The sequence below is a fragment of the Alcaligenes sp. GCM10023179 genome (genome assembly GCF_042653705.1).
GTDB classification, from domain to species: domain Bacteria; phylum Pseudomonadota; class Gammaproteobacteria; order Burkholderiales; family Burkholderiaceae_B; genus Alcaligenes; species Alcaligenes phenolicus.
This window is the reverse complement of record NZ_JBHSIQ010000001.1, coordinates 1,556,529-1,785,270: the sequence shown is the minus strand read 5'-3', so window position 1 is coordinate 1,785,270 and position 228,742 is coordinate 1,556,529. Positions and strand designations below refer to the sequence as shown.

At 56.5% G+C, this 228,742-nt stretch carries 213 protein-coding genes, 4 tRNA genes and 1 riboswitch (2 of these 218 only partly in view); of the genes, 83 read left to right on the top strand and 134 right to left on the bottom strand.

Features of this window, described 5'->3' with window-relative positions; all coding sequences use genetic code 11:
- Positions 1-33, bottom strand: partial view of a mechanosensitive ion channel family protein gene (locus tag ACFPDR_RS08050; protein WP_060185150.1) — the 5' portion only. It extends 1,278 nt beyond the left edge of the window; the window shows 33 of its 1,311 coding nt (coding positions 1-33); its start codon is at positions 31-33; its stop codon lies beyond the left edge, outside the window.
- A gap of 145 nt (positions 34-178) precedes the next feature.
- Between ACFPDR_RS08050 and argH the strand changes: the two genes are divergently transcribed.
- The 5 genes from argH to ACFPDR_RS08025 all read left to right on the top strand — a co-directional run bounded on the left by argH (position 179) and on the right by ACFPDR_RS08025 (position 4,929).
- Complete coding sequence (gene argH, locus ACFPDR_RS08045) at positions 179-1,600, top strand: argininosuccinate lyase (RefSeq protein ID WP_376910979.1); 1,422 nt, start codon at positions 179-181, stop codon at positions 1,598-1,600.
- A gap of 517 nt (positions 1,601-2,117) precedes the next feature.
- On the top strand, positions 2,118-2,252 hold the full coding sequence (locus tag ACFPDR_RS08040; protein WP_257111923.1) for a hypothetical protein: 135 nt from the start codon (positions 2,118-2,120) through the stop codon (positions 2,250-2,252).
- A 115-nt stretch (positions 2,253-2,367) separates the two neighbouring features.
- Positions 2,368-3,366, top strand: coding sequence for a MerR family transcriptional regulator (locus tag ACFPDR_RS08035; protein WP_035271801.1), 999 nt, complete (start codon positions 2,368-2,370; stop codon positions 3,364-3,366).
- Between the two features lie 62 nt (positions 3,367-3,428).
- On the top strand, positions 3,429-4,289 hold the full coding sequence (locus tag ACFPDR_RS08030; protein ID WP_035271803.1) for a class I SAM-dependent methyltransferase: 861 nt from the start codon (positions 3,429-3,431) through the stop codon (positions 4,287-4,289).
- A gap of 133 nt (positions 4,290-4,422) precedes the next feature.
- Positions 4,423-4,929, top strand: a complete 507-nt coding sequence (locus tag ACFPDR_RS08025) for a GNAT family N-acetyltransferase (RefSeq protein ID WP_376910977.1) — start codon at positions 4,423-4,425, stop codon at positions 4,927-4,929.
- Positions 4,930-5,475: 546 nt separating this feature from the next.
- Here the strand turns inward: ACFPDR_RS08025 and ACFPDR_RS08020 are convergent.
- Both ACFPDR_RS08020 and ACFPDR_RS08015 read right to left on the bottom strand, forming a co-directional pair.
- Positions 5,476-7,926, bottom strand: a complete 2,451-nt coding sequence (locus ACFPDR_RS08020; protein ID WP_137430301.1) for a penicillin G acylase — start codon at positions 7,924-7,926, stop codon at positions 5,476-5,478.
- 154 nt (positions 7,927-8,080) lie between these two features.
- Positions 8,081-9,493, bottom strand: a complete 1,413-nt coding sequence (locus ACFPDR_RS08015; protein ID WP_240688290.1) for an NAD(P)/FAD-dependent oxidoreductase — start codon at positions 9,491-9,493, stop codon at positions 8,081-8,083.
- Positions 9,494-9,711: 218 nt separating this feature from the next.
- Here ACFPDR_RS08015 and ACFPDR_RS08010 point away from each other — a divergent pair, with 218 nt between their 5' ends.
- Entirely contained in the window at positions 9,712-10,380 is a 669-nt protein-coding gene (locus ACFPDR_RS08010; RefSeq protein WP_137430300.1) for a TetR/AcrR family transcriptional regulator, read from the top strand.
- 321 nt (positions 10,381-10,701) lie between these two features.
- Here the strand turns inward: ACFPDR_RS08010 and rlmD are convergent, their stop codons facing one another.
- The 4 genes from rlmD to surE form a co-directional block, all read right to left on the bottom strand.
- A complete protein-coding gene (gene rlmD / locus ACFPDR_RS08005; RefSeq protein WP_226349773.1) occupies positions 10,702-12,012 on the bottom strand; it encodes a 23S rRNA (uracil(1939)-C(5))-methyltransferase RlmD in 1,311 nt (436 codons plus the stop codon).
- Positions 12,013-12,308: 296 nt separating this feature from the next.
- Positions 12,309-13,133, bottom strand: a complete 825-nt coding sequence (locus ACFPDR_RS08000) for a peptidoglycan DD-metalloendopeptidase family protein (protein ID WP_009462088.1) — start codon at positions 13,131-13,133, stop codon at positions 12,309-12,311.
- A gap of 23 nt (positions 13,134-13,156) precedes the next feature.
- Complete coding sequence (locus ACFPDR_RS07995) at positions 13,157-13,981, bottom strand: protein-L-isoaspartate(D-aspartate) O-methyltransferase (protein WP_376910976.1); 825 nt, start codon at positions 13,979-13,981, stop codon at positions 13,157-13,159.
- Positions 13,978-14,718 (bottom strand): 5'/3'-nucleotidase SurE, encoded by a 741-nt coding sequence (gene surE / locus ACFPDR_RS07990; protein ID WP_226349772.1) that lies wholly within the window; start codon positions 14,716-14,718, stop codon positions 13,978-13,980. The genes ACFPDR_RS07995 and surE overlap by 4 nt, the downstream gene beginning before the upstream one ends.
- A gap of 115 nt (positions 14,719-14,833) precedes the next feature.
- Here surE and plsY point away from each other — a divergent pair, with 115 nt between their 5' ends.
- On the top strand, positions 14,834-15,475 hold the full coding sequence (gene plsY / locus ACFPDR_RS07985) for a glycerol-3-phosphate 1-O-acyltransferase PlsY (protein ID WP_045929950.1): 642 nt from the start codon (positions 14,834-14,836) through the stop codon (positions 15,473-15,475).
- Positions 15,476-15,478: 3 nt separating this feature from the next.
- Here the strand turns inward: plsY and tsaD are convergent, their stop codons facing one another.
- Positions 15,479-16,537, bottom strand: coding sequence for a tRNA (adenosine(37)-N6)-threonylcarbamoyltransferase complex transferase subunit TsaD (gene tsaD / locus ACFPDR_RS07980; RefSeq protein ID WP_009462097.1), 1,059 nt, complete (start codon positions 16,535-16,537; stop codon positions 15,479-15,481).
- Between the two features lie 188 nt (positions 16,538-16,725).
- Between tsaD and ACFPDR_RS07975 the strand changes: the two genes are divergently transcribed.
- Together ACFPDR_RS07975 and trxA are read left to right on the top strand one after the other, a co-directional pair.
- A complete protein-coding gene (locus tag ACFPDR_RS07975) occupies positions 16,726-18,018 on the top strand; it encodes an NCS2 family permease (RefSeq protein ID WP_021446536.1) in 1,293 nt (430 codons plus the stop codon).
- 120 nt (positions 18,019-18,138) lie between these two features.
- Positions 18,139-18,519: a thioredoxin gene (gene trxA / locus ACFPDR_RS07970; protein WP_009462103.1), complete on the top strand. Its 381-nt coding sequence runs from the start codon at positions 18,139-18,141 to the stop codon at positions 18,517-18,519.
- Between the two features lie 63 nt (positions 18,520-18,582).
- Here trxA and ACFPDR_RS07965 read toward each other — a convergent pair whose 3' ends face one another.
- From ACFPDR_RS07965 to tadA, 6 genes are all read right to left on the bottom strand, one after another.
- On the bottom strand, positions 18,583-18,846 hold the full coding sequence (locus ACFPDR_RS07965) for a DUF2024 family protein (protein WP_009462104.1): 264 nt from the start codon (positions 18,844-18,846) through the stop codon (positions 18,583-18,585).
- Between the two features lie 24 nt (positions 18,847-18,870).
- The gene (locus ACFPDR_RS07960) at positions 18,871-19,401 is read right to left on the bottom strand and encodes a peroxiredoxin family protein (RefSeq protein ID WP_009462106.1); all 531 of its coding nucleotides are present in this window, start codon (positions 19,399-19,401) and stop codon (positions 18,871-18,873) included.
- A 208-nt stretch (positions 19,402-19,609) separates the two neighbouring features.
- The gene (locus tag ACFPDR_RS07955) at positions 19,610-20,206 is read right to left on the bottom strand and encodes an IMPACT family protein (protein WP_203145786.1); all 597 of its coding nucleotides are present in this window, start codon (positions 20,204-20,206) and stop codon (positions 19,610-19,612) included.
- A gap of 8 nt (positions 20,207-20,214) precedes the next feature.
- Positions 20,215-21,813, bottom strand: coding sequence for an ABC-F family ATPase (locus ACFPDR_RS07950; protein WP_203145785.1), 1,599 nt, complete (start codon positions 21,811-21,813; stop codon positions 20,215-20,217).
- 63 nt (positions 21,814-21,876) lie between these two features.
- Positions 21,877-22,839, bottom strand: coding sequence for an LD-carboxypeptidase (locus tag ACFPDR_RS07945; RefSeq protein ID WP_060185160.1), 963 nt, complete (start codon positions 22,837-22,839; stop codon positions 21,877-21,879).
- A 39-nt stretch (positions 22,840-22,878) separates the two neighbouring features.
- A complete protein-coding gene (gene tadA, locus ACFPDR_RS07940; protein WP_083053928.1) occupies positions 22,879-23,427 on the bottom strand; it encodes a tRNA adenosine(34) deaminase TadA in 549 nt (182 codons plus the stop codon).
- A gap of 61 nt (positions 23,428-23,488) precedes the next feature.
- On the opposite strand from tadA, the gene ACFPDR_RS07935 reads away from it, so the two are divergent.
- Both ACFPDR_RS07935 and ACFPDR_RS07930 read left to right on the top strand, forming a co-directional pair.
- Positions 23,489-24,433, top strand: a complete 945-nt coding sequence (locus ACFPDR_RS07935) for an ABC transporter ATP-binding protein (RefSeq protein WP_009462116.1) — start codon at positions 23,489-23,491, stop codon at positions 24,431-24,433.
- Positions 24,430-25,191: an ABC transporter permease gene (locus ACFPDR_RS07930; RefSeq protein WP_009462119.1), complete on the top strand. Its 762-nt coding sequence runs from the start codon at positions 24,430-24,432 to the stop codon at positions 25,189-25,191. The genes ACFPDR_RS07935 and ACFPDR_RS07930 overlap by 4 nt, the downstream gene beginning before the upstream one ends.
- 91 nt (positions 25,192-25,282) lie before the next feature.
- Here ACFPDR_RS07930 and ACFPDR_RS07925 read toward each other — a convergent pair whose 3' ends face one another.
- The 3 genes from ACFPDR_RS07925 to ACFPDR_RS07915 form a co-directional block, all read right to left on the bottom strand.
- Entirely contained in the window at positions 25,283-25,801 is a 519-nt protein-coding gene (locus ACFPDR_RS07925; RefSeq protein WP_371476764.1) for a GNAT family N-acetyltransferase, read from the bottom strand.
- Positions 25,802-25,849: 48 nt separating this feature from the next.
- A complete protein-coding gene (locus ACFPDR_RS07920; RefSeq protein WP_009462123.1) occupies positions 25,850-26,335 on the bottom strand; it encodes a YajQ family cyclic di-GMP-binding protein in 486 nt (161 codons plus the stop codon).
- Positions 26,336-26,409: 74 nt separating this feature from the next.
- Positions 26,410-28,062, bottom strand: coding sequence for an acyl-CoA synthetase (locus tag ACFPDR_RS07915; protein WP_239054314.1), 1,653 nt, complete (start codon positions 28,060-28,062; stop codon positions 26,410-26,412).
- Between the two features lie 199 nt (positions 28,063-28,261).
- Here ACFPDR_RS07915 and crcB point away from each other — a divergent pair, with 199 nt between their 5' ends.
- Positions 28,262-28,648 (top strand): fluoride efflux transporter CrcB, encoded by a 387-nt coding sequence (gene crcB / locus ACFPDR_RS07910; protein WP_009462127.1) that lies wholly within the window; start codon positions 28,262-28,264, stop codon positions 28,646-28,648.
- The gene (locus ACFPDR_RS07905; RefSeq protein WP_060185162.1) at positions 28,645-29,397 is read left to right on the top strand and encodes a glutamine amidotransferase; all 753 of its coding nucleotides are present in this window, start codon (positions 28,645-28,647) and stop codon (positions 29,395-29,397) included. The genes crcB and ACFPDR_RS07905 overlap by 4 nt, the downstream gene beginning before the upstream one ends.
- On the opposite strand, the gene ACFPDR_RS07900 is transcribed toward ACFPDR_RS07905, so the two are convergent.
- On the bottom strand, positions 29,346-30,173 hold the full coding sequence (locus ACFPDR_RS07900) for an AraC family transcriptional regulator (RefSeq protein WP_115633768.1): 828 nt from the start codon (positions 30,171-30,173) through the stop codon (positions 29,346-29,348). The two genes, ACFPDR_RS07905 and ACFPDR_RS07900, sit on opposite strands and share 52 nt — an antisense overlap.
- Before the next feature lie 85 nt (positions 30,174-30,258).
- On the opposite strand from ACFPDR_RS07900, the gene ACFPDR_RS07895 reads away from it, so the two are divergent.
- Positions 30,259-31,263, top strand: a complete 1,005-nt coding sequence (locus tag ACFPDR_RS07895) for a bile acid:sodium symporter family protein (protein WP_376910975.1) — start codon at positions 30,259-30,261, stop codon at positions 31,261-31,263.
- A gap of 91 nt (positions 31,264-31,354) precedes the next feature.
- On the opposite strand, the gene ACFPDR_RS07890 is transcribed toward ACFPDR_RS07895, so the two are convergent.
- The 12 genes from ACFPDR_RS07890 to ACFPDR_RS07835 all read right to left on the bottom strand — a co-directional run bounded on the left by ACFPDR_RS07890 (position 31,355) and on the right by ACFPDR_RS07835 (position 44,505).
- Positions 31,355-31,837, bottom strand: coding sequence for an urea amidohydrolase (locus ACFPDR_RS07890; protein ID WP_376910974.1), 483 nt, complete (start codon positions 31,835-31,837; stop codon positions 31,355-31,357).
- A 224-nt stretch (positions 31,838-32,061) separates the two neighbouring features.
- On the bottom strand, positions 32,062-32,877 hold the full coding sequence (locus ACFPDR_RS07885) for a TlpA disulfide reductase family protein (RefSeq protein ID WP_115633769.1): 816 nt from the start codon (positions 32,875-32,877) through the stop codon (positions 32,062-32,064).
- Between the two features lie 97 nt (positions 32,878-32,974).
- A complete protein-coding gene (locus tag ACFPDR_RS07880; RefSeq protein WP_088450152.1) occupies positions 32,975-33,637 on the bottom strand; it encodes a phosphoribosylanthranilate isomerase in 663 nt (220 codons plus the stop codon).
- A 59-nt stretch (positions 33,638-33,696) separates the two neighbouring features.
- Positions 33,697-35,370 (bottom strand): TRAP transporter large permease, encoded by a 1,674-nt coding sequence (locus tag ACFPDR_RS07875; protein ID WP_376910973.1) that lies wholly within the window; start codon positions 35,368-35,370, stop codon positions 33,697-33,699.
- 2 nt (positions 35,371-35,372) lie between these two features.
- Positions 35,373-35,990, bottom strand: coding sequence for a TRAP transporter small permease subunit (locus tag ACFPDR_RS07870; protein WP_035272797.1), 618 nt, complete (start codon positions 35,988-35,990; stop codon positions 35,373-35,375).
- A 185-nt stretch (positions 35,991-36,175) separates the two neighbouring features.
- Entirely contained in the window at positions 36,176-36,991 is an 816-nt protein-coding gene (gene truA, locus ACFPDR_RS07865) for a tRNA pseudouridine(38-40) synthase TruA (protein WP_009462143.1), read from the bottom strand.
- Between the two features lie 14 nt (positions 36,992-37,005).
- The gene (locus ACFPDR_RS07860; protein WP_376910972.1) at positions 37,006-38,412 is read right to left on the bottom strand and encodes a FimV family protein; all 1,407 of its coding nucleotides are present in this window, start codon (positions 38,410-38,412) and stop codon (positions 37,006-37,008) included.
- Positions 38,413-38,414: 2 nt separating this feature from the next.
- Positions 38,415-39,539: an aspartate-semialdehyde dehydrogenase gene (asd, locus tag ACFPDR_RS07855; protein ID WP_026483365.1), complete on the bottom strand. Its 1,125-nt coding sequence runs from the start codon at positions 39,537-39,539 to the stop codon at positions 38,415-38,417.
- 45 nt (positions 39,540-39,584) lie between these two features.
- Positions 39,585-40,661: a 3-isopropylmalate dehydrogenase gene (gene leuB / locus ACFPDR_RS07850; protein ID WP_009462147.1), complete on the bottom strand. Its 1,077-nt coding sequence runs from the start codon at positions 40,659-40,661 to the stop codon at positions 39,585-39,587.
- A gap of 120 nt (positions 40,662-40,781) precedes the next feature.
- Positions 40,782-41,426, bottom strand: a complete 645-nt coding sequence (leuD, locus tag ACFPDR_RS07845) for a 3-isopropylmalate dehydratase small subunit (RefSeq protein WP_009462149.1) — start codon at positions 41,424-41,426, stop codon at positions 40,782-40,784.
- A 13-nt stretch (positions 41,427-41,439) separates the two neighbouring features.
- Positions 41,440-42,843, bottom strand: coding sequence for a 3-isopropylmalate dehydratase large subunit (gene leuC / locus ACFPDR_RS07840; RefSeq protein ID WP_376910971.1), 1,404 nt, complete (start codon positions 42,841-42,843; stop codon positions 41,440-41,442).
- Positions 42,844-43,077: 234 nt separating this feature from the next.
- Positions 43,078-44,505, bottom strand: a complete 1,428-nt coding sequence (locus ACFPDR_RS07835) for a PLP-dependent aminotransferase family protein (protein WP_376910970.1) — start codon at positions 44,503-44,505, stop codon at positions 43,078-43,080.
- 178 nt (positions 44,506-44,683) lie between these two features.
- On the opposite strand from ACFPDR_RS07835, the gene ACFPDR_RS07830 reads away from it, so the two are divergent.
- On the top strand, positions 44,684-45,115 hold the full coding sequence (locus tag ACFPDR_RS07830) for a carboxymuconolactone decarboxylase family protein (RefSeq protein WP_035272810.1): 432 nt from the start codon (positions 44,684-44,686) through the stop codon (positions 45,113-45,115).
- Positions 45,116-45,371: 256 nt separating this feature from the next.
- On the opposite strand, the gene ACFPDR_RS07825 is transcribed toward ACFPDR_RS07830, so the two are convergent.
- From ACFPDR_RS07825 to ACFPDR_RS07795, 7 genes are all read right to left on the bottom strand, one after another.
- Positions 45,372-45,872 (bottom strand): GlcG/HbpS family heme-binding protein, encoded by a 501-nt coding sequence (locus ACFPDR_RS07825; protein WP_196784024.1) that lies wholly within the window; start codon positions 45,870-45,872, stop codon positions 45,372-45,374.
- A 94-nt stretch (positions 45,873-45,966) separates the two neighbouring features.
- Positions 45,967-46,605 (bottom strand): response regulator transcription factor, encoded by a 639-nt coding sequence (locus ACFPDR_RS07820; protein ID WP_374698131.1) that lies wholly within the window; start codon positions 46,603-46,605, stop codon positions 45,967-45,969.
- Complete coding sequence (locus tag ACFPDR_RS07815; protein ID WP_060185169.1) at positions 46,602-48,068, bottom strand: sensor histidine kinase; 1,467 nt, start codon at positions 48,066-48,068, stop codon at positions 46,602-46,604. Before ACFPDR_RS07815 ends, ACFPDR_RS07820 begins: the two co-directional genes overlap by 4 nt.
- Before the next feature lie 295 nt (positions 48,069-48,363).
- Entirely contained in the window at positions 48,364-49,191 is an 828-nt protein-coding gene (locus tag ACFPDR_RS07810) for a M48 family metallopeptidase (protein WP_060185170.1), read from the bottom strand.
- A gap of 66 nt (positions 49,192-49,257) precedes the next feature.
- The gene (aroC, locus tag ACFPDR_RS07805) at positions 49,258-50,319 is read right to left on the bottom strand and encodes a chorismate synthase (protein ID WP_035272817.1); all 1,062 of its coding nucleotides are present in this window, start codon (positions 50,317-50,319) and stop codon (positions 49,258-49,260) included.
- Positions 50,320-50,412: 93 nt separating this feature from the next.
- Positions 50,413-51,879 carry a protein adenylyltransferase SelO gene (locus ACFPDR_RS07800; protein ID WP_257111945.1) on the bottom strand — a complete coding sequence of 489 codons (1,467 nt, stop codon included), beginning with the start codon at positions 51,877-51,879 and terminating at the stop codon, positions 50,413-50,415.
- Between the two features lie 10 nt (positions 51,880-51,889).
- Positions 51,890-52,300, bottom strand: coding sequence for a DUF2069 domain-containing protein (locus tag ACFPDR_RS07795; RefSeq protein WP_009462169.1), 411 nt, complete (start codon positions 52,298-52,300; stop codon positions 51,890-51,892).
- 56 nt (positions 52,301-52,356) lie between these two features.
- On the opposite strand from ACFPDR_RS07795, the gene ACFPDR_RS07790 reads away from it, so the two are divergent.
- Entirely contained in the window at positions 52,357-53,736 is a 1,380-nt protein-coding gene (locus ACFPDR_RS07790; RefSeq protein ID WP_268379922.1) for a YihY family inner membrane protein, read from the top strand.
- Positions 53,720-54,181 (top strand): CBS domain-containing protein, encoded by a 462-nt coding sequence (locus tag ACFPDR_RS07785; protein ID WP_009462173.1) that lies wholly within the window; start codon positions 53,720-53,722, stop codon positions 54,179-54,181. The genes ACFPDR_RS07790 and ACFPDR_RS07785 overlap by 17 nt, the downstream gene beginning before the upstream one ends.
- A gap of 20 nt (positions 54,182-54,201) precedes the next feature.
- On the opposite strand, the gene dusA is transcribed toward ACFPDR_RS07785, so the two are convergent.
- The gene (dusA, locus tag ACFPDR_RS07780; protein WP_376910969.1) at positions 54,202-55,194 is read right to left on the bottom strand and encodes a tRNA dihydrouridine(20/20a) synthase DusA; all 993 of its coding nucleotides are present in this window, start codon (positions 55,192-55,194) and stop codon (positions 54,202-54,204) included.
- A gap of 203 nt (positions 55,195-55,397) precedes the next feature.
- Between dusA and ACFPDR_RS07775 the strand changes: the two genes are divergently transcribed.
- Both ACFPDR_RS07775 and ACFPDR_RS07770 read left to right on the top strand, forming a co-directional pair.
- A complete protein-coding gene (locus ACFPDR_RS07775; protein WP_021446523.1) occupies positions 55,398-56,369 on the top strand; it encodes a homoserine kinase in 972 nt (323 codons plus the stop codon).
- Positions 56,370-56,383: 14 nt separating this feature from the next.
- Positions 56,384-57,160 (top strand): BPSS1780 family membrane protein, encoded by a 777-nt coding sequence (locus ACFPDR_RS07770; RefSeq protein WP_026483380.1) that lies wholly within the window; start codon positions 56,384-56,386, stop codon positions 57,158-57,160.
- Here the strand turns inward: ACFPDR_RS07770 and ACFPDR_RS07765 are convergent.
- The 29 genes from ACFPDR_RS07765 to metE form a co-directional block, all read right to left on the bottom strand.
- Positions 57,157-57,555: a hypothetical protein gene (locus ACFPDR_RS07765; protein ID WP_376910968.1), complete on the bottom strand. Its 399-nt coding sequence runs from the start codon at positions 57,553-57,555 to the stop codon at positions 57,157-57,159. The two genes, ACFPDR_RS07770 and ACFPDR_RS07765, sit on opposite strands and share 4 nt — an antisense overlap.
- A 4-nt stretch (positions 57,556-57,559) precedes the next feature.
- On the bottom strand, positions 57,560-58,420 hold the full coding sequence (locus ACFPDR_RS07760) for a type II secretion system F family protein (RefSeq protein WP_376910967.1): 861 nt from the start codon (positions 58,418-58,420) through the stop codon (positions 57,560-57,562).
- Between the two features lie 2 nt (positions 58,421-58,422).
- Positions 58,423-59,268, bottom strand: coding sequence for a type II secretion system F family protein (locus ACFPDR_RS07755; protein WP_376910966.1), 846 nt, complete (start codon positions 59,266-59,268; stop codon positions 58,423-58,425).
- On the bottom strand, positions 59,265-60,914 hold the full coding sequence (locus ACFPDR_RS07750; protein WP_080748097.1) for an ATPase, T2SS/T4P/T4SS family: 1,650 nt from the start codon (positions 60,912-60,914) through the stop codon (positions 59,265-59,267). Before ACFPDR_RS07750 ends, ACFPDR_RS07755 begins: the two co-directional genes overlap by 4 nt.
- The gene (locus tag ACFPDR_RS07745) at positions 60,904-62,274 is read right to left on the bottom strand and encodes a type II and III secretion system protein family protein (protein ID WP_376910965.1); all 1,371 of its coding nucleotides are present in this window, start codon (positions 62,272-62,274) and stop codon (positions 60,904-60,906) included. Before ACFPDR_RS07745 ends, ACFPDR_RS07750 begins: the two co-directional genes overlap by 11 nt.
- On the bottom strand, positions 62,271-63,152 hold the full coding sequence (cpaB, locus tag ACFPDR_RS07740; protein WP_376910964.1) for a Flp pilus assembly protein CpaB: 882 nt from the start codon (positions 63,150-63,152) through the stop codon (positions 62,271-62,273). Before cpaB ends, ACFPDR_RS07745 begins: the two co-directional genes overlap by 4 nt.
- Positions 63,149-63,769, bottom strand: a complete 621-nt coding sequence (locus ACFPDR_RS07735; protein WP_376910963.1) for a hypothetical protein — start codon at positions 63,767-63,769, stop codon at positions 63,149-63,151. Before ACFPDR_RS07735 ends, cpaB begins: the two co-directional genes overlap by 4 nt.
- Positions 63,766-64,368, bottom strand: a complete 603-nt coding sequence (locus ACFPDR_RS07730) for a pilus assembly protein TadE (RefSeq protein ID WP_376910962.1) — start codon at positions 64,366-64,368, stop codon at positions 63,766-63,768. Before ACFPDR_RS07730 ends, ACFPDR_RS07735 begins: the two co-directional genes overlap by 4 nt.
- On the bottom strand, positions 64,365-65,627 hold the full coding sequence (locus tag ACFPDR_RS07725; protein ID WP_376910961.1) for a hypothetical protein: 1,263 nt from the start codon (positions 65,625-65,627) through the stop codon (positions 64,365-64,367). Before ACFPDR_RS07725 ends, ACFPDR_RS07730 begins: the two co-directional genes overlap by 4 nt.
- On the bottom strand, positions 65,624-65,881 hold the full coding sequence (locus ACFPDR_RS07720) for a hypothetical protein (RefSeq protein ID WP_009462197.1): 258 nt from the start codon (positions 65,879-65,881) through the stop codon (positions 65,624-65,626). Before ACFPDR_RS07720 ends, ACFPDR_RS07725 begins: the two co-directional genes overlap by 4 nt.
- Before the next feature lie 104 nt (positions 65,882-65,985).
- Positions 65,986-68,349 (bottom strand): TonB-dependent siderophore receptor, encoded by a 2,364-nt coding sequence (locus tag ACFPDR_RS07715; protein ID WP_226348324.1) that lies wholly within the window; start codon positions 68,347-68,349, stop codon positions 65,986-65,988.
- Between the two features lie 257 nt (positions 68,350-68,606).
- Positions 68,607-69,596: a FecR family protein gene (locus ACFPDR_RS07710; protein ID WP_376910960.1), complete on the bottom strand. Its 990-nt coding sequence runs from the start codon at positions 69,594-69,596 to the stop codon at positions 68,607-68,609.
- Positions 69,597-69,677: 81 nt separating this feature from the next.
- Positions 69,678-70,181, bottom strand: a complete 504-nt coding sequence (locus ACFPDR_RS07705; protein WP_376910959.1) for a sigma-70 family RNA polymerase sigma factor — start codon at positions 70,179-70,181, stop codon at positions 69,678-69,680.
- Between the two features lie 241 nt (positions 70,182-70,422).
- Positions 70,423-71,577: a YncE family protein gene (locus ACFPDR_RS07700; RefSeq protein ID WP_376910958.1), complete on the bottom strand. Its 1,155-nt coding sequence runs from the start codon at positions 71,575-71,577 to the stop codon at positions 70,423-70,425.
- Positions 71,578-71,617: 40 nt separating this feature from the next.
- Complete coding sequence (locus ACFPDR_RS07695) at positions 71,618-73,990, bottom strand: TonB-dependent receptor (protein WP_240688283.1); 2,373 nt, start codon at positions 73,988-73,990, stop codon at positions 71,618-71,620.
- Between the two features lie 289 nt (positions 73,991-74,279).
- The gene (locus ACFPDR_RS07690) at positions 74,280-75,248 is read right to left on the bottom strand and encodes a FecR domain-containing protein (protein ID WP_376910957.1); all 969 of its coding nucleotides are present in this window, start codon (positions 75,246-75,248) and stop codon (positions 74,280-74,282) included.
- A 7-nt stretch (positions 75,249-75,255) separates the two neighbouring features.
- Positions 75,256-75,759 carry a sigma-70 family RNA polymerase sigma factor gene (locus tag ACFPDR_RS07685; RefSeq protein WP_137430273.1) on the bottom strand — a complete coding sequence of 168 codons (504 nt, stop codon included), beginning with the start codon at positions 75,757-75,759 and terminating at the stop codon, positions 75,256-75,258.
- Between the two features lie 234 nt (positions 75,760-75,993).
- Positions 75,994-76,689 carry a fumarylacetoacetate hydrolase family protein gene (locus tag ACFPDR_RS07680; RefSeq protein ID WP_371476718.1) on the bottom strand — a complete coding sequence of 232 codons (696 nt, stop codon included), beginning with the start codon at positions 76,687-76,689 and terminating at the stop codon, positions 75,994-75,996.
- Entirely contained in the window at positions 76,686-77,222 is a 537-nt protein-coding gene (gene ppa / locus ACFPDR_RS07675) for an inorganic diphosphatase (protein ID WP_009462201.1), read from the bottom strand. Before ppa ends, ACFPDR_RS07680 begins: the two co-directional genes overlap by 4 nt.
- A gap of 28 nt (positions 77,223-77,250) precedes the next feature.
- On the bottom strand, positions 77,251-78,756 hold the full coding sequence (locus ACFPDR_RS07670; RefSeq protein ID WP_035272839.1) for a heme biosynthesis HemY N-terminal domain-containing protein: 1,506 nt from the start codon (positions 78,754-78,756) through the stop codon (positions 77,251-77,253).
- Positions 78,757-78,759: 3 nt separating this feature from the next.
- Complete coding sequence (locus ACFPDR_RS07665; protein WP_376910956.1) at positions 78,760-80,118, bottom strand: uroporphyrinogen-III C-methyltransferase; 1,359 nt, start codon at positions 80,116-80,118, stop codon at positions 78,760-78,762.
- A 24-nt stretch (positions 80,119-80,142) separates the two neighbouring features.
- Positions 80,143-80,943 (bottom strand): uroporphyrinogen-III synthase, encoded by an 801-nt coding sequence (locus tag ACFPDR_RS07660; RefSeq protein ID WP_060185187.1) that lies wholly within the window; start codon positions 80,941-80,943, stop codon positions 80,143-80,145.
- 6 nt (positions 80,944-80,949) lie between these two features.
- Entirely contained in the window at positions 80,950-81,912 is a 963-nt protein-coding gene (gene hemC, locus ACFPDR_RS07655; protein ID WP_239054338.1) for a hydroxymethylbilane synthase, read from the bottom strand.
- Positions 81,909-82,034, bottom strand: coding sequence for a hypothetical protein (locus tag ACFPDR_RS07650; protein ID WP_003799533.1), 126 nt, complete (start codon positions 82,032-82,034; stop codon positions 81,909-81,911). Before ACFPDR_RS07650 ends, hemC begins: the two co-directional genes overlap by 4 nt.
- 4 nt (positions 82,035-82,038) lie before the next feature.
- A complete protein-coding gene (locus tag ACFPDR_RS07645) occupies positions 82,039-82,743 on the bottom strand; it encodes a TerC family protein (protein ID WP_035272842.1) in 705 nt (234 codons plus the stop codon).
- Positions 82,744-83,044: 301 nt separating this feature from the next.
- Positions 83,045-83,926, bottom strand: a complete 882-nt coding sequence (gene sucD, locus ACFPDR_RS07640; protein ID WP_009461784.1) for a succinate--CoA ligase subunit alpha — start codon at positions 83,924-83,926, stop codon at positions 83,045-83,047.
- Between the two features lie 21 nt (positions 83,927-83,947).
- Positions 83,948-85,108 (bottom strand): ADP-forming succinate--CoA ligase subunit beta, encoded by a 1,161-nt coding sequence (gene sucC, locus ACFPDR_RS07635; RefSeq protein WP_009461782.1) that lies wholly within the window; start codon positions 85,106-85,108, stop codon positions 83,948-83,950.
- Between the two features lie 84 nt (positions 85,109-85,192).
- Entirely contained in the window at positions 85,193-85,771 is a 579-nt protein-coding gene (locus ACFPDR_RS07630) for a DUF2889 domain-containing protein (RefSeq protein ID WP_035272843.1), read from the bottom strand.
- A gap of 272 nt (positions 85,772-86,043) precedes the next feature.
- Complete coding sequence (gene metE, locus ACFPDR_RS07625; protein ID WP_226348333.1) at positions 86,044-88,338, bottom strand: 5-methyltetrahydropteroyltriglutamate--homocysteine S-methyltransferase; 2,295 nt, start codon at positions 88,336-88,338, stop codon at positions 86,044-86,046.
- 117 nt (positions 88,339-88,455) lie between these two features.
- On the opposite strand from metE, the gene ACFPDR_RS07620 reads away from it, so the two are divergent.
- A complete protein-coding gene (locus ACFPDR_RS07620; RefSeq protein ID WP_026483398.1) occupies positions 88,456-89,376 on the top strand; it encodes a LysR family transcriptional regulator in 921 nt (306 codons plus the stop codon).
- 167 nt (positions 89,377-89,543) lie between these two features.
- Here the strand turns inward: ACFPDR_RS07620 and recX are convergent, their stop codons facing one another.
- Together recX and recA are read right to left on the bottom strand one after the other, a co-directional pair.
- Positions 89,544-90,125, bottom strand: coding sequence for a recombination regulator RecX (gene recX / locus ACFPDR_RS07615; protein ID WP_257113637.1), 582 nt, complete (start codon positions 90,123-90,125; stop codon positions 89,544-89,546).
- Positions 90,126-90,175: 50 nt separating this feature from the next.
- Positions 90,176-91,258: a recombinase RecA gene (gene recA / locus ACFPDR_RS07610; protein ID WP_376910955.1), complete on the bottom strand. Its 1,083-nt coding sequence runs from the start codon at positions 91,256-91,258 to the stop codon at positions 90,176-90,178.
- Positions 91,259-91,464: 206 nt separating this feature from the next.
- Between recA and ACFPDR_RS07605 the strand changes: the two genes are divergently transcribed.
- The 4 genes from ACFPDR_RS07605 to ACFPDR_RS07590 all read left to right on the top strand — a co-directional run bounded on the left by ACFPDR_RS07605 (position 91,465) and on the right by ACFPDR_RS07590 (position 96,364).
- Complete coding sequence (locus ACFPDR_RS07605) at positions 91,465-92,154, top strand: response regulator transcription factor (protein WP_003799515.1); 690 nt, start codon at positions 91,465-91,467, stop codon at positions 92,152-92,154.
- 10 nt (positions 92,155-92,164) lie between these two features.
- Positions 92,165-93,622 (top strand): sensor histidine kinase, encoded by a 1,458-nt coding sequence (locus ACFPDR_RS07600; protein WP_035272846.1) that lies wholly within the window; start codon positions 92,165-92,167, stop codon positions 93,620-93,622.
- Positions 93,623-93,626: 4 nt separating this feature from the next.
- Positions 93,627-95,300, top strand: coding sequence for an MFS transporter (locus ACFPDR_RS07595; protein WP_035272847.1), 1,674 nt, complete (start codon positions 93,627-93,629; stop codon positions 95,298-95,300).
- Positions 95,301-95,467: 167 nt separating this feature from the next.
- Positions 95,468-96,364, top strand: a complete 897-nt coding sequence (locus ACFPDR_RS07590) for a recombination-associated protein RdgC (protein ID WP_009461768.1) — start codon at positions 95,468-95,470, stop codon at positions 96,362-96,364.
- Positions 96,365-96,400: 36 nt separating this feature from the next.
- On the opposite strand, the gene ACFPDR_RS07585 is transcribed toward ACFPDR_RS07590, so the two are convergent.
- Positions 96,401-97,453 carry a helix-turn-helix domain-containing protein gene (locus ACFPDR_RS07585; protein ID WP_080748095.1) on the bottom strand — a complete coding sequence of 351 codons (1,053 nt, stop codon included), beginning with the start codon at positions 97,451-97,453 and terminating at the stop codon, positions 96,401-96,403.
- 114 nt (positions 97,454-97,567) lie between these two features.
- On the opposite strand from ACFPDR_RS07585, the gene ACFPDR_RS07580 reads away from it, so the two are divergent.
- From ACFPDR_RS07580 to ACFPDR_RS07560, 5 genes are all read left to right on the top strand, one after another.
- Positions 97,568-99,175: a long-chain-fatty-acid--CoA ligase gene (locus ACFPDR_RS07580; RefSeq protein WP_035272849.1), complete on the top strand. Its 1,608-nt coding sequence runs from the start codon at positions 97,568-97,570 to the stop codon at positions 99,173-99,175.
- Positions 99,176-99,219: 44 nt separating this feature from the next.
- The gene (locus ACFPDR_RS07575; protein ID WP_009461766.1) at positions 99,220-100,014 is read left to right on the top strand and encodes a crotonase/enoyl-CoA hydratase family protein; all 795 of its coding nucleotides are present in this window, start codon (positions 99,220-99,222) and stop codon (positions 100,012-100,014) included.
- A 51-nt stretch (positions 100,015-100,065) separates the two neighbouring features.
- Positions 100,066-100,383 (top strand): DUF485 domain-containing protein, encoded by a 318-nt coding sequence (locus tag ACFPDR_RS07570; RefSeq protein ID WP_026483405.1) that lies wholly within the window; start codon positions 100,066-100,068, stop codon positions 100,381-100,383.
- Entirely contained in the window at positions 100,380-101,948 is a 1,569-nt protein-coding gene (gene actP / locus ACFPDR_RS07565) for a cation/acetate symporter ActP (protein ID WP_009461764.1), read from the top strand. The genes ACFPDR_RS07570 and actP overlap by 4 nt, the downstream gene beginning before the upstream one ends.
- A 79-nt stretch (positions 101,949-102,027) precedes the next feature.
- The gene (locus ACFPDR_RS07560; RefSeq protein WP_254001936.1) at positions 102,028-103,548 is read left to right on the top strand and encodes a CoA-acylating methylmalonate-semialdehyde dehydrogenase; all 1,521 of its coding nucleotides are present in this window, start codon (positions 102,028-102,030) and stop codon (positions 103,546-103,548) included.
- A 182-nt stretch (positions 103,549-103,730) separates the two neighbouring features.
- Here ACFPDR_RS07560 and ACFPDR_RS07555 read toward each other — a convergent pair whose 3' ends face one another.
- The 5 genes from ACFPDR_RS07555 to ACFPDR_RS07535 all read right to left on the bottom strand — a co-directional run bounded on the left by ACFPDR_RS07555 (position 103,731) and on the right by ACFPDR_RS07535 (position 114,474).
- Positions 103,731-105,026 carry an aspartate carbamoyltransferase gene (locus tag ACFPDR_RS07555; protein ID WP_026483408.1) on the bottom strand — a complete coding sequence of 432 codons (1,296 nt, stop codon included), beginning with the start codon at positions 105,024-105,026 and terminating at the stop codon, positions 103,731-103,733.
- Between the two features lie 161 nt (positions 105,027-105,187).
- The gene (locus ACFPDR_RS07550; RefSeq protein ID WP_181900162.1) at positions 105,188-105,643 is read right to left on the bottom strand and encodes a hypothetical protein; all 456 of its coding nucleotides are present in this window, start codon (positions 105,641-105,643) and stop codon (positions 105,188-105,190) included.
- A 113-nt stretch (positions 105,644-105,756) separates the two neighbouring features.
- Positions 105,757-106,344, bottom strand: a complete 588-nt coding sequence (locus tag ACFPDR_RS07545; RefSeq protein WP_009461761.1) for a hypothetical protein — start codon at positions 106,342-106,344, stop codon at positions 105,757-105,759.
- Between the two features lie 74 nt (positions 106,345-106,418).
- Positions 106,419-108,581: a penicillin-binding protein 1C gene (pbpC, locus tag ACFPDR_RS07540; RefSeq protein ID WP_021446510.1), complete on the bottom strand. Its 2,163-nt coding sequence runs from the start codon at positions 108,579-108,581 to the stop codon at positions 106,419-106,421.
- On the bottom strand, positions 108,565-114,474 hold the full coding sequence (locus ACFPDR_RS07535; protein WP_376910954.1) for an alpha-2-macroglobulin family protein: 5,910 nt from the start codon (positions 114,472-114,474) through the stop codon (positions 108,565-108,567). The genes pbpC and ACFPDR_RS07535 overlap by 17 nt, the downstream gene beginning before the upstream one ends.
- A 343-nt stretch (positions 114,475-114,817) precedes the next feature.
- Here ACFPDR_RS07535 and ACFPDR_RS07530 point away from each other — a divergent pair, with 343 nt between their 5' ends.
- The gene (locus ACFPDR_RS07530; RefSeq protein WP_009461759.1) at positions 114,818-115,354 is read left to right on the top strand and encodes a hypothetical protein; all 537 of its coding nucleotides are present in this window, start codon (positions 114,818-114,820) and stop codon (positions 115,352-115,354) included.
- 15 nt (positions 115,355-115,369) lie between these two features.
- Here ACFPDR_RS07530 and ACFPDR_RS07525 read toward each other — a convergent pair whose 3' ends face one another.
- Both ACFPDR_RS07525 and hemN read right to left on the bottom strand, forming a co-directional pair.
- A complete protein-coding gene (locus ACFPDR_RS07525) occupies positions 115,370-116,518 on the bottom strand; it encodes an NAD(P)H-dependent flavin oxidoreductase (protein ID WP_021446508.1) in 1,149 nt (382 codons plus the stop codon).
- Between the two features lie 122 nt (positions 116,519-116,640).
- Positions 116,641-118,062 carry an oxygen-independent coproporphyrinogen III oxidase gene (gene hemN / locus ACFPDR_RS07520; RefSeq protein WP_239054344.1) on the bottom strand — a complete coding sequence of 474 codons (1,422 nt, stop codon included), beginning with the start codon at positions 118,060-118,062 and terminating at the stop codon, positions 116,641-116,643.
- Positions 118,063-118,258: 196 nt separating this feature from the next.
- Here hemN and ACFPDR_RS07515 point away from each other — a divergent pair, with 196 nt between their 5' ends.
- The 7 genes from ACFPDR_RS07515 (at position 118,259) to ACFPDR_RS07485 (ending at position 124,909) form a co-directional block, all read left to right on the top strand.
- Positions 118,259-121,186: a monovalent cation/H+ antiporter subunit A gene (locus ACFPDR_RS07515; RefSeq protein WP_035272857.1), complete on the top strand. Its 2,928-nt coding sequence runs from the start codon at positions 118,259-118,261 to the stop codon at positions 121,184-121,186.
- Positions 121,186-121,527: a Na+/H+ antiporter subunit C gene (locus ACFPDR_RS07510; RefSeq protein ID WP_035272858.1), complete on the top strand. Its 342-nt coding sequence runs from the start codon at positions 121,186-121,188 to the stop codon at positions 121,525-121,527. The genes ACFPDR_RS07515 and ACFPDR_RS07510 overlap by 1 nt, the downstream gene beginning before the upstream one ends.
- 44 nt (positions 121,528-121,571) lie before the next feature.
- Positions 121,572-123,152, top strand: a complete 1,581-nt coding sequence (locus ACFPDR_RS07505; RefSeq protein WP_235332520.1) for a monovalent cation/H+ antiporter subunit D — start codon at positions 121,572-121,574, stop codon at positions 123,150-123,152.
- A gap of 5 nt (positions 123,153-123,157) precedes the next feature.
- Entirely contained in the window at positions 123,158-123,643 is a 486-nt protein-coding gene (locus tag ACFPDR_RS07500) for a Na+/H+ antiporter subunit E (RefSeq protein WP_052159474.1), read from the top strand.
- A complete protein-coding gene (locus ACFPDR_RS07495) occupies positions 123,640-123,921 on the top strand; it encodes a K+/H+ antiporter subunit F (RefSeq protein WP_009461751.1) in 282 nt (93 codons plus the stop codon). Before ACFPDR_RS07500 ends, ACFPDR_RS07495 begins: the two co-directional genes overlap by 4 nt.
- Positions 123,918-124,334, top strand: a complete 417-nt coding sequence (gene mnhG / locus ACFPDR_RS07490; RefSeq protein ID WP_088450232.1) for a monovalent cation/H(+) antiporter subunit G — start codon at positions 123,918-123,920, stop codon at positions 124,332-124,334. The genes ACFPDR_RS07495 and mnhG overlap by 4 nt, the downstream gene beginning before the upstream one ends.
- A 197-nt stretch (positions 124,335-124,531) precedes the next feature.
- Positions 124,532-124,909, top strand: a complete 378-nt coding sequence (locus ACFPDR_RS07485) for a hypothetical protein (protein ID WP_035272861.1) — start codon at positions 124,532-124,534, stop codon at positions 124,907-124,909.
- A gap of 68 nt (positions 124,910-124,977) precedes the next feature.
- Here ACFPDR_RS07485 and ACFPDR_RS07480 read toward each other — a convergent pair whose 3' ends face one another.
- Positions 124,978-126,342: an MFS transporter gene (locus ACFPDR_RS07480; RefSeq protein ID WP_376910953.1), complete on the bottom strand. Its 1,365-nt coding sequence runs from the start codon at positions 126,340-126,342 to the stop codon at positions 124,978-124,980.
- Between the two features lie 224 nt (positions 126,343-126,566).
- Between ACFPDR_RS07480 and ACFPDR_RS07475 the strand changes: the two genes are divergently transcribed.
- From ACFPDR_RS07475 to ACFPDR_RS07460, 4 genes are all read left to right on the top strand, one after another.
- Complete coding sequence (locus tag ACFPDR_RS07475; RefSeq protein ID WP_376910952.1) at positions 126,567-126,998, top strand: cupin domain-containing protein; 432 nt, start codon at positions 126,567-126,569, stop codon at positions 126,996-126,998.
- Positions 126,999-127,050: 52 nt separating this feature from the next.
- Entirely contained in the window at positions 127,051-127,374 is a 324-nt protein-coding gene (locus ACFPDR_RS07470) for a ferredoxin family protein (RefSeq protein WP_247966719.1), read from the top strand.
- A gap of 157 nt (positions 127,375-127,531) precedes the next feature.
- Entirely contained in the window at positions 127,532-128,182 is a 651-nt protein-coding gene (locus ACFPDR_RS07465; RefSeq protein WP_247966718.1) for a helix-turn-helix domain-containing protein, read from the top strand.
- A 77-nt stretch (positions 128,183-128,259) separates the two neighbouring features.
- On the top strand, positions 128,260-128,895 hold the full coding sequence (locus tag ACFPDR_RS07460) for a DJ-1/PfpI family protein (protein ID WP_376910951.1): 636 nt from the start codon (positions 128,260-128,262) through the stop codon (positions 128,893-128,895).
- Positions 128,896-128,944: 49 nt separating this feature from the next.
- Here ACFPDR_RS07460 and ACFPDR_RS07455 read toward each other — a convergent pair whose 3' ends face one another.
- From ACFPDR_RS07455 to ACFPDR_RS07380, 16 genes are all read right to left on the bottom strand, one after another.
- On the bottom strand, positions 128,945-130,780 hold the full coding sequence (locus ACFPDR_RS07455; protein WP_035272888.1) for a potassium transporter Kup: 1,836 nt from the start codon (positions 130,778-130,780) through the stop codon (positions 128,945-128,947).
- Between the two features lie 54 nt (positions 130,781-130,834).
- Positions 130,835-131,974 (bottom strand): sensor histidine kinase, encoded by a 1,140-nt coding sequence (locus ACFPDR_RS07450; protein ID WP_035272863.1) that lies wholly within the window; start codon positions 131,972-131,974, stop codon positions 130,835-130,837.
- 39 nt (positions 131,975-132,013) lie between these two features.
- Complete coding sequence (locus tag ACFPDR_RS07445) at positions 132,014-132,694, bottom strand: response regulator transcription factor (RefSeq protein ID WP_009461744.1); 681 nt, start codon at positions 132,692-132,694, stop codon at positions 132,014-132,016.
- A gap of 87 nt (positions 132,695-132,781) precedes the next feature.
- Positions 132,782-133,282 carry an ExbD/TolR family protein gene (locus tag ACFPDR_RS07440; RefSeq protein WP_035272865.1) on the bottom strand — a complete coding sequence of 167 codons (501 nt, stop codon included), beginning with the start codon at positions 133,280-133,282 and terminating at the stop codon, positions 132,782-132,784.
- 2 nt (positions 133,283-133,284) lie between these two features.
- A complete protein-coding gene (locus tag ACFPDR_RS07435) occupies positions 133,285-134,142 on the bottom strand; it encodes a MotA/TolQ/ExbB proton channel family protein (protein ID WP_009461741.1) in 858 nt (285 codons plus the stop codon).
- Between the two features lie 9 nt (positions 134,143-134,151).
- The gene (locus tag ACFPDR_RS07430; protein ID WP_031231965.1) at positions 134,152-134,955 is read right to left on the bottom strand and encodes an energy transducer TonB; all 804 of its coding nucleotides are present in this window, start codon (positions 134,953-134,955) and stop codon (positions 134,152-134,154) included.
- Between the two features lie 221 nt (positions 134,956-135,176).
- Positions 135,177-136,274 carry a sulfate/molybdate ABC transporter ATP-binding protein gene (locus tag ACFPDR_RS07425; RefSeq protein WP_376910950.1) on the bottom strand — a complete coding sequence of 366 codons (1,098 nt, stop codon included), beginning with the start codon at positions 136,272-136,274 and terminating at the stop codon, positions 135,177-135,179.
- A gap of 18 nt (positions 136,275-136,292) precedes the next feature.
- A complete protein-coding gene (gene cysW, locus ACFPDR_RS07420; protein ID WP_009461726.1) occupies positions 136,293-137,180 on the bottom strand; it encodes a sulfate ABC transporter permease subunit CysW in 888 nt (295 codons plus the stop codon).
- Positions 137,177-138,091: a sulfate ABC transporter permease subunit CysT gene (gene cysT, locus ACFPDR_RS07415; protein WP_035274669.1), complete on the bottom strand. Its 915-nt coding sequence runs from the start codon at positions 138,089-138,091 to the stop codon at positions 137,177-137,179. Before cysT ends, cysW begins: the two co-directional genes overlap by 4 nt.
- A 25-nt stretch (positions 138,092-138,116) precedes the next feature.
- Positions 138,117-139,136, bottom strand: a complete 1,020-nt coding sequence (locus ACFPDR_RS07410) for a sulfate ABC transporter substrate-binding protein (protein WP_060185199.1) — start codon at positions 139,134-139,136, stop codon at positions 138,117-138,119.
- 151 nt (positions 139,137-139,287) lie between these two features.
- Complete coding sequence (locus tag ACFPDR_RS07405) at positions 139,288-139,875, bottom strand: class I SAM-dependent methyltransferase (protein ID WP_239054346.1); 588 nt, start codon at positions 139,873-139,875, stop codon at positions 139,288-139,290.
- A gap of 31 nt (positions 139,876-139,906) precedes the next feature.
- Entirely contained in the window at positions 139,907-140,179 is a 273-nt protein-coding gene (locus ACFPDR_RS07400; RefSeq protein WP_115633807.1) for a hypothetical protein, read from the bottom strand.
- 214 nt (positions 140,180-140,393) lie between these two features.
- Entirely contained in the window at positions 140,394-141,305 is a 912-nt protein-coding gene (locus tag ACFPDR_RS07395) for an MBL fold metallo-hydrolase (RefSeq protein ID WP_376910949.1), read from the bottom strand.
- Between the two features lie 310 nt (positions 141,306-141,615).
- Positions 141,616-141,825 (bottom strand): cold-shock protein, encoded by a 210-nt coding sequence (locus ACFPDR_RS07390; RefSeq protein ID WP_009461560.1) that lies wholly within the window; start codon positions 141,823-141,825, stop codon positions 141,616-141,618.
- Between the two features lie 396 nt (positions 141,826-142,221).
- Positions 142,222-142,297 (bottom strand) — tRNA-Val (locus tag ACFPDR_RS07385).
- A gap of 91 nt (positions 142,298-142,388) precedes the next feature.
- Positions 142,389-142,661: an HU family DNA-binding protein gene (locus ACFPDR_RS07380; protein ID WP_003799450.1), complete on the bottom strand. Its 273-nt coding sequence runs from the start codon at positions 142,659-142,661 to the stop codon at positions 142,389-142,391.
- Between the two features lie 574 nt (positions 142,662-143,235).
- On the opposite strand from ACFPDR_RS07380, the gene cobA reads away from it, so the two are divergent.
- From cobA to nirJ, 7 genes are read left to right on the top strand one after another with little or no spacing between them, the layout of a single operon-like run.
- Positions 143,236-144,018 (top strand): uroporphyrinogen-III C-methyltransferase, encoded by a 783-nt coding sequence (gene cobA, locus ACFPDR_RS07375; protein ID WP_137430256.1) that lies wholly within the window; start codon positions 143,236-143,238, stop codon positions 144,016-144,018.
- 50 nt (positions 144,019-144,068) lie between these two features.
- Positions 144,069-144,392, top strand: a complete 324-nt coding sequence (locus tag ACFPDR_RS07370; protein WP_238441784.1) for a c-type cytochrome — start codon at positions 144,069-144,071, stop codon at positions 144,390-144,392.
- Entirely contained in the window at positions 144,389-145,549 is a 1,161-nt protein-coding gene (locus tag ACFPDR_RS07365) for a cytochrome D1 domain-containing protein (protein WP_035272390.1), read from the top strand. Before ACFPDR_RS07370 ends, ACFPDR_RS07365 begins: the two co-directional genes overlap by 4 nt.
- Positions 145,506-146,525: an Lrp/AsnC family transcriptional regulator gene (locus tag ACFPDR_RS07360; RefSeq protein WP_376910948.1), complete on the top strand. Its 1,020-nt coding sequence runs from the start codon at positions 145,506-145,508 to the stop codon at positions 146,523-146,525. The genes ACFPDR_RS07365 and ACFPDR_RS07360 overlap by 44 nt, the downstream gene beginning before the upstream one ends.
- The gene (locus ACFPDR_RS07355) at positions 146,518-147,003 is read left to right on the top strand and encodes an Lrp/AsnC family transcriptional regulator (RefSeq protein ID WP_137430252.1); all 486 of its coding nucleotides are present in this window, start codon (positions 146,518-146,520) and stop codon (positions 147,001-147,003) included. Before ACFPDR_RS07360 ends, ACFPDR_RS07355 begins: the two co-directional genes overlap by 8 nt.
- Before the next feature lies 1 nt (position 147,004).
- Positions 147,005-147,502: an Lrp/AsnC family transcriptional regulator gene (locus ACFPDR_RS07350; RefSeq protein ID WP_137430251.1), complete on the top strand. Its 498-nt coding sequence runs from the start codon at positions 147,005-147,007 to the stop codon at positions 147,500-147,502.
- 2 nt (positions 147,503-147,504) lie between these two features.
- Positions 147,505-148,638, top strand: a complete 1,134-nt coding sequence (nirJ, locus tag ACFPDR_RS07345) for a heme d1 biosynthesis radical SAM protein NirJ (RefSeq protein ID WP_376910947.1) — start codon at positions 147,505-147,507, stop codon at positions 148,636-148,638.
- 311 nt (positions 148,639-148,949) lie between these two features.
- Here nirJ and ACFPDR_RS07340 read toward each other — a convergent pair whose 3' ends face one another.
- Genes ACFPDR_RS07340 through ACFPDR_RS07330 form a run of 3 tightly spaced genes read right to left on the bottom strand, consistent with a single transcriptional unit; the run spans position 148,950 to position 151,896 of the window.
- Positions 148,950-149,930 (bottom strand): precorrin-2 dehydrogenase/sirohydrochlorin ferrochelatase family protein, encoded by a 981-nt coding sequence (locus ACFPDR_RS07340; RefSeq protein WP_137430249.1) that lies wholly within the window; start codon positions 149,928-149,930, stop codon positions 148,950-148,952.
- Between the two features lie 48 nt (positions 149,931-149,978).
- Entirely contained in the window at positions 149,979-150,323 is a 345-nt protein-coding gene (locus ACFPDR_RS07335; protein WP_026483439.1) for a c-type cytochrome, read from the bottom strand.
- Between the two features lie 13 nt (positions 150,324-150,336).
- Positions 150,337-151,896 carry a nitrite reductase gene (locus ACFPDR_RS07330; protein WP_235332508.1) on the bottom strand — a complete coding sequence of 520 codons (1,560 nt, stop codon included), beginning with the start codon at positions 151,894-151,896 and terminating at the stop codon, positions 150,337-150,339.
- A 320-nt stretch (positions 151,897-152,216) separates the two neighbouring features.
- Between ACFPDR_RS07330 and ACFPDR_RS07325 the strand changes: the two genes are divergently transcribed.
- Positions 152,217-153,689 carry a PLP-dependent aminotransferase family protein gene (locus ACFPDR_RS07325; protein ID WP_376910946.1) on the top strand — a complete coding sequence of 491 codons (1,473 nt, stop codon included), beginning with the start codon at positions 152,217-152,219 and terminating at the stop codon, positions 153,687-153,689.
- Between the two features lie 13 nt (positions 153,690-153,702).
- Here the strand turns inward: ACFPDR_RS07325 and ACFPDR_RS07320 are convergent, their stop codons facing one another.
- The 3 genes from ACFPDR_RS07320 to rnr form a co-directional block, all read right to left on the bottom strand.
- Positions 153,703-154,938 carry a cystathionine gamma-synthase family protein gene (locus ACFPDR_RS07320; protein ID WP_376910945.1) on the bottom strand — a complete coding sequence of 412 codons (1,236 nt, stop codon included), beginning with the start codon at positions 154,936-154,938 and terminating at the stop codon, positions 153,703-153,705.
- A 158-nt stretch (positions 154,939-155,096) separates the two neighbouring features.
- Positions 155,097-155,843, bottom strand: a complete 747-nt coding sequence (gene rlmB, locus ACFPDR_RS07315; RefSeq protein WP_035272375.1) for a 23S rRNA (guanosine(2251)-2'-O)-methyltransferase RlmB — start codon at positions 155,841-155,843, stop codon at positions 155,097-155,099.
- Positions 155,844-155,912: 69 nt separating this feature from the next.
- A complete protein-coding gene (rnr, locus tag ACFPDR_RS07310; protein WP_083053400.1) occupies positions 155,913-158,390 on the bottom strand; it encodes a ribonuclease R in 2,478 nt (825 codons plus the stop codon).
- Positions 158,391-158,498: 108 nt separating this feature from the next.
- Here rnr and ACFPDR_RS07305 point away from each other — a divergent pair.
- A tRNA-Leu gene (locus ACFPDR_RS07305) sits at positions 158,499-158,583 on the top strand.
- A 497-nt stretch (positions 158,584-159,080) separates the two neighbouring features.
- On the opposite strand, the gene ACFPDR_RS07300 is transcribed toward ACFPDR_RS07305, so the two are convergent.
- The 3 genes from ACFPDR_RS07300 to ACFPDR_RS07290 all read right to left on the bottom strand — a co-directional run bounded on the left by ACFPDR_RS07300 (position 159,081) and on the right by ACFPDR_RS07290 (position 162,308).
- Positions 159,081-159,335, bottom strand: coding sequence for a heavy-metal-associated domain-containing protein (locus tag ACFPDR_RS07300; RefSeq protein WP_031231948.1), 255 nt, complete (start codon positions 159,333-159,335; stop codon positions 159,081-159,083).
- 241 nt (positions 159,336-159,576) lie between these two features.
- Positions 159,577-160,854, bottom strand: coding sequence for an MFS transporter (locus ACFPDR_RS07295; protein WP_226348355.1), 1,278 nt, complete (start codon positions 160,852-160,854; stop codon positions 159,577-159,579).
- Between the two features lie 71 nt (positions 160,855-160,925).
- Complete coding sequence (locus tag ACFPDR_RS07290) at positions 160,926-162,308, bottom strand: M20 family metallopeptidase (RefSeq protein ID WP_226348356.1); 1,383 nt, start codon at positions 162,306-162,308, stop codon at positions 160,926-160,928.
- Positions 162,309-162,449: 141 nt separating this feature from the next.
- Between ACFPDR_RS07290 and ACFPDR_RS07285 the strand changes: the two genes are divergently transcribed.
- Positions 162,450-163,328, top strand: coding sequence for a LysR family transcriptional regulator (locus ACFPDR_RS07285; protein ID WP_060185215.1), 879 nt, complete (start codon positions 162,450-162,452; stop codon positions 163,326-163,328).
- Between the two features lie 2 nt (positions 163,329-163,330).
- On the opposite strand, the gene ACFPDR_RS07280 is transcribed toward ACFPDR_RS07285, so the two are convergent.
- Positions 163,331-164,371 (bottom strand): LacI family DNA-binding transcriptional regulator, encoded by a 1,041-nt coding sequence (locus ACFPDR_RS07280; protein ID WP_226348357.1) that lies wholly within the window; start codon positions 164,369-164,371, stop codon positions 163,331-163,333.
- Between the two features lie 187 nt (positions 164,372-164,558).
- On the opposite strand from ACFPDR_RS07280, the gene ACFPDR_RS07275 reads away from it, so the two are divergent.
- From ACFPDR_RS07275 to ACFPDR_RS07245, 7 genes are all read left to right on the top strand, one after another.
- Positions 164,559-165,242, top strand: coding sequence for an amino acid ABC transporter permease (locus ACFPDR_RS07275; RefSeq protein WP_035272365.1), 684 nt, complete (start codon positions 164,559-164,561; stop codon positions 165,240-165,242).
- 3 nt (positions 165,243-165,245) lie between these two features.
- Entirely contained in the window at positions 165,246-165,914 is a 669-nt protein-coding gene (locus tag ACFPDR_RS07270) for an amino acid ABC transporter permease (protein ID WP_376910944.1), read from the top strand.
- Positions 165,915-165,937: 23 nt separating this feature from the next.
- Positions 165,938-166,666 (top strand): amino acid ABC transporter ATP-binding protein, encoded by a 729-nt coding sequence (locus ACFPDR_RS07265; RefSeq protein WP_035272361.1) that lies wholly within the window; start codon positions 165,938-165,940, stop codon positions 166,664-166,666.
- A 46-nt stretch (positions 166,667-166,712) separates the two neighbouring features.
- Positions 166,713-167,513 (top strand): transporter substrate-binding domain-containing protein, encoded by an 801-nt coding sequence (locus ACFPDR_RS07260; protein ID WP_137430244.1) that lies wholly within the window; start codon positions 166,713-166,715, stop codon positions 167,511-167,513.
- Between the two features lie 124 nt (positions 167,514-167,637).
- Positions 167,638-168,177 (top strand): VOC family protein, encoded by a 540-nt coding sequence (locus ACFPDR_RS07255; RefSeq protein WP_035272359.1) that lies wholly within the window; start codon positions 167,638-167,640, stop codon positions 168,175-168,177.
- A 12-nt stretch (positions 168,178-168,189) separates the two neighbouring features.
- Positions 168,190-169,464 carry a RuBisCO large subunit C-terminal-like domain-containing protein gene (locus tag ACFPDR_RS07250; protein WP_115633820.1) on the top strand — a complete coding sequence of 425 codons (1,275 nt, stop codon included), beginning with the start codon at positions 168,190-168,192 and terminating at the stop codon, positions 169,462-169,464.
- A 13-nt stretch (positions 169,465-169,477) separates the two neighbouring features.
- Positions 169,478-170,809, top strand: a complete 1,332-nt coding sequence (locus ACFPDR_RS07245) for a four-carbon acid sugar kinase family protein (protein ID WP_181900164.1) — start codon at positions 169,478-169,480, stop codon at positions 170,807-170,809.
- Positions 170,810-170,953: 144 nt separating this feature from the next.
- On the opposite strand, the gene ACFPDR_RS07240 is transcribed toward ACFPDR_RS07245, so the two are convergent.
- Positions 170,954-171,038 (bottom strand) — tRNA-Leu (locus ACFPDR_RS07240).
- Positions 171,039-171,191: 153 nt separating this feature from the next.
- Positions 171,192-171,285, top strand: a riboswitch (SAM-I-IV-variant riboswitch).
- Positions 171,286-171,402: 117 nt separating this feature from the next.
- Between ACFPDR_RS07240 and ACFPDR_RS07235 the strand changes: the two genes are divergently transcribed.
- Positions 171,403-171,747, top strand: coding sequence for a hypothetical protein (locus ACFPDR_RS07235; RefSeq protein WP_035272353.1), 345 nt, complete (start codon positions 171,403-171,405; stop codon positions 171,745-171,747).
- Here the strand turns inward: ACFPDR_RS07235 and ACFPDR_RS07230 are convergent.
- Positions 171,744-172,544 (bottom strand): siderophore-interacting protein, encoded by an 801-nt coding sequence (locus ACFPDR_RS07230; protein ID WP_376910943.1) that lies wholly within the window; start codon positions 172,542-172,544, stop codon positions 171,744-171,746. The genes ACFPDR_RS07235 and ACFPDR_RS07230 overlap by 4 nt on opposite strands.
- Before the next feature lie 2 nt (positions 172,545-172,546).
- Entirely contained in the window at positions 172,547-173,119 is a 573-nt protein-coding gene (locus ACFPDR_RS07225) for a PadR family transcriptional regulator (protein ID WP_022983141.1), read from the bottom strand.
- Between the two features lie 162 nt (positions 173,120-173,281).
- On the opposite strand from ACFPDR_RS07225, the gene ACFPDR_RS07220 reads away from it, so the two are divergent.
- Positions 173,282-173,366 (top strand) — tRNA-Leu (locus tag ACFPDR_RS07220).
- A gap of 331 nt (positions 173,367-173,697) precedes the next feature.
- Here the strand turns inward: ACFPDR_RS07220 and ACFPDR_RS07215 are convergent.
- The gene (locus tag ACFPDR_RS07215) at positions 173,698-174,771 is read right to left on the bottom strand and encodes an NAD(P)/FAD-dependent oxidoreductase (protein ID WP_321290568.1); all 1,074 of its coding nucleotides are present in this window, start codon (positions 174,769-174,771) and stop codon (positions 173,698-173,700) included.
- Between the two features lie 211 nt (positions 174,772-174,982).
- Complete coding sequence (locus tag ACFPDR_RS07210) at positions 174,983-175,663, bottom strand: prepilin peptidase (protein ID WP_374697191.1); 681 nt, start codon at positions 175,661-175,663, stop codon at positions 174,983-174,985.
- Positions 175,664-175,887: 224 nt separating this feature from the next.
- Here ACFPDR_RS07210 and ACFPDR_RS07205 point away from each other — a divergent pair, with 224 nt between their 5' ends.
- The gene (locus ACFPDR_RS07205; protein ID WP_376910942.1) at positions 175,888-177,921 is read left to right on the top strand and encodes a DUF4139 domain-containing protein; all 2,034 of its coding nucleotides are present in this window, start codon (positions 175,888-175,890) and stop codon (positions 177,919-177,921) included.
- 8 nt (positions 177,922-177,929) lie between these two features.
- Here the strand turns inward: ACFPDR_RS07205 and ACFPDR_RS07200 are convergent, their stop codons facing one another.
- Positions 177,930-178,805 (bottom strand): LysR substrate-binding domain-containing protein, encoded by an 876-nt coding sequence (locus tag ACFPDR_RS07200; protein WP_083053390.1) that lies wholly within the window; start codon positions 178,803-178,805, stop codon positions 177,930-177,932.
- Between the two features lie 140 nt (positions 178,806-178,945).
- Between ACFPDR_RS07200 and ACFPDR_RS07195 the strand changes: the two genes are divergently transcribed.
- From ACFPDR_RS07195 to ACFPDR_RS07170, 6 genes are all read left to right on the top strand, one after another.
- Positions 178,946-180,022, top strand: coding sequence for a putative 2-aminoethylphosphonate ABC transporter ATP-binding protein (locus ACFPDR_RS07195; protein WP_035272334.1), 1,077 nt, complete (start codon positions 178,946-178,948; stop codon positions 180,020-180,022).
- Positions 180,009-181,817 carry a putative 2-aminoethylphosphonate ABC transporter permease subunit gene (locus ACFPDR_RS07190; protein WP_376910941.1) on the top strand — a complete coding sequence of 603 codons (1,809 nt, stop codon included), beginning with the start codon at positions 180,009-180,011 and terminating at the stop codon, positions 181,815-181,817. Before ACFPDR_RS07195 ends, ACFPDR_RS07190 begins: the two co-directional genes overlap by 14 nt.
- Before the next feature lie 46 nt (positions 181,818-181,863).
- On the top strand, positions 181,864-182,694 hold the full coding sequence (phnX, locus tag ACFPDR_RS07185) for a phosphonoacetaldehyde hydrolase (protein ID WP_115633825.1): 831 nt from the start codon (positions 181,864-181,866) through the stop codon (positions 182,692-182,694).
- Between the two features lie 37 nt (positions 182,695-182,731).
- Positions 182,732-183,751, top strand: coding sequence for a putative 2-aminoethylphosphonate ABC transporter substrate-binding protein (locus ACFPDR_RS07180; protein WP_035272329.1), 1,020 nt, complete (start codon positions 182,732-182,734; stop codon positions 183,749-183,751).
- On the top strand, positions 183,751-184,881 hold the full coding sequence (locus tag ACFPDR_RS07175; RefSeq protein WP_137430237.1) for a TIGR03364 family FAD-dependent oxidoreductase: 1,131 nt from the start codon (positions 183,751-183,753) through the stop codon (positions 184,879-184,881). Before ACFPDR_RS07180 ends, ACFPDR_RS07175 begins: the two co-directional genes overlap by 1 nt.
- A gap of 325 nt (positions 184,882-185,206) precedes the next feature.
- Entirely contained in the window at positions 185,207-185,749 is a 543-nt protein-coding gene (locus ACFPDR_RS07170) for a GNAT family N-acetyltransferase (RefSeq protein ID WP_060185230.1), read from the top strand.
- 101 nt (positions 185,750-185,850) lie between these two features.
- On the opposite strand, the gene ACFPDR_RS07165 is transcribed toward ACFPDR_RS07170, so the two are convergent.
- Positions 185,851-186,093, bottom strand: coding sequence for a hypothetical protein (locus ACFPDR_RS07165; RefSeq protein ID WP_223254053.1), 243 nt, complete (start codon positions 186,091-186,093; stop codon positions 185,851-185,853).
- A gap of 146 nt (positions 186,094-186,239) precedes the next feature.
- On the opposite strand from ACFPDR_RS07165, the gene ACFPDR_RS07160 reads away from it, so the two are divergent.
- From ACFPDR_RS07160 to ACFPDR_RS07145, 4 genes are all read left to right on the top strand, one after another.
- Positions 186,240-186,902: a dienelactone hydrolase family protein gene (locus ACFPDR_RS07160; RefSeq protein WP_115633826.1), complete on the top strand. Its 663-nt coding sequence runs from the start codon at positions 186,240-186,242 to the stop codon at positions 186,900-186,902.
- A gap of 6 nt (positions 186,903-186,908) precedes the next feature.
- Entirely contained in the window at positions 186,909-187,133 is a 225-nt protein-coding gene (locus ACFPDR_RS07155; RefSeq protein ID WP_003799391.1) for a DUF3820 family protein, read from the top strand.
- A 99-nt stretch (positions 187,134-187,232) separates the two neighbouring features.
- Entirely contained in the window at positions 187,233-187,940 is a 708-nt protein-coding gene (locus ACFPDR_RS07150) for a glutathione binding-like protein (RefSeq protein ID WP_009458889.1), read from the top strand.
- Between the two features lie 316 nt (positions 187,941-188,256).
- Entirely contained in the window at positions 188,257-188,748 is a 492-nt protein-coding gene (locus ACFPDR_RS07145) for an OsmC family protein (protein WP_115633827.1), read from the top strand.
- A gap of 6 nt (positions 188,749-188,754) precedes the next feature.
- Here the strand turns inward: ACFPDR_RS07145 and ACFPDR_RS07140 are convergent, their stop codons facing one another.
- Positions 188,755-189,621, bottom strand: coding sequence for a pirin family protein (locus ACFPDR_RS07140; protein ID WP_376910940.1), 867 nt, complete (start codon positions 189,619-189,621; stop codon positions 188,755-188,757).
- 79 nt (positions 189,622-189,700) lie between these two features.
- On the opposite strand from ACFPDR_RS07140, the gene alkB reads away from it, so the two are divergent.
- Positions 189,701-190,348, top strand: coding sequence for a DNA oxidative demethylase AlkB (gene alkB / locus ACFPDR_RS07135; RefSeq protein WP_239054424.1), 648 nt, complete (start codon positions 189,701-189,703; stop codon positions 190,346-190,348).
- An 11-nt stretch (positions 190,349-190,359) separates the two neighbouring features.
- On the opposite strand, the gene ACFPDR_RS07130 is transcribed toward alkB, so the two are convergent.
- A complete protein-coding gene (locus ACFPDR_RS07130) occupies positions 190,360-191,148 on the bottom strand; it encodes a deaminated glutathione amidase (protein WP_026483468.1) in 789 nt (262 codons plus the stop codon).
- Positions 191,149-192,336: 1,188 nt separating this feature from the next.
- On the opposite strand from ACFPDR_RS07130, the gene ACFPDR_RS07125 reads away from it, so the two are divergent.
- Complete coding sequence (locus tag ACFPDR_RS07125) at positions 192,337-193,509, top strand: MFS transporter (protein ID WP_009458878.1); 1,173 nt, start codon at positions 192,337-192,339, stop codon at positions 193,507-193,509.
- A 212-nt stretch (positions 193,510-193,721) separates the two neighbouring features.
- Here the strand turns inward: ACFPDR_RS07125 and ACFPDR_RS07120 are convergent, their stop codons facing one another.
- Positions 193,722-194,918: an MFS transporter gene (locus ACFPDR_RS07120; protein WP_052159432.1), complete on the bottom strand. Its 1,197-nt coding sequence runs from the start codon at positions 194,916-194,918 to the stop codon at positions 193,722-193,724.
- A 96-nt stretch (positions 194,919-195,014) separates the two neighbouring features.
- Here ACFPDR_RS07120 and ACFPDR_RS07115 point away from each other — a divergent pair, with 96 nt between their 5' ends.
- The 3 genes from ACFPDR_RS07115 (at position 195,015) to ACFPDR_RS07105 (ending at position 197,319) form a co-directional block, all read left to right on the top strand.
- The gene (locus tag ACFPDR_RS07115; RefSeq protein WP_376910939.1) at positions 195,015-195,779 is read left to right on the top strand and encodes an AraC family transcriptional regulator; all 765 of its coding nucleotides are present in this window, start codon (positions 195,015-195,017) and stop codon (positions 195,777-195,779) included.
- Between the two features lie 28 nt (positions 195,780-195,807).
- Positions 195,808-197,010, top strand: a complete 1,203-nt coding sequence (locus tag ACFPDR_RS07110; protein WP_052159431.1) for a benzoate/H(+) symporter BenE family transporter — start codon at positions 195,808-195,810, stop codon at positions 197,008-197,010.
- Positions 197,011-197,130: 120 nt separating this feature from the next.
- Positions 197,131-197,319, top strand: coding sequence for a DUF3008 family protein (locus ACFPDR_RS07105; RefSeq protein ID WP_009458869.1), 189 nt, complete (start codon positions 197,131-197,133; stop codon positions 197,317-197,319).
- Here ACFPDR_RS07105 and ACFPDR_RS07100 read toward each other — a convergent pair whose 3' ends face one another.
- Positions 197,320-198,078, bottom strand: coding sequence for a LamB/YcsF family protein (locus ACFPDR_RS07100; RefSeq protein WP_083053377.1), 759 nt, complete (start codon positions 198,076-198,078; stop codon positions 197,320-197,322).
- Positions 198,075-199,016 carry a LysR family transcriptional regulator gene (locus ACFPDR_RS07095; RefSeq protein ID WP_021446486.1) on the bottom strand — a complete coding sequence of 314 codons (942 nt, stop codon included), beginning with the start codon at positions 199,014-199,016 and terminating at the stop codon, positions 198,075-198,077. Before ACFPDR_RS07095 ends, ACFPDR_RS07100 begins: the two co-directional genes overlap by 4 nt.
- Positions 199,017-199,159: 143 nt before the next feature.
- Here ACFPDR_RS07095 and xdhA point away from each other — a divergent pair, with 143 nt between their 5' ends.
- The 7 genes from xdhA (at position 199,160) to ACFPDR_RS07060 (ending at position 208,831) form a co-directional block, all read left to right on the top strand.
- Positions 199,160-200,653, top strand: coding sequence for a xanthine dehydrogenase small subunit (gene xdhA / locus ACFPDR_RS07090; protein ID WP_009458864.1), 1,494 nt, complete (start codon positions 199,160-199,162; stop codon positions 200,651-200,653).
- Positions 200,653-202,980 carry a xanthine dehydrogenase molybdopterin binding subunit gene (gene xdhB / locus ACFPDR_RS07085; protein WP_376910938.1) on the top strand — a complete coding sequence of 776 codons (2,328 nt, stop codon included), beginning with the start codon at positions 200,653-200,655 and terminating at the stop codon, positions 202,978-202,980. Before xdhA ends, xdhB begins: the two co-directional genes overlap by 1 nt.
- Positions 202,977-203,945, top strand: coding sequence for a xanthine dehydrogenase accessory protein XdhC (xdhC, locus tag ACFPDR_RS07080; RefSeq protein ID WP_321290550.1), 969 nt, complete (start codon positions 202,977-202,979; stop codon positions 203,943-203,945). Before xdhB ends, xdhC begins: the two co-directional genes overlap by 4 nt.
- A gap of 24 nt (positions 203,946-203,969) precedes the next feature.
- Positions 203,970-205,295, top strand: a complete 1,326-nt coding sequence (gene guaD, locus ACFPDR_RS07075; RefSeq protein ID WP_035272290.1) for a guanine deaminase — start codon at positions 203,970-203,972, stop codon at positions 205,293-205,295.
- A 192-nt stretch (positions 205,296-205,487) separates the two neighbouring features.
- Positions 205,488-206,789, top strand: coding sequence for a methyltransferase family protein (locus ACFPDR_RS07070; RefSeq protein WP_376910937.1), 1,302 nt, complete (start codon positions 205,488-205,490; stop codon positions 206,787-206,789).
- 59 nt (positions 206,790-206,848) lie between these two features.
- Complete coding sequence (locus tag ACFPDR_RS07065; protein ID WP_026483479.1) at positions 206,849-207,523, top strand: response regulator transcription factor; 675 nt, start codon at positions 206,849-206,851, stop codon at positions 207,521-207,523.
- Between the two features lie 3 nt (positions 207,524-207,526).
- A complete protein-coding gene (locus ACFPDR_RS07060) occupies positions 207,527-208,831 on the top strand; it encodes a sensor histidine kinase (RefSeq protein ID WP_060185240.1) in 1,305 nt (434 codons plus the stop codon).
- 214 nt (positions 208,832-209,045) lie between these two features.
- On the opposite strand, the gene rpoD is transcribed toward ACFPDR_RS07060, so the two are convergent.
- From rpoD to rlmN, 18 genes are all read right to left on the bottom strand, one after another.
- Positions 209,046-211,268, bottom strand: a complete 2,223-nt coding sequence (gene rpoD / locus ACFPDR_RS07055; RefSeq protein ID WP_021446482.1) for an RNA polymerase sigma factor RpoD — start codon at positions 211,266-211,268, stop codon at positions 209,046-209,048.
- A 259-nt stretch (positions 211,269-211,527) separates the two neighbouring features.
- On the bottom strand, positions 211,528-213,534 hold the full coding sequence (dnaG, locus tag ACFPDR_RS07050; RefSeq protein ID WP_376910936.1) for a DNA primase: 2,007 nt from the start codon (positions 213,532-213,534) through the stop codon (positions 211,528-211,530).
- Positions 213,531-213,743, bottom strand: coding sequence for a 30S ribosomal protein S21 (gene rpsU, locus ACFPDR_RS07045; protein ID WP_003799344.1), 213 nt, complete (start codon positions 213,741-213,743; stop codon positions 213,531-213,533). Before rpsU ends, dnaG begins: the two co-directional genes overlap by 4 nt.
- Positions 213,744-213,865: 122 nt before the next feature.
- The gene (locus tag ACFPDR_RS07040) at positions 213,866-214,411 is read right to left on the bottom strand and encodes a phosphoribosyltransferase (RefSeq protein ID WP_021446480.1); all 546 of its coding nucleotides are present in this window, start codon (positions 214,409-214,411) and stop codon (positions 213,866-213,868) included.
- 154 nt (positions 214,412-214,565) lie between these two features.
- Positions 214,566-215,861, bottom strand: a complete 1,296-nt coding sequence (locus ACFPDR_RS07035) for an adenylosuccinate synthase (protein WP_009455867.1) — start codon at positions 215,859-215,861, stop codon at positions 214,566-214,568.
- 74 nt (positions 215,862-215,935) lie between these two features.
- Complete coding sequence (locus tag ACFPDR_RS07030) at positions 215,936-217,093, bottom strand: ATP phosphoribosyltransferase regulatory subunit (RefSeq protein WP_009455869.1); 1,158 nt, start codon at positions 217,091-217,093, stop codon at positions 215,936-215,938.
- Positions 217,094-217,263: 170 nt separating this feature from the next.
- A complete protein-coding gene (gene hflC, locus ACFPDR_RS07025; protein ID WP_021446479.1) occupies positions 217,264-218,151 on the bottom strand; it encodes a protease modulator HflC in 888 nt (295 codons plus the stop codon).
- 9 nt (positions 218,152-218,160) lie between these two features.
- Complete coding sequence (gene hflK / locus ACFPDR_RS07020; RefSeq protein ID WP_257112029.1) at positions 218,161-219,477, bottom strand: FtsH protease activity modulator HflK; 1,317 nt, start codon at positions 219,475-219,477, stop codon at positions 218,161-218,163.
- The gene (gene hflX, locus ACFPDR_RS07015; protein WP_009455872.1) at positions 219,461-220,549 is read right to left on the bottom strand and encodes a GTPase HflX; all 1,089 of its coding nucleotides are present in this window, start codon (positions 220,547-220,549) and stop codon (positions 219,461-219,463) included. The genes hflK and hflX overlap by 17 nt, the downstream gene beginning before the upstream one ends.
- Before the next feature lie 78 nt (positions 220,550-220,627).
- The gene (gene hfq, locus ACFPDR_RS07010) at positions 220,628-220,864 is read right to left on the bottom strand and encodes an RNA chaperone Hfq (RefSeq protein ID WP_003799329.1); all 237 of its coding nucleotides are present in this window, start codon (positions 220,862-220,864) and stop codon (positions 220,628-220,630) included.
- 116 nt (positions 220,865-220,980) lie between these two features.
- Positions 220,981-222,063, bottom strand: a complete 1,083-nt coding sequence (gene hisC, locus ACFPDR_RS07005; protein ID WP_009455874.1) for a histidinol-phosphate transaminase — start codon at positions 222,061-222,063, stop codon at positions 220,981-220,983.
- On the bottom strand, positions 222,063-223,421 hold the full coding sequence (der, locus tag ACFPDR_RS07000; RefSeq protein WP_009455876.1) for a ribosome biogenesis GTPase Der: 1,359 nt from the start codon (positions 223,419-223,421) through the stop codon (positions 222,063-222,065). The genes hisC and der overlap by 1 nt, the downstream gene beginning before the upstream one ends.
- Positions 223,418-224,596, bottom strand: coding sequence for an outer membrane protein assembly factor BamB (gene bamB / locus ACFPDR_RS06995; protein WP_035272276.1), 1,179 nt, complete (start codon positions 224,594-224,596; stop codon positions 223,418-223,420). The genes der and bamB overlap by 4 nt, the downstream gene beginning before the upstream one ends.
- Positions 224,597-224,599: 3 nt before the next feature.
- Positions 224,600-225,235, bottom strand: coding sequence for a YfgM family protein (locus ACFPDR_RS06990; protein WP_009455880.1), 636 nt, complete (start codon positions 225,233-225,235; stop codon positions 224,600-224,602).
- A gap of 2 nt (positions 225,236-225,237) precedes the next feature.
- The gene (gene hisS / locus ACFPDR_RS06985; protein WP_060185243.1) at positions 225,238-226,521 is read right to left on the bottom strand and encodes a histidine--tRNA ligase; all 1,284 of its coding nucleotides are present in this window, start codon (positions 226,519-226,521) and stop codon (positions 225,238-225,240) included.
- Between the two features lie 42 nt (positions 226,522-226,563).
- On the bottom strand, positions 226,564-227,850 hold the full coding sequence (gene ispG / locus ACFPDR_RS06980; RefSeq protein WP_035272271.1) for a flavodoxin-dependent (E)-4-hydroxy-3-methylbut-2-enyl-diphosphate synthase: 1,287 nt from the start codon (positions 227,848-227,850) through the stop codon (positions 226,564-226,566).
- On the bottom strand, positions 227,847-228,341 hold the full coding sequence (locus ACFPDR_RS06975; RefSeq protein ID WP_302356880.1) for a helix-turn-helix domain-containing protein: 495 nt from the start codon (positions 228,339-228,341) through the stop codon (positions 227,847-227,849). Before ACFPDR_RS06975 ends, ispG begins: the two co-directional genes overlap by 4 nt.
- Positions 228,338-228,742, bottom strand: partial view of a 23S rRNA (adenine(2503)-C(2))-methyltransferase RlmN gene (gene rlmN / locus ACFPDR_RS06970; RefSeq protein ID WP_009455884.1) — the 3' portion only. Its footprint extends 744 nt past the window's final position; 405 of the gene's 1,149 nt are visible here — the last part of the coding sequence; its start codon lies off the right edge, out of view; its stop codon occupies positions 228,338-228,340. The genes ACFPDR_RS06975 and rlmN overlap by 4 nt, the downstream gene beginning before the upstream one ends.

Here is a 228,742-nt window from a genome sequence, read left to right as displayed (position 1 = left end):
CAACAAATCGGCAAAGGTGCGTTCTTGCTCCATGTATTCTTCCTTGTCCAGCCAGCCCCAAAAAGGGCCCGCATGGTTTCCTAGAGTCTGAAAACTATCTAATATACTGCACAGCGTCTGTTTCCTGCGGGACTGGATGACCTGCGTCAGCCCGTCCGATCCACTATAATTGCCCTCTATGTCATCAAACACCCCCCCCTCTTCCCAAGACCAGTTCGCCAATAAGGCCATGGCCTGGTCGGCTCGCTTTTCCGAGCCCGTCTCTGACCTCGTCAAACGCTACACAGCGTCGGTGGACTTTGACAAGCGCATGGCCCGCTTTGATATTCAGGGTTCCCTAGCCCACGCCAGCATGCTGGCTGCCGTCGGTGTGATCACCGAGCAGGACAAGGCCGACATCGAGCGCGGCATGAGCCAGATTCTGGACGAAATCGCCCAAGGCCAGTTCCAGTGGTTGCTGGATCTGGAAGACGTGCACCTGAACATTGAAAAACGTCTGGTCGAGCTGATTGGCGATGCGGGCAAGCGCCTGCACACCGGCCGTTCGCGCAATGACCAGGTCGCCACCGATATCCGCCTGTGGCTGCGCAATGAAATCGACATTGCCCTGGACCTGCTGGCCCAGATGCAGCGCAAGCTGGCTGAGTTGGCACTGGCTCAGGCAGACACTATTTTGCCCGGTTTCACCCACCTGCAAGTGGCACAGCCCGTTACTTTTGGGCACCATTTGCTGGCCTACGCCGAAATGTTCCAGCGTGATGCCGAGCGTCTGCAAGACTGCCGCAAGCGCGTGAACCGCCTGCCATTGGGCGCGGCCGCTCTGGCCGGCACCAGCTACCCGATCGACCGTGAAATGGTTGCCAAGCTGCTGGATTTTGACGATGTGTGCCGCAACTCGCTGGACGCTGTGTCGGACCGCGACTTCGCCATCGAATTCTGCGCCGCTGCGGCCCTGATCATGACGCACATCTCCCGCTTCTCCGAGGAGCTGGTGCTGTGGATGAGCCCACGCGTGGGCTTTATTGATCTGGCTGACCGCTTTTGCACCGGCAGCTCCATCATGCCGCAAAAGAAAAACCCTGACGTTCCCGAGCTGGCCCGTGGCAAGACCGGTCGCGTCAATGGTCACCTGATTGCCCTGCTGACTTTGATGAAAGGCCAACCGCTGGCCTACAACAAGGACAACCAGGAAGACAAGGAAGGTCTGTTCGATTCGGCTGATACCATTCGCGACACCCTGACCATTTTTGTAGACCTGATCTCCGGCATCAAGGTCAAGCCAGAAGCCATGCGAGCTGCTGCGCTGCAAGGTTTTGCGACTGCTACTGATCTGGCCGACTACCTGGTCAAGAAAGGCCTGCCTTTCCGTGATGCCCACGAAACCGTGGCCTTGGCCGTGCGTGAGTGTGAACAGTTGGGTTGCGATCTGGCTGATCTGAACCTGGAACAGCTGCAGAAATTCGACAGCCGTATCGAGTCGGATATTTTTGGCGTGCTGACGCTGGAAGGCTCGGTCGCTTCGCGCAAACACATCGGTGGCACCGCCCCCGAACGTGTCCGTATCGAAGCACAGCGTATTCTGGATCGTATTCCAGGCTGATAAGCAGCGACTGCTGAAAGCAGAAAAAGCCGCTCCTGTTCTAGGAGCGGCTTTTTTTTAGGCATTGACTCAGATTTGATCTGACGTGTTTTGTCAGTTGCGTTAGGGTTAGGACTGGAACTGCTGCTTTCGGCCATGACCCGACATTCGCTCCACGGGCACAATGGAGCCAACAGCGGTCCTTCGTCAATCTGAATAGGCTTCACTAATGGTTCATCTCGAACGGTCTGTGGCAACGTTGCGCATCATGGGTGACGAACTAGTGCCTGAGGAAATTTCGAGGCTACTCAGTGCAATGCCGACGTCAGCTCATGTGAAAGGGCCGCAGATTCCTTAGAGCCCATCGGGCCGCATTGGCACGAAGAACTCTGGCATGTGGCGTCTAAGGGCGAAGGAGACCGAGCCAGAAGACTTGGATGGTCAGGTCTCGGAGTTGCTTGGTCAAGTCACGTCAGACCTAGCGGTTTAGGGTGACATCGTGACTCGGTTTCGTGTTGACCTGTTCTGCGGATGGTTCATGGACAATAATAGCAAGGGCGTGGAGCTTTCACCCGAGAGCATGCTTACACCAGCGCAGCGCGGCATCAAGTTGTCGTTTGGCACCTACGGGCCGGAAGCTTCGGATGGCCTTGAGCGTGTGTCGCAGACTTAGGTTAACCCGCCATGCCGGCAATTGAAAGAACGCTAAGCCCGCTTTAGGGCGGTTACCCCCTACAGGCTCGACCTTTACCAGACAATCGTGGTAAATCTGACAAACCGTGTAAACCGTGGACGCCATTCATCTCACCATAGGAGCAGTCGCCAAGCGTGCGGGTATCACTGTACGTACTCTGCATCATTACGACCATATCGGATTGGTATGCCCCAGTGCTCGAAGCGAGTCGGGGTATCGCCTCTACAGTGCCAACGACATCGAGCGATTGCATGCCGTTCAGTCCCTCAAACAACTAGGACTCAGCCTCGAAGCGATTGCGGCAACATTGACTGGAGGTGAAGTCACACCTCAAGTGTTACTGCGTCGCCAGGTAGAAGATGCTACGCGCAAGCTGGTGGAAATCCAGGAGCTCAAAGAAAAGCTGCTGTTTCTGGAGCACGCTGTCTCTCGCCAAAACGCATCGGCCGGTGATTTGCTCGACGGCATTCGCCTCCTTGAGACTCATCAGTTGTACCTTCCCTCAGAGGACGTACGGCGGCTGCTTGCGCGCTGGCGTCGCGCCAAGGCCCGATGGCAGCCAGTTGCCGGAAAATTGCTTGCATGCCGAAGCGGCGATGTTCCGGTCGATGCAGCGCAAACGCAGTTGCTCGCACAACGGTGGATGAACATCGCAATGTCTGTTTTCGGAGGACGGCTGGGCGCCATCCTTGATTGGGCGCGAATGCATCGGGAAGCGCCTGAGACGGCGCGGCACGCTGGACTTGAGCCAGAGCTCATGCAATACCTTGAACAAGCCATCGAGTTGCGCCTGGAAGCATTGCGCCGTCATCTCTCGCCAGACGAACTTAACAGACTGGATGGCTCTACAGGGCCTGAGTGGGAGACATTTGCGGCTCAAGGAGAGAGGCTGCTCGCCAATAGAGTCTCTCCAAAGACAAAGGCTGCGCGCGAGTTGGTGGCGCGATATCGCGAACTCTCGCTTAGAACCGTAGCGCAGGATATGTCGCTTGCGGTCAAGCTGAAGCAGGCCTATACCTCGGAGCCCATATTGGCGCTCGGTCACTTTGTTGGTCCACAGCTGAGGGCATACCTCGAAGCTGCTGCCTCTTGACCCTGACGTTACGTCAGGCCTGAAAGTACTCCTTTCGTTGAACTAACAACAGGAGTATTCCAATGAAATTCACTGGCTGTCCAAGCCCCTCGGCCATGCGTGTCGCCACTTCACGAGCAGCGCACCAGATTCTCGAAGGCGACCTGGTATTCAAGGACCCCTTCGCCATAGCGTCTTTGGGAAGCGCCAATGCTGCATCACTGATGCGCGAACCAATGGTGCAAAACGATGTCCCGTCACGCTCCATGCGGGCGGGCATCGTAGCCCGCTCACGATTCGCGGAAGACCATTTGCTGAAAGCCATTGCCAACGGGACTGTGCAATACGGCGTAGTCGGGGCAGGTCTGGATACATGGGCACTGCGCAGTGCGTCCACGCTTCCTGCCGTCACCACGTTTGAACTGGACCAGCCTTCAATGCAGAAATGGAAGACAGACCTTTATACAGACAACGGATGGGCTCAGCCCGCAAGCCTGCGCTATGTAGCCACCGATTTGCGGGAGATGACCAGTGTTGATGGTCTTCTCGCAGGTGGAGCAGACCTTGCCAAGCCTGTCAGCCTGTCTGTGCTGGGGGTGCTCGTCTACCTTTGCAACGATGTGGTTGAGCGCGAGATTGCTGCGTTACAGCAACTTGCTCCAGGCTCCACCGTTACGCTGGACTACCGCCTGGATGAGGCCCAACTGCATCCTGTGGAGCGAGTCATGATGCAGTTCACGGCCAGCATGATGGCTGCGGGAGGCGAGCCGTGGCAATCATCTTGCACGCCGGAGCGCATGCGTGAACTGCTGTCATTTGCGGGCTTTGAAGTCGATGAAGACTTGGGGCCGGCAGAACTCAACGCCCGCTATTTCGCGGGCCGCAGAGATGGCTTGCAGATTGCAGGCGGCGGCTTCCGTTATCTGAGTGCGGTCAAGCGATAGACTGACCAAGAGCATCTGTACAGTTTGCGTGCAGATGCTACCCCACAATCGTTGTGGAGGACTGCACCTCACTAAAGTGCCTGGTTCACTGGCGCGGGTGCAGCCTTCCAATTGACCGGTCATTTCCGCCCACATGTTCATTCGTGTTGCCACCCTTGAGGACGCGGCATATTTGCCGCGAATCGAAAAGTCCGCCAGCGAGCTCTATCGAGCTATCCCCCATTTGGATTGGCTGGCAGCTGGCCAGGTCATCGCGCGGGCTGAACATGAGCGGCTCATTCTCAAGAGAAGCGTTTGGGTCGCTGAGACATCGCAGGACAACCTGGTCGGATTTTTGAATGCCGAAGTTTTGAATCATGAGCTTCACATTTGGGAGCTTTCTGTTCATGGCGATTGGCAACGACAAGGTGTTGGCACGGGACTGCTTCGCAGCGCTTACCAATATGCGGTGGAGACCGGCTTGGCTGCGCTGACGCTGACGACTTTTAAAGATGTTCCGTGGTGTGCGCCGGCGTATGCAAAATTCGGGTTCAAACCCGTGATGAACCCCGTCCTGCATCTTCGAGATGCGCTGAATGCCGGAGGCGGCTTAGTTCACCATGAGTGCCCACAGTGGTGCAGACTTAAAGCATTAACGTGACAGCGGCTGTGGAGGTTCCTGCAACTCCCACACCGGTGCCGCTGTTTGGCGAACTGGGGGAGCGGCTGCTGTTGTCGGTGATGGTGCTGGGCTTTGCAGCGCTCGGCCTGTACATGCGCCGCTAGTGATGGCGTGACGATTGCAATGCAGCGAAAGCTGCGCCTATAGCTGGCGGTAATTGATGGCCGCTGGCTTTTTAGAGCACTAGGGAGTCATGTCCTTGGTGCTTTTTTGTGGGCGCCGGGTACGGGCTGAATGACCGCTTTGGTGCAAGACGAACTTCCGGTTTGGGTCGTTTTCTGCCCGATAGATCTGCCAGCTTCTGTTAGATCAACCAGAGTCAATAGATTTATACCGCTTCGACCTACTTCCAATCCTGCCTGCCCGGACTGGCAACTTAGACTTCGTACTCAGCTTCGCTGCTGATACTGGCAAGCTACCTTTGCGAATTCCCTCTGAGGGGTGCATCTCCAGGCCTGCTAACCCCCCCCAGCAGCGATCGAAGAAACGGCACCGCCCCAAAAAGTGCAGGTGCCGCACTCAACGTTAAGGCTGCGGCTGAATCAAAAGCATCGTGCTGCTTTGCGCATTACGACGAATGTCCGTATGCGTCACATCCATCGTCTTGCACTCGAAGTTCTCGTACAACTTCAGCTGATCCTCATAATGCGGGCTGCGGACACCATTACGGTCGGTGAAACCGCTTTGGCCGGGCGGCATGGCATCGCAGAACTCCACGCCCTTGGCATCAAACACCACACGGTTGTTTTCCGTGCCTCGGTTTTGATAGCCGGTAAAAGCAAAGGTATTGCCCGACGTCGTTTGCGGCGTTCCCGTGAAGTTCTTGTCACTGAAGCGGTGCACCGAGGTCGGCATGGTCCAGCGCTCCATCTGGGCACCCTGCTCCTGGCTCAAGCGGGCCTGCGCATTTTGCAAAGCTGTGTACATGATTTCCTGAGACGAACGCTCACCAAAGACATTCACACGCTTGGGATCAGGATGGGCTTCCAGGGCCAAGGCACGCAACAGTACCTTGGTGCCCATGCTCAAGTTGATCGAACCAGGGTTGGGACCTTGCTGCGTGGCAAAACCCGTCTGGCTATACATGGCGCGATGCGATTCAGGCACCACCGGCATCAGGACTTGCTTGTACATTTCTTCCAGCCAGGTTTTGAATAGCACCCGAGCCGGTCCGGCATTTTCTCCAGCTTTATCGCGTTCCATACCATCCCAGGCCAGCAAGGCCGTCAACGCCGCCTGACCAGCGTCATTGGCAGGTAGACTTTGCGCCAGCTTTTCCAGATGCGGACGGAAGTAGCGCCAGTTCACATCGCTGTAGGACGCCTTCTTGTTGAACGCCCAGATCTCCTGCACGCTGAACACATCTTTCTGCTGATACTGGCTGGTCAACTCGTTCATTCGGTCGCCATAGGTCCAGTAGTAAGTATCCGTATTGGTCTTATTCGGCGCAGGCTTGTTGTTCCAATTGACCAGATAGCCCTGGGGCGGATTGTAGGCTTTGGGAATCGCGTCGAAACTCTTGATGCCCTGCCACTCCATGCTGCCATCCCCTTTGGCTGGCACGCGGATATCCTGATCGACAGGACGGTGGGGCAAGAAAGCAGGAGAGACATAGCCGATATTGCCGTGCTTGTCGGCGTAGTACCAGTTGATCGAAATCGCCATCTTGCTGGCCTGATCCAGAAACTCCGTCCAGTTGCGCGCCTTGGCTACATTTAGCCAAGCCAGCAAGGACTGCACCTCATAACCATCCCAGCTGCGCTTCTTGCTGTAAGCCGTGCCCTGTTCGTAATCAAACTGCATCACGGGGCCGTGTACGGTGCGCCATATCGTCATTTCACGATCAGCCTGACCGCGTACCTGGATACGCTCCTTGCGCTGCTCCATCGTGCGCCAGGCATTGTTGAACCAGTACTGATCGGCACGCGCCGGGTTGAGTTTCTCCTGATACATATCCACCACGTCCTGGGGACCAGCAGTCGCCCCCCAGGCAATCTCGCTATTGGTGCCGAACAGCACAATGGGATACGCAAAGGGAGTATTGCCCACCACATCAAAACCTGCACCATGTAGGCCGATACCGTAGGTGTAGGCCGGGTTGTACCAGCCAAACTGCGGGCCATTGATCAAGACCGTAGACCCATCCTGAACGCGCTCGGGACGAGTGCTCCACAGATTGCTGGCCTTGGGCGCGAAGTCGGGACCACGGCCACCCCAGCGCTGGTCCTGACGCTCCAGCTCGGCAGCCAGCACTTGTGAAGAAACATGAGCCAGATTCTGCGTCCCTGCTTGCGCCTGTGGCTTGCGCTCGGCAGCGGGTGCCGGAACGGTGGTGGGGGCTGTTGTGTCATTGATCCACAGCAGTTCATCAAACAAGGCACGGCCACGTTCCGGGCCGTGCTGTTTTTCCAGAGACTGGCGCATGGCCAGCGCGGTGACTTCCAGATTCGTGTCGGAGAAGCGATTGGCCATGGAGCCCACCCAGATCATGACCACATCAAAGTCGGTCAGCGGCTCGGGCTGGAAATCAAAGTCTATGTATTCTTTAGGCAGCAGTTCAGGACGACGGCGCACCTGCTCCAGATAAGCGTTATAGCCATCGGCGTAGCCACGGAAAATATCGCGCTCATCTTTGGACAAGGCTGCAATCTGCCGCTGAATAGAGGCAGGGGTGAAGTTCTGTCGCACCTGCATGTCGTACTTGACGTAGACATCCTGCTCGCCAGGACCCAGAACGGCGGCTGTTGTGCCTACAAAGGAGCGGCGCGCCATATCCATCTGGAACAGACGGTCTTGGGCGACCGCATAACCATAGCCGTAATACAAGCCATAGTGGCTGTCGGCAAAGACGTGCGGCACACCATAGCTGTCACGCATCACCTCTACCGACTGCACCTGCGCATGGGCCGGTGCCCCCGCCAAACCCAAAATCAAACCAGTGGCCGCAACCCCTGTACGAACAAGCCCTTTCTGCATATCTGTCCCTTGTTTTTATGATACTGAAAATTCTTATGAACCTAAAATATTGAAGCCAATACAAATAGGAAATCACAATGTAAAACAATCAGGATCGAAAACAAGTAAGGGCTTGCCCTAGTCAGCGCTGCTAAGCAGGGGCTTGAAAACGTATTTAGAAAGACACCAGACGACCGGGATTCACCGCACTCATCATGCCAATGGCGGCCTTGACCACTGGGATCGCCAGGCCGGACAACTGATGGCCCAGAGGAATGCTGCGATGGGTGATATCCGTCAGCATGGCAAAGTCCTCGTTGCGACCCATGACGTCGTCACTAATGGCTTTACCAATACGCACGGTTTGCGCCACGCCGTGACCACTCCAGCCATGCACCATGTACACAGGTACCGCATCCTCGGTCTTGCGCGAGTCAGTTGCCCCGTTCAGAGTAAAGTCACTGATCCCGCTCCAGGAAAAGTCCAGCTGTACCTGTTCCAGCTGCGGGAAAACGGTCTGAATACGATCCAGCAGGTAGTCATTGATACGTTCGGGGGACCAACTGGTGCCGGTGCCCTGCCCGCCAAACAACAGGCGGTTTTGACGCACGGCGCGGTAATAGTCGATCTGGAATTGCGTGTCATACACCGCACGGTCTGTAGGCAGCAACTCGCTGACTGGACACTCCAAAGGTTCAGTCACACCTACGTAGGTATAGAACGGAACAGTGGTATTGGATTGCGTCGGCAAAAACTGCGAAGTCGTGTCATGCACGGCCAGCACCAAGGCCTGACGGGCCAGAATCGTGCCACCGGGGGTGATAGCCAAAGCGCCCTTTTCCGTCTGCTCGATTTCTTCGACCGGGCTGCCTTCATAAACTCGACCGCAATGCTGAACCAAGCCATACACCAGACCACGCAGTAGTGCCAAGGGATGCAACTGACCGCCCAGAGTATCCACCACAGCACCGTGATACAAGGGCGAGCGGATTTCCTGCTCCAGCTCGTAGCTACCCACAACTTCCACGCTGGTATCGCCCAGATAGCGTCGGGCATCCGCCCCCTCTACCAATGCGCCCATATGGCCTGCGTGAATGGCAGCCGTTAAATGGCCACGACGACGATCAAAATCCAGCTCGTAATCCTGAGCAATCTGATCGAGCAGATCCATGGCTTCATGCGACGCGAAGCGCCATAAACGACGGGCCTCATCCAAAGGCAGATGCGCAATCATGTCTGCGGCTTCCCAACGGGCCAGACCGGGAGTCAGCTGACCACCGTTTCGACCTGAAGCGGCAGAGCCAATACTGTCTTTTTCTACCAGCACCACGTCCAGGCCGGAGCGGGCCAGGTGCAAGGCGGTAGAGGCCCCCAGCAAGCCACCACCCACTACCAGCACATCACATTGCGTGTCGGCTTGCAGAGGATCAAAGCGGGTCCAGGGGGCTAGCGATGCTTCGTAATACGTCGCGGGCGCGACGGCTTCGTTCAGATGGCCTTGTCGCCAGTTCCACAATCGGGGATTACTGACCAGCAAGCTCTCTGCGCTGGAAACATCGTTTAAAAGAGTCGGTTTAGAAATAAGCATAAATGTCCTGTGTCTGTTACGGCCTTTTGGCCGCCTGGATCACAGAGCGGAATGCTCCGGTGACGCCCCGTCAACGCGGCGTTCCGTTCTGTCTCGTTATCAACACCCCGTTATAAAAACGGGGTGGAACGATCTTCTTCTACGCTGTAGAATTAATTTATTCTACTCTGTAGAGTTAAACTTGGCAAATCTGCCCTTTCCCTATCAAAGGAACTCTATTGGCCCAAGCACCCGCCTCGCGCACACGCAAACTGAATAAGGACGAGCTGGTCATCGCCGCCGTCACCTTAATGGAGGAAGCCGGAGACAGCGGCTTTTCTTTACGCAAGCTGGGAGAGCGAGTCGGTTGCGATCCAATGGCCGTGCTCTATCACTTCAAGTCCAAGGACGGCTTGCTGCGTGCGATGGCAGATTATTTGACAGGCCGCATTCAGGCCGTGGATACAGGTCTGTCGTGGACAGAGCGTTTGTATGAATTGGCCCGACAGTACCGTGAGCTGGCCTTGGGCCACCCACAGACTTTTCAGCAAATGCAGCGTTTTCTGAATACCGGCAAAGCCGACTATCTGGTTCTTGAGCAGGTATACAGGGCCTTGCGCGATGGCGGTTTGAGCGATGCCGAAATCCCCGCCGCCTGTGTGGGCTGGTATGCCGCTTTATATGGATTGATTCAGGGCGAGTTAGGTGGACTTATCCGCCCGGTGACTGAGGAAGAGCTAAACGAACTGGAACAATGGCCCGCCGAGGATGTGCCTATGCTGCGCCAGATTCTGCCGCGCTTTGTGCATCTGCAATCCGAGCAGGTATTCAAGATGATGATGGAGCTGATACACGATGGCTTGATTGCCCATGCTGGTAAAGCGGCGACACCTGCCACCAAGCAGTAAAACCAGCAACGGACCGAATCAAACACACAAAACCGATCAGCCAGCCTAGCCTTCAAACGTGGTGATAAAAAGCATATAGCTGCCGGCCACCTTGGCAAGGACACGGGCTGGCTCATGCCCACATCTCGAGAAAAGCACCTGAACGCGACTGATCTTTCCGCCAGCCTTCAAAACGCGATACCACCCAACTGGTCGGGATTGAAGGCAACAGCACCTTGGGCGAACGAGCTGACAAAGCCCCCAAGAAAAAACAAAATGCCCCGCAAACTGGAACTCTGTCCAATTTGCGGGGCGTTTTAGTTCAAGCCTGCTTATGTGTACTTAGCGTGTAAAGACGGCAATTGATTCCACGTGTGCCGTATGCGGGAACATATTCACCACCCCGGCCGATTCCAGCGTGTAACCACCCTGGTGAACCAATACACCGGCGTCACGAGCCAGAGTACCTGGGCTACAGGACACATAAACCAGACGCTCGGGGCGTTCATGCTTTTCCAGTTGCGCCAAAGCGGTGGCCACAGCGAAGGCACCATCGCGCGGCGGGTCGATCAGCATGCGGTCGAAATGCCCCAGGTCACGCAGCCATTGCACGTCCACTTCAAACAGGTTCAGGGTAGTAAACTTCGCCTTGTCCTGCAGGTCGTGGGCCAAGGCTGCTTCACCGGCACGTTCAGTCAAGGTGCTGCTGCCTTCAATGCCAACCACCTCGGCGGCACGGCGTGCCAGCGGCAGGCTGAAGTTACCCAGACCACAGAACAAGTCCGCCACACGATGCTCGGGCTTGACGTCCAGCAGGGTCAAGGCACGCGAGATCAGGCTGCGGTTAATGTCGTGGTTCACCTGCGTAAAGTCCGTAGGGCGATACGGCATACGCAAATCAAATTCGGGCAGTGCGTAGGCCAGCTTGTCCGCATCTTCGCGCAGCAAAGGATGGGCCGTTTCCGGGCCCTTGGGCTGCAGCCACCAGCTGATGTCGTGCTCCTGACCGAAGCTCTGCAAACGCTGGATATCTTCGCTAGTCAGCGGCTCCATGTGACGCAGGGTCAAGGTGGTAATCTTGTCGCCCATGGCCAGCTCGATCTGAGGCAAACGATCCGGGCGAGACAAACCAGCCAAACAGGAACGCAAGGGTTCCAGCAAGGCAGAAACCTTGGCAGGCAGTACCCGACATTCCGTCATGTCCACCACATAGCGGCCATTCTTTTCACGGAAACCGACCAGCACCCCACCCTTTTTAGGCACGTAGCGCATGGAGAAACGGGCGCGATAACGGTAGCCCCAGTAAGGGCCGTGCAAGGGCGCCAGCACACGGCCCGGCTGCACCTTGCCGATATGGCCCAGGGAATCTTCCAGAACGCGCTGCTTGACCGCAACCTGGGCCGAGGGCTCCAGATGCTGCATGGCACAGCCACCACAGACACCAAAGTTGGGACAGGGAGGTTCAGCACGCTGCGACGAGGCTTTCAACAAGGCCGTCATGCGGGCTTTATCGTAGGAGTCCTTGGAGCGCACCGTCTCGGCCAGTACTTCCTCGCCGGGCAAGGCACCTTCCACAAACACCACTTTGCCCTCTTTGTGGGCGACGCCGCGTCCTTCCAGATCCAGCGATTCAATTAACAATACGTCAGACATTCGATAAAAACCTAAATAAGCGTCCTGCCAAGCAGAATGGCGCAGTTGCATTGCTGCAAACGATGGCGAATCGCTGATTTTACAATGAGCATTCGGCACAACGGGTAAAAACAAGCAGAACGCGGCACTAGCGGTTCCGCAACGCTACTAAATTCTAAATGCCCCGCCGGCCGACAGGCATAGCCTTCAAGTTGGAAGAGCAATCTGCACTCAAAAAGTCATTCAATTGAGCACCCTCGAACAGGGCGCACAAAAAAAGCGGCCAGAAGCCGCTTTTTTCAGTCCAGATACCGAGCTTATCGCGTAGGCAGGTACGAGATCGGGTTGACCGGCGTACCGGAGCGACGAATCTCGAAGTGCAGTCGTGGCGAGGTGGTGTCAGACTGACCCAGATCGGCAATACGCTGCCCCTTCTTCACCTGCTGACCCGTTTTAACGTGCAAGACACTGTTATGAGCGTAAGCAGTGATAAAGCCATTGCTGTGACCGACCAGCACCATGGAGCCTAAACCGCGCACACCGTTACCGGCGTACATGATCTTGCCATCCGCTGCGGCAACCACGGGGTCGCCCACCTTGCCTTCGATATCAATACCCTTGGTCGAGGCATTGAAACCCTGGATGATCTTGCCACTGGCAGGCCAGCCCCAGGCGATCAGAGCCGCGTCGCTGGCGCGAGGCGCAGACACGGGCGTTTCAGTCTTGACCGGGGTGGCCGGGCTGACTGGCGAGGTCTGTGTGCTACCGCTACCGGCTGGGCGAGTCGTCACTGCCGCCATCGAGGTATTGCCGTCCAGACGCAAGGTTTGACCCACGCGCAACATGGAAGGATCCGTAATCTGGTTCAACTGGATCAGCGAATTCACGTCCATGCCGTGCGCTTGTGCAATCTTGTAGAGCGTATCGCCGGGGCGTACCACATAGGTACCCGAGGCACTGCTGACGCTGCCTGCCGCCGAAGAGGAACTCAGGTCAGTGACTGGAGCGCGCTCATTACGGCTTGCACAACCAGCCAGCAGGGTACTGGTGACCACAGCCGCCACCAGGCACTGACGGGGCGTCAAGAACCACTGTGTACCGGTGGAAGCAGCGGTTAACGGTAACCTGACTGCATGCTGCATATAAATCTCCTGAGAATATCTGACTAAATCTGGGTTCCGGCTCGCATCGGCACGAAGCGAACCGCATCAAGTTCTTCACGACGCCAAGTAGCCTGTCCGGTGCGTTCCACCAAAACCAGGCGCTGTTGTGTCGTACCTTCAGGGGCGATCAGTCTCCCCCCCAATGTTAATTGTTCCAATAAGGTTCTGGGAATGACCGGACCGGCTGCCGCCACAACAATAGCATCATATGGTGCCGCGGCAGGGTAACCTTGCATTCCGTCACCAAACATTATTCGAGCCCGTTGCGACAGCCCTAATTGGCGCATGTGATCGCGAGCCATATCGCACAAGCCTTTGATACGTTCTACCGCATACACTTCTTTGACCAATTGTGCCAAAACAGCAGCCTGATAACCACATCCGGCCCCCACTTCCAGCACCTTGGTCGGTATTTTCTGGTCACACACCAGGCTGATCATATGGGCTACAACCCAAGGCTGGGAGATGGTCTGCGCAAAGCCGATAGGCAAGGCATCATCTTCATAGGCCCGACTGGCCAAACCCTGATCAACAAACTGATGGCGCGGTACTGCCTGCATAGCCGCCAGCACTCGTTCGTCGGTAATTCCTTGACGGCGCAAGCGCTCGATCATCATGCCACGCGAGCGTTCCGAGTTCAAACCCAGGTTGACACTTGTTGACACTTGCGGTGACAAACCGGCCGATGGTGTCGGTTGTAACTGACCCCGTTGCACAATACGGGTATTGCTGTTGCTGGCAGACAGGCCACTGCCCAGGCTGGACTTGCCGAACCGGTTCCGAGTGCCGTCTGCAAAAGGATAGCGCTTGCCTGGTTTACTTGTCATTGCATCCAGTCCCGCAATCCGGCCAGTTGCTCGTGGTGAGTCAGGTCCGCGCGCAAGGGCGTAATGGATACTGCACCTTGTTCCACGGCCCCGAAATCTGTGCCCTTCTCGCTATCGGACACACCACCAACACGGCCAATCCAGTACACGGGCTCGCCATAAGGCGTCTGGCTTTTTACGACCGGCTCCGAAGGATGACGCTTGCCCAGGCGGGTGACTTGCGTGCCCTTCAAGGCTTCGTAGGGCAAACACGGAATATTCACGTTCAGCAAGGTATTGGCCGCCAACGGCTTCTTCTGACAGCGCTGTACCAGATCCCGTGCCACGCGCGCTGCGCTGTCCAGGTTCTTCCAGCCGCGTTCGATCAGGGAAAACGCAATCGCGGGAATACCAAACAAGTGGCCTTCCATCGCGGCCGCTACCGTGCCCGAATACAAGGTGTCGTCGCCCATATTGGCGCCGTTATTAATGCCGGACACAATCAGATCGGGACGGAAATCCAGCAAGCCTGTCAGGGCCACGTGCACACAATCGGACGGTGTACCATTAACAAAATAAAAACCATTGCTGGCCTGGCGCAGCGACAGGGGACGATTCAAGGTCAGGGAATTGCTGGCACCGCTGCAATTGGTCTCGGGTGCAATGACAGTCAGCTCACCCAGTCCTTGCAAGGCTTCATACAAAGCCTCGATACCGGCTGCTGTATAGCCATCATCGTTGGAGACCAGAATACGCATGCTTTACTTTTCCGTTAAAAATCTAACAGGGGCAGCAAATTGTACCCGCTGCCTTTGGTATTTTGCTGCAAGGCCGGTAGAATCCGCGCAACAATAATTGTGGAGCTCAATCCTCATGAACGCCGTTTCTTTTGCTGTGGCCGCCCCGCTTGTCGCCCTCTTGTCCTATTTACTGGGATCCTTGCCGTTTGCCGTAATCGTCAGCAAGATCATGGGCTTGCAAGACCCTCGCACCTTTGGTTCGAAAAATCCGGGAGCCACTAATGTACTACGTAGCGGCAATAAAAAAGCAGCTATCCTGACCTTGTTGGGCGATGCCTTCAAAGGCTGGCTGGCTGTCTTTCTGACCCAACAGGCCATCAGCAACTGGGGCTGGGCACCGACTTTACTGGGTGTCAGCGCCTTTTTTGCCTTTTTGGGTCACTTGTACCCGGTCTTTCTGGGCTTTAAAGGCGGTAAAGGCGTGGCAACCGCGCTGGGTGTCATCCTGGCCCTGCTGCCCTGGCTGGCTCTGGCTACCGCGGCCACTTGGCTGATTATCGCTTATGTCAGCCGTTACTCCTCGCTGGCAGCCATCATCAGTGCCGTGTTTGCCCCCTTGTTTTACCTGCTCGGTGCCAAGGTGGTCTGGCCCATGAATGCCTCTATTGCCACGGCCCTGGTCCTGATCAGTGCCTTCTTGCTCTGGCGTCACCAGGAAAACATTCGTCGTCTGATGACGGGCAAAGAAAGCAAGATCGGTTCCAAGAAAAAATAAGCACTAACGCTCTTGCTGGGAGACAGGCTGGTTCACACAAGCCAGATCCCAGCGAGGCCGGATGGCAAAGCCATGCTGGCTATCATCCAAAGTCACCAAACCATGCTTGACCCGCATGGCCGCCGCAAAAGCAATCATGGCACCGTTATCGGTACAGAATTCCAGCGGCGGAAAGAACACCTCGCCCTTCAAACGCGCCACGGCTTTCTGTAAATAAGCCCGCAAGTGGCGGTTGGCGCCCACACCACCGGCAACCACCAGACGTTTCAAGCCCGTTTGCTTCAAGGCCTTGATCGCCTTGGCGGCCAGCACGTCCACAATGGCGGCCTCGGTCGCAGCAGCCAGATCAGCGCGTTGCTGTTCGGTAATCCCGCCCTCTTCCGCTTCCAGCTTGCGCAAGCGCGTCAGCACGGCAGTTTTTAAACCACTAAAGCTGAAATCCAGATCCTTGCTGTGCATCATGGGACGCGGCAGCTCGTACACGCTGGGGTCACCCTGTTCAGCCAGACGCGACAAGGCCGGGCCGCCGGGATAACCCAGGCCCATCAGCTTGGCGCTTTTATCAAAGGCTTCGCCTGCTGCATCGTCCAGCGTTTCACCCAGCAATTCATACTGACCCACACCATCTACACGCATCAGCTGAGTGTGGCCACCCGAGACCAGCAAGGCCACAAAGGGAAAGTCGGGACGCGGCTCGGCCAATAAGGGCGAGAGCAAATGACCTTCCAGGTGATGGATAGCAATCGTCGGTTTTTTCAGCGACCAGGCAATCGACTGCGCCACACTAGCTCCCACCAGCAAGGCACCGGCCAGACCGGGGCCGGCGGTATAGGCAATGGCATCGACCTGATCGAGCTGCATATGGCAAGAAGCCAACACCTGCCGTGTCAAAGGCAGGACGCGACGGATATGATCGCGAGAGGCCAGTTCAGGCACCACCCCACCATATTCACGGTGCATGGCGATCTGGCTGTGCAAGGCATGGGCCAGCAGGCCCTGTTCCGTGCTGACCAGCGCCACGCCAGTTTCATCGCAGGAACTTTCAAATCCAAGAATATTCATGGCGCTTATTTTAGCCTGCTGTATTGGGGAAAATAGGAATTTATCCCCTCAAGACAATCAGCGGATAGTGTCTGGGTTGTGCCGATACATCGCGACAAAGGGGGGCGACGCAGTGGCACACTCGTGGTTAAAATCCCGCATCGATAATTTCACGCTCCGATCGCCTAATAATCACAAGGAGGCTGCCCATGTTTGAACGTCTCTTCAAACTCACTGAGCATGGCACCAACGTCCGTACCGAGGTCCTGGCAGGTATCACTACCTTCCTGACCATGTCCTACATTATTTTTGTGAATCCAGACATCCTGTCGTCCACAGGGATGGATCGCAATGCCATTTTTGTAGCCACCTGCCTGGCTGCTGCTCTGGGCACGTTCATCATGGCCTTTGTGGCCAACTGGCCTATCGGCATGGCACCGGGCATGGGCCTGAACGCCTTTTTTGCCTTCACCGTGGTCGCCACCCTGGGCTATACCTGGCAACAGGCGCTGGGCGCGGTCTTTATTTCCGGCGTGATCTTCCTGATTCTAACGGTGACTGGCATCCGGTCCTGGCTGATTCGGGGCATTCCCAAATCCCTGCAAAGCGCCATTGCCGCCGGTATCGGCATGTTCCTGGGCCTGATCGCCCTGATGAACTCGGGTATTGTGGTGGCCCACCCTGCCACCAAGATTGGTCTGGGCGACCTGACCCAGCCCGCAGCCCTGTACGCAATTCTGGGCTTCTTTATTATTGCCGCCCTGGACGCACTGAAGGTGCGCGGTGCAATCCTGATCGGCATTCTGGCCGTGACCATTCTGTCCATGCTGACCGGTCACAGCGAATTTGGTGGTGTCGTCTCCACCCCACCCTCGCTGATGCCCACCTTCATGCAGCTGGACATCATGGGTGCCCTGCACACCGGCTTTGTGCACGTGATTCTGGTGCTGGTGCTGGTTGAAGTGTTTGATGCCACCGGCACCATGATCGGGGTTGCCAAGCGTGCCCGCCTGATTGAAGAAGGCAAGCCCAATCGCCTGGGCCGCGCCCTGCTGGCTGACAGTACCGCCATTGTGGCCGGTTCCATGCTGGGTACCAGCAGCACCACCGCCTACGTGGAAAGCGCCTCGGGTGTGCAAGCCGGTGGCCGTACCGGTCTGACAGCGCTGACCATTGGTGTCCTGTTCCTGCTGGCCCTGTTTTTCTCGCCACTGGCCGCGACCGTTCCCGGTTACGCCACCGCCCCCGCCTTGCTGTACGTGGCGTGCTTGATGATGCGCGAAATCACTGAAGTGAAATGGGACGACATGACCGAGGCCGTGCCTGCGGCCCTGGCTGCCTTCACCATGCCCTTCACCTACTCGATTGCCAACGGTCTGGCCTTTGGTTTTATCAGCTACGTGATCCTGAAGCTGACAACCGGCCGCTGGCGCAGTATCCACCTGGCCACACTGATTGTCGCCATCTTGTTTGTGATCAAGTACGCAATCGCTACGGAATGAAAAACCCTTTAGCAAACTCGTTTGGCGCTTTAGGGCTGCCTGGAAAACGAGTACACTGATTGCATGTTTAACGAAGCGGCTGAACACCATCAGCCGCTTTTTTATTGCGGAGGCTCCCCCATGAGCATCGTCGAACTGAACGAAGAAACATTCCAGGCTGCAGTAGAAGACGGCAAACCCCTGATCATCGACTTCTGGGCTCCTTGGTGCGGTCCATGTCGCCAATTCGCCCCTGTCTTTGACGCAGCAGCGGCCAAGCACCCCGGCGTGACCTTTGGCAAGGTGAACACGGAAGAAGAGCAGGAACTGGCCGCTGGCCTGCGTATTCGCTCCATTCCTACCCTGATGGTCTTCCGTGAGAACGTCTTGCTGTTCTCGCAAGCCGGTGCCCTCTCCGCTGCCCAGCTGGACGATCTGATCGAACAGGTCCAGGCTGTGGACATGGAAAAAGTCCATGCTGAAATTGCTGCCCAGCAAAACCAGCAGCCTGACCAGGCCTGATTTGCCCGGCCTCAGAAAAAACGCCAGACGGTTTGTCTGGCGTTTTTTTTGTAGAAATGCGATTTAGTCGCAGTTTTCCAGCTCGATAATCGCGAAGCCACTGCGTTTGATTTCATTTTCGACCGGCGCAGAAGCCATTTCCGTATGGCAGAAGCGGCACTCGCGCGAGGTGAAGTTTTCAACATTCACCCCTTTGGCCGCCAGATAACGCTGACCATAACTCAAGACCTTGTCCATATCCTTGGCATCGTCACTGACCAAGATATCAAAGTGCATACGACGCCCGTCAGGACGCACAACGTAGGTATCAAACACCGCAATCTTCATGACAAACCCTTTTCAGCAAAAAACCTAGTAGGTACAGGTCGGCCCGCAAGAGGAAGAATCCTGCTTGTCCGCCACCCCCTCTTTCTTGTCTGCTTGCGCCGGGCGGCGAGCAATCAGCTGGCCGACAAACGCACCCAGACGCAGATCGTCCAGATGGCCCAATTCCTTCAAGGCCAGATTGCCATCACGGTCAAAAATAATGGTAGATGGTGTCCCGCCCAGGCCCCACTCCTTCATGGTGCGCGGCAAGGGGCCGCTGTCTGAAGGCTGATCAATGGCGATGGGGAAATTCAAGCGGTACTCGTGGGCAAACGCCTGCAAAGCCGCAGGGCCCATCACGTCGTGATGCTCGAACACGCTATGCAGGCCTATGATGCGCAGATCATCGCGCGAGAACAGCGTATCCAGCTTCTTGGCTTGCGGCAGGCTGTTGATGACACAACCAGGGCAAAGCATCTGAAAGGCCGTGACCACCACCACGCGGCCACGCAAGGACGCCAAGCTTAATGGAGCGGTCGTATTGAGCCACTGGCTGGCATGGATCTCGTAGGACATGGCTTACACCCACAATGCTGACTAAACCCGATCATACCCGCAGGCTGGATACAGACTTAGAAGGAATCAGAGGTATTTAGTATGGCCACTGCCTGGACGGTGCAGAGGGATAATCGTCTGGAAAAGATACCTTTTCGTCCAGAAAACTCCATCAAGGAAGATGGCGACCAGAGGTCCATTGCAGACCTTGGGCAGAACCGAGGGTGACTTAGGCTTGCTCCAGGGGTTCACATTCCCCCTGACCACGCGTCATATTGATAAAGGACTGTTGAAAATCTGCTTTATGCTCGAGCGGCAGATTCAACAGCCACTGCACACCTTCAGCATCGAATTGCTCGTCCTGAACCTGAACGCCAAAGCTGTCGAAACGGGATTGAACCAAAGCCAGATCGGCAAAGGAGCAACGGCAGCGCAAAGCCGCCATGGGAATCAGTTCCTGTTTGTCAGCAAGACGCAAACATTGAGCGGCCACGCCGCCATAGGCGCGCACCAGGCCACCCGTACCCAGCTTGACGCCCCCAAACCAACGTATCACCAGTACCGCAACACGGTCGCAATCCTGGCCTTCTATGGCTTGCAAAATGGGACGCCCGGCCGTGCCGCCGGGTTCGCCATCATCGTTAAAGCGGTATTCCGACCCGATCTTGTAGGCCCAGCAATTATGCGTGGCATCGGGCACACCCTTGGCCTGGAAAAAAGCCAAAGCCTGGCTGGCACTGTCTACAGGCGCAGCCAGTGCCAGAAAGCGGCTTTTTTTGATGTCCTGCTCGAAGCTGGTGGGCTCACGCAGGGTAAAGACCGCCACCCCTAGCCTCAGTCCTGCTCGCGGCTGGCCAGGTAATCTTCGTAGCCACCGCGGTAATCCACCAGACGGCCTTCTGGCATCACTTCGATAATGCGGGTTGCCACGCCGGAGACGAACTCGCGGTCATGGGACACGAAGATCAGAGTGCCTTCAAACTTTTCCATGGCCATCTGCAAGGACTCGATCGATTCCATATCCAGGTGGTTGGTCGGTTCGTCCAGGAGCATGACGTTGTGACGACCCAGCATCAGACGCGAGAAAGTCATGCGGTTTTTCTCGCCACCCGACAGCACTTTCACGGGCTTGATGATGTCATCGGCCGAGAACAACATGCGGCCCAGCACCGAGCGCAAAGACTGATCGTCGTCGCCGGCCTGACGGAACTGGCTGATCCAGTCAAACACATTGTCTTCGGTATCGAACTCGTCCGAGACGTCCTGAGCCATATAGCCGATATCAGCGTTCTCGGACCAGACCACCGAGCCGCTGTCAGGAGTCAGATCACCGGCCAGCAAACGCAGCAAAGTCGTCTTACCCACACCGTTCGCACCCACAATCGCAATTTTCTCGCCCGCTTCAATCATGGCCGAGAAGTTCTTGATGATGGGATGATCGTAGGACTTGCTCAAGCCCTCGACCGTCACGGCCAGGCGATGCAGAACTTTTTTCTGCTCAAAACGAATAAACGGGTTCTGACGCGAAGAAGGCTTCACTTCGATGGTCTCTGCCTTCAAGCGACCAATCTGTTTCAGTCGCGAGGTAGCCTGACGGGACTTGGACTTGTTGGCGGCAAAACGGCGCACAAAGTCCTGCAGCTCGCCAATACGCTCTTTGGCCTTGGAGTTGGCCGCCAGCACACGTTCGCGCGACTGCACCGACGCCAGCATGTAATCGTCGTAGTTGCCGGGGTAGACACGCAGCTCGCCGTAATCCAGGTCAGCCATGTGAGTGCAGACCTGATTCAGGAAGTGACGATCGTGACTGATGATGATCATGGTGCTCTGGTAGCTGTTGAGCACATCTTCCAGCCAACGGATGGTGTTGATATCCAGGTTGTTGGTCGGCTCGTCCAGCAGCAGAACATCGGGGTTGGAGAACAGGGCCTGTGCCAGCAGCACACGCAGTTTCCAGCCCGGAGCAATTTCGCTCATGGGCAACTGATGCTGTTCGACCGGAATTTCCAGACCCATCAGCAATTCACCGGCACGGCTCTCGGCGGTATAACCGTCGTACTCGGCAAAACGGGCCTCCAGTTCGGCGGCCTTCATATAGTCTTCTTCGGTGGCCTCTGGATTGTCGTAGATGGCATCACGCTCTTGCATGGTGCTCCACATTTCTGTGTGGCCCATCAGCACCACGTCCAGCACACGTTTGTCTTCGTAGGCAAACTGGTCCTGACGCAGCTTGCCCAGGCGCACGCCCGGATCCAGCGATACATTACCCCCGCTTGGCTCCAGGTCGCCGCCAATGATTTTCATGAAGGTAGACTTGCCCGACCCGTTGGCACCAATCAGGCCATAACGGTTGCCTCCGCCCAGTTTGACACTGACGTTTTCAAATAAAGGCTTGGCACCAAACTGGATCGTTAAATTAGCGGTGGAGATCACGTAAACGTACTTTGAAAAAGGTTGAGTTCAACCCAGTAGTGTATCAAGCAGGCGCGAAATCCGTTAGTGTTCGTGCTCATCCAGAACCAGATAAGCCATGCCGTCCTCGGTAGCCAGGCCCACTTCCTTGCCAATAGGCAGGCTGACCTTGACGTCCACATGGCCATAAGGCAGGCCCGTTACGACCGGGACTTTGACGGTTTCACGCAACCAGCGCACCACCGAATCCATATCAAAGCCGTTATCCGAAGCACCTGTCTTGTAAGCCGTAAAACGGCCCAATACCACCGCCATCTGACGATTGAGCACGCCGGCATGCCAGAGCTGCGTCAACATGCGCTCGACTCGGTACGGTGCTTCACCCACGTCTTCCAGGAACAAGATACCGCCGTTGATATTGGGGAAGTACGGCGTGCCCAGCAAGGAGCAAACCAGGGCCAGATTGCCGCCCCACAGAACACCGTGACCATCGACGGCATCCGAACCCTCGGACTCAAAGCTGAACAGCTCCAGCTCGCCACGCATCAATTCGCCAAACAGTTCGGTCGTCAATTCATCGGTTTCATCGCCACCAAAGTCCGCAATGGCGGTGGGGCCGGTGTAGCTGATAGCGCCAGTTTGCGCCAGCAAGGCCAGATTGAAGGCCGTGAAATCCGACATGCCGACAAAACGCTTGCCACTGTCGGCTACCGCGCGCCAGTCGATCTGGCCCAGAATGCGGCTTAAACCGTAGCCACCGCGTGTCGCCATCACAATGGGCTGAGGCTGTTGCAAGGAACGCTGTACCGCAGCCAGACGCTGAGCGTCCGTGCCGGCAAAGCGTTCATCCACCGCCAGGGCATCCGCGTCTATGTCCACGGCAAAGCCCAGTTGGTTCAGGCGCTGGCTTGCCAGCTCCAGGCGTTTGGGTTCAAGGATCTGGCCAGAGGGCGAAAACAGGTAAATGCCCGAACTGTCCTGCTGCCCACAATGGCACTGGCCATGTTCGTGGTGATGGTGATGATGGTCGTGCTCGGGGCTGCTCATGATTAACCTTGAAAATAAAGTGCTGACATTTTAGCGAGACTACTGGGCGCCATCCAGCGGCGATTGGACTGTTTGAGCCTGCTTTTGCAACTTCTTCTGTTCGCGTCGTTCGCGGAAAAAATCCCGCAAGGCCTGGGCCGCCTCTTCGGACATCAAACCACCCGAGACACGGGTGTGGTGATTCAGAGTGGGATGCAAATGCAAGGACTCCACACTGCCACACACTCCGGTCTTCGGATCGGCTGCGGCCCACACCACCCGCGACAGACGCGCATGCAACAAGGCCCCCAAGCACATCATGCAAGGCTCAAGAGTCACAAACAGACTGGCTCCGGGCAAACGGTAATTGCCAACTTTACGCGTCGCGGCGCGCAAGGCCACGATCTCGGCATGCTGGGTGGGATCGTGATCACAAACCGTGCGATTGGAGCCCACAGACAGCAGCCTGCCGTCCGCATCCAATAGTACGGCACCTACGGGCACCTCACCGATGCTGGCCGCCTGTTGAGCCTGCTCCAAGGCTAAAGCCATAGCCTGAGCATCACTCAAAACGTCACTCTCTGTTGGCGGTGGTAAGCTAGTTGGCATCGTCAAATCCATTGCGTTATTCAAACCCTGTCGGCACAGCAAAAGGGTCATTTTACTGTCTATGCAGAACACTCCTGATTCTCACGCTATTTTGCGTGTTCGAGGCCTGAGCAAACAATACGCAAACGGGCATCAAGCCCTGCACGCTTTGGACCTGGATATTTGGCGGGGCGAGATTTTTGCCCTGCTCGGCTCCAACGGCGCAGGCAAAACCACCTTGATCAGTATTATCTGCGGGCTGGTCAATCGCAGCAGCGGCACCGTTCTGGTAGATGGCGCAGACAATGTCGCCGACTACAAGCGCGCCCGCCAGAAAATTGGCCTGGTGCCGCAAGAGCTAAGCGCCGATTCCTTCGAGACAGTCTGGAATACTGTCAGCTTCAGCCGTGGCCTGTTTGGCAAAGCCCCCAATCCGGCCCTGATCGAGCAGATTCTGAAGGACTTGTCGCTATGGGACAAGAAAGACAGTCCCTTGATTACGCTCTCGGGCGGCATGAAACGCCGCGTCCTGATCGCCAAGGCGCTTTCCCATGAACCGGAAATCCTGTTTCTGGATGAACCCACCGCCGGTGTGGACGTGGCCTTGCGCCAAGGCATGTGGGCCTTGGTGAAACGGCTGCGCAGCCAGGGGGTCACCATTATTCTGACCACCCACTACATCGAAGAAGCCCAGGAGATGGCCGACCGCATCGGCTTCATCAATAAAGGTTCACTGCAGCTGGTGGAAACCAAAGACAATCTGATGCGCCGCCTGGGCGGTAAAACCCTGAGCCTGAATCTGGCCGAGCCGATCAGCGCCCTGCCCGCTGCGCTGGAAACGCTGGGACTGCAAAGCACTGCCGACGGCATGAGCCTGCTCTACCCCTTGACCAACCGCGAACAAGGTCATGACCTGAGCAATTTGCTGGCGGCAGTTGGGCAAGCGGGGCTGACCATTACCGACATCCATACCCGCGAGCGCAGTCTGGAAGATATTTACGTTGAGTTTGTAGGGGCACAGTCATGAACTGGTACGCCATCCTGGCCATTTATCGCTACGAAATGTCACGCACCCGACGCACCCTGCTGCAAAGCATCGTAGCCCCCGTGATTTCCACCGCCTTGTATTTTGTGGTGTTTGGCGCTGCCATTGGCCATCGCATCAATGAAATCGGCGGCGTGCCCTATGGCGCGTTTATCGTGCCTGGGCTGACCATGTTGTCGGTGTTGACCCATAGCGTCTCCAACGCCGCCTTCGGAATTTACTTTCCGCGCTTTACGCGCAATATCTACGAGATTCTGTCTGCCCCCATTTCACACTTCGAGGTGACCTTGGCCTTTGTGGGCGCAGCAGCCACCAAGTCACTGTTTCTGGCGGCCATCATCCTGATCACGGCGCGCTTATTTGTGCCTTACGAGATTGCCCACCCTATCTGGATGCTGTGCTTTCTGGCCTTAACCGCCCTGACCTTCAGTCTATTGGGTTTCATTATCGGTATCTGGGCCGACAACTTTGAAAAGCTGCAATTCGTGCCCATGCTGATTCTGACGCCACTGACCTTTTTGGGCGGCACCTTCTATTCCATCGACATGCTGCCCGAGTTCTGGCAAAAACTGACCTTGCTGAACCCGGTGCTGTACCTGATCAGCGGCTTTCGCTGGAGTTTCTTTGATCTGGCCGATGTGAATGTGTGGCTGAGCCTGGGCATGACACTGCTGTTTTTAAGTGTGTTTCTTGCCGTGGCGGGCTGGATTTTCAAAACGGGCTATCGATTGCGCCCGTAAATAAAAAAGGCCGGGAATATTTCCCGGCCTTTTTTTGAGAACTCGAACAGGGCACGCAGCCGCTAGATACTGAACGTCTCCTCAGAACAGTTCAATCGGGATGCACAGCGCAATCCATAAAACTGGCTTGCTCTCCATACTGACGCAGCTTTGCTTCCAGCACGGGTGCAGGCACCCCTTCAATCGGCTTGTAGCCCAGACGCTGCCAATAGCCCACGGCCGGTCCCAAAGACACCAGACTGCAACGACGCAAGCCACGCTGCCAGGCATAGCGGCGACCGGCTTGCAACAAAGCTCCGGCCACCCCACGGCCTTGCGCGCGACGCATCACGGCGCAGTCGTGAATAAACCATTGGTCTGCGGGCGAAGGCAGGCTATTCAACGCATCGCCCAGGGACGGCGGCAAAAGGCCCGCCCAAGGGTAGGACACCAAATAACCCTGCAGTTGATTGTCGGTATCACGTGCCACCCAGCAGCTATCCGGAGCCAGATCCAGACGGTTCTGATAGAAGCTGCGGTCTTCCAGAATATCCGCGTCGTACACATCCGCCTGGACTTCCAGCACCTGGCTCAGATCGTGCACACGCATTAATTCAATTCGTACATTCATAGCTGATACACGGCGGCATCACGTCACCACCGTGCCGTTTCACTCGGTTTAGTCGCGGAAATTATCGTACTGCAAAGGCAATTCCACATCGGTCTGTTTCAACAGAGCGATGGCAGCCTGCAAGTCGTCCCGTTTCTTGCCGGTTACACGCAGTTTTTCACCTTGAATCTGCGTCTCCACTTTCAGCTTGGCGTTCTTGATGGCAGCGATCAGTTTCTTGGACGTAGGCTGGTCCAGACCCTGACGCACTTTCACTTTCTGACGCGCGCCGGCCACGTTTTCCAGAACCTTCTCGGTCTCCAGGCAGCGCACATCAATACCGCGGGCAGCAATACGGCCACGCAGAATCTGCATCATTTGCTCGAGCTGAAACACGCTGGGAGCCGATTGCAAAATGGTGTTCTCGTCTTCGAGTTCAAATTTGGCATCCGTACCTTTGAAGTCAAAACGGGTAGCCAGTTCGCGGCTGGCTTGTTCCACTGCATTACGCAGTTCGTGGGTGTTGACCTCGGATACAACGTCAAAAGATGGCATTCCTAACCGTCCTGTTCCTTAAGTGCAGACAGGCCGCATGAAGCGACCTGTGTGCTTTTTAGAAAACGCTGGCCTTAGTCCGAAGCGGCTTGCTTGGCCTGCTGACGCAGCGCGAATTTCTGTATTTTACCTGTTGCCGTTTTGGGCAACTCCATAAAACTGAAATATCGCGGTATTTTAAAGCCAGCCAAGTACTGACGGCAATGCGCGCGCAGTTCTTCCACCGTCACTTCCGCACCGGGGCGCAGCTCCACATAAACGTGAGGCGCTTCACCCCAACGCTCGTCCGGCTGGGCTACAACGGCCGCCGCCTGCACGGCTGGATGGCGATACATGACGTCTTCAATCTCAATGGAAGAAATGTTCTCGCCCCCGGAAATGATGATGTCCTTGCTGCGATCCTTGATACGTACGTAGCCGTCCGGCTCGCACACGGCCAGGTCGCCGGTATGGAACCAGCCACCGCCCAGGGATTCCTGGGTGGCCTGCGCGTTCTTCAAATACCCCTTCATGGTGATATTGCCGCGGAACATGATCTCGCCCATAGTCTCGCCATCGGCAGGAACGGGCTCCATGGTTTGCGGATTCAAAACCTGTACGCCCCCTTGCAGGTGATAACGCACACCTTGACGGGCATTGCGCTGCGCACGTTCCTGGATATCCAGTTCACTCCAGGGTGCATGCTGCGCACAGACCGAGGCGGGGCCATAAGTTTCGGTCAGGCCGTAAACGTGGGTCAGCGCAAAGCCCATGCGCTCCATCCCTTCAATCATGGTGGCCGGAGGTGCAGCGCCTGCCACCATGGCCGACACGCCCTTGGGCAGGCGGGACTTCAGCGCTTCGTCGGAGTTGACCAGCAGGGAGTGCACAATCGGTGCACCACAGTAGTGGGTGACGCCGTAATCGACCATATTGTCGACCATGGCCTGGGCTTCCACCTTGCGCAAACAGACGTTCACACCAGCACGGGCTGCAATCACCCAGGGGAAAGTCCAACCATTGCAATGGAACATGGGCAGGGTCCACAGATAGACCGCATGCTTGGGCATGTCCCATTCCAAGACGTTGGACAAGGCCCCCAGATACGCGCCACGGTGATGGTAGACCACGCCTTTGGGCTTGCCGGTGGTACCGCTGGTGTAGTTCAGGGCAATCGCATCCCACTCGTTGGCGGGCAATTGCCAGTCGTAATCCGGGTCGCCTCCGTCCACGAACTCTTCGTAAGTTTGCGAGCCGATACGTTCTGCGCCAGTGTCAAAATAATTGTCCACGACGTCGATGACCAGAATGGGCTCTTTGCTTTCGCGCAGGCTCAAGGCTTCTTTCATGACGGCGGCAAATTCGCTGTCCACCAGCACCGCACGCGCTTCGCCGTGGTCCAGCATATAAGCGATGGTGCTGGCATCCAGACGGGTATTCAAGGTATTCAGTACGGCACCACACATGGGCACACCAAAGTGTGCCTGAACCATGGGCGGAGTATTGGGCAACATCACGGCCACGGTATCGCCTTTGCCAACCCCAGCCTTGGACAGCGCACTGCCCAGCTGACGAGTACGGGCATACAGCTGCGACCAGCTCATCTTGATGCCGTTTTGGGCGGGCCCGTAAACCAGAGCCGGGTAGTCAGGGTAGACAAAAGCACTGCGCTCGATGAAATCCAGCGGCGACAAAACACGATAATTGGCGTCTGTCTGGGGCAAATCCTGATCGTAAATACTCACCACAAAGTCTCCAAAAAAGGGCGGGCTAACCGAAATTCACGGCGGTCCGTCTGATAATTGCGCTCTTACATTAGCTGGCTACGCGCCTTTGGGCAAGGTCGCCTTTTCAGTCATAGAGGCGCATAATGACACGCTATCCTAGGTATATATCGCGACCGGCTGACTGCTCGCTGACAGTTTGCCCCCTACCTGAAGGCCCTTCATGCCCGTAGCCATGCTGTATATTGCCGCCGGTGGTGCCCTGGGCGCATTGGCGCGTTGGTTCTTGAGTCAGGCTTTGAATGCCCTGTTCCCCACCCTGCCCCCCGGTACTTTGCTGGCTAACTTGATTGGCGGCTATTTGATGGGTATCGCAATGGCCTATTTCAGCGGCTTGGGCCTGGGTCACGAAGGCTGGCGCATGTTCGTCATGACGGGCTTTCTGGGTGGCCTGACCACTTTTTCCACCTTTTCCGCCGAGATCATGACCTTGATGATGCAGCAGCGTTATCTGTGGGCCATGGGCGGCATTGCCATCCACGTTGCCGGTTCCCTGCTCATGCTGGGTCTGGGCATGGCCACGTGGAGCCTGTTTCGGGGGCAAGCATGATAGACGTCCATTTTCTTCAGGCCGGCTCTCCTCCTCCTGATGTCGAGCAGCGTTTTGGCAACCAGAATGCCTGGTTCAAACGCGCTTTGCAGCCCCTGGATGTCAATGTCCACACCTGGCGAGTCCATCAGGATGATGCCCTGCCTGCGCCGGACTGCCCCGACCCGGTGGTGATCAGCGGTTCCTGGAGCATGGTCACCGACAAGCTGGACTGGAGCGAAAACCTGGCCGCCTGGATTCGGGAACGCTATCAGACACACATGCCCTTGCTGGGGATTTGCTATGGCCATCAATTAATGGCCCACGCCTTGGGCGGGCGCGTGGATTACCACCCCAAGGGGGCCGAGGTCGGCTACCTGCCCATTCACTTGTCCGAGCAGGCCCACGAGCATGAACTGCTGGCCAATCTGCCCATGCAATTTCCTGCCCTGCTGACGCACCAACAAAGCGTATTGAGCTTGCCCGAGCATGTGGAAATACTGGGCAGCTCTGCGCATGATCCGCATCAAATACTGCGTTATGGCCCCGCGCAGTGGTCGATTCAGTTTCACCCTGAATTTTTTGCCGGCCTGCTACGTTACTGCGTGCTGCGCAAGGCCGAATCCTGGCGAGCCCAAGGCATAGATCCCCAAACACTGGCAGACCCTATTCAGGACACGCCCGACGCCCATCGTCTGCTGTGCAATTTTGTACAGGCTTACTCGTCCAGCGGCCCTAATGGCCGACGGAAAAACTCGCCGGGCGTTTGACCCATCAAATCCCGAAAAGCTGCCACAAAGGCCGACATGCTTTCATAGCCACAAGCTAACGCGACATCAGTGACACGCTCGTGCCGCTCCAGCAAAGGCAAGGCACTCATGACGCGCAGTCGCTGACGCCAGACCCGGAACGTCAGCCCGGTCTGCTGACGAAACAGACGGCTCAGGGTTTTTTCTGACAAACCCTGTTGCTCTGCCAAATCCTGCAAACTCCAATCGCCCGAAGGTTGGGCCTGCAATTGCTCGCAGACCTGCAAAAGACGCGGGTCCGAAGGCCAAGGCAGAATCAGGCCACTTTCAGGCGCCGCCAGCAAACGATCCAGCAGGACTTGCACCAGACGCCCCTGCGCCCCCTCACGCTCGTACAGCACAGGCAAAAGGCTGAACTCGCGTATCAGCTCGCGCAGCAAGCGGTCTACCACGACCACTCGACACACCGTAGGGGCCTCTGGCAAGGCGCTGACATCAATATAAAGACTACGAATCTGCGCATCAGGCGAGCTACGCACCCCATGTTCCACACCCGCAGGCACCCATACCGCCTGCTGAGGCGGCGCCATGAAGCGCCCGCTGGCAGTACGCACTTCGATCACCCCCGTCAGCGCATAGGAAAACTGCACCCAGGGATGCCGATGTGGGCGGGCAATGGCCTGATTGGGCAAGGTACGCTCCTGACCATATAAAGGCCTGGGTAGATAGCGCAACTGCTGCAAACTCTCCGGAATTCGCTCCGCAGGCATCAGAATGTCCGTTTGTCGATAATCCATATCCGTTTAGCGATAAACCCCCAAAAAGGTCTACGGTAAAGTGAGGCCTTTCATAACGCAAGCCTTTCAAGCCTCTAACAAACCCATGTTCTCTCAACTGCGACTGCTTTTTGACAACTTCACCCTGATCCTGATCGGCGTAGTGGCACTGGCAAGTTTCTTTCCCGCCTACGGCCAAGGTGCGGTGTTCTTTGACGTGATCACTGGTCTGGCGATTGCCCTGCTGTTTTTCATGCACGGGGCCAAGCTATCCCGCGAAGCCATCATTGCTGGGGCCACCCACTGGCGTTTGCACCTGCTGGTCTTTGGCTGCACCTTTGTCATGTTCCCCCTGCTGGGCCTGCTGTCCAAGCCCATCTTGCTGCCATTGCTGGGCATGCCCTTGTTTGTGGGCATTCTGTACATGTGTGCCCTGCCCGGCACCGTGCAATCGGCCATTGCCTTTACCTCGATTGCTCGCGGTAACGTGCCTGCCGCGATTTGCAGCGCCTCGGCCTCCAGCCTGATCGGTATTGTGCTCACCCCCGTCTTGTTGAAACTGCTGCTTGATGCAGACGGTGGTTCGGCCACTTCGACCCTGGACGCCATCAAGAAGATCAGTCTGCAATTGTTGTTGCCTTTTGTGGTCGGCCACTTGATGCGCCCCCTGATTGGCAAATGGATGGATCGCAACCGTAAATGGCTGCGCAGCGTGGACCAGTCCTCCATCTTGCTGGTGGTCTACACCGCTTTCAGCGCCTCGGTGATTGGTGGCCTGTGGCAAGCCGTACCGCCCAAGTCCCTGGCTATCCTGGCCGTAGTCTGCCTGGTCTTGCTGGCCATCATCCTGTTCCTGACCACCTGGCTGGCCCGCAAGCTGGGCTTCAATAAAGAAGACGAAATCACGATTGTCTTCGGTGGCTCCAAGAAAAGTCTGGCCACGGGCGTACCTATGGCCCAAGTGCTGTTTACTGGCGCCGCCATTGGCCCGGCCCTGCTGCCCATCATGATCTTCCACCAGATCCAGTTGATGGCTTGTGCATTCATTGCGAATAAGTATGCGCAACGGCCTGAGACTCCTGGGGAAGCGATCAGCTTGCAAAAGGCCTGATAGCACTCCATCGTCAGCAGCCCCCGACACGTGGGGCTTGCTTTGGAGACAGCGGCACAAAAAGAAACCGGCTTGATGCCGGTTTCTTTATTTATAGATTCGAGATGTAGACAAAGATATCGGTGCCGTCGTACTTGAACGAGTCATCGGGATTTTTTTGAGTGAGCACCTTGCGCAAATCGACCGGATGTAGCCAACCTGCTCCCAGCAAACCGCCATTGATCGCCCGAATTTCGGTCCCTCCAACCGCGACGGCAGCATGGAAGAACTCCATGCCCTTGACTCGACAAAAGCCAATGGCCTTGCCGCCAGGCAAGGAATTCCGACCATCCCACATTCTGCCTTCAGCAAACTTGAATACCGGCAGCCAGTTCTGCGCCGAAATGGAAGTCAGCTGATCAAAACTGATTTTCGCATTATATAAATAACGCATATAAGCAGCGGCGTCATAACACACCCCTTTCATATAAGCCGTAATATCATCTGGCCCATGGATCAGGTGATTATCTGCATAGATAATTCTATCGGACGCCGAAAGCTTCGCCGTCTTCGTTCCTTTCTCTGTCAAATTCATGGCTAAACCCTTGTAAACAGATAAAAAACAAGGGCCTATAGTAGCAGTCGGATTCTGTTAAAAACCTGAAACCAGGCTTGATTATCGATTAAATTAACTAATCGAAAATAAGGCGACAGCCTAATTAGTATCTTTATATTATTTGAATAAAACTTGTTTATTAAAATAAATAAACCAGTTAAAAAACAAAAATAAAAACCGGAATCAATCTCAGCAAAATATTTCTATTTCAGCTTATTGATCTTGTCGTTCAAGGTTGCAGCAGACAACTCCCCGGCTCGGACATCCACCAAACGTCCCTGCTCGTCCAAAAACAAGGTTGTAGGCAAGCCACGGCTGCGCACGGCCTGGCCCAGCTGCATTTGCGGGTCGCGCCACATATTATCCAGCTCCAGATTCTCGTCCATCAGGTACTTCTGGATCTCGGCCAGTTCCTCGCCCTGGTTCGCAAACACGATATTCACATCGGAACGGGTGGATTGCACTTGCTTGAAGGCAGGCATTTCGCGGCGGCACGGAGGACACCAACTGGCCCACAAGTTAACGACCGTGACCTTGCCTTTATACAAATCCAGATTTTCCGAAGCACTGACATCAAGCTGCATAGGGATCAAGTCTATCTCGGGCAATGGCATGGCGGTTTCCACTCCCCCTCGCCCTGTCGCGACCATGATTAGCGAAAATGCCGCCACACCAACGGCCAACCCTCCCGATACAGCAGGCAAAACGGCCTTGTCACGCAGCACGCGCCACAGCACATAGAACCAGCCTGCCGTCACGGCTGCCGGGATCATCAGACCGCCGTCGCGCAAATCCAGCCAGCTCAAGGGTTCGCTTTGATAAAACGGCCATTGCTGGATCAGAAAACCCAAACGACCGACCAGCACACCCAGAATCATCGCGCGCCACAGCACCGATTCAGCTCGGGTCTGCTTGCGTCTATCCAGCCAGGCGGCCAGAAACAGCCCCAGCAATGCCGCGACCATAAAAGCAAATAGAGACGTGGCAAAGGTAAAGGGACCGAGCTGTATGCTTTGCATAAACATAAATCCTGACAAGACCAAATAAAAATCGACCCGCCATAAGCGGGTCGGGGCAATAAGTACAGACAGCGTCGCTGCTAAAAGATTCCCTCAATCAGGAGGCGCTACTCAAAACCTGCATGAATTGGCCCATTTTCGTTTTGCATTTGATGCCGGGTTCCAGCTCGACTCCACTGCTGACATCAATCGCATAGGGACGATGCAAGGCGACTCGTTCGGCCACATTGTCAATACGCATGCCTCCGGCAAGAACCAGCGGCGGCAGTCCGTCCTGGCCGTCCAGACGCGCCTGCAGCCCCTGAATCAGCTCCGGATCAAAAGCCGTACCGGTGCCGCCATAGGCATCGTGATAACCATCCATCAGCCAGGCTCGGGCATCCTGATACTTCAAGCACTGTTCCAGCAGGCCATCCACCGTATCCAGACCAGGCGCACCGACTCGGAAAGCCTTGATATACGGATGCGCGTAGCGACGGCATTCTTCCGGGCTTTCTTCACCGTGAAATTGCAGCAAGTCCGGTTGCACCTGTTCCAGAATTTCCCGAACAAAGCTCTCGGACGCATTCACAAACAGGCTGACTGCCTGCACAAACGCCGGCACACGGGCGCGCAGAGCAGCAGCCTGCTCCGTACTCAGCATACGGGCACTTTTCGGGTAAAAGACAAACCCTACCGCATCCGCGCCCAACTGCACGGCAGCATCAATATCCTGCGCTCGGGTAAAGCCACAAATCTTGACTCGGGTACGGCTGAACATCACACATCCTTGAATAAAAAACGGGGGCCAGATGCCCCCGTGTGAATCATGAAATAAGCTTATTGGAAACTGCTGGCCGCGTCATCCGTTCCAAATCCGTAGCTGTCAGAACCGTAAGTCGATTCCGTACCAAACTGGATTTGCGAATCCTCCAGCAGAACTTCGCCGTGCTTATAGTGCGTAACCAGTCCGGGGAAGACCAGTACCGTTGCCACCATCAACAACTGAATGATAATAAACGGTACCGAGCCCCAGTAAATATCCGTTGTGGCCACACGCTTGATGCGCTCGCCCGTGACCTTGTCGGTGTAGTCCTCTTTGGGGGCGACGGAACGCAGGAAGAACAGCGCAAAACCAAAGGGCGGGTGCATGAAGGAGGTCTGCATATTGACCGCCAGCAAGACACCGAACCAGATCAGGTCAATGCCCATCTTGTCGGCAATCGGCCCGAGCAGCGGCACAATAATAAAGGCCAGCTCAAAAAAGTCCAGGAAGAAAGCCAGCAGGAAGGTCAGGATACTGACGATAATCAGGAAGCCCCACTCACCGCCAGGCATGTCGATCAAGAGGTGTTCCACCCACAAATCGCCATTGATGCCACGGAAGCTCAGGCTAAAGACGGTAGAGCCCACCAGAATGAAGACTACGAAGCAGGACAGACGAGTCGTCGATTCCATGGCCTGACGCAGCAGCTTCCAGGACAGACGGCCACGAGATACCGCCATGATGATGGCGCCGACCGCCCCCATCGCCCCACCTTCGGTCGGGGTAGCCACCCCAATAAAGATCGTACCCAGCACAAGGAAGATCAGGAACAGCGGGGGCACCATCACAAAGACCACACGCTCGGCGATCTTGGACAGCATTTTCAGCTTGAGCAGCTTGTTGATCAGCGCGATCACCCAAGCCGTAATACCCCACAACAGCAGCATCACAACCACGTGCTCGTCCATCGGGATATTAGGGTGCGTGGCAAAGTAGTGCTGCGAACCGAAGTACGCCACCGCGGTTGCGACCAGCGTCAGCACAATCAGGGAGGTCAGGCCGCGGCTACCGTTATCTTCAACATAGATACGCGCTTCGGGCGGCAAGGCCGGGGCCGATTTGGGCTTGATGTAGGACATCACCACGATGTAGAGGATGTAGACCGCCGTCAGCAGCAAACCGGGGAGCATGGCGCCACGGTACATATCACCAATAGAGCGGCCCAGTTGGTCAGCCAGAATGATCAGTACGATGGAGGGCGGAATGATCTGCGACAAGGTCCCGGAGGCGGCAATCACCCCCGTTGCCAGCCTGCGGTCATATCCGTAACGCAGCATGATGGGCAAGGAGATCAGGCCCATGGAAATCACGGAAGCCGACACCACACCTGTTGTGGCGGCCAGCATGGCACCAACTAGCACGACAGCAATTGCCAAGCCACCCCGCAGAGGGCCGAACAACTGACCAATGGTCTCCAGCAAGTCCTCCGCCATCCCTGATCGCTCAAGAATAAGCCCCATCAGGGTAAAGAACGGAACGGCCAGCAAGGTATCGTTTTCAACAATGCCAAAGACCCGTTGCGGCAAGGCCTGGAACAAGGCCGGCTGCATCATGCCCAGCTCGATGGCGACCAGACCGTACAGGACACCAATCGCAGACAGCGTGAAGGTAACCGGGAAGCCCAACAGCAAAAACACGATCAAGTTGATGAACATGATCGGGGCCAGATTATCAGTCAAGAATTCCATTGTTACTGGCCCTTGGAAACAGAGATTGTTGCTTCATTTGCCTGGGCAATCTCGCGGATTTCCTGGGCAAGTTCTTCTTCGGCACTCAGCCCCCCATTTCTTAACAAGGGGTTGGGACAAGCACCACGCAAAAAGCCTATGCATTTGATCAAATGCGATACACCGGCCAGGGCTAACAAAAAGAAGCCAACGGGAATCAATAGCTTGACCGGCCAACGTATCATCCCCCCGGTATTGGAGGAGAGTTCGTTCAGCACATAGGATTGCTGGAAAAAGGGAATCGAGAGCCAGAAAATAAGCAGTGTGGCGGGCAAAAGGAAAAAGATCACGCCGATAACATCGATCCAGACCTGAACCCGGGGCGGGAATCGTTCCGCCAGAGCATCCACCCGTACATGCTCGTTGACAAAGAAGGTGTAACCGGCTGCCAGCAAGAAAATTGCACCGAATAAATACCACTGCAATTCAAGCCAGTAGTTCGAGCTGACGCCGAACACTTTACGCACGATGGCGTTAATCGCACTGACCAACACCACGATCAGGGTCAGCCAAGTCACGGACTTACCAACGACCGTATTCAGACGGTCGATCAAACTAGACAATCGTAAGAAGAATTTCATGGCCTTGCTCAGGATATGGTCGCCTTCAGGATTCGCTTGTGGCTAATGCTCGAAGGTGGTCGGCCTTATACAGATAAGAATGTAAGAGAAGAAAATGGCTTCACATTTTATACGATTGAAGCATGTGAAGCCGGTTCGAATACCGGGGATAAACCCTTTAGAAACGGACTAAATCATGATTTTTTTCAGGCCGTTTCACCAAAACGCAATCCACTTAACTCATAGAGCAAATCGTAGGGATTGCTGGCGGGAATATCGAACTGCTTGGGGTAATCCACCCCGGCCAGATACAGGCCACTGGCATCGAAAGTCGGGGCTGACAAGCGGCGATCGCGCTGTGCCAATAAATGCAGCACCCAATCAGGCGGCTGACGGCCTTGGCCGATATAAATCAGCATGCCCATCAGATTGCGGATCATGTGATGTAAAAAGGCATTGGCGCTGAAACGGAACAGGAAAAAGTCGCCCTGCTGTTCAATCCGGATCTGCGACATGGTGCGCACCGGACTGGCCGCCTGGCATTGCGAGGAACGAAATGCGCTGAAATCATGTTCGCCCACCAGGTGCTGGGCGGCCTCTTGCATCAGAGCCAGGTCCAAAGGACGAAACACCCAGGCCACTCGACCATGCAACAAGGGGGAACGCACCCGGTGCTGGCGCAGCAGATAAACGTAATGACGGCCTTGGGCCGAGAAGCGGGCATGAAAATCATCCGGCACTTCGCGTGCCCATTGCACGGATACAGAGTCCGGCAGCAAGGCATTCAAACCGCGTACCCACGACTCCAGGCTGCGCTCGGCAGCCGTGTCCAGATGAACGACTTGATTGAGGGCATGAACGCCAGTGTCGGTGCGACCGGCGCAGATCGTAGAAACAGGCTGGGCCGTAAAACGGCCCAGTGCCTGCTCCAGAACATCTTGAACGGTGTTGCCACCGGCCTGACTTTGCCAACCCAGCCAGGGCGTCCCTTCATAGCAGACACCCAATGCGATACGTCTCATGGTGGCTGGGCCTTTTACTGACGAACGGGAGGCTCGTCCGAAGGCGGCTGATCCAGATCCAGATTGATCTTTTCCAGCTTTTCCCGAACCATCGCTTCACTGACAGGCGCAGGGGAATCATCGCCATGGCGATTTTCAGTATTGGCACGACGCAAAACCCAGGTCACCAGGACCACAATCAACGCCAGTACCACGGCCATCACGGCCAACATATGTTCTTGAATCCAGGACACGGTCTTTTTTGCCTTGTTAACTGCACCGGCCATCTTGCCCTGTTCGGGCTCGGACGGCACGGAAATCGCTCCTGCCACGGCGGCAGAAGAAGCGGCGCCTGAGGCGCCAGAAGAAGTATTAGCAGTAGCAGCATCGCTGCCGGAGTCACCCAGACCCAGCTCCTGCGCTGAATCCAGGATCAGATCTTTAGCGGCCTCGCCTTGGGACTGCAAGGCACGGCCCAGGGTGGAGACATTCTCTTCCAGCTGCGAGACACGATCACCAGTCTCGCGCAGCTCGTGCTGCAATTGCTGTTTAGCGTCACGGGCCTCTGCCCCTGCCGACAACAGCAAACGATCCTGGCCTTGCGCCTGAGCACCTGGCTCGCCGGAGCCTGTTTGTGCCACACCTTGAGACGCATCCGCCTGATCCTGCCCTGCTTGCGCGGCGGAGCGCAAGGCCTGAGCCTGGTCAACATAGAAGCGGCGGGCTTGGGCATCGTCAATGGACAACATGGCCGCCGCATCAGGAATCTGTAGCGTTTGGCCCGCCTTCAGGCGATGCATATTCTGGTCGATGAAGGCATTCGGGTTCTGCTTTTGAACCGCCATCATCCACTGATAAGAGCTGACACCATCCACCGCATGGCGGCGCGCCAGGGCATGCAAGGTATCACCCGATTTCACGCGTACCGCACTTTGGGTCTGCACACTGGATACAGAGCTCGAAGCAGAAGCCTGCACGGATACCGGTGCCCGATACGCTGCCTGTGGCTGAGCCACTGCCTTCACGGCCACCGGGGCCGGAGCCAGTACGCTGACCTGATGCAGGAACTGCCCGCTATCACTTTGAATCTGCAAGAGCACATCGGCCACCGAGCCCGAGAACATCTGCTCGGAGGACAACCGAATGCGTCGTACTTGCCCCTGCCCATCCCGCTCGATCACGGCCTTCAAGGAGTCCAGATCAACCGGAGGGGTCAAGCCCGCCTGTTGCCAGGCGGACAAGGGGGCGGGTGTCACCTTCAAGGACAGGCTTTCTTCAGGGCTGATCTGTCGAATGCCCACATCCAGCTTGAAAACCTGATTAGGAGCGGACACAAAACGACTATGACCGATTTCCAGGGCGGAAACCGGCGCAGCCGCCAGCATCCCGGCCAATAGCAGGGCCGAACCCAGCGTACGTACAGGATGCAGACGGCCAGCCATGATTAGAGCTCGCCCAAAGCGATGCGCAACATGCGGCGCAGCGGTTCAGCCGCACCCCATAGCAACTGGTCGCCAACCGTGAAGGCGCTCAGGTACTCGGGGCCCATGTTCAGCTTGCGCAGACGGCCCACAGGGATGTCCAGCGTGCCGGTGACGGCAACCGGAGTCAGCGCTTCGACCGTGGCTTGACGCTCGTTAGGCACAACCTTGGCCCACTTGGAACCTTCAGCCAGGATGTCGGTGATCTCGTCCAGCGGAACATCGCGGGTCAGCTTGATGGTCAGTGCTTGGCTGTGGCAGCGCATGGCACCGATACGCACGCACAGACCGTCGATAGGAATGTGCTTGTCCTGTGCACCACGGCCCAGGATTTTGTTGGTTTCCACACCGCCTTTCCACTCTTCACGCGTCATGCCATTGCCCAGATCGGAGTCGATCCAGGGGATCAAGCTACCGCCCAGGGGTACGCCAAAGTTTTTCTGAGGCAGATTGGGGTCGCGTTGTGTCTGCAAGACACCGCGGTCAATATCCAGAATGGCCGATGCGGGATCGTCCAGCAGGCTGGAGACGGACTGGTTGATCAGACCGAACTGAGTCAGCAGTTCGCGCATATGCTGTGCGCCACCGCCGGAAGCAGCCTGGTAAGTCATGCTGGTCATCCACTCAACCAGATTCTGGTTGAACAGACCGCCCAGACCCATCAGCATGCAGCTAACCGTACAGTTGCCACCGATGAACTGCTTGCCACCTTTGGCCAGTGCAGCATCGATAACAGGACGGTTGATCGGGTCCAGCACGATCACGGAGTTTTCGTCCATGCGCAGCGTGCTGGCCGCGTCAATCCACAAACCATTCCAGCCAGCGGCACGCAGCTTGGGGTAGATCTGGCTTGTGTAATCTCCACCCTGGGCGGTCACAATAATTGGCAACTTTTTCAAGGCGTCAATATCGTGGGCGTCCTGCAATGGGCCAGCACCGTCAGCCCACGAAGGAGCTGCGCCGCCAGCATTGCTAGTCGAGAAAAACACCGGCTGAAAAAGGGAAAAATCGCCTTCGTCGCGCATGCGCTGCATGAGCACGGAGCCCACCATCCCACGCCAGCCGACCAAACCTACCGCTTGAGTCATGGTAATACCACCTGGATATATAAAAAAATAAAACGATAAAAGATACTATCGCAAAGCCTTGAGCACTGCATCCCCCATAGCACTGGTGCTCAGCAATTGGCAACCGTCTTCGTAGATGTCACCGGTGCGCAGACCTTGTTCGAGCACGCTGGCAACCGCCGCTTCGATACGCTTGGCCTGATCTTCTGCATTGAGCGAGTAGCGCAGCAACATGGCAGCGGACAAAATGGTGGCCAAAGGATTGGCCTTGTCCTGACCGGCGATATCGGGTGCCGAGCCGTGGCTGGGTTCGTACAAACCTTGCTGGGATGCGTTCAGAGATGCCGAAGGCAACATGCCAATGGAGCCTGTCAACATGGCCGCTTCATCCGATAGGATATCGCCAAACAGGTTGCCTGTGACGATCACGTCAAATTCTTTTGGTGCGCGCACCAATTGCATGGCGGCGTTGTCCACATACATGTGGCTCAATTCCACGTCCGGATATTCGCGGGCCACATCAATCATGATGTCACGCCAGAACTGGGATGTTTCCAGCACATTGGACTTGTCCACGCTGCACAAGCGCTTTTGACGTTTCTGTGCGGCCTGGAAACCCACGTGAGCGATACGGCGCACTTCGCTTTCAGCATAGTGCATGGTGTCAAAGCCCTGACGCTCACCCGCGAAGTTGCCCTCTTCCACCGTACGCACGCCACGAGGCTGACCGAAGTAAATATCACCTGTCAATTCGCGCACGATCAGGATATCCAGACCGGACACAACTTCTGGTTTCAAGGTAGAAGCGTTAGCCAGTTGCGGGTACAGGATGGCGGGACGCAGGTTGGCGAACAGGCCCATGGCACGACGCAAACCCAAAATGGCTTGCTCGGGACGCAGGTGACGCTCCAGCGAGTCGTATTTCCAGTCACCCACGGCGCCGAACAGCACAGCGTCGGAGTTTTGAGCCAGGCTCAGCGTTTCAGGTGGCAGGGGGTGGCCGTGCAAATCGTAAGCGGCGCCGCCCACGGGAGCCACGGTCATTTCCAGATCCATGCCCAGAGCACCCAGTACGCGCTGCGCCTGTTCGGTAATCTCGGGACCGATGCCATCACCGGGCAATACTGCAATTTTATGAGTCATGATGAGTAGGACGTAAAAATTAGGGAATAAGTGTGAAGAACTCCGGCCTGATGGCCGGAGCATCTTGGCTGCCCCAGAAAGGCAGCAACAGCGAAGCTTCTACAAAACCTGCGCCCAGGCTCAAGGCTGGCCGACCAGCCAGGGGTGACGGGCCAGACGCTCGGCTTCGTACTGACGGATCATGTCCGCTTTCTGCAAGGTCAGGCCAATTTCATCCAGACCATTCAAGAGGCTGTGCTTGCGCGACGCATCGATAGTGAACGGCAATTCACGGCCTTCAGGCGTGATCACGCGCTGTTCGGCCAGATCAATACGCAGCTTGTAGCCGGGGAAAGCTTTGACTTCATCGAACAGGCGGGCAATATCCAGCTCGTTCAGGACGATGGGCAGCAAGCCGTTCTTGAAGCTGTTGTTGAAGAAAATATCGGCAAAAGACGGCGCGATAATGGCGCGAAAACCATATTGCATCAAGGCCCAGGGAGCGTGCTCACGGCTGGAGCCACAACCAAAGTTCTTGCGCGCCAGCAGCACGGAAGCGCCCTGGTAGCGGTCCTGGTTCAGCACAAAGTCCGGGTTCAGCGGGCGGCGGGAATTGTCCATGCCGGGCTCGCCGTGATCCAGATAACGCAACTCATCAAACAAGTTGGGGCCAAAGCCGGTGCGCTTGATGGATTTGAGGAACTGCTTGGGGATGATCAAGTCCGTATCCACGTTCTCCCGATCCAAGGGAGCGACCAGACCTTCATGAGTAGTAAATGCTTGCATGGTGTGGATTTCCTCAGTTGAACGAACGCACGTCGACAAAATGGCCGGCAATGGCAGCGGCAGCCGCCATGGCTGGGCTGACCAGGTGGGTACGACCACCCTGCCCCTGACGTCCTTCAAAGTTACGGTTGGAGGTCGAAGCGCAACGCTCGCCCGGTTCCAGACGGTCAGCGTTCATGGCCAGACACATGGAGCAACCAGGCTCACGCCATTCAAAACCGGCGTTCAGGAAAATCTTGTCCAGACCTTCTTGTTCGGCCTGACGTTTCACCAGACCGGAGCCGGGAACAATCATGGCCTGCTTGACGTTGGAAGCGACTTTGCGCCCCTTGGCCACGCTGGCAACCGCACGCAAGTCCTCGATACGGGCATTGGTACAGGAGCCGATGAACACGCGGTCGATACGGATGTCGGTCAACGGCATATTGGGCGTCAGGCCCATGTATTCCAATGCACGCTCCATGCCATTGCGGGTGACTTCGTCTTTTTCTTTCTCTGGATCGGGTACACGGCTGTCGATAGGCAACACCATTTCAGGCGAGGTGCCCCAAGTCAACTGAGGGGTGATCTGACTGGCATCGATGCGAATCACGCGATCAAACTCGGCACCTTCGTCAGTGTGCAAGGTGTTCCAGTAAGCCACAGCCTGATCCCACAACACACCTTTGGGCGAGTAAGGACGGCCACGCAGATACTGAATGGTTTGCTCGTCCACAGCCACCATGCCTGAACGTGCACCGGCTTCAATCGCCATATTGCACACGGTCATGCGGCCTTCCATAGACAAGGCGCGAATTGCCGAGCCGCCGAACTCAATGGCGTAGCCGGTACCACCAGCAGTACCGATCTGACCGATCACGTACAGGATCAGGTCCTTGGCAGTACAGCCAAAAGGCAGCTTGCCGTCCACCTGGATCAGCATGCTTTTGCTTTTCTTCATCAGCAAGGTCTGAGTGGCCAGCGTGTGCTCGACCTCCGAGGTACCAATACCAAAGGCCAAAGCGCCCACGGCACCGTGCGTGCTGGTGTGGGAGTCACCACACACCACGGTCATGCCAGGCAAGGTCGCGCCCTGCTCAGGGCCGACAATGTGCACAATGCCCTGACGCACGTCGTTCATGCGGAATTCGGTAATGCCGAATTCTTCGCAGTTGGCGTCCAGGGTATCGACCTGCAGGCGCGAGATCGGGTCTTCAATACCGTTCTGACGGGAGGTGGTGGGGACGTTGTGGTCCGCCACAGCCAGGTTGGCACTGATGCGCCAAGGCTTGCGGCCGGCCAGAGTCAAGCCTTCAAAGGCCTGGGGGCTGGTCACTTCATGCAGCAAGTGGCGATCAATGTAGATCAAACAGGTGCCATCCGTGTCCTGATGCACGACGTGTTCGTCGAACAACTTATCGTATAAGGTTTTTGCCATTGCGCTCTCGCGATTCAGTTGAAATTACAGTCCGCACAAAGCGGGCTGCACATTAATTTTTTCTTATTATGACAGGCGCAGTAACTGGGACAAGACCAGTTTCTATACTAGTATTGGGACTACCACCCTAAATAGAAACATGCCCCTGAAAAAGGTCTCCCGGAGCCTTGTCAAAGAAGGCTCCGGGAGACCAACGTCGTCAGCCTTGGCGATTGCTGCAGGCCGGACTCTTGTTCAAGAAGGTTCAGCAATGGCCAAGCTCAAACGTTCTACCCATTCATCGGCCATGCCCTGATCGCTGATATTGGCAAAGCCCATCAACAGCCCCTTATGCACAGCAGGCGATATTTGCCAATCGCTCAAGGCCTGAACGGCCAGGCCATGTTCCTGGGCAGCCTTGGCCAAAGGCCGGTCATCTTCTGCCCTCCTCAAATTGGCAAGCACATGAATCCCCCCTGCCTGGCTTTGCACCTGCAAGCGCTCCCCCAGTATCTGTTGCAGAGCCTGCACCAAATAAGCCCGACGTTGTGCATACAAAGCCCGCATCTTGCGCAAGTGCCGCGCAAAGTAGCCCTGCTCCATGAAGTCCGCCACGGTAGCCTGCGTCAGGATGGAACCCGGCCCGCCTGAATAGTGAGCCGCCTGCTGGAAACGCTCCACCTGGGACAGGGGTGCGACCAAGTACGCCAGCCGCAAACCGGGATTCAGAACCTTGCTGAAGGTGCCGGTATAGATCACCCTGTCGTCCCTATCCAGACTTTTCAGGGCAGGCAAAGGACGTCCGTGATAGCGAAACTCGCTGTCGTAATCGTCCTCCACAATCCAGGCCTGCTGCTGTATGGCCCACTCCAGCAATTGCAAACGCCTGGGTAAGGACATGGCCATGCCCATAGGGCTTTGATGAGTGGGGGTCACGATGGCAAAGCGTGCCTGTGGGCAATGCTGCTGCCCGGCTATAAGGTTCAGGCCGTCTTCATCCAGCGGCACCGCATGCACGTGCATGCCGGCCTGCTTCAAGAACTGGCGGGCAAAAATATAGCCAGGATTTTCGTACCAGCCCGCGTCACCCGGATTCAGAACGCTACGACACACGAGCTCCAGCGCCCCCCAATACCCGGCCGTCACAAAGATCTGCTCCGGCAGACAAGCTATGCCGCGCGATACGCCCAAATAAGCCGCAATAGCCCGCCGCAACGGCGCATAGCCCACCGGATCGGGGTAACGCATTGCCACGCCCCCCAAAGAGCGCTGATTCTGGTTGGCCAGTCGTGCCCAGGTCTTGCGCGGAAAGGCATCCAAAGCCGGCAGGCCCAGCTGAAATGGCAAAGGGGGTGAGTCTTCTGCTGGTACATATGGCGAGGCACGCAGGGATGAGGCAGGGACACTGGCATATCTTTTCGCAGCCAAACTGGCCAACTGCGGTGACACCACCGTTCCTGCCGGCCCTCGTGCCAGAAAATAGCCTTCACCCAGCAAGATTTGATAAGCCTGCTCCACCGTACCCTTGGCCACATTCAGCTCACTGGCCAGACTGCGTATGGATGGCACCCGGTCGCCGGGGCGCAATTGACCTGCAGCAATCGCATCCCGAAAGCGCTCGTACAACTGCTGATAAACAGGAATGCCTGGTTCCCGGCTGGGTTTCCAGTGGCGTAGATCCATACCCATGTCCTAGTCAATTATTGTTTTCTTGTCACTGATGACCAGGACATTACTCATGGATAATCAACAAGTAAAGCGGATAGCCCAGCTTGATACTCAGACTGACGCAAACAGTGAATCCCGCCGCACAGAGCTACGGCCTGCTCCGCCCCCTGCCTTACTTTCGATTGGATACGCCATGAGTGCACTTCGCCTTCCCTACGACACCCTGTCTCCCAAAGCCTATCAAGGCCTGTTGCAAACGAAGCTGGCTTTGGACAAAAGCAGCCTGGGCAAAGAATTGATTGAGCTGGTTAATTTGCGCATTTCGCAAATCAACGGCTGCTCCTTTTGCCTGGAGATGCACGCTGCCTCCTTGCGCAGCTCGGGCGTGCTCAATGCCAAGATAGACAGTCTGGCAGGCTGGCGTGTCAGCGCGCACTTTGACGAGCGCGAACGTGCGGCTCTGGAATGGGCAGAATCCGTGGTGGATGTTGCTCACACTCATGCACCCGACGAGCACTTCGAGCCTTTGAAAGCCCATTTCAGCGATACGGAAATTTCGGATCTGAGTTTTGCGATTGCCTTGATGAGCGCATTCAATCGCTTGGCCATCAGCATGCGCAAGTGAACGCGAGGGATGATTCTGCAGCGGCAAGAATCAAAAACCCTACGCCAGAAGTCAATCGTCAGACGGAATACGACCGTTCAGCGGCAACACTGAACGGTCGGTTTATTTGCCAACAATCCCGCCTTCACTGCAGGCCTTACCGTAATCACATCAAGCGATCACTGAATTAGCCATGCAGCACCCCCCCGAAGCTTGGAGCAACGTCCAAGTTCCGGGGGGCAGTTCAGGGGCGGCTCCCCGATCTGCAGGAATGCGACTACTTCAGATCGGCCTTCAGGGTTTCCAGAGCCGCTACGGCGCATGCTTCGTCCAGGTGGCCGCCAGGCGCACCGCCCACGCCGATGGCGCCTATCGTGTCATTACCGACCTTGACCGGCACGCCGCCGCCCAGCAGCAGAAAGCCCTGGATATCACCCAGATTGGCGGCGCCAGCATTTTTCTGCGAACCCTCCAGCATGGCGCTGGTCAGGCTGCGGGCCGAAGCGGACGTATAGGCCTTGTCGATGCTGGCATTGACCGTATGCGGACCGGCCTGGTCGGCACGTTGGAGCGCACGCAGTACGCCAGCGCGGTCAACCACAGCCGCCGACACGTTGTAACCTTTGGTCGAGCATTGCTTGACGGTTTCGCTAGCCAAACGATTAGCCAGATCCAGGGAGATGTTTTTTTCGGTCAGCACACCCTGGGCCTGGGCGGCACCAGCAGCAAACAACAACGCCATCAAAAGGGAAGAGCGCAACATAGCAGTAATCTCCATTTATCAGTTCCGACAACATTATCGGCATGGAAAAACTATACTTGCGCCGCCCGAACGGAACTATTCGGGCGCTTACCCTGGCATCTACGTAGTTTTACGGAGAGGCACTCACCAAGCTGGCATAATGCCGAATCAGGTGGGCCAGGTTATCGACCTGCAGTTTGGCAAACAGGTTGGCGCGATGCGTTTCAACTGTACGGGGCGACAGCGACAGCGCACGACCTATCTCCTTGTTGGTCAAGCCCTCGACAATCAGCGCCAGCACCTCGCGCTCGCGCTCGGACAAACTTGTGTAACGTTCACGCACCCACTGGTCGGCCGCAAGACGCTCACGACGGTGCACGTGCTGACGCACGGCCTGCTGAACCGTGTCCAGCAACACATCGTCACTGACCGGCTTTTCCAGGAACTCGACAGCACCCGCTTTGAAGGCGCGCCGGCACATATCCACCGTGCCGTGCCCGGTCAACAGAATGATAGGCTGATCCACGCCTTGTTCAATCAGGGTATCGAGCAAGGTCAATCCACTGATGCCGGGCATGCGCACATCCAGAATCAATGCCCCGATAGACTGCCGATCAAAAGACTCCAGAAACTGCTGCGGATCCGCCCAAGTCTGCACCCGTAACCCGACTGTGCTGATCAGCAAGGACAAGCTTTGACGCACGGCGGCATCATCGTCCAACAGGTGGATCAAGGGCGACAGGCTAGAGCCATTTTCAGTAGGTTTCATGATGCTTCCTCATCCACGAGTTGCAGTTCCAGCGCAAACACGGCTCCCCCCATGGGATCGTTGAACGCCTTCAAGCCGCCGCCCATGGCCTGAGCCAGCGACTCGCTCAGGCTCAGGCCCAGACCCAGGCCGTCGGAGCGCGTCGTAAAGAAAGGCTCGAACACACGATCCAGATGCTGCGGGACTATTCCCGGGCCATTGTCACGTACGGTCAATTCCACGCGCCCTTGGCGCTGCAACACCTCGAGCCAGATGCGTGGATTACTGGTCTGGGCTACGCCCAAAGCGGATACGGCATTATTGAGCAGGTTGTGGATGATTTGCCCGAGCGCCACGGGTTCACCAACAACAACGACATCGTGTGGAGGAAGGCGTTTTTCCAGGGTAATGCCATGCCGCTCTAACTCCGGCATCAGCAAATGCACAGCCTCGCCCAACACCCGCGTCAAGGACACCGGGCAGCACTGCTCAGCCAGACCGCTTTCACGCAAGCTGTGCCGCAGGCGTGTCAACACGCTGGCCGCACGCTTGATCTGCTCCACCGAATGCGCCATGGCTTCACGTGCCGGCTCCAGGTCGGGGGGATCATCCTGCAAGAGCCGCAGGCTGGCTTGTGTATTGGCCAATACGGAGGTCAAAGGTTGGTTCAATTCATGCGCCAGGCCCGCGGCCATTTCGCCGAGCGCATTCAAACGGCCCACCTGACCGATACGCAGCAACTCCTGAGCGCGCAAGGTCTGTTCACGCTGTTTGCGCACATAGATGACCAGCGCCACCAGCAAGGCACTGGCCAGGGCGAACAGTGCCGCCTGTCCCCAAGGCAGGTCGGCATAGCCCACGACGCGACGCGTGTGCAATTGAAAGGGTTGGCTGGTGGAAGTCATTGTCTTGTCTGACTGGAATACCACAGGCCCGGCATGGTCCAACCCAGGACTGATCACCCATTGTTGGTCCTGCCACTCCAGCACCACGCGCACGGGACTGCCATCACGCCGAAAAGGCCATTCGTCCCAGGCGATGGCGGCATTCAAATCCAGCAGCACGGCAAAGCTGGCCGGATGCGCCGCTACCAGCAGAACATAGCGCCCTTGTGCCAGTTGCACATCCGTCAGTACGGCGCGCTCGGCCTTTAGAGACTGCAACTGCGCCTGCTGCCATTGCGGATTGGCCCACGCGACGTCGCTCTCTTCGCGATATATCGCCATGATCTGGGGAAACATGGCTTTCAGCGTTCCCAGACGTTCAATGCGCTGCACGGGCGGCTGCAACAGGGCCAGCATTTGTAAAATGGCGTCATGCTGGGCCAGACGCTGGCCCAGCAGCCGGTAGGCTATATTGCTTTGCACCGTGAATGCCTCCTGCTGCCGCGCCAGTTCAGCGCGCGTCAACACGATGGCGCCGGCCAAAGACAGGCCGAGCCAAATCAACAAACCATACAGAAAAGTGCGATGGCGCGATTTCATGGGTGCATTGTGAGGATGGGAAGCAGTCAGATAAATAGGCCAGCGGCACCTTCTGCGAGCACAGACTTCAAGGACCGTCGGCCAAGGGCAGGCCTGCACTGCAAAAATCCTATGGTCAGCCCAATTCTTGCAAGATAATCGATACGGAATAAAGTAAGCCTGCTTAAATCTATCCGGAGTCTATATGGGAACATCTGTTCCCACTCCATGATGAGAGCGACGCTTGGCGATCCTCAACAAAGCTTCATCAAGGGCATTCTTCGTTTCAAATGCGATTTCAAAAAAATCAGCCTTTTCACGGCTTGGCCGCCTGCTGATACAAAGGCATGACCCGTTCCGAGATCGCCTGCAAATCCGCAATACGGGTTGAGGAAGCCGGGTGAGTAGACAGGAACTCCGGCTGACTTCTGCCCTGCTCCAGGGCCCCCATCTTCTGCCACAAGGTAACCGCAGCACGCGGGTCGTAGCCTGCACGCGCAGCCAGCTCAACACCAATCAGATCGGCCTCGGATTCGTGAGTGCGGCTGTTAGGCAGTTCAAACATGACTTCGCTGAGCGTACCGCCCAAATCGTTCACAGCCTGCACACCAGTCAGGGCGGAGAGCACCGTCAAACCGAAAGAAGTCGCCATTTTCTGGGATACCTGCTCACGCGAATGCTCGCGCAAGGCGTGAGCAATCTCATGCCCAATGACAGCAGCCAGTTCCGCGTCCGTTGGCTGAATCCGTTTGATCAAGCCGCTGTAAACCGCCATCTTGCCGCCCGGCATGCACCAGGCATTAACTTCGTCCTCATTGATGACGTGGACTTCCCAATTCCAGGAACGGGCGTCCGCCCGGAAAACACCGACTTGATCGATCAGGCGTTGAGCAATGGACTTGACCCGACGAGTCTGGGCCGCATCGGTATCCAGCGCCTTTTGCTGCCGAGCCTGGGACAAGACCTGAGCATAATTCTGGGCCGCCGCCTGATTGAGCTCGGCCTCCGACACCAGATTGGAGATGAATTGTTTGCGCTCGACACCTACCGTCCCGCTTTCCGTCGTCTGCACCGTGGCACAGCCCGTCACGGCCAGTATCAAACCCGCCGCCAAAAGGCGTTTTCCTTTCGCAATACCTTTCATGCTCAGCTCCAAAAAACAAACCTGACAAGAAAATGAAGTGCTAGGGTCCTGCGCAAACCCTCAGTTTCAGACGCCGCACTGCGAGCGATGACGCAGACAATGATCCATCAACACAATGGCCAGCAAGGCTTCGGCAATCGGCGTGGCACGAATACCCACACAAGGATCGTGACGGCCCAGTGTCTGCACTTCAACCGCTTCACCGGCTCGATTCACGGAAGGACGCATGGTACGGATACTGGCAGTAGGCTTGATCGCCAGGGAAACCGTCACGGCCTGCCCGGAGGAAATACCACCCAATACGCCACCGGCCTGGTTGGTCTTGAAACCATCGGGGTACAGCGCATCACCGTGCTCCGAGCCTTTTTGCGTAATGCAATCAAAGCCAGCGCCAATGGACACGCCTTTTACCGCGTTCAATCCCATCATGGCATGGGCGATATCAGCATCCAGACGATCATATATAGGTTCACCCCAACCAGCAGGCACGCCTTCGGCCACGACTTCAATGCGGGCACCAATGGATTCGCCTTCTTTACGCAGCTCGTCCATATAGGCTTCCAGCTGCGGCACCACGTCCAGGTCTGGCGCGTAAAAGGGATTCTGCTCGACCACATCCCAGCTTTTGAAAGGAATAGAGATAGGACCCAGTTGGCTCATATAGCCGCGAATCTTCACGCCGAAGTGCTCGGCCAGCCATTTCTTGGCAATTGCACCGGCCGCCACGGTAGGCGCAGTCAGGCGAGCTGAAGAGCGACCACCACCACGCGGGTCGCGGTTCTCGAACTTCTTCCAGTAGGTGTAATCCGCATGGCCGGGACGGAAGGTATCCAGCAGATTGCCGTAATCCTTGCTGCGCGCATCGGAGTTGCGAATCAGCAGGCTAATGGGCGTGCCAGTTGTACGACCTTCGTAAATACCGGACAGAATTTCCACCTGATCCGGCTCACGGCGCTGAGTCACGTGGCGCGAGGTGCCAGGACGGCGGCGATCCAGTTCAAACTGAATATCCTGTTCAGACAGCTCCAGGCCCGGAGGGCAGCCGTCGATCACTGCGCCGATCGCTGGACCATGAGATTCGCCGTAATTCGTGACGCGGAAGCTTTTACCTAGAGTATTGCCGGACATAGAGAAAGTGAACGCAAAGAAATGAGGGAAAATGAAAGACAGGCACGATTATGGCATTGTTCCCGAATCCGGACATGCACCGCGCCCGGTCTTTCAGGAAGAGCAACTGACGGCCAGCTCCGCACTGCCTTCTGGCGGCGGCATGGCATAGGCCTCAAAACCGGCCCGCTCGGTGTATGGGTCGCGCAGCAGCTTCAGCAAGGTGTCAATTTCGCTGGCGTCATCCTTGGCAGCAGCCTGGATGGCCTGCTCGGCCAAATGGTTACGCAGCACATACAAAGGATTGACGCGATTCATGGACTCGCGCTGCTCTGGCGTATCGGAACCGTCCAGCTTCAGACGCTGGCTATAGGCTTGCCACCAGGCCTGGGCCTGATCTTCGGAACCCTCAAACAGGCTCAGGAAAGCCTCGGGTGCCTTGCTGGCCTGTGCCAGAGCACGGAAGGACAAGGTGAAATCCGCCCCGCTGTTGTGCAGCAAGCGCCACCAGTCATCGACCAGTTGCGCGTCATCCGCCTGCCAGGTGCGCAGGCCCAGCTTGGCCTGCAAATTGGCGTGATAGCGCTTCAGAAAACTGGCTTCAAAGGTTTGCAAACGCTCTTTCACCGCATCCACATCTGGATCCAGCACCATCAAGGCACTGGCCAGGCGATACAAGTTCCAATGCACAATCGCAGGCTGCGCATTCCAGGCATAACGGCCTTGATTATCGCTGTGATTGCAAACGTGATTCACACGGAATCGGTCCATGAAGCCGTACGGACCGTAGTCAATGGTCAGACCCAGAATGGACATATTGTCAGTATTCATGACGCCGTGGCAAAAGCCGACAGTCTGCCAGTCGGCCACCATTTCTGCGCTGCGATGCGTCACTTCCTGCAAGAAGCGGCAGACGCGCTCCTGCTCCGAATCGCCTTCGACCAGCAGTTCCGGATAGAACTCGCGCAGCACATAGTCCAACAATTCACGCACACGGCTTGCGTCGTTGGCCCAATGTTCAAACGAGCCAAAACGCACAAAACTGGGGGCAACACGTGTCACAATCGCGCCCGTTTCCACGGTTTCCCGGTACACAGGCGTATCCGAAGTGACCAGGGCCAGGGCCCGGCTGGTGGCAATGCCCAAACCGGCCATGGCCTCACTGGCCAGATATTCGCGCACACTGGATCTCAGCACGGCACGGCCATCGCCCATACGGGAATACGGGGTTTTACCGGCGCCCTTCAACTGCAATTCCTGCGGGCCCGTGGGGGTATCGATTTGCCCCAGCAAATGCGCACGGCCATCGCCCAACTGTCCTGCCCAGACACCGAACTGGTGACCACTGTATACAGCCGAGACCGTCAGGCCACCCGGCAAGGGGGCTTGGCCGCTGACTACATCCAGAAATTCCTGTTCCCCCAAACGGGAGACATCCAGACCCAGTTGCGCCGCCAATTCCTTATTGACGTGCAGCAGGCGGGAATTGGCCAGGGGTTGCGGCGGAACCGCCGTATGGAAAGCCGAGGGCAAATCCGCAAAATGGTGACTGATGGCCAGGCCATCGAACAAGCTGGACATACAGACCCCCTTAGGCCGATTTGGCGGCTTTGGCAGCCTCGGCTTTTTCGGCCTTGCTGCGCTGCTTGGCTGCTTTCTTGGCAGGCCAGAGATAAAAAATGGCGCAGAAATAATAAATCAGGGACAGAACAATCTCTGCAATCGCCCAGGGCATGACTTCAGCCACCGGGTCCGACCAGGCACGCATGACCCCTTCCGCGAAGTACAGCAGAATCATCATGGACGTCCATTGCAGGGTATATAAATTGCCCTTGAGCACGCTGCGCAGCGGCAGCACCAAAGGAATCACTTTCAGCACCAGCCAGGAGCCGCCGGGTTTCAGGGGCGCAAAATGAAGCTCCCAGGCCAGGCACAAAGCAATCAAGGCGACCAAAGCCAGGGCCGCCACTCGATGAAGTATGGGGTTTAAAGGTTCATGCATGCTGTTATTATCACCTGAACCCTGTCGAAAAGCAGCGTCCGCCGCATCAAACCGCTATGAAAAACGACGAGAACTTCCCTATGCCCTCTGAGCAAGCTGAACAAACAGACTTGAACCCAGATAACACCGATCCTGTATCCCGGCAGGAGCCCTCGCCCGCCCCCACTGCCAAACATCACTTTTTAAGTGTGGCGCGCTTTGCCATCAAGCGGGTGGCCGAAAAAGATCTGATGAAGGTGGCCTCCAGCCTGACCTACACCACGATCCTGGCCATTGTCCCCATGCTGACGGTGGTGCTGGCGCTGTTCACGGCCTTTCCACTGTTTCAGGAATTTGAAAGTGCCCTGGAAGGGTTTTTGACCCGTAACCTGATGCCCGAAGTGGTGTCAGAAAACATCATGTTGTATCTGAACCAGTTTGCCTCCAAAGCGTCAGGCCTGACGGCGGTAGGCAGCTTGTTCCTGATTGTCACGTCCATCATGCTGATCATGACCATTGACGAGACCTTCAACAATATTTTCCAGGTACACGTGCAACGCCCACTGGGACAACGCCTGCTGGTGTACTGGGCCATTATTTCGCTGGGCCCGATTCTGACCGGTGCCAGCCTGTGGGCTACGACCATTCTGGCCAGGGAGTCCTTGGGTTATATCGGCGACTTGTCCGGCATTGTGTCCTTCGCCCTGGCCTACGTGCCCTTCCTGTTTACGGCCCTGGGGCTGACGGCACTGTTCATGTACGTGCCCAACCGCCGCGTATGGTGGCGCGACGCCCTGATTGGCGGGGTGGTTACCGCTGCCTTGCTGGAGCTGATGAAGGCCGGTTTCGCCTTTTACCTGACCCGCTTTCCCACCTACACGATTATCTACGGCGCCTTTGCCATCCTGCCGATCTTCCTGCTGTGGATCTACATTTCCTGGCTGATCGTCCTGCTGGGCGCTTCCATGGTGGCCATTTTGCCCGATTGGCGTGGCCGCAACTGGGTCAAGACCAATGTGCCCGGCATCGCCTTTACCGATGCCGTGAACCTGCTCTACCAGCTGTGGCTGAACCGTCAGAGCCAGCAGGGACTTAGCGTACGTGAACTCAGCCACAAGCTGGAACGCGACCCGGACGAGCTCTACGGCATTTTATGCAAGCTCAAGTCCATGGGACTGATTGCTGATACCCAGCAAGACAATGACGAACAGTGGGTACTGAGTTGCGATCTGCGTCAGGTCAGCCTGAAACAACTTACCAAGGCATTTCTGCTGGACCGCGCCCATACCCACGAGGGTCCGCTAGAATATGTATTCAATTATCTTTCTCAGTTTTTCGATCAGCGACTATCCAATCTGGAAGAACTGTTTGAGTCGCCACAAGGCATTCTGACAGGACAACCAGCCATACTAAACGCCGATCCCGGTCAGGAGACCCAGTATGCTAAAAGTCAGTGAAATCCTGCGTGTCAAGGGAGACACGCTTTATACAGGCACCCCCGAAATGACCGTTGAAAAAGCGGTACAGAGCATGAGCGAGCTGGATATTGGTTCGCTGGTGATCATGGAGCATGGTCAGTTGGTGGGTATGTTGACCTTTCGCGAGATCATTCGCCACTGGCACGCTCAGGGCGACAAGGCCCAGGGCTTTACGGTGCGCAGCATCATGGATGACGCCCCTGTCAGCGTCACCCCCAACACCAGCGCCGACGAGGTGCAGCGCCTGATGCTGAACAACCACGCACGCTATATGCCCGTGATGGACGGTCCCGTGCTGATGGGAGTTATTTCCTTCTTTGATATGGCCCGCGCCATTGTTCACGCCCAGCAGTTCGAGAACAATATGCTCAAAGCCTACATCCGCGACTGGCCTACCGATTCCGAGCAAGCCAGCGCATCCTGATCCCCTGGATCTGGCCGCCTTTACTGCCGGCGTTGCAATTCTTCCCAGGCCTGCGCAAGCAGGCCTGGATCGTTTTTGGCCAACCAATGGTGATCTGACAAGGTACGACGCCACTGACGTGCGCCCTTCTTGCCGTGCGGCCAGCCCAACATGCTCTTGATCACAATGCGCAACGGCACACCCGCCTGAACATGGTGCCGGGCATAAGCAATCATCTGCTCCACCACGGCATCCTCGTCCATCAAGGGATGCTCGGGCCAGAGGCGACGATGAATCTCGCTTAATACCGCTGGCGTATGCCAGGCTGCCCGGCCCAACATCACGCCATCGAACTGTTCTTCCAGGGCTAGCGCCTGATCCGGCTCCTGAATGCCGCCATTCAAGATGAACAGTGCTTCAGAAAAGTCCTTTTTCAACTGCATGGCCATGTCATAGCGCAAAGGCGGAATCTCCCGATTGTCCTTGGGCGACAAGCCTTTCAAGACCGCATTGCGGGCATGAACCGTAAAGACTCGACACCCGGACTCGAACAAAATCCCCACAAAGTCCCGCACAAAGTCGTAGGACTCGTTGTAATCCAGCCCCAGCCTGTGCTTGACCGTCACGGGCACAGAGACCGCGTCCTGCATGGCTTTGACGCAGTCTGCCACCAATTGCGGCTCGTTCATCAAACAGGCACCGAAAGCGCCTTTTTGAACCCGCTCCGAGGGGCATCCACAGTTCAGATTAATTTCGTCGTAGCCCCACTTTTCACCTGCCAGAGCACTGGTCACCAAGGCGTCCCGGTCGCTGCCACCCAGCTGCAAGGCCACCGGATGCTCTGCCTGATCAAAATCCAGATGACGTGCCTGATCGCCGTGCGTCAGTGCACCCGTGGTGATCATTTCAGTAAACAGCAAAGCGCGCGGCGCCAGCAGACGATGAAAAAAGCGGCTGTGGCGGTCCGTCACGTCAATCATGGGCGCCACACTCAAACGCCACATCTGGCTGTCCGGCATCACAAAATTAGTCATAAACAGGGAGCAAATAGCCTGATTTCAGGCTTGGTGAAAAAGGGAAAACACCCATTTTAATGGTTTCAGCCGACCACAGGATGAAGATAAAGCGCGGTAAATCGCCGCAAGGCTCCAAAAAGCGGGCGCACTGGTCTAAAATCGGCCGTTTGACATACTTGCGCGCCTGATAGTGCGCCAACAACCGGACCCTCACTGAAAGCATGGCTGTTTTTACTTCTGTCAGCGAACTTGACGCCCGCGAACTGCTGGAACAATACACAATTGGCGAATTTGTTTCCTTACGTGGCATTACCGCCGGCATTGAAAACACCAATTACTTTCTGAGCACCACCCAGGGCGAGTACGTTCTGACTTTGTTTGAAGTCCTGACGCTGGAACAACTGCCTTTCTATATCGAGCTGATGCACCACCTGGCCGCCAAAGGTGTCCCAGTGCCCGAGCCCATGACTCGCCGCGATGGCAAACGCATCTGTGTCATGCACGGCAAGCCTTGCTCGATTGTGACGCGCCTGCGTGGTGGTTACGAGCCCGAGCCCACGGTTGAACATTGCCGCCAGATCGCCCGTACACAAGCTCAGGCCCACCTGGCTGCCCAGGACTTCCCTCTGGAGCAACCCAATCTGCGCGGCCTGAGCTGGTGGCAAGCCACCGTGCCCCAGGTTCTGCCCTTTCTGGACGAGAGTCAGTCCGAGCTGATCCAGACCGTCTTGCAAGAGCAAAGCCGTTTTGCCGACAGCGACACCTATCGCGCCTTGCCACAAGGCCCGGCTCACTGCGACCTGTTCCGCGACAACGTGCTGTTTGCCGGCACCTCGGAAGCGCCCCAGATGGGCGGCATCATCGACTTTTACTTTGCCGGTTGCGATACTTGGCTATTTGATGTGGCCGTTGCCGTAAACGACTGGTGTATCGACCGCCTGAGCGGTGCCCTGAATCTGGAAAAAGCCCAGGCCTGGCTGGAGTCCTACGCCCAAGTGCGGCCCTTTACCGAAGCCGAGCACAGCGCCTGGCCTATACTGATTCAGGCCGCCGCGCTGCGCTTCTGGATCTCGCGCCTGTACGACTTTTATCTGCCCCGCCCCGCTCAAACCCTCAAGCCGCATGACCCGCGGCACTTTGAGCGTGTGCTGCGCCAGCGTCGCGACCATGCTGTACCGGCGCTCCCTCGATAAACACGGATACTGATATGCAAGCTGCCAAGCTCCCCTTTCTTTACGGGTGGTACTGGATTCAGGAAGGATTGCGCTTGTTCAAGCTGCAACCAGCTGCTCTGTTCTTCTGGAGCTTGATCACCTCCATCCTGATCAATCTGAGCAATATTTTCCCCATCATCGGCCAGATGGTACTGATCGTACTGGTCCCGACCATGACCTTTATCATTCAGAATGCCTGTCGCCGCATTCATGAGGGCGAGGTCATTCGCTTGGGCATGTGGACCGAGCCCTTGAAGCCCGCCCCGGTACGCAACCGCCTGATCAAACTGGGCATCATTTACTTGTTGGCCTGCCTGGTCGTCGGCTTTGTGGCGACTTTCCCTTTTGTGAATGAGCTGTCCCAGTTGATGGACAACAGCAATGCCACTCCACAGGAAGTCATGGCGGCCTTTCGCAAGCCCATCATTTTGTTCTTTGTGCTGTATCTGGGCCTGTCCGCCCTGTTCTGGCACGCTCCCGCCCTGGTAGGCTGGCATGCCATCCCGGTCAAGCAAGCCTTGTTCTTTTCCATGGTGGCTTGCTGGCGCAACAAGGCCGCCTTCCTGCTGTACGGCCTATGCTGGGCGGCTGCTTTCTTCGCCATCCAGACCCTGGGCGAATTGCTGCTGGGAGCGGGTTTAAGTCCAGGCACGGCCACCATGGTGCTGACACCTATCAATCTGGCGATGGCTGCCATCCTGTACGCCAGCTTCTACCCGGCTTACCGCAGCGTGTTTGGTGATCCGATGCGCGACGCCGCACAAGGCTAAGCCCGGTCCAGCCATACCCCGCCCCCTGTTTGACGTATTTCCTGCAGGGCGGCGGCCCAGGGCGAAAACTGCTCCGGCCCCGACAGAGAAGCGACCGGCGCCTCCAGTACCGATCTGGCTTTTCTGTGCCAACGTATCGCTCCCGCAGGTACAGCCGGACAAAACCTCAAGGGCTGATCATCTTCATCCAGAAAGCAGAGATCCAGAGCCTGCCGCATTCCCCATAGATGCACCGCCCTACAAGGCCGCAGCCACACCGCAACTGCGAAACTCTTGTTCTGTGGCAATGCCTTCCAGCCAAGCCAACGGGCCCAGAAAGTATTGGCGTCGAACAGATACAAGGGCTGCTGTGGCACCTGTTGCAGCGGCTGTTTGATCAGTACTGAGATAGACATCGCCCTAGCCTCCCCCTGCCAGCCAAGGGCCTAGCAGGCTCATCGCAATCACCAGAAACGTGCAGGGGAAAATGCACACGACCAAAGGGGCCAGCAAATAAACAGGCAGCTTGAAGGCTCTTTGCTCGGCTTCCAAGTGCAAATGGCTACGCAATTTTTCTGCTTGAGCGCGTAGCAACAAAGCCAAGGACAAACCCGTGTCCTGTGCCAGTTCCAAAGACAAAGCCAATTCCTCCAGCTCTGCCTGCCTGAAACTCAAAGCGACATTGCGCATGGCTTGCGGCAAACGTCGTCCCGCCCGAACCTCGCCCTGTACCTTGTTCAAGCTGATCAGCAGACTGCCTTGCGGTAGGGCCTGCGTTGCACGCGCCCAGGCTTGCTGCAAGCCCAGTCCGGACTCGACAGCCAGCACCAGCAGATCCAGAAAAAATGGCAAGTCCCGGCGGCAACGGAAATGATGCTGACGCTGCAGTTTTCTTCCTCGTGAGATAGCTTGCAGTACGCTCAGGAAGAAGCCAGTCACAGCCAGCCCTGCAAGCCCCATCAATGAGGCTCCCTGAGTCAACAAGAAAGCACTGACAAGACTTGTGAGCAATCCAGTCAAGGCCACACGTTTGCTTAAAAACCCCCGTACTTCCTTGGCATACGAACCCCACAAACGCTCAGGCCACTCATGCATAAAAGGCAAGGACAGGCAGAGATTCAGAGCTCTGGAAAACGGGGCTTCCCAAGCCTGCCAGGCCGCCTGCCCCAAACTGCTGCCTCCTTGCAGCAAAAGCAGATAACGACCGCGCCAAGCCCACAGGAATGCCATCAGGAACAAGGCTGCACTCAAGGCAGAGAGCATCCAGATCAGTGTGAGCATGATCACCCCTCCCCTCGCAGGATCACTTGCATCCACCACAGCCCCATCAGCAGCATGGCCACTAGCGCCCCCGCCACCCAAACACCCAATGTGTTGAACCAGGCCTGCTCAAATGCCGTGGCATCCAGAAGGTACAAGGCTCCCGCCACAAAACCCGGCAAGCAGAACATGATGCGCGCCTGCAAACGCGCCTGCGCGGTCAAGGCAACAATCTTGTCCTCGACGGTCAGTCGCGCCCGAATGGTTTGCGCCAGTATCTTCAAGCGTTCCCCTAGCCCCGCCCCCGTGCTCTGGCCCATCTGCAAGGCACTGAACAACATGGCCAGTTCTGACACCGGCACTCGATCCAGAAGGTCTTGATACGAGTCCTTGGCACTCACCCCCAAGCGCTGCTGACGCAATAGCAAACGCAGCTCTTGCCCCAAGGGCGCAGGCAAAGATTGAGACAGCTGCTGCAAAGCCGCTTGCAAGGCCAAACCTGCTTGCAGGCTCAAGGCCAAAGACAGAACAAAGTCAGGCAACTGTCGTCGTAAGCTTGCCAAGCGCCGCTGTCCCATCCAGCGCAGAACCAGTAAAGGCGTGACTGCAGCCAGCAGGGCTACCATCGCTGCCAGCCAGAACGACTGCATCAGCCACCAGGCCGTCAAAAAGATCAGGGGCAATAAAGCCCAGGCCCCAAAAGCCAAATACTGACTGCGTACAAATACAAAATGCGATTGCAAACTCTGCTCGGACTGCCTGAGCAGTTGCTGCCTATAACGCTTGGCAAGACGCTGTCCTGAACGTAGCAATACATAGGCCAACGCCGTGGTACCCAAGACAATCAGCAAAATACTGAGAAATCTCATGATTGCCTCTCTGCAGACGAAACATGCTCGGAACGCAAGCCACTGGCGGCAAAACCGAACTCCGGGCGATAGCTGTACAAGGTTTGCAGTTGAATACGCTGCGCCTCGATGCCGGTCACCTCCACAATCTCGTGCACCAAACGCTTCCCATCAGGCAAGCGGCTCAATTGCACGATAATGTGCAAAGCCCGCGCGATATGCTCTCGCACAACCAGCAAAGGCAAATCCAGGCCTGCCATCAACACCATCCCTTCCAGGCGGGACAAGGCGTCGCGAGGCGTATTCGCATGCAAGGTCCCCATCGAGCCTTCGTGGCCAGTGTTCATGGCCGACAACATATCGAAAGCTTCTGCGCCCCGGCACTCCCCCACCACAATCCGGTCTGGCCTCATTCGCAAGGCTTGTCGCAACAGGCTCCGTATATCGACCTGCCCCTGACCTTCTGCATTCGCGGGTCGGGACTCCAAAGCCACCCAATTACTGTGCTGCAACTGCAGCTCAGCCGCGTCTTCCAGGGTCACGATTCGTTCACCTGAATCAATGCAGGTGCTGAGCACATTCAGCAAAGTCGTTTTGCCTGTCCCGGTTCCACCCGAAACCAGAATATTGCAGCGTCGCTGCACCGCCTGTTGCAGGAATGCGGCCATCTCCGGCGACAAACTGCCTGTCTGCAACAGATCCTCCAGCCCCAAGCGTCGTTTGGGAAACTTGCGTATGGTCACGCAGGTTCCCTTGACCGCAATGGGCGACAGTACCGCATGAAAACGCGAGCCATCGGCCAAGCGCCCATCCACTGCGGGCGAGCTGATATCCAGCCGTCTACCCAAGGGAGCCAGGATGCGGTCAATAATCGCCCGCAAGGCGGACTCGCTGCTGAACACCAGGGGATGGGCCTGAAGCCGCCCCGCCTGCTCAACAAACACCCGATCATAATGATTGACCATAATTTCCGAGACCGAGGCATCAGCCAGTAAAGGCTCCAGAGGGCCCAAACCCACCGCTTCGGCACAAACACTGGCTTGCAGTCTGGCTTGCTCATGCTTGGGGACAGCACATTGGGCCTGGATCAAACGACCCAAGCAATCAAAGGCTTCCTGCTCCAACTGTTTGTCTGTGACGCGGGAGAGGTCTCGACGCTCCAATTCCAACGCACTCAACAAGGCTTGATGCAGGCGTTGCTGTTCCTGTCTGAACAGATCACTATCGGATACCGGAAGATCAGCTTGCCCAGGAGGGAAAAAACCTTGCTCACCTTGTGGTGTCTGACGCGGTTCTTCCATCGTAAAGGACTGCGGTATTGAGGTTTCCGGTGGGTTTCCCAAGTCCGAAACGGCCATATCAACTCTGGGCTGAACCTTCTGCCCAAAACCGGCAATCCGCAACTTGAACCCTCCCAGCACCAGTACATCGCCCAAGCGCAAAGGCCCATCGTCATAAACCCGTTTGCCGTTAAGCTGTACGCCCGTCAAAGAGCCGTGATCCTGGATGTACACCGCCCCCGCCCGCTTCAGAAAGCTGGCATGCTGGCGTGCGATACGCCAGGACGGCAGAACCACATCACAGGCCGGGTCACGCCCTATCAAGGCCGGCAAACTGACCGTGCAGGGGCGCGTCGTCCCCAGCTCCGACTCAAGCTCAAGGTTCAACACGAAATACCTCACTATCAGGTTCTACCCATTGCGACCAGGTGCCTCGCCCTGCTCCCTTCGGGATGGCACGCACAGGTGTATTCAAGCGCGGAGCATCAGGAAAGGTTTGATCCAACCACTGGGCAGCATTCGCCTGCCGAGCCAGCAAATCAGGATGCTGTGCCGCCACCAAAGTCGGCGTCACAAATACCGCCAGTTCCGTTTCCTGTCGGGCAAAGCGTTCGGAACGAAACAAGGCGCCCAGCACTGGCAAACTGGCCAATCCCGGTAGACGATCCACATGCCGAGATTCTTCACGCGAGATAAACCCTGCCAGCACCAGCGTTTGTCCTGAACGGACATTGAACTCGGTCGAAGCTCGTCGGGTTTTCAAAGACGGCCCGGCGGGTTGGGACAGGCTGGCATCAACAGAGCTAACCTCCACCTCGATCTGCGAACGCACCAACCCGCCACGCTCGACTCGCGGCACAATGCGCAGCGACACACCGTAAGGCTTGAAGCTGGTCTTGCTGTTTCCCTTGTCGTCCGTGGTGGTGTAAGGCAGCTCGCCCCCGGCCAGAAACTCGGCTTGAGAACCACTGCGTGCCAATAGCTGCGGTTGCGCCAGTACAACCGCATGTCCTTCCTGTGCCATGGCCTGAACGCGAGCAGACATCAAGGCGCCAACACCAAAGAATGCTGCCCCCTGCTTGGCAGGAAACGCCAAAGGCAAAACAGCTTCACCTGGCCTGTCCAAAAACTGATGAGTAGCCGCATCCCAGGCACCGCCCATACTCAAACCCCCTTGAGAGCTCCCATCCCAACGCACTCCCAGCTCTCGCAGACTGTTGCGCGGCACCTCCACTACCTGCACATCCAGCAAAACCATTGGTTCCCAACCATCCTGCTGCGTGAAATCCAGCAATTGAGGATGCTCCTGACTTAATGCCTGAATGCGTTGCTTGTCCTGATCACTTAAACTTTCTCCTTCCAGCACCAGCTTGCCACCCAGTTCGCTGATGCGTAACTCGGGAATGCGTTCCAGCAAACTTCGTAGCTCCGCCAAGGTTTGCCTATGATTTTCTGGCGACACCTCAATTTGGTAGGACTGGCTTTGCCCGGAATGGGACCAGACTTGTACCACCGTGCTGCCCGTCTTGCGTGCAAACAGAATCAACTCGCCCGATTCCGTGGTGACAGCGTGAACAATATCACCGTCGCCGACCGCCACCCGCTCCACCTGCGTGTCAGGCAGAACCATCAACTCACCGACTTGTAGCCCCAAGCCCTGGGCCTGGCTTTGCAAAGTTGCACTACACAGGGCACCAGACAGCAAACTCACAGCGGCCCGCCTACACCAATCGCGATTTTTGCTCATGGCTGCTGCCCCACAGAAAAGCCGTCCGGCATATCCAGCCAACCCAGACGCTCCACTTCTGTCTGGCCAAGTTGCCCTGCCGGTCTGTTGCCGTACAAAACTTGTACAGGCTGTTTGGGCCTTGCACCCGGCCCCAGACCCAGAATGTCAGCCAGCTCACCTCGCACGGCAGCCTGATGGGGTGTATGGTCATCCGGATTGCGCAGCAAGGCACTGATGCGTCCATGTTGCCTGGCTGCCAGCAACTTCAAGGCATCGTCCGGGCCTACATCCAGGGTCAAGGTGTTGTAGACGTCCTGATCCAATCTGGCCGTGGTCGAGTCTTCACCCGATCTTTGTCCGGTCGCCAGAACCAGAACAGACTGCAGCAAGGGGGCCGTTACCCGCCGCTGCCGATCATCAAAACTGACATAGATATCGATCAGATCTCCTGGCCGGATCAACCCCGACACCGAACTGATCGCATCCACCGGCACAGTCAGGGCACGCCTGCCAGAGAGCAATTGCTGTGAAAATGGACTGCTGACTTCCTGCACATGCGCCTTGCTGATCAAATCCCCTGCCCGCAACGGCTGGCTGAGCACTTGCCCCAGCAGACTCTCAAACTGCGCCACATCCCAACTGTCACTAGGCACCAGTTCAGCAGGAAAGGCGCGGGCGGCCAAATGCTCCGCCTGCAACACCGTCCCCGCTGTCAGACTGGAGGCGGCTACCACCCTATCCAATTGCACACGATGCGCCGCTTGCCGCAGAGCCTCCTCCTGCCGGTCCAAGTAACGACTGCTGGTCCCGGCTGCCATCAAACCAGCCACCAAGGCCAGCAGGCCAAACCCTGCGCTGGGATGACGGCATAGCCACAAGAATTTCGCCCGAATCATGAGGCCTCCTTTCCACAGGCACGGCAGATCAAGAGCAAGTAGCGCTGCTGCTCATGCTCCAGCTCCATGACATCCAGCTCGGCCGGGCCTTTGCGCCAATAACGCTCGCCCGCCTCGCCTCCCCAGTCCTTGCGACGCAAATCGGCTTGCCATCCAGGCTCGGCCTTCAACAGCCAGCTTTGCACTTGCCCTGGCTGTTCGTGTTGCCACAGGACGGCACCAGCAACGGGTGGCGCTGACCAGACCGATGAGGGGGAAACAGGCTGACTGTGTTCGGAAACACTTAACAAACCCGACAAGGTCGAGGCCTGTATATCCTCCAACCACAAAACGCAATTCCTGCCATCTTTGGCACGCAGAAATACCCATTGCCCTTCCAATCTGATTGCGCCGTAATGAGCTCCACAGAATGGCTCCAAACGAGAAGCCAAGGTCTGCGCATCCAGGTCTGTGCTCAGTCCCCAGCTATACACAGGTCCAACATCGGTCTGTGCCATTTGCCCTTGATCCCACTGAACTTGGGAGTCCTGCAAAGGTAGGAGCAAGGGCTGCGTTCTAGCCGGCACAGGGCTGAACATCAAGAAAAACAGCAAGAGCAAGGCAAGCATCTGTCTCATGGTCGCTCCTTGGGGCCATGATCCGGCACGTAATCCTGCCACCGGCTCAGCCAATCCAAATCGGCTCGTGTCCGCCCCCAGGCCGCGTCCATAGGCCCTGCCTGCCGTATCGTTTCTCTGGCAGCGGGCCGGCTTGAGGCCATGGCCTCACCCCAAGCAGTCGTACTGTTTTCCAAACGCTGACGTGTTTGTTGTGTACTGTTAGCCTGCCCCGCAGCCGCCCACAGCCGGGATTGGCGCTGCAACTGTGTTTTGATGGACAGAGTTGCCAGCCAACGCGGCCACGGAATGGAAACACGCGACTGTGCCGTCCAGAATCCACTGCGCAAGCTCAAAAGCTCCCATTGCAAGGGCTGGGTTGTCGCTATCGGCGACTCCGAAAAACGGGTCGGTACTGCTTCTTGAACGGGGCTGCTCGCTGCTGGAACTGGCTTGCCATGGGCATCGTGCGTGAACAGGCTCAAGTGTGTACTCTGCTGCATTTGCTGCAAGCGATACTGCTGCTGTATCAGCCAACGTCCCGCCATAACCATCAGGCCCAACACCACACCCAGCAAACAGGCCTCGACCAGTGCGATCCCTTTTTGTCGCGTGTTCATAATTGGCGGCCTCCTGCATCCATCAGCCGTGCCTGCCAAAAGGGCAAAAACAGGCTGGGTTTGGCATCCACACCAGAATCTGCCCTATCCGGTGGCAGGGAGAAAAATGATTGCGCCGCCGCCCGTGTATGAACGGTTTGTCCCAAATGGCCTTGGGCCTGTAATGTCAGCACCAGATCGGGGCCTGCGCTCTTTTCAGAATCAGCCAAGGCATACCCGTCTACCCATGACCTTTGACTCCAGGGGCTGGCATCTCGTCGCGCCCAGGATTGCGCCACTGTATTGCCTTGAGCCGATAGCAAAGAGCTATTGCCCTGCTCCAGCGCCCACTTCCAGAAGCTCTGCCCTGAAAAGTCGTCTGGCGCATCAGTTCCGGACGCATGAGTTGGCGTTTGCAAGGCCCACGCCATGGCATATTCACGGAAATAACAGCCTATCCAACGGTTGGAGCGAACCATATGCATGGACTGCGTATCGTTGGAATGCCAGCGGCCCGAACGGTCAAACTCGGTACGACCAGCACGACGCAAACGATGCTGCCACAAAGGGCAACGCCGATCGACACCGGGATAAGAGCGAGCCTCGTAATCCCGTGGGGCCAGAAACCCGTATAAAGACACCAGATGCGCCAAGCCCGACTGCCACTGGGCTTGTCCGGACTGTAGCAACAGAAACTGCGGCCAGTCGTCCTGCTCAAACTGCCAGCGAATGGCTTGAGCCGGCCAATCCGGCAAACTGCCATCCAAGGTCGCCTGAATAATGGCTTGTCGCCGTTGCGGTAACCCCTCTACCAATTGCTCTTGGGCCTGCGCCAGCACGTCATGAATCAAACGCTGATGGGCCTGGAAAGCCTGCTCCAAAGCCTGCTGATTGTCTCCAGCCGATCGCGCCTGGGTATACGCCAGTCCATGTACAGGACCAAACATCATGGCGACCAAGTGCACAGGCGGATTCGCCCTACGCGCTTGCCCGGACTGGGTTTGCGCTGCCCTGTCCCATGTTGCCAAGGTCAATAAATGACCCAAAGCCAGTTGATGCCCCAACTGCGCCCGATTGATATAAGCCAGCAGGTTCAAGGTACGTGCCTGCTCGGTGGCCGCACCATAGGCAGCCGCATCCAGCACCAGGGACAAACGCCCTTGCTGCTCGGCAATCTGGTTCACATGAAAGTAGCCGCCCCAGGCGACAGACAGAAGTGCCAGCGCGATCAGGCCCCAGGCCAATGCCGCCCCCTCTTGTGGTCGGTTGGGCGGCCTCATTGCGCATTGCCTGTAAAGGATTTCAGGCTCTTGGCACTGCCTTGAGCGGCCGCAGCAGAAGCGGCAGATTGCGCTTGCTGAGTCTGCTCGGAGCCATCCTCCCCCGCCAGTTCCTTGGCCATGGCCGCGGTCTGATTACGAATCACCTGACCAAAGGACTGGTACACCGCAATAGCCGCCACCGCGACCAAAGCCACAATAATTAAATACTCGACCATGCCCTGGCCGCGCTGCCGCCTGATGAACTGTCTCATTGGAATCTCCCAAAAGTCAGTTCACAGTCTGCCCCTTGGCAGCGGGCCAGAATATTCGCAAAAGCCGAGCTGGATGGGCGTGTCCGGCTGCCGGCTTTGTTGCCTTACATTCGATATTGCACGGTCAGATAAACAGTGCGTGGGGTGCCATAGTAATTATGGTCATAACTGATCGACTGGAAATAATGGCGGTCAAACAAGTTATTGATATTGACGGCAGCACTGAGCTGATCGCTAAACTGATAGGCGACGCGGGCATCCGCGACGGCATAGCCACCTTGCTTGCGTCCGTAGTAGCCGAAGCTGGACGAAGCACTTTGCAGATTCAATCCCGCGCCCATGCTCCATTTATGCCATTGCCCTGGCAAACGGTAATTGGCCCAGACTCGTGCCATATGACGTGGCACACCCGTATTAGCGGAAATATCGTAACCCACAGACGGGACATCATTGCCCCGGTTACGCGTCTGGGTGTAGGTATACGAGGCAGCCACCTGCAAGCCACGCAAGATTTCACCGTTGATTTCCGCCTCAAAACCCTGACTACGAACCTGCGCAGAGGGCCGGTAGCACGTACCGCCGCAATTCAAGTTGGCCACGCTCTCAGGCACCGTACCATCCTCGAAAGCCACGCCCTTTTGATCAGTGCGGAAAACCGCCAACAAGGTATTGACGCGTCCATCCATCAACTCGCCTTTCAAGCCCAACTCGTAATTACGACCTGTGACAGGACTCAGAAAAGCACCGGAGCGGTCGCGCTGGCTTTGTGGCCGAAAAATATCGGCGTAACTGGCATAGACGGACCATTGATTATCCAGATCCACCACCAACCCCATAAAGGGGGTGAACTTGCTGTTTTCCTTGGCATTGGTTTCGGATTTCCCCCAAACACCGTCAGACAGGTAGGTCTGCTCATACCAGGAGAGACGGCCACCTACTAACACGGAAAAGGGCTCGGCGAGCTGATAGCGTGCCGTGGCATACACGCCTTTCTTGTCCGAACGATAGCCGTCATCCATACGATTGGCAGCAATAATATCTTCACTGGCCAATTCGGGAGCGGTGACACGCTGCTGGTACGACGCATTCAGGTTCTCTACATTTCGCATCCAGCCCCACAAGTCATGGCTGCGCAAACGAGAAAAATTAGCGCCCAGGGTGACATCCAGCTGCCGGTCAAACAAACGAGTACGTCCGTTCAAATAGGCATCGCCACCCCATTGGCGCGACACCATATCAAAGGCGTAGGCGTCTCCCCGAAAGGTATTAGGAGGGCCCAAACGCCCTGTCCGGAGCAGATACTTCACATCGTTGGACTCACGCACACGCACTAAGCTGGCCTTGAATTTCCAGTCCTCGTTAAAGCGATGCGCAAAATCTGCAAACCAGGTGTCCTGAGTCTTGGACGTATGGTTCCAGGGTGCGCTCAAGTTCGTATGCCGCGGGTAGTCTGGCATAGAGCCATCACCATAATTGGGCAAAGCCGACCAATCGATGACACCATAGGGTTTCTCGCGGCTATAACCCAAACCTACTGTGGTGGCCGGCCCCAGATCAAAGTCGAGAGCCCCGTAAAACGTGCGATCCACCGAACCCACATAATCGCGGAAGGAGTCTTGCTTGTCATAATTCAACACCACCCGTCCGCGGACAGTGGCCGAGTCGTTCAGTGCGCCGGACAAATCCGCCTGAGCACCGTAGCGGTCCCACGATCCAGTTGTGCCAGTAAATACAAACTGTCGCTCGTTGGTGGGACGTTTACGCACCATATTCACCGACCCTGAAGGATCCCCCGCGCCTTCAAATAGACCTTGCGGACCACGCATGATTTCAACGCGATCATAAATCGAAGTATCTGAATTAAAGGCAGAGCCACGCGCATACAACTGGCGCTCCAAAGGCACACCGTCAAACTGATAGCTCTGGATAAAGAAGCCACGCGAATAGAACTGACCACCGGGATCATTGGCCACCATAGTGACACCCGGCGCCTTGTTCAAGGCATCCCGAATATCGGTCACACCCTGATCATCCAGCTGCTGACGGGTGATGACCGAGACGGCCTGTGGAATCTCCCGCAAGGACTGCTCACCCTTGCTGATACTGACTCTGGGGGTGACATAGGATCCACTCCCTTCCGTCGCCAGGCTCGTATTGGCCATAACCGTGATCGGAGCCAATTGCGTAGTGTCATCACGGCTTGCTAGGGTTAAAGAAACCGTTCGCCCTTTCCAGCTGGCTTGCACGCCCGTCCCCCTCAACAAGCTTTGCATAGCCTGCTGCGGCGTCATGCGCCCCCTGACTGGCGCTGCCTGAAAGCCACTGACGGTATCGGGCAAATAATAGATTTGAATGTCTGCCTGCTGCCCCAACTCAAGTAAAGCCCGGTTCAGGGATTGAGCCGGAATAGAGATTGACAGCGCAGGCGCGTCCTGCGCAATCGCCTGCCCCAAGGGACTGAACGACAAGGCCAGTGCCAATACGCTGAGCCCTACACCCTGCACCGGGCGTAAGGCAAAAAGAGGCCATCGTTTATTTGTGTTCTGTGGATACACCGTAGTACTCGTTATAAGGAAAGCGACGCACAAAGCGACAAGCCCTTTGGCCAAAGGCAATCAGGGACGCAAAACTGTCCCTTCCCTCATAAGAGTCAATCAGGAGCAAACTCCGTAACGATTCTCGTTCCTAAATTGAAAGCAATTGTATCCTTCAAGGAATATGTGGTCTAACGAGCCGCAATACCCAACCGGCCATCGGGTCCTTGGACAATCACCACGGGTGCCAATGAGGGCAGGACGCCCAGAAAAGCCTGGGGATCATTCACATCGAAAACACCGGTCACTCGCAGCCCGCGCAAGGATGGGCTATGCAGCACAATGCCTGGCTCCTTGTAGCGATTGAGCTCGGCTACGATGTGCTCCAGTGGCTCAGCATCGAAAATGGCTCGACCCTGACGCCAGGCCAAAGCCTGCACCATATTTCGTGACTGCACGGAGGCCTGTTGACCGCTGCCCAGACGCACACCCTGCTCCCCTACGAGGTTGTAATTGGTGCTGTTCCACCAGGGTCCGCTCTCTACACGTACCGAACCGGAATCAACCGCCACATCAACCGTGTCCGTCTCGCGTCGCACATTAAAACGAGTGCCCGTCACCCGTATCACGGCCTGGCCGGCATCGACATTAAAAGGCCGATCTGGCTCGGAGCGCACCTGGAAAAAAGCCTCCCCTTTTTCCAACACGACGCGGCGCTCGGACTGATAAAAGGACACGTGCACCACGCTATCGGTATTCAGACTGATCAGCGATCCGTCCGGCAAGGTCTGCTCAAGCCGTTCGCCCTTGCGGCTGACATAGCGCTGGGTATATTGCTCACTTTCCAGCCAACGCTGCGGCCCCAGAACAGCGACACCCGCTATCGCCGCACAGGCACTTCCCAACCCTGCGATAAACGCTCTACGTCCCCATTGCGGTGCCCGAAGGCGAGTGTTTTGTGCCAAGCGTGCCTTGAAAGCGGCATCCGGTGTTGCCTGCGCAATCGACCACATGGCTTCCATGTCCTGATAAGCCTGCGCATGACGCGGGTCCTGTTCACGCCATTGCTTGAGCAGCGTCTGATCCCCCTCCTGCATCAGGCCACCTCGCACGCGCGCAAACCAGAACGCGGCAGCGTCGTGTGGATCATCAGGAATGGGAAGTGAATGGGATAAGCTCATAGTCGCTACGATAGCTCGCCGGTTAATCCCTGTACCAATGCGGGTGAAGACAGAAAAGTGCTCATGGCGTGCATCGTTATATTAAGAGGAAAACTGCTGCAACTTAAGCTGCAAATGACGCATGCTGCGGGTCAGGTACTTTTCTACCGAACTGACAGACAAACCCAGATGACTGGCGATTTCAGGCACAGTCCAGCCTTCCAGCCTGTGGCAGGAAAAAACCCGCTGACAGACGGGTGGCAGCTCATCCAGGGCCGCCAGCAAGGCTTCCGACAACTGCCCGCAATAGGCTGCCTCCTCGGCGCCCGACACCACGGGATGATCCTGTTCGCTCAGATCCTGCAAGGGAATCGTTAAAGCAGGCTGCTCCCGCTTTTGTCGCTGTATCAGACTGTTGGCCGCACTGCGATGCAAATAGGCTCTGGGATTGCTGATTCGGGCTACGTCTTGCTCCAGCATTCCGGCAATAGCATCGTGGGCCACATCTTCCCCATCACAGCTGTTTGATGAACGTCGCGTCCACGTCTTAACCAGCTCGTGGTAATGCACGAGCCAAGTTTTACGTGAGGACGAAAAACGCGACATAGAACGGCATGGGGTAAATAGATCAAGGGGACATAATAATAACAACGATTCTCATTATTGTTATTGTGTTTTGATCCGAACAGGAAAAAGCCTTGAAACAAAAGGATCATCTCCTGAGATCTTTGTCTCCTTTATCAGGCAAACGAACAAAAAAAAACCGCCAACTAATCTGCCCCCAAAGCTTGGATGGTTGTCCAATATTTGGGGTGCAGTTCAAATGGCGGGCGTTCTTGAAACAAGCTTAACGAGGCGCTAACCGGGCCACGCCTTCCCTTGCTGTTCTGCTCTCTTCCTTGATGGACACGTAGACATTTCCCGAAGCTGCATCCAAGGCCAAACTATTAGGGTGCGGCACCAAAGGCACCGTCGCCAAAAGCGTGTAGTCCTCTGCATCCAGCACGCTGACCGTGCCGCTATCCCGGTTGGAAACATAAACACGGTCCCGGCCTTCATCCAGCATCGGTGCAATGGGAGCCTTGCCCGTCGGTACGCTGGCCAACAGGGCACCGTTTCTGGCATCAATCGCCACCATCCTATGTCCGGTTCCGCGCTTTTCATACTCCGTCAGCCCGGCTTTCTCCTTGCGCAAGGTATCCATACGCTCCGAACCCAGATCACTTGCCAGCAGACGATGGCGTTTGTGGTCATAGGCCAGATTCAGCAATTGATCCGCCTTGACCTCCCATTGGGTTTTGATGGTCAAGGTCTTTGTATCAATGCCAAATACCTGTCCCTGCAAGTTGGACACATAGAGCCTATTGCCCTCTTTATCCAGAGCAATGCCCGCTGCGCCTGCTCCCAGGCCAGAAACAACCTGATCCAGTTTCAGATTGGCCGTATCGACGACATACAGCACACTGCCTTGGGCACTCAGACCCGGAGCATAGAGGCGTTGCCGCTTCTGATCCACGACCAGCTCGCGCAGCAGATGCGGATAGATCGTTTTATCGCCGTCGTAACGGATGGGCTCGGCCAATTGCACGACGCCAAGAACGCGATTTTGCGCCGTATCGACGACCGTCACCGAGGCCGTCAGTGCGTTACCCACGTACAGACGGTTGGCGGCATCATCCAGTGCAACTCCGAACCCACCCCGCTCCAGCGGAATTTCTACTGTCACCGACAAATCAGCTGGATTCAGACGCAAGATTCTGGAAGGCTCACTGACAGGATCCGCGCCCCCGGCTGATGCCACAAAAACCGCCTGCTGACGCGCCGAATAAGCGAGTTCATACAAGCGCGGCGCAATCATTTTTCGTGTCACCTGTATCGTTTCCTGCGCTTTTTGCTCCTGGGTCGCGGGACTTACCGCTGCCCGCTTGTCCGCACCCAATTGTGCGCAAGCAGCCGTCACGCTGACGCAGGCCAGCAATCCATATCGCTGCCATTTATTCATAGTCCACCTCGTGCTTGGTAATAAGTGAAATTCGTCTGGATTAGAAATCCATGCTGGCGGACAACATGAATGTTCGAGGAGCGCCCTGCCAGAGCTTGCCGCTACCGCCAGCCGACCAATAGGCTTTGTTGGCGATATTCAGTACATCGGCACGCAAGGTCAGTGCATGACCGCTGATGGAAGTTTGATAACGCAAGCCGGCATCAAAGATAGTTCTACCCGCCGCACGCATCGAGTTATCGCTGCTGTAATACTGTCCCTGGATCGCCTGCATATTTCCTGTTGCCGTCAGACCTGTGACACCAGGAACATCCCACTCCACACCCAACTTGCCTTGCCACTTGGGTCTGGCCATGACGAACCGCCCTTGATTGACACCACCGGCTGTCTTGCTCAACTCGGCATCCAGATAGGCAATGCCCCCCATCAGACGCAAGCCCTCTACGGGCTCTCCAAAGAAGTTCAGTTCCAGGCCACGATTACGCTGCTCACCATCGAAGGAGAAGATATTGCTTGTGGGGTCGATATAGCTGTTGGGCAGGCGGATTTGATAGGCACTCAATGTCGCGGCAAAATCACCCAGATCCAGCTTCACACCCACTTCATGTTGTCTGGTTTTATGCGGTGCGAAAATTTCACCGGCGTTATTGGTGCCCACTGGAGCAATCGCCCCCTCGCGCAATCCTTCGATGTAGTTGCCGTAGACGGAAACCTCATCGCTGAGCTTGACCAGCAAGGCCGCCGATGGAGAGGTGGCCGACTCCTTGTAGCGCGCCGTACTGACACCACTGACAGGGTGGAAAGACTCGCTCAGGACGTTTTGATGCCGGATGCCCAGTGTCAACATGATGCTATCGTCCGCAAAGGACAGGGTGTCAGCGATGCCTACGCTGCTCAGGCGAGACAAGGCGGTTTTGGGCACGTCCGATTTGCCGATGACTGTTGCGGGAGCTGGCCCCCAAGTAGGAGCATAGATATTCGTGTACCAGTCCGTGGGCAATAGTCCGACAACCGTTTTGGAACGCACTTCTTGCTCATAGTATGAAACGCTCAGGGCCAGTTCATGCCGCACGCTGCCCGTGCTCAGGCGGGCCATGATGCCCACATCACCTGCCTTGCGATCCAGCACTTGGCGCTGCTGTCCAAAATTGTTTCGATAGCGGCCCTGCGGATCGGTGACCGCAAACACCACCCCGAGCAAGCCGTCATAATCCGTGCTGCCTTGGCCGTAGTTACCGTAAACCGTCACATCCTTGCTCAGATCAGCTTCGCCACGCAGCACAAACGCGGTGTCCTCGGCACGGGAGTATGTCCAGTCTGGTGCCAAAGCCTGCCCTGGTTTAGGTACATCGGGCGTATCCAATCCGCGACCCACCGTAATGCCACGCGTGACACCTTTCACATTGTCTTTACTAACGTAAAAGTCAGCCGCCAGCCGTACGGTATCCGTACGCCAATCCAGCCCCAATGCAGCCAGAGTTGCCCGTTTCGACTGCTTATCGGTAGCCGTACTTCCATCCTGATACAAGCCGTTGAAACGAATACCAAACTGCTGCTTGTCACCAAAGCGGCGCCCTACATCGACATGGCTACCATATTGGCCATCGGAGACGAACATGCCGGTTAAACGCGCCAACGGCGTTTCAGTCGCACGTTTGGGGACCAGGTTCACACTCCCGCCCACTGAACCGCCGGGCGGCATGCCATTGAGCATGGCAGACGGGCCTTTCAGTACCTCAACCCGTTCCACTAACTCCAAAGGGACACGGTTATAAGGCAGTAAACCGTACAAGCCACCAAAGGCAATATCGCCCGAACCCACGTCAAAACCGCGAATCACAAAAGCTTCGCGCACAGTGCCACGCATGCCCAGGTCGTACACCGCAGCGTCAGTAGAGCCAATTACCCGCGCCAAATCCTGCGCCTGCCGTACCGCTTCTTCCGTATAGCTGATGGTGCTGAACGGCGTCTCCATGAAATCCTTGTAGCCCAACAACCCTACCCGACTGCCCGTGGCCACCTTGCCGCCTGCATACACCGGCGTCAAATCCCCACGATACAAACCGGTGACAATCACAGGACTGAGCTGCGTGACGCCACCCGCCTGGATATCGACAGAGGACGACATGGCCGTTTCAGGCAAGGAACGCAGCACATAGCGGCCGCCGCTTGTAGCGACCGCTTCATAAGTCGTGTCGGCAAGCAAACGAGCGAAGCCGTCCTGAACACTGTACTGCCCTTGCAGGGGGCGGCTTTGCAAGCCCGCCAATTGTTGCGGCTCAAACACCAGCTGTACACCAGAAAGCGCGGCAAACTCGGCCAGAGCGTCACTGAGCTTGCCCGCCGGCAGAGCGTAAGTTCGTTTGGCGCTGGTATCCATTACGTCAGCAGCCAGGGCGGGAGAGCTGGCCATCAAGGAGGTTGCCGTCAACGCGCAAAGCGTGGAACTGAGAAACAGAGCGAGAACATCTGCTCTAAGCCGGAACACAGTGCGATGGGGGTGTGAAGTCTGCGCGTCAGCCGTTTTGCGGGCCAGTCTGGACAGACATGCGTGAGAAGCCATGCTAGGAACCTTTCGTCAATGGAGGTGAAAACCTGCGACGTCATGCGTCATGAGAGGTACACCGGACGAGACGAAAAAAGTGCTCACTTTATGGAAGATTTTTTTCAAACCTTGAGCAAACGCACGGAGTTGCGCCTCTTTAAAGCTGCGGAACCAGCTCCACCCAATATGATGAGTAAGTCACGATGCGCAATGGCAAAGACTCCGCCAGGCTGGCCAAGGCGGCATCAGTATCCTTCAAGGACAAGGCCCCCGATACGCGCAACTGCGATAAGGTCGGATCACAACGCAGCACACCCGAGCGATACCGCCCCAGCTCGGCCAGCACATCCTCAAGCCGCATGTCTTTGGCCAACAAGATGCCCTGCTCCCAAAACACATCCGCGTTTTGTAATGGGCGAGGCGTGCTGACACCCCTGATATCAAAGTCCGCCTGCTCACCCGCTGATACGCGACGAGACGACCCCGCCAAAGGCCGAACCTCGACGGCATGCTCCAGCACCGCCACGCGGAACGTATCACCATCCAGCTGGCGCACACTGAAACGTGTCCCCAAGGCACGCACCAGTCCGGCGGAGGTATCGACCAGAAAAGGTCTGGGAACGGCAAAAGAGTCCGGCTGGGTCGTAATCAGAATCTCGCCAGCCAGCAAATGGAGTCGGCGCTCGGTCTGGCTTTGTGCAATATTCACGGCGCTGCGCGTATTGAGCACCAGCTGGGAACCATCAGGCAGAACCAGAGGTTTACGCTCCCCCGTTCCTGTGGCCACATCAGCGGTCAAGCGACGCCAGGGAGCCTGACTGACGGCCAGCATCCCCAAGGGCGCAGCAAACAGCAACGTCCCCAGCATGCGCAAGGTGTGACGACGTTTGTGGCGACGATCCAGCTTCTCCACCACCTCTTTGCCTATCTCCGCTGGCAACTGATCGAAAACATGAAATACAGCCTGTGTTCGCGTCCAGGCATCTTCATGAGCCGGGCTTTTTCTGCGCCATTGTTCGAAAGCCTGACGCTCGCTGTCTGAAGGCGTGTCGTACTGGAAGGTCATGGCCCAGTTGGCCGCCTCTTTCAGCAGATCGTGCTGGATGGTGCCCGTGGATGAAGACATGCTAGCCCTATGCAACCGCCGCGCAGGCAACCAGCGCTTTCTGGATGTAGCGACGCACCGTAATCAAGGGCATCTTCATATGCTCGGCAATCTGAGCCAGCGTCATGCCATGCAGTTGCGCCAGCAAAAACACCTCCCGAGTGCGCGGCGTCAAGCTGGCCAGCATGGCGTCTATCCGCATCAAGGCCTCGATGATGATCAGTCTGGTTTCCGGGGATGGCATATGCACAGCGGGAAGATGGACAATGGCTTCCAGATAAGCCTCTTCCACCGACTTTCTGCGCCAGTGATCGACCAGCAAGCCTTTCGCGACATGCGTCAGCAAGGCACGCGGTTCACTGCCAAGACCTGGGGAAAATGTGCGTGCTGTCAGAATGCGCTCAAAGGTGTCCTGCGCAATATCAGCGGCATCATTGCTATTGCCCAGCTTACGGCGCAGCCAGCCCTGCAGCCAGCCATGATGAAGGCAATAGAGCGTTTCAACCGTCATCACGGATAGCTTGTCAGACATGGGTGTATTCATTGAAAGCCTGGAGTCAGGCAGGGAGACAAATAAGAATAAGTCTCAATTATCAATAAATTACTTCTGACAGGCAAGATATACCGTCATCTACACACGCCTGACCGTCAGACGGCAGACATGCAAATGACGACGCGCCCCCGCCTTGCATCAGAAGACCCAATGAATAAACCCGTCTGGAGACTGCTCTCCAGACGGGTTCATGACCAGCTATTCAGACCTGGATCAGACCAGACGCACCTCTATGCTACCCAGACCATCGATCGCCCCGTGCATCACATCGCCACGTTCCACCGAGCCGACACCGGCTGGGGTTCCCGTGAAAATGATGTCGCCTGGGAACAACTCGAACAGGCCCGACAGGTAAGCGATGGATTCAGCCACATTCCAGATCAGCTGATTCAAATCGCCGGTCTGGCGACGCTCGCCGTTGACGTCCAGGGTGATAGCACCTTGGGACAGCTCGCCAATACGGCTGCGTGGGACCAGAGGGCCGGTCGGCGCGGAGTGGTCAAAGGCTTTGCCCACTTCCCAGGGACGACCAGCTTTTTTAGCTTGCGTCTGCAAATCCCGGCGGGTCATGTCCAGACCCACCGCGTATCCCCACACACATTCAGCAGCCTGCTCCACGGTCAGATCACGCCCACCCTTGGACAAAGCCACGACGAGTTCGATCTCGTGATGCAGATCCTGGGTGCGGGAGGGATAAGGCATGTCGCAGACTTGGCCGGGCACCACATTCAAGATGGAGTCTGCCGGTTTGCAGAAGAAGAAAGGATCTTCGCGACCAGTAAAACCCATTTCCTGCGCATGCTCGACATAATTGCGGCCGACGCAGTAAATGCGGCGTACAGGAAAAACCTGCTCACTGCCCTGTACGTTCAGGGCCGCAACGGCGGGTGCGGGAATGACGGTACTCATTTTGCCTGGCCGTCAGCAAAGCGCTTGGCACCGTCTACCAGCTCTTTCTTGGCAGCTTCAATACCGTCCCAGCCCTTGACCTTGACCCATTTACCTTTTTCGATGTCTTTGTAGTGCTCGAAAAAGTGCTTGATGCGCTCCAGCTCTTCAGGCTGCAGATCTTCAGGCGACTTCACGTTGCGGTACAGGGGGTACAGCTTGTCGGTAGGCACGGCCAGCAGTTTGGCATCGCCACCGCCTTCGTCGTCCATATGCAGCACGCCGATGGGACGGCAAGGAATCACGGCACCGATCTGGATTGGGAAAGGAGCAATCACCAGCACGTCAACCGGGTCGCCATCGTCCGAAATGGTTTGCGGAACGTAGCCGTAGTTGCAGGGGTAGTGCATGGCGGTCAGCATGAAACGGTCCACAAAAACCACGCCGTTCTCGTCAACTTCGTATTTGACGGGGTCCGAGTTCATGGGGATTTCGATGACTACGTTGATCTCGTCGGGCAGTTTTTTGCCAGCAGGTACTTGGGCGAGGCTCATTCGTGCAAACCTTTAAAAATAAAAGAAATTAATCGTTGGAGCGTCGAGGACGATCCGAAGTTTGAGAGAGATCGACCCCAGGGATGGGAGCCGTATCAAAGTAATCATCCAGATCCGAAGAGGAGCTCAAGCTGTCTTGCGAAGGCGTGGCAGCAGGAGGCACTGGCTCGGCCACCACAGGCAATGGACGGCCCTGATCCGGCAGGTCCTCGGCCACGACGCTGGCGGCATAGGTGTAATGCGGCAGATCGTCGTCATCCTGCGATGGCAGGCTGTCTGCATCGGTATGGCTAGGGTCATGACGAGTATCGGCTGCTGGCAAAGCCGTGCTGACCGCCAGAATCGGTAAGGTGCCGGCCATGGAGGCGGCCTTGCGCCAGTAAGAGACGGCTTCGTCGTGGCGACCCAGGCTGTCGTACAGATTACCCAACAAAGCATGATTGCGCAGATCGCCCTGGATTTTCAGGCTACGCAACAGGTAATGCTCACCCTGCCCCCACAATTGGCTGGTCAGGCACAGATGGCCCAAGGTGGACAGCAAGACCGGATTGTTGGGCTGACTGCGCAGCCACTCTTCGGCCTTGGCCAAGCGGCGGCCCACATATTCAGGTGGGCACTGGGCGTAGGCTTCCAGCAAGCGGCTGTCGAAACTGGCTGCAATCGCAGGCTCCAGGATACGACCGGCTTCTTCATAATTGCCTTCATGTTCTTGAATCAGGGCAGCTTCCAGCGCGACGCCGGGCAGGATCTTTTCTTCGGACTTCAGATCCGACCATAAGGCCTTGAACTGTTCAGCACCACCCACACGCAAACGAGCAGCAGCGGCAAATTCGATGTGGTTCAGTGCCTCTTGACGTTCGATCCCACTGCGGCGCACCAGCAAACGGGTCAACTCGTAAACACGTTCGGCATTACCTTGCTGGCGATAGGCGCGCAACAACAAACGAGTGGCGTGCAAGTGGCGCGAACTGGCATCCTGCAAATCCTGCAGCAGCTCGATGGCTTCTTCGGTACGATTCTGATCCAGGTACAGCTCGGCCGAAGCCACGGCACTGGCCTCTTTCAAACGGGCATCATCGCCAGCGGCAGCACGAGCGGCGGCCAAGGCTTCGTCACGTTGAGCAATCTGACCTTGGTAATGCGCAGCACGCGCTGCTGCCAAACCTGCCACGACTTTGCTGGACTGCGAGCGGGTTTTGCTCATCAGCTTCATCAAGTCTTTTTCAGCTTGCTCGTAACGACCTTCCAGAATGCTGATCCAGCCAGTTTCCAGCAAAGCCTGGTCACGGCGTTGAGCGCGACGACCACGCCACAGGCGGAAACGCTCCGGACCATCGCTGAACCAGGCCAACAGGCGCAGCAGTACGTACAGCACGATGAACAGCCCCAGCGTGCACAGGACCACGTAAGTCAGCGAAGCACGTGCCAGATAATGCGGCGTGACCAAATAGACATTACCGGCGTGTTCACGCAAGACCAGAGCCAGCGCGACCGCAGCGATAAATAAGATGAGAGTCCAAAACCAAGTACGCATACCTTACCCCTGCGCCTGAGCCGGCTGTTCCGTCTCGGATTGAGCGGGAGTCGCAGACTCAGTCTGTTCGGCAGCAGGAGCAGCGGGCTCCTCCTGGCTGGCAGGTTCTGTGGATTGAGGAGGGTCGGACAAAATAGGGTCCGTATCGCCCTGCTCGGTCGTGGTGTCGTCGGCATTGTCCTGACTGCGGCCGGCCTGAGCCTGACGCAGGCTCTCAATGGCCGCCAAGGTGTTATTCACGGTAGGCAAACGAGCACCGATGCGGGTGTCCTGCAATTGGCGGGTCAGACGCAAGGCCTGCTGAACCTGACCGGATTGCGTATCAAAGCGTTTTTCCAGCGCCGTCGCGACTGCGTTCAGCTCGGTCTGCCAGACGGCGGACTGATTCATCATCATGGCCAGTTGGGCGGCCATAATGCGCAGACGCAGGTTCTCTCGCAGACGGGCAGCCTGATCCGGCGACATCAGCAAGGCGGCGGCATCGTCGACACGACGGATGGAGACAAACTGCCCCAGATCGTGGCTGACCGAGCGCCAGGCGCTGCTACCCCACTGTTCCACCGTATTCCAGCTGCGCTCCCACCAAGGGGCATCAGCGGCCAGTTCCGTAGGTTCCTGAACGTCGGACTGCAAGTCCAGCGCTTCAGTATTCGCACCACCGGCAACGTCATCCGGCACCAGCAAAGGCGCTTCCGAGACGTAGCGCGACAAAGTATCCAGTTGACGCGACAAGGAGGCCACATCCACCGTGGCAGCGGCGCGCAGGCGTTCCAGATCGCCATTCAGTGTTTGTTGCAAGGAAGCCAGACCGACGCGATTGGCACGAGCCAATTGCGCCTGAGCAGCTTCCAGAGAAACGATGGCATTGGCCACATTGCCACCCAGCATCAGCTGTTGCTGCGCAATCGTGGCCAGGTGATCAATATCATTCAGCAAAACCAGTTCCGACCCGCTGTCTGTCATGGTCTGGAAGGCTTGGCTCAGATCATGAAACTGTTCGGTGGAATCGTTAAAGGATTCTTCCAACTGGGCAAGCTTGTCGGATTGACGCTGCGCCAAGGCCAGGGCCTGCTGCGCGGTTTGGCGCGCCTGCTCTGTCGTGTTGATATTGGTCGCCAGCTGGGCTTGCAGCTCGGCCTTATGCTTTTCCAGCAATGAATTCTGGTACCAAAGACCGGCAGCGGCCAGCACCACCACAACAGCCGTCAAAGCATAAGCCGGACCCGCGCCACTTTTACGCTTTTGCGGCGCAGTGGTGCTATCTTTGGGTTCGGAATACGGACGAGGAGCCGCTGTATTGGCTGGGCTGGAAATGGGAGTCTCCGGTTCGCTTGCGGATGCGTTCTCTGTTTTATCGTTCATGGCAAGATTGTAATCCGTGTGAGGCTAATCGCGCGAGAGCACCGCCATCAAGGCAGCGACAATGTCATCATCGTCTGGCGTACACCTTTTTACCATTGGTGGCGCTGCGATTCCAGCCTGCAACAATAAGGACTGTAAATGTTCTTCAATACGCGGATGTATGACCACATAGGCACATTGCGCCCAAACATCCAGTAAACCCAGGCTTTGTACATTGGCGAAAACCGCATCGGCGCTTTGAGAACTGCTGAGCAACACGGCCAGACGGCCCGCCTGCAAACTGTCACGAATTTGACGGCCCTGCTCTGTACTCCACTGGGCGGGGCTACGCTGGTAAATCGCCAGGCGCTGGACCTGAATACCGTGATTTTCCAGTTGCTGTCCCAACCATTCACGACCGCTATGACCACGCACAATCAGAACCCGCTTAAATTGCGCCAGTCGGGGCTCCAGCACCGCCCACAGAGCCTCTGAGTCCTGCAAGGAATCCGTATTTTCAGGGTGAAGTACGGCATCTGGGGAAACGCCCGGCTGGGCGCGCAAACAGGCCGCGGTAGCAAAACCAACAGCAGCCAGCAATACCTTGTCAGGCCAGCGTTGGCCGCGCGCTTGCAAAGCCGCAAAGTAAAAATTGACCGCACTGCTGCTTACAAAGAGCACCAGGTCAAAATCCTTGGGATCTTGCCATTGTTCTTCGGACAGATTTTGCGCTTCCAGGCTCAAGGCGGGCATAAGCAAGGAAGAAAAACCCTGCGCGGCCAAGGCAGCCGACAGGGTTTCGTTCCGTCCCGCGGGGCGGGTCAGTAATACACAGGGCAGATTCATGCCGCTTTACTCGCCTTCTGCGGGCTGTTCCGTAAGCAAGCGATCCAGAATGGCTTGAGCACCTTGCTGCTTCAGATCTTCCGCCAGCGACAGACCCAAGGCTTCCGCATCTTTGGCCGCACCCGTGATCTGAGCGCGGTACACCGTGGAGCCGTCAGGTTCGGCAACCAGGCCGCTCAGGCTCAGCTCCTCGCCATTCAGGGTGGCATAAGCCGCCAATGGCACCTGACAGGAACCACCCAAGGCACGCGATACGGCACGCTCGGCCAAGGCACATACGTGGCTGGTGGAATGCGCCAAAGGCGCCAACCATTGAGCCACATCGGTACGAGTTTTCAGAATCTCGATGCCCAAGGCCCCCTGCCCGGCGGCAGGCAAGCTGTCTTCGGTCGAGATGTAATCGCGAATACGCTCGGCCAATTCCAGACGACGCAAACCAGCCGAAGCCAGAATAATGGCGTCGTAATCGCCACGATCCAGCTTGGACAAACGGGTCTGGACATTGCCACGCAGGGGACGGATGTCCAGGTGCGGGTAGCGCTCTCGAATCTGGGACTCGCGGCGCAAACTGGAAGTGCCTACGATGGCACCAGCAGGTAAAGCCGCAAGATTGGGATAAGTATTGGAAACAAAAGCATCGCGTGGGTCGTCCCGCTCCATGACGATGGGCAGGTCAAAGGACTCGGGCAACACCACCGGCACGTCTTTCAGGGAGTGCACCGCCAGATGGGCGCGGCCATCCAGCAAGGCGGTTTCCAGCTCTTTGACAAACAGGCCCTTGCCACCCACTTTGGACAGCGTACGATCCAGAATCTGGTCACCACGGGTGGTCATTTCCAGCAAGGATACCTTGCACTGCGGGTATAGCTGCTGCAAAAGGTCGCGAACATGCTTGGCTTGCCACAAGGCCAGTTGACTGGCACGAGTGGCAATAACCAATTCCTGAGGAGTAGAAGCCACAGCGGTCATGCAGCAAAATAGCGCACGATGGCGGCAGCAACAATACCGATAATGGCCAGGATCCCTAAGCCTTGCAGCAGGGACAAACCGCTTTCCTGACCTTTGGCGTCGGAGGATTTAAAAATTGCCATAGAACTAAGCTTCCTTGGTAGAACCTTTACGGTGCGCCAGCCATTTGCCCAGCGCCACCACTAATAAGGCACAAACAATCTCGACCCCGAGTTTAACAGGCTGGGGCTGCACGCCAAATTGATTTTCCACAATCTTGTCCGTGACCAGCATGCCGCCTGCAATCCAGCCCAGCAAGGCACCGCCCAGGGTGACGACAATAGGGAAACGGTCGATCAGTTTCAAAACCAGGGTGCTGCCCCAGACAATAATGGGGACACTTAGCAATAAACCAAAGATCACGTAGCCCAGTTGATGATCCAGGTGCGCGTTTTGTGCTGCACCGGCAATGGCAATCACGTTATCCAGGCTCATCACGAAATCCGCGATGATGATGGTTTTGACGGCAGCCCAGATGGTTCCGCCCCCTTGAATATTGCCGTGTGCGTCGTCGTCCGGCATCAGCAGCTTGATACCGATCCACATGAGCAACAGACCACCCACCACTTTCAAAAATGGCAGATCCAATAAGGTCAGAGCAAAGAAAATCAGGACCACACGCAGGATAATTGCGCCTGCGGTCCCCCACAAAATGCCTTGCATGCGCTGCTGCTTGGGCAAGTTGCGACAGGCAAGTGCGATCACGACGGCATTGTCGCCACCGAGCAAAATATCAATCAGTACAATTTGAAACAGTGAACCCCAATGCAGGGTTTGGAGGAATTCAATCATTTCGTTCCCGTATAGCTAAACGTGAGTTCTCTTCCCAACCGCGGGACAAACGTTCTTTTTCTGTCGCCAGGCTGTCCCAAGACAACAACGCCCCTTAAAGCAGCAAACTAATCCTAGCCTGTGCAACATCGGGGCTTCTTTTTCTTACTTGATTCGTTTGAGCATGATCAGGCTGGCCAGATTCGGGAAGGAATGCGCCGGGTTGTGGTGTTTTTCTTGACGAAACCGGCTGGCCAATTTTGCCCGGCTGCACAGGGCAGCCAGACAAAGAGCCCGCCAAAGCGGGCCCTGGTACTACTATTTACAGCACTTCTTTGAGCAGCTTGCCCATTTCGGATGGGTTGCGAGTGGTACGAATACCGCAAGCTTCCATCACTTCCAGCTTGGCGTCGGCCGTGTCGGCACCACCGGAGATCAGGGCACCGGCGTGACCCATGCGTTTTCCGGGAGGCGCTGTCACACCAGCGATAAAGCCAACAACGGGCTTGGTCATATTGTCTTTAGCCCACAAAGCCGCGTTGACTTCGTCTGGACCGCCGATCTCGCCAATCATGATAACGGCATCGGTATCAGGATCGTCGTTGAACATCTTGAGCACGTCGATGTGCTTCAGACCGTTGATTGGGTCGCCACCGATACCCACAGCCGAGGATTGACCCAGGCCCAGTTCAGTTACTTGAGCAACGGCTTCGTATGTCAGCGTGCCGGAGCGGCTGACCACACCGATGCGGCCCTTGCGGTGAATGTGGCCGGGCATGATACCGATCTTCAGCTCGTCAGGAGTGATCAGACCGGGGCAGTTCGGGCCCAACAGCAAGGTTTTGCGGTTTTCAGCGCGCATGCGGTTGCGAACTTCCAGCATGTCGCGAACAGGGATGCCTTCGGTAATGCAGATAACCAGATCCAGGTCAGCTTCAACAGCTTCCCAGATGGCAGCCGCAGCGCCTGCGGGTGGAACGTAGATAACCGACACAGTTGCGCCAGTTTCAGCCTTGGCGTCGGACACGGAGGCGTAAATGGGTACACCTTCGAAATCCTCACCAGCACGCTTGGGGTTCACGCCAGCCACAAAGGCTTCCATGCCGTTACCGTATTCACGGCACATGCGGGTGTGGAATTGGCCGGTCTTGCCGGTGATCCCTTGCGTGATGACTTTGGTGTCTTTATTGATCAGAATCGACATTTGCTAATCCTCAACCTTTTCTTACTTGGCGGCAGCGACAACAGCAGTCGCCGCTTCGGCCATGGTGTCAGCACTGATGATGGGCAGACCGGAATCGGCCAGCATTTTCTTGCCCAGCTCTTCGTTGGTACCCTTCATGCGTACCACCAGAGGCACGTTCAGGTTGACGGCCTTGCACGCAGCGATCACGCCTTCAGCGATCACGTCGCAGCGCATGATGCCGCCGAAGATGTTAACCAGAATGGCTTTGACGCCCTTGTTGGCCAACATGATCTTGAAGGCTTCAGTAACTTTTTCGGCCGTAGCGCCACCGCCCACGTCCAGGAAGTTGGCAGGCTCGCCGCCAAACAGCTTGATGGTGTCCATGGTCGCCATGGCCAGACCGGCACCGTTCACCAGGCAGCCAATGTTGCCGTCCAGCTGGATGTAGGCCAGGTCGTACTTGCTGGCTTCAACTTCAGCAGGATCTTCTTCAGCCAGGTCACGGAAAGCCACGATATCGGGGTGACGGAACAAAGCGTTGCCGTCGAAGTTGAACTTGGCGTCCAGAGCGATGATGTCGCCCGAGCCGGTCAGGATCAGAGGGTTGATCTCGGCCAGTTCAGCGTCGGTTTCGGTGTAGCACTTGTACAGCTTCTGGAATTCAGCAACGGCTTTTTCGATAGAAGCGTCAGGAACGCCGATACCGCGAGCCAGCTTGGTGGCTTGCTCGTTGGTCAGGCCAACAGCAGGGTCCACGAATTCTTTCAGAATGGCGTCGGGGTCGCGCTCGGCCACTTCTTCAATTTCCATGCCGCCTTCGCTGGAAGCCATCACGGCCACGCGCTGGGTAGCACGGTCGGTAACGATACCGACGTAGTATTCCTTCTTGATGTCCGCGCCTTCCTCGATCAGCAGGCGACCCACTTTCTGGCCTTCAGGGCCAGTTTGGTGAGTGATCAGCTGCATGCCCAGGATTTCCGAGGCCAGTTGACGCACTTCGTCCATCGAGCGAGCCAGCTTGACGCCACCGCCCTTGCCACGGCCACCGGCGTGAATCTGGGCTTTGACAACCCACACAGAGCCACCCAGCTCCTGCGCAGCTGCAACCGCTTCATCGACGGAGAAGGCAGGAATTCCGCGTGGCACGGCAACGCCAAACTGCTTAAGCAGTGCTTTGCCCTGATATTCGTGAATTTTCATGTGATACCTGTCAGTCTAAAAACACAATAAAAAAAGAAGGCAGGAACTCCAGGCCTGAGCCCGAGACCTGACTAAAACAAAAAACTAATCCACCCCGTCTGTGACTTTAGGTCGATACCAGACGGGATAAAACTCCTCAACCACGGGACCGCTCAAACGCAAGGCATGGCAGCCATCCAGATGGAAAGGCTGCTTGTCGGTGCGATAAATCTCTGATTCCCCGCTGCTGCGACGTCGCCCGGCCATGGTTTGTACGGCGGCGGTTGGCAACACTTGTGCCAGCTCGCTCATGTGCGTACAGCCAGCCGAACGCCCAAAGCGCTCTTTGACACCCTGACGAAACTGCTTGAGCAAATTCAGGCCCACCAACTTCTGGTAGGCGTCCGCAATGGACGAACAGTTGTCCTGGTAAGGGGCTGCATCGTAGACCGCCACGGCATCCACAATGGCAAAGCTGCTATCGATAGTGATACGCAGATGCATCAGGTGGACAGGATCACCTGCCTTATGGGTTTGGCCGTTGCGTATGGGAAAGTCGTAGGACTTCACATCCAGCAGCGAGGCCTCCAGGTCCCAGAGGCCATCTTCCCGTGCAAACGACTCTACCGTGATGGTACGCGTATGCAATGGTTCACGGGCGACGGACGGCGGGGGCAAAGGCATTGATATGAACGGGGCGGCAAGATTGAAACTGATCAAGTATAACGCACCTCGTATGTTCCGTATCAGCCACTTACATAATCTGTAAGCGCATCCCAAGCGGGCCAAACACAGGATCTACGCGGTGTCGATCCTACGGTATACCAAATTTGCATGAAAAAAACGACCACCTGACGGGCGGTCGTTTTCATCCAGCCTGGGAAATCGGGTGGCAGGACGAAAAGCGCCCTGCCCTGTCAATCTATTCAAGCGGCTTATTTTAAGCCTGCACCAAATCAGGCTAACGCCCGCAATGCTTTGGCCGCATCCACCATGGCCAGCAAGGCAGCCTCAGTTTCAGACCAAGCCCGCGTCTTCAAACCGCAGTCGGGATTCACCCACAAACGGTCGGCGGGCAAGCGCTTGGCCGCCTCCCCCATCAAGCGCACCATCCAATCCTTATCAGGCACATTGGGCGAGTGAATGTCATAAACGCCAGGGCCAATATGATTGGGATACTCAAAACTCTCGAAAGCATCCAGCAAGAGCATATTGGAGCGCGAGGTTTCAATCGTGATCACATCCGCGTCCATATCGGCAATGGACTGCATGATGTCGTTGAACTCCGAGTAGCACATATGCGTGTGAATCTGGGTTTCATCGGACACCGCGCTGGTGGACAGGCGAAAGCAATCCACCGCCCAATCCAGGTAGGCCTGCCAATCACCCTGACGGAGCGGCAAGCCTTCACGAAAAGCGGGTTCATCCAGCTGGATGACACGAATGCCGGCCTGTTCCAGATCAGAAACTTCATCCCGCAAGGCCAAAGCCAGCTGGCGGCAAGTATCGGCACGGGGCTGGTCGTCACGAACAAAAGACCACTGCAACATCGTCACTGGCCCCGTCAACATGCCTTTGACGGGCCGATCAGTCAGTGATTGGGCGTAGGAGGACCAGGCCACACTCATTGGCGTGATGCGCAGCACATCCCCAAAGATAATAGGCGGCTTTACGCAACGCGAACCGTAGCTCTGTACCCAACCGTTTTGCGTAAAGGCAAAGCCACCCAGCAGTTCACCAAAGTACTCCACCATATCGTTGCGCTCGGCCTCGCCATGCACCAACACGTCCAGACCGATCCGCTCCTGAAAACGAATAACTTGCTCGATTTCTGCCTGCATCGCTTTTTCATAAGCCGCATCACTCAGGGCTCCCCCACGCCAGTCGCGGCGAGCAGTACGAATTTCCGTGGTCTGAGGAAACGAACCAATCGTGGTGGTGGGATAGGCGGGTAACTTCAGCTTGTTGCGCTGGGCCTGGATACGCTGCGCGAAGGGCGTACGTTGACGCTTGAGCTGGTCAATCTTGGCCATCTGGGCTTGTACGGCAGGATTATGCGTGCGCTTGGACTCACGGCGCGTTTGCAAAGCAGCTTGCTGAGCTTGAACCGCTTGCTGACCCGCTTCGTCCAAAGTGCCATCCAGCAATCCTTGCAACAGTTTCAGCTCATCCAGTTTTTGCACCGCAAAGGACAGCCAGCTCTTTAATTCAGCGTCCAGGCCGGTTTCACTTTGCACATCCACAGGGACATGCAGCAGCGAGCAGGATGGCGCAATCCACAGGCGCTCGCCCAAAGCCGCTTTCAAGGGCTTCAAGGCTTGAACCGTTTTTTGCAGATCGGTGCGCCAAATATCCCTACCCGAAATCACACCGGCAGACAGCACCTGGTCTTGCCCCAATACCGCTTGTACGGCCTGCAAAGCAGCCGGAGCACGCACCGCATCCACATGCACACCCGCCACGGGCAAATCCTTCAATACCGCGACGTTCTCATGCAGATCATCAAAATAAGTCGCCAGCAGCAGCTTCAAGCCGGATTGATTCAGACCTTGATAGACGCGACGGAAGGCGTCTTGCCACGCTTGAGGCAAATCCAGAACCAGAACAGGTTCGTCAATCTGTACCCATTCCACACCCTGAACTTTGAAACGGGCCAGCACTTGTTCATACACAGGCAGCAACGTATCCAGCAAGGCCAGCTTGCCCGCATCTGCCAAGCCCTCATAGGCATCGCCCTTGCCCAGCCACAACCAGGTCAAGGGTCCGGGAATCACGGGCTTGACCTTGTGCCCCAGAGCCTTGGCCTCTTCAATCTGCTCAAACAAGAATTCACGGGCAATCCGGAAGCTTTGACCTGGTGTGAATTCGGGCACGATGTAGTGGTAGTTTGTATCGAACCACTTGGTCATTTCACAAGCAGCGGCAGGGGTACCGCTGGGCGCACGGCCACGCGCCATGCGAAACAAGGTATCCAATGACACGGGTGCATTTTCGGCCTGGCCGAAACGGGCGGGAACCGCTCCCAGCAAGGTGCTCCACTCCAGAATCTGGTCATACCAGGCAAAATCGCCCACAGGCACCGTATCCAGCCCAGCCTTGCCTTGCAAACCCCAATGCTGGGCGCGCAAGGCTTTGCCTGTTTCCAAAAGCTCTTGCTGGCTTACCTGACCGGCCCAATAGGCTTCCAAAGAGCGCTTCAATTCGCGCTGCGCGCCCATGCGAGGAAAACCCAGATTATGAATAATAGTCATAGTAAGCCCATAAATTAGAAATAAAAGGCCCGTATCAGGCGCTTGAAATCTATTGTGCCTGTATACTTATTTGAAAAAAAATCAAATACACCATGCTAATCATGAGTTTTCCTCAACATGCTTGAAATCCGCCATCTCGAAACCCTGAGCGCCATCCGCGACAGCGGCAGCTTGCAAGAAGCCGCCGAGCGCCTGCATGTTACGCAGTCCGCCCTCTCGCACCAGCTCCGCGACCTGGAAGTGCGGCTTCAAGTGCAATTGCTGAACCGCCGCACCCGCCCTGCCCGCCTGACCACCGCCGCTCTGCGTATCCTGACGCTGGCCGATGACATCCTTCCGCGTGTACGCGCCACCGAGCGCGATTTGCAAAGACTGGCCGCCGGACGCACGGGACGCCTGCATGTGGCCATTGATTGCCACTCCTGCTTTCAATGGCTGATGCCAGCACTGGACGCATTCAGGCAGCAATGGCCTGACGTCACGCTGGACTTGAGCGCGGCTTTTTCCTTTGCGCCCTTGCCCGCCTTGATGCGTGGGGATCTGGATGTGGTGATCACCTCGGACCCGCAGGACAATCCGGCTGTCCATTACGAACCCCTGTTTCGCTACGAGCTGGTGCTGGCTGTCTCCAACCAGCACCCCTTGTCGCAGTACCGCTATGTGGAACCTTTTCAATTGACCGATCAGGTTCTGATTACCTACCCGGTAGAACGCAATCGTCTGGATATTTTTACGCAGTTCCTGACGCCAGCCGATGTGGAGCCCGCTGCGATTCGGCAGGCCGAGCTAACGCCCATGATCGTGCAACTGGTTGCCAGCCAGCGTGGTGTGACGGCGTTGCCAAACTGGGCCTTGACGGAGTTCTTGAACCCGGCCTCGATTCGCACTTGCCGTTTGGGAGAGCACGGTATCTGGCGCACGCTATACGCCACGGTACGTAGTGAGGATTTACAAGCGGATTATGTGCAGGCCTTTTTGGCACAGGCACGAGAGACCTGCTTCAAAAGCCTGCAAGGAATCGTGGCGGCGCAGTCTTGAGCCATTTAGCAATGGCATGGCAAAACTCTGTTGCAAGCACTATGTAGATAGAGGAAAAGTACAGGCGGGCGGGCTCATGCCACCTTGAACGAGAGAGACCACATTTTTTGATGGCGGCAGCAGACAAGCAAGAAACACAGCAAAACGAAGCATTGCAGATGGCTTATTCAAGCCGGATCGTCTTCCCAATCACCCAGAATCTGCTGCAAGATACGGCCCGAGAAGCCTCGGCTGGCCATGAAGCGATATTGTTTGGCGTAACTGCGGGGATCATCGGGCGGCGCACTGAATTTCTTGCTCCACACGTGCTTGGCCCGTTCCAGTTCGGTCGCCATCAATTCTTCTTTGATGATTTCGGTCTGTTCCACATCCACGCCATGCTGGCGCAGTTCTTGCAGAATGACTCGGGTGCCCACACGCGAGGCACGGCGATTGACGACACTATGTGCGAAGCGCTCGTTGGACAGCCATTTCTGTTCGACCAGGGCGTCGAGCAAGGCTTCCACTTCTTCAGCACTTTCTGCATGGGGCGCCAGACGGCGGCCCAGCTCCAGGCGCGAGTATTCGCGTCGGGATAAAAAATTCAACGCTCTGGCTTTAAGAGACAGCCCCGGCCGTTTGGACGGGGCTTTCTTTTCCGCAGCCGGAGCATCATCACCCGAGCTTTCTTCTACGTTTCTGCCCGCCCGAGTGGGCCGGGCAGAAAGCGCAGCAACGCGCTCCCTTTGAGCTTGTTTACGTTCCCGGATTTCCTCCGGGTCTGTCTCAAAGGGTTCGTCATCGAACTCTGGGGGAAAAATCAGACTTCTCCCTCGGCCGGATCAACCAGAGGAGCAGCGGCTGGACGGCCGACAGCAGCGCTCATCAGGGCAACGCCCAGCTTTTCACGCACTTTGTTTTCGATTTCGCGGGCCAACTCGGGGCGCTCTTTCAGGAATTCGCGCACATTGTCCTTACCCTGACCAATGCGGTTGCCGTCGTAGCTATACCAGGCACCTGCCTTGTCGACCACGCCAGTTTGTACGCCCAGATCGATAATCTCGCCTTCGCGGGAAATACCGCTGCCATACATGATGTCGAATTCGGTTTGCTTGAAAGGAGGCGCAACCTTGTTCTTGACCACTTTAACGCGGGTCTCGTTACCCACCATTTCGTCGCCACGCTTGATGGAACCGATACGGCGAATATCCAGACGCACGGAGGAGTAAAACTTCAGCGCGTTACCACCCGTGGTGGTTTCAGGGTTGCCGAACATGACGCCAATCTTCATACGGATCTGGTTAATGAAGATGACCATGCAGTTAGCGCGTTTGATGGTAGCCGTCAATTTACGCAGGGCCTGGCTCATCAGACGGGCCTGCAGACCAGGCAAGGAATCGCCCATATCGCCTTCGATTTCAGCCTTGGGAGTCAAGGCGGCCACCGAGTCGATAACGATCAGGTCTACCGAACCCGAACGCACCAGGGCTTCGGTAATTTCCAGAGCCTGCTCGCCGGTATCAGGCTGGGAGATCAACAGATCGCCCAGGTTCACGCCCAGTTTTTGAGCGTATTGCACGTCCAGCGCGTGTTCGGCGTCAATAAAGGCACATGTGCCTTTGAGCTTTTGCATCTCTGCAATCACTTGCAGGGTCAGCGTGGTTTTACCCGAAGATTCCGGGCCGTAAATTTCAATAACGCGACCACGTGGCAGACCACCGACGCCCAAAGCAATGTCCAGACCCAAGGAACCCGTGGAGACCACCTGGATGTCATGCTCGACGTTGTCATCGCCATAACGCATGATCGAGCCCTTGCCGAACTGCTTTTCGATTTGCGACAGAGCGGCGGCCAGCGCTTTGGAACGTTCCGAGGCCACTGCTTTGCTGTTTTTATCGTCCATGAAAAATCCTTGACTGTGGAATGGCGCCCCAACGGACGGGCACGGCAATTAAAAATCAAACCTAATTATTGCATCAAATTATACTGTATATATACACAGATATTCAAATAAATTAACTAGCCGCCATCGTTATCCCCTACTGACCAGCCTTACAGCCTTGTGCAACAATGCCGAACAGCCATTCAATCATCTGTTTGTGTAGGGTCATGCGCATACTCATAGCTGAAGACGACAGTATTCTCGCGGATGGACTTTCTCGCTCCTTACGCTACGAAGGCTATGCGGTTGACGTCGTGCACGATGGCGATAGCGCCGACTCGGCCTTGCAGCTGCAAAGCTTTGACCTTCTGATCCTGGATCTGGACCTGCCCAAAAAGCCCGGCCTGTCGGTGCTGCAGTCTATCCGACAGCGTCAGGACACCCTCCCCGTACTGATTCTGACAGCCAGCGACACCGTAGAACAGCGCGTACGCGGTCTGGACCTGGGCGCGGACGACTATATGTCCAAACCCTTTGCCCTGACCGAGCTGGAAGCCCGTGTACGCGCCCTGACGCGTCGCAGTACCGGCACCAGCAGCGCCTTGCTGCATCACAAGCGCTTGAGCTTCGACCTGAAAGGTCGCATGGCTTATATAGACAATCAGCCCCTGGAGCTGTCGGCGCGTGAAACCAGCTTGCTGGAGATTTTCCTGTCGCGCAGCGGTCGCATGATCAGCAAGAACCAGTTTGTGGATCTGCTCTGTGAGTGGGGTGAGGAAGTCACCCCTAACGCCATCGAGGTCTATATCCACCGCCTGCGCAAAAAACTGGAGCCTAGCGGCGTACGCATCCTGACCGTGCGTGGTCTGGGATACTGTCTGGAACCGGAAAAACTGCGAGAAGACGCTCCAGCCTAAAGGATCGTCCATGCAGCACGCTACGCCCCCATCCCACAACACGGCTGCGCCTGCCAAAAGCAAGCGTGTCGCACCGCGCCCGCTCATCCACAAGATCATGATCTGGATTTTCGGGCCTTTGTTTCTGCTGTGGACGGTAGGCATTGTCATTACCTACTTCATCGCCCAGCACATTGCGAACTCCCCCTACGACCGCACCTTGCGCGATCACCTGGACTTGTTGCGGGTGGAAATCAGCCATCAGGATCTGAGCCAGCCCATCCATTTATCGCACGGGGCACAGACAATTTTGCGTCAGGAAAGCCCGACCCCTACGCTATGGCAAATCCGGGATGCCAATGGCGAGCCACTGGCTGGCAACGCGAATTTGCCGGTTCCCGACAGTTGGGGATATGACACCGACCTACTGCGCTACCGGGACGTTATTCTGGATGATCAAAGCCTGCGGCTGGCCTATGTCTGGGGGGGCAAGGACAAAAACGACACGCCCTTTCTGGCGGTTGCTGCCGAAACCAATGAACATAGAGCGGTGCTACACAGAGAAATTCTGATCGGGATGCTGACACCGCAATTCATTCTGGTACCGTTGGCGGCCATGCTGGCGGGCCTGGGGCTGACACATGGCCTGGAGCCGCTGAACCTGCTGCAAGCGCGCTTGCGTGCTCGTGCGCCCGGTGATTTATCGCCGGTAGATCAAGAGCAGGCACCTGCCGAAATTGTGCCGCTGATTGATGCCATGAATGGACTCCTGGCCCAGCAGGCACAATTTTCAGCCACTCAAAGGCAGTTTGTGGCCAATGCGGCCCACCAGTTGAAAACGCCGCTGGCGGGGATACGCACCCAAGCCGAACTGGCCCTGCGCGAGCGCGACCCCAGGCAGACCGAAGCCAGCTTGCAACAACTGGTACGCGGCACCGACCGGGCCACGCGCCTGGTCACCCAAATGTTGGCCTTGGCCCGTGCCGAAAGCAGCGATGCCCTGTACGCCCCTACCAAGCAAACCCTGGACCTGAATACCCTGACTGAATTGCATGTAGGCCAGCGTGTGCCCGATGCCTTGAAACTGGGGCTGGATCTGGGGCTGGAAAACACGGCCAAGGCCATCCTCTTGCAAGCGGATCCGGTCCTGCTCGATGAGCTGATCAACAATTTGCTGGATAACGCCCTGATTTACACCCCTGCTGGCGGCTGGATCACCATGCGTACCGGCCAGACGCAAGGCAAGGGCTGGTTGGAAATCGAGGACAACGGCCCCGGCATTCCCACGGAACATAAAGCACGAATTTTTGATCGTTTTTATCGCATCATGGGCAACCAGGCAGACGGTAGTGGCCTGGGGCTGGCCATTGTGCGGGAGATTGCCGACATTCACGGCGCCTCCATCGACTTCATGCCACTGACTGGGGGCCAGGAAAGCGGCCTGCGCTTGCGCGTCAGTTTCCCACTGTCTTTGCCTTGGAGAGCCTGAGCACATGCCCCAGACAATCACCAGTGCAACCTTCCCGAAAGCCAAGAACAAGCTGGACACCCAAGGCCGCAAAGTTATTTTTGCCTCCGCCCTGGGCACCATGTTCGAGTGGTACGACTTCTACTTGTACGGCTCCATGGCCGCCATTCTGGCGCAACACTTCTTTTCCGCCGTTAACCCGACAGCCGGCTTTATCTTTGCCTTGCTGGCCTTTGCCGCCGGTTTTGCCGTACGCCCCTTTGGAGCCTTGCTCTTTGGTCGTATTGGCGACCGCGTGGGCCGCAAGTACACCTTTCTGATCACCATCCTGCTGATGGGACTGTCCACCTTTTTGGTCGGCGTACTACCCAGTTATGAAGCCATCGGGATTGCCGCCCCCATCATGCTGATCGTCCTGCGTCTGCTGCAAGGCCTGGCCATGGGTGGCGAATACGGCGGTGCCGCCACCTATGTGGCTGAGTACGCACCCCAGCACCGTCGCGGTTTTTACACCAGCTGGATTCAGACCACGGCATCTGTGGGTTTGCTGCTGTCCCTGCTGGTCATCATGGGCATACGAAGTCTGGTCGGGGAAGAAGCATTTGTGGTTTGGGGCTGGCGCATTCCCTTTCTGATTTCCGTGCTGCTGCTGGCGATTTCCGTCTGGATACGGATGAACCTGAAAGAGTCACCTGCCTTCCAGCACATCAAGGAAGAAGGCACGCTGTCGACCTCGCCCATTACCGAATCCTTCGGGCGCTGGGCGAATCTGCGCATCGCCTTGCTGGCGCTGTTCGGCCTGACGGCCGGCCAAGGCGTGGTCTGGTACACGGGACAGTTTTACGCCTTGTTCTTCATTACCCAAATGCTGGGTTTGCATGCCACCCTGGCGCAAACCTTGATGGTAATTTCACTGCTACTGGCCACCCCACTATTTATCTTTTTTGGCTGGCTGTCGGATCAAATCGGGCGCAAGCCCATCATCCTGACGGGCTGTTTGCTGGCCGCCCTGACCTACTACCCGGTCTTCCAGGGCCTGGCCTATTTTGCCAACCCTGCTTTGGTCCAGGCGCAGCGCAACGCGCCCGTCACTGTCATTACCGACCCGGCCAGTTGTTCCTTCCAGTTCAATCCGGTGGGCAGCCACACCTTCACCAGCTCTTGCGATATCGTGAAGTCCTACATGGCCAGCCACGCGGTCAGCTACAACAACGTCAAGGGTTCGCCCGGTCAGGTGGCCCAGGTACGCATTGGCGATCATGTGATCGATGGTTTTGAAGGCGGACATCTGAGCCGCGCCGATTTTGCCCGTCACTCGCAAGAGCTGCGCAATGAGCTGACTCAGACCATGCGCCAGTACGGCTACCCGGACGGCGCAGACCCGGAGCAGATCAATAAAGTGATGCTGGTGGTCCTGCTGACCTATCTGGTGGGGCTGGTAACCGCGGTCTACGGCCCCATTGCGGCCATGCTGGTGGAGATGTTCCCGATCCGCATCCGCTACACCTCCATGAGCCTGCCCTATCACATTGGCAATGGCTGGTTCGGGGGCTTTTTGCCCACCCTGTCCTTTGCCATGATTGCCGTCACTGGCAATATTTATGATGGTTTGTGGTACCCGATTCTGATCTGTCTGGTGACGGTTGCGATTGGTGCGCCCTTTGTGCGGGAAACCCGTCATAACGACATCAATCGTTAGCCAGTCCAGGCAAAAAATGCGTTGCATCTGCCATTTCCCGCGCTCTGTCAAGCAAATGCAAGGGTCCGTAAATGGCGGGGCGACACGGGAAGATCTGCGCGTACAATCGAACATTGCCTCGGGCTTCATGCCCGCCCCTTTTCTTCTGTTTATTTATCTTCGTATCCATGTGGTTTAAGAATCTACGCATCTATCGCCTCTCCCCCGACTGGGTATGTTCCGCCGAAGAGCTGGAAGAAGCTCTTTCCAAACACAGCTTCACCCCTGGTTCCAGCCAGGAGCCGCTAAGCCTGGGCTGGGTCAGCCCACGCGAGAACAGTGCTCTGGTGCACGAAGTTAACGGTCAGTACCTGATCGCTCTGCGCGCCGAAAAGAAGCTGCTGCCCACCACAGTGATCAACCAAGTCGCTCGTGAAAAGGCTCGTGATATCGAAGAGCAGCAAGGCTACAAACCTGGCCGCAAGCAAATGAAGGAAATCAAGGAACAAGTCATTGTGGACTTGATGCCTCGTGCCTTCGCCGTCTCGCGCGACACCCGCGTCTGGCTGGATACCCGCAACCACTGGCTGGCTATTGATGCCGCGGCTACCGCCAAGAGCGACGAAGTTCTGGGCCTGCTGGCCAAGAGCGTGGAACCTTTCCCCGTGCAGCCTCTGTACACCGAGCAATCGCCCGGTGCCGCCATGACCTCCTGGCTGGTGGACGAAGAGCAACTGGCCAACTTCACCGTTGACCAGGACACGGAACTGCGCTCCACCGGCGATAGCGGTGCTGCCGTACGCTACGTGAAGCAAAGCGCCGACATTGACGAAGTGCGCAAGCACGTTGAAGCCGGCAAGCAATGCACCCGCCTGGCCATGACCTGGGCAGATCGCATCAGCTTTGTGCTGACCGATGCGCTGGACGTCAAACGCGTGGCCCCGCTGGACATCCTGACTGAAAAACAAGATGTGACGGCCGTCAACGATGACGAAATCTTTGACGCTGACATGACCTTGATGACCTCCGAGCTGGCCAAGATGATCAGCGATCTGGTCGAAGTCCTGGGCGGCGAACGCAAGTAAGCCCGGACCACACAGCCTGCTTGGCTGAACCGCCCTTCAGGCCAGTTCCTGCTGGGCGGCGCGATACACACCGGGCGTCATGCCCGTCCAATGGCGGAAAGCCCGGTGAAATGTCGCTGGCGAACTGAACTTCAAGGCGTAAGCAATTTCAGCCAGCGACATATCTTTGCGCAGCAATTTGAAAATCGCCAAATCTCGGCGCAGCTCATCCTTGATCCCCTGAAACGACAGGCCTTCTTCTTGCAGCCTGCGTATCAGCGTGCGCGCCGACATATGCAATTTGCCGGACACATCCTGCAAGGTGTAGCCCAGATCGGTATGCAAGATTTCCCGTACTTTCAGGCGCAAGGCATGCTCGTGATAGGAGGTAAAAATCCAGTCACGCGGCGCACGCTCCAGAAAGGCTCTGGCCTCAACCTGAGTGCGTTGTGGCCGTACCTGCCCCAACTCCACGCCGAACAAGATATGCGAGCACGGCGCATCAAAACTGACCGAAGCGGGAAACAGCACCGAATAGTCCGCCGCAAAAGCCGGTCTGGGAAATGCAAAGGCCACTTGCTGCACCGGCACCTCGCGCCCCATCAGCCAGGACACAATTCCGTGCGTCAGCTTCAGCATCAGGGCATGGCCGAAACGATGCACATAGGCGGTGGGATAACGCGGCACCAGCTCAATGCCCAACTCTTTATCCGTGCGTATCAGATTCAGGCTGAAATCATCCAGCAGCAGATTCCAGAACTGGGTGAAACGGTACAAGGCCACATTGATGGATGGCGCATCCCGCACGGTGCGCACAATGTATTTCAAGGCCCCGGCCCGAATGGGCCGAGTCCAGAAACCCATCATCTCATCGCCCGTTTTCCTGGCGCTTTCCTGATACAGGCGCACCAGTTGATCCCGCGTCAAACGAGCGCCGGGCCGATCAATAAAGTCTTTCACGATGCCCGACTGCTTCAGGCAGTGATCCAGCACCTCTTCGGAGTAGCTGGTGCGCAGGCTGTGAAACCAGTCCTGAACCAGATCCAGCGCCACGGTGGCGGTATGGGCTGCATCAACGGGCACCGGGAGCGTGCCGGGCAAAGCATTCATTTCCTATGACCTCTCAAAGATTGTCACTTTTTGCATATTCGACGTCAGTATTCGCTATTGGGTAAGGTGCTAAACCATCCTATGCTGACACACATAACACAAGGAGACATCACCATGTTAGGCACTGGAAATATGATGCATATGCCCTTGCTCATCAGTTCAATTCTCACCCACGCCGTAGAGAATAACCCTGAGCAGGAGATTGTTACCGCTTTGGATAATGGCGAGCTTCATCGCTACAGCTATCTTGAATTTGCCCACCGGGTTCAGGATCTGGCTCTGGGACTGCGCCGAGAAGGCCTGCAGCCCGGCGAACGCGTGGCAACTTTGGCATGGAACACCTACCGCCATCTGGAAATTTACTACGCCACCTCGGGCATCGGTCTGATCTGTCACACCGTGAACCCGCGTCTGACGCGCGAGCAAATTGCCTTCATCATCAATGATGCTCAAGACACGGTGATGTTCTACGACGAACATTTTGAAGAAATGGTCAGCTATCTGCGCGGCCAATGCCCCACCGTCAAGCAGTGGGTACGCATGGGCAGCCAGGCTCAGGGCCCCTTGGCCGATGAATACGAAAGCTGGCTGGGCAATGACAGCACGGGCTTTGAGTGGCCTGTGTTTGATGAAAATACCGCCAGCGGCCTGTGCTACACCTCCGGCACCACGGGCGATCCCAAAGGTGCCCTGTACACCCATCGCTCCACCCTCTTGCATGCCTACGCCTCGGCCCACCCGAACGCACTGTGCATTGCCAGCGCTGACGCCGTCATGCCTTTGGTCCCCATGTTTCACGTTAATGCCTGGGGCCTGCCTTACTCCGGCCTGATGTCCGGAGCCAAAATTGTTCTGCCCGGTGCAAATTTGCAGGGAGAGCGCATTTACTCCCTATGCGAACGCGCTGGCGTCACCTTGTCCGCCGGTGTACCCACCATCTGGAAAACCGTGCTGGACTATGCCAAAGCCAATGGCAAGCAGTTCACCACCCTGAGCCGCATCCTGATCGGCGGTTCCGCTTGCCCACCCAATATGATTGCCGCCTGGGCGGGCTACGGCATTACCGTGCGCCACGCCTGGGGCATGACTGAAACCTCGCCGCTGGGCACTGTTTGCCAATTGCTGCCCAAACACAGCGATCTGCCCGAAGCCCAGAAGCAGCACGTGCTGGCCTCGCAAGGCCGTGCCCTGTTCGGCGCACGCCTGAAAACTGTTGACGACGAAGGCAACACCTTGCCACGCGACGGCAAGAGCAGCGGCCACCTGCTGATCCAGGGCAACTGGATCATGGACCGCTATTACGGCAAACCCGATCTGGCCAGTGAAAACGGCTGGTTCCGCACAGGCGACGTGGGCTCCATCGACGCCGATGGCTACGTCTACATTACTGACCGCAGCAAGGATGTGATCAAGTCCGGTGGCGAATGGATCTCCTCGATCGAGATCGAGAACATCGCCATGGAAGAGCCTTTGGTTGAGCTGGCTGCCTGCATCGCCCAGGCCGACGACAAATGGGGCGAACGCCCCGTGCTGTTCGTGGTGCCACGCGAAGGCGCTGAGCTGGATGAGGCCCACATGCTGGAGCGCTATCAGGATCGCGTCACCCGCTGGTCCGTACCCGACAAAGTAATTTTCATCGACCAGATGCCGATGACGGCAACTGGAAAGATTCAAAAAATGGCACTGCGCAAAATGCTGGCGGATCAAGCCGACCCCAGCTGATTTGCACCACTGCCCTCGCATTTACGTAACACAAGGAGTTTTTTATGGCCGCCCCTTTCCTGCTCACCACCGAGTTGGACAACATCGGAATTGTCACGCTGAACAAGGCGCACAAGCGCAACGCCCTGGATGAAGATGCCATTGCTGAAATTGATGCGTACTTCTCCAATATCCCCGAGCACATCCGGGTCATTCTGATGAAGGCAGAAGGCGACCATTTCTGCGCGGGCCTGGATCTGAAAGAACACCATGACAAGGAACGCGGCGCCGTGGATTTTCTGCGCGTCTGCCAAAGCTGGCACCGTGCTTTTGACAAGATCGAACACGGCGGCATCCCCGTCATTGCCTGCCTGCAAGGCGCGGTCGTGGGTGGGGGCCTGGAACTGGCCAGCGCAGCGCACATTCGCGTGGCCGACAGCAGCACCTTCTTTGCCCTGCCTGAAGGCACACGCGGCATCTTCACCGGCGGTGGCGCGACCGTTCGCACCGCAAAAATCATTTCTCCCAACCGCATGATCGAACTGATGCTGACAGGCCGCGTGCTCGATGCCGTGGAAGGAGAGCGACTGGGGCTAGCGCATTACGTATGCAACAACGAAGCCAACCCCAAAACAGCCTATGAGCTGAGCCTGGAACTGGCCCAGCGCATTGCAGGCAATGCCATCTTGTCGAACTACGCCATTGTCAGCTCGATCAGCCGCATTGCCGATATGTCTGCCACCGATGGCCTCTTTGCCGAGGGCTTGATGGCAGCAGTAGTTCAAACCGGGCGGGACGTGCAGGAACGCTTGGGGGAGTTTGTTAATAAGAAAGCTCATAAAGTGAAGCCGACCAAATAATATCGGCCAGGCGGACATGGGCAGTAATCACAACAATACGGAGACAAAACCATGCTGTCGCATCAAGAGTTAAGCCGGCAACTAGCCGGACTACAGGAATATGAGCAACTCAAGTCGCAGCGTCGGCGTCTGGCATTTGCCTGCGCCGGCATCTGCCTGGGGCTGACCGGCCTGTTTATCGTGACGGCCATTTTTTGGCCCGGCGTTCTAACCCATGACCTGGGCAGTGGAGGAGCTGTCAACAGTGGCATGGTGTACGGGGTAGGACTGATTTTTGTGTCCTGGTTATTAACAGGCGTGTACATCCACGTCGCCAACACGCGCTTTGATCCGCTTTGCGAACGTGTACTGGCAAAGGTGCGCCCATGAATACACAAGCGATTCTGATTTTTGCCGCCTTTGTGGTCGTGACCCTGGGCATTACCTACTGGGCCTCGTCGCGCACTCGTTCCAGCTCGGACTTTTACACCGCCGGGGGTGGCATTACCGGCACGCAAAATGGGCTGGCCATTGTGGGTGACTACATGTCCGCCGCCACCTTGCTGGGTATTTCGTCCCTGGCCTTTACCAACGGCTTTGACTCGCTGTTGTATGCGGTCTGCGCCTTCATGGGCTGGCCGGTCATCATGTTTCTGATTGCCGAGCGCTTGCGCAATCTGGGTCGCTACACCCTGAGCGACATCGTCTCGTACCGCCTGGATGAACGCAGCACTCGCATCTTTACCGCGATCAGCTCGCTGACCGTGGTGCTGTTCTACCTGATCGTGCAAATGGTCGGCGCAGGACAACTGGTGCAACTGCTGTTTGGCATTGACTACACCTATGCCGTGGTGGCCGTGGGCTTGCTCATGATGGTGTACGTCGTGGTGGGTGGCATGGTGGCAACCACCTGGGTACAAATCATCAAGGCTATCTTGATGATGGGTAATGGCTTCTTGATGGCTGGCCTGGCCCTGTACTACTTCAACTTCGACTTTTCCGCCCTGGTCAGTGCGGCGGCCGAACATCACCAGGCTGGCGCGGCCATGAAGGGTCCCTGGAAGCTGATGGCTGATCCATTCTCGGGCCTGTCTCTGGCAGTGTCGCTGGTGTTTGGTATTGCCGGTCTGCCTCACATCATGATGCGTTTCTTCACGGTGCCTGATGCACGCGCGGCCCGTAAGTCGGTCTTCGTGGCAACGGGTTTGATGGGCGTCTTCTTTGTGGTGATCTGCTTCCTGGGTCTGGCTGCCATGGCCATCCTGCCCAACTACCCCGAGTTCTATGTGGACGGCAAGGTAGGCGGCATGGTGCTGGGCGGCTCGAACATGCCCATCATGCACCTGGCAACGGCTTTGGGTGGCAACCTGCTGTTTGGTTTGCTGGCCGCCGTATCCTTTGCCACGATTCTGGCCGTGGTCAGTGGTTTGACCCTGGCCGGTGCCTCGGCAGTTGCACATGATCTGTACGCCAAAGTCATCCGCCGCGACGATGTCACACCCTCGCAAGCCATGCGCGTCAACCGTCTGGCTTCGATCGGCATTGGCATTGTCGCCATTTTCCTGGGCCTGCTGTTCCGTGACCAGAACGTGGCGTTCCTGGTTGCCCTGGCCTTCAGTATTGCCGCCTCGGCTAACTTCCCGGTCTTGCTGATGTCCATGTACTGGCGCGGCATGACCACTCGTGGTGCCATTTATGGCGGTTTGAGCGGCCTGCTTGTGGCCCTGGGTCTGGTGATTCTGTCGCCAGCCGTCTGGGTCCGCATTCTGGGCTTTTCCGAAGCCGTATTCCCTTACGACTTCCCCACCCTGATTTCCATGCCTTTGGCATTCTTCATGATTTACTTTGTATCGAAACTGGACAGCAGCCGCCGCGCCAGCGAAGACCGGGATGGCTTTGACGCCCAACAGGTCCGCGCTGAAACTGCAGTCGGTATTGCCGCTGTCTCTCACTAGATACTTGGTACTCTGGCGGTAGCCCAGCCCGATCGGGTTACCGCCCCTTGTTTTAATTCATCCCAGCAGGAGCATCACCATGACAGAGTTAAACACCCCCGAAATTGCTCACTACATCGGAGGTGGCCAGCAGGCTGGCGCCGGTACACGTACTCAACCGGTGTACAACCCGGCCACCGGCCAGGTCAGCGCCAAGGTCAAACTGGGTAGCCAGCAAGATATTGACGCCGCTGTGGCCAGCGCCCAGGCCGCTTTCCCCGCCTGGGCCGACACCCCACCGCTACGCCGCGCCCGTGTGCTGTTCAACTTTTTGTCCTTGCTCAACGAGAACAAGGAAAAGCTGGCAGCCATGATTACGGCCGAGCATGGCAAGGTTCTGTCCGATGCAATGGGCGAAGTCACCCGCGGTATTGAAATTGTGGAATTTGCTTGCGGCATTCCTCAACTGCTCAAAGGCGATTTCACCGAACAGGTCAGCACCAATATCGACAACTGGACCATGCGCCAGCCCTTGGGTGTGGTGGCCGGTATCACCCCGTTCAACTTTCCTGTCATGGTGCCCATGTGGATGTTCCCCGTTGCCATCGCCGCGGGCAACACCTTTGTGCTGAAACCCAGCCCGATCGACCCCAGCCCCAGCCTGTTCATTGCCGAACTGCTGAAAAAAGCCGGTCTGCCCGATGGCGTGTTCAACGTGGTGCAAGGTGATAAAGACGCGGTTGAGGCGCTGGTCAATCACCAGGACGTGCAAGCCGTCTCCTTCGTGGGCTCCACCCCGATTGCCAACCGCATTTATGAAATGGGCGCCATCGGCGGCAAACGCGTGCAAGCCCTGGGCGGTGCCAAGAACCATCTGGTCGTCATGCCGGATGCCGACATCGACCTGACCGTGGACGCCCTGATCGGTGCCGCCTACGGCTCGGCTGGCGAGCGTTGCATGGCCATCTCGGTAGCCGTGCTGGTGGGTGACTCTGCTGATCGCATCCTGCCCAAGCTGGAAGAACGTACTCGCAGCCTGAAGATTCTGAATGGCACCAATGCCGCCGCCGAAATGGGCCCCATCGTGACACAGCAAGCGCGCGAGCGCATCAGCAGCTGCATCGACAAAGGTGTACAGGAAGGCGCCAAACTGTTGGTCGACGGTCGCGAATTTGACGGCGCCAAAGCCGGTGAAGGTTGTGAGAACGGCTTCTGGATGGGCGGCACCCTGTTCGATCACGTCACCCCCGACATGAGCGTGTATCAGGAAGAAATTTTCGGCCCTGTGCTGTGCTGCGTACGCGTACCGGATCTGGCCAGTGCCATTGAACTGATCAACAAGCACCAGTTCGGCAACGGCGTAGCGTGCTTTACCAGCGACGGTAACGTGGCCCGTGAATTTGGCCGCCGCATCCACGTGGGTATGGTTGGCATCAACGTGCCAATTCCAGTGCCAATGGCCTGGCACGGTTTTGGTGGCTGGAAGAAGAGCTTGTTTGGCGATATGCACGCTTACGGTGAAGAAGGCGTTCGCTTTTACACCCGCCAGAAATCCATCATGCAGCGCTGGCCTGAAAGCATCTCCAAGGGTGCGGAATTTGCCATGCCTACGTCCAAGTAAAAGTAGATTTGCCGGGCTGAATCGTCACTTTCAAAAAACGGCTCAGCTTGGCATATCGTTATAAGTCTGCTCACCCAGCAGGCTTATAAAACACGTTTCAAGAACAAAAAAACCGGGGCTCTAATTCAGAGCCCCGGTTTTTTTTAATGCTTGCGTGTACTTAGCGCTGACACCTGCTCAACTTAGTACATGCCGTGGAAAACCGCATCATCCGGGCCGATGTGCGAAGGAGGATTCCAGGTCACATCGCGCATGGAATGCTGCACCAGCGTTTCCACACCCAGCAGCACAGCAAAAATCGCCATACGCACGGGAATACCATTGTCAGCCTGACGGAAGATGGCCAGTCGAGGGTCGTGGTTCAGATCCACGCTCAAATCATGGGCACCTTCGCGGCTATCGCGTGGCAGTGGGTGCATCACGATTACATCGGGGCCGCAGCAACGGTCAATAATGGCTTTATTGACCTGGAAGTCGGCCGTGAAGCTGCCGTCCTGCCCTTCTTCGAAGCGCTCTTTCTGCACACGCGTAGCGTAAATAACATCCACACCAGGCAAGCCCTTTTCCAAGGACGTCGTTTGCTCGATGACGTGCTTACCTTGCTTGGCCACCTGCTCCACAATGTGCTCGGGCATTTCCAGGCCGGGGGGCGAAATCAGGGTGAATTTCAGGCCACGGTACATGCCCAGCAACTTGATCAGGGAGTGCACGGTACGGCCATACTTCAAGTCACCCACCAGAGCGATATGTGCACCATCCAGCAATTTGCCCAGACGGGAAAATTCAGTGCTGATGGTGTACAAATCCAGCAGCGCCTGGCTGGGGTGTTCACCCGCACCATCACCACCGTTCACCACAGGAATGTTGGTGGCACGCGCAAATTCCGCGACCGAACCTTGCTCAGGGTGACGAATCACCATGGCATCCACATAGCCGCTCATGACGCGGCTGGTGTCGTAAATGGATTCGCCTTTGGCCATGGAAGAAAAGGTAAAGCCAGTGGTATCGCACACGGAACCACCCAGGCGGCAGAAGGCCGAGCCGAAGCTGACGCGAGTACGGGTGGAGGCTTCAAAAAACAGGTTACCCAGCACCGCCCCTTCCAGCACGCGCGACACTTTTTGACGGCGAGCGATGGGCTGCATGATATCGGCCAGACTGCACAGTTCTTCCACGGTTTCGCGGGTGAACTGGTCTACGGACAAGAGCTGATGCTTGCCGCCGGTAGCGATACGGTCACGCAAAGGACCGGACTGTGCGCTTTGCGCATACTTGCTCAGCAAGGCTTCGTTTTCCACGATTTCCGTGACAAAACGCTGCACCACTTCGGGCATGGCCCGCGACTCCAAAGAGCCTTCAGGCAGCAGCCAGGTATCCAGTGCACGACGCTTCACCCCAATACGTGCCGCAAAAACGTCACGAGTCAGGTTCAGGCGACGCATTGCATCACGCAAAAAAACTTGTTGGGAGACGGCCATATCAGCTCTCGCTTATGAAATATACGCAATGCGCACATTTTAAGACTGCGGCTGATAAAAAAGCGAGCAAGAATTGAGACTATTGCAGAAAATACAACGACACTCTACGCAGCAGGCTGGAATCGCTGCTGTCTGAACGTAGCGTTCAAGTAGAAGGCAAGCTAAGGATGCTGCCGATAAGGCGTGGTGTAGGGCTGGGCTTCGTCATTATTGGGAACGACAAAACCGTCATAGTCTTGCTGGCCGGAGGTAAGCCACTCGCTATGCTGGTAGGCAAAATCGGCCAGGCCCAAGGTACCCCATACGCCAATTACAAAAAGAGCCAGACTCAAGGCCAGAAAAAAGGCCGAACAGAAACCGGGTATCCAGGCCCAGCGTCGCCCTACTTTAGAGCTGTGCCACGCCAAGGTCCAGTGACTCCAGCACAAGGCCAGAAACGCCGAAACCAGCCCCATCAGAAAAACGAACAAGGGCAGACGCAAAAAAGCGGGGACGAAAACGGATCCAATTGCTCCGGTGCCCATCAACATGACGAACAGCAGCGCGGCCCCATGCAGGCCGACCAGAACCCGAAAAGAAAGAATATAAAAAGCGAGACTGCCTGGCGGGGTCACCATACCGACTTTCCTGTTAGTAACAAGAGCGGCGGGTTCGCACCCACCGCGTTTTTCAAAAAGCCGGGCATGGGTAAACCCAGGACCAGGACAGCATTCAGACGAGCAAGCAGCGCTTACTTCTTACCGTTGGTCTGGGTAGCCTGTGGACCGGCAATCGCGCGGGCAGCAGCCAAAGCGTTAGCTTCCGTACCAACCATGAAAATCAGACGGCCATCTTTAACGGGCGAACCGTAAGCAGGGGCAGCCAGCATGGTGTCACCCACGACCAAAGCCAGACGCTTTTTGGGGAACTGAGTGGTAACTTGCAGCAGACGCTGAGCAGCCTCTGGGGTCAGATCCAAAGCCAGCAAACCTTCTTTGCTGTCGTTGGTGCCGGCTTGCACGCCAACCAGATCCTCACGCACCACCACGGCACGCGGATTCACAAACAAGACACCATTAGGTTGCACGTCGACACGTGCCCAACCCGCTTGTTCCTGAGTATCAGCCAGGAAGATCTGTACAGGCGCAGCTTGCTGCTCGGCACCAGCTTGAGCCTGAGGCTGCTGAGCACCCGTCGCAGGCGTGGAGGGAGTGGTTTGCGTTGCGGCGCTGGAGGTGCCAGCTTTGTCGCTCGGCTTTTCTTGAACGGTTTGACAAGCGGCCAATGCGACCAGGCCAACAGGAGCCAAAATTCGAGCGAGTGTGCGTAAAGTCATCATAGTGAAGTTCCCCCCTCTCTTTACGAAGAATCAATAAGGATAGCAGTGTATCAGTCATGTAAAAGCGCAAGCGGTTAATCTTTGTTAAAGCTTGTCATTTGCGCACCCCTAATTTGTACGCTGACTTGATCCATTAAGCGACCTTGTTCAGTTTTCAATTCAATGCGCAGCGTTCCGGGTACCAATGGAATTCGCAGCTGCGCCCCCTTCCCTGCTTCTACTCCCTGCACCCACCATACCAAGGGCTCGGTAATCTGCCCTTGGGCCAACAAACGCAATTGCTGGTTTTGCGGTGGAATATCCGGGTCCAACGCGAAAATGGTGCCATTGACCGGCTCGCGGATACGGGCCGGGCCGGCATAGGCCAGATTCACATCACTTAATTCCACACGATCGGTCTGTGTGCCTTCAACAAAAAACTCTTCCCGGCCAGGCTCCATGGCGGGTACAAACTCAATCTGCCGCACCTGCACCTGGGCAGGCATGGCCGTTTGACGACCGGGGCGACGCTGGTTCAAGAGCGAAATCACCTCGTGCCAGATCGGGGCTGCCCCGCTGACACCTGATACATCTTGCATACTTTGACCAGCACTATTTCCCACCCAAACGCCAACGGTATAGTGCTCTGTCCAACCCAGGGCCCAGTTGTCACGCATGTCTTTACTGGTCCCGGTTTTAACCGCACTCCAAAATGGTGTACTCAAGGCACTGTCCAATCCAAAGGTCAGCACCCGAGCCTGACGGTCCGACAACATATCACCCACAATCCAGCTGGCCCCCTCATCCATCACAGAATGAAAGGGAGCGGCTTGCTGATCCATACGTGTTTGCACAGCTTGCGTCTGGCCCAAATTGGCCAGTGCACGGTAAGCATTGGTCAGTTCCAGCAAGGTGACATCGGCACTGCCCAAAGCCAGGCTATACCCATAGAAATCGCCATCCTGGCGCAGATTCAGGCCCAGTGCACGCAGGCGATCCACCAAGTTGGCAGGCCCCAGCATGGTCAGCACACGCACAGCAGGAATGTTCAGGGAAGAAGCCAGAGCATTGCGCGCACTGACCCAGCCCACAAACTGCTTGTCGTAGTTTTGCGGGATATACAGACCATTGCCGGTGGACAGATTCAGCGGCGAATCCTCCAGCAAGGATGCGGCGGTCAACAGGCGCTTTTCAATCGCCATCTCATACAAAAAAGGCTTGAGCGTGGAACCGGCTTGCCGCAAGGAACGAGCATGGTCTACCTCGGCCGCCTCGGACAGATCGCCACTGGAACCCACATAGGCCAGGACCTGTCCGCTATGGTTATCCAGCACCACCACCGCAGAATCCTGAACACGTGCGGTGCGCAGATCCAGCAAGTGGCGCCGCATACTGGCTTGCACTTGAGTTTGCAGGCGCGTATCCAAGGTCGTACGAATACTGTCACCGGCCTTGATTTCAGGATTCTGATCCAGAACCCAACGGGCAAAATGAGGGGCCAGTTGGGCTTGCCCCAAAGGGGCCTGTCCGGCCCGGCGCAAAGCCACCGGCACCAGATTACTTAATTCTCGACATAGTTCGGCGCGTCCCATCTCTTGCAGGGTCGTACACGCCCGGCGCTCGACCATCAAGGCCGAGGCATTGGGGCCGCGCAGCAAAACTGCGGCAATAGCAGATTCGCGTGCATCCAGCGCAGCGGCCTGCTTTTGAAACAAGGTACGCGCCATCGCGTCCACCCCAACCAGCTCACCCCGAAAAGCCACCTGATTCAGATACGCTTCCAGAATTTCCGGCTTGGTCCAGGTGTCTTCCAGCGACTGGGCGGCCACCACCTGATCCAGCTTTTGCCAGACCGAGCGCCCACCTCGACCACCGATCAGATCCTGATCCATCAGGCCGGCCAGCTGCATGGTAATCGTAGAAGCACCGCGACTGCGTCCGGCAAACAGGCCATCCCACGCGGCGGAGCCCACTGATAACCAGTCCACCCCACCGTGAGATTCAAAACGGCGGTCTTCAGACACCAGGACCGCCATTTGCAAGGCCGGAGAAATTTGCTCCAGCGCGACCCAATCGCCGCGCCGTTGACGAAAGTCCAGACGGACTCGCTGGACAAGCTGGCCCTGACGATCCAGGACCTGCACATCGGACGATCGGTAAGCTTGCCGAACTTCCTTGTAGCTGGGCATGGCCTGCCCGGGACTGGCCCACAGGGCCAGTCCCAACACCAGCAGTCCTGCTTTAATTGGCTGGTGCATCCACAACTTCCAGAACTTGCTCGTTAGGCCAGACAGCAAACACGTCAGGCTCGTACAGGGCTTCAGCACGGCTGGCTGGCAGCACGAACTGACCCACTGTATTCAGACGCACCGTATAGCTGACTTCGGTCGTGCCTTCTTCAAAGCGCTCGTAGTAAGCACGGTAGCCATCAAAGCGGCGTTCGACAAAGCTGGGCCAATGACCGGACTGTTCTTCACCGGCCGTTGCCATGGCAGAGTCGCGACCCAGGCCGCTGCCCAGGATAGTGGCACCGGCAGGAATCGGATCCGACACCACCACCCAGCTTGCCTGACCTTGAGCCTTGACCTTGATCTTCACGCGCATGATGTCGCCACGACTCCATACACCGGGTTTGGCCTGCTCCACGGCTTCGATGTGACGCTCCATGCTCAAACCAGCCGCAATAGGCTTGGTCACGGGCACCGCAGCCAGGGAGCGAACTTCGATCCAGGCCTTGCCCTCACCCATTTGCTCAACGCTCAGGTTATCGGCCTGATCGCCGCGCCACGGCACATCAATCTTGGAAGAGCGCACACCCTGACCGTCAGGCTTGAGCATGTCCCAATCCACCACCTGGGCACTTTCCGAGCCCAGAATCACCATGGACTGACCGCTAGGGTTCTGTTCGTGATGACGGCTGAACTGTTCAATGGCCAAGCTACCCAAGAGGTTTTCTGTGGTCATGCGCCATGCACCACGCTGCTGCTCCGCCAGCAGACCTTGGGCCAGACGAGGCATGTCCTCGGCCCAGTCCGACATTTCATTGGCCAGCAGCATCAGGCGAGCCTGGTTGGTCACGCGGCTGGTCATGGCCCATGGGCTACCGTTAAGCGCGTCCTCACCAAAGACCAGACGGGTACCACGGCTGACCAGACGTGCCTGGATCAGATTCATGGCTTCTTTACGTGTCTGCTCGGCTTTCTTGATGCCTGGCAAACGCTGAGTCAGATCCACCCAGGCCAGCAGGATTTCAGTAGGCCAGCTTTGCAGGTTCAGTTCCACCGAATCCAGCATGTTGACGCGAGCACGACCGTACTTGGCCAGCACGGCCGTCGCACGAATCACCTCAAGATCCCGCTCTTGGCGAGAGACCGTTTGCATGCTCGGGATACGACCATTCACCACGTTTTCCAGCGCTTGCAGCATCTCGTTGCGGAAGCCGTCCGGGATGGGATAGTTCAAGCCCATGGATTCCGCAATGTAGCTGATATCCAGGATGTAGCTGGTCAACACGCGGCTACCCCACCCATAGCTACTGGGGAAGTAACGCAACAAACCATTCTCGTCCATATAAGACGGCATGCGCTGCATCAGGCCAGCCCACGCCTCTTCGGAACGCAGGCCCATGTAACGTGAGGCTTGCTGTTCAAAGCAACTGTAAGGATAGCGTTCAAACCAGGCACGCACTCCTTCCATACCGCCACCCAAGGAGGAACGGAACAACATTTGCAGACCACCTTGAACCACGCCTTGTTCGTTCTTCAAGGCACCGGCCGGTGCCTGCACCGACATGTTCAATGGCTCATCCATACCCACGGCAACCAGTGTTCCCTGCTGAACCGTAACCGGGGTCGCGGTAAAGACTTCCTGCTTGATTGCAAGGCTGTCTTTGGCAGCCTTGCCCGTGGCGCCGGACTGCTGAACTTCCTGTGCATCCACCGTCCACTCCATCTGGTGCGAATCGGCCGAACCACTGGACAGTGGAACCGACATGGGCCAGGAAACCACTTTAGCCGAGCCCGAAGCCAGCTCAACGGTTTGCTCTGGCAAGGCCGCCGAGGGCAAGCCTTTACCACGGTACTGCGCCTGCACCTTCACGGTCATGGCACGTGGGCTGCTGTTACGCAGCGTCACTTGGGCCTGGTAATCATCACCCTCACGAGCAATGGCTGGCAAACCGGAAATGATTTGCAGGTCTTGCGTTGTGACGATCTGAGCCGAACCACTACCAAAGCGGTCGCCCGCCAGATCGGCGACGGCCACAATCCGGTATTGGGTCAGGGAGTCTTTCAGCGGCACGGTCACCGTTGCGCGACCTTGTGCGTCCAGCTCCACATTGCCTTTCCACAGCAGCAAAGTATCCAGCAATTCACGAGTGGGGCTCTTGCCACCGCCACCACCCGCTGCGACAGCCTTGCGACCATAGTGACGACGACCCACGATTTCAGACTGCGCCGTGGCGGTCTGCACGTTGTAGCCGCGCAAGGCACGCATGGCGTTGAGCAGGTTCCAGCTATTGTTCGGGCTCAGTTCCAGCAAGGCCTGATCCACAGCCGCCAAGGCCACGGACGCACCGGCTGCCGGTGTGCCATCGGACTTGAGGACCTGAATATCAACCTTGGCCTGCTCACGAATCGCGTACTGGCTGCGATCCGTCGTTACCTTCACATCCAGCGCATCTTGCTGGCTGCTGACTTCAATGCTGGCCAGACCAAAGCGATAGCTAGGCTTGGACAAGTCCACGGTAGTTGTCGGGGCAACAAATTCACCACCGCCTTCCGAGTAGGCTTTATACCAAGTCAGAGGCTGACTCCAGCCCCAGCTAAAGAAAGAGTACCAAGGCACTTCACGCAGACGGCCACGCAGAACCAGCACGGACACGTAAACGTTCGGCCCCCATTCGGGCTTGATCTCCACGCTGACGTTAGGGCTGTCGCCTTCCAGCTGAACCACTTGAGCCTGCAAGACACCTTCACGCTCCACCGACACCAGGGCCGTGGCCTCGCGGAACGGCATGCGCACCTGGAACTCGGCTGTCTCGCCAGGAGCCCAAACTTTCTTCGCAGGAATCACGTCGATACGGTCATCGTTCTGACCACCGAACCACAGGTAGCCGGAGCCACTGACCCAGACGGTGCTGGCAGCAACGGAGTCACGGCCTTCGCCATCGCGTGCAATGGCACGCAGCTCGACCTGACCGCCCTTCTCCAGTTTCACATCACACTGCACCAGACCCTGATCGTCGCTGCGACCTTCGCAGATCGTGCCCAGGTCTTCGCGCTGCTCCTGATTGTCGTAGCTGTAGAAGCCACCCACCATACGCTTGCGGATCGAGAAACGCTGCACATTGGCCGCCTCAATACGCACAGGCACGTTTTTCAGTGGCTTGCCGTCCGGGCTCACCGCGATAGCCGAGAGCTTGGTGGACGAACCGGCTGCCAACCAGCTACCTGCACGCAGACCCACCACTACATCGGCCGGCCATACGGATACGGTTTGGGTCAAGGTTTGAATTTCACCGTTCGGATCGGCAAAAGTGGCTTCTACCAGAAATTCGGAAGGACGATCCACCGCAGGCAACTCATCCAGCGTGGCACGCAAACCACCCTGTGCATCCAGCTGAAAGCGCTTCTTGTTCAGGAAAACACGGGAGTCCGAGACATCAGACTGTTCAACCTTCTCGGGAGGGACAAAGCTGAAATCGTCATAGGCACTGAAGGACGTTCCTGCCGAGCGGACAACCGCCGACAACTGAACCGGCAAGTAATCAGCCGGGCCACCAGACAGATACTGCAACTGCAGGTCGGCCTGCAGTTCTTTGGGTTTGACCAGATAAGGACGATCCTGACCGTCACCCAGCTTGATACTGCCGCCCAACACAGGCAGCTTGAACTGCTCTACGCGGAACTCGCCAAAGTTGAAGTACTGATCCTCGCCTTCGGTTCGCAAGCGATACACACCCAGCTCGGCGTCCTTGGGGATTTTCCAGTCGGTCAGAGCAAATACGCTGCCTGCCGCTGTCTTTTGCCACTTCAAGGGCAGCTCAATTCGCTTGCCGCTGCCATCGTGCTCGACAATCATGGTGTCGGGATAGCGAGCTGGAGCCTTGAAACCGTCACGTACGCGTTCGCGTACATAGTGTTTCATATGGGCCACTTCACCCGCACGGAACAGATTGCGATCCATCACAGTGTGAGCAATGGCCTCATCGCGACCGCCCCAGTTGTAAGGCACATTGAAGCGCCAAGGCTCGATACCCGAATTCCACTCGCTCAAGGCAAAGCTGAAATCATCTTTACCACGAGCCATGGGGTTGTTCTTGTCGATTCGCGCCGTCACGAACAAACCGGACAAGCTGGTTTCCTGGCAGTAATCCGGGCTGGACACCGCCTGCGGGTGATGGAACATCCCATTCTCGTCTGTTTCACCTTGCAGCAGCTCTTCACCACGGCAGTTCATCACGCGAATTTTCGCGCCGGGCACGACTTTGGCATCATCCAGTGTCGTGACCCAGACCAGCAAATCGTCACCACCTTTCTTGATATGCACACCCAGGTTGGTCACCAGCACAGAGCTACGCACGTACATGGTACCGGCCGCCTCCAGCAAGGAAGCTCCCAGACGTGGAGAAGCGACTTCCAGCACATGGAAACCAGGCTCTTTCAGCGGCACGCCAATCAATTCAAAAGGACGCTCGCCTTTTTGATCCATGCCGGGCAAGTCCAGCTTCTTCAGATCCTTGCCTTGCAACAGGGGCTGGGCACGCAGATCCAGGTAGCCGTTCTCATTCAAAGGAGCGGTGACATGGAAGTCACTACCCATCATGGTCTTCAGATAGTCGGGGGTGACCGACCAGGAATAGTTCAGCTGACGCAGACGGGAGAACCAGGTCAGAACTTCCTTGTCGTCCTTCACGGCAAGAGCCCCCACCTGACCGGCGGACACCAGCATTTGCTGAGTTGTCAGATTGGCTTCGACATTACGCAGGCTCAAGCCAATGGCCGGCGGATCGGAATCGTCCGATCCGTCACGATCCGCATGGCCGAAACGCTCCACAATCCCGAAAGGCTCCACCGCAAACTTCACCAGCGGTGGATAGGTCGTGGTGCTCATGCCGTTGCTCAGCACTTGCGGGTTCTTCAGGCGGCGACCTGCGTCGTCCGTCAGGCTGTCCGGAATCTTGACCGTCAGCTTGGCGTTTTCAGGGAAAGGACCCTCGAAACGCACGTACTGGCCAGGCCCACGATCCTGCCATGCCTCGTCGCTATCAGACTTGGGTTCCCAAACCTGCTTGCCGGCTTCCAAACGAATCTGGCTCAAGTACTCGTACGCGACAGGCGCGGAGAACTGAACACCGAAGCTGCCAACCGGCGTGCAAGGCGCTTCTGCGCGCTCACGCATGCAAGTGAGCGAGGCGGTAAACTCGGGGCGCACGTTGTAATCGTAGGTATAGCGGTCCGTATTAGGGACGCCCTTGCGATTCTCAATCTGCGTCATGATGCCCGGCTCCAGCACCACCGACACGCTGGCATCCGCTGGCAGGGGACGCGCACACTGGACGGCCTGGTATCGGTCGTCTACCTCGTCCACATAGAACTCGGCGCGAACCATGGCGTCGCGCTCGGCACCCTCAATGGCTTTCAAGCCAATACGCTCGCCAATACCCTCTACCCGGCAATAGCCGTTCTTGACTAAAGAGGCGCTATTAACCGGCGCATTGAAGCTGAATAGAAAGACCTGGTCTTCATCAATAATGTTGTAATACGGGCGGTTGCTTTCCAGAATGGCGCCGCCTGAATTAAAACGATATTGAGCCGGTCCGCTAATCGCTTCATTATTGATGCTGCGAAAACTTTTGGACACGACGGCCGTACAACTCAAGCCTGGTCCTGGACGCTCGTCGAATTCATAAATCCAGCGGCGCGAATCAAGCCAACGGCCCTGACCGACTACCGAAGGATCATCACACTGCACCTGAACGGGTGCAGGCAATTGCGAATCCCCAAAATGAACTGCGGGTGTGGCAAAGGTGACTTTGACATCCCGCAAATCCGATGTCGCCCCTTGGGGCGAGAAACTGCTTATCGTAATGGCTTGGGCGCTACTGACACCCAGCAAGAACATCAAACCCAGCAAAGACTGGCGATGCATCGTTCTTCCCCTATGGAATGTGCTATTTTCGGCGCCAGTTTAATAGAAATCAGACCCTCTGAGCGTGTCTGAATAGCCCCGAAAGCGCATAAAGAATGCCACCAAGTGCAACAGAAAAAGACACCGGGCTTTAATTGTTCACGACACCCGTTTGTAGAAGCATTCATGGCATTTGAAAGAAAAAATTTCAAATGCGACCAATACCCTGCTTTTTTCCCCAAACTGGCGGCATCCACTACGATAAGAAACATAATTGCCCAGGCAGTCACTGGAAAAGCACGGTACTCGCCCCATATGCGTTAAGGCTTGCACGATCAATCCGCTTAGATTTCAGGACAGACACATGAGCACGATGACACTGCAGGAACTGGATAAAACCCGCGAGGAATGTCGCAAACTAATCAGTCGGCGCGCTCTGCTGTCAGCAGCGGCAGCCGTGGTGCCCATCCCCGGTGTGGATGTGGGTACGGATGTGGCGATTCTGATGAAAGTCATCCCCATCATCAATGCGCGCTTCGGCTTGACGGCCAACGATGTGGACGCCCTGAGCCCGGAGCTGAAAAAGCTGGTGGTCGTGGGGGGAACCAGTATGGGCCTGGGCATGGTGGGACGCGTGCTGACTACAGATCGCGTGGTCAATATTCTGGTGCGTCTGGGAGCGAAGAAACTGGCCGGGAAATACGGCGCCAAATATGTGCCTTTGATAGGCAGCGCCATTTCCGCTTCCATCAGCTTTGTAGTGCTGCGCAAAGTCGGCAACCAGCATATTGAAGAATGCTATGAAATTGCCCGCCGCCTGGCACTGGAGACACAAAGGAAGGAAGCCGTCCACACCATTGATGGCGGTGAGGAAGGCTTGATACGCGAAATCAAGGGCTAAGCCCTTGATCCCGTTTTAGGCCGCAGGAACCACGCCCGGCGTTTTGCTGCGGCCATTCAACATATAGTCCATCAGCTCGCGCACCGATTTCATGGCTTTGCCAAAAGGCAAGGCTTCGGAACTACGGAAGAACAGACCGCGCTGTACATCACCTTTCAGGGCATAGGCCAGCTGACGGTCAATGCAAAACTGACCATGGCGTTGCACGCCATCGCGCAAGCCGCAATGCGCCAGGCAGTCAAAACCTTCCGTGCAAGCACGCTCGCGTGCCACCGATTGCAGCTTTTGCTCTTTATGCAGGTAAGCATCCAGCCACGGCGTACGCACGGCACGGGCAGGCAGTCCGGCCACGCTCATAAAGGTCACGATGTCCTTGGGCTCGGCATCCAGCAACACGCGCTTGAAGTTCTCATGCGCATCACCTTCTTCAGTGACGGCAAAGGCAGTGCCCATTTGCACACCATCTGCACCCCAATCCATTAATTGACGCAGTTGTTCAGGACGGTGAATCCCGCCTGCAGCGATCAAGGGAATACGCTCGGCCTCCAGGCCCAACTCGCGAAACAAGGCGCGGCAGCCTTCCAGAACGCGCTGGAAAGCATATTCAGGTTTGTTCAAGGATTGGTCGTCGGCGGCCCCCAGGTGGCCTGCGGCAAAACGGGGATTTTCCAGAACGACTGCATCCGGCAAACGCTTGCGGCGCAGCCATTTCTTCACCAGTAAAGTGACGCCGCGCACATCCGACAAGATTGGAATCAAGGCAACTTTGGGATGATCCTGAACCAGCTCAGGCAAATCCAGGGGCAGGCCAGCGCCCACCACCACCGCGTCTGCCCCGCTCTCGCAAGACTGACGCACATACTCGGGATACTGCGAGACGGCCTTCATGATATTGACGGCGATACCGCCATTGCCACCCGAGCGCTCTCGGGCACGATTGATCTCGCGGTCCAGGGCCTGCAAATTGGCTGCATCGACCACGCCTTTTTCGACATCACCCTGGGTGCTGTCCATCAGGTCTTCGTGATGACGCCGTAAATCCACGCTGGAGATCGTCCCCAGCCCGCCCAATGCGGCCACAGTACCGGCCAGCCGGGACGCCGAAATACCGACTCCCATGCCGCCTTGAACAATAGGCAAAAGCAGTTTTCCCTTCAGGGACATGAGACGTAAATCCGTCTTTAGCACGATGTTAATACCTTAGGTTGATGCAAGAACCTGCCGGCCACGTCGGGACCAGAAACAGGGCAATAGAATCGTGGCCGTCTGCAAGGACGGCCACTGTGTTAAATCAGACGGGAATAGCGCGCACCGCTTTCCTGGCTCAAGTACTTGTCGAACACCATGCTGTAGGCGCGCACAAACAAACGACCTTTGGGCAGAACCTGGATGGATTGGGCATCGACTGTCAGCAAGCCAGCGTCGGCATAGCTGTTGAGCTCTTGCAGCTCGGCAGAGAAGTAGCTGGCAAAATCAATGCCGTAACGCGCTTCCAGACGCAAGATAGGCACTGGCATGCTGCACATCAAATGCATGATGACTTCCGCCCGCAGGCGATCATCCTGCTGCATCACAATACCCCGCTCGATAGGCAAACGCCCCCGGTCTATATCGGCGTAGTAATTGCGCAGGCTGCGGGCATTTTGCACATGCATGGTGCCCACCTGACCAATGGACGACACGCCAAAAGAGACCAGATCACAGGCTGCGCGGGTGGTGTAGCCCTGGAAGTTGCGGTGCAGACTGCCGTCCAGACGGGCCAGATTCAGCTCGTCGGTCGGCAAGGCAAAGTGGTCCAGACCGATATAGACATAACCTGCATCCAGCAGACGCTGCGAAGACATCAAGAACAGTTGCAGACGCTGATCGGCATCGGGCAGCTCTTCTTCATTGATTAAACGCTGAGCCTTGAAGCGTGTTGGCAAGTGCGCGTAGTTATACAGAGCGATGCGATCTGGTCGCAGTTGCACCAAGGAGTCAATGGTGATGGCAAAGCTTTCCAGGGTCTGCAAAGGCAGGCCGTAGATCAGGTCCGTGTTGATGGACTGGAAACCGGCAGCCCGGCTTTCTTCAACGGCGCGTTTGACCATTTCGAAGGGCTGAATACGGTTGATCGCTTTTTGCACATTGGGGTCAAAATCCTGCACCCCGAAGCTGGTACGGTTAAAACCCAGAGCCGCCAAGTTCTGGAGCGTGCCTTCCGCCAAGGTACGCGGGTCGATCTCGATGCCCAGTTCGGCATCGTCCGTGAACGCGAACTGCTCCTTGAGCTTGGCCATCAAGCGGGCCAACTGTTCATTGTCCAGGAAAGTGGGCGAGCCGCCGCCCAAATGCAGTTGTTCGGTGCGCCGGTCTTCACCCATATATTGGGTGACCATATCAATTTCGCGCAGCAGGTAATCCAGGTACTGCTCGCTCTTGCTACGATCCTGAGTGATGATCTTGTTGCAGGCACAGAAGTAGCAAAGCGACTGACAAAACGGAATATGCAGGTAAACCGACAGAGGCGGATTACTGCTGCTCAAGGCGCGCCGCGATAATTCGTGAATATAAGGCTGAGCAGGAAAGTCCTGAAAAAAACGATCTGCAGTGGGATAGGAGGTATAGCGAGGCCCGGAACGATCAAAACGCCGGATCAGGGCTTCAGAGATTTCGATATCCGGCGCGGTGGGGGCGCTGGCATCCGATGCTTCCAGTGTTTGCGGCATAAAGGGTCCTCCTGCACGAGACCTGTTTCTTCTAGTCAAGCATTCATTGTGAGAGAAAACCTCAAGCATGCGCTTGACCTGCATCAAGGCCGCAATAACTAAAAAAAAGCTTTTTTTATCGCTGTTGGGCTGAATTTAGCTTCATATATCGTATTATTAAGCGCTAGCCGCCTAAATTACCGCCTGTTGGAGTCAGATGTATTTGCTCGTGATCCTAGCTCTACCGTTTATTGGTAGCTTGCTATCTTCCCTGATGCCCGCGAACTCTCGCAAACTCCAGGCATCTCTTGCAGGCGCTGTCGCCGTTACGTGCGCCTTACTCACTCTCTACGCCTATCCGGACATTGCTCGCGGAGAGGTGCTGGAGTCGTCACGCTCCTGGATACCCGCCCATGGCTTGACCTTCAAGCTGCGCATGGACGGCTATGCCTGGCTTTTCAGTATCATCATTACCGCCATGGGGGCCTTGATCGCCCTTTATGCGCACTATTACCTGTCCGCCCAGGATCCGGTCCGACGTTTTTTCTCCTTTCTGCAAGCCTTTATGGGCTCGATGCTGGGGGTGGTGCTGTCGGGCAATCTGATCCAGCTGGTCGTGTTCTGGGAGCTGACCAGTCTGTCCTCCTTCATGCTGATTGCCTACTGGTATCACCGCATGGATGCGCGACGGGGTGCGCGTATGTCGCTGATCATTACGGGAACCGGCGGTTTCTGCTTGCTGGCGGGCGTGCTCATGCTGGGTCAGGCTGCCGGCAGTTACGACCTGAGTGTGGTACTGGAGTCGGGCGAGCAGATTCGCAATCACCCCTGGTATACCGGGATGCTGATCCTGATTGCCTTGGGTGCACTCACTAAAAGCGCGCAGTTTCCCTTCCATATCTGGCTGCCTCACGCCATGGCTGCCCCCACACCTGTGTCCGCCTATTTGCACTCGGCCACCATGGTCAAGGCCGGGGTATTCCTGCTGGCGCGCCTGTGGCCTGCCTTGTCGGGCACCACGGAATGGGCTGTCATTATTGGCGGCGCTGGCCTGTGTTCCCTGACGCTGGGGGCTTATGTGGCCATGTTCCAGCGCGACATGAAGGGCGTACTGGCCTATTCCACCATCAGCCACCTGGGTCTGATTACCTTGCTGTTGGGCCTGAACAGCCCACTGGCTCTGGTCGCGGCGCTGTTTCACATGATGAATCACGCGACCTTCAAGGCCTCCCTGTTCATGGCTGCCGGTATCGTGGACCACGAGACCGGTACCCGTAACCTGAACCGGCTTTCCGGTTTGCGCCACGCCATGCCCTTGACTGCCACCTTGGCTACCGTTGCGGCGGCTGCCATGGCCGGTGTGCCCCTATTGAATGGCTTCATCTCCAAAGAAATGTTCTTTGCCGAGACCATTCTGGCCAGCAATGGCAACACCTGGGAATATGCTCTGCCCGTGGTGGCCGTAATTGCGGGCTCCTTCAGCGTGGCCTACTCCTTGCGCTTTATTGCACAGGTGTTTTTTGGCCCCGTCGCCAAGGACTTGCCCCGCGAGCCACACGAGCCGCCTCGCCGCATGTTGATCCCCAGCGCGATTCTGGTACTGACCTGTCTCTTGGTCGGCATTATTCCCAGCCTGACTTTTGGCCCCTTCTTGCATACTGCAGCTAGCGCCATCTTGGGTGCAGAAATGCCCCAGTACGACCTGGCCGTCTGGCATGGTTTCAACCTGCCCCTGATCATGAGTCTGGTCGCCACGGGCATGGGTGTGATCTTCGTTCTGATCATCAACCGCTTCTACAGGAACCGCCAAGGCCGTACGCCTTTGCTGACCCGTGCTGATGGCCGACGCTTCTTTGAGCTGGCCATGGAGTATCTGGAAGTCGCAGCCAACTGGGCCGTGGGCAAGCTTTACTCGCCACGCCTGCAGCGTCAGACCTTGCTGATTATTGTGGCCACAATCTGTGTTGCTGCCCTGCCTCTGGTTCGCGGCAACTGGTTCAAGTCCACTATTTCCACCCCCATCGACCCCTTCTTTGCCCTGATGTGGGCCGTCGGAATTGCCTGCGCGATTGGTGCGGCTCGTCAAGCCAAGTTCCACCGCCCGGCCTCCCTGCTGCTATCTGGTGGCGCTGGACTGGTTACCAGCCTGACCTTTGCCTGGCTTTCCGCCCCTGACCTGGCGCTGACCCAGTTGGCGGTGGAAGTGGTCACCGTTGTGCTGATTTTGCTGGGCCTGCGCTGGTTGCCGCAACGCGTCAGTGATATGCCTGGCGGCCAGGACAATAGTGGTCGCGCCCTTTTCCGCCGTAGCCGCGACTTGATTATTGCCATTCTGGCCGGTTGCGGTATTGCCGCTCTGGCCTACGCCATGATGACACGCCCTCACCCCAGCGGCATCTCGCCCTTCTTTGTCGAAAAGGCCCTGCCCCTGGGCGGTGGCGCGAACGTGGTGAACGTGATTCTGGTGGACTTCCGCGGCTTCGATACCTTTGGTGAAATCGTGGTGTTGGGCATTGTGGCCCTGACGGTCTTTGCGCTGCTGCGACGCTTCCGTCCACCCATCGAAGCCATCGCCCAGCCTCTGGCCCGTCGCCAGAACGTCAAGGACAGCCGCGAAGCCGTCTTTGTGGAGCCGGACCCCAAGACACCGTTGCCAGAAGGCATCATGCAAATTCCAGCTGTCTTGCTGCGGCTGTTGCTGCCTATCTCCACGCTGATCGCCCTGTACTTCTTGCTGCGTGGGCACAACCTGCCCGGTGGCGGTTTTGTGGGCGGCCTGATCATGGCAACCGGCATTATCCTGCAATACATGGTTAGCGGCGTGGTGTGGATGGAGTCCCGCCCTCTGATTCAGCCTCAAACCTGGATTGGCTTGGGTCTGCTGACAGCCGGAGTGGCTGCCATGCTGGTCTGGGCCTTCAACAAGCCCTTCCTGTCTGCCCAAAGCTGGGATCTGCACCTGCCCCTGGTGGGCGACGTGCATACTTCCAGCGCACTGATCTTTGACATTGGTGTATTCATGCTGGTGATTGGTTCCACCATCCTGATTCTGGTCGCGCTGGCCCACCAGTCCCTACGTTTTTATCGCAAACTGCCGTCGCTGCAATCCGCCTCGAACGCTGCATCCGGGATGGAGAATAAATAATGGAAATCGTGCTTTCAATTGCGATTGGTGTGCTGGCGGGCTCGGGCGTCTGGCTCCTGCTGCGCCCGCGTACCTTTCAGGTCATCATGGGACTGGCCCTGGTCTCCTATGCCGTGAACCTGTTCATCTTTAGTATGGGGCGACTCAAAATCAGTGCTGCACCCGTGATCAATAGCAGCGAGCTGGGCGCCAGCTACGCCGATCCTTTGCCACAAGCACTGGTACTGACCGCAATTGTGATTGGTTTTGCCACTACCGCCTTGTTTCTGGTCGTCATTCTGGCCAACCGCGGCCTGAGCGGCACCGACCACGTTGATGGCCGCGAGGAAGACGATCTGTGAGTCTACTCAACCAACACTTGCCCGTATTGCCCGTTGCCATCCCCATGATGGCCGCGGCCCTGATGGTGATGCTGCGCGACAAGCGCCGTCACTACAAGCTGCTGATCGCTTTCAGCTCCTTATTGGCTCAACTGTTCTGCGCGGTCTACCTGCTGTTGCTGGCCGATGGCACACTGGATCCGATCTGGCCGCAGTCCGTCGGTGTGTACCTGCTCGGTGACTGGCCCGCTCCCTTCGGGATTGTGCTGGTCGTGGACCGGCTGGCCGCCTTCTTGCTGGTGCTGACCAATGTGCTGGCCTTTTGCTGCTGGTTCTATTCGCTAGCACGCTGGGATCGCGTGGGGGTGCATTTCCACTCCTTGTTCCAGCTGCTCTTGATGGGCCTGAACGGCGCGTTCCTGACCGGCGACCTGTTCAACCTGTTTGTGTTCTTTGAGGTTCTGTTGGCAGCATCCTATGGTCTGATGCTGCACGGTTCGGGCGCGGCCCGCGTCAGTGCCGGCCTGCATTACATTGCCGTCAACCTGATCTCCTCCTTCTTGCTGCTGATTGCCATCGCCTTGGTCTACGGTGTCACCGGCACCCTGAACATGGCTGATCTGGCTCTGCGTGCTGGCTCCATGCCGGATTCGGATCGTCTGGTATTTGAATCGGCCATGGCCATTCTGGGGATTGCCTTTCTGATCAAGGCCGCCGCCTGGCCCTTGAACTTGTGGCTACCCAATGCCTATGGCAATGCCAGTGCGCCGGTCGCTGCCATGTTTGCGATCATGACCAAAGTGGGTATTTACGCGCTGCTGCGTATCGGCTCCTTGCTGCTGCCTACGGGAGCACCTGCCGCCTTTGGCGTGGCCTGGATGTTCCCCGCCGGGATCGCCACGCTGGCCTTCGGCGCTATTGGTGTCATGGCCGCACAGCAACCCGAACGACTGGCCAGTTATTGCATCATCGTGTCCTCCGGCACCTTGCTGGCCGCCTTGGGCATGCCCGGCGTCATCCTGACCGGCCCTGCCCTGTACTACATGCTCAGCAGCGTTCTGGCCTTGGGTGCTTTTTTCTTGCTGCTGGAACTGGTTAGCCGTACCAAACCTTTTGGTGCCGACCTGCTGGCCGTCAGTCAGGAGGTCTTTGATCTGGACGACCCGGAGTCCGAAGACAATAGCGATGACGTGGTAGGTGTGGCTATCCCTGGCGTGATGGTGTTCCTGGGCATGTCCTTTATTGCCTGCGCCTTGCTGATTGTGGGCCTGCCACCGCTGTCCGGTTTTGTGGCCAAGCTGTCCTTGCTGACAGCCGCGCTGAAAGCCTCGGGCCAATCGCCAGAACCTCTAAACGCCTGGATTCTGACCGCTGCCGTGCTGATTTCCGGCGTAGCCGGTTTGATCGCCATGGTACGTGTGGGCATTCGTCTGTTCTGGAGCAATAGCTCCCTGACGATTCCCCGCCTGAAGCTGATCGAAGCTGCTCCCATTGCCAGCATTATTGTGGCTTGCGGGATCTTGAGCTGGTATGCCGGCCCGATCACCACCTACCTGGAACAAACAGCCCAGCAACTGGACGAACCCCGTATTTATATTGGGTCCGTCCTGCGGCAGAACCCGCTACGTTCTGTTCAAGCGGAGTGATTCTGATGCGACGCTATACCAAACATCTTTTTCTGCCCTTGCTGCTGCTTGGCCTGTGGCTGCTGCTGAACGACTCGCTCTCGGCCGGTTACGTGGTGCTGGGCCTGTTCCTGGCTATCGCCCTGAGCTTGGCAGCCATTCCATTTCGTCCGGTTAAGGCCAGCATCCGCCACCCCTTTCTGGCCTTGAAACTGATTTGCCAAGTGGCCTGGGACATTGTGCTGTCCAATATTGCCGTTGGCCATCTGGTTCTGAAAGGCAGCAAAGCACCTCGTCCGGGCTTTCTGGCCATTCCGTTGCAACTGACTGACCCACATGGTCTGGCAGCCTTGGCGTGCATCATTACCTACACCCCAGGTACTGTCTGGTCCGGCTTCGATTACGAGACCCGCGTCCTGACTTTGCACATTCTGGATCTGCAAGACGAACAGGTCTGGTTAGACACTATTCAGAAGCGCTACCAAGGACCGCTACTGGAGATTTTCCAATGATAGACATTGTTTACTGGGCCTGTCAGTTTGCCCTGGGCTGCTTTGTCCTGGGCATGGGCTGCGCCGTCATCCGCCTGCTTAAAGGCCCCTCTGCCGCCGACCGCGTGCTGGCGCTGGACACCATGTACATCAACGGTATGCTGGCCTTGCTGGCCCTGGGCATCCGTTTTGACTCTACCCTGTACTTTGATATCGCCTTGCTGATTGCCCTGTTTGGTTTTGTAGGCTCGGCAGCCATGGCGAAATTCCTGCTGCGTGCCGAGGTGATCGAGCCATGAATACGCCTTTACTACCTTGGTGGCTGGCTGTCCCGGTTGCCCTTTTGCTTGTTCTTAGCGGCATCGTGGCCCTGGTGGGTTCGGCTGGCTTGCTGCGCTTCAAACACTTTTATTCACGCATCCATGCCCCCACCATGGGGAACACGCTGGGTACGTTTTTCATGGTGCTGGCCGTCGCCATCAGCGCCAGCCACTTGATGAGCCGTCCCATTCTGCATCCGCTCATCCTGAGTGTGCTCTTGATCATTACCTCGCCGGTCACCGCCATCTTTCTGATGCGCGCTGCCATCAAACGCGAGCATCGCCAACGTCTGGCCGAATATGGCCCTGACGAGCCAGGCTATCTGGACATGCCACATAAAGCGCCTCTGCCCAAAGATTTGGCTCAACCACCAGCCGGCGACAAGACCTAAGTCAAGCCGTGAGGGTTTAGACAAGTTTTATTACCCTCACTTGCAACTGCTCCACTTATACTAGTAAGTGTTTACTGCGTATCGGGAATTGCCCCATACGCAGTCGCTTTTGGGGCTTTGCGGCCTGCTACTCATACCTGCTCGTAACAGTGCTCGCCAAGCCGGTGATTCCCTTAGCAAGTAAAGGAGTGAGATCGATGAGTCTACTTACACGCCCATCCCGAATTCTGAGTGCCGGCCTGCTCAGCCTGGGTTTGCTGTCCTCTGCTGCCTGGGCTCAAACCCCGTCCCAAGACTACCGACACGACATCCAGCGCTGTGAGCAATTCAAAGGAGACCAGCGCACCACTTGCCGTCGCGAAGCCGGTGCCGCGCTGCAAGCCGAGCGCCATCACAAGCTGGACAAACGCGATCACAATCTGGATGCCAACCGGCAAGCGCGCTGCCATCGCTTACCCGCTGATCGCCAGCAAGACTGCCTGAAATCCATGACCGGCCAGGACACAACGGTACGCGGTAGCGTGGAAGGCGGCGGTATCCTTCGCGAAACCACGACTGTGGTGCCTGCTCAGTAAGGCAAATCGCTATCCTTACAAAAAAACAGCGCCTTTATCAGGCGCTGTTTTTTTGACCTTGCTCCCTACTACTGCGTCTGGGTCAAATCATCCCTGTATGTTTCAGGGCTACGCCATGTTGCCCACAAAGTGATCACAGCCAACGCCAGCACCATCACGGCCACGCCCCAATAGTGCCCTTGGCTAGCTAATAACCATGTCGCCAACATAGGCGCCAGACCACCGCCCACCCCGGCAGCTACCTGGCAGCCTAAAGATGCACCGCTATAACGTACTTTGGTACCGAACAACTCCGGCAAATAAGCAGCCTGAGGGCCGTACATCGGACCATGGCCAAAAACCATGCATGCCGCAATCGCTCCGATGATCAGTGTTGGGTCACGCGTTTCCAGACAGAGAAACAAAGGATAGACCGCAAGTAACACGAAGCAAGACCCGAAATAGTACAAAGCCTTACGCCCCACCTTGTCAGACAGGTAGCCAAAAAGGGGAATAAAGCCGATTTCCAGCACGGCCCCAAGAAGCACCCCATCCAGAATCAAGCCCTTGGGTAGATTCAAGGCGTTAGTCCCGTAGACAATCACAAAGACCGTCAGGATATACACCCAGGCAACTTCACATACTTTCAGTCCAATGCTGAGGCAAAGATTCAGGCGATGCTTGGTCAGAATTTGCCAGAGAGGCGCCTTGTCTGTTTTTACCTCCGAACCGGCTTTTTCGCCCTCCTCCTGACTGACCTGAAAGACAGGGGACTCAACCACCTGCAAACGGATATAAAAACCCAAGGCAACCAGCACCACACTCAGCAGGAACGGCACTCGCCATCCCCAACTCAGAAACTCGGCTTCCGGCAAACGACTTAGCCAGGCCAGAATGCCAGTCGATGCCAGCATACCCAGCGGGAAACCCACCTGTACCAGACTACCGTAAAACCCCCGTCGATCTCGGGGAGCGTGCTCAATGACCATTAGCGCTGCCCCTCCCCACTCCCCACCAATACCGAAGCCCTGAATAATACGCAGCAAAATCAAGGCAATAGGAGCCCAGACCCCAATCTGTTCATAGGTAGGTAACAAGCCAATCGCAAATGTGCCTCCCCCCATTAAGAACATGGTCAACATCAGCATGGATTTACGACCAACTCGATCACCAAAATGCCCAAACACCACGCCACCCAAAGGGCGGGCAATAAAACCGACTGCGAACGAACCCAGCGCGGCCAAGGTCCCCATCAGCGGGTCCAAGCCAGGAAAAAAGATCTTGTTAAATACCAATGCAGCCGCCGTGCCATACAACAAAAAGTCGTACCACTCTACCGTCGTGCCAATCACGCTGGCCATCACGACACGTCGCATGGATCTTTCCTCCTCCAGCGCTTGCCGCTCCTGAGTGGCAGAGTCCCCCAGACTTTCCGCCTTAACTGAAATGCTCATTCTTGTCTCCTGATTATCAGGCCCGACTATCGATCCGGGCCTCCTATGGATGTGCCCGCAAATACCACATACGGTGGGCAAATACTGACAGGAAACTTTTTAAGCTTAAATTAGGGTTTATAAGTAAACTTATTCTTATTTTTATACTAAAAGTTGACTAATAAGAAACTTTTTACTAGATTACGACTACCGACCCACATGGGCGGCCCAACCAAGGAGACATCATGAATACAGAAACCAACGTCACGGAACAAGCTGAAAGCAATCACTATGCCCAACGTCTCAAAGGGAAGCTGGAACCTACCCAAGGCGGCTCCGTCTATGTAGATCCCAAATCCATGGAATGGCAACCTTCACAATTCGAAAAAATATCGATGAAAGTTCTTTATCGTAACGATGCCGAAGGTGAGATGACAGTGCTTCTCAAGTGGGAGCCTGGTGCTGTCTTGCCTTTTCACCGCCACCCGGAAATTGAACAAAGCTACGTCTTGCAAGGCTCGTTCTACGACCACGACGGTATTTGTCGAGCTGGTCAATATGTCTGGCGTCATCCCGGCTCTTTACACGAAACACGCTCTGACGAGGGGTGCATTTTGCTGGCGGTCTATCGCAAACCGAATGTGTTCTTTGGCACAGCGGGTTTCCAAGCCGCCTAAGCGGCCTGTCGCTACGCGAGGCGCAAGACGCCTCGCACTGCAAGGAGCAACCATGACCTGCGTCGTCACCGACCCCTGCATCAACTGCCAATACGGCGAGTGCCTGGAGGTATGTCCTGCCGATGCCTTCCATCGCGGCCCGAACTTCATGGTCATCAATCCGCAAAGCTGCATCAATTGCACGCTGTGCATTCTGGCCTGTCCGGTGGAGGCTATTCGCTCAGACTATGAGTTAAGCCCCGAGTCTCGGCACTACATCCCACTTAATGCCGAACTGGCACAAAGCTGGCCAATCGCTTTCAGTGGACCACCCGCCCATCCAGACGCGCACTTTTGGTCAACGCAAACCAACAAGCTCGCCTTGCTGCAACGCTGAGAAAGCCACTGCGCACCTTCGCACTCATACGGTATGATTCAAGCTAGGTTGCTCGCGTTACACCCGCTGGCTACCAAACTGTTTTCATTGCCCGCAGATACGGCCTCACCCAGTGGGGCCGTATCTTCCTTCATACCGTTCAGACGTGGAATCAGGCGTGACCGAGGAACTTAGCTCTCTTAGCCCTAATAGCGACAAGCCCGAACAAGAAGAGGCAGCCGTCTGTAAACGGCTGCGTGAACTGCGGCGTGAACATCGCCTGACCCTGGATACCTTGGCCGAACGCTCCGGCTTTACCAAGGGGTATTTATCCAAAATCGAAAATGGCAACAAAGCCCCGCCCATCGGAACCTTAGCTCGCATTGCACGAGCCATGGGAGTGGACTTAAGCGCCTTCTTTGTCGATCCGGACCAAGACAATCAAACCATGCCGCTAAGCCAGGACTCACCTGTGTCTGTTGTACACAGTTGGGAGCGTAAACCAGTCAGCCGAGGGGGGAGCGAGTACGGCTACGACTATGTCAGCCTTGCACATAAAAAAGCTAACCGCAACATGGATCCGTTCATGTTCACCTTTCCCCAACACACTGATCCGCAAGTGTTTTTTGAACATGCCGGCGAAGAATTCGTCTACCTGTTGACTGGTATGGTCGAATTCGAATTCAAAATACATGGGCAATTAGCCAAAGTCAGGCTTGAAGCGGGCGATAGCATGTACTTTGAGTCCAACACGCCCCACCGAGGCCGAGCGCTGGATGGCGATGCCCAAGCATTGGTCGTGATTATCGAACCACCGAGCGACGAATAAAAAACCAGACCAGACGCTCAAGTTGCCAAAAAGGAAACTTTTGAATATTATTAGGAAACTTTTGCGGAGGTTTCCTTATGCATATTGGCATCATCTTGTACGAAGACGTAGAGCCTATTGAGGTTGGTATTTTAGGCACCTTGTCGATGGCAAAACGTCTGGCTCCAGAGCTGCAGTACCACACCCTCTCCGAAACCGGCGGAACGATACGATTACGCAACGGTTTGCATCTGGAGACGGAATACAGCTTTGCACAAGCACCGGCCGCCGATATCACCATCATCACCGGCGGTCCAGGATGGCGAACACAAGCCAATAACCCCGTACTATTAAACTTTCTACGTCAACGTCATGCTCGTGGGGATGTCATGGTTAGCGTCTGCACAGGGGCACTGCTGCTGGCCAGCGCTCGACTACTGGATGGCCGTACTGCGACCAGCAAAGCCGCCTATGCAGCGCCAGAGACCTCTCCTCTGAGCACATTGTCCGAAATGACCGTGGACTGCTCTGTACGCGAGGCCCTGCTGGTTGACGAAGGAGACATCATCACTGGCGGTGGGGTCAGCCTATGCGTAGACCTGACGCTCTACTTGCTGGAGCGTTTCCTGGGACCAGAACTGGCTGAGCATACGGCCTACATCATGGAATACAGTGCCGCCCGAGCCGCCAACCAAGCACGTTTACCCAGCCTAATAAAACCGCTCCACGCCTAAGACCAAACCTCACAGCCTGTTGCCCTTTACTGAACAACAGGCGCTGCAGCTACAGCTCCACCTGTATCCCCATCTCCACCACGCGATTAGGCGGGATCTTGAAAAAGCGCGTGCTACGGCTGGCATTACGCGCCATGAATGCAAACAAGCGACGACGCCAGCCCAAGTACCAGGGCTGACGGGATTGAATCATCACCGTCTGACGCGACAGGAAGTAGGATGTCTGCATAGGCTCCAGATTCAGCTCCGGGTGCTCCAGCGCGATCTGCTCCAGCAATTGCGGCACATTGGGCTCTTGCTTGAAGCCCCAGGAAGCCACCGCCTGCCAGCTGCCTCGGCTTAGACGTTGCAGGCTATAGCGCTCCCCAAAAGGAACGTAAGGCACACCGGCACTGGTTACGGTCAAGAACAGGACCTGTTCATGCAGGACTTTATTGTGTTTCAGGTTATGCAATAAGGCCGGAGGGACGGAGTCGGGAATGGTGCTCATGAACACCGCCGTCCCTGGTACACGGGTGGGAGCGTACTCCTCCAGGCTCAGCAAAAACTCTTTTAGCGGCTGCTTGTTTTCCAGCAGACGTTCGTGCAAAGCAGCTCGTCCCTGACGCCAGGTCAGCATCAAGCCCAGCAGCACAGCCCCCACCAGCAAAGGCAGCCAACCGCCTTCCAGAATCTTGAGCGCATTGGCCGAGAACAGCAATATGTCCAGAATCAGGAAAACGCCCAGGAGCCCCAGCCAGGCCCAGCGCTTGATTCCGCTAGCGCGGCGCGGCAGCAGTACCAGAGCCAGTAAACTGGTCATCAGCATGGTCCCCGTGACTGCAAAGCCATAAGCATGGGCCAGGCGATCCGAGGAGCCAAAGCTCAGGACCAGAATCATCACCGCCACGCATAGCAGCAAGTTCACACGCGGCAAGTAGATCTGTCCTTCTTCTTTAGCCGAAGTATGTTGGATCACCATACGCGGCCAGAAGCCAAGCTGCACCGCCTGGCGAGTTACAGAAAACGCCCCGGATATCACGGACTGGGAGGCAATCACGGTTGCAACCGTTGCCAGCATCACCATGGGCACCAAGGCCCAGTTGGGAGCCAGGAAGAAGAACGGATTACGAATGGCGGCTGGGTCGGAGATCAACAATGCGCCTTGGCCGAAATAACACAGGACCAGGCAGGGCATGACAATCATGAACCAGGCTTTGCGAATTAAAGGACGGCCAAAATGACCCATATCGGCGTACAAGGCCTCGGCCCCCGTCAAGGCCAGGACCAAGGCCCCCAAAAGCAAAAAGGTTTGCCAGGGAGCCTCAGCAATAAAAGCCACGGCCCACCGTGGGTCCAGGGCCATCAAAACTTGGGGATGCTCAATAACACGCCATAGACCCAAGCCACCCAGCACCAGAAACCAGGTCAACATAATGGGGCCGAACAACTTACCCATGGTACCCGTGCCATGGGACTGGATCAGAAACAAGGCCAGCAAGACGCCCAGGGCCAAAGGTACGACCCAAGGGTCCAGCACGTGAGACACCATCCCTATGCCTTCCAACGCCGACATCACGGAGATGGCCGGGGTAATGATGCTGTCCCCATAAAACAAGGCAGCACCAATCAGCCCCAGCACCACAATAATCTGCCGACGCGGTCCCTGAATGCCGCGTGCCGCCAATTCCATCAGGGCCAGCGTGCCGCCCTCACCTTTATTGTCCAGACGCAACACCACTGTGACGTACTTGATGGAGACCACCAGAGTCAGCAGCCAGAACAACAAGGACAGCACACCATAGACCTGTTCAGCACCAGGCTGTCCGTAGGCGCTCAAGGCCACTTTCATGGTGTAGAGCGGGCTGGTTCCAATATCGCCATACACCACGCCTAAAGCGCCCATTAGCAAGGCGGCCTGAGCCGCTTTTTTGGGGTTTTCTGTTGCTGTGTTCAAGGCTTAGTTTCCAATCAAAGTGTCGTGCCGGGTCAGACGCGCACCAATACGCGGGCCGGGAAAAACAATGGTGATGCGAGTGCCTGGAAAATCAGGACGGCTCATCAAGCTCCACCAGGCGCCATGCGCACGGGCAATTTCCTGCACAATGGCCAAACCCAAGCCGGAGCCTCCTGCTTGTGTGCCGGGGGAGCGATAAAACGCTTCAAATACCCGCTGCTGCTCGCTGGATTCAATGCCCGGCCCGTGATCTTCCACCGACAAGGAGGGTGGATTACTGGCCACCCGCAAGACGATGCGATCTGTTCCTTGCCCGTAGCGCAAGGCGTTATCCATCAGATTGGACAATAACTCCCGTAGGAGCACGGGGGCAGCATCAATCCAGACCGGCTTTTCAGGTGCCAGCAAATGGATTTCCACACCATGCTGACGCGCCTGCAAGAACCAGTCACCGCCCTCCTCGCGCGCCCATTCACATAAGTCCAGACGCACAAAGCTGTCTTTAATATTGGTGTCCGCATCAGTACGTGCCAGCACCAACAACTGCTGGCCCAGACGAATCATGCGGTCCGAGACACTTTTGATGCGCTCGGCCCGTTGGCGGATATCTTCTGGCAAAGGCCTTGCCAGCATCAGCTCGGACTCCAACTGCAAGCCCGTCAAGGGTGTGCGCAACTGATGCGCAGCGTGACCAATAAAACGCTTTTGCGCCTGCAGCGTATCACGCTGACGTTCCAGCAATTCGTTAAAGTGCTCCACCAGCGGCACTATTTCAGCAGGCAAGGCGCTGGCATCCAGGCGCTCGAAGTCGTCATCGGAGCGGTTGCGGATTTGTTGTGACAAATCATCAATGGACGCCAGCTGCGAGCGAATCCCCGACAGCAGCACCCAGGCAATCAGACTGACCAGCAAGACCTGACTGAGCGCCATGGTCCAGAAAATATCGCGCAGCAGCCAGTCTTCCAGGCTCATGCGGCGCGTCAGTATCCAGGTAACGCTCAAGTCGAGCACCACCAGAATGGAAATCGGGGGAAACAGACGGCCCATCAGTTTACGGGCCAAAGAACCGGGAGCAAGAAAGCGCTCCAGCCAGCCTCGCAACAAGGAGGTTTTTACCGCTGGAGAAAGATGCTGATCGGGCATGGTTGACCTAAGGTTTCAGGCAGCGGGCACGGGCTGCCGTTATGCTCCGGCCACGCTCTCCACATCGAGCAAATAGCCAAAGCCGCGCACAGTCTGTATGACAGCCCCGGTGCCTTCCAGGCGCTTGCGCAAACGATACACGTAGACTTCGACCGCATTGTCGCTGAAATCGGCATCCCAAGCAGACAAGGAGTTGATAATTTGCTGCTTGGTGACCACACGGCCCGCGCGCATCATCAGCATTTCCAGTACGGACAGCTCGCGCACCGATAAGGTCACACGTTGACCGGCACAGCGCAGCTCGCGGCCAATGGTATCAAAGCTCAAGGGGCCCACATCAATAATGGGCTGTACCTGACCACTGCGGCGGCGGCCAAAAACACGCACGCGGGCGGCCAGCTCGGACAGGTCAAAAGGTTTGATCAGGTAGTCGTCAGCACCGGCATCCAGGCCGCCGACGCGATCATCCACACCATCACGCGCAGTCAGAATCAGAACGGGAATGGCGTTGCCCTGCTGGCGCAATTGGCGCAGCACATCCAGGCCACTGATGCCGGGCAAGTTCAAGTCCAGGAGCAGAAGATCGTAGACCTGGGCGGCCAACTCCTTCAAGGCACTTTCGCCTTCCTGGAGCCAGTCAACAGCGTAGCCCTGATCGTTGAGAAATTCCTGCAGTGCGGCGCCCAGTATGGCGTCGTCTTCGATAACTAGTACACGCATTCGGGGGATTTTATTACGAAACTGGCCCCTCGCGTTGCAGATGCAAAGCGAGGGGCCAGAAAAAACAACACGAAGAAGAACCTGGAATTACAGAGCAGGTTTAGGCTCGACGGCCTTCTGGTCGGCGACGGCGCCTTCCTTGGCTTCGCCCTCGTCACCCGCTGCCTTGGTCGTCGGACCTGGGCGGGTGATGAAACCCAGACGGGTCAGGCCGGAAGCCTTGGAACGGCTCATGACCTGGGCCAGGGTTTCGTAGCGAGTATCGGTATCGGCACGGATACGCAATTCAGGCTGAGGCTGATCCTTGGAATAAGGGGCCAGCGTGGCGGTCAGATCTTCCAGCGCCACCGGCTGCTCGTTCACGAAGATCTGCCCTTCTGCGTCAATCGCCAGATCAATCGTCTTGGGATCTTGCTGGACTGGTTCAGACGTCGCCTGGGGCAGCTGAATCTTGATGGAGTGCGACAGCAGCGGAGCAGTGATCAGAAAGATCACCAGCAACACCAGCATGACGTCGATCAGCGGCACCATATTGATTTCGGACAGCGCGGAGCCCGAGTTGCGATTATCAAAGCTGCCAAAAGCCATGATTAGTGCTCCCGCTTGGCAGCCGCTGCCGAGCTCGATGCTGCACCACCGCCCGAGCTAGGGACACGACGCAGAACAGGTTGGTTATCTTGCACAGGCTGGCCTGTGGTCAGGAAAGTGAACAGGTCGTGAGCAAACGCGTCCAGCTGGGACAGGTAAACGCGGTTGGTACGCACAAACGCGTTGTAAGCCAACACGGCAGGAATAGCCACGGCCAGACCCAGACCGGTCATCACCAGGGCTTCACCCACAGGACCGGCGATCTTGTTCAGTGTTACGCCATCGGACAGACCGATATTGATCAAGGCGTGGTACACACCCCAAACCGTACCGAACAGCCCCACAAACGGAGCGGTAGAACCCACCGAAGCCAGCAGCGTCAGGCCGTTTTCCAGCTTGGCGGTTTCTTCATCCATGACTTTACGCATGATGCGCGAGACAAAGGCATCGGTGGAGCCTTTCTCTTCCAGACGCATGGCGCCGTATTTCACATGGTGTTTTTGAGCGTGGATAGCGTGGCTGGCCAAGTGACTGAAGGGATCGCGGGCACCGTGGGTGGCGATTTCGTTTTCAACCTGCTCCAGAGAACTAGCGGACCAGAATTCACGCATGAAACCTTGCGAGCGGCGCTTCAGGCGGAAGGACAGCACACCCTTGACGATAATCAGGTACCAACTGGCAACCGACATCAAGGCCAGAATGACGAACAAGGTCTTGCCGACCACATCACTTTGCTGGATAAAGTGCAGCACCCCGGTCGCTTCCTCAGCGGCAGCAACACTGGCGGCAGCCTGATCTGCAACAGGCCCTGCAACTTGTGCCAGGCTTACCCATACGCTTTGAAATAGTTCCTGCATCATTGATATATCCTAGTAAACAAAGTCGAAAGGAATATCGGCCATGGCACGATAGGCCACACCATTTTCCGTATACGGTTTGAAACGCGCTGTGCGTACTGCTTTCAGTGCCGACTCATCCAGACGTTCATAGCCTGAGGAGCTTTGCACTTTGGCTTCCAGCACGGTTCCTTGGGTTGAAATCACTACACGAACCACCACGCGGCCCTGCTCACGACGGCGCTCGGAAGCCCGGGGGTACACCGGCACAGGACGACGTCCCAAATAATCCACACGACCAATCAGCTTGGGCCGATCACCATCCGTAGAACGGGCGGCAGTTTGGGAGGACGTATTGTCCGTAGCTGGACCTGCTTGAGCGGCAGGAGCGGCTGGTTGAGCAGGCTGCGGTGTTTCTGCCGGTGGAACCTCGGGCTTGGGCTGTGGCTTGGGCTTGGGTTTCGGCTTGGGTTTTGGTTTGGGCTTGGGCGGCTCGGGAATCGGAGGTTTTTCCACGATAGGCTCTGGCTCGGGTTCCGGCTCAACAACCGGTTCTGGCTCGGGCTCGGGGTCCGGTTCCACCTCGGGTTCGGGCTCAGGTTCCGGCTCGGCCACCACCTCTTCAGGAGGGGCACTGACCTGCTCTTGCTGAACCGGGGACTCCGACACTTCCACCAAAGTCACCCCAACAACATCCATGGGGGCGGGTTCACCCACAATCTTGGGGGTTTCCGTCCACAAGATGGTAGCCACGACACCCACGTGCAATCCCAGTGCCAATGCCAAACCAGTTGCCTTCAAGGCCAGCATCGAGCGATTATTCTTTTGAGAAGCAATTCCGGTCATAATCCGTTCTACACATTCTGCAACCCGCATGGACCATGACGGGACCGGACAGGATGCCCAGTGAAGTATCGAATCTTAACAGAAACAGGAATGATTCTCAATACTAAATTCCTGTAATATTTCCTGCTCCAATCCGCCCTGCAAAAAACCTCCAGATACTAACGCAGACAGGCTGACCTAGGGTCAGCCTGTTGCGAATAATTTGCAAAAAATCAGGACAATCGCGCTTCGGTTTGAGACTCGATAGGGAAAGCGCTGAACTTGCGTGGCAAGGCCAAAGCCCTCTCACCCGGCCGCAAGCCCAGCTGCGACCAACGCTGATGATCGAACTCGGCTTCCCAAGCACGCTCGCCCTCGTTCAAGGCCAGTTCAACCCGTACTGTCGCCCCCAAGGGAATAATGCGCTGCACGGCCACGACGATGCCCTGGCCATCCAATTGACGCTGTAAATCCAGGTCATGCGGGCGCACATAGCCTACTGCTTGCCCCTGACCCGCATCCTGAGCATTCAAGGCCTGATTGGACTCGAATTGTCCCAACTGAGGATCAGCCACAAAGCATCCGTGCTGGAACTGACCCGGCAAGCGATTCGCCGCCCCCAGGAACTCATACACAAAAGGACTGGCAGGGTGGTTATAGACATCCTGCGGGGCGCCTTCCTGCTCAACCCGGCCTTTATTGAGCACCACAATACGATCAGCCACTTCAATGGCCTCTTCCTGGTCGTGCGTCACAAACAAGGTACTGATATGGAGGTCATCATGCAGACGACGCAGCCAGGAACGCAGTTCCTTGCGCACCTTGGCATCCAAGGCACCAAAAGGCTCGTCCAACAGCAAGACACCCGGTTCCACCGCCAAGGCACGTGCCAGAGCAATACGCTGCCGCTGGCCACCCGACAAGGCCGCCGGGTAGCGATCGGCCAGCCAATCCAGCTGCACCAGCTCCAACAGCTCGTGCACACGCTGACGAATCTGGGCTTCGGGCAAGCGCTGCTTGCGTGGCTTGATGCGCAGACCAAAGGCGACGTTTTCAAACACCGTCATGTGGCGGAACAAGGCATAGTGCTGGAACACAAAACCCACCTGGCGATCACGCGTGCCCACAGCAGCCACATCCTTGCCGTTGATCAGCACCTGACCCGCATCCGCATGTTCCAGGCCAGCCACGATACGCAGCAAGGTCGTCTTGCCGCAGCCCGACGGCCCCAGCAAAGCCACCAGCTCGCCCGCTGGAAAATCCAATGTCACATCACCCAGTGCCGTAAACGCACCAAACTGTTTAGATAGATGACGAACTTCGATACTCATAATGAACTCCGAATGCGATCATCCACGATGACCGTCTTGAACCATTTTGCGCTCGGCCCACAATTTAAGCGCCAACGTCAGTAAAGCCAAGACCGCCAGCACCGAAGCCGCCGCAAAAGCGCCCACCGTGTGATAGTCGTTGTACTCAATCTCTACATGCAAGGGCAGCGTGTTGGTCTGGCCCCGTATATGGCCCGAGAGCACCGACACCGCCCCAAATTCACCCATGGCACGGGCATTGCACAGAATCACGCCATACAGCAGGCCCCACTTGATCTTGGGCAGAGTCACCCGCCAGAACATCTGTCTGCCATTGGCCCCCAACACCCGCGCAGCCTGCTCTTCCTCGCTGCCCTGCATTTGCATCAGCGGAATCAACTCACGCGCCACAAAGGGAAAAGTGACAAACAAAGTCGCCAAAACCAAACCGGGCAAGGCAAATACGATACGAATGTTATTAGCGTCCAGCCAATCCCAAAATGGGCCTTGGCGACCAAAAATCAGTAAAAACATCAAACCGGCAATGACAGGCGATACCGAGAACGGCAGGTCGATCAGCGTCGTCAGAATGCTTTTGCCACGGAACTCAAAACGCGCAATCGCCCAGGAGGCGGCCAGACCAAACGCGATATTCAAAGGTACGGCAATCACGGCAACCAGAACTGTCAGGCTGGCAGCATGCAAGGTATCGCTCTCGCTCAAGGCGGACAGATACGGCATGATGCCCCGGCTAAAAGCCGTCATGAAGACCAGGATCAAAGGCAGGAGCAAGAACAGCACAAAGAACAGCAAGGCAATGCCAATCAATAAGGCTTTGACGGCCGGACCTTCATCCTGCGCCGCCCGCAAGCGCGCCGTATGTACCGGCACCGCCTGCACAGATGAATCCATCGTCAGGCTGCTCATCGTGCGCCCTCCAAAGTCAAAGGCGCTGCCACCTTGGCTGCCTTGCCACTAGCCTGGCCCGAATGACGCGACTGCAAGTACCACTGCAAGCGATTGATCGCCAGCAGGATAATGAAGGACAGCACCATCATCAAAACGGCCAGCGCCGAGGCTCCGGCATAGTCAAACTGCTCCAGCTTGATCACGATCAGCAAGGGTGTAATTTCCGAAACCATAGGGACATTACCGGCAATGAAAATCACGGAACCGTACTCACCCACCGCACGGGCAAAAGCCAGCGCTACGCCCGTCAAGCAGGCGGGCAAGATAGCGGGCAGAATCACCTTGGTGACCGTCTGGAAGCGATCGGCCCCCAGGCAAGCACTGACCTCCTCCTGCTCCTGTTCCAGCTCTTCCAGAACCGGCTGCACGGTACGCACAACAAAGGGCAGTCCAATAAAAACCAGGGCGATCAGCACACCCCAAGGGGTAAAGGCAATCTGCCCAACATAAGGTTCAGCCCAGGAACCGATCCAGCCCGTGGGCGCATAAATCGCCGCCAAGGAAATCCCGGCCACCGACGTTGGCAAGGCAAAGGGCAGATCAATCAAGGCATCCACAATTCGACGACCCGGAAAGCGGTAACGCACCAGGACCCAGGCCAGAATCAAGCCAAATACACCATTGATCAACGCCGCCAAAGCGGCCATCCCAAAGGTCAGTTTCAAGGAAGCCAAGACGCGCGCAGCACTGATGGTTTCCCAAAAGGCCGACCAACCCATGGAGGTGGTCTTGAGCAAAACAGCAGACAAGGGGATCAGAACAATCAGGCTCAAATAGCTGATGGACAAACCCATGGTCAAGCCAAAGCCTGGCAAAGCCCGCTGCTTGCGAGCAGCGGGCAGAAATCCCCAAAGACGAGCCTGTGACATCGAACGGTCCTCGGTGATAGTGGGGTTACTTGCTCAAGTAGATGCTGTCGAACACGCCACCATCCGCAAAGTGCTTGGCCTGAACCTGAGTCCAACCGCCCAGCTCATCGTCAACCTTGTACAGTTTCAACGCCGGGAACTGATCGCGGTACTTGGCGGCCACCGACTCCAGGCGAGGACGGTAAAAATGACGGGCGGCAATTTCCTGACCTTCCGGGCTATACAGATATTCCAGATAGGCCTGAGCCACTTTTTCCGTGCCATGCTTGGCGGCATTGGCATCTACCAGCGCCACGGGTGGCTCGGCCAGAATGCTGCTGGAAGGCACCACAATATCGAAGCGATCGGGCCCCAGATCCTTGACGGACAAGAGCGCCTCGTTCTCCCAGGCAATCAATACATCGCCAATGCCCCGCTCCACAAAGGTTGTGGTCGATCCACGCGCACCGGAATCCAGCACGCTGACGTTGCGATACAGCTTGGCCACAAAGTCACGGGCCTGCGCTTCATCCCCATTGCCTTGCTTCAAGGCGTACAACCAGGCCGCCAGATAGTTCCAACGTGCCCCCGCCGAAGTTTTAGGATTGGGCGTAACCACCTTTACATCAGAGCGAATCAAGTCGTTCCAGTCGTGAATCCCCTTGGGATTACCCTTGCGCACCAGCAAGACAATCGTGGAGGTGTAAGGCGTACTGTTGTCTGGCAGGCGAGCCTGCCAGCCCTTGTCCAGCAAACCGGACTGAGCGATCTGATCAATATCGGATGAAATACCCAGCGTCACCACATCAGCGGGCACGCCATCAATCACGGTACGGGCCTGCTTGCTGGAACCACCGTGGGAACTACGGATGACTACACTGTCACCCGTTTGCTCTTTGTAATGCGCCTGGAAAGCCTTGTTGAATTCAGCGTACAGTTCACGCGTTGGGTCATACGAAACATTCAGAATGCTGACCTCGGCTGCAACAGCCGTTGCCGCCGCCAGCACCAACGCCAGCAAAGCCCCTGCCCGAACGCCCTTCCACTTCTGTTGAATCCGCTTCATTTCCCATCCCCTAGAAACCATTTCCAAGCAATGAGAACGAGTCTAGCAAGGGTGTTACACCCGGCTAAATACCGATTCTTTGGTTAGATATAGCGGGGAGATGGAGGGGACCGAAACGGCTGCCAGATCCAAGATGCTCAGAGTACGGGAATCAGCCTGGCAACTGCCCTTTTTCCAACACCAGCTCCCACATCGTTTTTTGCTTTATATATTTGTGCGATGTCATGTGCTGGACAGAAATCCGGCGCCATTCGGCCCCAAATAACTGCTCTACGCTGGCCTGATCAAAGAAACGCTTGCAATTGCCTTGGTCGCGATAGAAGTTGGCTTCAATCAACTCGCCCTGCCCGGCACCGAAATTCACATCCTCGGTGGAGTTCAGACGACATAAAAACAAGGCACCAGGCCGCAAGCTATTCCAGATTCTGCGCACAATGGCCTGGGTTTCATCCCATGGAAAATAATGCAGGGACAAGCTGGCTAGGACCAGCTCAAGATTATTCGCCGCCTCCGGCCAGGGACCTCGCGTATCCCTGCACTCAATCAAAGCCTCGGGAGCGCGCTGCTGCGCGATTGCCACACATTCGGATGAGAGGTCAAAAGCCATCACCTTCAATCCTGCCTGGGTCAAGGTCAACGTATCGTCACCAAAACCACAGCCTATCTCCAGCACCGGCGAGGAGATTTCACGTTGAGCGACCATAGGTAACCAGCGATCAAGCCAAGGGTCCGAATACATAAACACGTTTCTCGTACAACAAGGGAAAAAATCAGGTCGCTGGGACGTCAAGGTCACGGACCAGTAAAGTCAGAACAATCGCTGCAAACAGGCACTCGCCTACATTGAACCAAAGGTGCCACGGCTTGGACTTGTCACTATTGCCCAATGCGTAACGTATCCCTCTGTAATTGATCCAGCCCAGGCACACGACCAGCACAGGCCACAAGATCCATAGCGGCGGGAAAAACAAAAGAAACATAAAGGCCAGCCATGCCAGAATCAAGGTGGCAAGAGGAGACAGGCAAGAGAGTAGTTTGCTCATGAAGACCCGAGGACCGCATATCGACAAGGTGTAGTGTTACCTGAATAGCCACTACGCTCAAGACGGGGCCGCTGTTGCTATTATCGCTGCCTTGCCTGTGCTTTGCCTTTGCCTGGCAGCAGTTCAAACGGGAGAGGCATGACAAATTGCAGGAATAAGCCTGTGTCGCCACTCCCCGTATTTCAGCTTCTCACGCGGAACGCTCGAATCAAGATTATCGGCGTGGCACCTGCATCAGTTCCTTGCCCGCCTCGTCATAGACAAGGACCGCCTTGTCTTCAACCGTAAACTCCATCAAGTCACGACCAGCCACAACCGGACCTTGATAGGTAGTGCGTGTACGCTCCAGCAGGACTTGCTCGGGGATAGTGGCACCACCCTCAGGCGAATAAAACACGATGTGCGTATAGACTCCCAGCCTTGGCTTGCTCTCTGAAAAGACCTGCCCAACCTGCTCCGGCGTCGCAAAATGCTTGAGCGTTTCATTCAAGATGGGACGGACTTTCAAAAAGGCCGGATCAATCAAGGCCACGGAATGTACAAACGCATCTGCATTGGCGGCAGCAGCAATCAAGCGCTTGTCATACATCGCATCCCCGGAGATCGCTACCTTCTTGTCGTCGTACTCCACAATAAAGCCGAAAGCGGGAATTAGCTCACCACCGTGATCAACCTCCACCGCCGTCACGGTCACCCCATTCTTGCTGTAGACCACCCCGCCCTTTTCAAACTCCTGGGTCACAAAGGTCACACCCTCCACCGGCAGACCCTGATCCTGCACACGGATACGAATATCCTCGTCATAGGCTTTGGGCAGGTAATCCGTCATGGTCTTGCTTCCCTTGGGGCCATAGATCTGCAAAGGCAATGTCCGGCCTGGCCAGGGTCGGCCAAACCAGCCCGTCAGCCATAAGTCCGGCAAACCTACGGTGTGATCCGAGTGCAAGTGCGTGAAGAAATGTGCAGTAATGGAATTGGGCGCAACGCCTTTCTGAAACAGCCGCGTCGCCACCCCGCGACCCGTATCAAACAATAGGGTTTCTTCGCCCGCCTGCACCAACGTTGCCGGGCCTGCTCGATCTGCATAGGGCGCAGGTGTACCCGTTCCCAATAGAGTCACCTTCATACTGCCAGCCTGACTTACCGACGCGGCCCCCAGCAAAAGACCGACGCACAACGTCTTTATCAGCATTCTCATTTCCCCTCTCCTTATTATTGAAGCCTAAACTACTTAGGCATTCATATGTTATTACATGCAATTTCCTATGCAGCTAGGTATTTCCCTAGGGCACCTTCATACCATACATGCGAGCAGTGGACAGAAGCACAATATGTCCACCTGGAGGGGATACATAAATGAAAAAGCCGAACCCAATATTTCAAAGGGTTCGGCTTTATCGACCGACGCTACACTTGCCTAGACAGGCAAGCAGGGGTCAAACGATTTGGATCTGGGTAGCGCAAGGGCCTTTTTGACCAACGCCAGCAACGAAGGAAACGCGTTGGTTCTCCTCCAGAGATTTAAACCCAGAACCCTGAATTTCACTGTGGTGCGCGAAGAGGTCTTTACCGCCACTCTCCGGCATGATGAAGCCGAAGCCTTTTTCGTTATTGAACCACTTCACAATACCAATTTCTGTTTTCAATGTATGTCCTAATTAATCAGGGGAAAAATGTCCCTGGACACACTATGGACGCTATCCGCATATATAGATAGCACCGTTACAAACTAAGCTGCCACTCACTGACATTCATGCAGCAACCGCCTCTGCACCTTAAGGTCAACACGCCAAGTTCCACGCTGGTTCGCCTGCCTCATCTGATGGACGCTTGCAGCGCCTTACGAGCAGGGATTACGTGGCTACGCCGTTCCGACAAGCGGCTTACCAATGCTTACATGGTTTCAGTATGCTTATATCGCAGCACAAGGGCCCGAACCTGATAGAGCAGCGTTAGTATGGATTGACCTGAAACACAAACCAAACAGACACAAAAAAAGCACTTAGTTTTACCTAAGTGCTTGATTCGACTAGCAAAAGAAATGGTGGGTGCTGAGGGGTTCGAACCCCCGACCTACGCCTTGTAAGGGCGCCGCTCTACCAGCTGAGCTAAGCACCCATTTCTGTGATGCCGTTCTTCTTGTGAAGAAAAAGAATTATAGGACCAAAGAATTCTTTTTGCAAGTCTTTTGCGTAAATTAATTTAAAAATTAATTCACAGCGTCTTTCAGAGCCTTACCCGGACGGAACTTGGGCACGTTTGCGCCTTCGATCTCGATGGTTTCACCGGTACGTGGGTTACGACCCGAACGGGCAGCGCGTTCCGACACAGCGAAGGTGCCAAAACCAACCAGAGTAACCGTATCTTTTTCTTTCAGCGTGGTGGTCACGGCATCGATAAACGCATCCAGTGCACGACCAGCGTCAGCTTTGGACAGATCGGCTTTGGTGGAAATGAATTCGATAAGCTCGGTTTTATTCATTGAGAAAATACCCCTGAAAATTATTTTACGGGCCCCCAGCGGGAACCAGTTTGTGGCGGTCAGACTTAATAGTGACAAACGACAGGGCAAGCAAGCACTACCGTCTGTCATCGCTACCGGGCGCACAAGTGCCCCGGTTGGCTACCGCGTATTAAGCCTTCGTTTAATACCCGTGTCAAGCAAAAAAACCCCTGTAACCCGCATCATTGCTCACTGTTGATACAAGTTGCAGGACTTTCCCTATTTTGCATCGAGAAACTTAACAGGCTGCCTCAAATATGTTATTTGGGCTTTGAAACCCCAAAAAATTAGCTGGCTGATACTGCGTTTTTGAACATTTCTTCAAGCACTTACGCACGTCCATCAGCGACTCTGCGGGCCGTCGCTCGCATAAATTTCCTTATATGCCTCGCACTTAGCCCCACCCTACCTTCTTGTCTGAGAGCCAGAAGCTTCCTTTCTGCACCCCTCTCCTGAACACCAACCATGCCCATATCGAAGCGGCCTGCCCTCCTACAATTTTCTGCATTGTTTGACTGTCTTTCGGTACTTGCTACCGTCAAGGAGCGCAGCGATGCACGGCAAGGTTTATTTGGTTGGGGCGGGACCTGGCGACCCTGAACTTCTCACACTACGCGCTTTATACCTGCTGCAACATGCAGATGCGGTGGTCTATGACCGTCTGGTCAGCCGCGCCATCATGAGCTGCATCAATCCTGAGGCCACCTTGCATGACGTCGGTAAAGTTGCCGCGTGCAAGCCCAGCATGCAGGACGATATCAACAACACGCTCTTGTCGCTGAGCCGAACCCATCAACACGTTGTCCGCTTGAAAGGCGGTGATCCCTTTATTTTTGGCCGTGGAGGCGAAGAGCAGCTGTATCTGCAACAACATGGAGTCCAGGTTGAAGTCGTGCCCGGGATTACAGCGGCTACAGGCTGTGCAGCTTCTCTAGGCATTCCCTTGACCCATCGCGGGCTGGCCAGCAGTGTGCGCTTTATCACCGGGCACCTGCGCGACAACCAAGGACTGGAATTGAACTGGGCCTCCTTGTCTGATCCCACCTGTACGCTGGTGTTCTACATGGCCATGGCCAATTGCAGCCATATTGCCCAGGCCTTGATTCAACATGGGCGCAGCCCGCATACGCCTATCGCCTTGGCACAAGATGCCACGCTTAAAAGCCAGCGCTGGGGCTTAGGTACTTTGCAAACACTTCCACAGCTTGCGCAAACCTTCAGTCCCCCAGCCTTGTTGATTATCGGCCAGGTGGTGCAGTTGCATCCGGATTACCCGCAACCCGCCTCAAACACGCAAAATGCCCTCGCCTGCGAACCCTCCTGGGCCGTGATGTGAAAGGTTTGCACTTCCCTTTGAAGCCCAGTGGCAGGCAGTTTCTGGCCAACATGTGGCTAGCTGTGCTGCTCTCCCTTCTTTGGCCACAACAAGCCGCTGCTGATGAAACCGCTTTGACACCGGAGCGGCAAGCCTCTTTACGAACGCTGCTTCATCAAGAATGCGGCTCATGTCATGGCTTGCTCCTGAAAGGAGGCTTGGGGCCTGCTTTAACAGCTAACGCCTTGCGAGACCAAAGCGCACAGCAGATCGCCCTGACGATCATGCAGGGGCGTCCCGGAACAGCCATGCCTGCCTGGAACCGCTTCTTGCAGCCAGCAGAAAGTCTCTGGCTGGCTCATTTTCTTCTCCATGAATCGGATGCAGCACCATGAAAGCACTGATGACTTTAGGCCTGCTTGTCGCTTTAAGCGGCTGTGCCAACCCACTACGCGGCACGAATGACCTGGGGCTGGTTGTAGAGCGTGCGACAGGCAGTGTGGCTGTCGTTGAAACCAGTCATCGTAGCCGCTTGGCGCGAATTGAAGGTTTGGGTGATCTGTCCCACGCCCATATCACCTACTCACGTGACGGGCGTTATGGCTATGTCTTTGGGCGGGACGGTGGCCTGAGCAAAGTGGACCTGCTTCAACAAGTTCTAGTCCATCGCATCATTCAGTCCGGCAATGCCATAGGTGGCGCCATCTCCCAGGATGGCAAGCTGATTGTGGTGCAAAACTACGAACCGGGTGGCATCAAGGTTTTTGATGCGGACACCCTGGCCCTGATCAGTGAAGTTCCGTCTTACTACGCCCCCAACAAACGCGCCAAAGTGGTTGGTCTGGCTGACTTACCCAATCAGCAATTCGCCTACTCCTTGTTCGAGGCAGGCGAAATCTGGCTAACCGATTTATCCGACCCCTCACGCCCCACAACACGGCGTTTTGCAGCGGGTCGTCAGCCCTACGATGCCATGGTCACCCCAGATGGGAGGTACTACATTGCCGGACTGTTTGGCGAGGATGCCCTGGCCATGCTGGATTTGTGGAATCCTGAAAATGGAGTCCAAAAAATCTTGCAAGGCTATGGCCGGGGAGAGACCGCCCTGCCCGTCTACAAAATGCCGCATCTACGGGGCTGGTCCTTGGCTGGCCAGGACTTGTTTTTACCGGCCATTGGACGCCATGAGGTTCTGGTCGCCAGCACCGTGAACTGGCAAGAGAAAACTCGCATTCCGGTTCATGGACAACCCGTTTTTGTCATGGCTCAGCCCGATGGCCGTCAGGTCTGGGTGAACTTCGCTTTTCCAGACAACGACAAGGTACAGGTAATTGATGTCGCCACCCTGGAAGTGGTTCAAACCTTGGACGTAGGCAAAGCCGTTCTCCACATGGAATTCACCCCTAGGGGTGAGGCTGTCTGGATTTCAGCGCGAGACGACAACAAGGTCAGTGTGTACGACACCCACAATTTCAAGCGTCTGGACAGCCTGGATATTCAGCACCCGAGTGGAGTGTTTTTTACGCATCGGAGTGGTCGCATTGGTTTCTGATCTTTCCCCTTCTGCCTTTCAACTATTGAACGCCTGGCAACATGGCTTCCCCTTGGAACCCCGACCATTCCGCAAGCTGGGACTGCTTTTGGGGCTTAGCGAACAAGCCGTGATGGACTACCTGCAACGCTGGCAAGACCAAGGCATCATCAGCCGTATCGGGCCAGTACTGAACCCTGCCTGTATGAGCAGCACTTTGGTGGGCATGCATGTGCCCGCCAAGGATCTGAACACGGTTGCAGACTGGATCAGTGCCCTGCCCGCCGTGAACCACAACTACGAGCGCGAACACACCATTAATCTCTGGTTTGTGCTGACCTGTGCGAATGAACAAGAACGGCAGGCAGCCTTGGAGCACATCGCTGAACATACTGGCTTGTTGCCCTTGTCCTTGCCCATGATCCGGGCCTATCACATTGACCTGGGGTTTAGCCTTGTCCCACATACCAAGAGCACCAGCCCCTTGTCGCCCAGCAAGGGGCTGCCCGCATTAGGCAGTACTGAACGCAAACTGCTGGAGTGTTCTTTGCAAGGTTTGAAGATTCAAGCCGACCCCTTCAAGCCTTGGGCAGAGCAAGTACAGATCAGCGAGAAACAAGTGCTGCAACAGCTACGCGGCTTTCTGGAACAAGGCATATTCCGGCGATTTGGCGTGGTCCTGCGCCATCGAAAACTGGGCTACCAAGCCAATGCCATGTGTGTCTGGACGGTAGACAAGCATCGCATTGATGCCCTAGGCGAGGAGCTGGCCAGGCAAGACGGCATCACGCTGTGCTATCAGCGGCAGCCCTGCCCGCCACATTGGAATCACAATCTGTTTTGCATGATTCATGGCAAAAACCGTCAGGACGTACTGACACACCATGCGGAGTTGAATAATCGTTTTGACTTGGGTCAGCTCCCGCAGGAAGTGTTGTTCTCCACTCGCTGCTTCAAACAACGAGGCGCACTACTTAGCCCGTCTCATCATGACTGATCATCACACCCCACCATTGCATGCGCCGGTTGAACTGGACAACACCGATCGCCACATTCTGAATCGCCTGCAAGATGGTTTCCCCATCTGCTCCCGCCCCTTTGCACAGTTGGCACCTGATTTTGCCTTGAGCGAGTCTGCCTTGATTGCTCGTGTCCAGCACTTGCGCCAATCCGGGATATTGACCCGCTTTGGCCCCCTCTTTCAGATCGAGGCTTTAGGCGGTGCTTATTGCCTGGTCGCTATGGCCGTACCGGAAAAACGCTGGGACAGTACCGTCATAGCCGTCAACCGCCATCCTGAAGTCGCTCACAACTACCGGCGCGCCCATGCCTTGAATATGTGGTTTGTACTGGCTACGGCGACACCGCAAGACATCGAATCCTGCCTGAAGACAATCGAAGCTGAAACCGGCCTACCCGTCTTTGCTTTTCCCAAAGAGCAGGAATACGCCCTAAGCCTGAAACTGGAACTTTGATATGGTGCATTTGAATCCTGCCTATACCGCACTGATCCATGCCTCGCAGCGGGGTTTGGCGATAGAGCCACAGCCCTACCTAAAACTGGCGCAAGAGTTGGGCGTATCCGAAGCTTATGTCATGAAGCAGTTTCAAACCATGCTGGACCAAGGCTTGATACGGCGCATTGCAGCCATCCCCAATCACTATGCTCTGGGCTACGTGGCCAATGGCATGTGCGTCTGGAATATCACGGACGACAAGCTGGACCTAGTCGGTACATGGCTAGGCTCGCAAGCCGGAGTCAGCCACTGCTATCGTCGTCCGCGTTGTCTACCCCAGTGGCCGTACAACCTGTTCGCCATGCTGCATGGCAAGGACCATGACACGGTACGTGCCCAGGCACAGAGCATCAGCCTGCAAATATCGCAGCGCTTTCCTGGCGTCCTGCACGATCACGATATTTTGTTTTCCACGGCCATTCTTAAAAAGACCGGCCTGCGTCTACGGAGGCCTTGAGCATGTTCCGGATATCCCGTTTTGTTGCTGCCCTGCACTCTCCTGTTGCGCCGACACGCGTCAGCAAGGCCCCTGTGGTGATCTGGAATCTGATACGTCGTTGCAATCTGCATTGCAGCCACTGCTACTCTGCCTCTACCAACAAGGACTTCCCTGGCGAGCTGAGCTACGAACAAGTCTGCACTGTCATGGATGACCTGCATCAATTCGGTGTACGCGCCCTGATCCTGTCCGGCGGCGAACCCTTGCTGCGCCCAGATATTTACGACTTGGGCCGACGCGCGAAAGCATTGGGCATGTACGTAGGACTATCGTCCAACGGCACCTTGATAACTGAGCAAAATATTGATCAGATTGCCGACTGCGGCTTTGACTACGTAGGCATCTCCCTGGACGGTTTGCAGGCCCGCCATGACCGAATTCGTGGAGAGGACGGAGCCTACGCAGCCTCCTTGCACGGCTTGAGACTATGCCGTGAAAAACAGTTGAAAGTAGGCCTGCGCTTTACCCTGACTCAAGAAAATGCAGTTGATCTAAATGGCCTGCTGGCTGTGATGGAGCAGGAACAAATCGACCGCTTTTATCTCTCTCATTTGAACTATGCAGGTCGGGGTTTGGGCAACCGCGCCCTGTCCAGTCACCACGCCGTCACCCGGCAGGCTATGGAGCAGCTTTTCACAACCTGCATGAGCTATCAAAAAGCCGGCAAACCCAAAGAGTTCACCTCGGGCAACAACGATGCTGACGGTGTTTTCTTTCTGCACTGGGTGCGACGGCATTACCCCGACCAAGCTCCCAAAATTCTGACTATGTTGCGCCAATGGGGAGGCAATTCCTCCGGCCAAGGAATTGCGAACATCGATAACCGTGGCAATGTTCATCCCGACACCATGTGGTGGCATTACAGCCTTGGAAACGTGTTGCAACGGCCTTTCTCGGAGATTTGGTCCAACCATCAAGATCCCTTGCTGACAGGGCTGCGGCAACGACCCAGGCCTGTACAGGGACGCTGTGCTAGCTGTGCCTACCTGGATATCTGCAATGGCAATACGCGCACTCGGGCAGAAAAAAGCACAGGCAATGTGTGGGCAGAAGATCCGGGATGCTATCTCAACGATCAGGAAATCACTGTCTGAAGACTTTCCAAACGATTAGCTAGAGCTTTTTTACTCAGCCACAGTTCTGGAACTACGGCTCCCCCCCCTGCCGTCTAAAGCCTCAACACAACACTCAGCGCCCCAATAGAATCAGGTGAATTGCTGTGGGGAAACACGTACAGAATCAAGACACCACAGGCGGTGAGCACCAGGCTAAACAGACCTGAATCGAAAGGCCAAAAAAAGTGAGACAAGCGATCTTGACTCACTCAACAACAACAACAACAACAACAACAACACTTCACTTAGTTCTTCATCACACAGTTCACCTAAGCAAGCTGATAGCGCACCTAGGCCAGCTCACAGATCAAGCCTTGCTGCTGCAACAGCTCAACCAAAGGCTGTACATCCCACGATGACTTCCAGGCAATCACGATGCGCTCGCCTGGCACCCAGGACTGGCACAGGGGTGCCCAGAAATCACGATTCAACAAGGTGTCTTGCAAGACCACCCCCGCCTGATCCAAGGCCATCAAACGGGCATCACGACGTGCCTTCTCCAAAATCGCAGGCAAAATCAGTGGCAGGTACAAGACCCAATCTGCCTGGTTCAATTTGCGCAAGGCGCGCAGCGTCAGCAAGTCCACTGCCTCCAAGTCGGCGATAGGCAAAATGGTGACCTGAATATGCTGCTGAGGGGTTTCTGTCCTCAAGGCAGCATCAAAGGCTGCCAGCGCTTCCGTAGCCTTGCCTTGCGCCAGGAGATCGGGGATAGGACTATCTAGTACGTAATCAAAGAAATGACGACGGGTATGTACCTCGGGGAAAGCCTGTTTGATATCGGCTCGGCGGCGAGCCAGCAAACCGGCCAAGTCCCCTACTGACTCAGGCAGCTCGCTTTCTATCCACTCCCGAACACGCCGCGCCAGTACAGGAGCTGAACCTGCAGAGGAGACCGCAATCATCAAGGGCGAACGGTCGACCATGGCAGGGACTTGTACGGTAGACAGATGCCCATCGTCGACCACATTACAGGGCAGACGCAAGGCGTCGGCTGCCTGAGCCACGATGCGATTTATCTCGCGCCGTCCAGTTGCTGCAATAACCAGCCAGGCCTCGTGGATATGCTCGGCAACAAAGGAGGTAAACAAGCTGCTTAAAGCACCCGCCTGAGCACTGGCCCTCAACCAGGAGGTTTGCTCCGGTGCGACGACGGTGACTCGCGCGCCAGCACGCAGCAAGAGCCGAACTTTACGCTCCGCAACCGTCCCGCCACCTACGACGACAACCGCCTTACCGGTCAGATTGAAGAACAAGGGAAACACATTCATTGCACGACATCCTTAAGGCGCCAGCAGACACTGGCGCCCGGTTCACACTTACTTCAGGCTGGAAAAGTAGGCAGCCAGTTCATTCACCATTTCCGGGCTGAGAGGCTCGGCCATGGGGCTCATGATGGGATCGTTGCGCTCTCGCGATTTGAACTGCTGTAGCTGCTTGACCAGATACTCCACCTTCTGCCCTGCCAGGTTGGGATACATACCTTCCGTGCTGACACCTTCCAGCCCATGGCAGGACGCGCACAAAGGCAGCATGGACGATGCCTGGGCCGATAGTTGCGACTGCCCATGCGAGCCTTGTAAACCCACTGGTTTGTCCGCTGCCAAAGCGACACTGGAACCCAAGAGGCCCACAAGAGCCATACCCATAAAAAGCTTTTTCATGACGTTCCTTTGCTTAGAATTTTTGGGTTTCAGGCTGACCAATGGTGAGCCAACGGGTACGGGCACGCGAGAAAATGCCCGATGGGCTTTCCATCTTGTGTTCAGCTACCAGCTCCAGACTGCGGCTGTCGTAAATCTTCAAGCGATCCCCCCAGTAACCCGAACTGACGTAGAGGTAATCGCCCGTGCGGTTGTAGTTGGGGAAGAAGGCATGACCACCCACGTCCAAAGTCTTCACCACGGACAAGGTGTTTTTATCGATCAGCTGAATCCAGGAAGCGCGCTTGTCCTTGTCGATAATGTCCACCGCCACATACGGGGCATTAGGATGGGCGGCGGGGGATTCGGTGGCTCCGGCAACAGGAATCTGCTTCACCACAGAGAAGTCTTTGACATCCCAGGCAGTAACCACGGAGCCTAACTTGCAGGTGCCCATATTGGTGCCGAAGGCCAGCATGCGGCCGTTCACTTCCGTGACAGCACCCGAGCCTGCGTGGGGCTGACAGCCAGCCGGAATGTCACGTACCACCTTGTCGTCCTTCAGGTCGATGGCCACGTACTTGTTGTCGTCGTAAGAAGCCACCATGGAATAGCGACCATCCGGCGTCAGGAAGGTGTCGTGCAACATGCGGCCGACCTTGGCCAGTTTGGTGACCGGCATATCCGGCTTGTCTGGATCAATAATCCAGATCTGCCCGGCTTGGCGCAGTGTCAATGCAAACTTGTTATTGATACGACTACCAATAATCGGACCACCGGCGGATTTGATGAAATTGCCGTCCGGGTCCTCGCCCTCCAGAGCGATATATTTCACTGGTTCCAGGGTGTCGGCCTTCAGGATAACCATGCTGTTGGGTACGAAGGAACTCAGTGCCAGCCACTTGCCATCTTTGGATAAGGCAATACCCGTACCAGTCAGCCCTACCTTGGCCTGACGAACAATCTGCAAGGTGTACAAGTCGATTTTGTAGACGTGGCCATCATCACTTTTCAGGTATCCCCAGCGCTCGTGGCTGGGGCTGAATTCCATGATGTGTGGCGCGCCAACCGTGGCAATTTCACCCACCTTCTGGTTGTTCTTGCCATTGATGAAAACAGCACGAGCCTGATTGGAACCATCGCCCCGCCCATAACGCCCGCGGGCCATGATGACCATCAAGTCGTAGACGGAATCGATCTCGTAATTGGGTTTGCCGGGCAAGGTGGATTCGTCTACCAGCACTTTCACGCTGGCACGTATCTGATCCATATCCCAAGTGCGTTCCACCACGGGCTCGTTCTTGATCATCTTGGCCAACGCGCGAATGTCCTCGTCGGGCAAGCGTCCGACAAAAGGTGGCATCAAGGTATCCGGAATCCCGGTCATGATGGTGCCGCGCAAGGCAATCTCACTTTGAACCAGGCGATCACTGTGCAGGCCCGGAGCGATATACCCTCCCCGGTCGGCTGCGTGACACACCGCACAGTTTTGCTGAAACAAGTTGTCTACCCGAACTTGCTCTTCCGTCGGGGCCGCCAAAGCCGCGCTGACGGTGGTAGACAGGAAGGCCAGGGTCATCATTTTTCTATACATTCCATTACCTCCAACAATTGCCTTGCTAAAGGGCAAGACCAAACAAACTATAACGATTGTTATTTTTTACTGAGAAGGTATGGATACGGATTAAATAATGGGGATGGTTTTTTTTATATCGTAATTACGAGATATTAAATACTCTTACCTAGATAAAAACATCCATGACAAGGAGCCAGTTGGCAGATCAAGAAGCCGGATAAATTTATCACGAACGAATATTCATTTTGACCTAACTCAAGTTAAAACTAGAGGCTGCTGCCTATAGTGGCCCGGCCTGGCTCGCCCTTGATGGTTTTGATTATTTTTCCGGTCCCGCCATGTTTTCTTTACCGATTACGCTTTCCCATACTCATAGCCCACCGTATAAACGACAAATTGCACGTCAAATCGAAACCCTGATCTGTTCGGGACGTTTGCAAGAAGGCAATCGCCTGCCTTCAATCAACCGAATGGCTTCTCTGCTGCAGGTTTCCAAAAATACGATCATGGGTGCCTATGATTTGCTGATCGACTCCAATCTGATTCATAGCGAACCTAGCCGGGGATTCTTTGTGGCTACACCTACCCGCAATGGTCGCAGTCGCCTGGCACCGGATTTTGTGCTGGAGACGGCCCACTGTTCACGCAGCCCGCGTACCAGCACGGCACAGGCCAGCGGTGTGCATGTGCCTGCTGCCAGCGTGCCCGTTCGTTTTGATTTCAAGATTGGACGCCCCTCGGTCCATGCTTTTCCGCTGCGACAGTTCATTTATTTATCCAACCAGTTGCTGCGTTACGCAGGCTCTGCCATGGCAGACTATCCACCGCCTGAAGGTCTATGGGGTTTGCGGCTGCAAATTGCGGATTATCTGGCGGCCAGCAAGGGCATATTGGCTGACCCGGAGCACATCATCATCACTGCAGGAACACAGGAGTCCTTAAGTCTGATCGCAGCTCATTTCCTGGACGAAAAAAGCTGTGCAGTGCATGAGTCGCCCGGCTACAACGGCTTCAGACATTTGCTGGCGCGGCACCGTGCACAAAGTATTCCCGTGCCTGTGGACCAGCACGGTTTGCGCACAGACAAACTGCCCGACAAGGCTGTTCAGTTGGCTTTCGTCACGCCCTCCCATCAGTACCCTTTGGGGCACACCTTGACGGTAAGTCGCAGACAGGAGCTACTGGCTTGGGCCAGTACCAATGGCGCTTTGATTATTGAGGACGATTATGACGGGGACTTCTGTTATGGCCCGGCCTTGCCCGCGCCACTCAAGGCCATGAGCTCCGGGCAGGTGATTTATCTGGGGTCGTTTTCCAAAACCTTGGGCCCTGGTTTGCGCTTGGGCTATATGGTCTGTCCTCCCCACCTGAGCCAGGATTTTATTGCTCGCAAGGCCTTGCTCAACAACGGGTCACCTTGGCTAACACAAGCCGTGTTGGCACGTTTTTTTGATGAGTATGACTATCCACGGCACCTGCAATACCTGCGCCGCCGTTATCTGGAGCAACGCAATACGCTGTTGCAGGGACTGAAAAAAGTGTGGGGAAATACGGGCATGGTCAGCGGACACAATGCTGGCATGCATCTGGCTTTTCGCCTGCCACAACAAAGCCCAAATGCCCACCACGTTGCCGCTGCGGCACTGCGCCATGGCATACGGCTCTACCCTTTGGCCCAGGCCGCCAGTCAGGAAACAGACAGCACGAATCCACGCCATCTGCTGTTTGGCTATGCGAATCTGGAATGCAGGGAATTGCAGCAAGCAATGCAGCATCTAGCCCTGATACAGCCCAGGCTGAACCATGGCTAGATGTGCGAAGAGCTTAGGACTGGGCCAGCGCCTGATCAAAGTCCGAGGTCAGGTCGATAATCTCTTCGATACCTACGGAGATACGCAACTGATTGTCGGCAATGCCCATCAGAGCGCGCTGCTCAGGGCCCATCTCGTAGTAGATAGTGTGGGCCACGGGCAGCACCAGACTGCGGTTGTCGCCCAAGTGCGTAGCCAGTACAAAGACCTTCAGGCGATTCAGGAAGTCGAAGATTTCGATGCCCTCTTCCAGCACTACGCTCATCAGGCCACCGAAGCGATTGCCGAACAATTGAGCCGTACGCTCGTGCTGCGGGTGATCATCCAGGCCGGGATACTGCACGTGCTTGACCTTGGGATGCGCCTTCAAATGGCGCGCCAAGGCCAGGGCGTTGGAACAGATACGCTCCATACGCAAAGGCAAGGTTTCCGAACCGACAGCCAAGCGGTGAGCCACGTCAGACGACAAGGTGCCGCCCATATCGCGCAAGCCCTTTTTCCGAATCTGTACCAAACCCCAATTCTGCGTATTGCCCGTGCGGTAGACCTCGGCAATATTGGGGTAGGTCGTCCAGTCAAACAGGCCGGTATCCGTCACCATGCCACCCAAGGCATTACCGTGACCACCAATGTGTTTGGACAGGGAATTGACCACCAGAGAGGCCTTGAACTCACGGCCGGGCGACAGGTAAGGCGAGGACAAGGTGGCATCGACCACATACAACAGCCCCTCGTCCTGACACCATTGCCCCACCCCTTGCAGATCAGCTACCTGTGTACCGGGATTGGCAATGGTCTCAACAAAGACCATGCGGGTATTGGGCTGCCGTGCGGCTTGCACTTGGGCCAGATCGGTTGCATCCACCAGCGTGGTTTGTACACCCAGGTCGCGCAAAGTCCCCAGCAAGCTATTGGTATTACCGAACAGGAATTTGCTGGCAATCAGATGATCGCCCTGGCGCAGCAAGGTAAACAAGGTTGCTGTCAGCGCCGCCATACCTGTGGCAAAACTGACGCTGCCTATGCCTTTTTCCATGCGTGTAATCTTGGCTTCCAACGCGGCCGTGGTGGGCGTGCCTTGACGGGAATAGGTAAAGCCGGACTTGCCCTGAAAGACCGCAGCCAGCTCACGCGCATCCTGAAAACCGAACTCGGTCGATGGGTGCAATGGCTGATGGATAGCGCCATGCTGCGTGCCCAAGCGACGGTCAGAGTGCAAGGTAGAGGTAATAAAGCCGTTTTCTTCCATGATCGTTTCCAAGCCCATAATGCGTGTACACACCGTCAGCGCCGATTGGGTTTTGCCCGGCTGACGGCCAATTACCTATTATCTGGTGAAGCGGCGGATGAAACCCGCCGTTTTTTATACAAATAAGTAATTAAGCAAGTAACAAGACTTAAAAGAAATTAAGACTGGCTACGTTGGCGCAAGGTTTCATACAAGCAAACCGCACTGGCGACGCTAACATTCAGGCTTTCTACTGCGCCCATCATGGGGATGGAAACCAGCTCGTCGCAGGTTTCACGAGTCAGACGGCGCATGCCCTCGCCCTCGGCACCCATTACCCAGGCCATGGGGCGGCGGGCATCGACCTGGTGGAAGGTATGCGTGGCCTGGTCGCTGGTGCCAACCAACCAGACATCACGCTCGCGCAGCATACGCATGGTACGGGCCAGGTTCGTTACCGTAATGTAAGGCGTAGACTCTGCACCGCCGCAAGCCACGCGTGATACGGTGGCATTCAGACCCACAGCGCGGTCACGAGGCGCAATTACGGCGTGGGCACCTGCCGCATTGGCGCTACGCAAGCAGGCTCCCAGATTGTGGGGGTCTGTCACTCCATCCAGAATCAACAGAAAAGGAACCTGACCGGCCTCTTCCAGATCGTCCAGCAATTCATTGACATCGACAGCCAGTTCTTGCTCCAGAGCCAATGCCACCACGCCCTGATGGCGCGTGCCTTTGGCCAGACCATCCAGACGTTCGACCGGCACAGCCATGACTTTCAAGCCAGCCTGTTCTACCTGTTCGATAAAAGCCAGCATCCGTTTATCGCGCCGGGTCTGATCCACATAGACCTCGCGCACCGAAGCGGCGCTAAAACGAACTCGGGCAATAACGGCATGAAAACCGGCCAAAACCTGCTGAGGCATAACAATCCTTGGGGGAAATAAGAGCAAATAAAGAAAGCCGGGCAAAAAGCCCGGCTTGGCATTGTACGCCTATCGACGGCGTCCTCTAGGGCTACGCGTGGATTTCGCAGACTTGGCTGCCTTCTCCGCACTGCGCTTTTCATCCCGCTCAGCCTGCTTTTGCGAAGCACGTCGTTGGGATGCCGTGGTGCCCTTCAAGGCCAGCGGTTTGGTTGGAGCCGCTTTCTTGATGGGACGCTCGGATGGATCACCCCCTTCAGCTGCCGCCTTCACCGCCTTGTAGCCCACGCCTTTAACCAGACGGAACTCAATACGGCGCGCTTCCAGATCAACACGCGCAACCTGGACTTGCACCGCGTCGGTCAGGCGATAACGCAGACCGGTGCGCTCACCACGCAGCTCGTTCGAAGTTTCGTTGTACTGGAAGTAATCCGCACCCAGCTCGGAGACATGGACCAGGCCTTCCACATACAAGGTATCCAGCGTCACAAACAGACCGAAGCTGGTCACGCCGCTGATCTTGCCAGAGTACTCCTCGCCCACGTGCTCTTTAACAAACCAGCACTTGAGCCAGGCTTCCACATCTTTGGAAGCCTCATCAGCACGACGCTCGCGCGCTGACAACAAGGCACCCAATTTTTCCCAACGTGCAAAGTCGCGCTTGCTGGCTGGCAAGGCGGCATCGCCCGGATCTTCGTCGATAGCCGGAATGTAGCGCTCGCCCTTCAAAATACCCTTGATGACACGGTGCACCAGCAAGTCCGGGTAACGTCTAATCGGCGAGGTGAAGTGCGCGTACTGCGAATAGGCCAGACCGAAGTGACCCGTTTTTTCCGGACTGTAAATAGCCTGCTGCATGGACCGCAAACACATGGTCTGGATGACGGCAAAGTCAGAACGGCCACGAGCCGCAGCCACGACTTTGGCGTAATCAGCAGAAGTAGGCTCATCGCCTCCTTCCAGCGTCAAACCTAAACTGCGCAAATACTCACGCAAGGCTTCCAGCTTGGGCGGCGTTGGGCCTTCGTGCACGCGGTATAAACCGTTGCGACGGCTGCGGGCAATAAAGTCGGCAGCACAGGTATTGGCTGCCAACATGCACTCTTCAATCAGCTTGTGCGCGTCGTTACGGACCAAGGGCTCAATACGTTCGATACGACCCAAGGGGTTGCACACAATCTTGGTTTCAACCGTATCGAAATCAATCGCACCACGGGCGGTACGGCGCTCGGCCAGCAAGCGGTACAAGGAGTACAGGTTCTGCACAGGCTCCAGCACATGCTGAATCTGGGTGGCCGCCGGGCCAGTGGGCTGCTGCAAGGCGCTCCAGATATCGGAATATGTCGTGCGTGCATGTGAATGAATGACCGCTTCATAAAACTGGTAGGCCGACACAGTGCCGGATTTGGCACCATCGGCCAACACGACCATATCGCACACCATGACCAGACGGTCTACCGACGGGTTCAGAGAACAAATCCCGTTGGACAGACTTTCTGGCAGCATGGGGATCACGCGGCGCGGGAAATACACACTGGTGCCACGCTCCAGAGCGTCTTCATCCAAGGCATCGCCAGAGCGCACGTAATGGCTGACGTCGGCAATCGCAACCAGCAAACGCCATGCCCAGCGCGAGCGCTTGCCCGTGCCAATATCAACGCGTTCGCAGTACACCGCATCGTCAAAATCTCGTGCGTCTTCACCGTCAATCGTGATGAAAGGCACATCGCGCAAATCAACGCGGCCTTTGTATTCCGATGGTTTGACCTTGGCGGGAATGCGAGCAGCCTGCTTGAGCGCCTTCTCGGAAAAATCGACCGGCACTTCAAACTTGCGCACGGCAATCTCGATTTCCATGCCGGGATCGTCAATTTCCCCCAGCACTTCAATCACACGCCCCAAAGGCTGACGATGGCGCTCGGGCTGCTGGGTGATCTCTACCGTCACAACCTGACCGGGCTCGGCCTCGCCCTGGTCTCCGTTGGGAATCAGGATGTCGTGCTTGATACGTTGATCTTCGGGCACCACGATGAACGTGCCACGCTCCCGCAGGAAACGCCCCACCAGCTTGCTGGTGTGGCGCGCAGTAACTTCGACAATCGAGGCATCTGGCTTGCCGCGGTATTCACCGACGATACGCACCATAACGTGGTCGCCGTGCAACACTTTGGCCATTTCTCGAGGCGACAAGAACAGATCGGGCTGCCCATCGTCGCGCTGCAAGAAACCAAAGCCGTCGCGATGGCCCAACACTTTGCCGGCGATAAAACCAGTTTGGTTGTTTTTGCGAATTTTGCCTTCGGGGGAAATCAGCAGTTGACCATCGCGCTCCATTGCGCGCACACGCCGCTCGAAACCCACCGTAATTTCTTTGCCCAGGCCCAGCTTTTTCGCCAGAGCCTGCATGGTCAGGCCGTCTGCATCTTCGCGCAGCCCCGCCAGGATCACTTCCCGCGTCGGGGTATCCGGGTCGAAGTCAGGCGGCAACTCATAACGGCCCGTTGATTGAATACGGTCCTCAGTACTGTCTTGATGTTTTTTATTCAAAAGGACACTTCCATTATTAATAAAGTATGCCTATAATCCTTTTTCTTTGCTGCTCACGCAGTAAAGTCGTTAAAGGCTTTTGGCACAGCCATAAGCATACAACGATATGCCCAGGTGGCGGAATTGGTAGACGCGCATGGTTCAGGTCCATGTGCCTTCGGGTGTGGAGGTTCGAGTCCTCTTCTGGGCACCAAATTCCAAAAAAGCCGATCATCGCAAGATGGTCGGCTTTTTGCTTTCCAGCCCAGAAAGTCAGGTGCTTGAGCACCTGACGTGGGGGCGAGAAAGGTCGGGCATGCAAGCCCGACCGGGGTCGAGCCCGTGTGACCGAGTCCTCTTCTGGGCACCAAAATTCCGAAAGGCCGATCATTTCTCAATGGGCGGCCTTTTTTATTTTGTTGCTCCATAAATTTATTATCCTTCAGCATCAATCCGATGACGTCTGACTGTGGCAGAAAACGAGCAGCAATACGACCCCCTTCTTTTTTAAACACAGCCATTTCCACATAAAGAATCACTACCGCATGATCGGCTGCTTTCTTTACAGGCCTGTGAATACCCCTTGAAGCAAGCACCTGGGGAGCCAAGGCAACACACTCAAAGCAAAACACCGCCTGCCCTGCTTTGTACAACCATAAAAAAACCGACTGTGTTTCTACAGTCGGTTTTCAGTCTCAGGATGCAGTAGGTTTAACCGCCGCAGCCACCGCAACATGCACCATCTTCACCATGCGCAGGTTTGGCGATTTGATAGCCGGCCCGCTCGACGGCAGCATGCAGATCTTCCAGCGAGACCTGGGTTTCATCAAAACGAACCGACGCCTTTGCGTTTTCGAACGAGGCATCTGCCGCTTGTACGCCTTCAATAGCCGCCAAGGCAATAGCCACTTTATCGGCGCATTCAGGGTGTCGCAAACCCGCCAGTTTCAGCATTCCAACTTGCATTTTTTATCCCTTTAACATGAGGTGAGGCAGTTGATGAAATCGCCACCGCCCATAAAGATATATATTAAATACATCTTATAGATACGGCAAGGTGCCAGGACAAGAACGATGCGCCAGCCTGGAGGCAGACACAAAAAAACCGGCTTGCCCGCTGACCACAGGCAAACCGGTCTGAAAACGGTTTTCTGAATACGCTCCTTTGCTTGTTAGCAGTGCCCGCCCTCCCTTGAACGACCCTGACTTACCTCATACCCAGCTTGCGACTGGCTGCCAGCAAGGCCACGATACTCAACGCCGCGGCCAGAATCAGGTAGTAACTGGGCGCCACCGGAGAGCCGGTCAGTGAAATCAGACCCGTGGCAATCACAGGTGCAAAACCACCAAAGACAGTGACGCCGATGTTGTAGCTCAAGGACATGCCTGTAACACGGGTACGTACTGGAAAGACATCAGCCATCAATCCGGCTAAGGGGGCGAAGTACACGGCTTTGAGCAAAGCCATCAAACCTACAACCAGAATCAGCGCCGTTTGGGTCGCCTCGCGGTTCAACCACATGAAGGACGGGAAGATCGCAATCGCATACAGCACGGCAGCGGTGAGCATGATCTTGATCCGACCAACTTTACCCGCGACATAACCTACCAACGGCGTAGCAACAGTCAGAATCAAGCCTGCGGTGAGTGTTGCCAAAAATCCGGCCGATTGCGGAACACGCAGGGTAGTCGCTGCATACGATGGCATATAAGTAATCAGGTAGTTGGAGGCGGTAGACAAAATCAAGGTGCCCAAAGCAATCAACAGCAAAACCTTTTGTGAACTCAGCACCTCTCGCACTGGCTGACCGCCAGGTTCACTTTCTTTGAAATCCGGGGACTCATCCACCGTTTTGCGGATCCAGTATCCTACCGGCCCCAGCAACAAGCCGAAGAAAAAGGGAACACGCCACCCCCAATCCAGCATCTGCTGTTCGCTTAAGGTAGAAGTCAACACATAACCGAACAAAGAAGCCAGCACGACACCAAAGCCCTGACTGGCAAACTGCAGACTGGCCACAAATGCGCGAGAGCGTTCTGGAGCATGCTCCATCATGAATGCGGTAGAACTGCCAAATTCGCCCCCCGCCGAAAAGCCCTGAATAAAACGGGCAATCAAAATACCGATAGGCGCAATGAGTCCGAGCGTTTCATAACCAGGCATGACCGCAATCATGAACGTGCCCAATAACATCAAGAGGATGGACAGGGACAAGGCTTTCTTGCGTCCGTGTCTGTCCGCATAGGAGCCAATAACCGCGGCTCCAATGGGCCGAATCAGAAATGAAATCCCGAATGTGGCAAAAGCCAGAACCAAAGAGACGGTAGGGTCTGAGCTCGGAAAAAAAACACGACCAATGGTCAGTGCAAAGTAGGCATATACAGCAAGATCAAACCACTCCAAGGTATTCCCCACCACGGACGCGGCGACCGGCTTCCAAAACGAACGCGGTAAAGGCCCCACCGCTTTTTTGGTCTGCTCCATCTTTTATCTCCTCCTGCCCCCGGTGTTTCCGAAGGCAATGCGCCGTTACTTCTGAACGGCGTCTATTTTTTTTAAGTGTTCTTGTTCAATTCGCCCAGTTCCCAGAAAACGCTGGTCATGATGTCCAGTCCCTCTTGGATAATGGGAGTCAGCATGTGCTCATTGGGAGCGTGCTGAGAGCAGCCGGGGTAGGAGTGTGGCACCCAGATCGTGGGCAGACCCAGTACATCGGCAAAAATATCGTTGGGTACAGTTCCTGCCAAATTCGGGATCACGGCAATTTTCTGATCCGTCACTTTGCTGATCGCAGCCTTGATCAAGGCGATCCACTTATTGCCCAGATCCAGCCTGGTGGCAGGCATGATCTGGCCCATATGAATACGCACCTGCTCGAAGCCATGCGCATCAAGGTGCTGGCGCAAAGTGCTTTCCAAGTCCTCTATCTGCGTTCCCAGCACAAAACGCAAATTGCAAAAAGCCTGAGCACGAGGCGGGATAGCATTGATTGGTTTTTGCGGATTCCCGGCATCCAGTGCCAGCACTTCCAAGGTGTTCCAGCCGAACAGACGTTCGCCGTAGCTAAGGCCCGGTTCGCCCCAATGCTCATTTAAGGCCAGCCCCAAGGTATGCTGACCAATCTCCAAATCTGCAATGGCAGCCAGCACGTCCTCCGGTATGGGGCCTGGCGTCAGTTCGCGACACAACAGTTGTCCTTGAGGCCCCACCAGACAGGCCAGAGCATTGGCCAGCACCACCGCGGGGTTTTCCATCACCCCGCCCCAATTGCCCGAGTGCAGCCCCCCTTCACGCGAAATCACCTCCAGCGAGAACAGCACAGTGCCACGCGAGCCCAAGAACAAGGTCGGCTGATTGGCGTTCAAGCGCGGGCCGTCCGAGGCCAGAAACAGATCAGCCGACAAGCTCTGTGCATGTTGCTCGCAAAACTCGCGCAAACCGACCGAGCCACGCTCTTCACCCGTCTCAAAGATGGCTTTGAGGTTGAAACCCAAACGCCCATCGCGAGCTTGAATGACCTGTTCCAGCGCGGCCAGATTGATGCTGTGTTGGCCTTTATTGTCCGCCGTCCCCCGGCCATACCAACGCTCCCCTTCGATCTTCAATTCCCAAGGCGCCAGGCCTTCACGCCATTGATGGTCATGTCCGGGCACCACGTCGCCATGCCCATAGGTCAGAATCGTGGGTAGCTCATCGGATTCATGTCGGTGAGCCAGAAGGATGGGGCCTGCCCCTTTGGGATTGGCCAGGATACGGACCTCAAACCCCAGTTTCACCAAGGAAGGGCCCAGCTCCTGATCCAGGTAGAGCTGCAATTGATCCGCTTTCTCCGCAGTCTGGCTGTCACTTTGAATCGCCACACGACGGCGCAAGTCCTGCTCGAAACCGCCCTCCTCAAAATAGGCGCGCACCCTGGACAAGGCTTTACTTTTTCCCATTTTTGTCTCGTTGTCTTATTGATAGGAAAGAGGACTATAGAATCCGTCTTACCTTCTGTATATTTCTATCTTTAGAATAGAATGAGCTAATTTTTAGAACTCAAAACACAAAGCCCAGACCCGAGACAAACAAGCAAAGCCATGGATTACAAATACTTTCTGGCCGTGATGAAAACAGGCTCACTGGCGGCAGCCAGCGCAAGGCTGCATATTGCCCCTAGTGCAATCAGCCGCCAAATCAGCTTGCTGGAGGAGTCCATTGGGGTGGCGCTGTTTGAGCGCAGGCGACGAGGAATGGTACTGACTGCAGCAGGTCAGGCCCTGGCCGAACACGCCTTGCGCGTGCGGCTGGAAGAAGAAGCCATCGTACAAAGTCTGCGTCAAAACGACTATGCCCAGGCCCATTTAATTCGGGTGGCAGCCACCGAGGGGTTAGCCCGCTACTTTTTACCCATGGTCATGGCAGAGTTTTCCAACCGAACGCCATTGGCACGGTTTGTATTGAAAGTGAGCTCGCCCAATGATTGTGTGGATATGGTTCGAAACGGAGAGGTTGATATAGGGGCTATTTTCAGCACCGCCCCGGTACCCGATGTGGAAGTGAACTACTCCTGCCGCTCACCCATTTTTGCCGTCATGCAAGCACAACACCCTTTAGCCACGGCAAGCAAGCTGTCCTTGAACGAACTACAACCCTATCCCATCGTGATGCCCGGCGAGGAGCTTACCCAAAAGCAACTCTTTAACCACGTTTGCCAGATGGAAAAGCTGGTCTTTAACGAAGTCTTTACCTGCAACTACTCGGGGGTGTTACACGAGTTCGTCAGACGCACCAATGCCATCGCCTTGGGAGCGTCAATCAGCCATCGCAGCAGCCTGGACCATGGATTGAAAATTGTTCCTGTGCGGGACTCCCGACTGGATCGAGACTTGCAGATTTTAAGCATGGCCAAGCGGGTCTTGCCACAAAGCGTCAGTGACTTTTTAAAGGCCTTGATTCAGGATCTGAAGGCCGCTTGAAATCAAGGCAAATTCTCCCTGAACACCACAATGCTGTTCATGGGCTTGAGCTTCAAGCCCGACTCTCCCCCCTCCGCCATGTGCCGGGCTGCCGTCAACATGCGCACACAGTTCAGGATCGACTGCTGCGGGTCCTGCATGATGATGGCATCCAAGGTGCCATCGATCAGCAAGGCACGCACATCAGAGGTCAGCCCATGGCCGACAAAGATAATTTTCTTGTCTCGTCGTGCCTCTTTCAACGCCCGCGCCACTCCTTCAGGGGCGCCGCCAATATTGTAGATACCCAGCAAATCCGCATGCTGCTCAAGCAACAGCCGCGTCTGCCGGTAATTGCTTTCTGCATCGTCATGCCCTTCGCGCAAGCCAATCACCCGATCTGCCCAGCCTTTTTCCTGCATTAGCTGCAAGAAACCGGACTCACGATCACAGTGGGCGCGGTAGCACAGACTGCCTGCAATCAAGGCGAAGCTGCCCGACTGCCCGCCCCCAAGACGGCTAAGTAGATAGGCTGCCAGACGGCCGGTTGCCACATTGTCCAAGCCTACGTAGCCAAAGCGCGTCGAGGCCGACAAATCGGAAATCAAAGTCACTACCGGAATACCATCGTGAACCAAGGTATCGACCGCTTCGCGCACCACCGGATGCTCCAGCGCCATAAATACCACGCCATCGGTGCGGCCGCGCAAGCCCAGCAGCGCATGGGCCAGGGACTCGTGATCAAAGCCGTTAAAGACTTCGGTATGGCAATCCACATTGAAAGGCTGCAACTGCGTCTGTGAGTAGTCGATGGCATCCCCAAACATATGGATCACGCGATTGCTGCCGGCAGGCAATAAAAACGTGATGCGCATGGGCTTGAGGCAACGGTCGGCGCTGAACTCGGCATCGCTGATGTAGTTCAGTTTGCGGGCCGCTTTAAGCACATGCTGGACCGTGCCGGGACGCACGCCGGGACGCCGGTTCAAGACCCGGTCCACCGTCGCGGTAGAGACGCCCGCCAAACGGGCAATATCGCTGATTTTAGGGATTTTATTAGTCAATCAAAAACCATCATTGGATTGGCTGGACAGGCTTTAAGTGGCTTCTATACCATACAAAAAGGCTAGTGCAACAACACAGCAAAAAACATCATAAAAACATGTAAACCATAGGGAGACAAGACCTGCAGCATTCGGGAGTCAGCACGCTCTGATTCTGTTTGATGACGTAGGTTCCACCCGTCCAGCCATGACTTATACCTTTGACTTTTCCAGCGTGCTGCTTCAGTGGCCGCAACTGCTGCAAGGGGCCTGGATGACAATCAAATTGTCCGTTCCGGCTACCGTGCTCGGTTTTATCGCCGGCACTTTTCTGGCCATTGGTCGTCGCAGTTCATCCCGCCTGATTGCCCGCCTTTGCGGTTTCTACGTGGAGATCATTCGCAATACGCCGCTGCTGGTACAGATCTTCCTGGTCTTTTTCGGTTTGGCCACCCTGGGCTGGAAAGTCAGTGCCTTTGGCGCAGCTCTGGCCGCTTTGGTCATCAATGTGGCGGCATATACCTGCGAGATCATGCGCGCCGGCATGGACTCCATTCACAAAGGACAGCTGGAAGCCGCCGAATGCCTGGGTCTGACTCGTGCCCAAACCTATTGGCATGTCATTTTGCTGCCTGCGCTGGAGCGTGTGTACCCGTCCTTGTGCAGCCAGTATGTGTTGCTGATGCTGGCATCCTCGGTGACCTCGCAGATTTCAGTGGAGGAGTTGACGGCCATGGCCAACCATATTCAGGCCGAGACCTTCCGCCCTTTCGAGGCCTACATTCTGGTTGCCGTCCTGTACCTGGCCCTGTCCTTGCTGATGCGACTGGTCCTGTGGCTAAGCGGACAGCTGGTTTTTTCTCGTCAGCGTGCGCTGCGCGGCCGGAGTTAAGCCATGTTCACAAGCGGATTCAATGCCAATCACCTGAACTTCCTGTTGGAAGGCGCTTTGTGGACGGTCGTACTGTCGCTGATTTCCTTTATTGGAGGTGGGTTAGGCGGTGCCCTGGTAGCCCTGGCCCGTATCAGCGCATGGCGCCCCCTGCGCTATCTGGCCATTGCTTACATTCAGATCATTCAAGGCACTCCCTTGCTGGTGATTCTGTTCCTGTCTTATTTCGGGCTCAGCATCATGGGACTGACCCTGCCGCCACTGGTAGCAGCCGGGCTGTCCATGACGATTTACGTCAGTGCCTACCTGGGTGAAATCTGGCGCGGGAGCATCCAGTCCGTGGCCCGAACCCAATGGGAAGCCGCTGAATGTCTGGCCCTATCCCGCTGGCAACGACTGTATCTGGTGATTCTGCCCCAGGCTGTGCGCATCGCCACGCCGCCTACCGTCGGTTTCATGGTGCAAATTATCAAGAACACTTCGCTGGCATCCATTGTGGGCTTTGTGGAGTTGGTACGAGCCGGCCAATTGATCAATAACTCGATCTTCCAGCCCTTCCTGATCTACGTGCTGATTGCAGCCCTGTATTTCGCCCTGTGCTATCCCTTGTCGGCCTGGAGCCGCCGCCTGGAGATGCGCCTGCATTTTGCTCATGGCCCGGTGCAGAAATAAGTTCGGATCGCCAAGGAGTTTTTATGTCTATCGTTGTTGAACTCAAAGACGTCTACAAAAGTTTTGGCAGCAATGCCGTCCTGAATGGCGTGTCCTTTGCCATTCCCAAAGGTCAGGTAACCGCCATTATCGGACGCAGCGGGTCAGGCAAAAGTACCGCCCTGCGCTGCATAGACCGGCTGGAGATCATTGATCGCGGCCAGATCGAAGTGTGCGGCCATCAAGTCCACGACCCGGATGTCTGCCTGCGCTCGCTGCGGACCGATGTTGGCATCGTCTTCCAGAGCTACAACCTGTTCCCGCATTTAACAGTAGAACGCAACATCATGCTGGCTCCGCAAGTCGTTCGTGGCCGCAGCCGTGAAGAGGCTCGCGCCATTTGCCGACGCACCCTGGAGCAAGTGGGGCTGTCCGACAAGGCCCAGGCCTATCCGGAACAGTTATCAGGTGGTCAGCAACAGCGCGTTGCCATCGCCCGCTCCCTAGCCATGGAACCCAAAGTCATGCTGTTTGACGAGGTGACCTCTGCGCTGGACCCGCAACTGACCGGCGAAGTTTTGCGTGTCATTGAAAGTCTGGCGGCCGATGGCATGACCATGGTCCTGGTCACCCACGAAATGGAGTTTGCTGCCCGCGTAGCCGATGTGGTGATTTTCATGCACCAGGGGCGCGTCTGGGAAACCGGCCCCGGCGACATGCTGCGCAATCCCCAAACCCCGGAGCTGCAAGCCTTTCTGGCTCACGGTCTGTAAAGATTCTTCCCTAGCACCATAACAATATCCTGACGGAGACTGCACCATGACACTCTCGACCCTCCTGCGTGCCACCATCCTGGCCCTGGGCCTGACTGGCTTGTCCGCCGCAGCCAGCGCCAATGCGCTGGACGACATCAAGGCCGCCAAAAAGATCCGCGTCGGTATCGACCTGGGCGCACCCTTTTATGGCTATATCGACGACAAAATGCAGGCTGTAGGCTCGGATGTGGAAGCCGCCCGCTTGCTGGCCCAGGATCTGGGCGTAGAACTGGAAATCGTGCAGACCACCAACTCCGCCCGCATTCCCAATCTGCTGTCCAACAAGGCCGATTTGATTATCTCTTCACTGTCGATTACGCCTGAACGTGCCAAGGCCGTGGACTTTTCCATTCCCTACGGTGCTATTCAAGCAGCCGTTGGCGCTCCCAAAGATGTGGACATCAAGGGCATGGAAGATCTGGTAGGCAAGCGTGTCGCCGTAACCCGTGGCGGCCCTCAGGACAAGCTCATCAGTGAGCGGGCACCACAAGCCAATCTGGTGCGCTTTGATGATGAGGCTGCCTCGATTACCGCCGCTGCCAGCGGTCAGACCGACATTGTGGCGATCACTCCACCCATTATCAAAGCCATTGCCGACCGCAATCCCTCGCGCCCCTTCGAGGTCAAGTTCGTAATCGAGTCCTACAAGCTGGGCATTGCCATGCGCCAGAACGAGCCTGAACTGAAAGGCTGGGTAGACGAATGGATCAAGACCAATTTGCAGAACGGCAAACTTAATGAAATCCATCTGAAATATGCCGGTGTGCCTATCCCCGACGAAATCGTCCAGGGCGCTGGCCAGTAATTCTTAGCCGGGCCACAAGCCCGGCCTCTCTCCCTATTGATAACCCTCCGACGGCAGCGCTCCAAGTCTGCCGCGGGACTGGCTGCGCCTTCGCTCAGCTGATTTACCCCTTCAGGAATTATGTATGAGTACCTTATTTGGTGAAATCCGCCAGCTTGGCTATGTGGTGCGTGATATCGAAGCCGCCATGGACTACTGGAGTCGCCAACTGGGTGTAGGCCCCTGGTACTACAACCCCAAAGTCGGCATCAAGAATTACCAGTACCGAGGCGAATCCTACGAACCGCATAACTCGGTCGCCCTGGCCAATTCCGGTTTTGTGCAAGTAGAACTGATTCAATGCCGCAACGATGTTCCTTCGATGTACCGGGACTTTCTGCAAGCCGGCCAGCTGGGTTTGCAACACGTCGCCTACTGGACAGAAAACTACGATGCGGACCTGCAACGCGCGCTGGACCATGGCTTGAACGTTGTCATGAGCGGCGAGGTTGGCGAGCGCGGCCGTTTTTGCTACTTCGATACCGAGTTTCATCCCGGTGCCGTCATTGAGCTATCCGAGGTGGCGGGCCCCAAAGGCAAGATGTTCTCCATGATCCGTGCCGCCTCCGAGCACTGGGACGGCCAGGACCCCGTACGTCCCTTCCCTGATCTGAGCACGCTATAGGTCGTACACAGCATGAGCACTGACACTTTTCTGGCCCGTTACCTGATCGAAACTCCCCTGCCGCCCGAGCAGGTTGCCGAGGTAATCGCTGGCGAACAGTCCTGCGGCACATTTACCCGTGTTGCAGGGGAAACCGAAGAGCTGCGCAAGCGTGCACGAGCGACAGTCGAACGCGTGCAACGGCTGGAGAGCGTCGCGCAGCCCAGCTTATCCAATACCTTGCTGGAACGAAGGGGCATCTCTGGCCCCTATCAGCGAGCCTTGGTCGATATACGGTTTCCTATCGCCAACATCGGCGCCAATCTACCCACACTGGCTGCATGCGTTACAGGCAACCTGTTTGATCTGGGCGAGGTAACGGGCCTGCGGTTGGAAGCGCTGGAGTTGCCCGCTTCCTATCGCCGCCAGTTCGAGATGCCTGCTGTTGGTATCGACGGCACCCGCTCCCGTACCGGCGTTGTCCGCAACGCCATGGTTGGCACCATCATCAAACCCAGCGTGGGCTTGCGTACTGACGACGTGGTACAGCTGGTGCGAATCTTGTGCAATGCCGGAGTAGATTTCATCAAGGACGATGAAGTCTGCGCTGACCCGACCCACTCGCCTTTGCATGAGCGCATTCCCGCTGTCATGGAAGTGATCCGCGCTCATGAAGAGCGCAGCGGCAAGCATGTAATGTTTGCTTTCAACATTACCGACGAAACCGATGCCATGAAACGCCACGCCGATCTGGTCGAGCGCGAAGGCGGCAGTTGCGTCATGGTCAGCCAGAACTGGGTAGGCTATTCCGCGCTGCAAACTCTGCGCCGTCATACCGGCCTGGCCTTGCATGCACATCGCAATGGCTACGGAGCCTTGTCGCGTCACCCTTTGCTGGGAATTTCTGTCAGTGCCTATCAAACCCTGTGGCGTCTGGCCGGAGCAGACCATATTCACGTACACGGACTGCAGGGGAAATTTGCACAAGCCGATCAGGAAGTGCGTGAAGCCATTGGGCATTGTCTGCATCGTCTGGACGACCAGCACGATGATCGCGTCCTTCCCGTGGTGTCTTCCGGACAATGGGCGGGAACCGTGGAAGCAACTTGGCAGGCGGCAAACAGTACTGATGTGCTGTTCATGGCAGGTGGCGGCATTCTGGCTCACCCGGCCGGAGCGCATGCAGGAGTGCTGAGTCTGCAACAGGCTTGGCAAGCAGCAGATCAGGGAATCAGCGTGCAAGAACAGGCCAGAACCTGCAATGAGCTGGCCCAGGCGCTGGAGTTTTTTGGCCCGAAAATGGCCTGATCGGAAATACCTCATGACTGTATTACGCCCCGAATATGTCTGGTATGGCGATGACTTCACCGGAGCCAGCGATACCTTGGCGACCTTAAGCCAGAGCGGAGTACGTGCCATCCTGCTCTTGCAAGCCCCCAGCCCCCATCACCTGAAAAGGCTGCAAGGACTGGAAGCCATAGGGCTGGCGGGGGCGACCCGCTCGCTGGATTGCGAGCAAATCCGCAACAGCTTGAAGGGCGTCACCCCTTTTCTGGCCTCCATGCAGCCCAAGCTATTGCATTACAAGATTTGCTCAACCTTCGATAGCAGTCCTGAAATCGGCAATATTGCGATCGCTTTGGAGTGCTTGCGCCCGCTGGCTCAGGTCGCTGTCAGCCCTGTACTGGGGGGACAAATCAATCTGGGACGCTACTGCGTTTTTGCCACCCTGTTCGCGCAGGCTGGACAAGACGGACAGGTCTACCGGATTGATCGACACCCTACGATGGGATCACACCCTGTCACGCCCATGCACGAAGCAGATTTACTGCTTCATCTGCAAGCACAGGGGTTAAAAAACGTGTTCTCTCTGCCGTGGACCGAATATCAGAAGACGGACTACGAAGTGAACAAGCAAAGCAAACAATGGCAAGAGCAAGCTGCAGAACACGGGCATCAGCATCCTCTGCTGGACATTGCTTGTGAGGCCGATATTGCACAGGCTGGTGCGCTGCTTAAAGTGCTCAGCCAAAACGGAACCGTGTTAACTGCCGGCTCCAGCAGCGTGGCACAAGCTTATTTAAGCCAACGGCCTGATACTTTCGCCCAACCCGTTACGGGACTACACGCCAGTACACAGCCGGTGCTGATTCTGGTGGGAAGTCAGTCGCCCATCACTGCACAGCAGGTCGCCCGTTGCCAGAAAGCAGACATCTTTGAGCTTGACCCGTACGAACTTCATCACAGCCCAAGCTATGTCTCCAAGCTGCACGCAACGGTCATTAACAATGTGCGCAAAGGACGTCATACCTTGCTGCAAACAAAGCCTGCAAACCAGGGCCCAAGCCGCCCCACCCTGCCTACACAACTCGTGGCAGAAGACAGCGCGCAGTTTTTACGTCATCTGGTCAAACAGTTGCGACTAGAGCACCGTTTGTCACGCCTCTGTATCGCGGGCGGCGACACGTCCAGCTTGAGCACCCAGGCATTGGGTATTTGGGGCCTGAGTTATCTGGATTTAGTCAGCCCAGGCGTAGCCGCCTGCATCTGCCATGGGGATGATGAGATTGATGGGCTGGAGCTGGTGCTTAAAGGTGGGCAAATGGGGCCAGCGGATTTCTTCGATCGGGTGATTGAAGGCACATCGTACTGAGACGGATCGCAACAGCGTATACAGCCCCCGTCAGATCGGTATACCCGACCTTTCTCATCCTCAAAAAGGCGGCTCCCCCAGTTTTTTGGACACACAAAACAAAAAGCCGACCATCTTGCGATGATCGGCTTTTTGAGGAATTTGTGGTGCCCAGGAGAGGACTCGAACCTCCACACCCGAAGGCACATGGACCTGAACCATGCGCGTCTACCAATTCCGCCACCTGGGCTCTGACTGCTGGATTTGTTTTTCAACTCGTCTCTGCAAGACAGAAGAGAACTATAACATGATTTTGAAAGAGTGCAAACTATTTCTGCTTTTTTTCATGCCTGACAGAAATAAGGGCAGCCCTTGCACTTCATAAGAATCGCTTTTATGCTTATTGCTATATCAAGAGTTGGGGCAACCCATGCCAACCTGTGTACCCGCACAAGGTGGATTCAAGATATGGCCATCTGGCAATCAATGGGATCATCAAGACACGAACCCGCTGCCAGCGGGTTTTTTTATGCTTGGTCGTTTCCAGGCAAAGGGTCCTTTAATCCAACTTGCTCACCCGGAAGTCCCTTCCAAGAGCTAAACAGGAGTGTTTCATGTCTGCACCGTTTTGCTACCACCTGACTTTAGAGCAGCACCACTACCGCATTGTCCTGCACCCCGGTTGTTCCCGGCTGGCCGTCGTGTGCGAAGTACATGCTGACAAGGTCGGAGATTACGAGCCGCGCTGGCTGGGTTCCAGTTGTCGCGGTGGCTACTGGGCCCGCTTCCAGCACGATATTGACAGCACCTTGTTGCTGAACATGGATGCCATTGCCCGCCTGATTGACGAACACCGTCTGGCTCATCCCAATACGGTGCTGGATACAGATTTACAACCCGTGTTGAACGTGGGCGGACGCTTGCGCGCCCAGCCCTACCCTCAGCAAAAAGCCGCTTAGTCCAGACGTGGGGCATCCTCGCCCTGATCGCCTTGACGCCAGTAGCTGCTGGCCCGAATCGCGCCTTTATCCAGGCCGCGTTCTTGCACCCAGTACTCACGCAGGCTTTGAGCGATGGAATATTCTGCGGCGACCCACACATAGCCGGTGCCGCTCAACTCGGGTGCGGCACGCAATGCATCCAGAATGCCATTCAAACCGGCCAGCGAAGGAATCCAGTTCACCGTGACATGGTCCGGTGCCTCCATCGCACCGACTGTCAGCAGATTACGTGCCAATACGTAAACCAGCACCTTCACATTGGAAGGCAGTTCTTTCACTCGTCGCGCCATGGCAGGCACAGCGGTTTCGTCGCCAATCAGAACTTGCCAATCCAGGTCCTTGCTGACCAGGAAGGAGCCACGCGGGCCGGCCACACCCAGCTTGTCGCCCTCTTTAGCTTGCATGGCCCATTGGCATGCAGGGCCTTCACCGTGGACCACAAAATCAATATCCATCTCCTTTTCCTGCTCGCGGAACTCGCGAGGAGTGTAGTCGCGGATAGGTGGCTTTTCCTGACCGGCGGCAAAGACCATGCCACGCTCGCCCATTTGAGGCAGTCGCAATTCTTTAGTGACAGGGTCCGGGAAAATCAGTTTGACGTGGTCATCAAAACCAGGGGTATAAAAACCTTCCAGATCCGAGCCTTCCAGGGTGATGCGCACCATATCAGGCCCCAGTTCGCGCCGCTTTTTTACGGTCAGCAAACGCAACTTCAAGGTATGAGCAACTTTCTGCGTTAATTGTTCAGACTGCATTCTTAAGACTCCTTGGGCAAGTTCCGTATGTCAGCAATGGCTTTTTCCAAAATGGCCACCACCTCTGCCTGTCGTTCCAGACTGGCTGTCGATTGTTCAAACATGGCCTGCTTCAGGCTGTGGCGTACCTGGACAAACTCCGGCAACCAACCTGTTTGTTCCTGCGCGGCCTTCAAATCCTCGTCGCTATTGTGTTCGGCCAGCATCTGCCGTATCCACACCAGCTTGCGCCCGCGATAGGTCAGGGACTGCATCAGGTAATCGCACTTTTCTTTTTGCTCTTCCAGATACGTGTGCCCTTCCTTGGTCAGGCTGTACATCTTGCGACGGCCTTCTTCTTCAATCAGCACCCAGCCTTGCGTGGCGCAATACGCCAGGGCGGGATAGACCGCACCAGCGCTGGGAACATAGCTGTTCTGGCTAAGCTGCGCGAAACGGCGTATCAACTGATACCCGTGAGTACTGCCCTCTTTGAGCAGAGCCATCAGCATGAGCTGCATGGCCCGAGCAGAGTATTTTCGGCCTTGGCCCATATCCAGCAGCATCCGCTCGACATCCATCGTGTTGAATTTCATGTCCATACTCTTATGCTATATCACATGACACACTATAATGATAATGAGAATGCCAATCAACTAGAAATTAAAATTAAATTTATTGAGTGAAAAATGCTTGCTTTCCCAAGGAAACTCACTCTATAATTGAATGCTTGAGACGGGCAGCAGCCTTCATCAAAAGCCCAGGTGGCGGAATTGGTAGACGCGCATGGTTCAGGTCCATGTGCCTTCGGGTGTGGAGGTTCGAGTCCTCTCCTGGGCACCATAAATTCCTCAAAAAGCCGATCATCGCAAGATGATCGGCTTTTTGTTTTTTCTGTCTGAAAGCAAGCAGCTTGAACCCCTGTTTGAAGACGAGGAAGTCAGATACGTAGATCCAATCAGTGTTGATATGACCGGGGCTCTCTTCCAGCGGTACGACCTTCCGAAAAATCAAACTCCTTTTGGACTGAAGGCAGACGTATTCAAAACACCTCCCTGACTTACCGAAGAACAATCAGCCATAAAAAAAGCCGAAACAGCATGAGCACTGTTTCGGCTTTTTTGATTCTGGCGGTCTTACAGCAAGCTATTTCGTTGTCCCGCCCTCTTTACCATCACTCCAAGGCGCGATGACGACGCTGCCAGAAAGGCTGCGCCGCGTAGCGTTGCTCCATGCCATACAGAGCATGTTGCGAATTCAGGTGACGCACCAAACCCAACAAATAGTCCTTTTCGTAAGCACGCGCCGGCTCGGGATTGCCTTTTGTCAGAGCTACAGCAGCCTGTGCCGATTGTGATCCGCTCCACAAGGCCGTTGCCAGGCCATTGGCGGCCAGGGGGTCCATGGCCGCGCCTGCATCTCCAGCACGCAAGATACGACCTTCAAGGAAGTAAGACACCGTGCAGCTGGCAGCAGCGCTGACTTTAGGAGTGTGAGCAGCCATCTGACTATCCAAGCCCAGGCTTTCCATACGCACTCGTGCCGCATCGGCACAGCCCAGCAAACCGGCCCAGACCGAACCATCTCGACTCAAACCATCGGGCAAAAGATCCGAGTCCGAAAACAAGGCCACCATCAAGCGATGACCCGGCATGGGGGACAAGTACCACCACCCCAACTCGACGGCTTCTACCAGGGAAGCAGCCAAGGGTTCTGCCCCTTCAGGCAGGTCAAAGACGTGCCAGGCAGCGACCAGTCTATCCAGACGATGACGCTGGGCGGCCGCTCCGGCGGACAAGGCTGCACGACCAGTACAGTCGATTAAAGCAGCAGCTTCCAGGCTGGTACCGTCTGCCAGCCTGGCAACCACACCTTCAGGCTGGTGCTCCAGGCCCAGAACTCGTGTCTGGCGAATACTGACCTTCGCTTCTTTTTGCACGCGCTCAAACAACGCCTGCTCCAGACGGGCCTTGTCCAGCAGGTAGCCCTGCCCGTCTTCATCCTGCACGGTGCGCAATCCTGCGCTACCCCATACCGAAAAACGCCCTTGTGAACGCAAGGCCACCGTCTCATCCAGACAGCCTGCCCAGCCCAGGCTGGTCAAGACCACGGCCCCGCGTTCGGACAAGGTCTCACCAAACGAGGGCTGGGGCTCCTGAGGAGCCACCAGCGTTACTTCCTGACCTTGCATACTCAGGCGACGCGCCGCCGCTAAGCCCGCCACACCGGCGCCAACAACAATAATCATGCCTTCATCCTCAGGTTCCCGTCTGCTTTGTCAGCGGGACAATGTCCATGGAACCGCGTTGTACTTCCACATACAGCTCGGGCGGAACTCCCGCCAGCCCGACTGGCCCCGGACGTTTTACCACGACTCCCATACGAGTCCAAACTTTTGCTGTGGCAGCGCGGACAAGGCCTGCACAGCCTGTTTAATTGTGGAAAAAACGAATCATGTTTTACAAAATGCGCGGCAAGGAAAACAGCATGACCCAGCCTCCCAGGACCAGATACGGACCAAAGTGAATGGCCTGCCCGGCTTGCAAACGCCCACCAAGGCGCAAGACCAGAGCCGCCAGCAAGCCCAATACCGATGCCGCCAGAAGAATTCCCGGCAAGGCGGTGGCCCCCAGCCACGCTCCCAACGCGGCCAGTAATTTGAAGTCGCCATAGCCCATGCCTGCACGCCCGGTCAGCAACAAGAACACATGGTTTAACAGCCACAGCAAGCTGTAGCCCAATGCCGCGCCAATCACCGCCAAGGGCAAGCTGCTAAAGGTGTAATCCAGATTGACCAGCAAGCCCAGCCACAGCAAGGGCAAAGTGAGACGATCAGGTAGATAGCCGGTTTCCGCGTCAATCCAGGCCAAGAGAGCAGTACCGGCGATAAACACACAGGCCGCCACTGCTGCAGGCGTCAACTGCCAGCGCCAACCGGCCCATAACATCAGGACCAGGGCCAGACTCTGGCATACCCATCCCCATTGACGATGAGCACGCGGCGAACGCCCGTCCAACTCAGGCTCCAGCTCTACAGGCAGGCTCCAGGACAGGTGTCGGGCTGGCCAGAAAAAACAGACCGCCAAGATCAGAGCAACTCCCATCCCCGCCCAGGCATTGCCCCACGACGTCCACATCATATTGATCCTTCACCAGATTGATAAACGCGCGCTGGCACAAGCTACGCTGCCCAAATCCTAGCAGAGCCTCGCATGCTTTTGATGACGTAAGTATTTTTTGCTCCAGGTAGAGAAAGCCGGACGGTGGCATTTTTTTGTTACCCGAATGACAGACAGAGCCCCACAAGGCTAGGCATAATGCGCTTCAACCCTTTGTTTCGCTTACGGATGAATAAGGAAGCGCTATGAACCACTTTGTGCCCCACGCTGCGCGTACGCCTCGCCTGCGCTTTTTGACCGGCGCCTTGCTCCTGGTCTGGATGGGCTCGGCAGCCAGCACCGCCTGGGCCCAGCAGATCGAGTCCATTACCTTATCCAGTGCCGGTATGGCCGAGATCGAGCGACAAATCCCCATCTCTGAAGCCGGCACCGCTCAGTTGCGTGTGCCCCTGACCCAGGTCGATGACATTCTGAAAACCCTGATGGCCGTCGATGGCAAGAACCGCATCGACTCCCTGACCTTGTCGGGTCTGGCCCCACTGAAAGAAAGCTTTGACAGCCTGCCCTTCTCGGCCAAAGACCTGCGCTCGCCCGCCACCCTGGCACAAGCGCTGCGCGGCCAGCAAGTCAGCGCCAGCTCGCAAGGCCGCCTGGTACGGGGTGCCGTCCTGGGGGTGCAAGCTACTGCGGCCACCAAGGAACATCCCGCCCAGGCCATCTTGAGCGTGCTGACAGAACAGGGCCAGATCCAGACCCTGGAATTGGGCCCGGACACCAGCCTGGAAGTACTGGACAAGACCTTGCAACAGCAATTGCAGCAGGCCACCGAAGTGCTGGCCGGTCAAAGCAATCAGCAGTCGCGTGATATTCAACTGGTCTTGAACAAGACCGACGCCAAGACAGCCCGCCTGTCCTACCTGATTCCTGCACCGGTATGGAAAAGCTCCTATCGCCTGATGATGCAGGACGGCAAAGCCCGCCTGCAGGCCTGGGCCATTTTTGAGAACACCAGCGGTGAGGACTGGAAAGATGTGAAGGTCACGCTAAGCTCGGGCTCGCCTGTGATGCTGCGCCAGCGTCTGCTGGAACGTTACTGGAACGAGCGCCCTGAACTGCCGGTGGCGGTAGGCAGCTCCATCGCGCCGCAAGCTGACACCCAGGCTACTGTCAGCGCAAATCACGCCCGCAAAGCAGCAGGTGAGGCCATGCGTGCTCGCATGGCTCCAGCCGCACCCGCTCCCATCATGATGGAAAGCGCCGCCTATGCGGCCGATGGCAACATGGCCAAACAGTGGGCTTCGGGCGGCGCTGGCGCCAGCACCCAGGCACAGGAAGGTCAGACTCAAGTGCGCTTTAGCCTGCCACAAACGCTAAGCGTACCCACCGGCCAGACGGTTTCGGTGCCCTTTATCGACACATCGCTGCAGGCCGAGTCCCTCTCGGTTTACCGCAGCGGCCAAGCTGGCGACTATCCCACAGCCGCCATTTGGGTGAAGAACGAACAGGCCAATAGCCTGCCGCCCGGCATTATTACCGTCTTTAATGAACAGGACGGTCACGTGGGTGATGCAGAGCTGGCCGGTCTGCCTGCTGGCGAGCAGCGTTTGATCTACTTTGCCCAAGACAGCAAAGTTCAAATCCGCGAAGAGCAAACGGATGAATACCGCCTGAGCAAAACCCGTGTGACTGATGGCGTTGCCCGTTCGGAATGGACGCGCTTGCAGAACTTCCGCTACGAGATCAAGGCTCCGGCCGATGAAGATCGCACGGTGCTGATCCAGTTGCCTCGTCAGGATGGCTGGACCTTCAAGTCCGACGCCCATGATAGCGACACCGCCCAGGAGCACCGCCTGAAAGTGAAAGTTGCCAAGGGCAAGACGGTCACCGTCACGGCCCAGCTGAGCCTGCAAGACCATATGGAATTGCGCCTGGAAGAAATCGACGAGAACATGCTGCTGCAGTGGCGTGGAAACGGCCAGGACAGCGCGCAACAAGCCAGGATGGACAAGCTGATTGAGCTGCGTCGTCAGCTGAGTCAGGCCCAGCAAGCGCAAAATCAGGCCGTTGAGGCCCTGAACGAAACCGTGGCTGAACAGGAACGCATCCGCGCCAACCTGGCTGCCGTCAGTGCACAAAGCACCTTGGGTCAGCGTTTCAGCGAGCAACTGGCCCAGCAGGAAGACCAGATTGCCAGCCAGCGCAAAGCCGTTCAGGAACAGCGCGACGCTGTACAGAAGGCCCGTCAGGCTTTTGAGAAAGGTCTGGCCGAACTGGCTTGATCCTGGCCTTATGCAGGTGCAGGCAGCTCGGCCTGCACCTGCTCCAGAAACGCGCGTATGGCATGGCCCTGCGCGCGTTCTTTCAAGCAATACACAAACTCGCTCAAATGAGCCGAGACATCACTGAGTGGCACACTGATAATGTCCGGATGCGCAGGCACTTCACGCAAGGGCAGCAAACTGGCCCCCATGCCGCACACCACTCCCCACCCTATCGCCTCCCGGCTCCCTATCTCCAGCAGCTGCGTCGGCTCCTGCCCCGCCTGCCGGAACACTTGATAGCATAGTTCCCGTGTCATGGACCCGGGCTCACGCATCAGAATGGGATGGCGACACAGGTCCACAATACGCACACGCTGCCGGTTAGCCAAAGGATGATCCACTCGCAGCACGGCCACCAAGGGATCAGAAGCCAGCAGCAGACGCACCAGACGCGGATCATCAACCAGCGCCGAGGACGCAATCACATCCAGTTGATAGTCATGCAAGGCACTCAAGACCCGTTGCGAGTTATCAATGCTCAAACGCATCTTCACGCCGGGATAAGCCTGATGGAAATTCCGTAATACAGCCATGATGTAATACGGCCCGGTCGCGCCCACTCGCAACATGCCACTTTTCAGATCGCGCAGATCACGCAAACTGAAATCGATCTGGGCAGCTTGCTGCATCAGTTGCTCGACTTGGGGCAAGAGGCGTTCCCCTTGCTGACTTAAGTACACCCCCTTGCCTTGCCTATAGAACAGCTCCACGCCATAGCGGGTTTCCAGCTGTCGCAGATGCGAGGTCACGGTGGGCTGGCTGATCCCCAATTGCTGGGCAGCCTTGGTAATGGAGCCACAATGAGCCGTGGCGTGAAAGGACTTCAGTTCCAGAGCCAGCATGCTGCCGCTCTCCTCGGGGAAGAATCAAAGCCCAAATTATCCGATGCTCGTATTACAGAAATTAGTTGTACTGTCATAGTGCCGCCATATCCGACTCCCATACTGACGTTCATGACATTCATGACAAGTCGGAACCCAGGATGAGCGCCAAGCCCGCATTTTTAACCATACAAGGACTGCACAAGCAGTTCGGCTCCTTTACCGCCCTGGATCAGGTCAGCCTGGATATACAAGCCGGTGAACTGGTGTGTTTGCTGGGCCCCTCGGGCTGTGGCAAAACCACCTTGCTGCGATGCATTGCCGGGCTGCAACAAGCCGATCAAGGCATCATCGTGATGGCGGGCCGTGACATTACTCACCTGCCCCCTCAACAGCGTGATTACGGCATCCTGTTTCAGTCCTACGCCCTGTTCCCCAACCTGACCGTGGCCCAGAATATTGCCTACGGCCTGTCGCCCCGCAAGAACCTGGCCACCCAAGTGCGTCAACGCGTCTCCGAGATGCTGGATCTGGTCGGCCTGTCCGGTTCGGAAAACAAGTACCCGGCACAACTGTCGGGCGGTCAGCAGCAGCGTGTGGCCCTGGCTCGTGCACTGGCCCCCTCACCCTCCTTGCTCTTGCTGGACGAACCCATGTCGGCGCTGGATGCCCAGGTGCGCGAGCGGCTGCGTATCGAGCTGCGTGCGCTGCAAAAGCAACTGTCCATCACCACCTTGATGGTGACGCACGATCAGGAAGAAGCCATGGTCATGGCGGACCGTATCGCCGTGATGGAAAAAGGCCGACTGGTGCAATTTGATCGCCCCCAGGCTTTGTACCGAGCCCCCTCTGATCCCTTTGTGGCGGGCTTTATCGGTGAAGCCAACTGGCTGCCCTTTACGCCCTTGCACGATTGCTCGGTGCTGGTCGAGCGCGTTCGTCTGGACTTGGGTCAGGAAGCGCCTACTGCAGCAGGACGTCTTTTCATCCGCCCTGAAAACATTCGGGTACTGGATAACAGCAGCCCGGCCACCACGACCAATACCTTTTTGGCCGACATCGTGGACGGCGTGTTTTTGGGCCGTCACTACAAGCTGATTCTGCGCCCCGAAGGCATGGACGGACTCACTGTCCAAGCCATCGTCAACCCCGAACAAGGGGATCGCTTGCTTGACCCCTTGGCCGCACGTCGCTGCCGCATTCAGCTTCCCAGCGAGGCGCTGCATGCCCACCATTGATTCCACACCACAGCCTGGCGCGGCGTCCCTGCGCTCCACCAGCCTGTATGGCCTGCCCGTTGCTGAAACTAGCGTGAAGAACCATCCCCTGACCCGTCCCGTTTTGCCTGTCTGGATAGGCTCGGCGGCACGACGCGCCTTATTGATTGCCCTGTTTGCCCTGCTGGTCCTGTTCCTGGCCCTGCCCATGCTGTTCATCTTGCTGCGCGCCATTCAGGACGGCGACGGGCAACTGGTGGGTTTGGGTCAGTTCTGGTCGGTGATCAGCGCCCCGGGCTTCATGCCCATGGTGGGCCGCAGCATTCTGGTGGGCGTGACCACCTTGCTGATCGTGATCCCCGTTGCCTACGCGTTCGCCTTTGCCCTGCAACGCTGCTGCATACGCGGTGCCGGACTATTTCGTGCGCTGGGCCTTTTGCCCTTGCTGGCCCCATCGCTGATGCCAGGCCTGTCCCTGATCTACCTGTTTGGCAACCAAGGTTTGCTGCGTCACTGGTTGGGCGGTGAAACGATTTATGGTTTCTGGGGCATTGTGCTGGGCGAAGCCTTCTACACCTTCCCCCACGCCCTGATGATTCTCAGTACCGGTCTGGCCCTGGCCGATGCTCGTCTATATGACGCTGCCCGCGCCATGGGTGCCAACTCCTGGCGTCGCTTCCTGACGGTAACCCTGCCCGCCAGCCGCTATGCCGTTTTTTCCGCCGCATGCCTGGTCTTTACTCTGACCGTCACCGACTTTGGTGTGCCCAAAGTGGTGGGCGGTTCCTACAACGTGCTGGCCATGGAAGCCTATAAAGCCGTTGTCGGTCAGTTGCAGTTTTCCAAAGGCGCGGCCATTGGCGTGCTGCTGCTGATTCCCGCTGTGCTGACCTTCTTTCTGGACCGTCATCTGCGTGCTCGTGCCAGCGGTCAGGCTCAAGGCTCGCTCAGTGCCTACTCGCCTCTGCCACACCGTCAGCGCGACCGTTACTTCACTCTCGTTCTGGTACTGGTATCCCTGGCCATTCTGAGCATTGTGGGCATGGCGGTGTGGGCGTCCCTGATCAAGTTCTGGCCTTACAACCTGAGCCTGTCCCTGAAGTCCTACGACTTCAACAATATGGACGGTGGCGGCTGGCTGGCCTGGCGCAACAGCCTGACCATGGCCTTGTTTACCGCCATTCTGGGTTCGGCCCTGATCTTTCTGGGCGCCTGGGTGCTGGAGAAACTGCCTGCCCGTGGTCAGTCCGAAAAAGGCTTGTACGGCATGCTGCAAATGCTGGCGCTGGCCCCCATGGCCATTCCCGGTCTGGTGCTGGGCCTGGGCTACATCTTCTTTTTCAACCACCCCAACAATCCCTTGTCCGGTCTGTACGGCTCCATGAGCTTGCTGGTCCTGTGTACGGTGATTCACCTGTACACAAGCGCCCATCTGAACTTTGTGACGGCCCTGAAAGCCATTCCTGGCGAGCTGGAAGCCGCTGCCGCCTCCCTGAAGGTTCCGCGTCTGTCCACCTTGATGGGTGTCACCGTGCCGCTGTGCCTGCCTGCCTTGCTGTCGGTGGCGCGCTACCTGTTCGTCTCGGCCATGACCACCGTGTCTGCCGTCGTGTTTCTGTACAGCCCGCAAACCGTGTTGGCCTCGGTAGCGGTCATGAATATGGACGACGCCGGCTTTATCGGCCCGGCCGCCGCCATGTGCACGGTCATCATGCTCAGCTCCGGCTTTGTCTGCGTCCTGGTTCATGTTCTGAGCCGCGCTTCCTTGCGCCGCAGCCAGGCCTGGCGCTCCCCTTCTTCTCTTTCTCCAACCTGACAGGACCGCAATGTCATCCCCAACTTGCGCGAATACATCGCTTGATATGCCAAATCACCAGACTCCACGCCTTGAAGCCCTGATTTTTGACTGGGCCGGCACACTGGTGGATTTTGGATCCTTTGCTCCCACCCAGATTCTGGTTGAAGCCTTCAAGTGCTTTGATCTGAATCTGAACCTGGACCAGGCCCGCAGCGCGATGGGCATCGGTAAATGGGATCACATCAAGGCCATGCTGGAGTTGCCTGAAGTGCACGCCCAGTTTTTGGCCCTGCATGAGCGCGAACCCGATGACAGCGATGTAGACCGTATCTACAACACCTTCCTGCCCATGCAGAACGAACGCGTGGGCGAGTTCTCCGCCGCCATTCCCGGTGCCCGTGAAACCTTGTCCTGGGCACGCCGCCAAGGCCTGAAAATCGGCTCCTGCTCCGGCTACCCGCGTCTGGTTCTGGACAACCTGCTGCAACACGCCCACCGCCAACAAGTACTGGTGGACTACCACGTCGCCTTTGACGAAGTCCCGCAAGCACGCCCCTGGCCTGCCATGGCCCTGGAAAACGTCATTCGTCTGGAAATCAAGAATGTCGGTGCCTGCGTGAAGATTGACGACACCCCGGTCGGCATTGAAGAAGGCCGCAATGCCGGTATGTGGACGGTAGGTTTGCTGCTGTCAGGCAATGCCGCCGGACTGACCGAACTGGAATTTCTGGCTCTGGACGAAGAAAGCCGCCAAACCCTGCGTGATCGCGCCGCAGCCACCTTCGCCGACGCCCAACCGCATTACCTGATCGACACCGTTGCCCAACTGCCTGCCGTGGTTGAACAAATCACCGAGCGGATGGCCCAGGGCGAATGCCCTGGCGACTCTCTCTAACCCCACCCCCCTTTTGCTGTCACAAGGACACTTCTCCATGAAAACCATTGTTCTGAGCTCCTTGGCTGCCGCTTTGATGGGCGCCGCTTCCCTGGCTCAAGCCGCTACGACCCTGACCGTCTACACCGCGCTGGAAGCCGATCAGCTCAAGGCTTACCAGGCTGCTTTCGAGAAAAAGAACCCCGATATCAAGATCCAGTGGGTACGTGACTCCACGGGCATCATTACCGCCAAACTGCTGGCTGAAAAGAACAATCCCAAGGCTGACGCTGTCTGGGGTCTGGCCGGCTCCTCGCTGGGCTTGATGGCCAGCCAGAACATGCTGCAGCCTTACGCCCCGCAGGGTCTGGACAAGATCGACGCCAAAATGCGCGATCAAAACAACCCACCCAGCTGGGTTGGCATGGACGGTTTTGCCGCCGCCCTGTGCGTGAACACCGTTGAGCTGGAAAAGAACAAGTTGCCCATGCCCACGTCCTGGGAAGATCTGACCAAGCCCGAATACGCTGGCAAGATCGTCATGCCGAATCCCGCTTCTTCGGGCACCGGCTTTCTGGACGTAAGCGCCTGGCTGCAACTGTTTGGTGAAGAAAAAGGCTGGACCTTCATGGACGGTCTGCACAAGAACATCGGTGCCTACACCCACTCCGGCTCCAAGCCTTGCAATATGGCTGCCGCTGGCGAATACACGATTGGCGTGTCCTTTGACTACCGTGGCGCTCGCCTGAAAGAAGAAGGCGCTCCGCTGGAACTGGTGTTCCCCAAAGAAGGCCTGGGCTGGGAAATTGAAGCCGCTGCCATCATGAAAGGCACCAAGAACCTGGAAGCCGCGCAGAAACTGGCTGACTTCTCCGCCAGCGAAGAAGCCAACCACTTGTACAAGACCAACTTTGCCGTGCTGGCCATCCCTTCTATCGCCACGGCCAACCCGCACCTGCCAGCAGACCTGAACCAGCGTCTGATTGACAACAACTTCGTCTGGGCCGCTGAAAACCGCGAGCGCATCATCGAAGAGTGGACCAAACGTTACGACGGTAAATCGGAAGCCAAGAAGTAATGAGCACACAACACTACGATGTCATCGTGGTGGGGGGCGGCATCCTGGGCATGGCACATGCCTGGGCGGCTGCCCGCCGCAAGCTTAGCGTGGCTGTGCTCGAGCGCAGCCACCAGGCCCAAGGCGCCACCATACGTAATTTTGGTCAGGTACTGGTGACCGGTCAGGCGCCGGGCATCATGATGGAACTGGCACGCCAAAGCCGAGGTCTGTGGCTGGATCTGGCGGCACAAGCGGGCTTTCATGTGCGCAGCAATGGCTCGCTGGTCCTGGCACGCAATCACCTGGAACTGGAACTGCTGGAAGACTTTGCCCAAGGCCGTGCCAAGGACGAAGGCGTGGCCTGCCAGATGCTCAGCGGCAAGGAACTGGCGACACTCTTTGAAGGCCGTCTGGGGCATCACCACGGCGCGCTGCAAGGTCTGGATGATTTGCAGATCTACTCGCGCGACGCCCTGCCCGCCATTACCAGCAGCCTGCAAGCCATGGGCGTGGATGTGTATACCCAAGCGCATGTGCACTATGCTCAAGAGGGGCAGGTACACAGCAGCGTGGGCAACTTCACCGCCAACAGCATTTTTGTGTGCCCCGGTCACGACTACAGCAGCCTGCATCGCGAACTGCTCGATACCGTCAAGCCGTCGGTGACACGTCTGCAAATGCTGAAAGTGCGTGCACAGGACGCAGGCTGGGCATTGGACCGACCTTTGCTGACAGGTTTGTCCTGCCTGCACTATGGTGCCTTTAGCGATCTGCCTTTGGCAGACACACTGCGCAAGCAAGTACAGCAACGTCATGGCGTCCTGCTGGATCAAGGCATTCATTTGCTGATTAGCCCCACCCCGGACGGGGATCTGATTATTGGTGACTCGCACGACTACGGCCAGCAAGCCAGCCCCTTCAACCAGGAAGAAACAGACCAGTACTTGCTGGCTCTGGCAGAAACCGTGCTGGGTTGCCCGGTGCAGGTGCTGCAACGCTGGCAAGGGGTATACGGTGCAAAGGGCCCGGCTCCATTTTCTGTCTTGCAGGCCGATGGCAGTACGCAAGTGACGGTTATGCACACGGGCTTGGGGATGACCACGGGTCTGGCCATTGGTGAACGCAATATCGCCGCTCGCTACGATTGATTGCTGGACATGGGTGCGTAGGCAAGCAGATCAGCCTTGACCTAGGCAGCAAGAGTGCAAAAAACGCGCAGCCTGGGCTGCGCGTTTTTCTTTTCCTGAGGCGTAGGTCTGGATGCCAGAATCCATGGCCTCAAACCAGGGGGAATCACGACATTTTCTTAATGGGAATTTCCCATGAGAAACCCAATAGAGTGGAATAAAATACGCCACACGATAGGCCAGAGCGAGCGCTCTTGAGCTGTAGCCATCCATACACCCGGACCGCCAAGTACCTCGTCGCGATTGGCGACGAAGCCCTGGTCTTCCCCCTGACAGGAAAGGATCAATGAAAGACAGCGAAAGCGGCTTGCGTTTTATAGACTGCAATGAAGAGCAGCATGCAGCCGCTATTTTGGCGATTCTGAACGACGCCATCGTGAACTCCACCGCGCTATACGACTATGTGCCACGCCCGCCCGAAGCCATGGTGAGCTGGTTTGCCACCAAACGCGCCAACGGCTTTCCCGTGGTCGGCGTCATTGACGATGCAGGAACGTTGATGGGCTTTGCCAGCTGGGGCACCTTCCGCGCCTTTCCCGCCTACAAATACACCATGGAACACAGTGTCTATGTGCACCCGGAGCACCGCGGCAAAGGGCTGGGCAAGATTCTGATGCAAGAGCTGATCACGCGTGCCCGTCTGGCCAATGTGCATACCCTGGTAGGCTGTATTGATGCCAGCAATGCGGGCAGTATCCATCTGCATCAAAGCCTGGGCTTCACCCATGCGGGCACCTTCAAGGAAGTGGGGTTCAAATTTGGCCGCTGGCTGGATGTCGCCTTCTACTTGCTGACGCTGGATACGCCTGCCGAGCCAGTCGACGGCTGAAGCCCCCCCTCCACGCTACGCCTTGGGGCGGCCCGGCGACAAAAAAAACCATCGCAGGCAGCACGCCGCGATGGTTTTTCATCAAACCGTTTGCTCCTGACTCAGGCGCTGGCTTTCGGCTTTTCGTAGCACACGGCAAAGGCGATCAGGCCCAGCACGATGCTGAAAATGCCCACACCGACTGCCACCCCAGCCACCAGACCCAAACCTACTGCAATAAACACGCCGGGAAAGGCGTAGTTTCGCAACCAGGAAGGTTTCTTGGGAACAAGAAATAGCCCTAAAAACAAGAACCAGGGCATCACAATCGTCCAGAACAGACTGTCCATTAGCACGTCACGCATCATTATTCCATTGAAGTAGGAGGGGCTTGGGCGAGAGCCAGACACCCCCGCCGTTCTGGGTGGATTGTAAACGTCCTGAGGCTGGCCTCCCAGTATGGGCGACTGTTATAAGAGAGAATTATTGTTTTACAGCTAAAGGACACGCCATGAGTACGCTTAGCTTGACCAGCGCAGACCAGCACCGTTTCAAAGCCTATGTCGCAGGCGATGAACAGGCCGAACGCGGCTTGATCGTGTTGCAGGAAATTTTTGGTGTCAATCAACACATACGCAACACCTGCGAACGCTTTGCCGAGCAAGGCTACCGTGTCCTGTCTCCCGCCCTGTTCGACCGGCAAGAGAAAAATGTAGAGCTGGGCTATACCGCCGAGGACGTGCAAGCAGGTCTGGCACTGCGCAACGGCATTGCGCTTGATAAGACCCTGCTGGATATTCAGGCCTGCGTGGACGCCTTGGGTTCGCGCAAGATTGGTATTGTCGGCTATTGCTGGGGTGGCTCCTTGAGCTGGCTGGCCGCCTGCCGCTTGCAAGGCCTGAAAGCCGCCAGTTGCTGGTATGGTTCGCAAATTGCCCAGAACGCCCAGGAACAGCCCAGGATTCCAGTTCAAATGCATTTTGGTGCCCAGGATCACTCCATCCCTGCCAGCGCCATTCAGACCATTAAAGACGCGCAAAAGGATGTGGCCATTTACGTGTACGAACCTGCCGGGCATGGTTTTGGCTGCGATCATCGCCCCGATTTTCACGAAGCGTCCTACAAACTGGCTCAGGAACGTACACTAGCTTTCTTTGCCGACCATCTACGTTAAGCCCCCATGCTTGAATCCAGCGACGACCTGCTTGCCCTGTTAAATACCACCATGCCTTACGGCAAATACAAAGGTCGCTTGCTGGCCGACCTGCCGGGACATTATCTGAACTGGTTTGCCCGTGAAGGCTTTCCTTCCGGGCGGCTAGGGCAGCTACTGGCCCTGATGCACGAGCTGGATCACAATGGCCTGAAATCCTTGCTGGACCCCTTGCGCCCGCGCAGCCGCTAAGCGGAACAAATACCTTACTGGGGAGCGGGCTGCGACGGTATGTCACCGTACAGCTTGCTACTATCAAGACTTCCTCTACACCCCATTGTGAAGGACGTCATGACAATCGATCTCTCCGCATTCCCCATCACCGGCAAATGGCCGGCTCAGCACCCCGAACGCCTGCAACTGTATTCCTTGCCCACTCCAAATGGGGTCAAGGTATCCATCATGCTGGAAGAAATTGGCCTGCCTTACGAGCCGCATCTGGTCAGCTTTGAGCGCAACGATCAGCTCAGCCCGGAATTTATTTCGCTCAGCAGCAACAACAAGATCCCGGCAATTCTGGACCCCAATGGCCCCGGCAATAAACCGCTGGCCTTGTTCGAGTCCGGTGCCATCCTGATCTACCTGGCAGAAAAAACCGGCCAGTTGCTCTCTGCAGACCCGGCCCAACGCTATGAAACCCTGCAATGGCTGATGTTCCAGATGGGTGGCGTAGGCCCCATGTTTGGTCAGTTGGGTTTCTTCCACAAATTTGCTGGCAAGGACTTTGAAGACAAGCGCCCCCGCGACCGCTATGTCAACGAATCCAAGCGCTTGCTGGGTGTGATCGACAAGCATCTGGATGGCAAGGACTGGATGGTGGGCAACAGCTACTCCATCGCCGATATTGCCCTGTTCCCCTGGATTGCCAACCTGATCGGTTTTTACGGCGCAGGCGAGCTTGTGGAGTACGAGCAGTTCAAGAATGTGGCCCGTGTTCTGGCCCAGTTTCAGGCCCGCCCGGCAGTACAACGCGGCTTGAACATTCCTGCCCGTGATTGATGGATAAGCAGCGCCAATCAATGCTTATAAGCCAATTTGCAATAGCCCTGCTATCAAACTGGTCTTTTTTGTTTCGCTTGACGCCAGTCCGTACAATTGGCCTCCTAAACAAGCTGCGCAAGCGGTACTATTCCGTTTGCCCGGCTTGCTCGTCAATCAAAAAACCAGTCTGCTCATAGAGCGGATACAGGCAAATCCACCAGCCTGATGAGCAAGCCTTCAAAGCCCTGGATTCTTTCCAGGGCTTTTTTTTGTATGTACGATAGCCCCCCGCTGCTACTCTTTTTGCTCCTTGTCACTTTGCCTGAGCAGAGCTATGAAAACGCACCACTATGAACTGTTGATCAGTTGGACCGGCAACACCGGGAGCGGCACCCGCACCCTTCGCTCCTACTCACGTAACCACGACGTGATGGCAGTTGGCCTGGAGACCATTGCTGCCTCCTCAGACCCTGCCTTTCGAGGCGACCCAGCCCGCTGGAACCCAGAGCAGCTTTTCCTGGCATCGATTGCTCAGTGTCATATGCTTTGGTACCTGGGAATAGCGGCAGAAGCCGGCATTGTGGTCACGGCCTATGAAGACCACCCTACCGGCATCATGATTGAAGAGGCTAACGGGGCTGGGCAATTCAAGAGTGTTACATTGCGCCCCTTCGTCACGATCACACCGGACAGTGACCTTGCCTTGTCCAAATCGCTTCACGATCGCGTAGGTGAATACTGCTTTATTGCCCGCTCCATCAACACTCCGATTCACCATGAGGTCACGGTCCACGTACAAGGTCAAACACCTCCACCATCGACGTAAAGAGCATTACACCGCAGGTAAAGGGATGAACTGCTCATCGTCCAGTGGTGGCAGACTGATGCGACCATTGAGCCAATCGTCCTTGGCCTGCTCGATACGGTCCTTGCGCGAGGACACAAAGTTCCACCAGATATGGCGTGGTCCCAGGGGCTCGCCGCCCAGCAGCATCAAATGGCTGTTTTGCTCGGCCAGGATGCGAGGGCTGTCGCCTTTGGCAAAGACCAGCATCTGACCAGCTCGATAGCGTTGAGCGCCTACCTCCAGCGCGCCCGTACAGATATAAATGGCGCGCTCTTCATGGCCGGTTGGCAAGGGGACAGACTGGCCCGCTTGTACGCGTAGTTCCATATAGAACAAGGGTGAGGCCACACTGGCAGGGCTGCACAGACCCAGCGCCGATCCGGCTATCAGGCGACCTTCCAGGCCCGTGTCCTGAATCAAAGGCAGTTGTTCGGCCTCGTAATGCACAAAATCGGGGTTTTGCTCTTCTTTATGTTCCGGCAAAGCCACCCAGGCCTGAATGCCATCCATACGGCCACCTTGGGTACGCATGGGCTCAAAGCGCTCGGAATGGCTGATGCCTGAACCAGCGGTCATCCAGTTCAAGGCGCCGGGCGTAATCTCTTGTTCCACGCCCAGGCTGTCGTGGTGTGTCATGGCACCTTCAAATAAATAGGTGACGGTAGACAGGCCAATATGCGGGTGTGGCAGCACATCGTTTTCTGTCCCTACAGGTGCCGTCAGCTCTTGTGGCCCCATACGATCAAAGAAGATAAAAGGCCCCACCATACGCCGTTGGCGAAAGGGCAGAACGCGCCCCACTTCAAATGCACCAATGCTGTGTTGACGTTGTGGAATCAGCAGCTCGACCATAGACACCTCTACTGGGAAGTCGCAAAAATACAATCCCGATTACTATACTCTGGTCACTGCTTTATTCGCCCTATCGCGCATGTCCACGCTCTCCCTGTTTGATCCCGTTCCCGGCAACGTCCTGACTCTGGATACCGGCCTGATCGCCCTTCCGGGGCTGGCCCTGCCCTATGCCGCCAGCTTGGCACAGGCGGTTCAAGAACTGGTGCACAGTGCTCCTTGGCGGCATATGCAGGTTCCCTCAGGGCATCGTATGTCGGCCGCACAAAGCAGTTGTGGCGACCTGGGATGGATATCGGACGAACACGGCTACCGTTACAGCCCCACGGACCCGCAAAGCGGTTTGGCCTGGCCCGCCATGCCTGCCATATTCAAGGAACTATTAACGCGCATTGCCCAGGAGTCGGGCCAGGGCCCTTTTCAACCCGATACCTGTCTGATCAATTACTACGACGAGCAGGCGCATATGTCCTTGCATCAGGATAGAAACGAGCGCAACTTGCAGCACCCGATTGTCTCGGTCTCCCTGGGACGTGAGGCCTTGTTTTTATGGGGCGGCGCAAAACGCAGCGACCCGGTGCGTACCCTGCGACTGCGCGATGGTGATGTGCTGGTCTGGTGGGGGCCGTCCAGATTGAATTTCCATGGGGTACGCAGACTGGAGGGCCCGGCCCATCCGGTATGGGGCACAGGCCGGGTCAATCTGACATTCAGAAAAGCAGGCTGAACCCCGCTAGTTCAGCCCAGTTCGGGCGGAGCAAAGCGACGGTTTTCCAGTACGGGCAAAATGCGACGGGCATAAGCCAAACGCTCCCGATCCAGATCAACCAAAAGCAATGTGGGAGTTTCTGCCGCCTGGGCCACGATCACACCCAAGGGATCCACCACCAGACTTTGGCCAATATTGCGTTCACCACACTCACCGACGGCCACCATATAGGCCGTATTTTCCAAAGCGCGAGCCGTCGTCAGCACACGCCAGTGGTGTTCCTTCAAGGGACCTTTCAGCCAGGCCGACGGCGCCAGCAAGACTTGCGCCCCGTCCACGCACAAGCGTCGGGCCAGCTCAGGAAAGCGCAGGTCGTAGCAAGTCATCAAACCTACTTTGAAACCGGCCACATCAATCAAGGCGGGGATTTCTGTACCTGGCTGTACATAGCGTGATTCTTGTACCGAGAAGGCATCGTACAAATGAAGCTTGTTGTAATGCGCCAGAACCTGGCCATCGCGCAGCACCACCAAGGTGTTCCAAACCTTGCCTTCTCCGGCCGGGGTATGAATGCAGAACACCACGGTTAAATCAGTATCACGGGTGGCAGCGCTCAGTCGGCTGACAAACTCCCCATCCAGGGCTTGTGCGGATTTCAGGACCACTTCAGGGTCGGCCACATTTCTGGCCAGCACACCTTCAGGCAGAACCAGTAACTGCGCGCCGGAGCGCAAGGCTTGTTCGATCAAACCCAGGCAAGCGCTCAGGTTTTCCTGCGAATCTTTGGATACGGCCATCTGGCCCAATGCAACTTTCATGACCACCTCCTTTGCGGTGCTGCCTAAGTGATTCTAACGCAGCCGCCCGCCCAGACCAGCCAGCGAACAAGGGAGAAAAACTGAACACCAAATGGTCAAATGTCAAACCATCCCCGTCGTTCAGCCCCAACAGATCAGCGTCATATTTCTCCACTTCCCATCATGTAAAAATTCGGACACAAACTGCAATTAAAAATAAATTTTAATCGGGTCAATACCCTGAGCGCGTTTAACCACACTAAACATTCTAGTCATATCAAAGAATATTTCTACTCAGCTAGCAGGTCAATTAAGCGATCAGGCTCTGAAACAAAGTGCCGTGCGCATAGCGACAAACCCAAACAACAACACGATCAATTTGAACGCTCTATTTCGTCCGTACAGTTCAATTCCATTTATCTTCATAAGCGTGAAACTCTATTGAGCTCAGTTCTCAAGCTCGGCTTTAATCAGCAGATATATGATAATGAGATATAAAAAACTCTTATATTTGCGATACCATAAACATTATGCAAATCGGCAAAATTGATTCTTTTATTAAGCCGGACAAAATCTCATAGACGGCACAAAAAGACGTTCTTAACTCTGGCAAGCATCTCTGCACCCATCCAGAATTTTCGAGGGCAAATCTCCAACCCAAATATGACCGGACATAATTAGAATCAATAAAACGCGATTAAATAAAATGAATCAAATCCGGATAAAATCGAGCTAAAAATAATGGGCCAAGTGCAAACCAGCACTGGCCCATTCATGAATTATCCTTGCGACGCCACTTCGTCCGACATGCCCGCCTGTCAAGCTGACCAGCCGCTTTGGCATTGGACTTTCAATGCACTAATGATTGAAATCCAAAATAATCAGAATAAAAAAAACCCCCGATTTCTTGCAAAATCAGGGGAAAGCTACCACAGGAAAATGATTGGATACAAAACACCCAATACCGTGATTCTATATAAAAAACTAAAAAAAATCTGCATACGTTGTTTAGGGCTGACGCTATAGCTTGATAAATTAATTTGTGCTAGGACGTAATAAGAATTAAAAACTTAAAAAGATCTTCAATTCCCTACAGTTACATGACCCTATTCCGTCCTTAGAAATCTTGAGCCTTGCCCCATGACTGCGCGACAATAAGGCCTCTTACGGGTGGGACACACTACCCTTCTTGATTCTCAGGCGTTTATCTTGTCTTCTTCGCACTCTTCCTTATCCCCCCGCCAGGTTTTACTGGCCATTCTGGCCTTGGCTGTGGGTGGTTTTTCCATCGGCACCGGCGAATTTGTCATCATGGGTTTGCTACCCGATGTGGCCCAGGATCTGGGTATCGATATTCCCACCGCGGGCCACTTGATCAGCGCTTACGCTTTAGGCGTGGTGATCGGCGCTCCGGTACTGGCCGTACTGGGCGCACGCTGGCCCTGGCGCCGTCTGTTAATAGCCTTGATGGGCGCTTATGCCGTGGGCAATTTCCTGACCGTGATCGCCCCCAGCTATGAAACCGTGTTGATCACCCGCTTTCTGGCCGGCTTTCCGCATGGCACCTACTTTGGTGTTGCCGCCCTGGTAGCCGCTCGCCTGGTGCCGCCGCATCGCCGCGCACAGGCCGTGGCCTACGTCATGCTGGGTCTGACAGTCGCTACCTTATTGGGTGTGCCCATTGCCACCACCTTGGGACAATGGCTGAGCTGGCAGGCGGCCTTTACCTTCGTCAGCCTGATCGCCTTGCTGACGATGGGGCTGGTACTGCGCTTTGTGCCTTTCATTCCCGCCAACACGCTGGCCAGCCCTTTGCGCGAACTGGGGGCCCTGAAGCGCAAGCAAGTCTGGTTGACGCTGGGCATAGGCGCAATTGGTTTTGGTGGCATGTTCTCGGTGTTCAGCTACGTAAAATCCACCTTGATGGAACTGGCGGGCCTGTCGGTCAGCGCCATCCCTGTCGTGCTGGCCTTGTTTGGCGTTGGCATGGTGCTGGGCAATTTACTGGGCGCCCGCTATGCGGACCGCTACCTGGATCGCAGCATTCGCCTGGTTCTGATCTGGGCTACCGGCGTGCTCTTGCTGTTCATGATCACGGCCCACCATCCAATCCTTGGACCCTTGAACATCATGCTGATTGGCACCCTGGTGGCCTTGGGCCCCGCTTTGCAGATTCGCCTGATGGACGTGGCAGGTGATGCCCAAACACTGGCGGCTGCGCTGAATCACTCGGCTTTCAATATGGCCAATGCGCTAGGTGCATGGTTGGGTGGTTTGACGATTGCCGCTGGCTGGGGCTGGACTTCGACCGCCTGGGTAGGTGCCTTGCTGGCCTTGGGTGGCCTGGCCTTGCACACCATTTCGCTGCGCATTAAAGAATAGTCAGACCTCAGAGCGGGTGACTCGGAGCAGGCAATTTTGTCGTAGGCGACAGAAGCTGAACACAGGAATAGCCTTTGCAAAACTGAACTCTGCCAGTAACCCAAAAAACAAAACGGCCTGTAATTGGATGCCCCTAAGGGTATTTCAATTACAGGCCGCTTTTGTTTGGCCCTCTCTCGGAGGTCCGACTACCTGGCTTTCAGCAATTCAGCTCAGGCTTTGCTTGCAGCTGCGGGGCGAGCCGCCAACCAACCGGCGTAGCCCATTCCAAAGCTGACCAGAATGCACAAGCCCAAGGCCCAGCCCCAGCTATTGAACAGGTCATGCAAACCGCCCATGGCGGGAGGCCCAAACGCGGCCAGCAAATAGCCCATGCACTGCGCCATACCCGACAGGGACGCCGCCTGCGAAGTAGACGTAGAACGTACCCCAATCAAGGCCAAGGCAATCAGGAATACGCTGCCACTACCAAAGCCAAACAGCACCGCCCACAGCAAGGACCAGGACGGCAAGACCAGAAAGCCCACAAAAGTCAGGGTCTGCAACAAGGCACCCGCCAAGGCCACCGCACGCTGGTCGTGCACACGGCTCAACACGGGCATCAGCAGCAAGGCCGGTACGGCGGTAGCCAACTGCATCAAACCATGAATCTGGCCCGCATGATCCGGCTCAAAGCCATAGTTCACCAGCATCACAGGCAACCAGCTGGCAATCATGTAGTAAGCCACCGAGTTCAAACCCATGTACAGGGTGATATGCCAGGCCAGGGGCAAACGCCACACCGAAGAACTGGTTGCCGCGCCAGCGGGCGTATTCTGTGCCGCACGTCGATCCGCGCCCAACTGGGTAGCCCAGACAACTACGCTAGCCAATGCCATCACACCGACCACCATCAGGGACGACCAGCGCCAGCTTTGGCCTGTCCACTCCGCCATAGGGACCGCCATCGCGGAGTTGAACGCCGCGACCAGACCCATGAACAAAACGTACAGCGACGTCACAAAACTGATGCGCATGGGGAAATGACGTTTCACCAGAGAAGGCAACAGCACATTACCCAAGGCAATCCCGATAGCCAGCAAACCGATACCGGCAAACAACTCTATCGTGCCGCCCAGGATACGTACCACCACACCTACCGCAATCAGTACGGAAGCAATAAACAAGGAACGGGACAAGCCCACCACCCGCGCCATGGAGGCGGCCAGCAAGGAGACCACCGCAAAGATGAACAAGGGCATGGCGGTCAGCAGACCGGCCTGCGTGGACGACAGGGAGAGGTCTGCCTGGATCAGCTCCAGCAAGGGGGCGATACCCGTGATCGGGGCTCGCAGATTGCCGGCAATCAGCAAGACGCCAATCAACACCAGCAAGGGGTGGGAGAGCCAGGAGAGTCGAGAGAGGGACATGAAATGTAGCCAGTAGGTGAAAACCCTACTCTATCCTGTTTCGATGCCGACGCAAACAGGATATTATGACAACTTATACCTCAAACCAGACAAAGCATGAGTTTTAGCTCCAATCCGCAAGGCGGGCCTATTTTCAGCATCAAGATGGCGATGGGCAGCAATACTGAAAATCCATTGCATACCCATCCCAATGGACAGCTGATCATGACGCAATATGGCTCCGTCACCCTGCAAACCGACCAGGGCTACTGGATGGTGCCGCCGCTGTGCGCCGTCTGGGTGCCGATGGGTATCCGTCACCGTGCCCGCGCCGACGATCAGGCCCTGATTCATTTCCTGTACATACAGCCCGGTCTGGATGAACTGCCCGATCACTGCAGCACCCTGGACCTGAGCCCCATGGTGCGCGAGATGATCATTCATTTAAGTGATCTGAATCCCCATTACGAGCCGGGCAGCCAGACGCACCGTCTGGCACTGGTGCTGCTGGAAACCTTGAATCAAATGCCTACCCGGCAGCTGCATGTACCGGTGCCCGAGGACAAAGTTTTGCAGACGATTGCGCAACATATGCTGCAACAGCCCGACTCGCGCCCTACGATGGCCGACTGGGCAAAAGAACTGGCCATGAGTGAGCGCACCCTGGCCCGACATATGCTAAAACACACAGGGATGAGCTTCGGGCGCTGGCGGCAACAATTCATGATTATGCTGGCCCTGCAAAAACTGGGTTCGGGAATGTCCGTAAAGAGCACGGCCAGGGAATTGGGTTACACCTCTATCAGTGCCTTTATTACCGTTTTCAAATCTATTTTGGGCGAAACCCCCAGCCGTTACTTGAGCCAAACCCATTCTTCTTAAGTCCCTACTACCCTCACCACACGCATCCATGTCTTCCACACACCTGTCCCGCCCCGGATATCTGCAGCGCTTATTAAGTTGGTTCCAGATTTCTCACATGTCGGCGGGGCTGATTGCCGTGCTGGTGGGCTACACAAGTTCTGCTGCCATTGTTTTTCAGGCCGCTCAAGCGGCCGGTGCCAACACCGCCGAGCTGGGCTCCTGGATGTGGTCTTTGGGTATTGGTCTGGGCCTGCTGTCGGCAGGTCTGTCGCTGCGCTACAAGATTCCAATTCTGACTGCCTGGTCCACCCCCGGCGCTGCGCTGCTGGCCACGGGTCTGGTGGGCCTGCCCATGTCCCAGGCCGTGGGCATTTTCCTGTTTTCGTCCCTGCTGACCACCATTTGCGGTCTTAGCGGCAGCTTTCAGAAGTTGATGCAGTACATGCCGCGCAGCATTGCCGGCGCCATGCTGGGCGGCATCTTGCTGCGCTTTGGCCTGGATCTGTTCGGTGCCATGCAGACCCAATGGCTGCTGTGCCTGAGCATGTTCATTGTGTTTCTGGTGGTGCGCCAATGGTCGCCCCGCTACGCCGTGCCGCTGGCACTGGTGGCCGGTGTCACGATTGCTGCCATGCAAGGTTTGCTGAAAATGGAAATTCTGAGCTGGACACCCGCCACGCCGGTGCTGGTCTGGCCCGAGTTTTCCTGGACGGCGCTCATTGGTGTAGGCATTCCCTTTTTCATCGTCACCATGAGCTCGCAGAACATTCCGGGCGTGGCTGTATTGAAGGCGCATAACTACGATGCGCCCAACTCCACTGTCATTAGCTGGACCGGGATTGTGGGCCTGATCTTTGGCCCCTTCGGTGGCTACGCCTACAATCTGGCCGCCATTAGCGCCGCCCTGTGCATGACTCCCGAAGTGGATGCGGACCCGCGTCAGCGTTATCGCGCCAGTGTCTGGGCCGGGATTTTCTATTTTGCCGCCGGTATCTTTGGTGCCACCGTGGTCAGCCTGTTTGCCGCCTTCCCAACCGAACTGATTGCGGCCATTGCCGGTCTGGCCTTGCTGGGTACCATAGGCAACAGCATCCACATGGCGCTGGAAGCCCCAGACACCCGTGACGCCGCCCTGGTCACCTTTCTGACCACCGCGTCAGGCATGAGCCTGCTCAATATCGGCAGTGCCTTCTGGGGTCTGGTTTTTGGTATGGCTATGTACTTGATTCAGAAACGAAAAGTGTCCTGATCCGGCCATCCCCCCGGCGTCTGTTCAAGACGGCAAACAAGCCTCACATTTGCTTGCTTTGCCGTCTTTTTCATTTGGCACACTAAAGGCATGACCACTTTTCTTTAACGGAGGTGCTTCATGCCTGCTTTATCTCAAGCCCAACAAAAAGCTGCCGGTGCAGCCTTGTCCGCCAAACGCGGGGAAACTCCGGTAGCCAGTCTGAAAGGGGCATCGCTGGAAATGTACAACACCATGAGTACCAAGGAGCTGGAAGAACTGGCCAGCACCGATACCGCGCGCCGCAACCTGCCTGAACACAAGGAGTAATCAGACAGCCTGAACGCGCACGCCGCTTTGCTCGAAGGCTTGATGCAAACGCTGCGCAAATTCGGCCGCCCCCGCCTGATCCCCATGCAGGCACAAGGTATCAGCAGACAAAGGCACCGTTTTACCCGACAGACTGGTAACGGTGCCTTGCTCTATCATCTGCATCACTTGCTGTACGGACTGATCGGCATCGGTAATCATGGCGCCAGCTTGCTGACGAGGGGTCAGGCTGCCATCGTCCTGATAGCTGCGATCGGCAAACACCTCTTGAGCCACCGTCAAACCCGCATCACGACCGGCCTGCACTTGCACACTGCCTGCCAGCGCATACAGAATCAGGCTGCGATCAATATCGGCCACAGCTTGGGCAATGGCTTTTGCCAAGGCCCCATCACGGGCGGCCATATTGTAAAGAGCACCATGTGCCTTGACGTGATGCAAAGCAGCACCCTGGGTGCGGGCAACGGCAGCCAGGGCTCCCACCTGCACCACCACCATGTCATACACCTGCTCGGGGGTAACCGCCATCACCCGGCGACCAAAACCGGCCAGATCCGGCAGGCCGGGATGTGCGCCCAGCTTCACGCCATGCTTTAGGGCCAGGGCCACCGTCTGACGCATGGTGCCCGGATCTCCGGCATGAAAGCCACAGGCGATATTTACCGACGTCACCCACGGAATCACCTGCTCGTCATGGCCCATGACCCAGGGGCCAAAGCTCTCGCCCATGTCGCAATTCAAATCAATACTCAAGCTCATGGAGTTCCCTCTGATAATCCATCCAATCTGCCTGCGGCCTGGGCAATGCAACGCCTGAACCACAGCAGTTCTGCCGCATTATGCGTGCGCGGGTGCCACAGCTGATAAAAGCGCATCAGTGGAAAATGAACCGGACAAGGCAACACGGTAATTGGCAGAATGCGGGCATAGTACTCGGCAAACTGGCGGTTCGTGGTGAACACCATGTCCGTGCGACTCAAAATCCCCGGAACCAGGCCGAAATACGGCACGACCATCTGTACGTGACGGCTGATGCCCTGCTCGGCCAGGCAACCGTCAATAAAGCCGCGCTTGTCCGTCACGTGAGCCGAAGGGGCCAGATGCGGCATGTCCAGATAATGCTGCAAGGACAGGCCACGCTGCGCCAAGGGATGATGGCGGCCCAGCATACAGACCACCTCGTCATCAAACAGACGCGCCAGGTGCAGCTTTTCCGGAGGCTCCAGCCAGTTACCGATCACCACGTCCAGTTCGCCCTCTTCCAAGGCCTGTACGTAATCCAGGTCCGGATTGATGGTATGGACCACCAGTCGGGCCTGCGGCGCCTGACGACGCACCCGCTCCGCAATATCCGGGATAAAAGCACCATCCAGATAATCCGGCGCGCCCAGATTGAAAACGCGGGTAGACTGACTGGGGTCCATGGGCTCTGCCGCGGCAGAAATTCGCTCGATAGCTTGCAAGGCTTCCGTGGCATGTGCCAGCAAAAAAGGACCGCGCTCGGTAGGCACCATTCCCTTTTTACCGCGCAGCAAAATCGGATCGCCCGTGATTTCGCGCAAGCGCCGCAAGGCATTGCTAACGGCTGGCTGGGACATGCCCAAGCGGATAGCCGTACGCGAGACGCTATGCTCCTTGAGCAGCGACTGCAATACCCGCAGCAAATGTAGATCTAGTTGTTCTCGTAATTTTGGCATGGTTTAAATAATACAAGCGCTGGCCCGCCTCGTTGATCGGTGTAGACACTCATACGCCTATATAGTGAACATCATTCCAAGCAAATGTTCGCATCCTAAGCAAATGCTATCTTCGATCCGTAAAAAACCAGTCGAGTGAGATCATGGAGACAAGACCAATTCGTTTTATTTATCGCGGCGAAGTACAGGAAGTGGCTCAGGCCCCAACCACGCGAACCGTTTTACAGTATATCCGTGAGGATCTGCACTGCACCGGCACCAAAGAAGGCTGTGCCGAGGGTGATTGCGGCGCCTGCACGGTCATGATTGGCGAACTGGACCAGAACAATCAACTGCAATTGCGTGCCGTAAACGCCTGTATCCAGCTGCTGCCTACGCTGGACGGCAAGGTGCTCTACACCATTGAGGATCTGCGCCAGGACGATGGCACCCTGCACCCCGTGCAACAGGCCATGGTGGACTGGCACGGTGCCCAGTGCGGCTTTTGTACGCCTGGCTTCATCATGTCGCTGTGGGGCCTGTACATGACGCACTCGCCCGAAGACGGGCCGGTTTCCCGGGAACAGATCGACGATGTGCTCTCGGGCAATCTGTGCCGCTGTACCGGCTACCGCCCCATTATTGATGCAGCCAAAGCCATGCACAGCTATCCGGCTGTCAGCATGGACCGCCAATCCATTGAAGACAAGCTGCGTGCCATTCGTCAGGACGGCATGCTGGCCTATGAATACCAGGGCCAGACCTTCCACGCCCCCCGCACGCTGGACCAGTTGGCCCAGCTGCGCGAGCAATATCCGCAAGCCCGCATTCTGGCTGGCAGCACCGATATCGGCCTATGGGTGACCAAGCAATTCCGCGATTTGCCACATCTGATCTATATCGGTCAGGTGGCCGAGCTGCGCGAACTGAAAACCACCGAGGACGATCTGTATATCGGTGCAGGCGTGCTGTTGAACGACGCTTTTGACGCCCTGATCAAAGACCACCCCGAATTGACAGAACTGCGCCAACGCTTTGCCTCCTTCCCTATCCGCAACGCCGGTACCCTGGGCGGCAACGTGGCCAACGGCTCGCCCATTGGGGACTCCATGCCCGCCCTGATTGCCATGCGTACCCGTGTGGTGCTGCGCAAAGGCGCAGTCGAGCGCGTGCTGCCTTTGGAAGATCTGTATCTGGCCTACCAGAAAACCGCCATGGAACCGGGCGAGTTCGTGCAAGGACTGCTGGTCCCACGCAACAAGGGACAATGGCAATTCCGTACCTACAAGCTGTCCAAGCGTTTCGACCAGGACATTTCTGCCGTGTGCGCCGCCTTTGCGGTGGAACTGGATGGCAAGATCGTCAAACAGGCTCGCATCGCCTTTGGCGGTATGGCTGCCACCCCTAAACGAGCCAGCCACGCCGAGCAAGTGCTGCAAGGTCAGGAATGGAACGAGGAAAACGTACAAGCTGCCATGCAAGCGCTGCAACAGGACTACCAGGCCCTGAGCGATATGCGTGCCAGCAGCGAATACCGCAATCAAAGTGCGGCCAATTTGCTGTACCGCTTCTTCCTGGAAACCCACCCTGAAAACGCTTTGAGTCCCGCCCAGCTGAATGTCTTTCACCGAGCTCAAGCCAGCCTGGAGACTTTGTGATGAAAATTGACAATATCGACCACCTGAACACCGCCACGGCTCAACGAGTCGGCGTGTCCTTTCTGCACGAGTCGGCAGACCTGCACGTGAGCGGCACGGCCACATATACCGATGATTTGCCTGAATTGCAGGGCACGGCCCATATTGCGCTGGGCCTGTCGGAAAAAGCCCATGCCCGTTTGCTGGACGTGGATCTGGAAGCTGTGCGTCAAGCGCCCGGTGTCATTGCCGTCCTGACGGTTGCCGACATTCCCGCCGCAAATAATTGTGGCCCTATTCTGCATGACGACCCCATTCTGGCCGATGGCGTGGTGCATTACTTTGGCCAGCCCATTTTTGCGGTTATTGCGAAATCCCACGACCAGGCACGCCGTGCAGCGCGTCTGGGCAAGATCACCTATGAAGAGCTGCCTGCCATCTTGACTCCGCAAGAAGCCAAGGCCGCGAATGCCGGTGTTCTGCCCCTGATGAGCCTGAAACAAGGCGACGCCAAAAAAGCACTGGAATCGGCTCCACACCGCCTGCAAGGCACCTTCCAGTGCAATGGTCAGGAGCAGTTTTATCTGGAAGGCCAGATTTCCTACGCCGTGCCCAAGGAATACGGCGCCGTGCATATCTGGTGCTCCACCCAGCACCCTTCGGAGATGCAGCAGCTGGTTGCTCACTGTCTGGGCGTTGGTGCACACAAGGTACACGTGGAATGCCGTCGCATGGGTGGTGGTTTCGGTGGCAAGGAATCTCAATCGGCCCTGTACGCCTGCGTGGCCAGTGTGGCCGCCGTCAAGCTGCAACGCCCGATCAAACTGCGCCTGGACCGCGACGACGACTTCATGATTACCGGCAAGCGTCACGGTTTCTACTATGAATACGATATTGGCTACGACGACGAAGGCCGCCTGCTGGGTGCCCGTCTGGACATGACGGCCAACTCGGGGTTTTCCGCCGACTTGTCCGGCCCCGTGGCAACCCGCGCCATCTGTCACTTTGACAATGCCTACTACCTGTCCGATGTAGACATGAGCGCCTTGTGTGGCCGCACCAATACCCAATCCAATACGGCCTTTCGAGGCTTTGGTGGTCCGCAAGGGGCCTTGGTCATGGAAGTGGCGCTGGACACAATTGCTCGCCGTCTGGGCAAAGATCCGCTGGATGTGCGCCGCATCAACTTCTACGGCAAAGAAGACCGTAATGTGACGCCTTACGACCAGACCGTGGTCGATAACGTCATTCACGAGCTGGTGGCCGAGCTGGAGGAAACCAGCGAATACCGTCAGCGCCGTGAACACATCCGTGAATTCAATGCCAGCAGCCCGGTACTGAAAAAGGGTCTGGCACTGACCCCGGTGAAATTCGGTATTTCCTTTAACGTACCCGCCTTCAACCAGGCTGGTGCTCTGGTCCACGTCTACCGTGACGGCACGGTTTTGGTGAACCACGGTGGCACGGAAATGGGCCAGGGTTTGAACACCAAGGTCGCCCAGGTGGTAGCCCATGAACTGGGCCTGAATCTGGAGCACATCCGGGTCACGGCCACCGATACCACCAAAGTGGCCAATACCTCGGCCACGGCGGCATCCACAGGTACGGACTTGAACGGTAAAGCCGCCCAGAATGCGGCCTACCAGATTCGCCAGCGTCTGACGACGGTAGCGGCCCAGTTGTTTTCGGTTGAAGAGTCCAGCGTGAAATTCGAGCGGGGTCAGGTCGAGATCGGCGGCCAGACCATGCCCTTCTTTCAACTGGTTGAGCACGCCTACCAGGCCCGCGTCCAGCTGTGGTCCGACGGCTTTTACGCCACCCCCGGCCTGCACTGGGACTCCAAAGTCATGAAGGGGAATCCCTTCTACTACTTCTCCTATGGGGCTGCCGTCGCTGAAGTGCTGATCGACACGCTGACCGGGGAATCTCGTCTTCTGCGTGCTGACGTGCTGCACGATGTGGGCAAATCCATCAATCCGGCCCTGGATATTGGCCAGGTTGAAGGCGCCTTTATTCAAGGCATGGGTTGGCTGACAACAGAAGAACTGGTGTGGAACGCTCAAGGCAAGCTCACCACGCATGCGCCGTCAACCTACAAGATCCCGGCCATCAGCGACTGCCCCATGGACTTCCGCGTCAATCTGTTCGATGGCCGCAACGCCATGGATTCGATTCACCGCTCCAAAGCCGTGGGCGAACCCCCTTTGCTGTTGCCATTCTGCGTCTTTAACGCGATTCGTGATGCCGTTGCCAGTGTAGGCAACTACCAGATCGAACCCGTGCTGAACGCACCTGCGACTGCGGAAGCCGTCATGCGGGCTGTTGCGGCTATTCGCAAAGCGAAATGAGTAGCTGGCCATCTCTTGCCCTCGCCCGTGTAAAAGCGGGCGAGCGGCTGGTTTTGTGCTCGGTGGCGCTGGCCAAAGGCTCCACCCCGCGCACCACGGGCACGGCCATGCTGTTCAGCCAAACTGAGCAGTGGTTAACCATTGGTGGCGGGCACCTGGAATGGGTAGCGGCAGAACAGGCCCGTGTCATGCTCAGCCAATCCTCCGGTCCCGGCTGGAGCATGAGCCGCCTGCCACTGGGTCCCAGCCTGGGTCAATGTTGCGGCGGGGTCGTGACCTTGCTGTACGAGACCCTGGGTGCCGAGGATCTGAGCTGGCTGGAAGAGCTCGATAGCGCCGTGCGGGCCGGTCAGGCGACCAGCCGCCGTTCACAATTGCTGTCGGATGGCAGCAAGCAGGTTGATATCCACAGCCCTTCAATTGTGGACGAATCCCGGCTGGACTACGACGGCTCGCAAGGCGTCTGGATGGAGGACCTGCCGCCCCCGCCCCTGACCATTCTGCTATTTGGGGCCGGTCATGTGGGCGAGGCACTGGTGCAGATTCTGGGCACCCTGCCATGCCGGGTTCTGTGGATTGACGAACGCCCTGAACTGTTTCCCGCTCAGGTACCCAGCAATGTCAGCCTGGAAATTACCGACATCCCCGATGCGCTGATCGAACAAGCCCCGACCAATAGCTATTTTCTGGTGATGACGCATAATCACGGCCTCGATCTGGCTCTGTGCCAAAAGATCTTGCGCCGGCCCGATACGGCCTATGTGGGCCTGATCGGCTCCATGACCAAACGTCGTCAATTCGAGCGCCGCTTGCAGCAACGCGGCATGCCCGAGTCCCGTATTCAGAAACTGGTCTGCCCCATTGGCGTGCCAGGTATCAAGGGCAAGGCCCCCTCGATTATTGCCGTGGCTGTCGCCGCCGAATTGCTGGCCCACGCCTATGAAATGGGCCAGCTCAGTCGCTGATGCGACCTCGACTTCAAGGACACTATGACTACCTCTTTACACTCCGCCTGCGCCTACCGTGCCCAACTGCTGTACTTTGTCGCGGACCCTGCCACATTGGAAGATCCTTCCGAAGCCGTGCGCTATCACAGTGACGGCCTGCTGCTGGTCAACGAACAAGGCCAGATTCAGGCCTGTGGCGACTGGGCCGAACTGTCGCAGAGCCTGCCTGCCGATACAAAGACCATGGATTTGAGCGGGAAAATCATCATGCCAGGCATGATCGACACCCACCTGCACTTCCCGCAAACCGACATTATTGCCTCCCCCTCCAGCGGCCTGTTGCCCTGGCTGGAAACCTATACCTTCCCAACTGAAGGTCGTTTTGGCGATAGCGAACACGCCCGCGAAGTGGCTGGCGTGTTTCTGGACGAACTGCTGCGCAACGGCACCACCACCGCCCTGGTCTACGGCAGTGTGCACCGCCAATCTGTGGATGCCTTCTTTGAGGAAAGCCACGAGCGCAATCTGCGCATGATTGCAGGCAAGGTGATGATGGACCGCAACTGCCCGGACTATCTGCAAGATACTGCCGAGTCAGGCGCACGCGATTCGGAAGACCTCATCAAGCGCTGGCACGGCAAGGGCCGCCAACTGTACGCTCTGACACCCCGTTTTGCGCCCACCTCCACCCCGGAGCAATTAGCCGCCTGTGGTGAACTGGCCCGCGCCTATCCCGATGTGTTTCTGCAAACCCACGTGGCAGAAAACAAGGACGAGATCAAATGGGTAAGCGAGCTGTTCCCCAAGAACCGCAGCTATCTGGACGTGTACGACAGCTTTGGTCTGCTACGCCCCCGCGCCATCTACGGCCACAGTATCTGGCTGGACGAACAGGACCGCGCTCGCATGCACGATACCGGCAGTATCGCCGCCCACTGCCCCACCTCCAACCTGTTCCTGGCCTCTGGCTTGTTCGATTTCCAGTCCATTCGCCAAAGCAAGGTGCTGCACACCCTGGCCACCGATGTGGGCGGCGGGACGTCGTTCTCCATGCTGCGCACCATGAACGAGGCCCACAAAGTGGCCCGTCTGAACAACTACCATCTGACCGCCGCATCCATGTTCTACATGGCCACCGAAGGAGCCGCGCGGGCACTGGACATGCAGGGTCAAATCGGCACGTTGGCTCCTGGTGCCGAGGCGGACTTTATTGTGATGGACCCCAAGGCCACCCCCTTGATGGCCCGCCGCAGCACCATGCTGAACTCGCTGGAAGAGCAATTGTTCATGCTGGCCCTGCTGGGTGACGATCGCTGCATTCAAGCCAGCTACAGCGCAGGCCGCTGCGTCCATCAGCGCGATCACTAAACAGAACTGAAGCCGGTTCCTGGCGGGCAAGTCCAATCATTACAACCGCCGCCAGGGACTCTTTTCCGTCTACCCAAAAAATATCTGCACACGTTTTTTCGATTTAACGCGGATTTTACGGTGCCAACGATACATTGATCCCGTCAGTAGGAAGCCAGCCCCGGCTCCCCCTCTTCTTGGCGAGATTTGATTATGTCCGGCACATCAACCCTGGTGCAACGCAACTCCCTGTTCTACCTGCTGACGCAGGTTGTGGGAGTGACCTTTTTGTTTCTCTGGCTGGCCAGCCTGACCCAGGACTGGTCTCCGCTCAATCCCTTGTTGGCCTCCAGCCAGCAACCTGGCCATATGGCCCATGAAATGAAAGAGGCTCAAGGTCTGCTGACCGGCCTGATTGCCACCGCGGGTTTGTTCCTGGCTGCCTGGAAACTGCGCCAGCTGCGCGGACAAGAGGCCTTGCCAGGCAAACGCATCCTGTTGCTGGGCACCAGCCTGTTCCTGGCCGTGCCTTTGCTGATGCTGCTTCTGCAATACTCCGCCGCCTCCCAAAGCCTGGAATCGCTGTATCACCAGATACCCGAGATCAAACCCTTGCTGGAAGTGGGCGCCATCGTCGCCGTGGGCGCTGGCTTGCTACACCTGTACTTTGCCGGTTGGGCCTTGAACCAGGCCCGCCTGCGCTGGGGGGGCCTGCTGGCCGGTTTGATCTGCGCCTTTTTGTTGGGCTTGCTGGAAGCGGATCAAGAGCGTATCAATCTGACTCAAGTGTTTGCCTCACTGGCGCTTGTCTGGTTGCTGGGCAGCATCGCCTTCTACCCCTTGATCGTGAATCCCGAACGCTGGTCAGCCTCCCATAGCGAACGCGCCACGGTTGCAGAGGCCTGGGAACATCTGGCCAGCATTCAGGTACAACGTCGCCGCAGCCTGGGGGTGTTTGGTGGCCTGATGGTCGTGATTCTGCCTTTCTTCGCCTCCACCTGGGCGGTCGACTCGCTGGTCTTTCAATTCACCCGCATGGCCGGTCTGGGGCTGGTCCTGATTGCCGTCCTGGGCCGCTGCTGGTGCATGTTGTACCTGGGCGGTCATAAAGGCTCCAGCCTGATCAGCCAAGGCCCCTACTCCATCACCCGCAACCCGCTGTATCTGTTTTCCCTGTGCGCCGTCACCGGCATGGGTGCACTGTCCGGCAGCCTGCTGCTTGGCCCCATACTCGCCTTGTTTGTCTACGCCGTCTTCAACAATGTGATCGACGAAGAACAGGTTCTGCTGCACAAAGTCTTTGGTCAGAATTATCAGGACTACTGCCAGCGCGTGCCCCGCCTGATCCCACGCCTGAGCCTTTGGAACAGCCCGAACGAACTGCAAGTGTCCCTGACAGGATTGGCCCGCACCTTGCGCGATGCCTTGCCTTACTTCCTGATCTGGCCTGTCTTTGCCCTGGCACAGTGGTTGCAAATCAATGGCTGGGTACCCGTACTTCTGCGTCTACCCTGATCGCCCCCAAGTGCAGTAAGCTGCACAAGAACTGTCCCAACCTTGTGGAACAAGCTGTCATGCGTGTCCTGATTGTTGAAAACGATACGACCATTGCCGAAAATCTTTATACCTATCTGGAACTGAAAGGCTTTGCTGTGGATGCCGCCTACGACGGCAATGGTGCACTGACACTGCTGCAAGAACAGGATTTTGATGCATTGGTACTGGATCTGGGCTTGCCCGGTCTGGATGGTTTTGGTGTACTCCAGGCCCTGCGCCAGTCCAGTCAAACCCCCATCCCGACCTTGGTACTGACAGCCCGCAGCCAGCTGGAAAGCAAGCTCACGGCCTTTGACCTGGGGGCGGACGACTATCTGATCAAACCTTTTGCCCTGGCTGAAGTCGAAGCCCGGCTACGCGCTCTGATGCGACGTGGTCCACCACAAGTGCAGCACGGCTCACTGCATTGGGGCCGTCTGGAATACAACCTGGATACGGCGCTGGTCAGCGTCAGCGGTCAGGAACTGCACCTGAGCTTCAAAGCCCGCCAGTTACTGGAAGCCCTGTTACGCGACCCGCAAGCCATTCTGACACGCCGCTCCCTGGAAAAAACCCTGTGGCCCCAAGGCGCTCCGTCGCCAGAAGCCTTGCGCAGTCAAATCCATATCTTGCGCCGCGCCTTGTCCGAGGCTGGCGCAGGCACCATTGAAACCTTGCCCGGCATGGGCTGGCGTTTGCAACAGGAGAGCTAAGGGATGGCCAAAGCCCCGCGCCGCAGCCGCTTCATGAGCACCCTTACCCAGCGTGTATCCTGGGCCCTGACCCTGATTGCCGCCTTGCTGGTCATCATTATGGGGGGACTGGCCTATGTCGCCTTTGCGCGCATGGAAGACGAGATGGTCAACGCCATGCTGGTCTCTTACGCTCGCAACCCCACTCTTTTACCCGACAGCGCCTACGACCGCAGTGAAGCCCTGGGCGCAGAGCTGGACAGCTATTGGTTTTTGCCGGGCCAGACTCTGGACAACTTGCCCGAATTTGCCCGTGTTCCCGAACCGGGCATTTACGAATTTCATCTGGGTAGTGACACCTGGCACGTGCTGCGCCAGGACAAAGAGCAAGGCCAGCTGTATCTGGTGTATCGCGCCACCCCTCACGAAGACCGAGTACGCGAGTTTGGCCTGATTCTGCTCCTGATTGGTTCGGCCACGATTTTGCTGGTGTTTTTACTCGGGCGTCGAGTAGCCCGCCACGCTGTGGCTCCCATGCTGACCCTGTCCCGCCATCTGGAAAACTGGGCACCCGGCCGCTCCGGCCTGCCCGAACACCAGGATGATGAAGCTGGCCGGCTGATCCGAGCCTTTAATCGCATGCAGGAGCAAGTTGAGGAACTACTGACGCATGAACGCGAGTTCGCCGCCAATCTGGGCCACGAGCTGCGTACAGGGCTGACTGCCATACGCAGCGATTGCGAGCTTTTGCTGCTGCAACTGCCCGAAGGCCCGCAACAACAGCGCCTGCAACGCATGATGGTCCACGCCGATGCCGTCACCGCCAGCCTGGATGCCGCAGAAAGCCTGGCTTACACCGCAGAGCGCCATGTGCGCGAAGTCGAGGTCCACGAGCTGGCTCAACAGACCTGGCAGGCCGTCGCCCTGCTGGATGCGGATAGCCAGCAAGTACGTTGGAGCAATTTGGTGCCTGACCACTTGCTCTACACCTTGGACCCCTATGCCCTGTCCATGTTGCTGCGCATCCTGATGCGCAATGCCATCGACCACGCCGCTCCCTGCAAGCTGCAACTGAGCTGGATTGCCCCCTCAGTCCTGGCTTTGCAAGACGACGGCCCCGGCATTGCCAAGCAAGATCAAATCCTGATCTTTGAGCGCCACTTCAGCCAGGGCAAACAACTGACGACAGGACTGCGTGAAGAAGGCCACAGAGGCATAGGCCTGGCATTGGCACGCCAACTAGCGCTGGCGCAAGGCTGGAGTTTAAGTGTACAAAGCGGGCCGAATGGCAAAGGCTGTGTATTCAAGCTGGATCTGGATCCATCCTGATATCCTGAAACGGCAAGCTTATCTGCACGAACGGTGTCGCCAAGAGCACCAAAAACTCATTGCGACAGGCAAGACCAAAGACCTAGTAAGCTTTTCTCAACTGCAGCGCCTTACCCTTGGAAAGAGATTTTAAAAGGCTGGGCAATGAGCACAAAAAAACCCGGTCTTATTCAGACCGGGTTTTTTATTTTGCTCAAGCAGACTTGCTAAAGACTTACTGGCTTTCCAGGAAGCTCTTCAGTTTGTCGGCACGGCTAGGATGACGCAGCTTGCGCAAAGCCTTGGCTTCTATTTGACGAATACGCTCACGCGTAACGTCAAACTGCTTGCCCACTTCTTCCAGAGTCTGGTCAGTGCTCATCTCGATACCAAAACGCATGCGCAGCACTTTGGCTTCGCGTGGCGTCAAGGAATCCAGGACATCTTTCACCACATCGCGCATGGAGCCGTGCAAAGCGGAATCCGATGGCGAAACGGTGTTGTTGTCCTCGATGAAATCGCCCAGGTGGGAATCGTCATCGTCACCGATAGGCGTTTCCATGGAGATAGGCTCTTTGGCGATCTTCAAGATCTTGCGAACCTTGTCTTCGGGCATGTCCATCTTCTGGGCCAGGGTTGCGGGATCGGGCTCAACGCCGGTTTCCTGCAGGATCTGACGATTGATACGGTTCATCTTGTTGATCGTCTCGATCATGTGAACCGGAATACGAATCGTGCGGGCCTGGTCAGCGATCGAACGCGTAATGGCCTGACGAATCCACCACGTAGCGTACGTAGAGAATTTGTAGCCACGACGGTATTCGAACTTGTCCACCGCCTTCATCAAACCGATATTGCCTTCCTGAATCAGATCCAGGAACTGCAAGCCACGGTTGGTGTACTTCTTGGCGATGGAGATTACCAGACGCAAGTTGGCCTCGGTCATTTCGCGCTTGGCTTTACGTGCCTTGGCTTCGCCCGTGGTCATGCGTTTGTTGACTTCTTTCAGGTCCTTCAAAGGCAGCACAACGCTGGTTTGCAGGTCGATCAGCTTTTGCTGAACTTCCTGAATGGCAGGGATGTGGCGCTCCAGAATCGAGCTGTAAGGATGGCCTGCAGCCACCTCCTGCACCACCCAATCCAGATTGGTTTCGTTGCCGGGGAAAGCCTTGATGAAGTGTGCACGTGGCATATCAGCACGATCCACACAGATGTTCAGGATTTCGCGCTCGTGCTGACGCACGATGGCAACCTGCTCACGCATGGTATCGGCCAGCTTTTCCACCATCTTGGCGGTAAAGCGAATGCCCATGAATTCATTCAGGATGGTTTCCTGGGCTTGCACATAGCCTGCGCTCTTGTAACCTTCGGACTCGAAGGACACGCGCATCTTGTCAAACCATTCGCCAATAATGTCGAATTTCTTGAGCGACTTGTTGCGCAGGTATTCAATCTGCTTGCTGCTCATGCCGCCGGCTGGACCTTCGTCCTCGTCGTCAGCGGTGACACCGGAACCGGCGTATTCTTCGCCATCATCGTCCACCAGACCGTCAACCACTTCGTCAATCTGCATGACGCCTTCGCGTACACGCTGAACGTAGGCCAGGATCTCGTTAACTGTGGTTGGGCACGCGGCGATAGCCATCACCATGTGCTTCAAGCCATCTTCGATACGCTTGGCGATTTCAATTTCGCCTTCGCGGGTCAGCAGTTCCACCGAACCCATTTCGCGCATGTACATACGCACAGGGTCAGTCGTGCGACCGAAGTCGGAATCCACGGTCGTCAAAGCGGCTTCAGCTTCGTCCTCGACGTCATCGTCGCTGGATGCCATGGGCGCGTTATCGCTCATGAGCAAGGTGTCAGCGTCGGGAGCCTGGTCGTAAACCGAAATACCCATGTCACTGAAGGTGCCGATAATGCCATCAATGGCTTCGACATCCACCAGATCATCGGGCAGGTGATCGTTGATTTCACTGTAGGTCAGGTAACCGCGGTCCTTACCCAGCTTGATCAGGGCTTTGAGACGATTGCGGCGGGCTTCCTGTTCTTCAGGGCTCAGTTGGCCACGGACACCGAATACATCTTTTTCGGCTTTGGCGCGCTTGGCACCACGCTTGGCCACCGGCTTGAGATCAGGAATGACCTCTTCTTCGCCCATTTCGTCGTCATCGACAAAGTCGATACCGTCGTTATTGGCATTCTTTGCAGGACGTCCACGGCGACCGCCGGTAGCGGCTTTAGCCGCTGTTTTCTTGGCAGCCGCTTTTTTGGCTACCGTTTTTTTAGCAGCCGCCTTTTTAGCTGCCTTTTTGGCAGGCGCTGCGCCTGGCTCTCCACTTTCGTGAAGCTCATCGAGCTCTACCGAGCTTGATGCCCCTGATTTTGCTGTCGCGGCCAAGGTTTTCTTAGCAGACCGAGAGACCGTCGTCGAGGTTTTACCAGTCGTTTGAGTCATATTTTCTTCCATAGACGCCATTTACCCCTGTGGCACTAAATATGTAGCCACCGAGTCGTACAGGCAAGAGCCTGATAATGAGCGTGTTCACAACCGGCTTGCTCCTGGGCGTGTTGCGCGAGCGAACCCTAAGTCATTTAATCCCTGGCTCATGGGCTCAAGGCATAAGGTGGTTCACAATCCGCTAACCCGCCGCATTTGCTCGCGTACCAGTTTTAACCCCCTGGCCGGCCACAAACACAACACATAACCCAATATTTTACTTCACTTGCCGAGTATAAGCAGCATTCAACAAAGCAATACGGCGTGTCAATTCTTGATAACGCTGACGCTGTTCAGGCTCTTGCAAGCCCGTGGCCACCAACGCCGACTGCTCTGCCTTGATCGCATCCAGTTCGATGCGATGCAGCGCATCACGCCATTCACCCTGCGGATCGGGCAATTCTTCTTCGCCCAAGAGCTCCGTGGCCAGCGCTTCTAGCACGGGGGCCAGGTCGGACTCGGGGTCCACGGCCTCCAGCAACGCACCTGCGTGACGCGCCGAGCTGATATTGCTTAAGGCAATCAGCTCTTGCACTAAACGTAAGTGGGGACTTTGCGCCAAAATTTCAAGTTGTTGATCACCCAACCCTCCCACCAGGGTTGGATGCCCAATGAGCAAGCGCAGCAATCGCTTGGCCATCGGAGTCACGGCGCGGCTGCCACCCAGGACAGCGCGCTCTTGCCGTTGACGATTATTCTTGCCACCCTTGCCACGACCTGATGCTGGCCGCTCCTGATATTGCTCCTGAGGCTGCCAATCGGGCTCGTCCTGCCAGCCATCCATAGGCAGGCTGTCAGCAAAGGAACCGTCAAAACCGTCTTCAAACGGCTCTATGCCATCTGAAGATGGTGCTGGCTGTGCCGGAACCGGTGGTCTGGCTACCAGACCATCCTGAGCCGGCGGCGTATCCACGGCAGGCCGGCGAACCGGCTCTACGGTACTCAGGCGCTGCGCCAGCTCGTCTGGCGTCAGCAGCACCATGCGAGCAAATTCATGCTGAATCTGCACCTTCAAGGTACTGTCAGCCAGTTCCAGCAACAAAGGCAAAGCCTCGTGCACGCAAGCCGCGCGGCCTTCGGCCTCGTCCATGCGATGGCGGGCTGCCAGCTCGTCCAGGAAGAAGCGCGACAAAGCTGCTGCTTCCTGGGCCTGCTCGCGAAACGCGGCAGCACCGTGCTCACGAACAAAAGAATCGGGGTCGTGGTTATCCGCCAGGAACATGAAGCGGATGGACACATCGTCACGTACCAGTGGCAAGCAGGTATTCAAAGCACGCCAGGCGGCCTTGCGCCCTGCCCCGTCACCATCAAAGCAAAACACCAGCCTGTCGCTGGCGCGCATCAATTTGGTGATGTGGTATTCGGTTGTCGCGGTGCCCAAGGTCGCTACGGCATTGTGCAAGCCATGTTGCGACAGCGCCACCACGTCCATATAACCTTCAACAATCAGGACAAAGCCTTCTTTGCGTATGCCCTGACGTCCTTCCCACAAGCCGTATAGCTCGTGTCCTTTGGAAAACAGCGTGGTTTCCGGCGAATTCAGGTACTTGGGTTCACCTTTTTCGATCAGACGGCCACCAAAGCCAATGATATGGCCCTTGGTACTGCGGATCGGAAACATGATGCGCGAACGGAAACGGTCGTAGCGACGACCATCTTCGGACTCGATCACCAAGCCGGACTCAACCAGCTGCTTGTCTTCGTACTGCGGAAATACAGCCGATAAGCCGCGTCGCTCCGTACCTGTCCAGCCCAAACCGAAACGGGCAGCCGTCTCCCCATCCAGGCCACGACGTTTTAGATAGTCGATAGCAATGGGTGACTGTTTTAGCTGACGTAGGTAGTGCCCCTGTGCCGTTTCAAGAATATGATGCTGACGCGACAACTCGTCTTTACGACGCGCATCGGCAGCACGTTGGCGTGGGGTGCGATCTGCTTCGGGCACAGTCATTCCGACGGAACCAGCTAAGCTGCGTACCGCCTCGGGGAATGAAGCCCCTGTGTGTTCCATCAGGAACGAGATAGCCGATCCGTGAGCGCCACAACCGAAGCAATGGTAAAACTGCTTGGTGGGACTGACTGTAAATGAAGGGGATTTTTCGTTGTGAAAAGGGCACAGGCCAAGCAAGTTGGCCCCGCCTTTACGCAACTGCACGTACCGCCCGACGACATCTACGACATCGACACGGGCGAGCAGTTCCTGAACAAAAGATTCAGGGATCAATACAAGCGTGGAGGCAGTTGCTGGCTGCGGATGCGTTTGTAGTGACGCTTCACGGCGGCAGCGTGCTTGCGCTTGCGCTCAGCCGTTGGCTTTTCGTAGAATTCGCGCGAACGCAGCTCGGTCAACAGACCGGTTTTTTCAATAGTGCGTTTGAAGCGGCGCAGAGCAACTTCAAAGGGTTCGTTTTCTTTCAGGCGAACAATGGACATGTAATCCCTGACCTTTGTAAAAAGAGTTAGCGTAACAGATAGCCCAATATGGTAGCACGATTGCTGGCATACACCAAGCAAGGCGCAATTAGGCTATCCACCAATTATCTGAATGCCAGCGATCAAGCCTGGCCGGTACCCTTACGGATCCAGGCGTCCAGCTGATGAGGGCGAATGCTATCGTAGTCCTCAAAAGGCTGATGAATCCAGGGATTTGTGGGCAACTTGGACACGTAGTAGTCTGGGTCGACCTGGGCGTGGCCTTTCCACCACAAAACGGCGGTTTTCAGCTCGGTGATCGCGGGAAACTGTGCACGCAGGTGATCACGTACACGCATAAAAGTCTTGCCCGTATCGACCATATCATCGACCAGCAGCACATTGCCATCCAGGGTGCCACGGGTAATGGTGATGTATTGCGCAATATCCAGATCACCCTGTTCGGTCCCGGCGGCTTCGCGATAGCTGCTGGTGGCCAAAATACCCAGGGGTACATCATAGATGCGCGAAATAACGTCTCCCACTCTCATGCCGCCTCGGGCCAGGCAAACAATTTTGTCGAATTTCCAGCCTGATTCGTGAATGCTCAGGGCCAATTGTTCAATCAGGCGATTGTATTGTTCCCAGGAAACCCATTCATCAGTATCGCTATTTGGGGGCAGACTCATATGTATTCCAGATATAAATGCACTAGCTGCGCTTTGGTACCTGCAAAACAAGAGTCTGGTAGGCCAACGCAGCGTCCAGAACGACAAAGCGGCCCTTCAGGCCGCTCTGTACGCACCGTACAACGGTGCAGGGCATTATACCGCGATAAATCGCTTATTTGGTAAACGGATCGCGCAATACGATGGTTTCGTTGCGATCTGGCCCTGTGGAAACCATGTCGATAGGTACATCGCACAGTTCAGCAATGCGTTCCAGGTAACGACGAGCGTTGATAGGCAACTTGTCGTAGTCGGTCACGCCCACAGTGGACTCGGTCCAGCCGGGCATTTCTTCCAGGACAGGCTCGGCTTCGGCAACCGCGTGTGCGCCGTAGGGCAGGACGTCCAGGAACTCGCCCTTGTAGCGGTAACCCACACCAATCTTGATTTGCTCAACGCCGTCCAGCACGTCCAGCTTGGTAATGCACAGACCGGAAATACCGTTAATCATGACCGAACGTTTCATGGCCGCCGCATCAAACCAGCCGCAACGACGTGGACGACCGGTAACGGAACCGAATTCCTTGCCCACCGTAGCCAGACGCATGCCGGTGTCATCCAGCAACTCGGTCGGGAATGGACCCGAACCCACGCGAGTGGTGTAGGACTTGGCGATACCGAGCACGTAGCTCAATTCCTGAGGACCCACACCCGAACCTGCGGAAGCGGCACCGGACAAGCAGTTGCTGCTGGTCACGAAGGGGTATGTACCGTGGTCAATATCCAACAATGCACCCTGGGCACCTTCAAACAGGAGTTTCTGCCCTGCTTTCTTGGCCTGGTACAGGTTGTTGGATACGTCAGCAACCATAGGAGCCAGCTGTTCAGCGTGCTTCATGGCCAGGTCGCGAACCTGTTCAGCGGAAACAGCTTCAGCGCCCAGGTACTGGGTCAGCACGAAGTTGTGGTAATCCAGCGCTTCGGACAATTTTTCGTCAAAGATTTCGGGATCGTACAGGTCCTGAACACGCAGGGCACGGCGTGCCACCTTGTCTTCGTAAGCAGGGCCGATACCGCGACCGGTCGTACCGATCTTGCCGTCGCCTTTACGCTTTTCACGAGCCTGGTCCACGGCGATGTGGTAGGGCAAAATCAGCGGGCAAGCGGGCGAGATCTGCAGGCGCGAACGCACGTCCAGACCGGCAGCTTCCAGCTCGGCGATTTCAGTCAAGAGGGCCTCAGGCGACAGCACCACGCCATTGCCAATGTAGCAAGTGACGTGCTCGTGCATGATGCCCGACGGAATCAAGCGCAGAATGGTCTTCTTGCCATTAATCCACAATGTATGGCCAGCGTTATGCCCACCCTGGAAACGAACCACGCCATGCGCGGACTCGGCCAGCCAGTCGACGATCTTGCCTTTGCCTTCGTCACCCCACTGGGTGCCAATCACCACTAGGTTTTTGCTCATGTCTAGTATCAGAATAAAGGAGGCCGGCACGGTGCCGGACCAATAACAATCACCAACGCTACAAGCCGCCTGGCTTACAGCGCCCTAACTTGCCACTGACCGTCCAACGAGACCAGCTCGCGATCGATCACAAATTCATCCAGATTCAGCTCCTGACCGGGTAGCATCTGAATCACAATTTCACCGTTTTGACGCAGTTGCTTGACCGCTGCCGTCAGGGCCGCATCACTGCCCCAGGGAGCACGTACTGCACGGGCTGCCTGAGCCGGTGCCAAGCCAGCCGAGAGCTTGCGCAAATCCAGGCTGAAGCCGGTTGCAGGACGAGCACGACCATACATGCGGCCAATACCGTCAAAGCGTCCGCCCTTGACCAAGGCATCGTGCCAGCCTTCGGCGTACACCGAAAAGATCAGGCCCGAATGGTAGGCATAACCGCTGCCGATGTCGGCCAGGTCCACCGTAATTTCGTGTCCAGGCAAGGCATCAATGAAGCTGCGCAGGCTACCCAGAGCTTCGCGCACTTCCGGTTCGTCCGGCAGAACACTGCGGGCACGCTCCAGTACGCTGCCATCGCCATACAGCGAGGTCAAAGCCAGCAGATAGCGGGTGGTTTCAGGCAGACAGCCCGACTCACGACCCAGGGCGCGCAGGCCCGACACATCTTTGGCGTTCAGAAGCTCACACACTTCTGCCACGCGGGTTTTCAAAATAGGATCGCGCTCGATCAGAAAGCGCCCCAGATCGGGGTAGTTCAAGTCCAGGCGAGGATGATGCACCCCTGCCCGACCCACGCTTTCCAACGCCAGTTGCACCACTTCCAGATCGGACTCAATACCGGCATGACCGAAAATTTCCGCGCCAATCTGCAGCAATTCACGATCCGACAACAAACCAGCCGGACGGGCATGCAAGACCGAACCACAGTAGCAAAGCCGAGTGACGCCTTCGCGGTTAAGCAAGTGAGCGTCGATACGTGCCACCTGGGGGGTCATGTCGGCGCGTACGCCCATGGTACGACCCGAGATTTGATCGACGACTTTGCTGGTACGCAGATTCAGATCTGTGCCAGAAACCGCTTGCAGGGATTCCAGATACTCCACCAAAGGTGGAGCTACCAGTTCGAACCCGTAAGTACGATACAAGTCTAGCAAATCGCGGCGCAGTTCTTCGATGCGGCGCGCCTCTGCAGGCAAGATATCAGCCAGGCTCTCTGGCAACAACCAATTGGACATACTCGTGCCTCGGACTACTTATAAACGAAAGTTCCAGCCAAACAAAAAGCGACTTGGGGCCTGTAAGCCGCCCAAGTCGCATGCGAAGTGGTGTTAGTAACTTACACGCTAGTATAAACGATCAGGGCCGCGGGTGGAACACCCAGCGGCCCTAAGTTCTCTAGCGGGGATCAGTTCGCAGGTGCTGCGGGTGATCCTTGCTTGCCCCAATACTTGAAGAAATCAGAGTCAGGGCTGATGACCAGTGTGTCGGTCTGTTTGCTGAAAGCACTGCGGTAGGCTTCCAGGCTGCGGTAGAAACGATAGAACTCGGGGTTCTTGCCATAACTATCGGAGTAAATGGCAGCGGCTTCACCATCACCCTGACCACGGATGGCCTGAGCTTGGGCATACGCGTCGGCCAGCAACTCTTCACGCTGACGTTCGGCTTCGGCACGGATACGCTCACTTTCAGCAGCACCGGTTGCACGCAAACGGTTGGCTTCTTGTGTACGTTCGGCTTCCATACGACGGTATACCGATTCCGAAATCTCGGGAGCGAAATCAATACGACGCAAACGCACGTCAATCACTTCCACACCCAAAGGACGGGCACGGGCCTCAACGGCCGTCAGCACTTCACGCATGATGGCATCACGCTCGGTGGAAACCACTTCTTTCACCGTGCGCACGTTCACCGAAGCGTTCAGGGCGTCACGAATCTGGGCTTGCAAACGCTCGACAGCACCACGATCCGTTGCGCCAAAGGTCACGTAAAACAGGCGTGGATCGGAAATGCGCCATTTGACGTAGGAGTCGATTAGCAGGTTCTTCTTTTCAGCCGTCTGAATACGCTCGGGGTCCTTGGTTTCAATCGTCTGCAGACGCTTGTCCAGGAACACCACGTTTTCAAATGGCGGTGGCAGCTTGAAGTACAGGCCGGGGGTCGTGATGGTGCCACGCACCTCACCCAGGGCAAAAACCAGAGCCGCATCGCGCTCACGCACGATAAATACGGAAGACAGCAGCAGACCGACAATTACCGCCAGGGCCACCAGAGCAGGAAATAAACGTTGCATCAAGCTCTCCTAGCGTGCGTATGGGGAATAAGGACTGACCAAAGAGCCCAGCGAGGTATCCAGACCGGCTGGATTGGCTGGCGCAGGCGCTTTGGGTGCCGCAGCGGGAACTGGACGGCTGACCTGTCCTTGCGAAGCGGCCGAAGCGACAGGAGCGGACGGCTCCATATCTGTGCGGCTACCCACCTGACGCACGATCTTGTCCAAAGGCAGATAGATCATGTTGTTATCACTACGGGTATCAACCAGTACCTTGCTGGTGCTCTCCAGGATTTCCTGAATTGTGGACAGGTACAGACGATCCCGCGTTACACCCGGAGCCTTCACGTACTCGGCCTCGACGCTACCAAAACGGGCGGTATCACCCTTGGCATCACCGATCACACGAGCCTTGTAACCCTCAGACTCCTGCATCATGCGAGCCACTTGACCAGCGGCTTCGGGCAACACCTTGTTGGCGTAGGCCTGACCTTCGTTGATCTGACGCTCGCGGTCCTGACCGGCCTTGACGGCATCGTCAAAGGCGGCCTGAACCTGCTCGGGCGGCTGCACGTTCTGGATAGCTACGGTGCTGATCTGAATGCCGGTACGGTAGCGGTCCAGAATGGACTGGGCCAGCTGCTGCACGTCCGATGCAATCTGGGTACGGCCGGAGTACAGCACGGAGTCCATGGGCTGCTTGCCCACGACTTCACGCATGGCGGTTTCAGCCGCCTGACGTACCGACTCGTCCGGATTATTGGTGTTGAACAGGTAATCCGGTGCGCCTGTAGGCAGCAAACGGTACTGAACCACATACTGCATGTCGACGATGTTCTCGTCGGTTGTCAGCATCAACGATTCAGGCAGGACTTTATTGCGTGCACTGCCGCGGTAGCCCACTTCAAAGGTACGCAACTGCGAAATATTCACAGTCTGGTGATCTTCGATGGGAGCGGGCCAACGCCACTGCAAACCGGGATTCAGAGTTTTCGTGTACGCGCCAAAACGGGTAACCACGGCAACCTGACCTTCCTGCACGATGGTAAAGCCACTGGCCATCCACAGACCGACCGCGACCACACCGCCGATGATCAGCAGCTTGGGCGAGCCTTTGGGGATGGATGGGCCATTACCGCTACCCGGAGGCATGCCACCGGGAGGGGAGCGACGTCCCTTTTTGCCGAATAAAGATCCCAAGCGACTGTTGAAGTCACGCCATACCTCGTCGAGGTCAGGCGGGCCATCTTGTTTCTCGGGGCGGCGAGGTGGCTCGGAACCGTTTTTGCCACTGTCTCGTCCCCAACCGGGATCATTGAGATTGAATATTTTATTGTTCAGACGCATTGTTTTCCGCGAAATGACCTGATTCGACGATTGCTGTACGCAAGCCATCCAATCCGATGCGCTCTAAAGCGCTAACAAAGACTCGGGCAATAGTACCATGTTCATCCCGCTCTACCCGTGGCTCATAGCCGGCTTGGTCAATTTTGTTATAGACCAGAATGCGAGGTATTTCATGGGCCCCGATGTCCTCCAGAACCTTATGAACTTCAGCGATTTGTTCATCGCGTTGAGGGTTGGCCGCATCGACCACATGCAGCAATACGTCTGCATGGACGGTCTCTTCCAAAGTGGCCCGGAAAGCGGCAATCAAGGTCGGTGGCAATTCACGAATGAAGCCCACCGTATCCGAAATTACGACCTGCCCTGCCCCTTCAATCCAGATACGACGCGTGGTGGTATCCAAGGTAGCAAATAACTGGTCAGCTGCGTAGGCGTCCGCACGGGTCAAGGCGTTAAATAGCGTGGATTTTCCCGTGTTGGTGTAGCCCACCAGAGACACCGACAAGGTGCCGCTACGAGAACGGGCACGACGTTGGGTGCTGCGCTGGCGTTGCACCTTGGCCAGACGCTCACGCAAGGTACGGACTTTGTCGCCAATCATCCGGCGGTCCATTTCCAGCTGCGATTCACCTGGACCACGCATACCGATACCACCCTTTTGGCGCTCCAAGTGCGTCCACATCCGGGTCAATCGGGAAGTCAGGTGTTGCAGCTGGGCCAGTTCCACCTGCAATTTACCTTCGTGACTTTGCGCACGCAGGGCAAAAATATCCAGAATCAGGGCAACCCGGTCAACCACACGCAGCTCCAGCTTGCGCTCCAGGTTACGCTGCTGAGCCGGGCTCAAGGCATGATCAAACAGCACGACTTCGGCGCCAGTTGCCTTGGCCAGGGCGACAGCCTCTTCCAGCTTGCCCGTACCGATGTAATAGGCAGAATCTGGACGGGACCGACGCACGACCATCAGTTCCATAATCTGGGCGCCCGCCCCTTCAGCCAGCATGACGAATTCTTCAGCATGGGCCTTGTAGTCCAGCTCGCCCATATCCACACTAATTACCAGTGCCTTCAACGCTTGCTCCAGAAACAAAGACCCGCCCGCGGGCACCGCGAGACGGGTCTTTCAGAGTACAAAGAACTGGGTGAGGATTTATTCAGCCTGCTCATCCGCAGCCAAAGTAACGGGGCGTGCAGGAACGACGGTAGAGATCGCGTGCTTATACACCATTTGAGTGACTGTATTGCGCAGCAGTACGACATACTGATCGAAGGACTCGATCTGACCTTGCAGCTTGATGCCGTTGACCAGGTAGATCGACACAGGGATATGCTCCTTGCGCAGCGCGTTCAAAAACGGGTCTTGTAGAATTTGCCCTTTATTGCTCATTGGTGAGGCTCCGGTTATGTTGTTTTTCCAGAAATGGAAGCGAATCCCACTACTTTACCGGGTTTTCCCTGAATTCGCACGTTCCAAACTGGAGATTTTTATCTAATAGGTGTATATCAGGCGCCTTGCCCTAAAATCTGCCGCAAACTGTTGCACAGTCGGGCACATTGCTCGGGCGATCCTACCGTAATACGTAAATACTGCTCAATGCGTGGCTGACGGAAATGGCGAACCAAAATCCCCTGTTCACGCAAGGCCTGCTGAATACCAGCTGCCGAATGCTTAGGGTGAGTTGCCATCAAAAAGTTCGCTTTCGAAGGCAAAATCTCGAAACCCAGCTGCTCCAGATCAGCGCGCAACTGCTCGCGTGCATCAATCACAGCCTGGCATTGGCGGGCAAAATACTCCGTATCCTTCAAGGAAGCCACGGCACCCACCTGGGCAATCGTGTCCATGGGGTAGGAGTTGAAACTGTCTTTCACCCGCTCCAGAGCCTGGATGATATCGGCGCTGGCCAGGGCATAACCCACACGCAAGCCAGCCAGAGCGCGCGACTTGGACATGGTCTGGATGACCACCAGATTGTCGTATTTTTCCAGCAAACCAACCGAAGATGTACCGCCGAAATCGACGTACGCCTCGTCCACCACCACAGTGGTGTCCGGGTTGGCAGCCAGAATGGCTTCAATATCCGTCAAGGACAAAGGAATGCCAGTAGGCGCATTGGGGTTGGCAAAAATGATGCCGGCAGGTGGCAGACTGCGCTTGCGCACATAGTCCTGCACATTCAACGTGAAGTCCTCGCGCAGCGGCACGATATCAGCAGGCACACCGAAGTACGAACAGTAAGTGGTGTAGAAGCTGTAAGTGATATCGGGCAGCAGGACCGGGCGCACGCCACGCAGGAACAAGGCGCTGAACACATGGGCCAGCACTTCGTCCGAGCCATTGCCCAAAAAGACGTTGTTAGCTTTCACGCCGTGGTTGTGCGCCACGGCGTCACGCAATTCCTGCGCGCTGTAGGAGGGGTAAAGACGCAAATCATCGGTCGCCGCCTGGCGGATCGCTTCCAGCGCTTTGGGCGACGGACCGAAAGGATGTTCGTTTGTGTTCAGCTTCAAGAGGTTATCCAGCTTGACCTGCTCACCCGGTACATAGGGTGAAAGCCCCGCTACATGATCACTCCACAAACGGCTCATTACGCGTCCTTCAGATAAGGGTTTTTAGATGATTTGAATTCGATGCGCAAAGGCGTGCCTTCCAGCTTGAAGGCCTCGCGAAAACGCGTCTCCAGATAACGGCGGTAACTGTCCGAAATGGCATCCAGGGCGTTGCCGTGAATCACCACGATCGGCGGGTTCATGCCACCTTGGTGAGCATACCGCAACTTGGGACGGAAAATGCCCTTGCGCGGTGGCTGTTGCTGTTCCACCGCTTCTTGCATGACGCGAGTGAGCTTGGGCGTGGACAGCTTGGAGAAGGCAGCCGCATGCGCGGCATTGACCGACTTGAGCAAGGGATTGATCCCCTGCCCTTTCAGCGCCGACAAGGTGTGCATCTTGGCAAAGTTCAGGAAGCGCAATTTGCGATCGAACTCGCGCTTGATCCACTCGCGCTGGTACTCGTCCAGGCCATCCCACTTGTTGATGCCCACCACCAGTGCACGACCGGTTTCCACCACGAAGCCCGCAATGCTGGCGTCCTGGTCGGAAATTTCGGTGTGAGCGTCAATCATCAACAAGACCACGTTACACGCTTCAATCGCCTGCAAGGTCTTGATAACGGAGAACTTTTCAACCGCTTCAAATACCTTGCCGCGCTTGCGCAAACCGGCCGTGTCGATCAGGGTGTATTCCACCCCATTGCGCTCGAACTCGATTTCAATGGCATCACGCGTCGTACCGGGCTGGTCAAACGCAATCACGCGATCCTCACCCACCAGGGTATTGATCAGGGTGGATTTGCCCACGTTGGGGCGGCCCACAATCGCCAGCTTGATACGGTGCTGAAACTCATCGTCATCCTGGCCATCCTCTTCAGGCTCAGGATTGGGCACTTGCTCCAGTGCCAGGTTGATCAGCTCTTCCACGCCATCGCCGTGGGAAGCGGAGATCAGGTAAGGCTGACCCAGGCCCAATTCGTGGAATTCCACGCCACCGGCCTCGTAACGCATGCCTTCGGCCTTGTTGACGGCCAGCAGCACTTTCTGACCAAGCTTGCGCAGCAACTGCGCAATTTCCAGATCCAGTGCATTGACGCCCTCACGGGCATCGACCAGAAAGACGACCACGTCAGCTTCGGCAATCGCCTGCTGGGTCTGACGAGCCATCTCCAGCAACATGCCGGTTTTGGCCACAGGCTCGAAACCACCCGTATCGACCACGATATAGGGGCGGCTGCCAACCCGACCTTCGCCGTAATGACGATCGCGGGTCAGACCAGGGAAGTTCGCCACCAGAGCCGCGCGCGAGCGCGTCAGGCGGTTGAACAAAGTGGACTTGCCGACGTTGGCCCGACCGACCAAAGCCACTACGGGCTTAAAAGAAACGCTTTTCAATTGATTCCAACCAAGACCAAATTACCATTGCCGGTCTGAACCAGGACCCCACGCGGGGTTCCGATCAAAGGCGACACAATGGCACCACCGCCGACACTGACCCGACCCAACAAGGTGCCGTCCAGTCGCGATAGAAAGTGAACATAGCCTTCCATGTCACCGGCGGCGAGCGCCTGGGGCATGACGGCCAAAGGAGCCAGACCACGGTTACGCAAAGCATTCTGCGTCCAGATGGTTTGCCCGTCTGTCATGGCAAACGCTTCAATCTGGTCGCGGCTATTGGCGGCATACAACATATGGTTGTCCGCTGCGATACCGGTACCGGCCGAAAATTCCCTATCCCACACCAGTCGTCCACCTTGGGAGACGTCAAAGCAGGCAACACGACCTTGGTAGGTTGCACCGCACAGCAGGGGATCGACGACCTGGGGAGCACCCACGACGTCATTAATGCGCTCCAGGTCCGTCGCGCCACGGGAGACAGAAATACTGCCTTCCCACACCAGATGACCTTGAGCTGCGTCAATGGCCATCAAACGGCCGTTGGGCATTCCTGCCAGCAACAAACCATCAATAATGCGCATTTGCATGCTGGTTTTCAGCGACAAGGCGGGGCCAGGACGCTGCAGACTCCAGCGCAGATCGCCTGTGCTGGCATCAAATGCCTGCAAGCGGTAGTCGCTGGTACGCACCACAACCACACCGGCACCCACAGCAGGCGGCACATTCACAGCGCTGCTGCTACGACTGCGCCACAACTCCTTGCCCGAGTCGTCAAACGCAATGACGTTGCCGTCCACCGAAGCGACCGCAGTCACCACACCGTCCGAACCTGCACCGGCGGTCAACTTCTTGCCGGCATTGGCCGACCACTGCACGCGACCCGTATCCAGATCCACCTTGCTGACCTGACCCGAGACCGTCGCGGCGTAGACCGAAGAGCCACTGACTTGCGGTGCAAAGCCGGAGTCTGCGCCGCTACCAATCGAGGTACTCCAGCTGATCTTGGCGGCCACACCAGGGGTGTATTCCGTCAGGGGCGTAGGCTCGAAACGAGGATCCTTGCTGGAGAACATGGAGCAACCGGCCAAAGCGGTCAGGCTCAGGGCCAGAGCGCTCAAGCGCAGGACACGCATGGCAGAGGATGGCGATTTGCGAATAGTAGGAAGAGACATGAATTAAGCTCCTGCCAGGGCATCAAGTTTGATCTGTACCAACTGCGAAATAGGGTCTTGCTTGAGCAACTCCACGGCCTGCGTCCAGGCTTCGCGTGCTGCATCGTTCTGCCCTTGGGCGGCCAGAATATCGCCTTTGCGATCCGCAAACAGACCGGCAAAGCTGGCAGGAGGATTTGTCAGCTGAGCCAGGGCATCATCGTAATTCTTCTGTTCCAGCAAGATACCAGCCAGACGCAAACGCGCCAGCGGAGTCAGCGCCGGGTCGTGGTTGGTTTTAACCATCCACTCCAGTTGCTCACGAGCAGGTGTCAGATTGCCGCGTTGCTGCAAAGCCTGGGCAGCCAGCAAGACACCACGGGAGGTGTAGCCGGACTTGGGGAAATCGTTACGCAAGGTCGTGCTGGCAGCCAGCACGCGGGCATCGGCCTCTTCGCCGGTCTGGGCAGCCGCACTTTCCAGCGCCTCAAAGTAACCCATGGCCTGACCGGCCTGATGCCCCTGGTACCACTGCCAACCGCGCCAGCCGGCTACCGCCGCCAAGGCAGCAAAAGCCAGCACGATGCACAAGGTGCCCCAGCGGTCCCACCATGCTCGCATGGCATCTAGTTTTTCCTGTTCTTCAAGATCGTAGGCCATGCTCAAATCCTTGCTGACAAAACACTGGCGAGTTCAGAAAATTCAACAGACTGTTGCTGCTCGGCGCCATCCGCAGCACGCAACCATTTCACACTGGCCTGTTCTTTTTGGAGTTCGTCGTCACCCAAAATAACGGCGGCCTGCGCACCACTGGCATCAGCCCGTTTGAACTGGGACTTGAAGCCGCTGGAGCCTGCATGGACTATCACCTGCAAACCGGCATCCCGCAATTGCTCGGCCAACAGCGAGGCCTTGCGCTGGGCTGCCTCACCCTGGTGAACCATATACACCTGACATTCGGGAATGGCTGGCTGCTCGCCATCTTGCGAGCACAGGTCCAGCAAGCGCTCCACACCAATAGCAAAACCCACGGCGGGCGAAGGCTTGCCACCCATCAATTCGATCAGGCCGTCGTAACGGCCACCGCCGCACACCGTCCCTTGAGCACCCAGGCGATCCGTTACCCACTCGAACACGGTCAGATTGTAATAATCCAGACCACGCACCAAGCGCGGGTTCAATGTGTAGGCAATACCGGCATCATCCAGACGATCGCAGACGCCCTGGAAGTGAGCACGAGACTCTTCACCCAGGAAGTCGAACAAACGTGGGGCCGCATTGGCCATTTCCTGCATGGCCGGATTTTTGGTATCCAGCACGCGCAAGGGGTTGGTATACATGCGACGCTGGGCTTCTTCGTCCAGCACATCCTTGTGCGCTTCCAGGTGCTCGATCAAGGCCGCACGGTGGGCGGCACGCTCTTCAGCCTGACCCAGGGAGTTCAGTTCCAGACGGATGTCCGTCAGACCCAGCTTCTTCCACAAACGAGCCAGCATGACGATCAGCTCGGCATCGACGTCCGGCCCTGGCAGACCCAACGCTTCCACGTCGATCTGATGGAACTGACGGTAGCGGCCACGCTGCGGGCGCTCATGGCGAAACACCGGTCCCATCGCATAAACCCGATGAGGGCGATCGTACAAGAGATTATGTTCGATAGTGGCGCGCACCATGCCCGCCGTAAATTCGGGACGCATGGTGAGCTTGTCGCCGTTGAGCGAATCGGTAAAGGAATACATTTCCTTTTCGACAATGTCGGTGACTTCGCCAATACCACGAGCAAACAGCTGGGTATGTTCCAGCACGGGGGTACGCATATTGCGATAGCCATAGCTGGCCAACCATTCCCGCACCAGAGCCTCCAGGGCTTCCCACTGTGCGCTTTCACCCGGTAAGGTGTCTTTCATGCCCGTCAGGGCGCGGAGCTTTTGAAACTGCTGCGTCATAATTCTAATGGTTTGCTCGCCATAGACTGACAAGCGTGTTGATCAAACCGTTGATGTTTTGCCGTAGCGGCGCTCAACGTAATTCTGGACAATGGTCTGAAATTCCTGAGCGATAGTATCACCCTTCAGGGTCACCACCCGCTCGCCATCCACATAGACGGGTGCCGAAGGGACTTCCCCGGTTCCCGGCAAGCTGATGCCAATATCGGCGTGGCGGCTTTCCCCCGGACCATTGACCACACAGCCCATCACCGCGACGTTCATGGTTTCCACGCCGGGATACAGATCCTTCCAAACGGGCATCTGGTCACGCAAATAGCTTTGAATATCGTTGGCCAGCTCCTGGAACACCGTACTGCTGGTGCGACCACAACCCGGACACGCCACCACCATAGGGGTGAAAGCACGCAAACCCATGGTCTGCAAGATTTCCTGAGCCACCACCACTTCACGAGCACGATCGCCACCGGGTTCAGGAGTCAGGGAAATACGAATGGTGTCACCAATGCCTTGCTGCAACAAGACAGCCAAGGCGGCGGTGGAAGCCACAATCCCCTTGCTGCCCATCCCCGCTTCGGTCAGACCCAGGTGCAAGGCGTAGTCACAACGAGCCGACAAATCCTGGTAGACCGTGATCAGGTCCTGCACATGGCTGACCTTGCAGGACAGAACAATACGGTTGCCCGACAGCCCCAGTTCCTCGGCACGCTGGGCGTTGCTGATGGCAGAGATAACCAGAGCATCGCGCATCACCGCCTGAGCCGTCCAGGGATGAGCACGCTCGTTATTTTCATCCATCATGCGGGCCATCAGTTCGTGATCCAGGCTGCCCCAGTTCACGCCAATTCGCACAGCCTTGTCGTAACGGCAGGCGATTTCGATCATCTTGGCGAAGTTATCGTCCCGGCGCTTGCCACCGCCCATATTGCCCGGATTGATCCGGTACTTGGACAGGGCCTGAGCACACTCGGGGTAATCTGCTAGCAATTTATGGCCGTTGTAATGGAAGTCCCCCACCAAGGGGACATTTACGCCCATGCGGTCCAGCTGCTCGCGAATGGCAGGAACTTCACGGGCCGCTTCGGGGGTATTGACCGTGATGCGCACCATTTCAGAACCGGCACGCGCCAGTTCCTTGACCTGGATAGCCGTTGCAATGGCATCGACCGTATCCGTATTGGTCATGGACTGCACCACGACCGGCGCCGAGCCCCCCAGTTTCACAACATGATCACCCCAGCGCACATCAACCGTACGCGTCACCCGCTTGGGTTGGGCGCCCACCGGCAGAGGTTGGCAAGCAGAGGGAGTTTCGGGACCCTGCGTCATTTCTTCAAGTCCTTGAGCCAATCGAACACCAGCCACTCTTCGGGAACCCAGCCCCGATCAATGGCGTAAAAACCAGCGACCAACAGCAAAACAATAATGATAAGAATCCAGATCCAGCCAAACCCGCCGCGCGAGTCCGAATACAGGCTCAAGTCCGCACTGGACAAGCCCGCACCCGAATGATTGCGCGGTACGGGCTTGGGCGCAGCGGTATCACTGACCTGAGCTTCCAGCATGACCAGCACGGCTGATACGTCAGCCTCCAGAAAGCGCGCGTAATTACGCACCATGCCCCGCAAAGGCTGCCCACCGGGCAACTGGTCCCACTCCTGAGCTTCCAGGGCCTCTAGCTGGCGAACCGAAAACTTCAGGCGGGTGGAGGCTTCGTTCAGCGTACAGGATCGCGCCAGGCGCAACTCACGCAATGTCGGGCCTACACCTGAGCCCGCTTCCGGAGCCGATTGGTTGGAGGGGACCAGAGTCTCGCTCATGCACGTTCCTGTTTGATTTGAATGACAGCACGATCAGGCAAACGTTGTTCGATACGGGTGCGATCACGAATATCGCCCGCCAACTGTCCACAAGCGGCAGCAATATCATCGCCGCGCGTCTTGCGCACTGTGGTTACCACCCCACCATCCATCAGCCGTTGGGCAAACTGTTTGACCCGTGCAGCTGAAGAGCGTTTCAGACCGGACTGCGGAAAAGGATTGAAAGGAATCAAATTAAATTTACAGCGCACAATGCGTGCGATATCCAACAGTTCCTGCGCATGCTGGTCGGTATCGTTGATGCCGTCCAGCATGATGTATTCAAACGTGATGAAGTCACGCGGGGCGTGCTCCAGATAGCGATTACAGGCATCCAGAAGCTCGGCCAGCGGATACTTCTT

What these genes read in the sequence shown, in the direction of transcription:
- argH (WP_376910979.1), top strand. Translation starts at nt 179, where the DNA reads ATGTCATCAAACACCCCCCCCTCTTCCCAAGACCAGTTCGCCAATAAG.
- ACFPDR_RS08040 (WP_257111923.1), top strand. Translation starts at nt 2,118, where the DNA reads ATGGACAATAATAGCAAGGGCGTGGAGCTTTCACCCGAGAGCATGCTT.
- ACFPDR_RS08030 (WP_035271803.1), top strand. Translation starts at nt 3,429, where the DNA reads ATGAAATTCACTGGCTGTCCAAGCCCCTCGGCCATGCGTGTCGCCACT.
- ACFPDR_RS08025 (WP_376910977.1), top strand. Translation starts at nt 4,423, where the DNA reads ATGTTCATTCGTGTTGCCACCCTTGAGGACGCGGCATATTTGCCGCGA.
- ACFPDR_RS08020 (WP_137430301.1), bottom strand. Translation starts at nt 7,926, where the DNA reads ATGCAGAAAGGGCTTGTTCGTACAGGGGTTGCGGCCACTGGTTTGATT.
- ACFPDR_RS08015 (WP_240688290.1), bottom strand. Translation starts at nt 9,493, where the DNA reads ATGCTTATTTCTAAACCGACTCTTTTAAACGATGTTTCCAGCGCAGAG.
- rlmD (WP_226349773.1), bottom strand. Translation starts at nt 12,012, where the DNA reads ATGTCTGACGTATTGTTAATTGAATCGCTGGATCTGGAAGGACGCGGC.
- ACFPDR_RS08000 (WP_009462088.1), bottom strand. Translation starts at nt 13,133, where the DNA reads ATGCAGCATGCAGTCAGGTTACCGTTAACCGCTGCTTCCACCGGTACA.
- ACFPDR_RS07995 (WP_376910976.1), bottom strand. Translation starts at nt 13,981, where the DNA reads ATGACAAGTAAACCAGGCAAGCGCTATCCTTTTGCAGACGGCACTCGG.
- surE (WP_226349772.1), bottom strand. Translation starts at nt 14,718, where the DNA reads ATGCGTATTCTGGTCTCCAACGATGATGGCTATACAGCAGCCGGTATC.
- plsY (WP_045929950.1), top strand. Translation starts at nt 14,834, where the DNA reads ATGAACGCCGTTTCTTTTGCTGTGGCCGCCCCGCTTGTCGCCCTCTTG.
- tsaD (WP_009462097.1), bottom strand. Translation starts at nt 16,537, where the DNA reads ATGAATATTCTTGGATTTGAAAGTTCCTGCGATGAAACTGGCGTGGCG.
- ACFPDR_RS07975 (WP_021446536.1), top strand. Translation starts at nt 16,726, where the DNA reads ATGTTTGAACGTCTCTTCAAACTCACTGAGCATGGCACCAACGTCCGT.
- trxA (WP_009462103.1), top strand. Translation starts at nt 18,139, where the DNA reads ATGAGCATCGTCGAACTGAACGAAGAAACATTCCAGGCTGCAGTAGAA.
- ACFPDR_RS07965 (WP_009462104.1), bottom strand. Translation starts at nt 18,846, where the DNA reads ATGAAGATTGCGGTGTTTGATACCTACGTTGTGCGTCCTGACGGGCGT.
- ACFPDR_RS07960 (WP_009462106.1), bottom strand. Translation starts at nt 19,401, where the DNA reads ATGTCCTACGAGATCCATGCCAGCCAGTGGCTCAATACGACCGCTCCA.
- ACFPDR_RS07945 (WP_060185160.1), bottom strand. Translation starts at nt 22,839, where the DNA reads ATGAGCAGCCCCGAGCACGACCATCATCACCATCACCACGAACATGGC.
- tadA (WP_083053928.1), bottom strand. Translation starts at nt 23,427, where the DNA reads ATGCCAACTAGCTTACCACCGCCAACAGAGAGTGACGTTTTGAGTGAT.
- ACFPDR_RS07935 (WP_009462116.1), top strand. Translation starts at nt 23,489, where the DNA reads ATGCAGAACACTCCTGATTCTCACGCTATTTTGCGTGTTCGAGGCCTG.
- ACFPDR_RS07930 (WP_009462119.1), top strand. Translation starts at nt 24,430, where the DNA reads ATGAACTGGTACGCCATCCTGGCCATTTATCGCTACGAAATGTCACGC.
- ACFPDR_RS07925 (WP_371476764.1), bottom strand. Translation starts at nt 25,801, where the DNA reads ATGAATGTACGAATTGAATTAATGCGTGTGCACGATCTGAGCCAGGTG.
- ACFPDR_RS07920 (WP_009462123.1), bottom strand. Translation starts at nt 26,335, where the DNA reads ATGCCATCTTTTGACGTTGTATCCGAGGTCAACACCCACGAACTGCGT.
- crcB (WP_009462127.1), top strand. Translation starts at nt 28,262, where the DNA reads ATGCCCGTAGCCATGCTGTATATTGCCGCCGGTGGTGCCCTGGGCGCA.
- ACFPDR_RS07905 (WP_060185162.1), top strand. Translation starts at nt 28,645, where the DNA reads ATGATAGACGTCCATTTTCTTCAGGCCGGCTCTCCTCCTCCTGATGTC.
- ACFPDR_RS07900 (WP_115633768.1), bottom strand. Translation starts at nt 30,173, where the DNA reads ATGGATTATCGACAAACGGACATTCTGATGCCTGCGGAGCGAATTCCG.
- ACFPDR_RS07895 (WP_376910975.1), top strand. Translation starts at nt 30,259, where the DNA reads ATGTTCTCTCAACTGCGACTGCTTTTTGACAACTTCACCCTGATCCTG.
- ACFPDR_RS07890 (WP_376910974.1), bottom strand. Translation starts at nt 31,837, where the DNA reads ATGAATTTGACAGAGAAAGGAACGAAGACGGCGAAGCTTTCGGCGTCC.
- ACFPDR_RS07885 (WP_115633769.1), bottom strand. Translation starts at nt 32,877, where the DNA reads ATGCAAAGCATACAGCTCGGTCCCTTTACCTTTGCCACGTCTCTATTT.
- ACFPDR_RS07880 (WP_088450152.1), bottom strand. Translation starts at nt 33,637, where the DNA reads ATGTTCAGCCGTACCCGAGTCAAGATTTGTGGCTTTACCCGAGCGCAG.
- ACFPDR_RS07875 (WP_376910973.1), bottom strand. Translation starts at nt 35,370, where the DNA reads ATGGAATTCTTGACTGATAATCTGGCCCCGATCATGTTCATCAACTTG.
- ACFPDR_RS07870 (WP_035272797.1), bottom strand. Translation starts at nt 35,990, where the DNA reads ATGAAATTCTTCTTACGATTGTCTAGTTTGATCGACCGTCTGAATACG.
- truA (WP_009462143.1), bottom strand. Translation starts at nt 36,991, where the DNA reads ATGAGACGTATCGCATTGGGTGTCTGCTATGAAGGGACGCCCTGGCTG.
- ACFPDR_RS07860 (WP_376910972.1), bottom strand. Translation starts at nt 38,412, where the DNA reads ATGGCTGGCCGTCTGCATCCTGTACGTACGCTGGGTTCGGCCCTGCTA.
- asd (WP_026483365.1), bottom strand. Translation starts at nt 39,539, where the DNA reads ATGACTCAAGCGGTAGGTTTGGTCGGCTGGCGTGGGATGGTGGGCTCC.
- leuB (WP_009462147.1), bottom strand. Translation starts at nt 40,661, where the DNA reads ATGACTCATAAAATTGCAGTATTGCCCGGTGATGGCATCGGTCCCGAG.
- leuD (WP_009462149.1), bottom strand. Translation starts at nt 41,426, where the DNA reads ATGCAAGCATTTACTACTCATGAAGGTCTGGTCGCTCCCTTGGATCGG.
- leuC (WP_376910971.1), bottom strand. Translation starts at nt 42,843, where the DNA reads ATGGCAAAAACCTTATACGATAAGTTGTTCGACGAACACGTCGTGCAT.
- ACFPDR_RS07835 (WP_376910970.1), bottom strand. Translation starts at nt 44,505, where the DNA reads ATGGATCTACGCCACTGGAAACCCAGCCGGGAACCAGGCATTCCTGTT.
- ACFPDR_RS07830 (WP_035272810.1), top strand. Translation starts at nt 44,684, where the DNA reads ATGAGTGCACTTCGCCTTCCCTACGACACCCTGTCTCCCAAAGCCTAT.
- ACFPDR_RS07825 (WP_196784024.1), bottom strand. Translation starts at nt 45,872, where the DNA reads ATGGAGATTACTGCTATGTTGCGCTCTTCCCTTTTGATGGCGTTGTTG.
- ACFPDR_RS07820 (WP_374698131.1), bottom strand. Translation starts at nt 46,605, where the DNA reads ATGAAACCTACTGAAAATGGCTCTAGCCTGTCGCCCTTGATCCACCTG.
- ACFPDR_RS07815 (WP_060185169.1), bottom strand. Translation starts at nt 48,068, where the DNA reads ATGAAATCGCGCCATCGCACTTTTCTGTATGGTTTGTTGATTTGGCTC.
- ACFPDR_RS07810 (WP_060185170.1), bottom strand. Translation starts at nt 49,191, where the DNA reads ATGAAAGGTATTGCGAAAGGAAAACGCCTTTTGGCGGCGGGTTTGATA.
- aroC (WP_035272817.1), bottom strand. Translation starts at nt 50,319, where the DNA reads ATGTCCGGCAATACTCTAGGTAAAAGCTTCCGCGTCACGAATTACGGC.
- ACFPDR_RS07800 (WP_257111945.1), bottom strand. Translation starts at nt 51,879, where the DNA reads ATGTCCAGCTTGTTCGATGGCCTGGCCATCAGTCACCATTTTGCGGAT.
- ACFPDR_RS07795 (WP_009462169.1), bottom strand. Translation starts at nt 52,300, where the DNA reads ATGCATGAACCTTTAAACCCCATACTTCATCGAGTGGCGGCCCTGGCT.
- ACFPDR_RS07790 (WP_268379922.1), top strand. Translation starts at nt 52,357, where the DNA reads ATGAAAAACGACGAGAACTTCCCTATGCCCTCTGAGCAAGCTGAACAA.
- ACFPDR_RS07785 (WP_009462173.1), top strand. Translation starts at nt 53,720, where the DNA reads ATGCTAAAAGTCAGTGAAATCCTGCGTGTCAAGGGAGACACGCTTTAT.
- dusA (WP_376910969.1), bottom strand. Translation starts at nt 55,194, where the DNA reads ATGACTAATTTTGTGATGCCGGACAGCCAGATGTGGCGTTTGAGTGTG.
- ACFPDR_RS07775 (WP_021446523.1), top strand. Translation starts at nt 55,398, where the DNA reads ATGGCTGTTTTTACTTCTGTCAGCGAACTTGACGCCCGCGAACTGCTG.
- ACFPDR_RS07770 (WP_026483380.1), top strand. Translation starts at nt 56,384, where the DNA reads ATGCAAGCTGCCAAGCTCCCCTTTCTTTACGGGTGGTACTGGATTCAG.
- ACFPDR_RS07765 (WP_376910968.1), bottom strand. Translation starts at nt 57,555, where the DNA reads ATGTCTATCTCAGTACTGATCAAACAGCCGCTGCAACAGGTGCCACAG.
- ACFPDR_RS07760 (WP_376910967.1), bottom strand. Translation starts at nt 58,420, where the DNA reads ATGCTCACACTGATCTGGATGCTCTCTGCCTTGAGTGCAGCCTTGTTC.
- ACFPDR_RS07755 (WP_376910966.1), bottom strand. Translation starts at nt 59,268, where the DNA reads ATGAGATTTCTCAGTATTTTGCTGATTGTCTTGGGTACCACGGCGTTG.
- ACFPDR_RS07745 (WP_376910965.1), bottom strand. Translation starts at nt 62,274, where the DNA reads ATGAGCAAAAATCGCGATTGGTGTAGGCGGGCCGCTGTGAGTTTGCTG.
- cpaB (WP_376910964.1), bottom strand. Translation starts at nt 63,152, where the DNA reads ATGATTCGGGCGAAATTCTTGTGGCTATGCCGTCATCCCAGCGCAGGG.
- ACFPDR_RS07735 (WP_376910963.1), bottom strand. Translation starts at nt 63,769, where the DNA reads ATGAGACAGATGCTTGCCTTGCTCTTGCTGTTTTTCTTGATGTTCAGC.
- ACFPDR_RS07730 (WP_376910962.1), bottom strand. Translation starts at nt 64,368, where the DNA reads ATGAACACGCGACAAAAAGGGATCGCACTGGTCGAGGCCTGTTTGCTG.
- ACFPDR_RS07725 (WP_376910961.1), bottom strand. Translation starts at nt 65,627, where the DNA reads ATGAGGCCGCCCAACCGACCACAAGAGGGGGCGGCATTGGCCTGGGGC.
- ACFPDR_RS07720 (WP_009462197.1), bottom strand. Translation starts at nt 65,881, where the DNA reads ATGAGACAGTTCATCAGGCGGCAGCGCGGCCAGGGCATGGTCGAGTAT.
- ACFPDR_RS07710 (WP_376910960.1), bottom strand. Translation starts at nt 69,596, where the DNA reads ATGAGCTTATCCCATTCACTTCCCATTCCTGATGATCCACACGACGCT.
- ACFPDR_RS07705 (WP_376910959.1), bottom strand. Translation starts at nt 70,181, where the DNA reads ATGTCGCGTTTTTCGTCCTCACGTAAAACTTGGCTCGTGCATTACCAC.
- ACFPDR_RS07700 (WP_376910958.1), bottom strand. Translation starts at nt 71,577, where the DNA reads ATGAATAAATGGCAGCGATATGGATTGCTGGCCTGCGTCAGCGTGACG.
- ACFPDR_RS07695 (WP_240688283.1), bottom strand. Translation starts at nt 73,990, where the DNA reads ATGGCCAGCTCTCCCGCCCTGGCTGCTGACGTAATGGATACCAGCGCC.
- ACFPDR_RS07690 (WP_376910957.1), bottom strand. Translation starts at nt 75,248, where the DNA reads ATGTCTTCATCCACGGGCACCATCCAGCACGATCTGCTGAAAGAGGCG.
- ACFPDR_RS07685 (WP_137430273.1), bottom strand. Translation starts at nt 75,759, where the DNA reads ATGTCTGACAAGCTATCCGTGATGACGGTTGAAACGCTCTATTGCCTT.
- ACFPDR_RS07680 (WP_371476718.1), bottom strand. Translation starts at nt 76,689, where the DNA reads ATGAGTACCGTCATTCCCGCACCCGCCGTTGCGGCCCTGAACGTACAG.
- ppa (WP_009462201.1), bottom strand. Translation starts at nt 77,222, where the DNA reads ATGAGCCTCGCCCAAGTACCTGCTGGCAAAAAACTGCCCGACGAGATC.
- ACFPDR_RS07670 (WP_035272839.1), bottom strand. Translation starts at nt 78,756, where the DNA reads ATGCGTACTTGGTTTTGGACTCTCATCTTATTTATCGCTGCGGTCGCG.
- ACFPDR_RS07665 (WP_376910956.1), bottom strand. Translation starts at nt 80,118, where the DNA reads ATGAACGATAAAACAGAGAACGCATCCGCAAGCGAACCGGAGACTCCC.
- ACFPDR_RS07660 (WP_060185187.1), bottom strand. Translation starts at nt 80,943, where the DNA reads ATGAATCTGCCCTGTGTATTACTGACCCGCCCCGCGGGACGGAACGAA.
- hemC (WP_239054338.1), bottom strand. Translation starts at nt 81,912, where the DNA reads ATGACCGCTGTGGCTTCTACTCCTCAGGAATTGGTTATTGCCACTCGT.
- ACFPDR_RS07650 (WP_003799533.1), bottom strand. Translation starts at nt 82,034, where the DNA reads ATGGCAATTTTTAAATCCTCCGACGCCAAAGGTCAGGAAAGCGGTTTG.
- ACFPDR_RS07645 (WP_035272842.1), bottom strand. Translation starts at nt 82,743, where the DNA reads ATGATTGAATTCCTCCAAACCCTGCATTGGGGTTCACTGTTTCAAATT.
- sucD (WP_009461784.1), bottom strand. Translation starts at nt 83,926, where the DNA reads ATGTCGATTCTGATCAATAAAGACACCAAAGTCATCACGCAAGGGATC.
- sucC (WP_009461782.1), bottom strand. Translation starts at nt 85,108, where the DNA reads ATGAAAATTCACGAATATCAGGGCAAAGCACTGCTTAAGCAGTTTGGC.
- ACFPDR_RS07630 (WP_035272843.1), bottom strand. Translation starts at nt 85,771, where the DNA reads ATGCCTTTGCCCCCGCCGTCCGTCGCCCGTGAACCATTGCATACGCGT.
- metE (WP_226348333.1), bottom strand. Translation starts at nt 88,338, where the DNA reads ATGACTATTATTCATAATCTGGGTTTTCCTCGCATGGGCGCGCAGCGC.
- ACFPDR_RS07620 (WP_026483398.1), top strand. Translation starts at nt 88,456, where the DNA reads ATGCTTGAAATCCGCCATCTCGAAACCCTGAGCGCCATCCGCGACAGC.
- recA (WP_376910955.1), bottom strand. Translation starts at nt 91,258, where the DNA reads ATGGACGATAAAAACAGCAAAGCAGTGGCCTCGGAACGTTCCAAAGCG.
- ACFPDR_RS07605 (WP_003799515.1), top strand. Translation starts at nt 91,465, where the DNA reads ATGCGCATACTCATAGCTGAAGACGACAGTATTCTCGCGGATGGACTT.
- ACFPDR_RS07600 (WP_035272846.1), top strand. Translation starts at nt 92,165, where the DNA reads ATGCAGCACGCTACGCCCCCATCCCACAACACGGCTGCGCCTGCCAAA.
- ACFPDR_RS07595 (WP_035272847.1), top strand. Translation starts at nt 93,627, where the DNA reads ATGCCCCAGACAATCACCAGTGCAACCTTCCCGAAAGCCAAGAACAAG.
- ACFPDR_RS07590 (WP_009461768.1), top strand. Translation starts at nt 95,468, where the DNA reads ATGTGGTTTAAGAATCTACGCATCTATCGCCTCTCCCCCGACTGGGTA.
- ACFPDR_RS07585 (WP_080748095.1), bottom strand. Translation starts at nt 97,453, where the DNA reads ATGAATGCTTTGCCCGGCACGCTCCCGGTGCCCGTTGATGCAGCCCAT.
- ACFPDR_RS07580 (WP_035272849.1), top strand. Translation starts at nt 97,568, where the DNA reads ATGTTAGGCACTGGAAATATGATGCATATGCCCTTGCTCATCAGTTCA.
- ACFPDR_RS07575 (WP_009461766.1), top strand. Translation starts at nt 99,220, where the DNA reads ATGGCCGCCCCTTTCCTGCTCACCACCGAGTTGGACAACATCGGAATT.
- ACFPDR_RS07570 (WP_026483405.1), top strand. Translation starts at nt 100,066, where the DNA reads ATGCTGTCGCATCAAGAGTTAAGCCGGCAACTAGCCGGACTACAGGAA.
- actP (WP_009461764.1), top strand. Translation starts at nt 100,380, where the DNA reads ATGAATACACAAGCGATTCTGATTTTTGCCGCCTTTGTGGTCGTGACC.
- ACFPDR_RS07560 (WP_254001936.1), top strand. Translation starts at nt 102,028, where the DNA reads ATGACAGAGTTAAACACCCCCGAAATTGCTCACTACATCGGAGGTGGC.
- ACFPDR_RS07555 (WP_026483408.1), bottom strand. Translation starts at nt 105,026, where the DNA reads ATGGCCGTCTCCCAACAAGTTTTTTTGCGTGATGCAATGCGTCGCCTG.
- ACFPDR_RS07550 (WP_181900162.1), bottom strand. Translation starts at nt 105,643, where the DNA reads ATGGTGACCCCGCCAGGCAGTCTCGCTTTTTATATTCTTTCTTTTCGG.
- ACFPDR_RS07545 (WP_009461761.1), bottom strand. Translation starts at nt 106,344, where the DNA reads ATGATGACTTTACGCACACTCGCTCGAATTTTGGCTCCTGTTGGCCTG.
- pbpC (WP_021446510.1), bottom strand. Translation starts at nt 108,581, where the DNA reads ATGCACCAGCCAATTAAAGCAGGACTGCTGGTGTTGGGACTGGCCCTG.
- ACFPDR_RS07535 (WP_376910954.1), bottom strand. Translation starts at nt 114,474, where the DNA reads ATGCATCGCCAGTCTTTGCTGGGTTTGATGTTCTTGCTGGGTGTCAGT.
- ACFPDR_RS07530 (WP_009461759.1), top strand. Translation starts at nt 114,818, where the DNA reads ATGAGCACGATGACACTGCAGGAACTGGATAAAACCCGCGAGGAATGT.
- ACFPDR_RS07525 (WP_021446508.1), bottom strand. Translation starts at nt 116,518, where the DNA reads ATGTCCCTGAAGGGAAAACTGCTTTTGCCTATTGTTCAAGGCGGCATG.
- hemN (WP_239054344.1), bottom strand. Translation starts at nt 118,062, where the DNA reads ATGCCGCAAACACTGGAAGCATCGGATGCCAGCGCCCCCACCGCGCCG.
- ACFPDR_RS07515 (WP_035272857.1), top strand. Translation starts at nt 118,259, where the DNA reads ATGTATTTGCTCGTGATCCTAGCTCTACCGTTTATTGGTAGCTTGCTA.
- ACFPDR_RS07510 (WP_035272858.1), top strand. Translation starts at nt 121,186, where the DNA reads ATGGAAATCGTGCTTTCAATTGCGATTGGTGTGCTGGCGGGCTCGGGC.
- ACFPDR_RS07505 (WP_235332520.1), top strand. Translation starts at nt 121,572, where the DNA reads ATGATGGCCGCGGCCCTGATGGTGATGCTGCGCGACAAGCGCCGTCAC.
- ACFPDR_RS07500 (WP_052159474.1), top strand. Translation starts at nt 123,158, where the DNA reads ATGCGACGCTATACCAAACATCTTTTTCTGCCCTTGCTGCTGCTTGGC.
- ACFPDR_RS07495 (WP_009461751.1), top strand. Translation starts at nt 123,640, where the DNA reads ATGATAGACATTGTTTACTGGGCCTGTCAGTTTGCCCTGGGCTGCTTT.
- mnhG (WP_088450232.1), top strand. Translation starts at nt 123,918, where the DNA reads ATGAATACGCCTTTACTACCTTGGTGGCTGGCTGTCCCGGTTGCCCTT.
- ACFPDR_RS07485 (WP_035272861.1), top strand. Translation starts at nt 124,532, where the DNA reads ATGAGTCTACTTACACGCCCATCCCGAATTCTGAGTGCCGGCCTGCTC.
- ACFPDR_RS07480 (WP_376910953.1), bottom strand. Translation starts at nt 126,342, where the DNA reads ATGAGCATTTCAGTTAAGGCGGAAAGTCTGGGGGACTCTGCCACTCAG.
- ACFPDR_RS07475 (WP_376910952.1), top strand. Translation starts at nt 126,567, where the DNA reads ATGAATACAGAAACCAACGTCACGGAACAAGCTGAAAGCAATCACTAT.
- ACFPDR_RS07470 (WP_247966719.1), top strand. Translation starts at nt 127,051, where the DNA reads ATGACCTGCGTCGTCACCGACCCCTGCATCAACTGCCAATACGGCGAG.
- ACFPDR_RS07460 (WP_376910951.1), top strand. Translation starts at nt 128,260, where the DNA reads ATGCATATTGGCATCATCTTGTACGAAGACGTAGAGCCTATTGAGGTT.
- ACFPDR_RS07455 (WP_035272888.1), bottom strand. Translation starts at nt 130,780, where the DNA reads ATGGGCGCTTTAGGCGTGGTGTATGGCGATATTGGAACCAGCCCGCTC.
- ACFPDR_RS07450 (WP_035272863.1), bottom strand. Translation starts at nt 131,974, where the DNA reads ATGCCCGATCAGCATCTTTCTCCAGCGGTAAAAACCTCCTTGTTGCGA.
- ACFPDR_RS07445 (WP_009461744.1), bottom strand. Translation starts at nt 132,694, where the DNA reads ATGCGTGTACTAGTTATCGAAGACGACGCCATACTGGGCGCCGCACTG.
- ACFPDR_RS07440 (WP_035272865.1), bottom strand. Translation starts at nt 133,282, where the DNA reads ATGGCTTTTGGCAGCTTTGATAATCGCAACTCGGGCTCCGCGCTGTCC.
- ACFPDR_RS07435 (WP_009461741.1), bottom strand. Translation starts at nt 134,142, where the DNA reads ATGATGCAGGAACTATTTCAAAGCGTATGGGTAAGCCTGGCACAAGTT.
- ACFPDR_RS07425 (WP_376910950.1), bottom strand. Translation starts at nt 136,274, where the DNA reads ATGAGTATCGAAGTTCGTCATCTATCTAAACAGTTTGGTGCGTTTACG.
- cysW (WP_009461726.1), bottom strand. Translation starts at nt 137,180, where the DNA reads ATGAGCAGCCTGACGATGGATTCATCTGTGCAGGCGGTGCCGGTACAT.
- cysT (WP_035274669.1), bottom strand. Translation starts at nt 138,091, where the DNA reads ATGTCACAGGCTCGTCTTTGGGGATTTCTGCCCGCTGCTCGCAAGCAG.
- ACFPDR_RS07410 (WP_060185199.1), bottom strand. Translation starts at nt 139,136, where the DNA reads ATGAAGCGGATTCAACAGAAGTGGAAGGGCGTTCGGGCAGGGGCTTTG.
- ACFPDR_RS07405 (WP_239054346.1), bottom strand. Translation starts at nt 139,875, where the DNA reads ATGTATTCGGACCCTTGGCTTGATCGCTGGTTACCTATGGTCGCTCAA.
- ACFPDR_RS07400 (WP_115633807.1), bottom strand. Translation starts at nt 140,179, where the DNA reads ATGAGCAAACTACTCTCTTGCCTGTCTCCTCTTGCCACCTTGATTCTG.
- ACFPDR_RS07395 (WP_376910949.1), bottom strand. Translation starts at nt 141,305, where the DNA reads ATGAAGGTGACTCTATTGGGAACGGGTACACCTGCGCCCTATGCAGAT.
- ACFPDR_RS07380 (WP_003799450.1), bottom strand. Translation starts at nt 142,661, where the DNA reads ATGAATAAAACCGAGCTTATCGAATTCATTTCCACCAAAGCCGATCTG.
- cobA (WP_137430256.1), top strand. Translation starts at nt 143,236, where the DNA reads ATGCACGGCAAGGTTTATTTGGTTGGGGCGGGACCTGGCGACCCTGAA.
- ACFPDR_RS07370 (WP_238441784.1), top strand. Translation starts at nt 144,069, where the DNA reads ATGTGGCTAGCTGTGCTGCTCTCCCTTCTTTGGCCACAACAAGCCGCT.
- ACFPDR_RS07365 (WP_035272390.1), top strand. Translation starts at nt 144,389, where the DNA reads ATGAAAGCACTGATGACTTTAGGCCTGCTTGTCGCTTTAAGCGGCTGT.
- ACFPDR_RS07355 (WP_137430252.1), top strand. Translation starts at nt 146,518, where the DNA reads ATGACTGATCATCACACCCCACCATTGCATGCGCCGGTTGAACTGGAC.
- ACFPDR_RS07350 (WP_137430251.1), top strand. Translation starts at nt 147,005, where the DNA reads ATGGTGCATTTGAATCCTGCCTATACCGCACTGATCCATGCCTCGCAG.
- nirJ (WP_376910947.1), top strand. Translation starts at nt 147,505, where the DNA reads ATGTTCCGGATATCCCGTTTTGTTGCTGCCCTGCACTCTCCTGTTGCG.
- ACFPDR_RS07340 (WP_137430249.1), bottom strand. Translation starts at nt 149,930, where the DNA reads ATGAATGTGTTTCCCTTGTTCTTCAATCTGACCGGTAAGGCGGTTGTC.
- ACFPDR_RS07335 (WP_026483439.1), bottom strand. Translation starts at nt 150,323, where the DNA reads ATGAAAAAGCTTTTTATGGGTATGGCTCTTGTGGGCCTCTTGGGTTCC.
- ACFPDR_RS07330 (WP_235332508.1), bottom strand. Translation starts at nt 151,896, where the DNA reads ATGTATAGAAAAATGATGACCCTGGCCTTCCTGTCTACCACCGTCAGC.
- ACFPDR_RS07325 (WP_376910946.1), top strand. Translation starts at nt 152,217, where the DNA reads ATGTTTTCTTTACCGATTACGCTTTCCCATACTCATAGCCCACCGTAT.
- ACFPDR_RS07320 (WP_376910945.1), bottom strand. Translation starts at nt 154,938, where the DNA reads ATGGAAGAAAACGGCTTTATTACCTCTACCTTGCACTCTGACCGTCGC.
- rlmB (WP_035272375.1), bottom strand. Translation starts at nt 155,843, where the DNA reads ATGCCTCAGCAGGTTTTGGCCGGTTTTCATGCCGTTATTGCCCGAGTT.
- ACFPDR_RS07300 (WP_031231948.1), bottom strand. Translation starts at nt 159,335, where the DNA reads ATGCAAGTTGGAATGCTGAAACTGGCGGGTTTGCGACACCCTGAATGC.
- ACFPDR_RS07295 (WP_226348355.1), bottom strand. Translation starts at nt 160,854, where the DNA reads ATGGAGCAGACCAAAAAAGCGGTGGGGCCTTTACCGCGTTCGTTTTGG.
- ACFPDR_RS07290 (WP_226348356.1), bottom strand. Translation starts at nt 162,308, where the DNA reads ATGGGAAAAAGTAAAGCCTTGTCCAGGGTGCGCGCCTATTTTGAGGAG.
- ACFPDR_RS07285 (WP_060185215.1), top strand. Translation starts at nt 162,450, where the DNA reads ATGGATTACAAATACTTTCTGGCCGTGATGAAAACAGGCTCACTGGCG.
- ACFPDR_RS07275 (WP_035272365.1), top strand. Translation starts at nt 164,559, where the DNA reads ATGACTTATACCTTTGACTTTTCCAGCGTGCTGCTTCAGTGGCCGCAA.
- ACFPDR_RS07270 (WP_376910944.1), top strand. Translation starts at nt 165,246, where the DNA reads ATGTTCACAAGCGGATTCAATGCCAATCACCTGAACTTCCTGTTGGAA.
- ACFPDR_RS07265 (WP_035272361.1), top strand. Translation starts at nt 165,938, where the DNA reads ATGTCTATCGTTGTTGAACTCAAAGACGTCTACAAAAGTTTTGGCAGC.
- ACFPDR_RS07260 (WP_137430244.1), top strand. Translation starts at nt 166,713, where the DNA reads ATGACACTCTCGACCCTCCTGCGTGCCACCATCCTGGCCCTGGGCCTG.
- ACFPDR_RS07255 (WP_035272359.1), top strand. Translation starts at nt 167,638, where the DNA reads ATGAGTACCTTATTTGGTGAAATCCGCCAGCTTGGCTATGTGGTGCGT.
- ACFPDR_RS07250 (WP_115633820.1), top strand. Translation starts at nt 168,190, where the DNA reads ATGAGCACTGACACTTTTCTGGCCCGTTACCTGATCGAAACTCCCCTG.
- ACFPDR_RS07245 (WP_181900164.1), top strand. Translation starts at nt 169,478, where the DNA reads ATGACTGTATTACGCCCCGAATATGTCTGGTATGGCGATGACTTCACC.
- ACFPDR_RS07235 (WP_035272353.1), top strand. Translation starts at nt 171,403, where the DNA reads ATGTCTGCACCGTTTTGCTACCACCTGACTTTAGAGCAGCACCACTAC.
- ACFPDR_RS07230 (WP_376910943.1), bottom strand. Translation starts at nt 172,544, where the DNA reads ATGCAGTCTGAACAATTAACGCAGAAAGTTGCTCATACCTTGAAGTTG.
- ACFPDR_RS07225 (WP_022983141.1), bottom strand. Translation starts at nt 173,119, where the DNA reads ATGAAATTCAACACGATGGATGTCGAGCGGATGCTGCTGGATATGGGC.
- ACFPDR_RS07215 (WP_321290568.1), bottom strand. Translation starts at nt 174,771, where the DNA reads ATGATTATTGTTGTTGGCGCCGGTGTGGCGGGCTTAGCGGCGGCGCGT.
- ACFPDR_RS07210 (WP_374697191.1), bottom strand. Translation starts at nt 175,663, where the DNA reads ATGATGTGGACGTCGTGGGGCAATGCCTGGGCGGGGATGGGAGTTGCT.
- ACFPDR_RS07205 (WP_376910942.1), top strand. Translation starts at nt 175,888, where the DNA reads ATGAACCACTTTGTGCCCCACGCTGCGCGTACGCCTCGCCTGCGCTTT.
- ACFPDR_RS07200 (WP_083053390.1), bottom strand. Translation starts at nt 178,805, where the DNA reads ATGCTGGCTCTGGAACTGAAGTCCTTTCACGCCACGGCTCATTGTGGC.
- ACFPDR_RS07195 (WP_035272334.1), top strand. Translation starts at nt 178,946, where the DNA reads ATGAGCGCCAAGCCCGCATTTTTAACCATACAAGGACTGCACAAGCAG.
- ACFPDR_RS07190 (WP_376910941.1), top strand. Translation starts at nt 180,009, where the DNA reads ATGCCCACCATTGATTCCACACCACAGCCTGGCGCGGCGTCCCTGCGC.
- phnX (WP_115633825.1), top strand. Translation starts at nt 181,864, where the DNA reads ATGCCAAATCACCAGACTCCACGCCTTGAAGCCCTGATTTTTGACTGG.
- ACFPDR_RS07180 (WP_035272329.1), top strand. Translation starts at nt 182,732, where the DNA reads ATGAAAACCATTGTTCTGAGCTCCTTGGCTGCCGCTTTGATGGGCGCC.
- ACFPDR_RS07175 (WP_137430237.1), top strand. Translation starts at nt 183,751, where the DNA reads ATGAGCACACAACACTACGATGTCATCGTGGTGGGGGGCGGCATCCTG.
- ACFPDR_RS07170 (WP_060185230.1), top strand. Translation starts at nt 185,207, where the DNA reads ATGAAAGACAGCGAAAGCGGCTTGCGTTTTATAGACTGCAATGAAGAG.
- ACFPDR_RS07165 (WP_223254053.1), bottom strand. Translation starts at nt 186,093, where the DNA reads ATGCGTGACGTGCTAATGGACAGTCTGTTCTGGACGATTGTGATGCCC.
- ACFPDR_RS07160 (WP_115633826.1), top strand. Translation starts at nt 186,240, where the DNA reads ATGAGTACGCTTAGCTTGACCAGCGCAGACCAGCACCGTTTCAAAGCC.
- ACFPDR_RS07155 (WP_003799391.1), top strand. Translation starts at nt 186,909, where the DNA reads ATGCTTGAATCCAGCGACGACCTGCTTGCCCTGTTAAATACCACCATG.
- ACFPDR_RS07150 (WP_009458889.1), top strand. Translation starts at nt 187,233, where the DNA reads ATGACAATCGATCTCTCCGCATTCCCCATCACCGGCAAATGGCCGGCT.
- ACFPDR_RS07145 (WP_115633827.1), top strand. Translation starts at nt 188,257, where the DNA reads ATGAAAACGCACCACTATGAACTGTTGATCAGTTGGACCGGCAACACC.
- ACFPDR_RS07140 (WP_376910940.1), bottom strand. Translation starts at nt 189,621, where the DNA reads ATGGTCGAGCTGCTGATTCCACAACGTCAACACAGCATTGGTGCATTT.
- alkB (WP_239054424.1), top strand. Translation starts at nt 189,701, where the DNA reads ATGTCCACGCTCTCCCTGTTTGATCCCGTTCCCGGCAACGTCCTGACT.
- ACFPDR_RS07130 (WP_026483468.1), bottom strand. Translation starts at nt 191,148, where the DNA reads ATGAAAGTTGCATTGGGCCAGATGGCCGTATCCAAAGATTCGCAGGAA.
- ACFPDR_RS07120 (WP_052159432.1), bottom strand. Translation starts at nt 194,918, where the DNA reads ATGTCCCTCTCTCGACTCTCCTGGCTCTCCCACCCCTTGCTGGTGTTG.
- ACFPDR_RS07115 (WP_376910939.1), top strand. Translation starts at nt 195,015, where the DNA reads ATGAGTTTTAGCTCCAATCCGCAAGGCGGGCCTATTTTCAGCATCAAG.
- ACFPDR_RS07110 (WP_052159431.1), top strand. Translation starts at nt 195,808, where the DNA reads ATGTCTTCCACACACCTGTCCCGCCCCGGATATCTGCAGCGCTTATTA.
- ACFPDR_RS07105 (WP_009458869.1), top strand. Translation starts at nt 197,131, where the DNA reads ATGCCTGCTTTATCTCAAGCCCAACAAAAAGCTGCCGGTGCAGCCTTG.
- ACFPDR_RS07100 (WP_083053377.1), bottom strand. Translation starts at nt 198,078, where the DNA reads ATGAGCTTGAGTATTGATTTGAATTGCGACATGGGCGAGAGCTTTGGC.
- ACFPDR_RS07095 (WP_021446486.1), bottom strand. Translation starts at nt 199,016, where the DNA reads ATGCCAAAATTACGAGAACAACTAGATCTACATTTGCTGCGGGTATTG.
- xdhA (WP_009458864.1), top strand. Translation starts at nt 199,160, where the DNA reads ATGGAGACAAGACCAATTCGTTTTATTTATCGCGGCGAAGTACAGGAA.
- xdhB (WP_376910938.1), top strand. Translation starts at nt 200,653, where the DNA reads ATGAAAATTGACAATATCGACCACCTGAACACCGCCACGGCTCAACGA.
- xdhC (WP_321290550.1), top strand. Translation starts at nt 202,977, where the DNA reads ATGAGTAGCTGGCCATCTCTTGCCCTCGCCCGTGTAAAAGCGGGCGAG.
- guaD (WP_035272290.1), top strand. Translation starts at nt 203,970, where the DNA reads ATGACTACCTCTTTACACTCCGCCTGCGCCTACCGTGCCCAACTGCTG.
- ACFPDR_RS07070 (WP_376910937.1), top strand. Translation starts at nt 205,488, where the DNA reads ATGTCCGGCACATCAACCCTGGTGCAACGCAACTCCCTGTTCTACCTG.
- ACFPDR_RS07065 (WP_026483479.1), top strand. Translation starts at nt 206,849, where the DNA reads ATGCGTGTCCTGATTGTTGAAAACGATACGACCATTGCCGAAAATCTT.
- ACFPDR_RS07060 (WP_060185240.1), top strand. Translation starts at nt 207,527, where the DNA reads ATGGCCAAAGCCCCGCGCCGCAGCCGCTTCATGAGCACCCTTACCCAG.
- rpoD (WP_021446482.1), bottom strand. Translation starts at nt 211,268, where the DNA reads ATGACTCAAACGACTGGTAAAACCTCGACGACGGTCTCTCGGTCTGCT.
- rpsU (WP_003799344.1), bottom strand. Translation starts at nt 213,743, where the DNA reads ATGTCCATTGTTCGCCTGAAAGAAAACGAACCCTTTGAAGTTGCTCTG.
- ACFPDR_RS07040 (WP_021446480.1), bottom strand. Translation starts at nt 214,411, where the DNA reads ATGAGTCTGCCCCCAAATAGCGATACTGATGAATGGGTTTCCTGGGAA.
- ACFPDR_RS07035 (WP_009455867.1), bottom strand. Translation starts at nt 215,861, where the DNA reads ATGAGCAAAAACCTAGTGGTGATTGGCACCCAGTGGGGTGACGAAGGC.
- ACFPDR_RS07030 (WP_009455869.1), bottom strand. Translation starts at nt 217,093, where the DNA reads ATGTCCAATTGGTTGTTGCCAGAGAGCCTGGCTGATATCTTGCCTGCA.
- hflC (WP_021446479.1), bottom strand. Translation starts at nt 218,151, where the DNA reads ATGCAACGTTTATTTCCTGCTCTGGTGGCCCTGGCGGTAATTGTCGGT.
- hflK (WP_257112029.1), bottom strand. Translation starts at nt 219,477, where the DNA reads ATGCGTCTGAACAATAAAATATTCAATCTCAATGATCCCGGTTGGGGA.
- hfq (WP_003799329.1), bottom strand. Translation starts at nt 220,864, where the DNA reads ATGAGCAATAAAGGGCAAATTCTACAAGACCCGTTTTTGAACGCGCTG.
- hisC (WP_009455874.1), bottom strand. Translation starts at nt 222,063, where the DNA reads ATGAGCCGTTTGTGGAGTGATCATGTAGCGGGGCTTTCACCCTATGTA.
- bamB (WP_035272276.1), bottom strand. Translation starts at nt 224,596, where the DNA reads ATGTCTCTTCCTACTATTCGCAAATCGCCATCCTCTGCCATGCGTGTC.
- ACFPDR_RS06990 (WP_009455880.1), bottom strand. Translation starts at nt 225,235, where the DNA reads ATGGCCTACGATCTTGAAGAACAGGAAAAACTAGATGCCATGCGAGCA.
- hisS (WP_060185243.1), bottom strand. Translation starts at nt 226,521, where the DNA reads ATGACGCAGCAGTTTCAAAAGCTCCGCGCCCTGACGGGCATGAAAGAC.
- ispG (WP_035272271.1), bottom strand. Translation starts at nt 227,850, where the DNA reads ATGACGCAGGGTCCCGAAACTCCCTCTGCTTGCCAACCTCTGCCGGTG.
- ACFPDR_RS06975 (WP_302356880.1), bottom strand. Translation starts at nt 228,341, where the DNA reads ATGAGCGAGACTCTGGTCCCCTCCAACCAATCGGCTCCGGAAGCGGGC.